The 227,534-nt window shown below is 71.3% G+C and carries 204 protein-coding genes, 4 tRNA genes, 2 pseudogenes and 1 riboswitch (2 of these 211 cut by a window edge); of the genes and pseudogenes, 126 read left to right on the top strand and 84 right to left on the bottom strand.

Annotation, left to right across the window (positions count from 1 at the left end):
- Positions 1-440 (top strand): annotated as a pseudogene (locus tag BLR04_RS06865) (RNA-guided endonuclease InsQ/TnpB family protein) (it extends 711 nt beyond the left edge of the window).
- A 192-nt stretch (positions 441-632) separates the two neighbouring features.
- On the opposite strand, the gene BLR04_RS06860 reads toward BLR04_RS06865, so the two are convergent.
- Together BLR04_RS06860 and BLR04_RS06855 are read right to left on the bottom strand one after the other, a co-directional pair.
- Positions 633-1,601 (bottom strand): aldo/keto reductase, encoded by a 969-nt coding sequence (locus BLR04_RS06860; protein WP_090760852.1) that lies wholly within the window; start codon positions 1,599-1,601, stop codon positions 633-635.
- 11 nt (positions 1,602-1,612) lie between these two features.
- Positions 1,613-2,206 (bottom strand): NADPH-dependent FMN reductase, encoded by a 594-nt coding sequence (locus tag BLR04_RS06855; RefSeq protein WP_090760658.1) that lies wholly within the window; start codon positions 2,204-2,206, stop codon positions 1,613-1,615.
- A 113-nt stretch (positions 2,207-2,319) separates the two neighbouring features.
- On the opposite strand from BLR04_RS06855, the gene BLR04_RS06850 reads away from it, so the two are divergent.
- Entirely contained in the window at positions 2,320-3,156 is an 837-nt protein-coding gene (locus BLR04_RS06850) for a helix-turn-helix domain-containing protein (RefSeq protein WP_090760656.1), read from the top strand.
- Between the two features lie 281 nt (positions 3,157-3,437).
- Positions 3,438-4,010, top strand: a complete 573-nt coding sequence (locus BLR04_RS06845; protein ID WP_143021974.1) for an ATP-binding protein — start codon at positions 3,438-3,440, stop codon at positions 4,008-4,010.
- A gap of 251 nt (positions 4,011-4,261) precedes the next feature.
- On the opposite strand, the gene BLR04_RS06840 is transcribed toward BLR04_RS06845, so the two are convergent.
- Positions 4,262-5,446 carry a cytochrome P450 gene (locus tag BLR04_RS06840; RefSeq protein ID WP_176902973.1) on the bottom strand — a complete coding sequence of 395 codons (1,185 nt, stop codon included), beginning with the start codon at positions 5,444-5,446 and terminating at the stop codon, positions 4,262-4,264.
- A 263-nt stretch (positions 5,447-5,709) separates the two neighbouring features.
- Between BLR04_RS06840 and BLR04_RS06835 the strand changes: the two genes are divergently transcribed.
- Genes BLR04_RS06835 through BLR04_RS06820 form a run of 4 tightly spaced genes read left to right on the top strand, consistent with a single transcriptional unit; the run spans position 5,710 to position 9,595 of the window.
- The gene (locus BLR04_RS06835) at positions 5,710-6,555 is read left to right on the top strand and encodes a fumarylacetoacetate hydrolase family protein (protein ID WP_176902972.1); all 846 of its coding nucleotides are present in this window, start codon (positions 5,710-5,712) and stop codon (positions 6,553-6,555) included.
- Entirely contained in the window at positions 6,552-7,841 is a 1,290-nt protein-coding gene (locus BLR04_RS06830) for an enolase C-terminal domain-like protein (RefSeq protein WP_090760649.1), read from the top strand. Before BLR04_RS06835 ends, BLR04_RS06830 begins: the two co-directional genes overlap by 4 nt.
- Positions 7,842-7,878: 37 nt before the next feature.
- On the top strand, positions 7,879-8,619 hold the full coding sequence (locus BLR04_RS06825; RefSeq protein WP_090760647.1) for an SDR family NAD(P)-dependent oxidoreductase: 741 nt from the start codon (positions 7,879-7,881) through the stop codon (positions 8,617-8,619).
- Between the two features lie 49 nt (positions 8,620-8,668).
- Positions 8,669-9,595, top strand: coding sequence for an aldo/keto reductase (locus tag BLR04_RS06820; protein ID WP_090760645.1), 927 nt, complete (start codon positions 8,669-8,671; stop codon positions 9,593-9,595).
- A 199-nt stretch (positions 9,596-9,794) separates the two neighbouring features.
- On the opposite strand, the gene BLR04_RS06815 is transcribed toward BLR04_RS06820, so the two are convergent.
- The 5 genes from BLR04_RS06815 to BLR04_RS06795 are packed head-to-tail and all read right to left on the bottom strand — an operon-like array spanning position 9,795 to position 14,667.
- On the bottom strand, positions 9,795-10,742 hold the full coding sequence (locus tag BLR04_RS06815; protein ID WP_090760642.1) for a DNA polymerase ligase N-terminal domain-containing protein: 948 nt from the start codon (positions 10,740-10,742) through the stop codon (positions 9,795-9,797).
- A 29-nt stretch (positions 10,743-10,771) separates the two neighbouring features.
- Complete coding sequence (locus BLR04_RS06810; protein ID WP_090760640.1) at positions 10,772-11,452, bottom strand: FadR/GntR family transcriptional regulator; 681 nt, start codon at positions 11,450-11,452, stop codon at positions 10,772-10,774.
- A 25-nt stretch (positions 11,453-11,477) separates the two neighbouring features.
- Positions 11,478-12,500 carry an MBL fold metallo-hydrolase gene (locus tag BLR04_RS06805; RefSeq protein ID WP_090760638.1) on the bottom strand — a complete coding sequence of 341 codons (1,023 nt, stop codon included), beginning with the start codon at positions 12,498-12,500 and terminating at the stop codon, positions 11,478-11,480.
- Positions 12,501-12,531: 31 nt separating this feature from the next.
- Positions 12,532-13,647 (bottom strand): steroid 3-ketoacyl-CoA thiolase, encoded by a 1,116-nt coding sequence (locus BLR04_RS06800; RefSeq protein WP_090760636.1) that lies wholly within the window; start codon positions 13,645-13,647, stop codon positions 12,532-12,534.
- A 42-nt stretch (positions 13,648-13,689) separates the two neighbouring features.
- On the bottom strand, positions 13,690-14,667 hold the full coding sequence (locus tag BLR04_RS06795) for a sigma-70 family RNA polymerase sigma factor (RefSeq protein WP_090760634.1): 978 nt from the start codon (positions 14,665-14,667) through the stop codon (positions 13,690-13,692).
- A gap of 631 nt (positions 14,668-15,298) precedes the next feature.
- On the opposite strand from BLR04_RS06795, the gene BLR04_RS06790 reads away from it, so the two are divergent.
- The gene (locus BLR04_RS06790; RefSeq protein ID WP_176902971.1) at positions 15,299-15,736 is read left to right on the top strand and encodes an ester cyclase; all 438 of its coding nucleotides are present in this window, start codon (positions 15,299-15,301) and stop codon (positions 15,734-15,736) included.
- A 14-nt stretch (positions 15,737-15,750) separates the two neighbouring features.
- Here BLR04_RS06790 and BLR04_RS06785 read toward each other — a convergent pair whose 3' ends face one another.
- The gene (locus BLR04_RS06785; RefSeq protein ID WP_090760630.1) at positions 15,751-16,689 is read right to left on the bottom strand and encodes an NADP-dependent oxidoreductase; all 939 of its coding nucleotides are present in this window, start codon (positions 16,687-16,689) and stop codon (positions 15,751-15,753) included.
- Positions 16,690-16,755: 66 nt separating this feature from the next.
- Positions 16,756-17,406: a TetR family transcriptional regulator gene (locus BLR04_RS06780; protein ID WP_090760628.1), complete on the bottom strand. Its 651-nt coding sequence runs from the start codon at positions 17,404-17,406 to the stop codon at positions 16,756-16,758.
- 220 nt (positions 17,407-17,626) lie between these two features.
- Here BLR04_RS06780 and BLR04_RS06775 point away from each other — a divergent pair, with 220 nt between their 5' ends.
- The 5 genes from BLR04_RS06775 to BLR04_RS06755 are packed head-to-tail and all read left to right on the top strand — an operon-like array spanning position 17,627 to position 22,260.
- Positions 17,627-18,616 (top strand): acyl-CoA dehydrogenase family protein, encoded by a 990-nt coding sequence (locus BLR04_RS06775; protein ID WP_090760626.1) that lies wholly within the window; start codon positions 17,627-17,629, stop codon positions 18,614-18,616.
- Positions 18,616-19,770: an acyl-CoA dehydrogenase family protein gene (locus tag BLR04_RS06770; protein ID WP_090760624.1), complete on the top strand. Its 1,155-nt coding sequence runs from the start codon at positions 18,616-18,618 to the stop codon at positions 19,768-19,770. The genes BLR04_RS06775 and BLR04_RS06770 overlap by 1 nt, the downstream gene beginning before the upstream one ends.
- Positions 19,767-20,678, top strand: a complete 912-nt coding sequence (locus tag BLR04_RS06765) for a bifunctional MaoC family dehydratase N-terminal/OB-fold nucleic acid binding domain-containing protein (protein WP_245740058.1) — start codon at positions 19,767-19,769, stop codon at positions 20,676-20,678. The genes BLR04_RS06770 and BLR04_RS06765 overlap by 4 nt, the downstream gene beginning before the upstream one ends.
- Complete coding sequence (locus BLR04_RS06760; RefSeq protein ID WP_090760622.1) at positions 20,678-21,094, top strand: MaoC/PaaZ C-terminal domain-containing protein; 417 nt, start codon at positions 20,678-20,680, stop codon at positions 21,092-21,094. The genes BLR04_RS06765 and BLR04_RS06760 overlap by 1 nt, the downstream gene beginning before the upstream one ends.
- Positions 21,094-22,260: a lipid-transfer protein gene (locus tag BLR04_RS06755; protein ID WP_090760620.1), complete on the top strand. Its 1,167-nt coding sequence runs from the start codon at positions 21,094-21,096 to the stop codon at positions 22,258-22,260. Before BLR04_RS06760 ends, BLR04_RS06755 begins: the two co-directional genes overlap by 1 nt.
- Positions 22,261-22,266: 6 nt before the next feature.
- Here BLR04_RS06755 and BLR04_RS06750 read toward each other — a convergent pair whose 3' ends face one another.
- On the bottom strand, positions 22,267-23,895 hold the full coding sequence (locus BLR04_RS06750; RefSeq protein ID WP_090760618.1) for a sigma-70 family RNA polymerase sigma factor: 1,629 nt from the start codon (positions 23,893-23,895) through the stop codon (positions 22,267-22,269).
- 294 nt (positions 23,896-24,189) lie between these two features.
- Between BLR04_RS06750 and BLR04_RS06745 the strand changes: the two genes are divergently transcribed.
- The 5 genes from BLR04_RS06745 to BLR04_RS06725 are packed head-to-tail and all read left to right on the top strand — an operon-like array spanning position 24,190 to position 28,089.
- The gene (locus BLR04_RS06745; protein WP_090760616.1) at positions 24,190-25,248 is read left to right on the top strand and encodes an ABC transporter ATP-binding protein; all 1,059 of its coding nucleotides are present in this window, start codon (positions 24,190-24,192) and stop codon (positions 25,246-25,248) included.
- Positions 25,241-25,918: an ABC transporter permease gene (locus BLR04_RS06740; protein ID WP_090760614.1), complete on the top strand. Its 678-nt coding sequence runs from the start codon at positions 25,241-25,243 to the stop codon at positions 25,916-25,918. The genes BLR04_RS06745 and BLR04_RS06740 overlap by 8 nt, the downstream gene beginning before the upstream one ends.
- Positions 25,915-26,607 (top strand): ABC transporter permease, encoded by a 693-nt coding sequence (locus BLR04_RS06735; RefSeq protein ID WP_176902969.1) that lies wholly within the window; start codon positions 25,915-25,917, stop codon positions 26,605-26,607. The genes BLR04_RS06740 and BLR04_RS06735 overlap by 4 nt, the downstream gene beginning before the upstream one ends.
- Before the next feature lie 23 nt (positions 26,608-26,630).
- Entirely contained in the window at positions 26,631-27,557 is a 927-nt protein-coding gene (locus BLR04_RS06730) for an ABC transporter substrate-binding protein (RefSeq protein WP_090760612.1), read from the top strand.
- 46 nt (positions 27,558-27,603) lie between these two features.
- Positions 27,604-28,089, top strand: coding sequence for a flavin reductase family protein (locus tag BLR04_RS06725; protein ID WP_245740057.1), 486 nt, complete (start codon positions 27,604-27,606; stop codon positions 28,087-28,089).
- Positions 28,090-28,093: 4 nt separating this feature from the next.
- Here BLR04_RS06725 and sppA read toward each other — a convergent pair whose 3' ends face one another.
- The 6 genes from sppA to BLR04_RS06695 form a co-directional block, all read right to left on the bottom strand.
- Positions 28,094-29,791 carry a signal peptide peptidase SppA gene (gene sppA, locus BLR04_RS06720; RefSeq protein WP_090760609.1) on the bottom strand — a complete coding sequence of 566 codons (1,698 nt, stop codon included), beginning with the start codon at positions 29,789-29,791 and terminating at the stop codon, positions 28,094-28,096.
- A 107-nt stretch (positions 29,792-29,898) separates the two neighbouring features.
- A complete protein-coding gene (locus BLR04_RS06715; protein ID WP_176902968.1) occupies positions 29,899-31,248 on the bottom strand; it encodes a S8 family peptidase in 1,350 nt (449 codons plus the stop codon).
- Between the two features lie 161 nt (positions 31,249-31,409).
- Positions 31,410-32,813 carry a S8 family peptidase gene (locus tag BLR04_RS06710; protein WP_176902967.1) on the bottom strand — a complete coding sequence of 468 codons (1,404 nt, stop codon included), beginning with the start codon at positions 32,811-32,813 and terminating at the stop codon, positions 31,410-31,412.
- Between the two features lie 216 nt (positions 32,814-33,029).
- The gene (locus BLR04_RS06705; protein ID WP_090760603.1) at positions 33,030-35,048 is read right to left on the bottom strand and encodes a S8 family peptidase; all 2,019 of its coding nucleotides are present in this window, start codon (positions 35,046-35,048) and stop codon (positions 33,030-33,032) included.
- Between the two features lie 118 nt (positions 35,049-35,166).
- Positions 35,167-37,326 carry a 1,4-alpha-glucan branching protein GlgB gene (gene glgB / locus BLR04_RS06700; RefSeq protein WP_090760601.1) on the bottom strand — a complete coding sequence of 720 codons (2,160 nt, stop codon included), beginning with the start codon at positions 37,324-37,326 and terminating at the stop codon, positions 35,167-35,169.
- A gap of 173 nt (positions 37,327-37,499) precedes the next feature.
- Entirely contained in the window at positions 37,500-40,595 is a 3,096-nt protein-coding gene (locus BLR04_RS06695) for an AfsR/SARP family transcriptional regulator (protein WP_245740056.1), read from the bottom strand.
- A gap of 75 nt (positions 40,596-40,670) precedes the next feature.
- On the opposite strand from BLR04_RS06695, the gene BLR04_RS06690 reads away from it, so the two are divergent.
- Positions 40,671-41,525, top strand: a complete 855-nt coding sequence (locus BLR04_RS06690) for an NAD(P)-dependent oxidoreductase (protein WP_090760597.1) — start codon at positions 40,671-40,673, stop codon at positions 41,523-41,525.
- Here the strand turns inward: BLR04_RS06690 and BLR04_RS06685 are convergent.
- The 3 genes from BLR04_RS06685 to BLR04_RS06675 all read right to left on the bottom strand — a co-directional run bounded on the left by BLR04_RS06685 (position 41,522) and on the right by BLR04_RS06675 (position 46,677).
- A complete protein-coding gene (locus BLR04_RS06685; RefSeq protein WP_090760595.1) occupies positions 41,522-42,850 on the bottom strand; it encodes a maltokinase N-terminal cap-like domain-containing protein in 1,329 nt (442 codons plus the stop codon). The genes BLR04_RS06690 and BLR04_RS06685 overlap by 4 nt on opposite strands.
- A gap of 3 nt (positions 42,851-42,853) precedes the next feature.
- A complete protein-coding gene (gene treS, locus BLR04_RS06680) occupies positions 42,854-44,557 on the bottom strand; it encodes a maltose alpha-D-glucosyltransferase (protein WP_090760593.1) in 1,704 nt (567 codons plus the stop codon).
- Between the two features lie 71 nt (positions 44,558-44,628).
- Entirely contained in the window at positions 44,629-46,677 is a 2,049-nt protein-coding gene (locus tag BLR04_RS06675) for an alpha-1,4-glucan--maltose-1-phosphate maltosyltransferase (protein ID WP_090760591.1), read from the bottom strand.
- A gap of 243 nt (positions 46,678-46,920) precedes the next feature.
- On the opposite strand from BLR04_RS06675, the gene glgP reads away from it, so the two are divergent.
- Both glgP and BLR04_RS06665 read left to right on the top strand, forming a co-directional pair.
- Positions 46,921-49,503 carry an alpha-glucan family phosphorylase gene (glgP, locus tag BLR04_RS06670; RefSeq protein WP_090760589.1) on the top strand — a complete coding sequence of 861 codons (2,583 nt, stop codon included), beginning with the start codon at positions 46,921-46,923 and terminating at the stop codon, positions 49,501-49,503.
- 46 nt (positions 49,504-49,549) lie between these two features.
- The gene (locus BLR04_RS06665; RefSeq protein ID WP_090760587.1) at positions 49,550-50,440 is read left to right on the top strand and encodes a MurR/RpiR family transcriptional regulator; all 891 of its coding nucleotides are present in this window, start codon (positions 49,550-49,552) and stop codon (positions 50,438-50,440) included.
- A gap of 33 nt (positions 50,441-50,473) precedes the next feature.
- Here BLR04_RS06665 and BLR04_RS06660 read toward each other — a convergent pair whose 3' ends face one another.
- The 3 genes from BLR04_RS06660 to BLR04_RS06650 form a co-directional block, all read right to left on the bottom strand.
- Entirely contained in the window at positions 50,474-52,390 is a 1,917-nt protein-coding gene (locus BLR04_RS06660; protein ID WP_090760586.1) for an N-acetylmuramoyl-L-alanine amidase, read from the bottom strand.
- Between the two features lie 90 nt (positions 52,391-52,480).
- Entirely contained in the window at positions 52,481-53,509 is a 1,029-nt protein-coding gene (locus BLR04_RS06655) for a zinc-binding dehydrogenase (RefSeq protein WP_245740055.1), read from the bottom strand.
- Between the two features lie 100 nt (positions 53,510-53,609).
- The gene (locus BLR04_RS06650; RefSeq protein ID WP_245740054.1) at positions 53,610-55,625 is read right to left on the bottom strand and encodes a CehA/McbA family metallohydrolase; all 2,016 of its coding nucleotides are present in this window, start codon (positions 55,623-55,625) and stop codon (positions 53,610-53,612) included.
- 82 nt (positions 55,626-55,707) lie between these two features.
- Between BLR04_RS06650 and BLR04_RS06645 the strand changes: the two genes are divergently transcribed.
- Positions 55,708-56,388, top strand: coding sequence for a rhodanese-like domain-containing protein (locus BLR04_RS06645; RefSeq protein WP_090760580.1), 681 nt, complete (start codon positions 55,708-55,710; stop codon positions 56,386-56,388).
- A 42-nt stretch (positions 56,389-56,430) separates the two neighbouring features.
- Here BLR04_RS06645 and BLR04_RS06640 read toward each other — a convergent pair whose 3' ends face one another.
- Positions 56,431-57,849, bottom strand: coding sequence for a M1 family metallopeptidase (locus tag BLR04_RS06640; RefSeq protein WP_090760578.1), 1,419 nt, complete (start codon positions 57,847-57,849; stop codon positions 56,431-56,433).
- Positions 57,850-58,070: 221 nt separating this feature from the next.
- Between BLR04_RS06640 and BLR04_RS06635 the strand changes: the two genes are divergently transcribed.
- From BLR04_RS06635 to BLR04_RS06580, 12 genes are all read left to right on the top strand, one after another.
- Positions 58,071-58,727, top strand: coding sequence for an HhH-GDP family DNA glycosylase (locus BLR04_RS06635; protein ID WP_090760576.1), 657 nt, complete (start codon positions 58,071-58,073; stop codon positions 58,725-58,727).
- Between the two features lie 32 nt (positions 58,728-58,759).
- The gene (locus tag BLR04_RS06630; protein WP_090760574.1) at positions 58,760-59,533 is read left to right on the top strand and encodes an enoyl-CoA hydratase/isomerase family protein; all 774 of its coding nucleotides are present in this window, start codon (positions 58,760-58,762) and stop codon (positions 59,531-59,533) included.
- A 153-nt stretch (positions 59,534-59,686) separates the two neighbouring features.
- A complete protein-coding gene (locus BLR04_RS06625; RefSeq protein ID WP_090760572.1) occupies positions 59,687-60,043 on the top strand; it encodes a hypothetical protein in 357 nt (118 codons plus the stop codon).
- Positions 60,034-61,257: a DUF6395 domain-containing protein gene (locus tag BLR04_RS06620; RefSeq protein ID WP_090760570.1), complete on the top strand. Its 1,224-nt coding sequence runs from the start codon at positions 60,034-60,036 to the stop codon at positions 61,255-61,257. Before BLR04_RS06625 ends, BLR04_RS06620 begins: the two co-directional genes overlap by 10 nt.
- On the top strand, positions 61,254-62,096 hold the full coding sequence (locus BLR04_RS06615; RefSeq protein ID WP_090760568.1) for a M55 family metallopeptidase: 843 nt from the start codon (positions 61,254-61,256) through the stop codon (positions 62,094-62,096). The genes BLR04_RS06620 and BLR04_RS06615 overlap by 4 nt, the downstream gene beginning before the upstream one ends.
- A gap of 47 nt (positions 62,097-62,143) precedes the next feature.
- Complete coding sequence (locus BLR04_RS06610; RefSeq protein WP_245740053.1) at positions 62,144-63,697, top strand: flavin monoamine oxidase family protein; 1,554 nt, start codon at positions 62,144-62,146, stop codon at positions 63,695-63,697.
- A 62-nt stretch (positions 63,698-63,759) separates the two neighbouring features.
- Complete coding sequence (locus BLR04_RS06605) at positions 63,760-64,272, top strand: YbaK/EbsC family protein (RefSeq protein WP_090760566.1); 513 nt, start codon at positions 63,760-63,762, stop codon at positions 64,270-64,272.
- A gap of 130 nt (positions 64,273-64,402) precedes the next feature.
- On the top strand, positions 64,403-66,769 hold the full coding sequence (locus tag BLR04_RS41640) for a serine/threonine-protein kinase (RefSeq protein WP_090760564.1): 2,367 nt from the start codon (positions 64,403-64,405) through the stop codon (positions 66,767-66,769).
- A gap of 16 nt (positions 66,770-66,785) precedes the next feature.
- On the top strand, positions 66,786-68,696 hold the full coding sequence (locus BLR04_RS06595; RefSeq protein ID WP_090760838.1) for a serine/threonine-protein kinase: 1,911 nt from the start codon (positions 66,786-66,788) through the stop codon (positions 68,694-68,696).
- A 35-nt stretch (positions 68,697-68,731) separates the two neighbouring features.
- Complete coding sequence (locus tag BLR04_RS06590) at positions 68,732-69,955, top strand: serine/threonine-protein kinase (protein WP_090760562.1); 1,224 nt, start codon at positions 68,732-68,734, stop codon at positions 69,953-69,955.
- Positions 69,956-70,178: 223 nt separating this feature from the next.
- On the top strand, positions 70,179-70,958 hold the full coding sequence (locus BLR04_RS06585) for an electron transfer flavoprotein subunit beta/FixA family protein (protein WP_090760560.1): 780 nt from the start codon (positions 70,179-70,181) through the stop codon (positions 70,956-70,958).
- A gap of 17 nt (positions 70,959-70,975) precedes the next feature.
- A complete protein-coding gene (locus tag BLR04_RS06580; protein WP_090760836.1) occupies positions 70,976-71,929 on the top strand; it encodes an electron transfer flavoprotein subunit alpha/FixB family protein in 954 nt (317 codons plus the stop codon).
- Between the two features lie 58 nt (positions 71,930-71,987).
- Here the strand turns inward: BLR04_RS06580 and BLR04_RS06575 are convergent, their stop codons facing one another.
- Positions 71,988-73,178, bottom strand: a complete 1,191-nt coding sequence (locus BLR04_RS06575) for an MFS transporter (protein ID WP_090760558.1) — start codon at positions 73,176-73,178, stop codon at positions 71,988-71,990.
- A gap of 157 nt (positions 73,179-73,335) precedes the next feature.
- The gene (locus tag BLR04_RS06570; RefSeq protein ID WP_090760556.1) at positions 73,336-73,836 is read right to left on the bottom strand and encodes a TetR/AcrR family transcriptional regulator; all 501 of its coding nucleotides are present in this window, start codon (positions 73,834-73,836) and stop codon (positions 73,336-73,338) included.
- Between the two features lie 60 nt (positions 73,837-73,896).
- Here BLR04_RS06570 and BLR04_RS06565 point away from each other — a divergent pair, with 60 nt between their 5' ends.
- Positions 73,897-75,054 (top strand): cysteine desulfurase family protein, encoded by a 1,158-nt coding sequence (locus BLR04_RS06565; RefSeq protein ID WP_090760833.1) that lies wholly within the window; start codon positions 73,897-73,899, stop codon positions 75,052-75,054.
- Between the two features lie 85 nt (positions 75,055-75,139).
- Here the strand turns inward: BLR04_RS06565 and BLR04_RS06560 are convergent, their stop codons facing one another.
- Complete coding sequence (locus BLR04_RS06560) at positions 75,140-76,189, bottom strand: DUF695 domain-containing protein (protein WP_090760554.1); 1,050 nt, start codon at positions 76,187-76,189, stop codon at positions 75,140-75,142.
- Positions 76,190-76,255: 66 nt separating this feature from the next.
- On the opposite strand from BLR04_RS06560, the gene mnmA reads away from it, so the two are divergent.
- The 3 genes from mnmA to BLR04_RS06545 all read left to right on the top strand — a co-directional run bounded on the left by mnmA (position 76,256) and on the right by BLR04_RS06545 (position 78,979).
- Entirely contained in the window at positions 76,256-77,314 is a 1,059-nt protein-coding gene (gene mnmA / locus BLR04_RS06555) for a tRNA 2-thiouridine(34) synthase MnmA (RefSeq protein ID WP_090760553.1), read from the top strand.
- Between the two features lie 88 nt (positions 77,315-77,402).
- A complete protein-coding gene (locus tag BLR04_RS06550; RefSeq protein ID WP_090760831.1) occupies positions 77,403-77,897 on the top strand; it encodes a SigE family RNA polymerase sigma factor in 495 nt (164 codons plus the stop codon).
- Positions 77,894-78,979, top strand: a complete 1,086-nt coding sequence (locus tag BLR04_RS06545) for a hypothetical protein (protein ID WP_090760551.1) — start codon at positions 77,894-77,896, stop codon at positions 78,977-78,979. Before BLR04_RS06550 ends, BLR04_RS06545 begins: the two co-directional genes overlap by 4 nt.
- A gap of 71 nt (positions 78,980-79,050) precedes the next feature.
- On the opposite strand, the gene BLR04_RS06540 is transcribed toward BLR04_RS06545, so the two are convergent.
- Complete coding sequence (locus BLR04_RS06540; RefSeq protein WP_143021973.1) at positions 79,051-79,293, bottom strand: type 2 periplasmic-binding domain-containing protein; 243 nt, start codon at positions 79,291-79,293, stop codon at positions 79,051-79,053.
- Between the two features lie 214 nt (positions 79,294-79,507).
- On the opposite strand from BLR04_RS06540, the gene BLR04_RS06535 reads away from it, so the two are divergent.
- The 4 genes and pseudogenes from BLR04_RS06535 to BLR04_RS42705 all read left to right on the top strand — a co-directional run.
- Positions 79,508-80,083, top strand: coding sequence for an SDR family oxidoreductase (locus BLR04_RS06535; RefSeq protein ID WP_090760547.1), 576 nt, complete (start codon positions 79,508-79,510; stop codon positions 80,081-80,083).
- A 154-nt stretch (positions 80,084-80,237) separates the two neighbouring features.
- Positions 80,238-81,467 carry a serine hydrolase domain-containing protein gene (locus BLR04_RS06530; RefSeq protein WP_090760545.1) on the top strand — a complete coding sequence of 410 codons (1,230 nt, stop codon included), beginning with the start codon at positions 80,238-80,240 and terminating at the stop codon, positions 81,465-81,467.
- A gap of 70 nt (positions 81,468-81,537) precedes the next feature.
- Positions 81,538-81,792, top strand: a complete 255-nt coding sequence (locus BLR04_RS06525; RefSeq protein WP_218128732.1) for a hypothetical protein — start codon at positions 81,538-81,540, stop codon at positions 81,790-81,792.
- Between the two features lie 52 nt (positions 81,793-81,844).
- Positions 81,845-81,955 (top strand): annotated as a pseudogene (locus BLR04_RS42705) (IS982 family transposase); the annotation flags it as partial.
- A gap of 24 nt (positions 81,956-81,979) precedes the next feature.
- Here BLR04_RS42705 and BLR04_RS06520 read toward each other — a convergent pair.
- A complete protein-coding gene (locus BLR04_RS06520) occupies positions 81,980-82,612 on the bottom strand; it encodes an MBL fold metallo-hydrolase (RefSeq protein WP_090760543.1) in 633 nt (210 codons plus the stop codon).
- 23 nt (positions 82,613-82,635) lie between these two features.
- Here BLR04_RS06520 and BLR04_RS06515 point away from each other — a divergent pair, with 23 nt between their 5' ends.
- From BLR04_RS06515 to gatB, 6 genes are all read left to right on the top strand, one after another.
- The gene (locus BLR04_RS06515; protein ID WP_090760541.1) at positions 82,636-83,625 is read left to right on the top strand and encodes a methionine synthase; all 990 of its coding nucleotides are present in this window, start codon (positions 82,636-82,638) and stop codon (positions 83,623-83,625) included.
- A 66-nt stretch (positions 83,626-83,691) separates the two neighbouring features.
- Entirely contained in the window at positions 83,692-85,881 is a 2,190-nt protein-coding gene (gene ligA / locus BLR04_RS06510; protein WP_090760539.1) for an NAD-dependent DNA ligase LigA, read from the top strand.
- 829 nt (positions 85,882-86,710) lie between these two features.
- Positions 86,711-88,783, top strand: coding sequence for a putative bifunctional diguanylate cyclase/phosphodiesterase (locus BLR04_RS06505; RefSeq protein ID WP_090760536.1), 2,073 nt, complete (start codon positions 86,711-86,713; stop codon positions 88,781-88,783).
- Between the two features lie 113 nt (positions 88,784-88,896).
- On the top strand, positions 88,897-89,196 hold the full coding sequence (gene gatC / locus BLR04_RS06500; RefSeq protein WP_090760534.1) for an Asp-tRNA(Asn)/Glu-tRNA(Gln) amidotransferase subunit GatC: 300 nt from the start codon (positions 88,897-88,899) through the stop codon (positions 89,194-89,196).
- Positions 89,193-90,683 carry an Asp-tRNA(Asn)/Glu-tRNA(Gln) amidotransferase subunit GatA gene (gene gatA / locus BLR04_RS06495; RefSeq protein WP_090760532.1) on the top strand — a complete coding sequence of 497 codons (1,491 nt, stop codon included), beginning with the start codon at positions 89,193-89,195 and terminating at the stop codon, positions 90,681-90,683. Before gatC ends, gatA begins: the two co-directional genes overlap by 4 nt.
- A gap of 2 nt (positions 90,684-90,685) precedes the next feature.
- Positions 90,686-92,173, top strand: coding sequence for an Asp-tRNA(Asn)/Glu-tRNA(Gln) amidotransferase subunit GatB (gatB, locus tag BLR04_RS06490; RefSeq protein ID WP_090760829.1), 1,488 nt, complete (start codon positions 90,686-90,688; stop codon positions 92,171-92,173).
- Positions 92,174-92,275: 102 nt separating this feature from the next.
- Here the strand turns inward: gatB and BLR04_RS06485 are convergent, their stop codons facing one another.
- The 3 genes from BLR04_RS06485 to BLR04_RS06475 are packed head-to-tail and all read right to left on the bottom strand — an operon-like array spanning position 92,276 to position 95,230.
- The gene (locus tag BLR04_RS06485) at positions 92,276-93,775 is read right to left on the bottom strand and encodes a tripartite tricarboxylate transporter permease (protein ID WP_090760530.1); all 1,500 of its coding nucleotides are present in this window, start codon (positions 93,773-93,775) and stop codon (positions 92,276-92,278) included.
- A 1-nt stretch (position 93,776) separates the two neighbouring features.
- Positions 93,777-94,262, bottom strand: a complete 486-nt coding sequence (locus BLR04_RS06480) for a tripartite tricarboxylate transporter TctB family protein (RefSeq protein ID WP_090760528.1) — start codon at positions 94,260-94,262, stop codon at positions 93,777-93,779.
- Positions 94,262-95,230, bottom strand: coding sequence for a Bug family tripartite tricarboxylate transporter substrate binding protein (locus BLR04_RS06475; RefSeq protein WP_090760827.1), 969 nt, complete (start codon positions 95,228-95,230; stop codon positions 94,262-94,264). The genes BLR04_RS06480 and BLR04_RS06475 overlap by 1 nt, the downstream gene beginning before the upstream one ends.
- A 144-nt stretch (positions 95,231-95,374) precedes the next feature.
- Here BLR04_RS06475 and BLR04_RS06470 point away from each other — a divergent pair, with 144 nt between their 5' ends.
- The 3 genes from BLR04_RS06470 to BLR04_RS06460 all read left to right on the top strand — a co-directional run bounded on the left by BLR04_RS06470 (position 95,375) and on the right by BLR04_RS06460 (position 99,691).
- Complete coding sequence (locus tag BLR04_RS06470) at positions 95,375-96,952, top strand: ATP-binding protein (protein ID WP_425413429.1); 1,578 nt, start codon at positions 95,375-95,377, stop codon at positions 96,950-96,952.
- Positions 96,949-97,611: a response regulator gene (locus BLR04_RS06465; RefSeq protein WP_090760524.1), complete on the top strand. Its 663-nt coding sequence runs from the start codon at positions 96,949-96,951 to the stop codon at positions 97,609-97,611. Before BLR04_RS06470 ends, BLR04_RS06465 begins: the two co-directional genes overlap by 4 nt.
- Before the next feature lie 91 nt (positions 97,612-97,702).
- Positions 97,703-99,691, top strand: coding sequence for a VanW family protein (locus BLR04_RS06460; protein ID WP_090760523.1), 1,989 nt, complete (start codon positions 97,703-97,705; stop codon positions 99,689-99,691).
- A 77-nt stretch (positions 99,692-99,768) separates the two neighbouring features.
- Here the strand turns inward: BLR04_RS06460 and BLR04_RS06455 are convergent, their stop codons facing one another.
- A complete protein-coding gene (locus BLR04_RS06455; protein WP_090760521.1) occupies positions 99,769-100,821 on the bottom strand; it encodes a PQQ-dependent sugar dehydrogenase in 1,053 nt (350 codons plus the stop codon).
- 38 nt (positions 100,822-100,859) lie between these two features.
- Between BLR04_RS06455 and BLR04_RS06450 the strand changes: the two genes are divergently transcribed.
- The 5 genes from BLR04_RS06450 to ilvC all read left to right on the top strand — a co-directional run bounded on the left by BLR04_RS06450 (position 100,860) and on the right by ilvC (position 108,093).
- Positions 100,860-101,768 carry a 2-hydroxyacid dehydrogenase gene (locus tag BLR04_RS06450; RefSeq protein WP_090760519.1) on the top strand — a complete coding sequence of 303 codons (909 nt, stop codon included), beginning with the start codon at positions 100,860-100,862 and terminating at the stop codon, positions 101,766-101,768.
- 237 nt (positions 101,769-102,005) lie between these two features.
- Entirely contained in the window at positions 102,006-104,624 is a 2,619-nt protein-coding gene (locus BLR04_RS06445) for a putative bifunctional diguanylate cyclase/phosphodiesterase (protein ID WP_245740052.1), read from the top strand.
- Between the two features lie 205 nt (positions 104,625-104,829).
- Positions 104,830-106,569 carry an acetolactate synthase large subunit gene (locus BLR04_RS06440; protein ID WP_090760515.1) on the top strand — a complete coding sequence of 580 codons (1,740 nt, stop codon included), beginning with the start codon at positions 104,830-104,832 and terminating at the stop codon, positions 106,567-106,569.
- Positions 106,562-107,086: an acetolactate synthase small subunit gene (gene ilvN / locus BLR04_RS06435; protein ID WP_090760513.1), complete on the top strand. Its 525-nt coding sequence runs from the start codon at positions 106,562-106,564 to the stop codon at positions 107,084-107,086. The genes BLR04_RS06440 and ilvN overlap by 8 nt, the downstream gene beginning before the upstream one ends.
- 23 nt (positions 107,087-107,109) lie before the next feature.
- Positions 107,110-108,093 (top strand): ketol-acid reductoisomerase, encoded by a 984-nt coding sequence (ilvC, locus tag BLR04_RS06430; RefSeq protein WP_090760825.1) that lies wholly within the window; start codon positions 107,110-107,112, stop codon positions 108,091-108,093.
- 51 nt (positions 108,094-108,144) lie between these two features.
- Here ilvC and BLR04_RS06425 read toward each other — a convergent pair whose 3' ends face one another.
- A complete protein-coding gene (locus BLR04_RS06425) occupies positions 108,145-109,347 on the bottom strand; it encodes an MFS transporter (protein WP_218128731.1) in 1,203 nt (400 codons plus the stop codon).
- 116 nt (positions 109,348-109,463) lie between these two features.
- Between BLR04_RS06425 and BLR04_RS06420 the strand changes: the two genes are divergently transcribed.
- The 3 genes from BLR04_RS06420 (at position 109,464) to BLR04_RS06410 (ending at position 111,387) form a co-directional block, all read left to right on the top strand.
- Complete coding sequence (locus tag BLR04_RS06420; RefSeq protein WP_090760510.1) at positions 109,464-109,943, top strand: NUDIX hydrolase; 480 nt, start codon at positions 109,464-109,466, stop codon at positions 109,941-109,943.
- A gap of 37 nt (positions 109,944-109,980) precedes the next feature.
- Positions 109,981-110,748 carry a type I methionyl aminopeptidase gene (map, locus tag BLR04_RS06415; RefSeq protein WP_090760508.1) on the top strand — a complete coding sequence of 256 codons (768 nt, stop codon included), beginning with the start codon at positions 109,981-109,983 and terminating at the stop codon, positions 110,746-110,748.
- A 378-nt stretch (positions 110,749-111,126) separates the two neighbouring features.
- Positions 111,127-111,387, top strand: coding sequence for a hypothetical protein (locus BLR04_RS06410; protein ID WP_090760506.1), 261 nt, complete (start codon positions 111,127-111,129; stop codon positions 111,385-111,387).
- A 343-nt stretch (positions 111,388-111,730) separates the two neighbouring features.
- On the opposite strand, the gene dacB is transcribed toward BLR04_RS06410, so the two are convergent.
- Together dacB and BLR04_RS06400 are read right to left on the bottom strand one after the other, a co-directional pair.
- Complete coding sequence (gene dacB / locus BLR04_RS06405) at positions 111,731-113,275, bottom strand: D-alanyl-D-alanine carboxypeptidase/D-alanyl-D-alanine endopeptidase (RefSeq protein ID WP_090760504.1); 1,545 nt, start codon at positions 113,273-113,275, stop codon at positions 111,731-111,733.
- 99 nt (positions 113,276-113,374) lie between these two features.
- Positions 113,375-113,923 carry an FHA domain-containing protein gene (locus BLR04_RS06400; RefSeq protein ID WP_090760501.1) on the bottom strand — a complete coding sequence of 183 codons (549 nt, stop codon included), beginning with the start codon at positions 113,921-113,923 and terminating at the stop codon, positions 113,375-113,377.
- 88 nt (positions 113,924-114,011) lie between these two features.
- Between BLR04_RS06400 and BLR04_RS06395 the strand changes: the two genes are divergently transcribed.
- From BLR04_RS06395 to BLR04_RS06385, 3 genes are read left to right on the top strand one after another with little or no spacing between them, the layout of a single operon-like run.
- Complete coding sequence (locus tag BLR04_RS06395) at positions 114,012-114,530, top strand: PadR family transcriptional regulator (protein WP_090760499.1); 519 nt, start codon at positions 114,012-114,014, stop codon at positions 114,528-114,530.
- On the top strand, positions 114,527-115,210 hold the full coding sequence (locus tag BLR04_RS06390) for an ABC transporter ATP-binding protein (protein WP_090760497.1): 684 nt from the start codon (positions 114,527-114,529) through the stop codon (positions 115,208-115,210). Before BLR04_RS06395 ends, BLR04_RS06390 begins: the two co-directional genes overlap by 4 nt.
- A complete protein-coding gene (locus BLR04_RS06385) occupies positions 115,207-117,804 on the top strand; it encodes an FtsX-like permease family protein (protein ID WP_090760495.1) in 2,598 nt (865 codons plus the stop codon). Before BLR04_RS06390 ends, BLR04_RS06385 begins: the two co-directional genes overlap by 4 nt.
- On the opposite strand, the gene BLR04_RS06380 is transcribed toward BLR04_RS06385, so the two are convergent.
- Both BLR04_RS06380 and BLR04_RS06375 read right to left on the bottom strand, forming a co-directional pair.
- Positions 117,764-119,116 carry an MFS transporter gene (locus BLR04_RS06380; RefSeq protein WP_090760493.1) on the bottom strand — a complete coding sequence of 451 codons (1,353 nt, stop codon included), beginning with the start codon at positions 119,114-119,116 and terminating at the stop codon, positions 117,764-117,766. The genes BLR04_RS06385 and BLR04_RS06380 overlap by 41 nt on opposite strands.
- 103 nt (positions 119,117-119,219) lie before the next feature.
- Positions 119,220-119,978, bottom strand: coding sequence for a hypothetical protein (locus BLR04_RS06375; protein ID WP_245740051.1), 759 nt, complete (start codon positions 119,976-119,978; stop codon positions 119,220-119,222).
- Between the two features lie 352 nt (positions 119,979-120,330).
- Between BLR04_RS06375 and serA the strand changes: the two genes are divergently transcribed.
- Both serA and BLR04_RS40470 read left to right on the top strand, forming a co-directional pair.
- On the top strand, positions 120,331-121,920 hold the full coding sequence (serA, locus tag BLR04_RS06370; protein WP_090760490.1) for a phosphoglycerate dehydrogenase: 1,590 nt from the start codon (positions 120,331-120,333) through the stop codon (positions 121,918-121,920).
- A gap of 555 nt (positions 121,921-122,475) precedes the next feature.
- Positions 122,476-122,865 carry an SSI family serine proteinase inhibitor gene (locus BLR04_RS40470; RefSeq protein ID WP_176902965.1) on the top strand — a complete coding sequence of 130 codons (390 nt, stop codon included), beginning with the start codon at positions 122,476-122,478 and terminating at the stop codon, positions 122,863-122,865.
- Positions 122,866-122,935: 70 nt separating this feature from the next.
- Here BLR04_RS40470 and BLR04_RS06360 read toward each other — a convergent pair whose 3' ends face one another.
- Complete coding sequence (locus BLR04_RS06360; protein ID WP_143021972.1) at positions 122,936-124,108, bottom strand: C40 family peptidase; 1,173 nt, start codon at positions 124,106-124,108, stop codon at positions 122,936-122,938.
- Between the two features lie 7 nt (positions 124,109-124,115).
- A riboswitch (cyclic di-AMP (ydaO/yuaA leader) is annotated at positions 124,116-124,259 on the bottom strand.
- 106 nt (positions 124,260-124,365) lie between these two features.
- Here BLR04_RS06360 and BLR04_RS06355 point away from each other — a divergent pair.
- Complete coding sequence (locus tag BLR04_RS06355) at positions 124,366-125,412, top strand: 3-isopropylmalate dehydrogenase (RefSeq protein WP_090760484.1); 1,047 nt, start codon at positions 124,366-124,368, stop codon at positions 125,410-125,412.
- Between the two features lie 197 nt (positions 125,413-125,609).
- Positions 125,610-126,707 (top strand): branched-chain amino acid aminotransferase, encoded by a 1,098-nt coding sequence (locus BLR04_RS06350; protein WP_090760482.1) that lies wholly within the window; start codon positions 125,610-125,612, stop codon positions 126,705-126,707.
- Positions 126,708-126,751: 44 nt separating this feature from the next.
- On the opposite strand, the gene BLR04_RS06345 is transcribed toward BLR04_RS06350, so the two are convergent.
- Positions 126,752-127,288 (bottom strand): Uma2 family endonuclease, encoded by a 537-nt coding sequence (locus tag BLR04_RS06345; RefSeq protein WP_090760480.1) that lies wholly within the window; start codon positions 127,286-127,288, stop codon positions 126,752-126,754.
- A 79-nt stretch (positions 127,289-127,367) separates the two neighbouring features.
- Positions 127,368-128,012, bottom strand: coding sequence for an O-methyltransferase (locus BLR04_RS06340; RefSeq protein ID WP_090760478.1), 645 nt, complete (start codon positions 128,010-128,012; stop codon positions 127,368-127,370).
- Between the two features lie 57 nt (positions 128,013-128,069).
- Here BLR04_RS06340 and BLR04_RS06335 point away from each other — a divergent pair, with 57 nt between their 5' ends.
- Positions 128,070-128,717 (top strand): DsbA family protein, encoded by a 648-nt coding sequence (locus BLR04_RS06335; protein ID WP_090760476.1) that lies wholly within the window; start codon positions 128,070-128,072, stop codon positions 128,715-128,717.
- Positions 128,718-128,979: 262 nt separating this feature from the next.
- Positions 128,980-130,557: a citramalate synthase gene (cimA, locus tag BLR04_RS06330; protein ID WP_090760474.1), complete on the top strand. Its 1,578-nt coding sequence runs from the start codon at positions 128,980-128,982 to the stop codon at positions 130,555-130,557.
- 1 nt (position 130,558) lies between these two features.
- On the opposite strand, the gene BLR04_RS06325 is transcribed toward cimA, so the two are convergent.
- The 8 genes from BLR04_RS06325 to BLR04_RS06290 all read right to left on the bottom strand — a co-directional run bounded on the left by BLR04_RS06325 (position 130,559) and on the right by BLR04_RS06290 (position 135,364).
- Complete coding sequence (locus BLR04_RS06325; RefSeq protein WP_245740050.1) at positions 130,559-132,187, bottom strand: heparinase II/III family protein; 1,629 nt, start codon at positions 132,185-132,187, stop codon at positions 130,559-130,561.
- Between the two features lie 125 nt (positions 132,188-132,312).
- Positions 132,313-132,684: an antibiotic biosynthesis monooxygenase family protein gene (locus BLR04_RS06320; protein WP_090760472.1), complete on the bottom strand. Its 372-nt coding sequence runs from the start codon at positions 132,682-132,684 to the stop codon at positions 132,313-132,315.
- A gap of 17 nt (positions 132,685-132,701) precedes the next feature.
- Positions 132,702-133,289, bottom strand: a complete 588-nt coding sequence (locus tag BLR04_RS06315; RefSeq protein WP_090760470.1) for an Asp23/Gls24 family envelope stress response protein — start codon at positions 133,287-133,289, stop codon at positions 132,702-132,704.
- Positions 133,286-133,969: a DUF6286 domain-containing protein gene (locus tag BLR04_RS06310; protein ID WP_090760468.1), complete on the bottom strand. Its 684-nt coding sequence runs from the start codon at positions 133,967-133,969 to the stop codon at positions 133,286-133,288. Before BLR04_RS06310 ends, BLR04_RS06315 begins: the two co-directional genes overlap by 4 nt.
- Positions 133,970-133,984: 15 nt before the next feature.
- The gene (locus tag BLR04_RS06305) at positions 133,985-134,365 is read right to left on the bottom strand and encodes an Asp23/Gls24 family envelope stress response protein (protein ID WP_090760466.1); all 381 of its coding nucleotides are present in this window, start codon (positions 134,363-134,365) and stop codon (positions 133,985-133,987) included.
- Positions 134,362-134,547, bottom strand: a complete 186-nt coding sequence (locus BLR04_RS06300; RefSeq protein ID WP_090760464.1) for a hypothetical protein — start codon at positions 134,545-134,547, stop codon at positions 134,362-134,364. The genes BLR04_RS06305 and BLR04_RS06300 overlap by 4 nt, the downstream gene beginning before the upstream one ends.
- Positions 134,544-134,873 carry an Asp23/Gls24 family envelope stress response protein gene (locus BLR04_RS06295; RefSeq protein WP_090760462.1) on the bottom strand — a complete coding sequence of 110 codons (330 nt, stop codon included), beginning with the start codon at positions 134,871-134,873 and terminating at the stop codon, positions 134,544-134,546. Before BLR04_RS06295 ends, BLR04_RS06300 begins: the two co-directional genes overlap by 4 nt.
- Positions 134,870-135,364 (bottom strand): Asp23/Gls24 family envelope stress response protein, encoded by a 495-nt coding sequence (locus BLR04_RS06290; RefSeq protein ID WP_090760821.1) that lies wholly within the window; start codon positions 135,362-135,364, stop codon positions 134,870-134,872. Before BLR04_RS06290 ends, BLR04_RS06295 begins: the two co-directional genes overlap by 4 nt.
- Positions 135,365-135,549: 185 nt before the next feature.
- On the opposite strand from BLR04_RS06290, the gene BLR04_RS06285 reads away from it, so the two are divergent.
- Together BLR04_RS06285 and gltX are read left to right on the top strand one after the other, a co-directional pair.
- Positions 135,550-136,326 (top strand): fumarylacetoacetate hydrolase family protein, encoded by a 777-nt coding sequence (locus BLR04_RS06285; RefSeq protein ID WP_090760460.1) that lies wholly within the window; start codon positions 135,550-135,552, stop codon positions 136,324-136,326.
- 34 nt (positions 136,327-136,360) lie between these two features.
- Positions 136,361-137,692 (top strand): glutamate--tRNA ligase, encoded by a 1,332-nt coding sequence (gltX, locus tag BLR04_RS06280; protein ID WP_245740069.1) that lies wholly within the window; start codon positions 136,361-136,363, stop codon positions 137,690-137,692.
- Here gltX and BLR04_RS06275 read toward each other — a convergent pair.
- A complete protein-coding gene (locus tag BLR04_RS06275; RefSeq protein ID WP_090760456.1) occupies positions 137,586-138,842 on the bottom strand; it encodes an MATE family efflux transporter in 1,257 nt (418 codons plus the stop codon). The two genes, gltX and BLR04_RS06275, sit on opposite strands and share 107 nt — an antisense overlap.
- A gap of 53 nt (positions 138,843-138,895) precedes the next feature.
- On the opposite strand from BLR04_RS06275, the gene BLR04_RS06270 reads away from it, so the two are divergent.
- Positions 138,896-139,435: a PadR family transcriptional regulator gene (locus BLR04_RS06270; protein WP_090760454.1), complete on the top strand. Its 540-nt coding sequence runs from the start codon at positions 138,896-138,898 to the stop codon at positions 139,433-139,435.
- Positions 139,436-139,591: 156 nt separating this feature from the next.
- Here BLR04_RS06270 and BLR04_RS06265 read toward each other — a convergent pair whose 3' ends face one another.
- Positions 139,592-141,562, bottom strand: coding sequence for a M3 family metallopeptidase (locus BLR04_RS06265; RefSeq protein WP_090760452.1), 1,971 nt, complete (start codon positions 141,560-141,562; stop codon positions 139,592-139,594).
- A 166-nt stretch (positions 141,563-141,728) separates the two neighbouring features.
- Between BLR04_RS06265 and BLR04_RS06260 the strand changes: the two genes are divergently transcribed.
- Positions 141,729-141,800 (top strand) — tRNA-Gln (locus BLR04_RS06260).
- A 36-nt stretch (positions 141,801-141,836) separates the two neighbouring features.
- Here the strand turns inward: BLR04_RS06260 and BLR04_RS06255 are convergent.
- Positions 141,837-142,763: an alpha/beta fold hydrolase gene (locus BLR04_RS06255; protein ID WP_218128730.1), complete on the bottom strand. Its 927-nt coding sequence runs from the start codon at positions 142,761-142,763 to the stop codon at positions 141,837-141,839.
- A gap of 447 nt (positions 142,764-143,210) precedes the next feature.
- Here BLR04_RS06255 and BLR04_RS06245 point away from each other — a divergent pair, with 447 nt between their 5' ends.
- The 3 genes from BLR04_RS06245 to BLR04_RS06235 all read left to right on the top strand — a co-directional run bounded on the left by BLR04_RS06245 (position 143,211) and on the right by BLR04_RS06235 (position 144,482).
- Entirely contained in the window at positions 143,211-144,008 is a 798-nt protein-coding gene (locus tag BLR04_RS06245) for a DUF1963 domain-containing protein (RefSeq protein WP_090760447.1), read from the top strand.
- Between the two features lie 307 nt (positions 144,009-144,315).
- Positions 144,316-144,391, top strand: a tRNA-Glu gene (locus BLR04_RS06240).
- A gap of 18 nt (positions 144,392-144,409) precedes the next feature.
- A tRNA-Glu gene (locus BLR04_RS06235) sits at positions 144,410-144,482 on the top strand.
- A 682-nt stretch (positions 144,483-145,164) separates the two neighbouring features.
- Here the strand turns inward: BLR04_RS06235 and BLR04_RS06230 are convergent.
- Positions 145,165-146,871: a hypothetical protein gene (locus tag BLR04_RS06230; RefSeq protein WP_090760445.1), complete on the bottom strand. Its 1,707-nt coding sequence runs from the start codon at positions 146,869-146,871 to the stop codon at positions 145,165-145,167.
- A 58-nt stretch (positions 146,872-146,929) separates the two neighbouring features.
- Positions 146,930-147,646, bottom strand: coding sequence for an IclR family transcriptional regulator (locus tag BLR04_RS06225; protein ID WP_090760443.1), 717 nt, complete (start codon positions 147,644-147,646; stop codon positions 146,930-146,932).
- Positions 147,647-147,815: 169 nt separating this feature from the next.
- Here BLR04_RS06225 and leuC point away from each other — a divergent pair, with 169 nt between their 5' ends.
- The 4 genes from leuC to BLR04_RS06205 all read left to right on the top strand — a co-directional run bounded on the left by leuC (position 147,816) and on the right by BLR04_RS06205 (position 150,418).
- A complete protein-coding gene (leuC, locus tag BLR04_RS06220; RefSeq protein ID WP_090760819.1) occupies positions 147,816-149,201 on the top strand; it encodes a 3-isopropylmalate dehydratase large subunit in 1,386 nt (461 codons plus the stop codon).
- Between the two features lie 12 nt (positions 149,202-149,213).
- Positions 149,214-149,801 carry a 3-isopropylmalate dehydratase small subunit gene (gene leuD / locus BLR04_RS06215; protein WP_090760441.1) on the top strand — a complete coding sequence of 196 codons (588 nt, stop codon included), beginning with the start codon at positions 149,214-149,216 and terminating at the stop codon, positions 149,799-149,801.
- Positions 149,780-150,019: an SCO5555 family protein gene (locus BLR04_RS06210; protein ID WP_090760439.1), complete on the top strand. Its 240-nt coding sequence runs from the start codon at positions 149,780-149,782 to the stop codon at positions 150,017-150,019. Before leuD ends, BLR04_RS06210 begins: the two co-directional genes overlap by 22 nt.
- A 99-nt stretch (positions 150,020-150,118) precedes the next feature.
- Positions 150,119-150,418, top strand: coding sequence for an HU family DNA-binding protein (locus tag BLR04_RS06205; protein WP_090760437.1), 300 nt, complete (start codon positions 150,119-150,121; stop codon positions 150,416-150,418).
- A 51-nt stretch (positions 150,419-150,469) separates the two neighbouring features.
- Here BLR04_RS06205 and BLR04_RS06200 read toward each other — a convergent pair whose 3' ends face one another.
- Both BLR04_RS06200 and cofC read right to left on the bottom strand, forming a co-directional pair.
- Positions 150,470-150,676: a hypothetical protein gene (locus tag BLR04_RS06200; protein ID WP_090760817.1), complete on the bottom strand. Its 207-nt coding sequence runs from the start codon at positions 150,674-150,676 to the stop codon at positions 150,470-150,472.
- Between the two features lie 41 nt (positions 150,677-150,717).
- Complete coding sequence (cofC, locus tag BLR04_RS06195) at positions 150,718-151,353, bottom strand: 2-phospho-L-lactate guanylyltransferase (RefSeq protein WP_090760435.1); 636 nt, start codon at positions 151,351-151,353, stop codon at positions 150,718-150,720.
- Positions 151,354-151,509: 156 nt separating this feature from the next.
- Between cofC and BLR04_RS06190 the strand changes: the two genes are divergently transcribed.
- The 3 genes from BLR04_RS06190 to BLR04_RS06180 all read left to right on the top strand — a co-directional run bounded on the left by BLR04_RS06190 (position 151,510) and on the right by BLR04_RS06180 (position 154,339).
- Positions 151,510-152,142 carry a lysophospholipid acyltransferase family protein gene (locus tag BLR04_RS06190; protein ID WP_245740049.1) on the top strand — a complete coding sequence of 211 codons (633 nt, stop codon included), beginning with the start codon at positions 151,510-151,512 and terminating at the stop codon, positions 152,140-152,142.
- Between the two features lie 4 nt (positions 152,143-152,146).
- Positions 152,147-153,157, top strand: coding sequence for an NAD(P)H-dependent glycerol-3-phosphate dehydrogenase (locus BLR04_RS06185; RefSeq protein ID WP_090760431.1), 1,011 nt, complete (start codon positions 152,147-152,149; stop codon positions 153,155-153,157).
- A gap of 87 nt (positions 153,158-153,244) precedes the next feature.
- Entirely contained in the window at positions 153,245-154,339 is a 1,095-nt protein-coding gene (locus BLR04_RS06180; protein WP_090760429.1) for a D-alanine--D-alanine ligase family protein, read from the top strand.
- Here BLR04_RS06180 and BLR04_RS06175 read toward each other — a convergent pair.
- Positions 154,336-154,761, bottom strand: coding sequence for a DUF3515 domain-containing protein (locus BLR04_RS06175; protein ID WP_090760427.1), 426 nt, complete (start codon positions 154,759-154,761; stop codon positions 154,336-154,338). The two genes, BLR04_RS06180 and BLR04_RS06175, sit on opposite strands and share 4 nt — an antisense overlap.
- 14 nt (positions 154,762-154,775) lie before the next feature.
- Complete coding sequence (locus BLR04_RS06170; protein WP_090760425.1) at positions 154,776-155,009, bottom strand: Lrp/AsnC family transcriptional regulator; 234 nt, start codon at positions 155,007-155,009, stop codon at positions 154,776-154,778.
- Between the two features lie 49 nt (positions 155,010-155,058).
- Here BLR04_RS06170 and BLR04_RS06165 point away from each other — a divergent pair, with 49 nt between their 5' ends.
- From BLR04_RS06165 to thiD, 3 genes are all read left to right on the top strand, one after another.
- Entirely contained in the window at positions 155,059-156,027 is a 969-nt protein-coding gene (locus BLR04_RS06165; protein ID WP_176902964.1) for a thiamine-phosphate kinase, read from the top strand.
- Positions 156,028-156,152: 125 nt separating this feature from the next.
- The gene (locus BLR04_RS06160; protein WP_090760422.1) at positions 156,153-157,769 is read left to right on the top strand and encodes a hypothetical protein; all 1,617 of its coding nucleotides are present in this window, start codon (positions 156,153-156,155) and stop codon (positions 157,767-157,769) included.
- An 8-nt stretch (positions 157,770-157,777) separates the two neighbouring features.
- On the top strand, positions 157,778-158,581 hold the full coding sequence (gene thiD / locus BLR04_RS06155; protein ID WP_090760420.1) for a bifunctional hydroxymethylpyrimidine kinase/phosphomethylpyrimidine kinase: 804 nt from the start codon (positions 157,778-157,780) through the stop codon (positions 158,579-158,581).
- Between the two features lie 136 nt (positions 158,582-158,717).
- Here thiD and rpmB read toward each other — a convergent pair whose 3' ends face one another.
- Complete coding sequence (gene rpmB, locus BLR04_RS06150) at positions 158,718-158,903, bottom strand: 50S ribosomal protein L28 (protein WP_049556934.1); 186 nt, start codon at positions 158,901-158,903, stop codon at positions 158,718-158,720.
- 194 nt (positions 158,904-159,097) lie between these two features.
- Here rpmB and BLR04_RS06145 point away from each other — a divergent pair, with 194 nt between their 5' ends.
- From BLR04_RS06145 to BLR04_RS06085, 13 genes are all read left to right on the top strand, one after another.
- Positions 159,098-160,618: a DAK2 domain-containing protein gene (locus BLR04_RS06145; protein ID WP_090760418.1), complete on the top strand. Its 1,521-nt coding sequence runs from the start codon at positions 159,098-159,100 to the stop codon at positions 160,616-160,618.
- A gap of 59 nt (positions 160,619-160,677) precedes the next feature.
- Positions 160,678-162,864 (top strand): ATP-dependent DNA helicase RecG, encoded by a 2,187-nt coding sequence (gene recG / locus BLR04_RS06140; RefSeq protein ID WP_090760416.1) that lies wholly within the window; start codon positions 160,678-160,680, stop codon positions 162,862-162,864.
- A gap of 388 nt (positions 162,865-163,252) precedes the next feature.
- On the top strand, positions 163,253-163,819 hold the full coding sequence (gene rsmD / locus BLR04_RS06135; protein WP_090760813.1) for a 16S rRNA (guanine(966)-N(2))-methyltransferase RsmD: 567 nt from the start codon (positions 163,253-163,255) through the stop codon (positions 163,817-163,819).
- Positions 163,820-163,833: 14 nt separating this feature from the next.
- Positions 163,834-164,310, top strand: a complete 477-nt coding sequence (gene coaD, locus BLR04_RS06130; RefSeq protein WP_090760414.1) for a pantetheine-phosphate adenylyltransferase — start codon at positions 163,834-163,836, stop codon at positions 164,308-164,310.
- 70 nt (positions 164,311-164,380) lie between these two features.
- On the top strand, positions 164,381-164,932 hold the full coding sequence (locus BLR04_RS06125; protein ID WP_090760811.1) for a YceD family protein: 552 nt from the start codon (positions 164,381-164,383) through the stop codon (positions 164,930-164,932).
- Position 164,933: 1 nt separating this feature from the next.
- Positions 164,934-165,113, top strand: coding sequence for a 50S ribosomal protein L32 (rpmF, locus tag BLR04_RS06120; RefSeq protein WP_082535183.1), 180 nt, complete (start codon positions 164,934-164,936; stop codon positions 165,111-165,113).
- 242 nt (positions 165,114-165,355) lie between these two features.
- Positions 165,356-166,048 (top strand): ribonuclease III, encoded by a 693-nt coding sequence (rnc, locus tag BLR04_RS06115; protein WP_245740068.1) that lies wholly within the window; start codon positions 165,356-165,358, stop codon positions 166,046-166,048.
- A 173-nt stretch (positions 166,049-166,221) separates the two neighbouring features.
- Positions 166,222-167,067, top strand: coding sequence for a bifunctional DNA-formamidopyrimidine glycosylase/DNA-(apurinic or apyrimidinic site) lyase (gene mutM / locus BLR04_RS06110; protein WP_090760411.1), 846 nt, complete (start codon positions 166,222-166,224; stop codon positions 167,065-167,067).
- Between the two features lie 144 nt (positions 167,068-167,211).
- A complete protein-coding gene (locus tag BLR04_RS06105) occupies positions 167,212-167,496 on the top strand; it encodes an acylphosphatase (protein WP_090760809.1) in 285 nt (94 codons plus the stop codon).
- A 191-nt stretch (positions 167,497-167,687) separates the two neighbouring features.
- Entirely contained in the window at positions 167,688-167,882 is a 195-nt protein-coding gene (locus tag BLR04_RS06100) for a hypothetical protein (RefSeq protein WP_043618321.1), read from the top strand.
- A gap of 211 nt (positions 167,883-168,093) precedes the next feature.
- The gene (smc, locus tag BLR04_RS06095; RefSeq protein ID WP_090760409.1) at positions 168,094-171,771 is read left to right on the top strand and encodes a chromosome segregation protein SMC; all 3,678 of its coding nucleotides are present in this window, start codon (positions 168,094-168,096) and stop codon (positions 171,769-171,771) included.
- Positions 171,772-171,824: 53 nt separating this feature from the next.
- Positions 171,825-173,003 (top strand): signal recognition particle-docking protein FtsY, encoded by a 1,179-nt coding sequence (gene ftsY / locus BLR04_RS06090; RefSeq protein WP_090760407.1) that lies wholly within the window; start codon positions 171,825-171,827, stop codon positions 173,001-173,003.
- Positions 173,004-173,273: 270 nt separating this feature from the next.
- On the top strand, positions 173,274-174,950 hold the full coding sequence (locus tag BLR04_RS06085) for a tetratricopeptide repeat protein (protein WP_090760404.1): 1,677 nt from the start codon (positions 173,274-173,276) through the stop codon (positions 174,948-174,950).
- 5 nt (positions 174,951-174,955) lie between these two features.
- On the opposite strand, the gene BLR04_RS06080 is transcribed toward BLR04_RS06085, so the two are convergent.
- From BLR04_RS06080 to BLR04_RS06070, 3 genes are read right to left on the bottom strand one after another with little or no spacing between them, the layout of a single operon-like run.
- Positions 174,956-175,747: an ABC transporter ATP-binding protein gene (locus tag BLR04_RS06080; RefSeq protein ID WP_176902963.1), complete on the bottom strand. Its 792-nt coding sequence runs from the start codon at positions 175,745-175,747 to the stop codon at positions 174,956-174,958.
- Complete coding sequence (locus BLR04_RS06075) at positions 175,744-176,787, bottom strand: FecCD family ABC transporter permease (RefSeq protein ID WP_090760806.1); 1,044 nt, start codon at positions 176,785-176,787, stop codon at positions 175,744-175,746. Before BLR04_RS06075 ends, BLR04_RS06080 begins: the two co-directional genes overlap by 4 nt.
- An 8-nt stretch (positions 176,788-176,795) precedes the next feature.
- Entirely contained in the window at positions 176,796-177,830 is a 1,035-nt protein-coding gene (locus BLR04_RS06070; RefSeq protein WP_218128729.1) for a FecCD family ABC transporter permease, read from the bottom strand.
- A gap of 100 nt (positions 177,831-177,930) precedes the next feature.
- Between BLR04_RS06070 and BLR04_RS06065 the strand changes: the two genes are divergently transcribed.
- Together BLR04_RS06065 and BLR04_RS06060 are read left to right on the top strand one after the other, a co-directional pair.
- A complete protein-coding gene (locus BLR04_RS06065; RefSeq protein WP_090760402.1) occupies positions 177,931-178,893 on the top strand; it encodes an ABC transporter substrate-binding protein in 963 nt (320 codons plus the stop codon).
- Between the two features lie 425 nt (positions 178,894-179,318).
- The gene (locus BLR04_RS06060) at positions 179,319-179,906 is read left to right on the top strand and encodes a sigma-70 family RNA polymerase sigma factor (protein WP_176902962.1); all 588 of its coding nucleotides are present in this window, start codon (positions 179,319-179,321) and stop codon (positions 179,904-179,906) included.
- Between the two features lie 85 nt (positions 179,907-179,991).
- On the opposite strand, the gene BLR04_RS06055 is transcribed toward BLR04_RS06060, so the two are convergent.
- A complete protein-coding gene (locus tag BLR04_RS06055; RefSeq protein ID WP_090760398.1) occupies positions 179,992-180,825 on the bottom strand; it encodes a DMT family transporter in 834 nt (277 codons plus the stop codon).
- Between the two features lie 89 nt (positions 180,826-180,914).
- On the opposite strand from BLR04_RS06055, the gene BLR04_RS06050 reads away from it, so the two are divergent.
- The 4 genes from BLR04_RS06050 (at position 180,915) to BLR04_RS06035 (ending at position 183,442) form a co-directional block, all read left to right on the top strand.
- Positions 180,915-181,490, top strand: coding sequence for a helix-turn-helix domain-containing protein (locus BLR04_RS06050; RefSeq protein ID WP_090760396.1), 576 nt, complete (start codon positions 180,915-180,917; stop codon positions 181,488-181,490).
- A gap of 88 nt (positions 181,491-181,578) precedes the next feature.
- Positions 181,579-181,914 carry a hypothetical protein gene (locus tag BLR04_RS06045; RefSeq protein ID WP_245740047.1) on the top strand — a complete coding sequence of 112 codons (336 nt, stop codon included), beginning with the start codon at positions 181,579-181,581 and terminating at the stop codon, positions 181,912-181,914.
- 33 nt (positions 181,915-181,947) lie between these two features.
- Positions 181,948-182,748 (top strand): polysaccharide deacetylase family protein, encoded by an 801-nt coding sequence (locus tag BLR04_RS06040; protein WP_090760394.1) that lies wholly within the window; start codon positions 181,948-181,950, stop codon positions 182,746-182,748.
- A gap of 43 nt (positions 182,749-182,791) precedes the next feature.
- On the top strand, positions 182,792-183,442 hold the full coding sequence (locus tag BLR04_RS06035; RefSeq protein ID WP_090760392.1) for a DUF2461 domain-containing protein: 651 nt from the start codon (positions 182,792-182,794) through the stop codon (positions 183,440-183,442).
- Positions 183,443-183,506: 64 nt separating this feature from the next.
- Here BLR04_RS06035 and typA read toward each other — a convergent pair whose 3' ends face one another.
- Positions 183,507-185,357 carry a translational GTPase TypA gene (typA, locus tag BLR04_RS06030; RefSeq protein WP_090760390.1) on the bottom strand — a complete coding sequence of 617 codons (1,851 nt, stop codon included), beginning with the start codon at positions 185,355-185,357 and terminating at the stop codon, positions 183,507-183,509.
- 212 nt (positions 185,358-185,569) lie between these two features.
- Between typA and BLR04_RS39535 the strand changes: the two genes are divergently transcribed.
- The 4 genes from BLR04_RS39535 to BLR04_RS06010 all read left to right on the top strand — a co-directional run bounded on the left by BLR04_RS39535 (position 185,570) and on the right by BLR04_RS06010 (position 190,059).
- Positions 185,570-186,310: an AMP-binding protein gene (locus tag BLR04_RS39535; protein WP_143021971.1), complete on the top strand. Its 741-nt coding sequence runs from the start codon at positions 185,570-185,572 to the stop codon at positions 186,308-186,310.
- 94 nt (positions 186,311-186,404) lie between these two features.
- Complete coding sequence (locus BLR04_RS06020) at positions 186,405-188,843, top strand: LuxR C-terminal-related transcriptional regulator (RefSeq protein WP_090760388.1); 2,439 nt, start codon at positions 186,405-186,407, stop codon at positions 188,841-188,843.
- A 56-nt stretch (positions 188,844-188,899) separates the two neighbouring features.
- Positions 188,900-189,274, top strand: a complete 375-nt coding sequence (locus BLR04_RS06015; RefSeq protein WP_176902961.1) for an AMP-binding protein — start codon at positions 188,900-188,902, stop codon at positions 189,272-189,274.
- Positions 189,275-189,306: 32 nt separating this feature from the next.
- Entirely contained in the window at positions 189,307-190,059 is a 753-nt protein-coding gene (locus BLR04_RS06010) for an alpha/beta hydrolase (protein WP_245740046.1), read from the top strand.
- A gap of 234 nt (positions 190,060-190,293) precedes the next feature.
- Here the strand turns inward: BLR04_RS06010 and BLR04_RS06005 are convergent, their stop codons facing one another.
- Complete coding sequence (locus BLR04_RS06005; protein ID WP_090760384.1) at positions 190,294-191,727, bottom strand: aldehyde dehydrogenase; 1,434 nt, start codon at positions 191,725-191,727, stop codon at positions 190,294-190,296.
- 193 nt (positions 191,728-191,920) lie between these two features.
- Here BLR04_RS06005 and BLR04_RS06000 point away from each other — a divergent pair, with 193 nt between their 5' ends.
- The 8 genes from BLR04_RS06000 to BLR04_RS05965 all read left to right on the top strand — a co-directional run bounded on the left by BLR04_RS06000 (position 191,921) and on the right by BLR04_RS05965 (position 199,711).
- The gene (locus BLR04_RS06000; RefSeq protein ID WP_090760382.1) at positions 191,921-192,817 is read left to right on the top strand and encodes a coiled-coil domain-containing protein; all 897 of its coding nucleotides are present in this window, start codon (positions 191,921-191,923) and stop codon (positions 192,815-192,817) included.
- 51 nt (positions 192,818-192,868) lie between these two features.
- Positions 192,869-193,507, top strand: a complete 639-nt coding sequence (locus BLR04_RS05995) for a TetR/AcrR family transcriptional regulator (RefSeq protein WP_090760381.1) — start codon at positions 192,869-192,871, stop codon at positions 193,505-193,507.
- 45 nt (positions 193,508-193,552) lie between these two features.
- On the top strand, positions 193,553-193,912 hold the full coding sequence (locus tag BLR04_RS05990) for a MerR family transcriptional regulator (protein WP_090760380.1): 360 nt from the start codon (positions 193,553-193,555) through the stop codon (positions 193,910-193,912).
- Positions 193,913-193,948: 36 nt separating this feature from the next.
- Positions 193,949-195,412: a penicillin-binding transpeptidase domain-containing protein gene (locus BLR04_RS05985; protein ID WP_090760379.1), complete on the top strand. Its 1,464-nt coding sequence runs from the start codon at positions 193,949-193,951 to the stop codon at positions 195,410-195,412.
- A 44-nt stretch (positions 195,413-195,456) separates the two neighbouring features.
- Entirely contained in the window at positions 195,457-197,817 is a 2,361-nt protein-coding gene (locus BLR04_RS05980) for an ATP-binding protein (protein WP_090760377.1), read from the top strand.
- Between the two features lie 315 nt (positions 197,818-198,132).
- A complete protein-coding gene (locus BLR04_RS05975; RefSeq protein ID WP_090760375.1) occupies positions 198,133-198,897 on the top strand; it encodes an AMP-binding protein in 765 nt (254 codons plus the stop codon).
- A 38-nt stretch (positions 198,898-198,935) separates the two neighbouring features.
- Entirely contained in the window at positions 198,936-199,370 is a 435-nt protein-coding gene (locus tag BLR04_RS05970) for a MarR family winged helix-turn-helix transcriptional regulator (RefSeq protein ID WP_218128728.1), read from the top strand.
- A complete protein-coding gene (locus BLR04_RS05965; protein ID WP_090760373.1) occupies positions 199,367-199,711 on the top strand; it encodes an ester cyclase in 345 nt (114 codons plus the stop codon). Before BLR04_RS05970 ends, BLR04_RS05965 begins: the two co-directional genes overlap by 4 nt.
- Here BLR04_RS05965 and BLR04_RS42250 read toward each other — a convergent pair.
- A complete protein-coding gene (locus BLR04_RS42250) occupies positions 199,691-200,683 on the bottom strand; it encodes a helix-turn-helix domain-containing protein (RefSeq protein WP_090760371.1) in 993 nt (330 codons plus the stop codon). The genes BLR04_RS05965 and BLR04_RS42250 overlap by 21 nt on opposite strands.
- 64 nt (positions 200,684-200,747) lie before the next feature.
- Between BLR04_RS42250 and BLR04_RS05955 the strand changes: the two genes are divergently transcribed.
- The gene (locus tag BLR04_RS05955; protein WP_090760369.1) at positions 200,748-201,938 is read left to right on the top strand and encodes an MFS transporter; all 1,191 of its coding nucleotides are present in this window, start codon (positions 200,748-200,750) and stop codon (positions 201,936-201,938) included.
- A gap of 69 nt (positions 201,939-202,007) precedes the next feature.
- Here the strand turns inward: BLR04_RS05955 and BLR04_RS05950 are convergent, their stop codons facing one another.
- Entirely contained in the window at positions 202,008-202,994 is a 987-nt protein-coding gene (locus BLR04_RS05950; protein WP_245740045.1) for a LacI family DNA-binding transcriptional regulator, read from the bottom strand.
- 68 nt (positions 202,995-203,062) lie between these two features.
- On the opposite strand from BLR04_RS05950, the gene BLR04_RS05945 reads away from it, so the two are divergent.
- Both BLR04_RS05945 and BLR04_RS05940 read left to right on the top strand, forming a co-directional pair.
- A complete protein-coding gene (locus tag BLR04_RS05945) occupies positions 203,063-204,250 on the top strand; it encodes a CynX/NimT family MFS transporter (protein WP_090760365.1) in 1,188 nt (395 codons plus the stop codon).
- On the top strand, positions 204,238-204,918 hold the full coding sequence (locus BLR04_RS05940) for a (2Fe-2S)-binding protein (protein ID WP_090760363.1): 681 nt from the start codon (positions 204,238-204,240) through the stop codon (positions 204,916-204,918). Before BLR04_RS05945 ends, BLR04_RS05940 begins: the two co-directional genes overlap by 13 nt.
- Here BLR04_RS05940 and BLR04_RS05935 read toward each other — a convergent pair.
- Positions 204,881-205,432, bottom strand: a complete 552-nt coding sequence (locus tag BLR04_RS05935) for a cysteine dioxygenase (RefSeq protein ID WP_245740044.1) — start codon at positions 205,430-205,432, stop codon at positions 204,881-204,883. The two genes, BLR04_RS05940 and BLR04_RS05935, sit on opposite strands and share 38 nt — an antisense overlap.
- Positions 205,429-206,364, bottom strand: coding sequence for an amidohydrolase family protein (locus BLR04_RS05930; RefSeq protein WP_245740043.1), 936 nt, complete (start codon positions 206,362-206,364; stop codon positions 205,429-205,431). The genes BLR04_RS05935 and BLR04_RS05930 overlap by 4 nt, the downstream gene beginning before the upstream one ends.
- Before the next feature lie 158 nt (positions 206,365-206,522).
- Here BLR04_RS05930 and BLR04_RS05925 point away from each other — a divergent pair, with 158 nt between their 5' ends.
- Complete coding sequence (locus tag BLR04_RS05925) at positions 206,523-207,512, top strand: LacI family DNA-binding transcriptional regulator (RefSeq protein WP_090760358.1); 990 nt, start codon at positions 206,523-206,525, stop codon at positions 207,510-207,512.
- A 5-nt stretch (positions 207,513-207,517) separates the two neighbouring features.
- Here the strand turns inward: BLR04_RS05925 and BLR04_RS05920 are convergent, their stop codons facing one another.
- Positions 207,518-207,898 carry a phage holin family protein gene (locus BLR04_RS05920; RefSeq protein ID WP_090760356.1) on the bottom strand — a complete coding sequence of 127 codons (381 nt, stop codon included), beginning with the start codon at positions 207,896-207,898 and terminating at the stop codon, positions 207,518-207,520.
- A gap of 230 nt (positions 207,899-208,128) precedes the next feature.
- Here BLR04_RS05920 and BLR04_RS05915 point away from each other — a divergent pair, with 230 nt between their 5' ends.
- A complete protein-coding gene (locus BLR04_RS05915) occupies positions 208,129-208,407 on the top strand; it encodes a hypothetical protein (RefSeq protein ID WP_245740042.1) in 279 nt (92 codons plus the stop codon).
- 46 nt (positions 208,408-208,453) lie between these two features.
- Here BLR04_RS05915 and BLR04_RS05910 read toward each other — a convergent pair whose 3' ends face one another.
- Together BLR04_RS05910 and BLR04_RS05905 are read right to left on the bottom strand one after the other, a co-directional pair.
- Positions 208,454-209,230 carry an FAD:protein FMN transferase gene (locus BLR04_RS05910; protein WP_143021970.1) on the bottom strand — a complete coding sequence of 259 codons (777 nt, stop codon included), beginning with the start codon at positions 209,228-209,230 and terminating at the stop codon, positions 208,454-208,456.
- Between the two features lie 58 nt (positions 209,231-209,288).
- On the bottom strand, positions 209,289-209,711 hold the full coding sequence (locus BLR04_RS05905; RefSeq protein ID WP_090760353.1) for a ferredoxin reductase domain-containing protein: 423 nt from the start codon (positions 209,709-209,711) through the stop codon (positions 209,289-209,291).
- Between the two features lie 52 nt (positions 209,712-209,763).
- On the opposite strand from BLR04_RS05905, the gene BLR04_RS05900 reads away from it, so the two are divergent.
- From BLR04_RS05900 to BLR04_RS05890, 3 genes are all read left to right on the top strand, one after another.
- Positions 209,764-210,156 (top strand): OsmC family protein, encoded by a 393-nt coding sequence (locus tag BLR04_RS05900; RefSeq protein ID WP_090760351.1) that lies wholly within the window; start codon positions 209,764-209,766, stop codon positions 210,154-210,156.
- A 738-nt stretch (positions 210,157-210,894) separates the two neighbouring features.
- A complete protein-coding gene (locus BLR04_RS05895; RefSeq protein ID WP_342672258.1) occupies positions 210,895-211,935 on the top strand; it encodes a nucleoside hydrolase in 1,041 nt (346 codons plus the stop codon).
- Between the two features lie 49 nt (positions 211,936-211,984).
- A tRNA-Lys gene (locus tag BLR04_RS05890) sits at positions 211,985-212,061 on the top strand.
- Between the two features lie 87 nt (positions 212,062-212,148).
- Here the strand turns inward: BLR04_RS05890 and BLR04_RS05885 are convergent.
- The 11 genes from BLR04_RS05885 to BLR04_RS05830 all read right to left on the bottom strand — a co-directional run bounded on the left by BLR04_RS05885 (position 212,149) and on the right by BLR04_RS05830 (position 224,374).
- A complete protein-coding gene (locus tag BLR04_RS05885) occupies positions 212,149-213,234 on the bottom strand; it encodes a copper resistance D family protein (protein ID WP_176902958.1) in 1,086 nt (361 codons plus the stop codon).
- A 158-nt stretch (positions 213,235-213,392) separates the two neighbouring features.
- Positions 213,393-214,862 (bottom strand): serine hydrolase domain-containing protein, encoded by a 1,470-nt coding sequence (locus BLR04_RS05880; protein WP_176902957.1) that lies wholly within the window; start codon positions 214,860-214,862, stop codon positions 213,393-213,395.
- Positions 214,863-215,130: 268 nt separating this feature from the next.
- Positions 215,131-215,967: an alpha/beta hydrolase family protein gene (locus tag BLR04_RS05875; RefSeq protein ID WP_090760343.1), complete on the bottom strand. Its 837-nt coding sequence runs from the start codon at positions 215,965-215,967 to the stop codon at positions 215,131-215,133.
- A gap of 45 nt (positions 215,968-216,012) precedes the next feature.
- Positions 216,013-216,738 (bottom strand): cupin domain-containing protein, encoded by a 726-nt coding sequence (locus tag BLR04_RS41235; protein ID WP_143021969.1) that lies wholly within the window; start codon positions 216,736-216,738, stop codon positions 216,013-216,015.
- Positions 216,735-218,111: an NAD-dependent succinate-semialdehyde dehydrogenase gene (locus BLR04_RS05860; RefSeq protein ID WP_090760789.1), complete on the bottom strand. Its 1,377-nt coding sequence runs from the start codon at positions 218,109-218,111 to the stop codon at positions 216,735-216,737. Before BLR04_RS05860 ends, BLR04_RS41235 begins: the two co-directional genes overlap by 4 nt.
- A gap of 37 nt (positions 218,112-218,148) precedes the next feature.
- The gene (locus BLR04_RS05855) at positions 218,149-219,216 is read right to left on the bottom strand and encodes an isocitrate/isopropylmalate dehydrogenase family protein (protein ID WP_090760341.1); all 1,068 of its coding nucleotides are present in this window, start codon (positions 219,214-219,216) and stop codon (positions 218,149-218,151) included.
- Between the two features lie 38 nt (positions 219,217-219,254).
- Positions 219,255-220,088 (bottom strand): ABC transporter ATP-binding protein, encoded by an 834-nt coding sequence (locus BLR04_RS05850; protein ID WP_090760339.1) that lies wholly within the window; start codon positions 220,086-220,088, stop codon positions 219,255-219,257.
- Positions 220,085-220,897 (bottom strand): ABC transporter ATP-binding protein, encoded by an 813-nt coding sequence (locus BLR04_RS05845; protein ID WP_090760788.1) that lies wholly within the window; start codon positions 220,895-220,897, stop codon positions 220,085-220,087. The genes BLR04_RS05850 and BLR04_RS05845 overlap by 4 nt, the downstream gene beginning before the upstream one ends.
- 5 nt (positions 220,898-220,902) lie before the next feature.
- Entirely contained in the window at positions 220,903-221,766 is an 864-nt protein-coding gene (locus BLR04_RS05840) for an ABC transporter permease (RefSeq protein ID WP_090760337.1), read from the bottom strand.
- Complete coding sequence (locus tag BLR04_RS05835) at positions 221,763-222,716, bottom strand: ABC transporter permease (RefSeq protein WP_090760335.1); 954 nt, start codon at positions 222,714-222,716, stop codon at positions 221,763-221,765. Before BLR04_RS05835 ends, BLR04_RS05840 begins: the two co-directional genes overlap by 4 nt.
- A 2-nt stretch (positions 222,717-222,718) precedes the next feature.
- The gene (locus BLR04_RS05830; RefSeq protein ID WP_090760333.1) at positions 222,719-224,374 is read right to left on the bottom strand and encodes an ABC transporter substrate-binding protein; all 1,656 of its coding nucleotides are present in this window, start codon (positions 224,372-224,374) and stop codon (positions 222,719-222,721) included.
- A gap of 405 nt (positions 224,375-224,779) precedes the next feature.
- On the opposite strand from BLR04_RS05830, the gene BLR04_RS05825 reads away from it, so the two are divergent.
- Positions 224,780-225,703, top strand: a complete 924-nt coding sequence (locus tag BLR04_RS05825; protein ID WP_090760331.1) for a MurR/RpiR family transcriptional regulator — start codon at positions 224,780-224,782, stop codon at positions 225,701-225,703.
- Positions 225,704-225,765: 62 nt separating this feature from the next.
- Here BLR04_RS05825 and rocD read toward each other — a convergent pair whose 3' ends face one another.
- Positions 225,766-226,992 carry an ornithine--oxo-acid transaminase gene (gene rocD / locus BLR04_RS05820; protein WP_090760328.1) on the bottom strand — a complete coding sequence of 409 codons (1,227 nt, stop codon included), beginning with the start codon at positions 226,990-226,992 and terminating at the stop codon, positions 225,766-225,768.
- Positions 226,993-227,071: 79 nt separating this feature from the next.
- On the opposite strand from rocD, the gene acnA reads away from it, so the two are divergent.
- Positions 227,072-227,534: the beginning of an aconitate hydratase AcnA gene (acnA, locus tag BLR04_RS05815; RefSeq protein ID WP_425413428.1), read on the top strand. The gene runs 2,201 nt beyond the window's last position; only the first 463 of its 2,664 coding nucleotides appear in the window; its start codon is at positions 227,072-227,074; its stop codon lies off the right edge, out of view.

Raw genomic sequence — 227,534 nt, 5'->3', positions numbered from 1 at the left:
CAGAAGGCCAGGCTGAAGGTCGCCAAGGCACACGCCAGGGTGGCCGACGCGCGCCGCGACTGGGTACACAAGCTCTCCACGCAGATCATCCGCGACAACCAAGCGGTGTACGTGGAGAACCTTGCCGTGTCAGGTCTGGGGCGTACGAGGCTGGCCAAGTCGGTGCACGATGCGGGCTGGTCCCAGTTCGTGACCATGCTGGAGTACAAGGCGAAACGGCACGGCCGCACCTTCGCCAAGATCGACCGATTCTTCCCGTCGTCGAAGCTGTGCTCAGCCTGCGGCGCGCTCGCCGACAAGATGCCGCTGACATTCGCTCGTGGACGTGCCCGTGCGGGGCATTCCACGACCGGGACGTGAACGCTGCGATCAACATTCTCGCCGCTGGACGAGCGGAGAGGCTAAACGCCTGCGGAGGGACGGTAAGTCCCGCCGCCTAGCGGAGGGCGCGACCCGGCGAAACAGGAAGCCGTCAGAAGTGCCGCAGGCGCGGCACAGGCTGAATCCATAGCCTTCAGGCTGGGGAGCGCGTCAATCCATGATCACGGTGCCTGTGCCTGTTCCGCCTGCCGACCGGCCTCCGCTCCCGGCCTTCCCTGCGATCGCGGACGCCTGTGCGTGGGTCGCCGACGTCAGAACCCTGTCGGTGGACGCGGTGTGTAAGGCGCCTCGAGCGTCTTGATCTCTTCTTCGGTGAGCCGCAGGTCGACGGCGGCGACGGCGTCATCGAGGTGTTGCGGGTCGGTCGCTCCGACGATGGGGGCGGCGACCACGGGATTGGCGAGCACCCATGCGAGCGCGACTTGTGCCATGGGGATGCCCCGCTCGGTCGCGACGCGGTGGACAGCTTCAATGATGGGACGGTCGTCGTCGCCGAAGAACCGTTGACCGACGGGGTCGGCGGCCGAGCGTGCCGTCCGGCGTCCGTAAGGCCGTGCGAGACGCCCCTTGGCCAGCGGACACCAGGGCAGGCTGGAGACGCCCTGATCTGCCAGCAGGCCGAACATCTCGCGTTCTTCCTCGCGTTGCACCAGGCTGTACTGGTCCTGCATCGAGATGAACCTGACCCACCCGTGCCGTTCGGCGACGTGTTGCATCTTGGAGAACTGCCAGGCCCACATCGAGGAGGCGCCGATGTAACGCACCTTCCCGGCCCTGACGACGTCGTCCAGGGTTTGCATCGTCTCCTCGACCGGGGTTTCCGGATCGAAGCGGTGGATCTGGTAGAGGTCGATGTAGTCGGTTTGCAGGCGGGTCAGTGAGGCGTCGACCTGTTCCATGATCGCCTTGCGGGACAGTCCGGACCCTCCGGGACCGGAGTGCATCGGGAGGTGCACCTTCGTCGCGAGCACGACGTTATCCCTGCGGGTGTGGCGCCGGATGGCACGTCCGACGATCTCCTCAGAGGTGCCGTTGCCGTAGACGTTGGCGGTGTCCCAGAGCGTGACGCCCAACTCGACCGCTCGACGGAAGAGCGGTGCGGCGGCGGTGTCGTCCAGCGCCCAGGGGTTGACCCCTTGGCCGGGATCGCCGAAACCCATACAGCCGAGTGCGATGCGGCTCACCCTCAGCCCTGAGGTGCCGAGTCTGGTGTATTCCACGAGGACTCCTGTCAGCCCGGGTACGGGGTCGCGTCGCGTGCCGCGCTCAGGGCGGCGGCCCACCAGGCAAGCTGGTCCAGCAGGGTCTTGGCGTACCCGGATGCCTCGGGATCCAGTGGCTGCCCGTCCTGCCACGCAGTGAAGTAGTTCGGGAACGCCAGACCGTCGCGGATGGTCACCGCGTGCAGTTCGGTGAGGACGTTCTCCAGGTGGAGGACGGCATGACGACCTCCGGCTGCGCCCCCGTAGCTGACGAAGGCCACGGGCTTGGCCGTCCACTGGGTGAAGTGCCAGTCGATGGCGGCCTTCAAGGAGGCGGGGTAACTGTGGTTGTACTCGGGCGTGACCAGGATGAAGGCATCCGCCTCCTCCAGGCGGGACGTCAGGGGCGCCATTCCTTCGGGGCGCGGGTAGGAGTCGCCGGCGAACTTCGGCGGCACCGCGGGCAACGACAGCGGGATCTCGACGTCGGCGAGGTCGACGATCTCAACGTCGAACCCGCCGTGTACGCGCGCCTGCTCGGCGACCCAGGAGGCGACGGCGGGCCCGAACCGGCCTTCGCGCACGCTCCCGACGATGATGACCAACGTGTGTCTCTCACTCATGTGCTCCACGGTCCACTGCCGCGAGAGCGACAACCAGACCGGCCGCAGGCTGGCCTTCGCAGGGCCACCCTGCGGTATTCGAGCGCACCGGCTCCGTCGTTAGACTCCCGACCATGGGTACGCCACTGGGCGACTTCGTCCGTGCCAAGCGTGACAGCATCCAACCGGAGTCGTTCGGGCTTCCCGACCACGGCCGTCGACGCTCCCCGGGGCTGCGCCGCTCAGACCTGGCTACGCGCGCGGGGATCAGCGTCGAGTACCTCACTCGGATCGAGCAGGGACGAGACCGCAATCCGTCCCCGGCCGTGGTCAGCGCTCTCGCCGACGCCCTGAGCCTGGATGCCGCGGAACGCGACCACCTGCGCTACCTCGCCAAGATCACCGGCGGAGCCTGTGCAGGCCATCAGCGGCCGGCGCCGCCCAGCCGCCACGTTCGCTCCACCGTCCTGGCGACCCTCCAGCTCCTCGAGCCCGCGGTCGCGTTCGTCACCAACCGCCTGGGTGACGTGCTCGCGCACACCAGCGGGTTCGAGTTGGTCATGCGCGGGAGCGGGCTGCTGGAGACCCGGGAGCCGAACCTGACCCGTTATGTGTTCACCGACCCGCGGGCCCGGACGTTTTTCCCCGACTGGGATCAGGTGGCCGACGAACAGGCGTTCGACCTGTGGCTCGGACCGTCCGCGGAGAGCTCCGAGTGGTTCAAGGCCGAACTCGCCCCCCTCGCCGGACAGGAGTTCACCCGGCGGCTCAATCGCCACCTACCCCCACCGCAAGTCCCACTTCGGCTCGACCATCCCACTGCGCACGAGCTGCGGTGGCAGCGCGAACGACTGGAGCTGCCGCGCACCGACGCGCAGGAGCTGGTCGTCCTCCTGCCCGCCGACGAGACGACGGCGCAGGCCATGGAGCGCCTTCGCCGGCCCGGCGGCACTCTTCGCGCGATTGGTTGACGCCGAGCACGGTGGACGTGACCTGGCCCTTGGCGGCCGAACCCGCGAACCGGCGCCCCTCCCGAGCAAAGCTCCCTGCGGCAGCGTGCCGAAGACCATGCGGTAGCTGAGGCGGGTCCCCGGTGGCAGCCGGAGGGCGGTGGGCCGGGGGACGGCAGGGCCGCGAAGTGGCCCCACAGCGAGGCTCTTGGGCCCTCTGTTGAGGTGTGTCCCGTGGTGTGGTGTTTGCCGTGGGCAGGGCTGTTTCAAGCTGTTGAGGCTTTGTGGCAGGGTGGCACGTCATGCATTCTTCTGATCGAAGCCAGGATTCGGACCGCCGTGCCACTCGTCGGTTGCTGCTTGTCTGCGGGCAGGAGGGCTCGGGTAAGACGACGATCATTCGTGCTCTGTTGCCGCACACCCCGAGCGGCGCACGGGTCGATGCCGAAGACCTGGGCCAGGTCAACCCCTGTCGCTTCGACGACGCGTTCTGGCGACTGCTGCGGAGCAACGTCGCCGTGCTCGTCCGCAACTACTGGTCTGCGGGCTTCGAGAACGTCATCACCGGGAGTTTCTTCCGGACACGCGATGACTTCCTGCGCTTCCGGGAGCTCGTACCCGAGGTGGAGGAGGTGTTCATGGTCCAGTTGCTGGTGGACCCGAACGAACGCCGGCACCGGCGCCTCACCCGCGCCAAGCGGACCACGCAGGAGTGGCGCGACAAGGTGGACCAGTTCGACGCTGTCGACACGACGATCGCGGCCGATCAGGACGGTTACCGCTACCTCGCCATCGACAGCACGCAAATGACGCCCGACCAGACGGTGTCAGTGATCATGCGCGAGTTCCCGGAGATCTACGGCGTGCCTGCGTAGGCCGGCCGAGCACCTTACGGACGGCGACCAGCGAAACGTCCTGTTCTCCGCGGCGTCCCAGATCCGTTGCGCCGCTCCGTGGCTGCCACGGACGACGCGGCGACCGCGGACGAGCGGGTGCTCGATGCCGGCGGCCGACGGCTGCGACCGGCCGGCGAGGTCGTCGCCTCCACTCGGCCGGGATCTCGCGTGTACGCCGGCCAGGCCGGACACCCCTTCTGCGTTCGCTCTGCCTGACTTGCGGGGTCAGGTCAGGTGATGGTCACGGGGAGTTCTTTGATGCCGTTGATGAAGTTGGAGCGGAGGCGGCGGGCCTCGCCTGTCTGGTGGAGGCGGGGGTAGCGGCGAGCGAGCTGTTCGAACAGGACGCGGAGTTCGAGCTTGGCGAGGTGGTTGCCGAGGCAGAAGTGCGCCCCGCCGCCGCCGAAGCCGATGTGCGGGTTCGGGTTGCGTCCGATGTCGAAGACGTCGGCGTCCGGGAAGACGGACGGGTCGCGGTTGGCGGAGGAGTAGAACACCACGACCTTGTCGTTCGCCTTGATCTCCTGGCCGCCGAGCACCTGGTCACGCGTCGACGTGCGGCGGAACAGGTTGACGGGGGAGACCCACCGGACGATCTCGTCGGCGGCCGTCGCCGCCTTGGCCGGGTCGGCGACCAGCCGGTCCCACTGGTCGGGGTGCTCGAAGAGGGCGAGCATCCCGCCGGACGCCGCGTTGCGGGTCGTCTCGTTGCCGGCCACCACGAGCAGCAGGACGAACAGGTCGAATTCGTTCTCGTCGAGGGTCTCGCCGTTCTCGTCCGGCTGGAGGAGCTTGGTGACGATGTCGTTGCGCGGGTTGGCGCGGCGCTTGGCGGCCAGCTCGTTGGCGTACGCGTAGACCTCCATCGCGGCCCCCGACCCCTCCTCGGGGGTGGCGGCGTAGTCGGAGTCCTGGCTGCCGATCATGCGGTTCGACCAGGTGAACAGCTTGTCGCGGTCGGACACCGGCGCGCCGAGCAGTTCACAGATGACGTACAGCGGCAGGGGCGCGGCGACCTCGGTGACGAAGTCGACCTCGCCGCTCAGCTTGTCGAGCAGGTCGTCGCAGATGTCGCGGATGTGCTGTTCGAGGGCGTTGATGGCGCGAGGGGTGAAGCCCCGGTTGACCAGCGAACGCCGCCTCGTGTGCTCCGGCGGGTCCTGGTTGAGCATCATGAGCCGCTGCAGGGCGAGCTGCTCCTCGGCGACCTCGTCGAAGAGGGCGAGCCTGCGGGCGGAGGAGAACAGCTCGGAGTGCCGCGAGACGTGGACGACGTCCTCGTAGCGGGTCACGGCCCAGAAGTCGGGCTCTCCGGGGTGGCGGTGGACAGGGGAGTGCGTGCGCAGCCAGGCGAGTTGGTCGTGGGGTGGTCCTCCGGTCGCGTAGGTGTCCTGGTCGACGAGGTCGATGTGCACGCGGCTCACCTCTTGATCAAGCGCTTGACCCAAGCATACTGAAACGTGTTCTATTACGTCGCTGTACGCCCGTCAAGGACGCCCGCCGGCTCGGGCGGTGATCCGATGTCTTCCAGAGGCCCGCGACGTACGGCGGGACACGGTCACCGGTACGTCGATCAGGGCGATGGATCCGACCTTTCGGCCTCGATGCGGCTTGACATGCCCGGTTCCTCCCACGAGCATCAGACTGAGACATCCGATGTATACGTGAAGGATGCGGTGTGAAGCTGCTGCGAGTAGGACCTGTCGGACACGAGCGGCCGGTGGTGATGGACGCCGCCGGTAACCTGCGCGACATCGGGGAACCCGAGATCGACGGCGCTTTCCTCGCCTCCGGAGGAGTCGAGCGGGTGCGCGACGCGCTCGAACACGGCGCTCTTCCCGTGGTCGACGCCGAAGGGCTGCGCGTCGGCGCCCCGATCGCCCGTCCTGGGAAGATCGTCTGCATCGGGCTCAACTACCGCGACCACGCCGCCGAGTCCGGCGCCGAGGTGCCTGCCGAGCCGGTCGTGTTCATGAAGGCGAGCAACACGCTCGTCGGCCCGTACGACGAGGTCCTCGTCCCCCGTGGCAGCGTGAAGACCGACTGGGAGGTCGAGCTCGCCGTCGTCATCGGCAAGCAGGCGCGTTACCTCGGCAGCCGCGAGGAGGCGCTCGGCGTCATCGCCGGGTACGCGGTCGCCAACGACGTCTCCGAGCGGGAGTTCCAGCTGGAGCGCGGCGGCCAGTGGGACAAGGGCAAGTCGTGCGAGACGTTCAACCCACTCGGCCCGTGGCTGGTGACGCCCGACGAGATCGGCGACCCGCAGGACCTGCCGCTGCGGCTGTGGGTCAACGGCGAGCAGCGCCAGGACGGCTCCACCAAGGACATGATCTTCGACGTGGCCGAGGTCGTGCGCTACCTGAGCCAGTTCATGGTCCTGGAGCCGGGCGACCTCATCAACACCGGCACCCCGGCCGGCGTGGCCATGGGCATCCCCGGACAGCCGTACCTCCGGGCCGGTGACGTCGTCGAGCTCGAGATCGGCGGGCTGGGCCGTCAGCGCCAGGAAGTGGGACAGGCATGAGCGCGTACCGGATCGTCGGGTTCGAGACCTACGACGTACGGTTCCCGACCTCTCGTGACCTCGACGGTTCCGACGCGATGAACCCCGACCCCGACTATTCGGCCGCCTATCTCGTGCTGAAGACCGACGACGGCCACGAGGGCCACGGGTTCGCGTTCACGATCGGGCGCGGCAACGACGTCCAGACGGCGGCCATCAGCGCGCTGGAGCCGTACGTGCTGGGCCGCGACGTCGAGGACCTCGGCGCGCTCTACCACGAGCTGGTCAACGACTCGCAGCTGCGCTGGCTGGGCCCGGAGAAGGGCGTCATGCACATGGCGATCTCCGCCGTGGTCAACGCGCTGTGGGACCTGAAGGCCAAGCGGGAGGGCAAGCCGCTGTGGCGGCTGCTGGCCGAGATGACCCCCGAGGAGATCGTCGAGCTCATCGACTTCCGCTACCTCAGCGACGCGCTCACGAAGGACGAGGCCCTCGAGATCCTGCGCGGCCAGGCGGACGGCAAGGCCGAGCGGATCAGCCACCTGATCGAGCACGGCTACCCGGCCTACACCACCTCGCCCGGCTGGCTCGGCTACGACGACGAGAAGCTGCGGCGGCTCTGCTCGGAGGCACTGGAGCAGGGCTTCAAGCAGATCAAGCTCAAGGTCGGCGCCGACCTCGACGACGACCGGCGGCGCCTGCGCGTGGCCCGCGAGGTCTGCGGTGAGGGCTTCCCGATCGCCATCGACGCCAACCAGCGCTGGGACGTCGGCTCGGCGATCGAGTGGGTCGACGCGCTGCGCGAGTACGACCCGTACTGGGTCGAGGAACCCACGAGCCCCGACGACGTGCTCGGCCACGCCGCCATCGCCCGCGGCATCGCGCCCGTCAGGGTGGCGACCGGCGAGCACGTCCAGAACCGCATCGTGTTCAAGCAGCTGCTGCAGGCCGGCGCGGTCTCGTACGTGCAGATCGACGCCGCCCGCGTCGGCGGCGTGAACGAGAACCTCGCGATCCTGCTGCTCGCCGCCAAGTTCGGGGTGCCGGTGTGTCCGCACGCGGGCGGCGTCGGGCTGTGCGAGCTGGTGCAGCACCTGTCGATGTTCGACTACGTGGCGGTCACGGGCTCCATGGAGGGCCGCGTCATCGAGTACGTCGACCACCTGCACGAGCACTTCGCCGACCCGGTCGTCATCCGCGACGGCCGCTACGTGGCCCCGTCCGCGCCCGGCTTCAGCGCGCGGATGCACGCCGGGTCGATCGCCGCCCACGTCTTCCCCGACGGCGAGGTCTGGAGGAACGTGTGACCGGGCGCATCGATCAACCGAACTCTTGGAGGAACACATGTCGGGGGAACTGAAGGCGATCGTGACCGGCGGCGGCTCCGGCATCGGTCTCGCGGCCGCGCGGGCGCTCGCCGCGCGCGGCATGAAGGTCGCCTGCCTCGACCTCGTCCCGCCCGGCGAGCCGTTCATCGGGATCACGTGCGACGTCACCGACGACGCCGGGGTGCGCGGCGCGGTGGCCGAGGCCGCCGAGCGGCTGGGCGGGATCGACGTGCTTGTCAACAACGCGGGCGTCGGCGCGCAGGGCACCGTCGAGGACAACCCGGACAGCGAGTGGCACCAGGTGTTCGACGTCAACGTGGTCGGCATGGTGCGGGTCGCGCGTGCGGCGCTGCCGTACCTGAGGAAGTCGCAGCACGCCTCGATCGTCAACACCTGCTCGATCGCGGCGACCGCCGGGCTGCCGCAGCGGGCGCTCTACAGCGCCACCAAGGGTGCGGTGCAGTCCCTCACCCTCGCGATGGCGGCGGACCACATCAGAGAAGGCATCCGGGTCAACTGCGTCAACCCGGGCACCGCCGACACGCCGTGGGTGGGCAGGCTGCTGGACGCCGCCGACGACCCAGAGGCGGAACGCGCGGCGCTGAACGCCAGGCAGCCGATGGGCCGCCTGGTGAACGCCGAGGAGGTCGCTGCGGCGATCGCCTATCTGGCCGGCCCGGAAGCCGGTGCCACGACCGGGACCGCGCTCGCCGTAGACGGCGGCATGCAGGGGCTGCGGCTCCGGCCGTCCCACTGACGAAGGGACACCCCATCATGGACGTCGACGGCCGGCATGGAGGTGCCGCGTGATCGATCTGCCCCGTCACGGGCTGGGCGGCGCGCCGCTCGGCAATCTCTTCGAGGCCGTGCCCGAGGAGCAGGCCCGCGCGACCGTCGACGCCGCCTGGGAGAGCGGGGTGCGGCTGTACGACACCGCGCCCCACTACGGGCTCGGCCTGTCGGAACGCCGGCTGGGCGCCGCGCTGGCCGGGCGCTCCGGTTATGTGCTGTCCACGAAGGTCGGCCGCCTGCTGACGCCGGCGCCGCCCGGCGACGGGCGCGACGACGAGGGCTTCGACGTGCCCGCCGCCCACCGCCGGCAGTGGGACTTCTCGCGCGACGGCGTGCGCAGGTCGCTGGAGGACTCCCTCGTACGGCTCGGGCTGCCGGCCGTGCACGTCGCGCTCATCCACGACCCCGACGACCACGTCGACCAGGCCGTCGAGGAGGCGTACCCGGCGCTGGCCGAGCTGCGCGACCAGGGTGTGGTGCAGGCGATCGGGGTCGGCATGAACCAGTGGGAGGCGCCGCTGCGGTTCGTCCGTGAGACCAGCATCGACGTGGTCATGCTCGCGGGCCGCTACACGCTGCTCGACCAGTCGGGCCTGCCGCTGCTCGACGCGTGCGCGGAACGCGGTGTCCGGGTGCTCGCGGCCGGGGTGTTCAACAGCGGCATCCTGTCGACGCCTGAGCCGGCGGGCACGTACAACTACCAGCCCGCGCCGACGCCGCTGGTGGCGCGGGCGCGGCGGATCGCCCAGGTCTGCGACCGCCACGGGGTGACGCTGCCCCAGGCGGCGCTGGCCTTCCCGCTGCGGCACCCGGCCGTCGCCACGATCGTGGTCGGCGCCCGCGCGCCGCAGGAGATCCAGGCGAACGCGGCTCTGTGGTCGCGCTCCGTCCCCGACGCCCTGTGGGCCGACCTGGAGTCGGAGAGCCTGCTGCCCTCGTGACGGCCCTCACCCGACCTCCCACGACGCGCTGACCGGGATGGCCCGCATCCGCTCCCCGAAAGGGAGGGTCTGCGTGCGGCCGAGGGAGGAATTCGCCTGTCGGTGTCTCGGCCATAGCCCCGGCATGACACAGGGATGTGGTGCGCTGGTCGCACCAGTTGTGGAGAATCGGCCGCCTCCAGTGTGGTGGATCGGTCGGTCAGGACGGGATGAAGAGCCACGCCTCGGACGGGCCGGGTTCGTACGGGGAGTCGAGGCGTTTGGCGAGCATCCCGGGCAGGCCCTGTTCGCGGGCCGCCTGCCGCACCGGCCCCGGGTCGCCGGGCCACGACGGGGCCGTCTGCCAGTGGGGGCCGGTCAGGTCGAGCGCCTCCAGTGCCGCCCGCCGCACCGTGTACGGCTCCTCGACCAGCGATCGGCCGTCGTCGTAGAGCAGGTCGGAGAGGACGAGGAGCTCCGCGCCGCCCAGGGTGGCGAGCTCACCGTCCAGCACGGCGGTCCTGCTGCCGAACGACTCGGCGAGCTCCCGCAGCCACGGGTGCTCGCCCGCGGCCTCCGTCCGGCCGCCCTCGACGGGGACGAGCAGTCGCCGTCCGCCCCACGCGAACTCGAAGGCGTACGCGGCGGCGTCCTTCGGCGGGCGGGCCCGCTCGACGGGCAGCATGGGCGCCACCGAGGGCAGCGGGTCGCGGACCGCCGGACCCATCCGATGGATCATCCAGTTGTCGCCGCGCGTCCGGAAGAGCACGAACCGGCCGGAGGCCCGCCGCCCGTGCAGGACGATCTTGACCTCGCGCTCCGACCATTTCTCCGTCTCGTACGTGCCGGTGTCCCAGACGGTCATCGTGCCGCCGCCGTACTCACCCGAGGGGATCTCGCCGTGGAAGGTGAGGTACTCCATCGGGTGGTCCTCGGTGTGCACGGCGAGGTGGTTGGTCGCCGGGTCGGCCGGCAGGCCCTTCGGCACGGCCCAGGAGACCAGGACGCCGTCGCGCTCGAGGCGCAGGTCCCAGTGCAGCGACCGCGCGTGGTGCTCCTGGATGACGAACGCGTCGCCGCCGGGGGTGGAGGCGGGCACGTCGGGGACGGGCTCAGGGGTACGGTTCGCGTCGCGCTTGCTCCGATATCGGGCGAGTTTGTCGGACACAGCATCGGTTCTGCCCGGCTGTCGTCCGATCAGTCGAGTTCCAGCGCCTGACGCAGCCACGCCTCGACGCCGGCGACGTGCACGGTGGCCCAGGAGCGCGCCACGTCGGGCTGGCGGGCCGCGATGGCCTCGTAGATCGCGGTGTGCTGCTCGCGGGTCTTGTCGATGGCGCCCTCCTCGGTGAGCCCCCGCCAGATCCGGGCCCGGGTGGTCGGCCCCGACAGGCTCTCGACGAACGAGCAGAGCACGCTGTTGCCCGACCCCTGCGCGATGCGGTGGTGGAACTGCAGGTCGTTGGCCACGAGCTCCTCGACCGTGGGCTTGGCCGGCAGCGACTCGAGGATCACCCGGAGCTCGTCGATGTCGGCCTCGGTCATCAGCTCGGTGGCGATGGCCGTGGCGGCCGGCTCGAGGATGCGGCGCACCTCGAAGAACTGCAGCACCGTGTCGTCGCGGTGCAGGTCGAGGACGAAGGACATGGTGTCGAGCAGCAGCCCAGGCTCGAGGCTCGTGACGTACGTGCCGTCGCCCTGACGCACGTCGAGCACGTTGATCAGCGACAGGGCGCGGACGGCCTCGCGCAGCGAGTTGCGTGACAGCCCGAGCCGTTCGGCGAGGTCGGCCTCCTTCGGCAGCCGGTCGCCGGGGGCCAGCTCGCCGGATACGATCATCTGCTTGATCTTGTCGATGGCCGCGTCGGTGACCGCCACGATTCTCTCCCTAGACATCGGATGTCTAGGAGTCTAGGGCGTGGAAGCGTACCGGATCGACGCCCGCGAGGCGGCCCACGCGGCCCGCGGCCTCCAGGGCGCGCAGGTGGGCGGCGGCCTCGCCGGCCGCCATGCCGCGCAGCATGGGGGACAGGTCGTCCCACGGTCTGTTCCAGGTCATCATCGCGGCGGCCTCCCAGATGGTCAGCGGTTCCGCACGTTCGGCGAGGAGGGCGTGCAGGTGTTCCAGCTTGTCCTCGTGATGGTGGCGGATCTCGGCGGCCCGTGTCGCCACATCCTGAAATATCCATTCATGTGCGGGGAGAGCCTCGATCGACCCCAGCTCGCCGATCCTGTCCAGCGACGCGAGGAAGTCTCCCAGCGGATCGACGTCGTCGCGGTCGAAGGGATAGATCCCGATGTGCGGGGTGATGCCGGGCAGGACGTGGTCGCCGGTGAACAGCCGGTCGGCGTCCTCCAGGTGCAGGCAGATGTGGCCGGGGGTGTGGCCAGGGGTGTGCACGGCACGCAGCTTGCGTCCCGGCAGGTCGACCAGGTCGCCGTCGCGCAGCACCCGGTCGGGCGTCGCGGGCGGAGCCGGACGGGCGCCGGTGGCCTGGCCCGCCTCGGCGGGGCCGGCCCCGGCCCGGCGCAGCATGTCGGTCTGGAAGTCGTCATGGTCGCGGGCGGCGTACTCGCTCATCAGCCTGACCAGCTCGGCGTCGTTCTCGTGCATGGCGATCCACGCCCCCGACGCGTCCCTGACCTGCCCGGCGAGCCCGGCGTGATCGGGATGGAAATGGGTGACGACCACGCCGCGCACCCAGGACACGTCGAAGCCGAGCGACCGCAGGCCGCCGCTGAGCGCGTCCCAGGCGTCGGGATGGTTCCACCCGGCGTCGACCAGCACCGGGCCCTGGGGCGACTCGACGGCGTACACGAGCGTGTAGCCGAGCGGGTTGCCGGGGATCGGCACCGGCACGCTCCACACCCCGCCGCCGAGATCGTGCGGCCGCTGTTCGGCGTACGGCCTGCGCCTGGACTTCATCTGTTCCCCGATCGTGTGTGTGAGTTCCCGGTCAGCCCACGCGTTCCAGGATCGTGGCGGTCGCGAGCGCCCCGCCGGCGCACATCGTGACCAGCGCCGTCGTCGAGTCGGACCGTTCGAGCTCGTGCAGGGCCGTCGTGATCAGCCGCGCGCCGGTGGCTCCCACGGGGTGGCCGAGCGCGATCGCGCCGCCGTTGACGTTCACCCGGTCGAGGTCGGGCTGGTGCACGCTCGCCCACGACAGGACGATCGAGGCGAACGCTTCGTTCACCTCGAACCGGTCGATGTCGCCGATCGTCATGCCCGCCGCCGTGAGCACCTTCGCCGTCGCGTCCACAGGCCCGTCGAGGTGGTAGTACGGCTCGGCGCCGACCAGCGCCTGGGCCAGGATTCGCGCCCTGGGCCGCAGCCCGTGCCGCCGCGCGGCCGTCTCGCTCATCACCAGCACGGCCGCCGCGCCGTCGGAGATCTGCGACGAGGTGCCCGCGGTGTGCAGACCGCCGTCCAGCACCGGCCGCAGCGCGGCCAGGCCCGCCGCGGTGGTCTCGCGCAACCCCTGGTCGGTGTGGACGTCGCCCACCGGCACGATCTCCCGGTCGAAGCGGTGATCGGCCCACGCCTTGGCGGCCAGCTGCTGCGAGCGCGCCCCGAACCAGTCGAGGCGCTCCCTGGTCAGTCCGCGCCGCCGCGCGATGCGCTCGGCCGCGGTGAACTGGTCGGGCAGGTCGATGCTCCAGTCGTCGGGACGCGGCTGGGCGGGCAGCACGTTGCTGCCGAGCGGCGCCCGGCTCATGACCTCTACGCCGCTGCCGACGCCCACCTCGATGACGCCGGCCGCGATCATTGCCGCCGCGAGGTGGACCGCCTGCTGCGACGAGCCGCACTGGGCGTCGATCGTGGTCACCCCGGTCGTGTACGGCAGCCCGGCGTACAGCCAGGCGTGCCGGCCGATGTGGCCGCCCTGCTCGCCGGCCTGGGTGACGCAGCCCGTGAAGACCTGGTCGACGGCCGCAGGGTCGATCGCGGCGCGCCGCACGAGCCCGTCGAGCGCGGTGGCCAGAACCTGTTGCGGCTTGAGCCCGGACAGCAGGCCGCCGCGCTTGCCGATGGGGGTGCGTACGGCCTCGACGATCACAGGGGTGCCCACAGTCGCCTCCAGAATGATGCTCTGGCGCGACTGTAACGGGTTCTACTTTATTGCGGAAGCCTCGTACGTGGCGGGCAGCCCGAACGCCTCGAACAGCCGAAGGTCGAAGAACATCGCCACATGGCTGATCAGGGCGCCGGAGAAGGTCAGCACCATGAGGGCGAACGGCTCGTCGCGGAAGTACACCGCGAAGGCGGGCTGCCCGTTGGCGGCGACGGGTAAGAGCCTGAGATCGCCCGCCCGTTCGGCGGGACAGTTGGTCCTGACGAGCTCGACGATCGCCTTGGGGCCTTCGTACCAGCCGGTGTACGGGGGCATCTCCCAGACCGCGTCGCCGGTGAACAGGTCGACCAGGGCGTCGACGTCGTAGTCCTGGAACGCGGAGACGTAGCGGTCGAGCTGTGCCCGCTGCTCGGGCGTCAGCGGCTCGACCGGGTCGTCGAGGCTCGGCGCTACCTGGCCCAGCTGGGCCCGGGCGCGCTGCAGGATGCTGTTGACCGCGGCCGTGGACGTGCCGACCGCCTCGGCGACCTCGGCGGCCTTCCACCTGAGCACGTCGCGCAGCACCAGCACGGCGCGCTGCCGGGGCGGCAGGTGTTGCAGCGCCGCGACGAGCGCGAGCCTGATGCTCTCTCGCGCGGTGACGATCGCGGCCGGGTCGTCGCCGCCCGCGCCCACCAGCGCGTCGGGCATCGGCTCCAGCCACGGCACCTCGATGTCCTGCACGAGGGGCGCGTTCCCCTCCTGGCTCGGCGCGCCGAGCCCCGCCGGCAGAGGTCGCCTGCTCCGGCTGTCGAGCGCGGTCAGGCACGCGGTGGTGGCGATGCGGTAGAGCCAGGTACGCAGCGAGGACCGCCCCTCGAACCCGTCGTAGGACCGCCACGCGCGCAGGTAGGTCTCCTGCACGAGATCCTCGGCGTCGTGCACGGAACCCAGCATCCGGTAGCAGTGCGCCAGCAGCTCACGCCGCATGGGATCAGCGAGCCGGACGAACTCCTCCCGCGTCGGCTTGTCGCTCATGCCCCCTGTATAGCCGCCACCACCGACAGAAACCGCTGACCCGCACAGCGGGCCGTGCGCCGCCCCCGCCGATCCCGATCCCGATCCCGCATCTGCGGCTCGCACCCGCACCTGCACCGGATGCCCGCCGGCACCTGATCCACCTGCGCCCCACCGCAGCTCCCTCCTGCCCGGGCCTCACCCGCGCGGTCCCCATCCGCGCCGGGTCACCGGCACCCTGCGCGCACCCGATCCCATCTGCGCCCCGCGCACCTCGTGCACGATCAGGTCGGGGGCAGTGGGTGCGACTGAGAGCGAGTGTGGACGCCAGGATGCGGCCGGCTCCCAGTCGGTGTTGAGGTCGGGCCTGGGGGAGTCCGGAGCGGGGCGGCCCTGGGGCAGGGGGAAGCCCGGAGTGGGGGGCAGGTCGGAGTGGGGGGCGGGCCGGAGCCGTGTGCCGGAGCCGCCGGACATCGCCGTGCAACTCCTGCATCTCCTGCATCGCCTGTGTTGCCGGAGGTGTCGGTGATCGTGCGTGCCGCCGGGTCTGGCTTGGGCGGTCGGGGCGGGGATGGGGCGCGATATGGTGATGAACCACCATAAAGCCGTACATTTCGCCCATTGCTTCCTCGTGCTGCGAAGGGAACCGTTCATGTCAGATCCGCAGGATCCCCTCATCCGGCTCCGCAAGGCGTTCAACCGGCACGACCTGATCGAGCTGGCCCTGTGCTTCAGCGCTCAGGCGGTCGTGGTCGCCCCCGACGGCATCGGCGAGAACCGGGAGCAGATCGCCAGCTACTACGGACAGTTCATGGACTCCTTCCCCGACTCCGCGTGCACGCCCCAGACGGTGATCGTCTCGAACGACACCGTCATCGCCGAGTACACCCTGACCGGCACCCACAAGGGCCCCTACCTGGTGCCCGGTGGCGACGTGCTGGAGCCCACGGGCCGCCCCATCGCCGTACGCGCGTGCAGCCTCTCCTCGGTCGAGGACGGCCACATCGCGGCCCACCGCATCTACTACGACCAGCTGGAGCTGGCCGCCCAACTCGACGGCGCCCTCACCTTCACCCGCCGGCCCCTCTGAGCGAAGCCCGCCCCTCAGCGGGGGACGGTGAGGACGATCTTGCCGGAGGTGCGGTTGGTCTCGCCCAGTTCGTGGGCCTTGGCGGCCTCCCACAGCGGCATCGTCGCCGCCACCTCCGCCCGCAGGGCGCCCGCCTCCACCAGCGCCGCCAGGGCGCGCAACCCGGCATGGTCGGGCTCGACGAGGACGGCCTCGGAGCGGATGCCCAGCTCGGCCGCCCGCGCGTGCAGACCGGGGTCGATCAGGCTCAGCGCCAGCGAGATGATCGTGCCGCCGGGCCGCAGCGTCCGCAGCGAACGCGGCCCGTAATCGCCGCCGATCGTCTCCAGCACCACGTCGACGTCGCGGACGACGTGGGCGAAGTCCTGGTCGCGGTAGTCGACCAGCTCGTCGGCGCCGAGTTCGCGCAGGAAGCCGTGCTTGGCGGCGCTCGCCGTGCCGATGACGTAGGCCCCCCGCGCCTTGGCGATCTGCACCGCGAGATGCCCGACCCCGCCCGCGGCGGCGTGGATGAGCACCCGCATGCCCGACCTCAGCCCGGCCACGTCCACAAGGGACTGCCAGGCGGTCAGCCCGGCGAGCGGGATGGCGGCGGCGTGCACGTGGTCGATGGAGTCGGGCTTGCGGACGAAGTTACGGGACGGCGCGGTCACGTACTCGGCGAAGGCGCCCTGCCCGTGGTGGGGGAGCATGCCGAACACCGCGTCGCCTGGCTTGTGGAGTGCCTGGCCCACGCCGGAGCCCTCGACCACCCCCGAGACGTCCTTGCCGAGCACGAACGGCGGTGCCGAGGCGAGTACCCCGCCGCTCGCCCGGGTCTTCCAGTCGGTCGGGTTGAGCCCGGCCGCCTCCACCCGTACGAGCACCTCGGTGGGGCCGGGCACCGGCTTGTCGATCTCGACCATCTGCAGGACCTCGGGGCCGCCCAGAACGTCCTGGCTGATCGCCTTCATCGTCGTCATGCGTCCCAGCCTTGTGGCTCGACGTTCTGCTCGGGGGGTGGCGAAGGGTAAAAACAGTCAGAAATCGGCGAAGAGTCGCGCGGCGGCGGTCTCGATGCGCCGCTGGATCTGCTCGTACGTACGCCGCCCGCGCAGCATCTCCAGCAGCTCCTGCACCCACACGCTGGACAGCGACCCGGCGAGGTCGATCTGCTCCTCGCCGGCCGACTCGAGCGTCAGGCCGTCGGCCGAGACGCGCAGCAGCAGCCCCGTCATGCGGTCGCCGAACGGGGTCTCGACATCTGCCATGATCAAAGACCGGATGAGGGCGTCGGCCAGCTCGGGCTCGCGCATCAGCCCGCGGGTGGCCCGCATGAGCACGTCGACCGCGCGGCTCGCCGGGGTGACCGCCCCGGGCGGGCGGCGTTCGATGCTGCTCTCGAGCAGGTCGAGCTCCTCGCCGACCACCGCCACGACGAGGTCCATCTTGGACGGGAAGTAGCGGTAGAGCGTGCCGAGCGCCACGCCGGCGCGCTCGGCGACCGTGCGCATCTGCATGGCCTCGACCCCGCCGCGCGAGGCCAGCGCGGCGGCGGCCTGGACGATGCGCTTGCGGCGCTGGTGCTGGCTGCGGGTGCGGAGGCTCTGGCCGCCCTGGGCGGAGTGGCTCTCCGCGGCCCCGTCGGCGTCGCCGGCGGGTGGGGCGACGGCTGCGTGCGTGCTACGCATGAGAACACGTTATCTGATATTTGGCCGGGACCGCTCGTTACTTGCCGGTTACAAGCAGGGCGAATCAGCCCATGTCCCTGGCGTAGGGGTATATGTCGAGCGCTGTCGGCGGGGCCTGCTGCTGGACAGAGATTGGTATGTGTTCTAGTTTCCGGGGTAGCTCACCAAGCGCTTGCTGGAGGACGCCACACCCGCGGGCACGTCGTGGAGGGATCTCACCGTGGACTTCGACCTGGACGAAACCCAGCAGGACCTGAGGACACTCGCCGCGGAGGTCCTCGCCAAGGACGGGGGCGAGGACCGGTTCCGGCAGGCCGGGCTGATGAGCGTGTGCGTGCCCGAGGAGGCGGGCGGCGCCGGGCTCGGGCCGGTGGAGATGGCCGTGGTGCTGCGGGAGGTCGGCTCCATGGCCGCTGTGGTGCCGGCCCTGCCGACCCTGGCAGGCACGCTGGCGTTGGCCCGGCACGGCGACCTCGACATGCAGCGGCGCTGCGCCGACCGGGTCGCCCTCGCGCTGCGCGAGCCCGGCCGGGCACTCGCCGCCCCGCCCCTGACGACCGCCCGCAGGAAGGGCGACGGCTGGACGCTGACCGGCCGCAAGGCGAACGTCCTCCACCCGCCGCCCCCGGACACCGCGCCGGCGACGCTGGTCACCGCTGACGAGGGGCTGTTCCTGGCGGAGCCGACGGCCCTGACGAACGAGTACGCCTCCACGGGCGAGCCCGCCGCCTCGCTCGTGTTCGAGGACGCCCCCGCCGAGCGGATCGCCGGCCCCGAGGCGGTCGAGGACACCGTCCAGCTCTTCACCGCGGCGGTCGCCGCGCAGGCGTCCGGCGTGCTCAGCGGAGCCCTCGAGCTCACCACGACCCACGTCAGGACGCGCAAGCAGTTCGGACGGGCGCTGGCCGAGTTCCAGGCGGTGACCATGCAGGTCGCCGACGTCTACATCGCGGGACGGGCGCTCGACGTCGCCATGTGGTCGGCCCTCTGGCGGCTCGGGGCGGGGCTGCCCGCCGAACGCGACCTGGCCCTGGCCGCGTACCACGTGTGCGAGGGACTGACCGCGCTGCACACCTGCCAGCACCTGCACGGCGGGCTCGGGCTCGACGTGACGTACCCGCTGCACCGCTACTTCGCCCAGGGCAGGCTCCTCACGCACCTGCTCGGCGGCGCCGACGCCCAGCTCGACGTGATCGGAGCGCTCGTCTGATGCTGATCGACCTGACCCCCGAGCAGCGCAGGCTCCGCGACGAGCTGCGCGAGTACTTCCTGACCTGCCTGACCGCCGACGAACGCGCGAGGATCGCCGAGGACCCGTTCGGGAAGGCGTACATGGAGCACTGCCGGCGGCTCGGCCGCGACGGCAAGCTCGGCCTCGGCTGGCCCAAGGAGTACGGCGGCAGCGGCTACGGCCCGCTGGAGCAGCAGATCTTCGCCAACGAGATCGCCCGCGCCGGGGTGCCGTACCCGATCATCACGGTGCAGACCGTGGGGCCCACCCTGATGCAGTACGGCACGCGCGAGCAGAAGGACTTCTTCCTGCCGCGCATCCTGGCGGGCGAGCTGCACTTCGCGATCGGCTACAGCGAGCCGGAGGCGGGCACCGACCTCGCGTCCCTGCGGACGACCGCGGTGCTCGACGGGGACCACTACGTCGTCAACGGCCAGAAGATCTTCACCAGCGGCGCTCATCACGCCCAGTACATCTGGCTCGCCGCCCGTACGAACCCCACGGCGAAGAAGCACAAGGGCATCACCATGATGATCGTCTCCACGGACGACCCCGGCTTCTCCTGGACCCCGATCGTGACCATGGACGGCCGCCACCACACGAACGCCACCTACTACTCCGACGTCCGCGTCCCGGTCGACATGGTGGTCGGCGAGGTGGACCGCGGCTGGGACCTCATCGTCAACCAGCTCAACCACGAGCGCGTCACGCTCGGCCCGGCCGGGAACCTCGGCCAGACCTACGACCGCTTCCTCGCCTGGGCCCGCCGCACGGGCGTGGACGGCGTCCCGGACGTGCGCCGGGCGCTCGCCAGGGTGTGGGCCGCCTTCCGCACCAACGAGCTGCTCAACTGGCAGGTCGCGGCGAACATGGACCTCGGCTGGCTGGGCGCCCCCGACGCCTCCGCCACGAAGATCTACGGCTCGGAACGCATGCAGGAGGTCGGCCGGATCGTCGGCGACATCCTCGCCCGGTACGGCGACCCGGCCGACCCGGAGACGGCCGAACTGGTCGAACGCATCGACCGCGGGGCCAAGGGCGGCCTGGTGCTGACGTTCGGCGGCGGCGTGAACGAGGTGCAGCGGGAGCTGATCGCCATGCTCGGGCTCAACCTGCCGAGGCCGCCCCGATGACCGACCCTGAGATGACCGCTGAAGAGCTGCACGAGCTGGCGCGCGGGCAGGCGGACCTCGGCGAGGTCCGCGGCGCGCCCGCGCCCGACCCGGTGAACGCGCCCATGATCCGGCACTGGCAGCAGGCCATGGGCGACACGAACCCCGTCTACCTCGCGACCGGCGTCGCCCCGCCCGCGATGGCGCAGGTGTGGACCATGCCGGGGCCGGGGGAGCGGCCCGACGACGGCTCGCCGGTGACCGACGTCCTCGCCGCTCTCGACCGCCACGGCTGCACGGGCGTCGTGGCGACCAACTGCGAGCAGACCTACCACCGCTACGCCCGGCTCGGGGAACGGCTCACCCCGGCCACCCGGTTCACCGACCTCGCCGGCCCGAAACGGACGGCTCTCGGTGTCGGCTTCTTCGCGACCTGGACCGTCACCTGGTACGCCGAGGACGGCGCGCCGGTCGCCGAGATGCTGTTCCGGGTCCTGAAGTTCCGTCCGTCCGAGACGGGACCCACCACCCCGTATCCGCTCAGACCGGCCGTCAACCAGGACACCCGCTTCTTCTGGGACGGCGTCGAGCAGGGCGAGCTGCGCATCCAGGCGTGCGCCGACTGCGGCGCGCTGCGCCATCCGCCCGGCCCGATGTGTCCGGTGTGCCGCTCGGTCGCCCGCACCCACACGGTCGCGACCGGCCGAGGCGTCCTCTACAGCTACGTCGTCCACCACCATCCGCCGGTCCCCGGCCGCGAGACGCCGTTCGCGGTGGGCGTGGTGGAGCTGCAGGAGGGCGTACGGATCGTCGGGAACGTCGTGGACTGCCCGATCGACAAGCTGGAGGTCGGGATGCCGCTGCGGGTGACGTTCCGGCGCATGGACGACCGGCTCGTCCTGCCCATGTGGACGCCCGAGGAGGCGTGATGCCCGTACGCATCGAGGCCGACGCGGAGCTGCCGGAGCTCGCGCTCGACCTCACCCCCACCCTGGTCGTCTCGACGGCCCTCGCCACCAGGGACTTCACGCCGGTCCACCACGACCCGGCGCTCGCCCGCGCCCAGGGGTCGGCGGACATCTTCCTCAACATCCTCACCACGATGGGGCTGGTCGAGCGGTTCGTCACCGACTGGGCGGGGCCGCGGGCCGTCATCGAGCGCATCGACGTGCGGCTCGGCGTGCCGGCGTACGCGGGCGACCGGCTGAGCTTCTCCGGCGCGGTCGCCTCGTCCGAGGACGGGCGCGTCACCGTGCGGGTGCGCGGCCGGGTGAGCCTCGGCGACCACGCCACCGGGACGGTCACGCTGCGCGTCCCTGACGATCTCCCCGAGGAGGACGGGTGATGCTGAGCGGGCGCGCCGCGATCGCGGGCGTGGGAGCCACGGAGTTCAGCAAGCAGTCGGGACGCACCGAGCTGCGGCTGGCCGCCGAGGCCGTGTGGGCGGCGCTGGACGACGCGGGCCTGTCACCGGCCGACGTCGACGGGATGGTCACCTACAGCCAGGACGCCAACCAGGAGATCGCCGTCGCGCGCGAGACGGGCGTCGGCGAGCTCACCTTCTTCTCCCGCGTCGAGTACGGCGGCGGCGCCGCCTGCGGCACGGTCGCCCACGCGGCCATGGCGGTGGCCACCGGCCTGGCCCGCACGGTCGTCTGCTACCGGGCGTTCAACGAGCGGTCGGGCCGCCGCTTCGGCCGGCCGGACGCGGGCCTCGGCGGTGAGCCCACCTCGCAGGGGCTGGAGATGAGCTGGCACGTCCCGTTCGGGCTGGTCACGCCGGCCGCCTGGGTGGCCATGTTCGCCCGCCGCTACATGCATGCCTTCGGCGCCACCTCCGAGGACTTCGGGAGGGTGGCGGTGACCATGCGCCGCCACGCGGCCACGAACCCGGCCGCCTGGTTCCACGGGCGTCCGATCACGCTGGAGGAGCACCAGACGTCCCGGTGGATCGCCGAGCCGCTGCACCTGCTCGACTGCTGCCAGGAGAGCGACGGGGCGGTGGCCCTCGTGGTGACCTCCGCCGAGCGGGCCCGCGACCTGCGCCATCCGCCCGCGGTGGTCGCGGCCGCCGCGCAGGGCTCGGGGGCGGGCCAGATGATGATGACGAGCTACTACCGCGATGACATGACGGGTCTGCCGGAGATGTCGGTCGTGGCGCGCCGGCTCTGGGAGATGTCGGGCCTGTCGCCGGCGGACGTCCAGGCCGCGATCCTGTACGACCACTTCACCCCGTTCGTCCTGACCCAGCTGGAGGAACTCGGCTTCTGCGGGCGTGGCGAGGCTCCCGGGTTCGTCCGCGACGAGGGCATCGGGCTGGACGGGCGGCTGCCGGTCAACCCGCACGGCGGGCAGCTCGGGGAGGCGTACATCCACGGCATGAACGGCATTGCCGAGGCCGTCCGCCAGCTCAGGGGCAGCGCCGCGAACCAGCTCGCGGGCGTGACGAACGTCCTGGTGACCGCCGGGACGGGCGTGCCGACGAGCGGCCTGGTCCTCTCGACCGGCTGAGGCCGGTCACGGCCCCTGGAAGACCGGCATGGAGAAGAACACGGCCATCGCGATCGCCACGCAGATCAGGAACCCGAGCGTCTCCCAGGCCCAGTCGTAGTGACGTTCCTTCTTGCGGCGGACGCGCTGGCGGCTCTGCGCCGGGCGGCGCTTGGGGGCCGGGCGGGAACGTACCGGGCGGGGTGCGAGGACCGACTCGCGGGCGAGCCCGTCGGGTGTGGCCTCGGCCTGCTTGGCGCGCGGCTGGAACAGCGGCGCGGTGTCCCTGGACACCACCTCGACGGACTCGACGGGCTCGGTGGGCTGGACAGTCTCGGCGGGGCTTTCCGCCTGGACGGCGGTGTTCGCGACAGGGCTCTCCGGCACGGGCGCGGCGCTCGGCGACGGCAGCCGCAGGAACTCGACAGGAGTCGGCTGGGGGTCGAGCGGCGGCGGTGTCTGGCGGCGCCTGTTCGAGGCGAGCCCCTGGTGCACGAGCACGTCACCGGTCATGTACGGGTCGGGCGCGTCCTTCGGCAGGATCACGTCGCCGGTCGCGAACGGCTCGACCCCGGCGGCCGTGGGCGCCGCGAGGAAGAACGTCCGCTCGCCCTGGCCGGGAGCGGGCTTCGGCGCGGCGGGCTTCCGCGCGGCGGGCTTCCGCGGCGCGAAGAACCCGGCGCCCTGAGGCCTCGCGACGTCAGGCCCGGCCCCCGTCGCGGCGGTGCCGGTGCCCCCTGCCTCAGTGGCGCCGGTTCCGGTGGGACGGGTGGGCAGCGGGGGCGGATCGTTGGGGAGGCGGAAGGCGCGAGTGGATCCCAGCGGATCGCGGAGCGGAGCCGGGGACTCCAGGATGTCGCCGCCGAACCCCGCCGACTCCTGATATTTCGGCATCGGAGCCGTCGTCGCCTCGTGCTCGGCCACCTGCGACTCGGCGGGCGGCGTCAGCAGCTCGGCCGGGAAGATCACGGTGCTGGACGCCGGGTCGGACTCGGCGAGCGGCTGTGGCCACACCGGCGGGCTCGGCCAGCGCGGCTTGACGAACAGCGGCGCGGGCTCGGCCGTACGGGAGCCCGCGAAGTGGATGCGCAGCGCGCCTGGCGGCTGCGGCCAGGGCAGGCGGCCCAGCACGTCGGGCAGCGGTGCGACCGCCAGCGCGCCGTAGACGTCCGCCATCGAGCCGGACAGGCGCACCCCCGAGGAGGCCAGCGCCGCGCCGAGCGACTGCCGGAACTGCTGCGCCGCCACCGTCACGAGCTCGTCGGCGGTGTCGGAGGCGACGCCCAGCACCCACGCGAGCTCGTCGGTGCTCAGCCCGCACACCCCGCACAGCACCAGCACCTCGCGCTGGTGGGGGCGCAGCTCCCGCAGGGTGCGCTCGACCAGCGCGGTGGCCGGGTCGTCGAGCGGGTCGACGGCGAACGGGGCGCGGACGACGTCGCGCCGCTGGATCTCACGACGGGCGAAGGCGTAGAGCGCGGCACGGGGAGGCGCGGTCGCCGGAACGCCCGAGAGCACGGCCGCCACGACGTCGGAGGCCGTGCCGAGGTCGCCGAGCTGGTCGGCGCAGTAGGCGAACAGCCTGGCGGCGTGCAGGTCGTAGAGCTCTGCGATCAGTTCTGCGCGCGGGCGCTGATCGGTGATCGGCTGAGTCACGGGGCCGGATCCTCTTGCTGGGTGCGGACGCTGAGGGAGGGGTGCGCGTCAGAAGCCGGTGGAACTGAAGCGTCGGGGGGTCGTGGAGGTCATCATGCCAACACCGAGCGGTCCGGCGCACTACCGGATGCGGATTTCGTGGGAAATCATCCAGGTCAAGTGAAGCGTTTAAGAAGATCCCGTTACGACATGGGCAAGTGGATCGCCGTAGTCTGTGGTCCGAGAGATCAGGCGGCGGGCGTGGCGCGAGGGGGCCGCGGCCCTGCGACCCAGCCCTAAGCGAGAGTTTCGCGCGTGATCACATTTGACGCTGTCACCAAACGCTACCCAGATGGAACCGTCGCCGTGGACGACCTCAGCTTCGAGGCGCCCACCGGCGAGATCACCGTGCTCGTGGGGCCGTCCGGCTGCGGGAAGACGACGTCCCTGCGCATGATCAACCGGATGATCGACGCGTCGGAGGGCCGCATCCTCCTCGACGGCGTGCCGGTGCAGGGCATCGACCCGCCGACGCTGCGGCGTGGCATCGGGTACGTCATCCAGCAGGCCGGTCTCTTCCCGCACCGCAAGATCGTCGACAACGTCGCCACCGTCCCCTATCTGCTCGGCTGGGACCGCAAGAAGGCCAGGACCCGCGCCATGGAGCTGCTGGAGCGCGTGGGGCTCGACCCGGCGCTCGCCGGGCGCTACCCGTTCCAGCTCTCCGGCGGGCAGCAGCAGCGCGTGGGCGTGGCACGGGCGCTGGCCGCCGACCCGCCCGTGCTGCTCATGGACGAGCCGTTCAGCGCGGTCGACCCGATCGTGCGGACGAGCCTGCAGGACGAGCTGCTCCGGCTGCAGAGCGAGCTGAACAAGACCATCGTGTTCGTCACCCACGACATCGACGAGGCGATCAAGCTGGGCGACCGGGTGGCGGTGCTGCGGGTGGGCGGCAGGCTGGCCCAGCTGGCCGAGCCGAAGACGCTGCTCGCCGAGCCGGCCGACGACTTCGTCCGCGAGTTCCTCGGGCACGACAGGGGCATCCGGCGGCTGCAGTTCGTCTCGACCGCGGGCCTGCGGCTGCGGACCGACCTGACGGCGCCCGAGGGGTTCTCGGGCGACTCACCGGAGCCGTGGCTGCTCGTCGTCGACGGCGAGGGCCGCCCGGTCGGCTGGCGGTCGGCGGCGCGGCCCGGCGAGCTGGAGCCGTACGGGACGTTCGTGCCAGGACGCGACTCGATGCGCGCGGCGCTGGACGCGGCGCTGCTGTCGCCGTCGGGCTGCTCCGTGGCCGTCGACGAGCAGGGCAGGGTCGTCGGCGTGGCCACGCGGAACGCCCTCGACCTGGCGCTCGCGGAGGCGGCCGATGGGTGACGGTCCTCCCTCGCTGTGGGAGTGGTTCGGGCGCAACTGGGACACCGGCCGGGCCGACAGCATCCGCAATCTGCTCACCGACCACATCACGATGTCGGTCGTGCCGATCGTGCTCGCGCTCGTCGTGGCGCTGCCGCTGGGGCTCGCCTGCGCCCGCTGGCGCTGGCTCTACCAGCCCACCTCCGGCCTGATGAACGTCGTGTACGCGCTCCCGTCGCTGCCCGTCTTCATGCTGATGATCTCGGTGACCGGGCTGTCGCAGACCACGGTGATCGTCCCGCTGGCCTTCTACGGCGCGGCCGTGCTCATCCCCGCCGTGGTCGACGGGCTCGACGCGGTGCCCGACCACGTACGCCAGTCGGCCGTGGCGATGGGCTTCACCCCGCTGCGCCGGCTGCTGGCGGTCGAGCTGCCGCTCGCGGCGCCGGTGGTGCTGGCCGGGCTCCGGGTGGTCGCGGTCTCCAGCATCAGCCTGGTGAGCGTGGGCGCGCTGATCGGCCAGGGCGGTCTCGGCGGGCTGTTCACCCGGGCCTACCAGAACCCGTTCATGCCGCCGGTGATCGTCGGCATCGCGCTGATCATCGCCCTGGCGCTGATCGCCGACGCCCTGCTGGTGCTGGCGCAGCGGCTGCTCACCCCGTGGGTGCGGGCCAGGAAGGGGACGTCGTGAGCTGGGTGGAGGCGTTCCTGAACTGGCTCGTGCAGTTCTTCGGCGACCCCGCCAACTGGACGGGCCCCGACGGCATCCCCACCCGCCTGCTGGAGCACCTGCAGTTCTCGGCGCTGGCGCTGGTGCTCGCGGCGCTGGTCGCGGTGCCGCTGGGCCTCGCGATCGGGCACACCGGGCGGGGCGAGGTGCTCGTCGTCGTGACGGCGAACCTGGCCAGGGCGCTGCCCACGCTGGGCCTGCTGGTGATGTTCGTGCTGCTGCTGGGCGCGTCGTCGATCTGGCCGGTGATCATCCCGTTGGTGCTGCTCGCGATACCGCCGATCCTGGTGAACACCTACGAGGGCATCAGGGGCGTCGACCCGGACCTGCGTGACGCCGCGTACGGGATGGGGCTGCGCGGCGGGCAGGTGCTCGGGCGGGTGCTGGTGCCGGTCGCGCTGCCGCTGATCCTGCTGGGGTGCAGGCTGTCGGCCATCCAGGTCGTGGCCACGACCACGGTCGCGGCCTACACCGGGCTCGGCGGTCTCGGCCGCTACGTCATCGACGGTTTCGCCACCCAGGATTACGCGAGCGTCGTCGGTGGTTCTGTATTGATCGTGTTGTTCGCGCTGTTCGTTCAGTTCGGGTTCGCCCTCGCCCAGAGGGTGACGGTGTCTCCGGGGGTGAGCCGGCGGCTCAAGGTCCGATAGTTCGGTAAGAAGGGAAAAGGAAGATGAGACGCACGTACGGCATCGCGGGGCTCCTCCTCTCGGCGATGCTCGGCTTGGCCGCCTGCGGCAGCGGCGGTGGCGGAACGCCCGGCAACCCGCTCGACGCGACGTCCGCGGCCCCCACCGGCTCCACCGCCGACGGCGGCAAGGCCGTCATCGGCTCCTTCGACTTCGACGAGAGCGTCCTGCTCTCCTCGATCTACGCCCAGGCGCTGGAGGCGAAGGGCGTACAGGTGGAGGAGAAGCCGCGCATCGGCAGCCGTGAGGTCGTCTACGGCCAGGTCAAGAGCGGCGGCCTGACGATCGTGCCCGAGTACAACGGCAACCTGCTCGCCTACCTCGACCCCAAGAGCACCGCCGCGTCGACCGACGAGGTCGACGCGGAACTGAAGCAGAAGCTGCCGCCTGAGGTGGAGGTGCTCGACTCCGCCCCGGCCGAGGACAAGGACAGCCTCTCCGTCACCAAGGAGACGCAGACCTCGCGCGGGCTCACCACGATGGAGGACCTCGCCAAGGTCTCGAAGGACATGGTCGTCGGCGGTCCGCCCGAGTTCAAGAGCCGGTGGGAGACCCGCTTCAAGGACGTCTACGGGCTCGAGTTCAAGGAGTGGAAGCCGACCGGCCCGACCACGGCCGACGCGCTGAAGGACGGCTCGATCCAGGTCGGCAACGTCTTCACCACCGACCCCAAGATGGTCGCCAACGACCTGGTGGCGCTCCAGGACCCGAAGAACATCTTCCCGGCCCAGAACGTCACGCCGCTGCTGCACAAGTCGTCCGCCACCGAGACCATCAGGACCACCCTGAACGGCGTCTCGGCGAAGCTCACCACCGAGTCGCTCCTCGGCATGATGCAGCAGATCAACGTCAACAAGGACGAACCCGCTACGGTGGCCAAGGAATGGCTGACCTCCAACGGGCTCCTCTGACGCCCGCCGCTCGTCAGAGGGCCTCCCTGCAGGGGAGGTCCTCGCTTTGAGCGAGCTGTTCACCGAGGCGATGGCGCAGCTGGCCGCGGGGGTGGCGGTGGTGACCGCCCGCGACGGCCGCGACGACATCGGCACGACGGTGTCGGCGCTGATGTCCGTCTCGCTGGAGCCGCCGCTGGTGATGGTGAGCCTGGCCAGCGCCGGCTACCTCAACGAGGTGCTGCTGCGGCAGGACCGCTGGGCGGCGTCGCTGCTGTCGTCCGAGCAGGCGGCCGTCGCCAGCCGCTTCGCCACGCCGGGTCGGCCCAGCGCCCGCCTGCTGGTCGCGGGCACCCCGCACCACCGCGGGGAGCACACGGAGGCGCTGGTCGTCGAGGGTGGGGTGGCTGCGATCGAGGCCGAGACCACCAAGGTGATCCCGGCCGGCGATCACACGCTCTACCTCGCCACGATCCTTTCCGTCCCGTACGTCGACGCGTCGCTGCGCCCTCTGGTGCGCGTGCGCGGCCGCTACCGGACCACGGTGTCGTGACGGCTCAGCGGATGACGTACCAGGCGGGCAGGACGAGCGGGCCGGCGGCGGGCAGGCCCAGCTCGGCGGACAGGCGGGCGAACGGGCCCCAGGCGTCCATCCGGATGCGGGCGAGCGCCGCCGACTTGTCCTCGCTCGACTCCGGCCCGCGCAGCCGCTCCAGCGGGTTGACCCGCGGGTAGACGCGCACGGGCGCGTCGTCGGCCAGCCGGGCGCGCTTCCTGGCCAGGTCGAGCGCGTCCTCCAGGCCGCCGAGCTCGTCGACCAGGCCGCCGGCGTGGGCGTCGGCGCCGGTCCACACGCGGCCGCGGGCCAGTTCGTGGGCGCGTTCGCGGGTGAGGTCGCGGCTCTGGGCGACCTTGCCCACGAAGTCGTCGTAGATGCGGTCGAGCCAGGAGTTGACGCGGGTCCACTGCTCGGGGGAGAAGCTCTGGGATGTGGAGAACATCCCGGCATTCGCCCCTTCTGCCACCATTTCCGAACTTATCCCGATCTTCTCGAGCAGTTCGGAGAGGACGGGCTTGCCGCCGTAGACGCCGATCGAGCCGGTCAGCGTGCCCGGCTGGGCGACGATCACGTCGGCGGCCATCGCGATGAAGTAGCCGCCCGAGGCCGCCACGTCGCCCATCGACACGATCACCGGCTTGACCCTGCGCGTCAGCGTGACCTCGCGCCAGACGGTGTCGCTCGCCACGTACGAGCCGCCGGGGCTGTCGACCCGGAACACCACGGCCTTGACGTGCTGGTCACGCCGGGCCGCCCGCAGCGCCGCGCTGATCGTGTCGGAGCCCATCGCCCCGCCGCCGCCCAGCGGGCTGCGACCGCTGCGACCCGTCCTGATCATGCCGGTGGCGTGCACGAGCGCGATCGCGTCGGCCCCCGGCTGGGGCAGCTTGCGCACGGTCGTGGCCTTGGCGTAGCGGGAGACGAACTGCAGGTGCGAGTCGGCGCCCGCGACGCGCCTGACCTCGTCGTAGACCTCGTCGCGGTAGGCCAGCTCGTCGACCAGGCCCGCCTCCAGCGCCTCGGCGGCGGTGAACGGCCCGCGGTCGATCAGCTCGCGCACCTTGTCGCGGTCGAGCCGGCGCCCGTCGGCGATGCCGGCCGCGAGGGTGTCGGCGACCGACTCGACGATGCGGCTCGTCGACTCGCGGTGGGGCTCGGTCATGTGGTCGTGGGTGAAGGTGTTGGCGGCCGTCTTGTACTCGTGCCGCTGCCCGACCTCGTAGCCGACGCCGAGCTTGGTGAGCGCGCCCTTGAGGAAGCGCTGCTCCATGGCGACCCCGGTCAGCCCGACGTCGCCGCTCGGCTGCAGGCAGACGCGCTCGAACGCGGAGGCGAGGTAGTAGGGGACGGTGCCGCCCCCGAACTCGCCGAACGTCTCGGCGAACGCCACGGTCAGCTTGCCGGACGCCCGGAAGCGGACCACGGCCTGGCGCAGCTCCTGGACCATGGCCAGGCCCAGCGGGTTGGCCCCGATCTTGACGATGAGCGCCATGACCCGGGGGTCCTGCCGGGCCCGCTTGAGCCCCGACAGCACGTCGCTCAGGCGGGGCTTGCGCATGGACAGCACCGCGGCGAGCGGGTCCGTCGGTGGGCCCTCGGTCAGGCCCTCGGTGAGATCGAGCTCCAGCACCAGCGGGGCCGTACGCCGCTGGCGAAGCTTGTCGACGGCTTCGAAGATCGCCTTGCCTGCGTCCATACAAGCCACCCTAAGCGACGCACACGGGAACGTGTCGGGTGAGTGAGAACGGACCCATGAGCGAGAAAAGGGGCGTCCCGAGTGGGACGCCCCTTCATGTCTCAGGACTACTTGCGCTTGTGGAGTGCCGCCCAGACGTCGATGCGCGGCGTCGTGACCTCGGCGCCGGCGCTCGCGTACGTGATCGGCTTGCCGGTGCGCACCAGCGCGCTCAGCAGCTTGTCGGCCGGAGCCTTCTTGTCCTTCTGGCGCAGCAGCGCGAAGGCGCCCGCGACGTGCGGGGTCGCCATCGACGTGCCGTTCAGGGTGGCGTAGGCGTTGCCCGTGATGGCCGCGGAGATGCTCGCGCCGGGGGCGAACACGTCGATCAGCGCGCCCCGGTTGGAGAACGGCGCCACCGCGTCCTGCTTGTCCGTGGCGCCGACCGCGACCGTGGTGGACACGCACGCCGGCCACGACACCTGGGAGTCGAAGCCCTCGTTGCCGGAGGCGACCACCGTCGCGGTGCCCTTGGCGAGCAGCTGGTCCACCTCGGCCTTGAAGTCGGCACCGTCGGTCGTGTCACATGCCGTGGCGTACAGGCCGCCGCCCAGGCTCAGGTTGACCGCGGCGATGTTGTACTGGTCGGCCAGCAGGTTCGCGTACGCCATGCCGGTCAGGATCGAGGAGTCGTAGGCGAGGACGCACGAGGGCGCTCCCTGGCAGTACGGCGAGTTGTCGAACCGGCTGAACACCTGCACCGGCACGATCGTGGCCTTGGGAGCCACGCCGGAGGCGGGGAACTCGGGCGTCGCCTGGCCGGCCGCGATGCCGGCCACGTGGGTGCCGTGGTAGCAGAGGCCGTACTGCGGCAGCGGTGCCGCGTCCATACAGGCGGCGCTCTCGGCGTTCGCGGCGCCCTCGCCGATCTGGAACTGGCTGCCGTTCGGGCAGAGCGGCTTCGAGCCGTCGACGGGGTCGGTGGCCGAGAAGCACGCCTGGGCGGCGATGCGGCCGGCGAAGGCGGGGTGGTCGTTGTCGATGCCGGTGTCGAGGATCGCCACGGCCGTGCCCTTGCCGGTGTAGTTCCGCTTGTGCGCCTGGTCGGCGCCGATCAGCGGGATGCTCTCCACGAGGGAGGGCGCGTTGAGCCTGTCCGGGCGGATCGACACGACGCCGCTGTCCTCGGCGATCTGCTCCAGCTCCGCGCGGGTGCCGCGGTAGACGAAGAAGTCGAGCTGCTGCGCGATCTCGGCGGGCGGCTCGGCGGAGACGTTGCGCTTGCCCCGCCTGACCTCCTCGGCGCCGGCCTTGAGGGTCGCGACCTGGGCCGGTTGCTGCACGCGGACGATGGCGCGGTGCTCACCGGTCGCGGTGATGGCCGGGTCGATCTTGGATTCGGGGTCGGCGAGAGCGGGTGTGGCGACGAGCGCTGCCGAGGCGGCGGCTAACGCGGCGGCGCCTGCCAGCAGGGACATCAGCCTCAACTGTTCCTCCGGAGGTTCGGGGGGTTTTTGTCGGCAAAAGTTCATTTATTAAACAACCGATGTCAGAGGGAGGGAAGTGTTCCGTTGCCCCTTTTATTCGAGTCGTCCCGAGAAAGGGCCGGGCGCGGGCCCGGCCCTTTCTTCGCTGCTCGTCAGGCCTGGGATTCGGCCGAGGTGGCGCGTGCCACGTCGACCTGGGCCGCGGTCACCTGCTGCCCGCCCGAGCGGTACGAGATCTTGGCGCCGGTGTCCTGCAGCCGCTGCAGGCTCTGCTCCACCGTGTAGTCAGGGAACGCCTGCCGCATCAGCGCGAACGCCCCCGCCACGTTCGGCGCCGCCATCGAGGTGCCGCTCACGTTCGCGTAGGCGTCGTCGGGCACCGCGGACCGGATGTTCTGACCTGGCGCGAGCAGGTCGAGCAGCGGGCCGCGGTTGGAGAACGAGGCGAGCGCGTCGGAGCCGTCCGTCGCGCCGACGGTGACGGCCGTCGAGATGCACGCCGGTGTGGACACGCCGTTCTCGAAGCCGTTGTTGCCGGCGGCGACCACCGAGGCCACCCTCTGGGCCAGCAACGCGTCGAACTCCTGCTTGAGCGCAGCCGCGCGGGCGTTCTCGTCGCACGCCTCGGTGAACGGGCCGCCGCTGCCGAGGCTCAGGTTCACCGCCGCGATGTTGTGGGCCTTCACCATGCGCATGACGTACTCGAGCGCGAGCTTCTGGTCCGAGGTGTAGCTGCGCAGGCACGGCGCCCGTCCGCCGCAGGTGGCCGGGTCGTCCGCCCGGTTGAAGACCTGGATCGCGAGGATGCGGGCCCCCGGGGCGGCGCCGTCGGGCGGGGCGCCGGTCGTCGTCCTGCCCGCCGCGATCCCCGCCACGTGCGAGCCGTGGAAGCAGAGGTTCGAGCCGTTGGAGATGCACTGCGGGGTCTCGGCGTCGGCCGAGCCGGGGCCCGTCTGGCTCGGCTGGTTGTTCGGGCAGAGCGAGACCGTGCGGTCGCTCGCGTCGGAGCTGGAGAAGCACGCCTCGTCCACGATCCGGCCGGCGAAGTACGGGTGGTCGCGGTCGATGCCGGTGTCGAGGACGGCGATCGTGGTGCCCGTCCCCGTGTAACCGGCCTGGTGCGCCTCTTCGGAGCTGATCAGGCGCGCGCCGCCGTCACGGAAGGGCACGCTCAGCTGGTCCTCGTAGACGGCCTGGACGCGCTTGTCCTTCTTCAGTGTGTTGAGCGTCGGGACGTCCACCTCGGCGACGAAGAAGTTCGGCGACTTGGCGGCCTCCAGCACGCGGCTTCCCTTGGACGCCTGCTCGATGTCCATGGCCACGTCGCGGACGCTCTGGCCGGGTTTGAGCTGGATGATGGAGCGCACACTGCTCTTGGCGTTGATCTCCGACACCAGCGACGGGCTGATGACGGGACCGGTGCTGTCCTTGGGATCGTCGGCGGTGATCGTGCTCAGCGCTTGAACGGTGGCGGCGTACGTGGTCGGGGCCGTGCCCAATGTGGCACCGGTCAGGGCCAGTGTCACGGCACAGGTCAGCAGAGACCGTAGCCTCACTTGTTCCTCCATGGGTCGGTTGCCTGTGTGGAGGGTCGGGCCGCGAAGCATGTCCCGGGTCCTGGCTTCGCGTACAGCGACAGGCATCCCCACCTGTCACAAGCGTGATGTCCGTGACGTATGCGACCAGAGGAAACGTTGGTGCCGTTTTTGCTTCGTGCACGCGCCCACGAAAAGTCCGGATGCCGAAGCATCCGGACTTTTCGTGCTATTTCGTTATTTAGTGGTCTTCAGCACCTTGGTTGTGGCCTTCTTCAGCGTCGCCGCCGACGGTTTCCTGCTCATGCGCACCTTCTCCGCGGCGACCATGGCCGAGGTGCCGTTCACGCCGTGCGCCCAGTTCAGCCAGGCCGTGAGCAGCGCGCTGTCCAGCCGGGCCTTGCCCGTCCGCGTGTTCTTCAGCACCCGGTACGCCGTCCCCAGCGACGACGCCTTCGTCAGCTCGGGGAAGACCTTGCTCGACTTGCTGATCAGCTTCAGGTAGCACCCGAGCGTCGCGTCCGGGATCGTGCCGCTGCTGCGGTGGATCTCCACGGCCCACTTCGCGGACGTCAGCTTCTTCGCCTTGGTGGCGCGCGTGCAGACCGCGGACGCCGACGGCGGCGTCTGCGTGACCGTCACCGTGACGGTCACCCTGGGCAGCGGCACCGGGCTCACGCTCGGCTGCGGCTGCGGCTGCGGGTCCGCCGGCGCGTCCGGCTCAGGCGTGGGACCGCTCACGTACGGGTCGGGCTCCGGCACGTCCGGCACGTCCGGCTCGCTCGGCAGGGCAGGCGACTGCGTGACCGGCGGCTGCACGGGCGCGTCGCCCAGCGCCGCCGCGAGGTCCAGCCGCGGCGTGGTGACCTGCGTGCCGTTCGAGTCGTACACGTACGGCCGGCCGGTGCGCTTCAACGTCTCGACCAGCTCGGCCGTCGGGGTACCCGGATAGGCCTGCCGCATCAGCGCCAGCGCGCCGGTCACGTGCGGGGTCGCCATGGAGGTGCCGCTGTAGACCATGGTCGAGTCGTCGGGCACCGCCGACTCGATGTCCACGCCGGGCGCGAAGAAGTCCAGCAGCGCTCCCCGGTTGGAGAAGTCGGCGACTAGGTCCTGCGCGTCGTTCGCGCCGACCGCCACCGCCGTCGAGACGCACGCGGGAGCCGACGCCCCGTCGGTGTACTCGTTGCCCGCCGCCACCACGGTCGCGATGCCCTTGGCCAGCAGCGCGTCGATCTTCGGCTTGAAGATCTCGCCCTCCTCCGAGGTGTCGCACACGGTGTCGGACGGCATGCCGCCGAGGCTCAGGTTCACCGCCGCGATCGGCTGGGGGAGCTGGAGGTTCGTCACGTAGTCCATGGCCTGGCGCAGCGACGACTCGTACGCCAGCAGGCACGACGGCTCGCCGCAGACGTCCTCGTCGTTGACCCGGCTGAACACCTGCACCGCGACGATGCCCGCGCCAGGGGCGACGCCCCCGGTGCCCGCCGCGATGCCGGCGACGTGCGAGCCGTGGTCGCACAGGTTGACCCCGCCGGACAGGCACCGCTCGGTGGTGGCGTCGGCCGCGTCGCCGTCGGTCTGCTCCGTCAGGCCGTTCGGGCAGAGCGACTCGACGCCGTCCTCCACGGCCGAGAAGCACGCCTGGGCCAGGATGCGGCCCTGGAACCACGGGTGGTCGGGGTCGATGCCGGTGTCGAGCACGGCCACGGCCTGGCCGGCGCCGGTGACGTTGCGCGCGTGCGCCCGGTCGGCGCCGATCAGCGAGAGGCTCGGGCCGAGCGCGACCGGGGTGTAGGTGCGGTCGCGGTGGATGGACGAGACCCGCGGGTCCTCGGCCAGCGCGGCCAGCTCGTCCGCGGTGCCCTCGACCACCATGAACGGCTGGTCCTGCGGCTGGAGCAGCACGTCCACGCTGTCGGCCGCCGCCTGGCGGGCCACGGGGTCGTGCTCCGCGGTGCCGGTGAGCTCGACGACGGCGCGCTCACTGCCGCCGTCGACGCCCAGGCCGTCCTCGACCTTGTCTTCCGGTGTGACGTCTTCCGGAGTGAGGTCCTCCGGTGTGACGTCCTCCGGGGCGACCGGGTCCTGAGCGGGCTCCTCGGGGGGAGCCTGCGGGGGCGTCGGGGCGACGTCCGGCGCCTGCACGGGCGCCTGCACGGGAGTGGGCAAGGGCGTGGGGTCGGCATGGGCCGGGGCCGACAGCGGCAGCAGTGCCAGCGCGATCGAGCACACGATCAGGGGGCGGAATCGCACGCGTCCTCCGAGAGGGGATGATCTCGGAGTTTAGGGTGGTTTGTCGGAAGAGCCCATACGTGCGACCCGCATTCTCACGGAACTCTCAGCCTCCGCGCACCCGACGCCCAGCCCGGCGTCACCGTTCGTGCCTGAGCCACACCGCGCCGAGCGGCGGCACCCGCAGCGTCGTCGAGTGCGGCAGCCCGTGCCACGGATCGTCCCCGGCCTCGACCGCCCCCTGGTTGCCCACGCCGCTGCCCCAGTAGTCGTACGCGTCGGTGTTGACGATCTCCGTCCACCGGCCCCCGTACGGGAGCCCGAGCCGGTAGTGCTCGTGCGGCCCGCCGCTGAAGTTGACCACGCACGCCACCGCAGAGCCGTCGGCCGCGTAGCGGACGAACGAGAACGTGTTGCCCGAGGCGTCGTCGGCGTCGATCCACCGGAACCCCTCCGGCTTGCAGTCCTGCTCCCACAGCGCCGGCGTCTCCCTGTAGATCCGGTTCAGGTCGCGGACCAGGCGCTGCACGCCCTGGTGGCCGTCGAACTCCAGCACCCACCAGTCGAGCCCGCGCTCCTCCGACCACTCCGAGCCCTGGCCGAACTCACCGCCCATGAACAGCAGCTGCTTGCCCGGATGCGCCCACATGAAGGTCAGCAGCGCCCGCAGCTGCGCGAACCGCTGCCACTCGTCGCCCGGCATCTTGCCGAGCAGCGAGCCCTTGCCGTGCACGACCTCGTCGTGCGACAGCGGCAGCACGTAGTTCTCGGAGTAGGCGTACAACAGCGAGAACGTCATCTGGTGGTGGTGGTACTGGCGGAAGATCGGCTCGTGGCGCAGATACTCGAGCGTGTCGTGCATCCAGCCCATGTTCCACTTGAAGCCGAACCCGAGCCCGCCGAGGTGCGCCGGCCGCGTCACGCCCGGCCAGGCCGTCGACTCCTCGGCCACCATCGAGATGCCGGGGGCCTCGCGGTAGCAGACGGCGTTCATCTCCTTGAGGAACTCCACCGCGTCGAGGTTCTCCCGGCCGCCGAAGACGTTGGGCGTCCACTCGCCCTCGCGCCGCGAGTAGTCGAGATAGAGCATCGAGGCGACCGCGTCCACCCGCAGGCCGTCGATGTGGAACTCCTTCAGCCAGAACAGCGCGTTGGCGACCAGGAAGTTGCGCACCTCCCGCCGTCCGAAGTCGAAGACGTACGTGCCCCAGTCGGGGTGCTCGCCCCGCGCCGGGTCGGCGTGCTCGTACAGCGGGGTGCCGTCGAAGCGGGCCAGCGCCCAGTCGTCCATCGGGAAGTGCGCAGGCACCCAGTCGAGCAGGACGCCGATGCCGCGCTGGTGCAGCCGGTCGACGAAGTGGCGGAACTCGTCGGGCGTGCCGAACCGCGCCGTGGGCGCGTAGTACGAGGTCACCTGGTAGCCCCACGAGCCGCCGAACGGGTGCTCGGCCACCGGCAGCAGCTCGACGTGGGTGAAGCCCATGTCGGCTGCGTACTCGGAGAGCTGGTCGGCCAGTTCGACGTACGACAGGCCAGGCCGCCACGAGCCGAGGTGCACCTCGTAGATGCTCATCGGCCCGGTCTGCGGCAGCGCCGAGCGGCGCTCGACCATCCAGGCGTCGTCCTGCCAGCTGTAGTCGGACTTGTCGATCACGGACGCGGTCATCGGCGGCACCTCGGTCCGCCGGGCCATCGGGTCGGCCTTCTCCCGCCACACCCCGTCGGCGCCGAGGATGCGGTACTTGTACCGCTCGCCCGCGCCCAGCCCGGGGACGAACAGCTCCCATACTCCAGAACGTCCGAGCGACCGCATCGGGAAGGCGGCGCCGTCCCAGTGGTTGAAGTCGCCGACCACCCGGACGCCGCGCGCGTTCGGCGCCCACACCGCGAACGCGGTGCCCGGCACGTCCTCGTGCGTCATCACGCGGGCGCCGAGGACCTCCCACAGCCGCTCGTGCCGTCCCTCGCCGATGAGGTGCAGGTCCACCTCCCCGAGCGTCGGCCAGTGCCGGTACGGGTCGCGCGTCTCGAAGGGCGGGGCGCCCGCGTACGTCACCTCCAGCGCGTACGCGGGCACCTTGTCCAGCCCCGGCACGGTCACCTCGAACACCCCGTGGGCCACGTGCTTCATGGCGTGCGCCGTGTCCTTGGCGGTGCCGTCCTCCAGCTTCACGCGCACGCGTTCGGCGAGCGGGCGCAGCGTGCGGAAGACGACCCCGCCGGACACGGGGTGCGCTCCGAGCACGGAGTGCGGATCGTGGTGCGCCCCGCCCGCGAGGCGGTCGAGCTCTGTCCTCATCGGCATGCTCCCAACCCTGCCTTAGGATGACCGTCCATCCCAGGCACTGCCCGCTTTCACGGCGACAATCACCGAAGGTGCAAAATCACGCCCTGATCACAACAGGACGCCCGCTTCGGATAACTAGCCCTTTCCCACTTCTTGGCCCGACGTGTCCTCCAAGGGAGCGCGGGTCATGGTGGCGGTGTCCGGGCAGGGGGTGGGCTCGGCTGGTCCTCCAAGGGGAGGGTGGCGCCGTTGGTCATGGCGGCGGCGACGGTGTCCGGGCCAAGGGCGGCGCGGAGGGTGGCCTCGATGCGGTTGACGTCGCCGCGTTCGGCGGGTGGCAGTGGCGCGCCGGCGGAGGCGCGGAGTGCGGCGGCGCGGCCCAGGCGGCGGGCCGCCTGCTCAGGGTGGCCGTCGAGGGCCAGCGCGCCCGCCAGCCCTTCCAGCGCGAGCGCGATCGCCCGCGGGTCGCCGACCTTGCGGGCCACCGCCAGCGCCCGGCGCTGCAGGTCGAGGGCGCCCGCCGCGTCGCCGCGCTGCTCGGCGACGAAGCCCAGCTCGGCCAGGATCAGCGCCGCGCCGGGGTCGCCGGACACGTCCTCGACCCAGCTCAGCCAGGTGCGCAGCCGTCGCTCCGCCTCGGCGAGCCGGCCCTGCCTGCGGGCCGAGAGCGCGAGACCCAGCTCGGCGAACTCCTCGGCGGGCCGGTTCGACTGCGCCGCCGCCAGCCGTGCCGCGCGCTCGTGGTGCTCGTCGGCGGCCGCGCGGTCGCCGGTCAGCAGGGCGATCCTGCCCAGGCGCGACAGCGCGTCGGACACCGAGCTCCACAGGCCGAGCTCCTCGGCCATCGCCAGCCCCTCGCGGCGCAGCGCGGCGGCCCGCTCGTAGTCGCCGGTGATCTCGGCCAGGGTGCCGAGGTTCTCGGCCGCCCGCAGCTCGCCCCACCGGTCGCCGAGCCGCCGGAACAGCTCCAGCGCCCGCTCCGCGTGCTCGCGCAGCGCGTCCAGGTCGCCGCGCAGGACGGCCTGGCGCCCGAGGACGTTGAGCGCGGCGGCCGTCCCCCACGTGTCACCGAGCTCGCGGAACTCCGCCAATGCCGTCTCCACCAGCTCCACGCTCGCCGACAGATCTCCGTAGCCGAACAGCGCGAAGCCCGCGAACCACCGCGCCCGCGCCCTGGCCCGCGGATCCTCCACCACGTCGATCAGCGCGACGTCGACCGGCACGAGCCGCCCCGCCAGCAGCGTCAGCCCGGCCGCCCACACCCGTGCCTGCGCCACCGCTCCACATGGGGACGGGTCCGTGATCGACAGGGCCGACTCCAGCGCGCGGCGGCCCTCTCCGAGTCTGCCGCGCAGCACCCACGACCAGGCCAGCGCGTTCACCAGCCGGAGCGCCTCCCCGGCCGCCCCCGCCCGTACCGCCGCCTCCAGGGCCGCGCGCAGGTTGGCGTGCTCGGCGTCGAGCAGGGCGAGCGCCTGCCGCTGCCCGTGACCGCGCAGGGCCGGCTCCGTACGCTCGGCCAGGTCCGTGTAGTGGCGGACGTGCCGCAGCCGTACGGCGTCCAGCTCTCCGGCCTCCGCCAGCCGCTCCCGGCAGTACGCGGCCACCGACTCCAACAGACGGTAGCGAGGGCCGGGCGTACGGACCACGAGTGAACGGTCGACCAGGCGGGCCAGCAGGTCGAGCACGTCGAGGCCGGGCTCGGCGCACACCTCCTCGGCCGCCTCCAGGGTGCATCCGTCGGCGTGCACGGCCAGCCGCCGCAGCACGACGCGTTCGGCGTCCGTCAGCAGCTCCCAGCTCCAGTCGATCACGGCCCGCAGGGTCCGCTGCCGGGCCGGCGCGGTGCGCAGGCCGGAGCCGAGGAGCCGGAAGCGGTCGTCGAGGCGTTCGGCGAACTGACGCGGTGTCAGCGCCCGCATCCTGGTGGCGGCCAGCTCCAGCGCCAGCGGGATGCCGTACAGCCGCGCGCAGATCTCGGCGACGTCGGCGTCCGGCGGGACGCCGGCCCGCGCCGTGAACAGCTCCACCGCCGCCTCCTGAGCGAGCGGCGGCACGCTCCACACCCGCTCGCCCGCGATCCCCAGCGGCGCCTGCCCGGTGACGAGCACCCGAAGCCCTGGCACGGCCCGCAGCAGCCGGTCGGCCAGCTCGGCCGCCTGCTCCACCACGTGCTCGCAGTTGTCCAGGACGAGCAGCGCCGGCCTGCCCGCCAACGCGGCAGGCAGCCGGTCCATCAGCGCGCCGGGGGCGTCGTCACGCAGGCCAAGCACGTCTGCGACCGCCTCGGCGACCTCGACCGCCTCCGCCTCCGTGGGCAGCGAGGCCAGCTCCGCCAGCCACACGTCGCCGTCCTCGATGCGCCCGGCCACGGCGAGGGCCAGGCGCGTCTTGCCCACCCCACCCGGCCCGACGAGCGTGACCAGCCGTGCGGTACGCAGCAGCGCGACGACCTCGGCCACCGCCTCGTCCCGCCCCACGAGGGGGGTCAGCGGCACCGGCAGCCCCACCCGGCCGGGCGAAGCGTCCTTGGGCGGGTCCAGGGAAGGGTCGCGTTCCAGGATCGCCCGGTGCAGGGCCACCAGCGCAGGCCCTGGGTCGAGGCCCAGCTCGTCGGCCAGCCGCCGCCGCAGGTCGTGGTAGCTCTCCAGCGCCTCGCGCGACAACCCGGCCCGGTAGAGCGCCCGTACGTGCAGCTCCCGCAGCCGCTCGCGCAACGGGTGCTCGGCCACCAGGTCGCTCAGCTCGGCGGCGAGCAGCCCGTGCTCGCCCAGCGCGAGCCGCGCCTCGGCGAGCTCCTCCAGCGCGACCAGCCGCTGTTCCTCCAGCCGCGCCACCGCCGTCCGCGCGAACGGCTCGTCGGCGAAGCCGTCGTACGCGCCGCCGCGCCACAGGCCGAGGCCCTCGCGCAGCAGCGCCGCGCGGGCGCTCGGGTCGTCGTCGCGCCGGGCCTTCTCCAGCAGCGTCTCGAACCGGCCGGCGTCGACGTCCTCGCGCCCGGCGTGCAGCACGTACCCCGGCGCCTGGTACGTCACCAGTTCCCGCCCCAGCACCGCCCGCAGCTGCGACACCTTCACCCGCAGGGCCGCGCGGGCGCCGGCGGGCGGGCGACCGTCCCACAGGTCCTCGACCAGCCGGTCGGCGGAGACCGGCCGGCCCGCGTGGATCAGCAGGATCGCCAGCAGCGCCCGCACCTTGACCTCGGGCACCCGGACGGCTTCCCCGCCGGGCGACCACACGGTGAGCGGCCCCAGCACCCCGAACCGCAATCCGTCCCCCATAACCCACTCCGAACCCGACCATAACCCGCCCCGGCCAGGGTGGACGCACTGACCTCCTGACGAAGGAATCTTGCTATGTCTGAGAACATCGCCGTACTCGGCCTCGGGCTCATGGGATCCGCCCTCGCGGGCGCCCTCCTCGGCGCCGGCCACCGTGTCACCGTGTGGAACCGTACGCCCGCCAAGGCCGACCCTCTGGTGGCCGAGGGCGCGATCCGTGCGGACACCCCCGCGGCGGCCGTCGCGGCCGCCGACCTGGTGATCGTCTGCGTGCTCGACTACCCGGCGACCCGCGGGCTGCTGGAGGAGGCGTCGCTGGAGGGCAAGGTGGTCGCCAACCTCACCACCGGCCGTCCGTCTGAGGCCCGGGAGACCGCCTCATGGGTGACCGGGCGCGGCGCCGCCGGCTACCTCGACGGCGGCATCATGGCCGTGCCCCAGATGATCGCCGAGCCGGGCGCGCTCATCCTCTACAGCGGCTCCCGCACGGCCTTCGACCGGTACCAGCCCGTGCTCGCCGCCCTGGCAGACTCCCTGTTCACCGGCGAGGACCCCGGCCTGGCCCCCCTGCTGGACCTCGCCATGCTGACCGGCATGTACGGCCAGATCGCCGGTTTCCTGGAGGCCGCCGCGCTGGTCCGGTCCGCGGGATACCCCGTGGGGGAGTTCACCACGTCCCTGCTCGTCCCGTGGCTGAACGCGATGGCCGCGCAGCAGCCCCACATGGCCGCCCAGGTCGAGTCCGGCGACCACGCCACCGAGGTCTCCAACCTGGAGATCAACCGGTCCGGGATGGAGACCCTGGTGCGCACCTTCCAGGAGCAGGGCGTCAGGCCCGACCTGCTGCTGCCGCTGAAGGACGCCATCGACCGGCGCGCGGGCCGCGGCCTCGGCCACGAGGGCCTCTCGGGCCTGGTCGAAGAGCTCTAAGAACGCGGACGGAAGGCGGCCAGGGGGATCGAAATCCAGGCGGGACGGTTGCGGGCCTCGTACACGACCTCGTAGACGGCCTTCGCCATCTCGAACGCGCGCAGCAGCGTCGCGTCCGCCTCCGTGATGACGCCGCCGCCCTCGGCGTAGCCCTCCAGGAAGGCGGCCCGGTTGCGGTCGGCCCACTCCTGGGCCCGGGGCTCCAGGCGGCCGGCCTCGGGGTGACCGGCGAGCAGGTGCCGCGCCGCGTAGTCGAACGAGCGCAGCATCCCTGCCACGTCCCGCAGCGGCGACGACAGCGCCCGGCGCTCCTGCAGCGGCTGGCCCGGCTCGCCCTCGAAGTCGAGCACCACCCAGTCCGTCGGGGTGCGCATCACCTGGCCGAGGTGGTAGTCGCCGTGGACGCGCTGCACGGGCACCTCGCTGGTGAGCAGGTCGACCTCGTGGTAGGCCTGCTCGATCACGCTCACGTGTTCGCGCAGCTCGGGCACCTCGGCCACGGCCCGGCCGAGCCGCCGCCTGAAGCCCTCGGCCATGCGCTTGACCTCGTGCACCGCGATCACGTCCGTCGGGAACGCGGCGGCCAGCTCGTGGTGCACCCTGGCGGTCGCGCTGCCGAGCCGCAGCGACTCGGCCGCGAAGTCGCCGCCGGCCTCGGCGGCCGGCACCTCGGGCAGCGACGCGTACAGGTCGCGGACGCTGGTGAGCGCGAGGTCCCAGCCGTCGTTGGCGGCGGACAGGAACTCCTGCATGAACGCGAGCGTGGTGTCGGTGCCGTCGAGGTCGGTCTCGATCCACCCGTACGGCTGCGCGATGTGCGGCGCGTCGCGGGCGGCGAGCGCGGTCACGATCTCCAGCTCGGGATTCACGCCGGGGACCAGCCGCCGGAACAGCTTGCAGATGTAGGCGTCGCCGTACACGAGCGAGGTGTTGGACTGCTCCGCGCCGAGCACGAGGCTGCGCGGAGAGGTGTCGATGGTGGCGCCGGGCATGTGGCGCAGGCGCAGGCCGTTGTGGTCCTGCTCGCGCGCCATGCCGTCGAGCAGCCAGCCCGTACGGTCGGAGTCGTGCACGGCGTCGTAGAGGTACGTGTCGCCCAGGGTGCCGATCAGGGCGTGGCCCAGCCGCTCGGGCAGCACGGTGCGCTCACCCAGCAGCAGCTGGTAGCGCTCGCGGGAGTCGTCCTGCCGGACGGCGACCACCAGGTGCCGCAGGCCGGGTGTGAGTTCGACGTCGGACTCGATCCACAGCCCGTCGATCGGGCGCCCCTTGCCACCGAACCAACGTTGGCGGCCGATCCATGTGGCAAGGAGCTCGTCGAGCACGTCCTACTCCTCCTGGGTGGTGGCCGGCGGCGGGAGCGTGAACCAGTAGAACCCATGCCCGGGGAGCGTCAAAAGATACGGAAGTTCGCCAATTGCCGGGAATGGTACGCCCCCCATGGTTTCCACGGGGGAGACGCCGACGAACCTGCGCAGGTCGAGCTCGACCGGCTGGGGGAAGCGCGAGAGGTTGTTCACGCAGAGCATCCGGTCGTCGCCCAGCTCACGGACGAACGCCAGCACGCTCGGGTTGGAGGAGTTGAGCTCCGCGTACCCGCCGAGCCCGAAGACCGGGTGCCGCTTGCGGATCTCGATCATGCGTCGGGTCCAGTGCAGCAGCGAACCGGCGTTCTTCTGCTGGGCCTCGACGTTGATGGCCTGGTAGCCGTAGATCGGGTCCATGATCACCGGCAGGTAGAGCCGGCCGGGGTCGCAGTCGGAGAACCCGGCGTTGCGGTCGGGGTCCCACTGCATGGGCGTACGGACGCCGTCGCGGTCGCCGAGCCAGATGTTGTCGCCCATGCCGATCTCGTCGCCGTAGTAGAGCACCGGTGAGCCGGGCAGCGACATCAGCAGGGCGGTGAACAGCTCGATCTGGTTGCGGTCGTTCTCCAGCAGCGGGGCGAGCCGGCGGCGGATGCCGACGTTGGCCCGCATGCGGGGATCCTTGGCGTACTCGGTGTACATGTAGTCGCGTTCCTCGTCCGTCACCATCTCGAGGGTCAGCTCGTCGTGGTTACGGAGGAAGATCCCCCACTGGCAGTTCTCCGGGATCTTCGGCGTCTGGGCCAGGATCTCGGAGATGGGGTAGCGCGACTCGCGGCGGACGGCCATGAAGATGCGCGGCATCAGCGGGAAGTGGAAGGCCATGTGGCACTCGTCGCCGCCGTTGACCGGGTCGCCGAAGTACTCGACCACGTCCGACGGCCACTGGTTGGCCTCGGCCAGCAGCACCCGGTCGGGATAGAGGCGGTCGACCTCCGAGCGGATGTGCTTGAGGTAGGCGTGGGTCTTCGGCAGGTTCTCGCAGTTGGTGCCCTCCTCCTCGAACAGGTAGGGGACCGCGTCGAGCCGGAAGCCGTCGATGCCGAGGTCGAGCCAGAAGCGCAGCACCTCCATCATCGCCTCTTGCACCGCCGGGTTCTCGTAGTTGAGATCGGGCTGATGGTGGAAGAAGCGGTGCCAGTAGTACTGCCCGCGCACCGGGTCGTACGTCCAGTTGGAGGTCTCGGTGTCGATGAAGATGATCCGCGCGTCCTGGTACTTCTCGTCGGTGTCGGACCAGACGTAGAAGTCGCCGTACGGACCCTCAGGGTCGTGCCGGGAGGCCTGGAACCAGGGATGGGCGTCGCTGGTGTGGTTCATGACGAGGTCGGCGATGACCCGCATGCCGCGCTTGTGCGCCTCGTCGACGAGCTTCACGAAGTCGCCGAGATCTCCGAAGTCGGGGAGGATCTTCATGAAGTCGGCGATGTCGTACCCGCCGTCACGCAGCGGCGACTCGTACAGCGGCAGCAGCCACAGGCAGTCGACGCCCAGCCACTGCAGATAGTCGAGCTTGCCGATGAGGCCCTTGATGTCTCCGGTGCCGTCGCCGTTGGAGTCGGCGAAGCCCCTGATCAGGACCTCGTAGAAGACGGCGCGCTTGTACCAGTGAGGATCGCGCGGCTTCTCCTCGTCGAAGGTGTTGGGAATGGGTGTGATGCTCATGAGTCGCCTCGCAGGCGGCTCACGAAGGAGGCGCGTTCACACACGTCGAAGACTCCCCGCTGAATTCATGTCTACCGAGGCGCGGCTCGTACGGTGAGGATGTGGGCAGGCTGGATATGGGGGTCGAGCCGCACGTAGTTGCTCTGCCTCCAGCGGTACGTCTCGCCGGACAGCTCGTCGTCGACGACGAACTCGGCATTCCAGTCGAGACCGATGGCGGGCAGGTCAAGGTCTACGGTCGCCTCGTGGGTGTGGTGTGGATCCAGGTTGATGACCGCCAGAACGACGTCGCCCAGCCCGTGCCTTCGTGTGGCCGGATCGTAGGCGCCCGGAAGTCGTTTCGAGAAGCAAACGATGTCCGGTTGGTCGACCCTGTGGAACCGTAGATTACGCAATTCCTGGAGCGCCGGATGAGCTCTTCGGAACAAATTCAGCTGCGTGATGAACGGAGCCAGGCTGCGGCCTTCGCGCTCGGCGGTCGCCCAATCCCGAGGTTTGTACTGATATTTCTCGCTATCAAGATATTCTTCACTGCCCGGGCGTACCGGGGTATTTTCTGCGAGTTCGTACCCAGAATAGACGCCCCATGTCGGCGATGCCAGAGCGGCCAGTACGGCCCTGATCTTGAATGCGGGAACGCCGCCGTGCTGAAGGAATTCGTGAAGGATGTCGGGAGTGTTCACGAACAGGTTGGGACGCAGGTAACTCGACGTCTCCCGGGACAGCTCGGTGAGATAGCTCTCCACCTCACCCTTGGTGTTCCGCCACGTGAAGTACGTGTACGACTGGTGGAAGCCCACCTTGGCGAGCGTGCGCAGCATGGCCGGCCGGGTGAAGGCCTCGGCCAGGAAGACCACGTCGGGGTCGGTGCCGTGGATGTCGGCCAGCAGCCGCTCCCAGAACCCCACCGGCTTGGTGTGCGGGTTGTCCACACGGAAGACCCGCACCCCGTGCTCCATCCAGTGCAGCAGCACCCGCTTGACCTCGGCGTAGATGCCCTCGGGGTCCTTGTCGAAGTTGACCGGGTAGATGTCCTGGTACTTCTTCGGCGGGTTCTCGGCGTACGCGATCGACCCGTCGGCCCGGACCGTGAACCACTCGGGGTGCTCCTTCACCCACGGGTGGTCCGGCGAGCACTGGAGCGCGAAGTCGAGCGCGACCTCCATGCCGAGCTCCCTGGCCCGCGCCACGAAGTCGTCGAAGTCCTCGAGGGTGCCGAGGTCGGGATGGACGGCGTCGTGGCCGCCGTCCTCGGAGCCGATCGCCCACGGCGAGCCGGGCTCGTCGGGCTCGGGGCTCAGCGTGTTGTTGCGCCCCTTGCGGAACCGGTGCCCGATCGGGTGGACGGGCGGCAGGTAGACGACGTCGAAGCCCATCTTGGCGATGGCGGGCAGCCGCTTGGCGGCCGTCTGGAACGTCCCCGACTTCGAGACGCCCGACTCGCTCACCACCGCGCCCTCCGAGCGCGGGAAGAACTCGTACCAGGAGCCGTAGAGCGCCCGGCGGCGGTCAACCCTGATCTTCTGCGACCTCGACCTGGTCACCAGCTCGCGGAACGGGTGGGCCTCCAGCAACGCGGCGGTCTCAGGCAGCTGCGCGATCGACAGCCTGGCCCGCGGGTCCGTGGTGTCGTCGCGAAGGGTGGCCGACACCGACAGCAGCGCCGCGCGGTGGCCGCAGGAGTCACCGTTCTTCGGCCGGTTCGCGCCGTTGGGGCACTCCGCCGGCCGCACGGCCTTGGCCGCCCGCTCGAACAGCCGGGCGCCCTCCTCGCACATGAGGTCGACGTCCATGCCGCGCGGGATCTTGATCTCGGCGTCGTGCAGCCAGGTCGCGATCGGGTCGCTCCACGCCTCGACGCGGAACAGCCAGTCACCCTCCGACGGCAAGGACACCTCGACGCCCCAGCGGTCGGTGCCGGGGGCAAGCTCGCGCATCCGTCTGAGTGGCCCACGCTGCCCGTCGGGCGACGTGAGCACCACACCGGCGGCCACGGCGTCGTGGCCTTCTCGGAACACGGTCGCCGAGACCTCGAAGGTCTCGCCGGCGACCGCCTTGGCGGGCCACTGCCCGCAGTCGACGACGGGGGAGATGTCCGTGATGGGAATTCGTCCGATCATCGCAATCAAAGGTTTGCGGCGGCACTCCCGGTACCGCCGGAGGCTTTCCCGGCAGGAACGATCCTTGCACGGTAATTGTGGACAGCAGCGGAGAGACCTCCCGAGAGTGCGTGCGGGAGATCCCAACATTGAGGAAAGTTGCCCCAATAGTCGCTGTTCATGCTTGTTCCCGGAAGGGGTTTGAACGGCACGCATGGGGGTGAAGGACTGAGAGGTCCCTCCTAGCCCGTAGGGTGCAGAAACGTGAGAGCTATCCGCCGATTTACCGTCCGCACCGTCCTGCCCGCGGAGCTGGCCGCGCTCGGCGAGCTCGTGCAGAACCTCCGATGGTCCTGGCACCCGGAGACGATGGATCTTTTCGCGGAGGTCGACCCCGGCCTCTGGGAGCAGGTCCGGCACGATCCCGTGGCCCTGCTCGGCGCCGTCACGCCGGCCCGGCTGAACGAGCTCGCCGGCGACCGCCGCTTCCTGCGACGGGTCGCCGACGCCGCCGACGACCTGCGCGAGTACATGACCGCGCCGCGCTGGTACCAGACGCTGCCCGACGCCGCGCGCGCCATCGCCTACTTCTCGCCCGAGTACGGCATCGCCGCGGCCCTGCCGCAGTACTCCGGCGGGCTCGGCATCCTCGCGGGCGACCACCTCAAGGCCGCCAGCGACCTCGGCGTGCCCATCCTCGCGGTCGGCCTGCTCTACCGGCACGGCTACTTCACGCAGTCGCTGTCGCCCGAGGGCTGGCAGCTCGAGCACTACCCGGCGCTCGACGCGGGCGGCCTGCCGCTCACCCTGCTGAAGGACGACGAGGGCGCGCCCGTCAAGATCCGCCTGTCGCTGCCGGAGAACCGCGTGCTGCACGCGCAGATCTGGGTGGCCCAGGTCGGCCGGGTCCCGCTGCTGCTGCTCGACTCCGACGTGGCCGACAACGACGCCGCCGCCCGCGACGTCACCGACCGCCTGTACGGCGGCGGCACCGACCACCGGCTCAACCAGGAACTGCTGCTCGGCGTCGGCGGGGTGCGGGCGATCCGCGCGTACTGCAAACTCACCGGCCATCCCGAGCCCGAGGTCTTCCACACCAACGAGGGCCACGCCGGCTTCCTCGGCCTGGAGCGCATCCGCGAGCTCACCGAGGCGCGGATGTCGTTCGACGAGGCGCTCGAGGCCGTACGCGCGGGCACGGTGTTCACCACCCACACGCCCGTCCCCGCGGGCATCGACCGCTTCCCGCGCGACATGATCGAACGCCACTTCGGCGGCGCGAACTCCTGGCCGACCGTCCCCGTCGAGCGCATCCTCGCCCTCGGCGCCGAGGACGACCCCGGCCGGTTCAACATGGCCGTCATGGGCATGCGGCTCGCCCAGCGGGTCAACGGCGTCTCGCACCTGCACGGCGAGGTCAGCCGTGAGATGTTCAAGAACCTGTGGCCGGGCTTCGACGTGGACGAGGTCCCCATCGGGTCGATCACCAACGGCGTGCACGCCCCCACCTGGGTCGGGCGGGAGCTGATGGAGCTGGCCGGCCGCGAGGTGCCCTCGCTGCTGGAGCGGGCCCGCGGCTGGGACGCCATCCAGAAGATCCCCGACGGCGACATCTGGAAGATCCGCGGCACGCTGCGCCGGCGGCTGGTCAACGGCGCACGCGCGCGGCTGCGCCGGTCGTGGCGCGAGCGCGGGGCCTCCGACGCCGAGCTGGGCTGGATCGACGACGCCCTCGACCCCGAGGTGCTGACGATCGGGTTCGCCCGGCGGGTGCCGTCGTACAAGCGGCTGACGCTCATGCTGCGCGACCCGCGCCGGCTGGCCCGGCTGCTGCTCGACCCCGACAAGCCGGTGCAGATCGTGATCGCCGGCAAGGCGCACCCCGCCGACGAGGGCGGCAAGAAGCTCATCCAGCAGATCGTCAAGTTCGCCGACCAGGAGAAGGTCCGGCACCGCATCGTGTTCCTGCCCGACTACGACATGGCGCTCGGCCGGCTCATGGTCCAGGGCTGCGACGTCTGGCTGAACAACCCGCTGCGCCCGCTGGAGGCGTCCGGCACCTCGGGCATGAAGTCCGCGCTCAACGGCGGCCTCAACCTGTCGATCCGCGACGGCTGGTGGGACGAGTGGTACGACGGCACCAACGGCTGGTCGATCCCCACCGCCGACGGCGTGGGCGACCCCGACCGCCGCGACGCGCTGGAGGCCGCCGCCCTGTACGACCTGATCGAGAACGAGGTGTCCGACCGGTTCTACGACCGCGGCGTCGACGGCCTGCCGCGCCGCTGGATGGAGATGGTCAAGCACACCCTGACCTCGCTCGGGCCCAAGGTGCTCGCCGGGCGCATGCTGCGCGACTACGTCGTCACCCTGTACAACCCGGCCGCCGCCTCGGCCCGCGCGCTGTCGGCCGACGCGTACGCTCCGGCCAGGGCGTTCGCGGCCTGGCGGGTGCGGGTGACGAGGGCCTGGCCGGGGGTGCGGGTCGAGCACGTCGAGGCGACGGGCGTGAGCGACACCCCGGAGGTCGGGGCCGCGATCGAGCTGCACGCCACGGTCGCGCTGGGCGATCTGGAGCCCGGTGACGTCCGGGTCGAGGCCGTCTACGGCAAGGTCGGCCCGCACGACGAGCTGGTGCACCCGGCGTACGAGAGGCTGACCCCCGGGTCGGTGGACGACGACGGGCGGGCCCACTACACGGGCACGGTGCCGCTCGACCGTACGGGCGCGTTCGGCTACACCGTCCGGGTGGTGCCGTACCACCCGCTGGCCGCGACGAGCGCGGAGCTCGGGCTCATCGCCGTGCCCGAGGAACCGGCCGGGATGACGAACGGTACATTGCGGTAATTCCAGATCTGCTCGCCGATCAGGTCCAGGCGGCATAATCGGGACCGTGGACGACAGCGGGAACGGCCTGCGGGCCGACACACTGGTGGCCACGGTTCGCGGTGTGCTGCCGTCGCTGACGCCCGCCGCCCGGACCGTCGCCCAGCTCATCCTCGAAGATCCCGCGACGGTGGCCAGGAGCACGATCACCGAGCTGTCCGCGGCCTCCGGCACCAGCGAAGCCACCATCGTGCGCACCGCACGGCTGCTCGGCTTCCCCGGATATCCGCAGCTGCGCCTGGCCTTAGCCGCCGCGGCGGCGCAACCCGACCGGCTCGTGCCCGGAGACCTCGCGCCCGACGACCCGTTGTCGGAGGTGATCCAGAAGGTCGCGCGGGCCGAGTCCGAGGCGATCAACGACACCGTCGCCCAGCTCACCTCCGAACGGCTGGGCCTCGTGGTCGAGGCCATCGTGGGGGCCCGGCGGGTCGACGCCTACGGGGTGGGCGCCTCCGGCCTGGTGGCCGAGGACGTCGCCCAGAAGCTGCTGCGCATCGGCCTGTCCAGCCACGCCTTCCAGGACGCCCACCTGGCTCTGACCAGCGCGGTGCTGCTGCGCGACGGCGACGTGGCGATCGGCATCAGCACGTCGGGGGAGACACCCGACGTGATCGAGCCGCTGACCCGGGCCAGGGAGGCGGGCGCGACCACGGTCGCGATCACCAACAACCCCCGTTCGACCATCGCGGAGCTGGCCGAGCACGTGCTGATCTCGGCCGGGCGCGAGACGGAGTTCCGTCCCGGCGCGCTGGCCAGCCGCATCAGCCAGCTCCTCGTCGTCGACTGCGTGTTCGTCGGCGTCGCCCAGCGCACGTTCGACTCCTCCCAGGAGGCGCTCGCGAGCACCAGGCGCGCCGTCAAGGAGTTCACCGCGACCTCGCGGCGCCGCACCGGGTGAGTCCCCGCCCCGGTCCAGGGCGGGGAGCGGCGGTCAGCCGGACGACACCACCCGCACGTCGTCGGCCTTGACGAACATGACGCGGTGGCCGAACTGGATCTGCAGGTACTTCGTCCTGCCACGGATCACCTGGTGGTCGTTCTCGTCGAAGGTGACCGCCCGGTAGTACTCCGTGTCCGCCGTGCCGGCGAGCGTGTACCTCTCACCCGCCGAGAACGTGTACTGCAGCGGCGTCACCGTCTGGTACGGCACGTCCGCCGGGTACGCCTCCTGCTCCGGGTAGGCCCTGCCGTACACCGGGACGGTCGCCTTGCCCGGCTTCGGGGTGACGAGGAGCCCCTTCGACGGGACGGCGGTCGGGGCGTCGGCCGGGTTGTGGAACCACGCCTTCTGGCCGAGGTACCAGATGGCCGTCCAGTCGCCCTGCCGGTCGGCCACCGCGAACCGCTGGCCGGTGCTCGCGCGGGCGCTGTGGTCGTACACGCTGTGGAGCGAGTCGCCCGTGGGGTGCTTGCCGATGTCCTTCACGAGCGGCGCGTCGTCGCGCGGCTCGGTGCGCAGCCACACCGTGCCGGCGCCGAGCGGCGGGCAGGCGGCCTCGGGGTTCTCGCCGTCACAGCCGTAGAAGTACGGCTTGTTCGTGGCGAAGTCGGGCTTGATCATGACCGCGCCCGACCTGGGCCCGCCGGAGCGGTGCAGCGGCGCCCCCAGGAGCTGGAAGTAGTGCGCCCAGTCCCAGAACGGCCCCGGGTCCTCGTGCATGCCCTGGACGGTCGACGGGATCGTGCCGGGGACGTTGTCGTGGCCGAGGATGTGCGCCCGGTCGAGCGGGACGTCGAAGCGCTGGGCCAGGTAGCGCACCAGCCGGGCCGACGAGCGGTACATCGCCTCGGTGAACCAGGTGCCGCCCTGCGCCAGGAAGCCCTCGTGCTCGATGCCGATGGACTTGGAGTTGATGTACCAGTTGCCCGCCTGCCAGCCGATGTCCTCGGCCTTGATGTGCTGGGCGACGTGACCGTCGGAGGAGCGGATCGAGTACTGCCAGCTCGCGCCGTAGTTGGGGTCCTGGTTGAGGCCGATCGACGGGAGGAAATATCCCTCCATGTCGTGAATGACGATGTAGTCGATCTTCTGGCTGGCCGGGCGGTCCGCCAGGTCGTAGTGGCCGTAGTCGTCGTCCGGCAGCTGCTGGTACGCGGCCGGGATCCACTCGCACGAGATCGACGCCGGGCACTCCACCCCGTCGGTGCGCGTGGGCCGCAGCTTGAGCTTCTCCAGCCACCGCTCGATCTTCCGCAGGCCGGGGACGGCCGGCAGGCGCACCAGGTGCCCGTCGTCGGTGGTGCGCTCGACGCCCGCCTTGATGGTCGAGAACACCTCGTCGGCGAAGAACCGCGCGGCCTCCTGCTCCCCGGCGCCCGAGTACTTCGCTACCGCGCCGTACCACTCGGCGGGGTCGTCGCTGAGCGGGGCGCCGAGCGACTTCTGGTAGTCGGCCAGCAGCGCCGCGCCGCCGCGGATGTTGGCGGCGGCGTCGCTCCGCAGCCGCTCGCGGCTCACGCCGGTCAGCTCCGCCGCCCGTTCCATGGTCCGCAGCGAGGGCGGGACGTCGGCGGGGGACAGCGACGGGACGGCGGTCACCGGCAGTGGCCTGCCCTCGTCACCCCGCGCGTCCTCCGCGCCCGCGCTGTGGTGGTTCGAGCCGGTGAAGGCGGCCGCGTCGGTGAGGTGCATCGGCCCGAACCCCGCGTCGCCGGACGGCTGCCCGGCGTGGGCGTCCCAGCGCGACTCGAGATAGGAGACGCCGAGCAGCACGTTCTCGGGGACGCCGAACTCCGCGGCGGCGGCAGAGAAGGCCCGCTGCCGGTCGCCGGCGTCCTCGGCGTGAGCCACGTTGAGACCGCTTAAAGGCAACACGACGACAAGAGGGATCGCCAGAAGCCTGCGCATGAACCACTCCTTTGACTGGGGGGCGCAGTACGCAGTCAGGCTCTCAATATTTTCCTTCTCGCGGGAGATCTTGGCGAAGAGAATTTTCATTCATGAAACGAGGACGACCTTGCCCGTGGTCCGCCGCGTTTCCAGGGCGGCGTGCGCCGCCGCGGCCTCGGCCAGGGGGAACGTCTGGACGGCCGGGACGAGCCGGCCCTCGGCCGCCGCCGCGAGGGCCTCGGCCTCGAACCGGGGACGATCGTGGGGGCGTCCGATGATGATCCAGAGAGCGTTCGTCACGGTCAGTGCCCGCTCCTCCAGCAGGTGAGGGTCCACCTCCACCGGCTGCTGCGTGGCGTTGCCGATGCTGAGGAAGCGACCGCCGTCCGCGAGCAGCTCGAACGTGGCCCGCGCCCGGTCGCCGCCCACCCCGTCGAGGACGGCGCTCACCTTGCGGCCGCCGAGCCACGCGGCGACCGTCCGCTCCCAGCCGGGCAGGTCGTAGTCGACGGCCAGGTCCGCGCCGAGCTCCCGGACGGCCGCCACCTTGGCCGGGCCGCCGGCCGCGCCGATCACCCGCGCGCCGAGGTCGCGGGCGTGCTGGACGAGGAGCCGTCCGATCCCGCCCGCCGCCGAGGTCACGAGGACGACGTCGGCGGCGGTCAGCTTCGCCACGTCGAGGAACTCGAGCGTGGTGCGGCCGGTGACGACCATGGCGACGGCGGTCTCGGGGTCGAGGCCCGCGGGGACGCGGTGGAGCGCCGTCACGTCGGCGACCGCGAGCTCGGCGTACCCGCCCGGCCGCCCGGCCGAGGTGACGACGCCGCGGCCGAGCCAGGCGGGATCGACATCAGGGCCGACGGCGTCCACGCGGCCGGCCACCTCGCCGCCGAGGATCGCCGGCAGCTCGGGGAGCGGCGGCAGGGAGTCACTGGCCCTGCCCTGCCGCAGCATCGTCTCCACCAGGTGCACCCCGGCCGCCCTGACCGCGATGCGCACCTGCCCGGGGCCGGGCTCGGGGTCGGGGACGACCTCGTAGGAGAGGTTCTCGGCAGGGCCGAAGGAGCGCAGGACGACGGCGTGCATGGTGGATTCCTCCAGGTAGGCGTGGTTCTCCTCCCGAGGATGCAAGCTCAACCATGCTTGAGGTCAAACTGCGGTACCGCGCCGCCCGGTCCGGGGCCCTGGATCGGGCCCCGGACGGGCGCTCCGTTCAGGCGCGGTGCAGCCGCGGAGGTCAGGGCAGGCGTTCGCGGTAGATCCGGCGGGCGCGGTCGTACAGGGCCAGGTGGTCGCCCAGCTGGGCCGGGGTGTCGAAACGGCCGAACTCGCGCACGATCTGCTCCAGCCGGTCGAGCCAGGCCAGGCACCACCGCACGTCCGCCTCCCTGGCCACGTGCGCCCCGGCGACGTCGACGTACACCGGGCTGGTGTGGGCGTAGGCGCCGCGCCGGTGCTGGGAGCGCGGGTGCACCCCGCCGGTCGCCACGGCCAGCACGTACGTCGGCTCGTCCGCCGTGAACGTGGCCGTCAGCCGTCCGGGCGGCCCCTGCGCGAGGACGCCGGCGGCGGTGCGGATCTCCAGCTGCTCCACCTCCGGCCCGATCGAGGAGACCTCGATCTCGACCTCCTGCCCTGGCGCGAGGTCGAGCGTGTCGCCCGGCCCGCGCCCGTTCACCGTGAACTCCAGCCACGGCCCGGTGGTGGCGAACGTCCGGCCGAGCCGGACCGCCTCCGCGTACGACTCGGCGGTGAGCGGTCCGTCCACGTGGGCGTACACGCGCTCCCAGCCGGGCGGCGCCGACGCGGTGCCGCGGCGGCAGAACGAGAGCACGGCGTCGGTCCCGGCCGTCACCGCCAGCCGGTTGCCCGCGCCCACGAGCCGCCGGTAGACGGCCGCCGTCGCCAGGATCGAGGAGTGGTTGAGCACGTCGAGGGTGTCGACGTGCCCGAGCGCGGCGCCGGCCACGATCTCCCGCGCCGAGCAGGCCCGTCCGCGGCTGAGTACGATGTCCGGCGGGTCCTCCTCGCCGAACGCGGTGTGGAACGGGTGACCGTAGGAGATGATCCCGCCGAGTTCGCGCAGCTCTTCGCAGGCCACCGCGTTCGGCGGCCAGTCGGGCGCGTCGCCGAAGCCCGTGTGGTAGCGGCCCGGCACCCCGCGCAGCCCGAAGGCCGTGCAGTGTCCGAGCAGGTCGTTGCGGTACTCGACGCCGATCCTGGCCACGTGCCGGTCGTCCGACCAGGGCAGGTCCTTGCCCACCCACTGCTCCAGCGCCTCCACGTCGTAGACGCGCTCGCTCGCCACGTTGCCCGCCACCAGGTTGAGCACGTGGAGGTCCTCGCCGTGCTGCGCGGCGGCGGCCAGCTCGGGCGCGGCGGGCTCCTCGCCCATCCAGTTGAGGTGCACGTGCAGGTCGCCGCCGTACCAGCCGCGCGCGGCGGAGTCGTAGAGGCGTTCCGGGGTCAGCTCGACCAGGGTCTCCGCGCCCGCGGACGGGGTCACGGTCACCTCGCAGGTGCCGTACTCCATTCCTCTGGCCACGGTCACGGTGATCGGCTCGGCCGGCACCCTGACCAGCAGGTCGTCGCCGTGGAAGTACGGCGTGCGGTGCCCGTCCAGCTTGGGCGGCGCGCCGTCGGGGTACCAGCCCTGGCCGTTGGCGCCGATCACGCTCCACCGGCACGGGAACCCGGCCCGCACCCGCAGGGTGGCGGCGGGCGCCCGCCTGCTCAGCGGCGCGAGGTCGACGGGGTTCCCGTCCACGACGACGGACTCGGACACCTCGACGGTCTTCGCCCCGCGCGGCTCCACCGTGTACGGGGTGCCGTCGACGACCACGGTGACCGGTTCGTCCCTGCTGGAGTCGAGCAGCAGCGCCGTACGGAACGGCTCTCCCTCCAGCACGGTGCGGGTGACGGCCTCCACCGCGCAGCCGCCGGGGGACAGGCGCAGCACGGGCAGGTTGTCCACGACGTCACCGGCGAGCGCGTCGCGCACCACCCGGTCGAGGTCCACCTCCCCGAGGTAATCCTCCAGTTCGTCGGCGGGCACGTCGGGGTAGCGCTCCGCCATCAGGCGTAACCCCTTGTTCCAGAAGTCGTGGCGGCGATCGAGGTAGACGGTCGCCCAGGCCTGGGCGACGTACGACAGTGAGGTCTCGCCCCAGCAGGGGCCGTGCGCGTCGCGGAGCGCGCGATAGTCGGACAGGGCGGCGGCTACGGGGGCGGGAAGCAACGGATCGTTACACATCGGACACTCCCTGAAGACAGATGCGCCGTCATGGTGACACGGATGGTCCGCTGTGTCGCCCCTTATGGGGTACTTGGGGGAAATGACGCACATCATCGACCGGGAAGCCGTGCAGCGGCTTCTCGCCGAGGAAGAGGCGCAGCTCGTCGAGGTGCTGCCGGAGCGCGAGTACGCCTGGGCGCACCTGCCGGGGGCACACAACGTGCCGCTGCGGCTGCTCGACCGCGCCGCCGCCACGACGCTGGACCCGCAGCGGCCGGTCGTCGTCTACTGCCATGACGCGCTGTGCGACCTGAGCCCGCGCGCCGCCCACCGCCTGGAGCGGCTGGGCTTCACCCACGTCCACGACTACGCCCAGGGCAAGATGGACTGGCTGTCGGCGGACCTGCCGTACGAGGGGCACGCGGCTCTCGTGTCGCAGCGCGTCCGCCGCGACCCGGTCACCGCCACCCTCGACGACCCGCTGGGGTCGCTCACCGAACGCATCGTCGCCGACCCGGCCGGGGTCGCGGTCGTGGTGGACGAGGACGACGTCGTCCAGGGCGTCATCGGCTCACGCGAGCTCAAGGGCGCCGACCTGGACGCCACCGCCGAGAGCGCGATGCGCGAGGGCGCGACGACGGTGCGCCCGAGCGAGGAGATCGACGCGCTGGTCCAGCGCATGGACCGGGCCAGGGTCGACCACGTGGTGGTCACCCACCAGGACGGGACCCTCGTGGGCCTGTTCGGCCTCGGTGACGGCCGTCCGCCCGAGAACGACTGACGGCGGGCACCGGCGGACGGCAGGCCCGCCGGTGCGCCCGTCCTACCACTTGGTGGGCTTGCCCTTCTGGTACAGCCAGACCTGGAAGAACTTGTCCAGGTTCTTGTGCGACACCCGCTCGGCCAGCCTGGTGAAGTCCTTCGTGGAGGCGTCGCTGTAGCGGTACTTCGACAGCCACTCCTTGGCCAGGCGGAAGAACGCCCGGTCGCCGATCTTGCGCCGGAGGGCCTGCAGCGTCATCGCGCCCCTGTTGTAGGGGACGTCACCGAACATGTCCTTGGTGCCGGGGTTCGCGGTGACGACCTGCCAGAAGGCGTCGGACGCGGGACGTCCGTAGTTGTCCTTGCTGTCGAACACCTTCTGGGGGCTCGGGCCGCCGTTGTGCGCCGACCACATCCACTGCGCGTACGTCGCCCACCCCTCGTTCAGCCAGATGTCGGACCAGCGCCGCGGCGAGACGTCGTCGCCGAACCACTGGTGGGCGAGCTCGTGCGCCATCGTCTCCTTGCTCGGCGCGCTGGAGAAGATCGGCTTGGTCTGGCTCTCCAGGGCGTAGCCGACGTTCGGCGCGTCGTCCACGATGGCGCCCACCGTCGAGAACGGGTAGCGGCCGAAGACCGAGCTGTAGTAGCGGATGATGTCCGGGAGCTCGTCGACAGCGGCCTTCGACTTGGCGGCGAGCGCCGGGTCGACCGCGACGTAGACGGGCAGGCCCCCGATGCGCGACCGCTTCACGTCGAACTTGCCGAGGGTCACGGTGGCGAGGTAGGTCGCCATGGGCTCGTTCTCGCTCCACACGAAGGTGGTCCTGCCGTGCGAGGTCCGCTGCGAGACCAGCCGGCCGTTGCCGACGGCGGTGATGCCCTTCGGCACGGTCACGTGGAAGGTGAACGTCGCCTTGTCGGTCGGGTGGTCGTTGCCGGGGAACCACGCGGGCGCGCCCTGCGGCTCGCCCGGGACGAACGCGCCGTCCTTGGTCGGGATCCAGCCTTCGAGGGAGCCGTCGGGGTCCTTGATGACCGGCGGGGTGCCCTTGTACTTCACCTCGACGGTGAACGTCCTGCCCTTGCGCAGCTTCGTGCGGGGCGTCACGACGAGCTCCTGCCCGTCGCGCCTGTAGGAGGCCCGGCGGCTGTCGACGGTCACCGACGAGATCTTCGGCCCGCGGAAGTCCAGGTTGAACCGGTCGAGGTTCTGGGTCGCCCGCACGAGCACCTTGGTGGTGGCGTCCATGACCTTGGTGGCCGGGTCGTAGGCGAACGTGATGTCGTAGTGCCGCACGTCGATGCCGCCGTTCCCCTGGCCGGGGAAGTACGGGTCGCCGATGCCGCGAGCGCCGGCCGACGGCTTCGCCTCCGCGGACCGGCCGGTGGCGGCGAGGGCGGGGTGCGCGAGCTGGGCGACCGTGAGGAGGCTCAGCGCGGCCGCGCAGGCCGCACCCCGGATGTTGCGAGGACTCATGGGTTCCCTGGTTTCTGTGCTGTTCCCGCCGGTGAGTTCGGGTCGGGACGTGTTCACGAAGCCTTCTCGCGGAGGAAGGACGGACCGTCCATGGCGTGGAGGACGTCCGTGGCGACGCCGGTGTCGCTTCGGAGAAAGACCCTTGGATGGTATGGACCACTCGGCAAAACGGTCAAGGCGCTCCAAAGTGTCTGACGTCGGTATCCGGGTAGCGGAACGCCATGGGAAAGGACGAAGGAGCCGTACGGGACGTTCTGCTCGAGCGCTACGGCCGCACGTTCTGCGGAGAGGCCGGCATCGAGCTGGCCGACCGGCCGAAGCCGCTCTTCAAGCTGCTCGTCCTCGCCACGTTGCTGAGCGCCCGCATCTCGGCGGACGTCGCGGTGGCCGCGGCCAAGGAGCTGTTCGCCGCCGGGTGCGACACCCCGAAGGGCATGCGGGACGCGTCCTGGCAGGACCGCGTGGACGCGCTCGGCCGCGGCCACTACCGCCGCTACGACGAACGGACCGCCACGATGCTCGGCAAGGGGGCCGAACTGCTCCTCGACCGCTGGAAGGGCGACCTGCGCCGGCTGCGCGACGAGGCCGGCGGCGACGACCGGCGGATCGCGGAGCTGCTGACGGAGTTCCCCGGCATCGGGCCGACCGGGGCCGACATCTTCCTGCGCGAGGTCCAGGCCGTCTGGCCGCAGGTCGCGCCGCACCTGGACGAGCGGGTGCTGGACGGCGCAGGCAGGCTCGGACTGCCGCGCCGGCCGGAACAACTCGCCGAGCTCGCCCGCTCGGAGGAGGAGCTGGCCCGCCTGTCGGCCGCGCTCGTCCGGGTGACCCGCAGCAGGAAGGCCGTGGACGAGGTCATGTCGGCGGCCGCTCGATGACCATGGTCCTGGCGGGCTGTTAGGTTCGGCGCATGGGTGAGTTCGTGAGTGTCGAGGTGGCCGACCAGATCGCCACCATCCGTCTTGACCGTCCGAAGATGAACGCCCTCAACGGCCAGGTCCAGCGCGAGATCGCCGAGGCGTCCGCCCTCGTCGACGCAGACCCGCAGGTGCAGGCCGTCATCCTGTACGGCGGCGAGAGGGTGTTCGCCGCGGGCGCCGACATCAAGGAGATGGCCGGCATGTCGTACGCCGACATGGCCACCCACTCCCGCACGCTCCAGGACTGCTTCACCGCGGTCGCCCGCATCGGCAAGCCGGTCATCGCCGCGATCACCGGCTACGCCCTCGGCGGCGGCTGCGAGCTCGCCCTGTGCGCCGACTTCCGGGTCGCGGGCGAGTCGGCCAAGCTCGGGCAGCCCGAGATCCTGCTCGGCATCATCCCGGGCGCGGGCGGCACCCAGCGCCTGCCGCGCCTGATCGGCCCGTCCCGGGCGAAAGACCTCATCTTCTCCGGCCGCCACGTGCCCGCCGCCGAGGCGCTCGCGATGGGCCTGGTCGACCGCGTGGTGCCCGACGAGCAGGTCTACACGGCCGCGCTGGAGTGGGCGGCGATGTTCGTGGGCGGCGCCACGGTCGCGCTGCGGGCCGCCAAGCAGGCCGTCGACCAGGGCCTGGAGGTCGACCTCGACACCGGGCTCGAGATCGAGCGGCTGCAGTTCTCCGGGCTGTTCGCCACGGACGACGCGGGCATCGGCATGCGCGCCTTCGCCGAGAAGTCCAAGCCCAAGTTCACCGGCCGCTGAGCGGGAAACCCTCGTCGAGGAGCGGTTCCCGCTCCTCGACGCGGTCCGTCGCGGGGCCCGTCCGGTGCGTCATGACTGGTGGCCGCGTACGAAGCCGACACTTTCTGCAAGGGTCGTCCGTGCCGGCGCGATTTGCCACTATCGTGGCGTTTCATGATGCGCGTGCTCGTTCCCGACCGGCTGCGTAAGGCCGTGCGTACGTGGTTCGACTCCCGTTACATCTCCATCGCCGACCACCGGCAGGACATCAGGGACGCGCTCTGGGAGGTCCAAACGCTGCGGCGCGAGGTGGCCACCCTGCACAAGGAGGTGGAACGCCTCCGCGAGACCCGCACCCCGCAGCCCGCCGAGAACCGTGCCGACCAGGCGCTGAGGACCAGACTGGACGACACGGGCAGACTCGCCCGCGAGACGGCGGCGGCCCTCGACGGCGTCCTGCAGAACGAAGTCCTGGTCTGGCAGGCCATCGACGCGCTGCGCGCCCGCGGCGAGGAGCAGCCGTGCGCGTGACCTGGACGGCCGGCACGCTGAGCTTCCGCCTCGACCCCGAGGACGAGATCACCGGCAAGGCGTCCGACGACTACCCGGTCAAGCTGGCCACCAACTCCTGCTCCATCGGCGGCGTCCCCGACGACGCCCACCCCGACCTGTTCGCCCTGGCCGCCTGGACGATCGTGGCCCCGTGGACGCGCAGGCGGGTCACGTTCGACCGCGCCGTCTCCGCAGAGCTGGCCGAGGCGCTGCACGCCGGCTGGGGCGTCGAGGCCGGGCCGGTCGGGGCGCTGCCCCGGCCCCAGGGCGCCAGGCTCGCGATCTCCTACAGCGGCGGGGCCGACTCCGTGGCGGCGACCGCGATGTACCCGGAGGCGCCGTTCGTGCACTTCCAGCGGGTGTCGCACCCGAGGGTCCCCAACCGGTGGCCGCACTACCGCTCCGACGTGCTGGCCGAGCTGGCCGCCACGACCGGGCACGAGCTGAGCGTCGTCACCTCCGACCTCGAGTACACGCTCGCCGAGCCCCGTCCCGGCTACCCGGAGCACCACGCGGTGGCCGCGGGCGCGCTGCTGCTCGCCGACCAGCTCGACCTCGGCGGCCTCGCCTTCGGCTACGAGCTGGGGTCGCGCTGGCTGGGCGGCGACCGTTACGTCGGGCGCTTCACCCCCGACAACCCGATGTGGGCGCCGCACGGCCGGTGGGGACGCCTCTTCGCGGCCGCGGGCGTGCACATCGTGCTCCCTGTCGGCGGCGTGAGCGAGGCCGTCACGATGCGGCTCGCGCTCGGCTCGCCGCTGCGCGAGCAGGTGCGCTGGTGCCTTCAGGGCACGGACGGCCCCTGCCGGACGTGCGGCAAGTGCGTCTACAAGGAGCTGATCCAGGCCGCCGTCGAGCGCCGCCCGCTCGACATCCCGCGCGGCGCGACGAACCGCGCCCGCAAGTGGCTCAAGAAGCCTCCGTACGGTGGGCAGGAGATGGTCCAGTACGCCCTGGCCCGCGTCCCCGGCATCGAGGACACCCTGTTCGCCCCGGCGCTCGACTACTTCGACGTCGCCGAGGAGGCCACGAGCTGGCTGGATCACTGCTACCGGCCGGCGGTCGAGGAGATCCCCGAGGCGTGGCGGGCGCAGACGGCGTCGTTCGTCGAGGCGAACGTGGGATTCATGACGCCGGACGAGGCGCGCCGGGTGGAGACGTGGGGCGCGTGGCAGGGCGAGGAGATGGTGTGAAGGTCTATCTGTCGGTCGACATGGAAGGCGTGACGGGGCTCACCGACCCCGAGGAGATGCACGCCGGCAAGCGCGGCTACGAACGCGGCTGCGAGCTGATGACCGCGGACGCCAACGCCGCCGTCGAGGGCGCGTTCGCGGCAGGGGCGAGCGTCGTCCTGGTCAACGACGCCCACGGCTCCACCAAGAACCTCCGCATCGACCTGCTCGACCCGCGGGCGAGCCTCATCAGGGGGCCCGGCAAGGCGCAGCGCATGGCCCACGGGCTCGACGGGACGTTCCAGGCGGCCGGATTCGTCGGCTACCACGCCCGCGCGGGCGTCCCCCACGGCGTGCTGAACCACACCTGGATGGGCAAGGAGATCCAGAACGTCTACCTCAACGGCGAGCTGTGCGGCGAGACCCGGCTCGTGGCGGCGTGCGCCGGGTTCCACGGCGTCCCCGTCGTGCTGGTGACCGGTGACGAGGCCGTCGGCGAGGAGGCGCGCGAGCTGCTCGGCGACGTCGAGACGGTGGCGGTGAAGAAGGGGATCGACAAGTTCTCGGCCGAGCTGCTGGCCCCGGTCGTCGCCCAGGCGAAGATCCGTGAGGCGATGCAGCGGGCTCTCGGCCGGCTCGGCGACTTCACGCCCTACCAGGTCGCGGCGCCGTACACGCTGGGGGTGGAGTGGAACTCCACGGCCATCGCGGCGGCGGTGTCGCTCGTCCCCGGCGTGCGGCAGGCGGGCCCCCGGCACACCGAGTTCACCACCGACGACTTCAACCAGATCATGGCGCTCTTCGGTGTCTTCGCCTCGATCGGCGGCCAGGTCGCCTGCGGCAGCGGCCCGTACGGCTGACAGAAGAACTGCTGGGCGACGGACAACGGGCGTAGGGAGCGAAAAGGGTGGAAGGCGCGGCGCTGACCCGGCGTGGGCTGCTCGTCGGGATCGGGGCGGTGGGCGGCGCGGGCGCCATGTACGCCGCCATGGGCGCGCTGGGCCTCGCCCCGACCGCGCAGGACAAGGAGTTCACCCCGCCCCGGCAGAGCGACTTCACCCTGCGCGGCGGGAAGGCTGCGGCCTCGGTCGTGATCCTCGGCGCGGGCGTCGCGGGCCTGACGGCCGCGTACGAGCTGGGCAAGGCCGGGTACGACTGCACGCTCCTGGAGGCCAGGGAGAGGGCGGGCGGCAGGAACCTCACGCTGCGCGGCGGCGACCGCCTGACCGAGGCGAGGGGGCCGGCCCAGGACGTGCGGTTCGGGGAGGGCGTCTACTTCAACGCCGGGCCCGGCCGCATCGCGCCCTGGATGGTCACCCTCGACTACTGCCGCGAGCTGGGCATCCCCATCGAGACGTTCGTCAACAACAACGCGGCCGCGTACGTCCACACCAACGGCGAGACCGTGCGGGCCCGCACGGCCCGCGCCGACATGTACGGATATGTCGCCGAACTTCTGGCCAAGGCCACCCATCTCGGTGCGCTCGATCGCGTCATCACCAAGAACGACCAGGAGACGCTGCTCGACTTCCTGCGCCGGTTCGGCGACCTCGGGCCGCGCCTGCGCTACGAGGGCTCGGAGCGGCGCGGCTTCACGGAATGGCCCGGGACCGGCGGCGGCGCCCCCATCCCCGCTCCCGGCACCCTCCACCAGGTGCTCGCCGCCGGCACCGGCCGCGCCATCACCAACGACTTCGGCTACGACCAGGCGACCCCCATGTTCCAGCCGGTCGGCGGCATGGACGCCATCGTGAAGAAGCTCACCGAGGCCGTCGGCGCCGACCGGATCAGGACCGGCGCGAAGGTCACGAAGGTCACCGCCCTGGCCGACGGCGTCGAGGTGGCGTACACGGGAGGCACGCTCAAGGCCGACTACTGCATCGCCGCGCTCCCGCCGCACGTCATGGCGAGGATCCCGCACAACCTCGGCGCCGACGTCACCGCCGCCCTGCGCACGCCCGTCCCCGTCGCCGCCGGCAAGATCGGCCTGGAGTACGGCACCCGCTGGTGGGAGCTGGAGGACCGCATCTACGGCGGCGTCACCGAGACCGACCTCGACATCACCCACATCTGGTACCCCTCGCACGACTACCACGCCGAACGCGGCCTGCTCGTCGGCTACTACAACAGCGAGAAGAACGCCGAGCTGTACGGCGCCCTCACCCCGGAGGACCGCCGCCGCCGCGCGCTCACCCAGGGCAAGAAGATCCACGGCGAGAAGTACCGGCAGAACCTGCTGTCCAGCGTCTCCATCGCCTGGCAGCGCCAGGAGCACATCGAGGGAGGCTGGGTGCGCTGGCCCTCCGTTGATTCGTCCTTCACTCTTCTGCAACGCACCGACGGAAGGGTCTACTTCGCGGGCGACTGGCTCACCCACCTGATCGCCTGGCAGGCGGGGGCCATGGAGTCCGCCCGCGACGTCGTCACCCGGCTGCATCAGCGCGTGCTGCAGTCCCCGTGACGCCGTCCGCTCCTCCCGGGGCCGGCAATAGGCTCCTGGGAGAAGCGATGTGAGGAGATGGGATGACGTTGCACTGGACTCCCGCGACCGAGCGGCTCGACCTGCTGGCCGAGCCGGTGGCCCGCGCCGTGACCCACGTGGAGGGTGTCGAGGTGGCCGAGATCGACCCCGACCTGGCCGACACGGCGGCGTTCTGCGAGCGGTACGGCGTGCGCCTCGACGAGTCGGCCAACTGCGTGGTCGTGGCGACCAAGCGGGGCGGCGAGACACGCTACGCCGCCTGCATGGTGCTCGCCACGATGCGGGTCGACGTCAACGGTGTGGTGCGCAAGCACCTCGACGCCCGCAAGGCCAGCTTCGCGCCGATGGCCGACGCCGTCGAGCTGACCGGCATGGAGTACGGCGGCATCACGCCCCTCGGCCTGCCCGAGGAGTGGCCGGTCCTCGTCGACGTGCACGTCGCCGAGCACGCCCGCGTGGTGATCGGCAGCGGCGTGCGCCGCTCGAAGCTCGCCGTCTCCGGCGCCACCCTGGCCGGCCTCAAGCAGGCGGAGGTGCTCGCCCTGGCCGGTTGACCGAAACGAGGCCGTTTCGAGACCGTTGGATGGGAAACCGATGGGGCCTTCCTGGACGTTGTACGAGTGGGAATGTGGCGTCATGGTTCATCTCGTGGGCGGAGATTAAGCCGGTATGGTGCTTCATGCCATGAACGATGACCGACTCGGCCCTTACCGGCTGCTCAGGCGGCTCGGTGAAGGCGGGATGGGCGTTGTCCACCTCGCTGTCGACCCGCAAGGTCGTCAGGTGGCGGTCAAGGTCCTGCGCGGAGAGGTCGCCGGCGACGAGGTCGCCAGGCGGCGGCTTTCGCGTGAGGTCGAGACCATGCGCCGGGTGCGCAGCAAGTACATCGCCGAGGTCCTCGACGCCGACGTCACCGGTCATCGCCCCTACATCGTCACCCGCTACGTCCCTGGCCGGCCCCTCGACGAGATCGTCAAGGACGACGGCCCGCTCGACCTGCCCGCGCTCGCGAAGATCGCGTACGGGGTGGCGTCCGCGCTCGCCGCGGTCCACTCGGTGGGCGTGATCCACCGCGACCTCAAGCCGGGCAACGTGCTCATCCTCGACGGCGAGCCCGTCCTCATCGACTTCGGCATCGCCCAGGCGGTCGACGCGACCCGGCTCACGCAGACCGGCATGTTCATCGGCACGCCCGGCTACCTCGCCCCCGAGATCATCGAGGGCCAGGAGGCCGGGCCCGAGGTCGACATCCACGCGTGGGCCGGCACGCTGCTGTACGCCGGCACCGGCCGGCCGCCCTTCGGCAAGGGCACGCTGGAGATGGTCTTCTACAACATCACCGCGGGCAAGGCCGACGTCGGCGCCGCGCCTCCCGAGCTGCAGCCGCTGCTGAAGGCGGCCTTCCAGCGCAACCCGGCCAAGCGTCCGAAGGCCCCTGAGCTGGCCGAGCAGTGCGTGCGGCTGCTGCCCGAGCCGCCGCAGGGACGAACCGACGAGATCACCACGGTGCCGGGGCTCCCCGACCAGCCTCCCGTGACGGACGACCTCGCGACGCCGCCGATGACGCCGCGGCAGCTGATCGACGGCGCCGTGCGGCCCCCGGCATCCGGCGCGTACGAGTCGCTGCTCGACAGTGCCGCCCGCGACCAGCAGGGCAGTGAGCAGCAGTACGAGTCGCTGCTGCCCGGCGACCCCGACCCGTGGCCGACCCGCCGCGTGACGCCCGACGAACTACGGCGCATCCAGCAGCGCGACTCAGGCCCCCAGGCCGTCCCTAAGGAAGGGCGGCAGGGGGACGACTCCGACGTGCCCACGCGGCGCGCCGGTTCTGCCGGACCTGCGGAGGGTCCGGTGCGGCCGGAGGGCGACTCCGACGTGCCCACGCGGCGCGCGCATCCCACTGGTCCCGCGGAGGGCCCGGTACGGCCGGACTTCGACGTGCCCACGCGGCGCGTCGGTCCCGCCGTTCCCGGTGGGCCCGTGGAAGGCGCGGTGCGGCCGGGCGACTCCGATGTGCCCACACGGCATGCGCATCCTGCTGGTCCTGCGGATGGTCCGGTGCGGCCGGGCGACTTCGACGTGCCGACGCGGCGCGTCAGGCCCGAGGCGCTGCCCGACTACCGCCGCCCCGGATTCCCGCCGCCGGCGGGCTTCCCGTCCGGGCCGTACCAGGGTTCGGGCGGGCAGCCCGCGTACCCGGACCCTGGCGCGTGGCCCGGCGCTCACCCGAGCTCACACCCGGGCGCCCAGCAGGGCTCACACCTGGGCGCCCAGCAAGGTCCTCATCCTGGCGGTCAGCACGGTCCCTATCCGGGAGCCGGGCCGCACGGGACGGGGCCCGACGCGCGGCGGCCCGACCCGGTGCCGATCCAGCCGCCGCCGTACATCCCGGCCCCTCCGCACCACCAGCCCGAGCCGCACGGCGGCGGCGCCCGGCCCGGGCCGACGGCGCGGCGTTCGCGCGCCTACGGCGTGTCGAGCGCGATGCTGCTGATCCTCCTGATCGTGGCGGCCGCGCTCGCGCCCGTCGCGGTCGCCGCCGTCGTGATCCCGGCCGTGATCCTGCTCCGCGCGGCCGACCTGGCCCAGCCGCGGCTCTCGGCGCGCAGGGCCGCCGGTTCGGCGGCGCTCGACGTGCTCAGGGTGCTCGCGTACCCTGCGGCGCTGGCCAAGTCGGCGGGCATCACGCTCGCCCTGGCGCTCTACGCGCTCATCCTCGGCCTGCCGGTGACGCTGCTGCTCACCGTGGTGGCCCGCAGCGACCCGCACAACGCGCTGGCCTGGGGTACGGCCGTCGCGCTCTGGACGCTGTGCGCCGGCCCCGGAGTGGAGGGTCCCGGCAAGCAGATGCGCAGAACGCTCTCATCGCTCGTACCCTCAAGGGCAATGGCAGTGGTGATGGCGGGAGCGCTCGTGGCCGGCGCCGGGTTCGCGCTCGTGATCGCCGCCGACACGTTCGGGGACAATCCGAGGGGAGCCGAATGGTCTCCGCTGAACGTCGAACCAGTCGTCGACCAACTAGAAGGACTGAGGGGGAACTCCGGGGGATGACGCGGGGAAGGTGGCGATGAGCACGCAGGCACCGGAACGCCTCGGCCCTTACCGGCTGGTCCGGAAGATCGGCGAGGGCGGCATGGGCGTCGTCCACCTCGGCCTCGACGGCGAGGGGCGCGAGGTCGCCATCAAGGTCCTCCACCCGCACGTGGCGGCCGACCTCAAGGCGCGCGACCGGCTCACCCGCGAGGTCGAGACCATGCGCCGGGTGCGCAGCCCGTACGTCGCCGAGGTGATCGACGCCGAGCTGGTGGGCGGGCAGCCGTACGTCGTCACCCGGTTCGCGCCAGGGCGCACGCTGGAGGAGACGGTCCTCACCGACGGCCCGCTGGAGGCGTCCGAGCTCATCCAGCTGGCCCAGGGGCTCTGCCAGGCGCTCGTGGCGATCCACGCGGCCGACGTCATCCACCGCGATTTCAAGCCGTCCAACGTGATGCTGGTCGACGGCCGGCCGCTGGTGATCGACTTCGGTATCGCCCACCTGGTCGACGCCACCCGGCTCACCCAGACGGGCATGTTCGTCGGCACCCCCGGCTATCTCGCCCCCGAGATCATCCGCGACTCCGAGATCACGCAGGCGGCCGACGTCCACTCGCTGGCCTCCACGGTCTTCTTCGCCGCCGCCGCCGCGCCGCCGTTCGGCACGGGCGCGTTCGAGGCCGTCTGCTTCAACATCATGGAAGGACGCGCGCAGCTCGACAAGGCGCCCGTCTGGCTGCGCGGCTGGCTGTCCCGGGCCCTCCAGGTCGAGCCGACGGCCCGGCCGAGCGCCCACGAACTCCTGCGGATGGCCAAGGCGCTCGACCCGTCGGTGACGACGTTCAACGAGACGGCCGCCGAGGGGCCGACGGGCACCAAGCGGCTGGGCGACCGCACCCGCACCATGGACACGTTCTCCGACCTGCTGCCGCCGGTCGACTACGCCAAGCCCGCGCCGCCCCGTACGGACCGGACGAGGATCGACCCTGCTCCTGTCGACCCCACGAGGGTCGCGCCGCCGCTCGACCAGGCCAGGCAGGCGGCGCCCCCGGCGCCGCGCCGCGAGGAGCGGCCGCCACCGTACGTGGAGGAGCGGCCGCCGCCGTACATCCCCGCGCCGATCCCGGCCCGGCAGCAGGCGCAGATCGACCAGCGGGTGGCCGGCTACCCGGCCTCCGCCCACGACCGGCCGGTCCAGGCGAGGCAGACCCAGGCGAGGCAGACCCAGGCGAGGCCGGAGCAGCAGCCCGCGCCGCGCCCGTACACCCCGCCGTCCGAGCGGAAGAAGTACCTGTTCGGCAGCCAGGTCGTCGGCCTGCTCCTGCTCGTCACGCTGGTCGCGCTGACCGTCGCGATGCCGGTCATGGCGGGCGCGGGCGCCGTCGCGCTCGCGCTGGTGCTGCGTACGGGCGAGTACCTGTTCGGCGACCTCGTCAAGCGGCGTCAGGCGCGCGGCAGCAGCGCCGCCGACCCGCTGCTCGCCGTCGTCGGCACGCCGTGGGCGCTGGTGAAGTCGGTGCTGGTGGCGGCCGTGCACGTGCCGCTCGCGCTGCTGTTCGGCGTGTGCGTCTGGGGCGTGCTGCGCTGGGGCGGCCAGATGGACGTCAACGACGCGGCGGCGTACGCGGCGGGCGCCTTCGCCGCGGGGCTGTTCGTCCTGCCCGGCGGGGGCGCGCCGCGCAAGGCGGTCACCCGCACGCTGACCAGCGTGCTGCGCAGTCCGGGGGCGGCGCTGGTGGCCGTGCTGATGGTGGGCACGGCGGCGCTGTTCGCGGTGATGTTCGCGATGGGCCAGGAGCCTGTGTGGCAGCCGTGGCGGGCGCCGGAGTCGGTCATCAGAGACCTGACGAGCGACGTCCGGCAGACCACGATGGGTCTGATCACCGGGCTGATCGGCAGCCTCATGGACGGTCTCGGGCGGGGATTCGTGAACTTCTGGTCCTGAGTGTCCCGTCGTAACCCCGGGGGTGAGAAGAGGATATGAGCGATCACCTCGGCCCGTACGAGCTGCTCTCCCGGCTCGGCGCCGGCGGCTTCGGCGAGGTGCACCTCGCGCTCGACCCCGAGGGACGCACGGTCGCGGTCAAGGTGCTCCACCCGCACGTCGCCGCCGACGGCGGGGCGCTGGCCCGGCTGGCCCGCGAGGTTGAGACCATGCGCAGGGTCGGCGGGCCGCACGTCGCCGAGGTGCTCGACGCCTCGCTGGAGGGCGACCGCCCCTACCTCGTCACCCGTTACGTGCAGGGCCGTCCGCTGAGCGCGGTCCCGGTGCCGGTGGCCGACCTGCGGCGGCTGGCGGTGGGCCTGGCCGACGCGCTGTACGCCATGCACGAGGCGGGCGTCGTCCACCGCGACCTCAAACCGGCCAACGTGATGATGACCGAGGGCGAGCCCGTCGTCATCGACTTCGGCATCGCGAGCGCGCTCGACACGCTGTCGGTCACGGCCTCCGGCGCGGTGGTGGGCACGCCCGGCTACCTCGCGCCCGAGATCCTGGAGGGCAGGCCCGCGGGCATGGAGGCCGACGTGTTCTCGTTCGGGGCGACGCTGGCCTACGCCGCGACCGGACGGCAGCCGTACGGGCGGGGTCCCGCCTCGGCGGTCGCCTACCGGGTCGTCCACCACCCGCCCGACCTGGAGGGCGCGCCCGAGTGGCTGATGCCGCTGTTACGCGCGTGCCTGTCCGTCGATCCGGCCGCACGGCCTACGGCCGCCCGCGTCTGCGCCGATCTCGACGTCGCGCCCGTCTCGCGCGTGCGGCACGATCCCGAGCCGGTCGTCCGGGCGGCGCGTCCGCGCTCGGCCGCCGACGAGCTGGCCACCCGCGAGTGGCGTCCGGGAGACGATCCGCGCCGCCGTACGGTTGAGGAGTCCAGGGCCAGGCACCGTGAGCGGGTCCGGCGGCGCTGGCTGATCGGTTCGGGGCTGTTCGTCGCGCTGCTCGCCGCCGCGGCCCGCGAGCTCCTGCCCGAGGTGTCGCTGTTCCTGCTGGCGGCGTACGCGCTGGCGGTGGTCTGCGACGCGGGGGTGGCGCTGTTCTCGCGCGGCCGGTTCCGGCGCGGCCGTATGATCGCCGACCTGGTCTCCGTGACGGGCACGGTGGGGCTGTGCTTCGGGCTGGCGGCCTGGTTCAGCACCCCGGCGCTCGCGTTGTTCGCGGGTACGGCGCTGGTGGTAGGGATCGTGTTCCTGCTGTCGGCGTAGCGGACGACCCGCTCCGGACGTACCGAATAAAGTTCGGTATGGTGAGGGGGAGAGCGAGCCGCCCGGTTTGCGCGAAAGCTACCCACGGGTAACATAACTGCGTAACGACGGCAGACCCGCTGTCAGATGTCCGGCCGGGCACCTGACAGTCTTGGAAGACGCATTCGGCGCCGACCGCACCCGCGGCCGGCGCACGTGAACTACAGGAGGTCGGCCACCGGCCATGAACATCGTCGTCTGCGTGAAGCAGGTCCCTGACACGTCCACCGAGCGCAAGCTCCGGTCCGACGACAACACGCTCGACCGCGACGCCGCCGACGGCGTGGTCAACGAGCTCGACGAGTACGCCGTCGAGGAGGCCCTGAAGCTCAAGGAGGCCCACGGCGGTGAGGTGACCGTCCTCACCATGGGCCCGGCCAAGGCCACCGAGACCATCCGCAAGGCGCTCGCCATGGGCGCCGACAAGGCCGTCCACCTCAGCGACGACGCGCTGCACGGCTCCGACGCGCTGTCCACCTCGTACGCGATGGCCCAGGTGCTGAAGCAGATCGGCTTCGACCTCGTCATCCTGGGCTCCGAGTCGACCGACGCGCGCACGGGCGTGCTGGCCGCGATGCTCGCCGAGCGCCTCGGCGCGCCGCAGCTCACGCTCGCCAACAAGGTCGAGGTCGACGGCTCGGGCATCACGATCCAGCGCGTCACCGACTACGGCTTCGACCGGGTCGAGGCCTCGCTGCCGGCCGTCGTCTCCGTGGTCGAGAAGATCAACGACCCGCGCTACCCGTCGTTCAAGGGCATCATGGCCGCCAAGAAGAAGCCGGTCCAGACGCTCGCCATCGGCGACGCCGCCATCGACCCCGCCCAGGTGGGTCTCGGTGCGGCCTGGTCCGAGGTGGTGGACTTCGCCGCCGCCCCGCCGCGCGCGGCCGGCACCGTCGTCAAGGACGAGGGCGACGGCGGCGTGAACGCCGCCGACTTCCTGGCGTCCAAGAAGTTCATCTGAGAACGGGGGTTGTGAACATGTCGGAGATTCTCGTTCTCGTCGAGCACGCCGAAGGCGAGGTCAAGAAGGTCACGCTCGAGCTGCTGACCCTGGCCCGCACCCTCGGCAGCCCCGCCGCCGTCTGGGCCGGCCCCGGCATCACCGCCGAGGCCAAGGCCCGCCTGGCCGAGTACGGCGCTGACAAGATCTACGTCGCCGGCTCCGCCGACCTCGTCGACCACGTGGTCGCGCCCAAGGCCGAGCTGCTCGCCCAGCTCGTCGCCGCCGCGTCGCCGGCCGCCGTGCTGGTGGCCGCCACGGCCGAGGGCAAGGAGGTCGCGGGCCGCCTGGCCGTCAAGACCGACTCAGGCGTCATCACCGACGCCGTCGGTCTCGGCGAGGGCTTCGTGGCCGACCAGTCCATCTTCGGCGGCGGCGTCAACGTGCGCGCCAAGGTGCGCAGGGGCACGCCGATCGTCGCCGTCCGTCCCAACTCGACCGCCCCGGTGGCGGCCGCGGGCGCCGGCGTCGAGGAAGAGGTCACGGTCGCGCTGTCCGACTCCGCCAGGGCCGCGCGCGTGGTCGAGCGGGTCAAGCAGGAGAAGGGCGCCCGCCCCGAGCTGACCGAGGCGGCGATCGTCGTCTCCGGCGGACGCGGTGTCGGCTCGGCCGAGAACTTCTCGGTCATCGAGGAGCTGGCCGACTCGCTGGGCGCCGCAGTGGGCGCCTCCCGCGCCGCCACGGACGCGGGCTGGTACCCCCACCAGTTCCAGGTGGGCCAGACAGGCAAGACCGTCTCGCCGCAGCTCTACATCGCGGCCGGCATCTCCGGGGCCATCCAGCACCGGGCCGGCATGCAGACCGCGAAGACCATCGTGGCGATCAACAAGGACCCCGAGGCGCCGATCTTCGAGCTGGCCGACTACGGCGTGGTGGGCGACCTCCACCAGGTCGTCCCGCAGCTCACCGACGAGATCAAGAAGCGTAAGTAGCGCTTCCGTCCTCGCACGACGAGAAAGCGGCGCCGCACCCGCGGCGCCGCTTCTTCGTTCAGGCGGCTGCTTCCACCGACTCCTGCACGGGCAGGGGAGCGGTGACCCCGGCCGGTTCCCGTCGCGGCAGCAGTCGGGCGGCCAGCGCGATCAGCACGCCCAGGACGACGCCGATGCTCAGCGCCGTACGCAGCCCGGCGGCGTCCGACAGGAACCCGATCGCCACGGGGCCGAGCAGCAGCCCGGCGTACCCCATGGCGCCGGCCTGGGCGATCGCCGGGCCGGGGGTGTCGGTGGCGGTGCCCGCCAGCGACAGCGTCAGGGGCGCGATCGTCGCCACGCCGAGGCCGACGAAGAACATCGCCCCCACCGCGACCAGCGCCGAGGGCGCCAGCAGCACGGTCCCGAAGAAGCCCGCGGTGGCGAGGCCCGAGACGCTCAGCATGCCGCGCACCCCGTACCTGGACCGCAGCCGGTCACCGGTGAGGCGGGCGAGGAGCATGCCGACCTCGAACACCGGGTAGCCGAGTGCCGCCATCGCCTCGGGGGCGCCGAGCTCGTTGCGCAGGTAGAGACCGTTCCAGTCGGCGACGACGCCCTCGACCATGAACGCGAAGAACATGATCGCGCCGAGCAGGTAGACGATCGGCGGCAGGCGCCGTCCCGACGTCGTGCCGCTCTCCACCGCGGGCGGCTCGGGCAGGTACGTACGGCCCAGCACCGCCATGACGGGTAGCGCGACCACGCCGACCAGCGCGGCGTTCGCGGTGAACGACAGCCCGGCGGCGATCGACAGGCTGCCCACGACGCCCGCCGAGATCGCGCCCACGCACCACCCGGCGTGCATGCCGTTCATGAGCGGACGTCCGTACGCCTGCTCGACGACGGAGCCCTGCGCGTTCATGGCGACGTCCACCGTGCCGAAGGCCATCCCGAAGAAGACCACGGCTCCGAGCAGGGCCGGCAGGTTGGGGGCGAAGGCCGCGGCGATCAGACCGAGCGCCGTCAGCGGACCACCCACCCGCAAGACCGCCCTGCTCCCCACGCGGGCCATGATCCGGCGCATGGACTGCATGGTCACCAGGGCGCCGAGGCCCCACACCAGCAGCAGAGTCCCGACCGTGGCCTCGGACAGGCCGAGTTTGTCGGTCAGGGCCGGGATGCGGACGGTCATCGTCCCCACCATCAAGCCGGACAGGACGAAGGTGAGGACCGCCCCGTGACGGGCGCTCCTCAGCTCGCGGGTCATAAAGGCCACCTCACAACTAGCGCATGGAACATGTGGTGTTCCGGCATGCGGACATGCCGGTGTGCCGTGCCGGAGCACGGTGGGCTGAGGGCCGCAGCCATCAGCGGGGGGTGGGGAGGGGGGAGGGGCAGGCGCTCCCGGATCGGGAGCGCGAGGATCAGAGCAGGGCTTTCAGCCGGAGCTCCAGGGCCTGGAGGTCCTCTTCTGTGTTGAGCTCGGGGTCGTGGCTGGCCACGTCCCACAGGCCCTCACAGGCGAGCCGGACGATCTGGGACGCCACCGGGTCGGGCTCGTCGGCCAGCCCCTCGCGGTGCCAGCGGGACATCGCCTCGCGCAGCGGCGTGAGCAGGTAGATGTTGCCCGAGGCGCCCGTCACCACCGCCCAGCGGCGCAGGCGGCCCGACTTGACCGCGGCCATGGTGGCCTGGAGATAACGCTCGGTGTACGTCGCGTCCGGCTGGGCGGCGATCAGTTCGTCGAAGTCGTCGATCAGGCGCTCCACCATGCCCTTGATCAGGGCTTCCTTGGATGCGTAGTGGTAGAGCAGACCACCCTTGCTCACCCCGGCGCGGTCGGCCACCGCGGCCAGGGTCAGTGCGGACGAGCCCTGGTCGCAGAGGATCTGCTCCGCCGCGTCCAACAGCTCATCCCTTCGCATGCCCCGTACTGTACCGTCCGGCCGGTACAGTTGCAACCGAGATACGCTGAGGAGGTGACCATACCGTCGGCCTACCTTGACCATGCGGCGACGACGCCGATGCTCCCCGAAGCAATCGAGGCCATGACGGAGCAACTCAAACGCCCCGGAAATGCTTCCTCCCTGCACGCCACGGGTCGCCGGGTGCGCAGGGTCGTCGAGGAGTCCCGCGAGACCATCGCCGACGCGCTCGGCGCGCGACCCAGCGAGGTCGTGTTCACCTCGGGCGGCACCGAGGCCGACAACCTCGCCGTCAAGGGCTTCTACTGGTCGCGCAGGCCGCGCAGGCGCGTGCTGGTCAGCGCGGTCGAGCACCACGCCGTCCTCGACCCGGCCCACTGGCTGGGCGACGCCCAGGACGCCCACGTCGAGCTGCTGGAGGTCGACGAGCACGGCCGCGTCCACCCCGAGACGCTGCGCGCCGCCATCGAGCGCGACCCCGACGACGTCGCCCTGGTCAGCATCATGTGGGCCAACAACGAGGTCGGCACCGTCCAGCCGATCCACGTGCTGGCCGCCATCGCCCACGACCACGGCATCCCGTTCCACACCGACGCCGTCCAGGCGGTCGGGCAGGTGCCCGTGTCGTTCACCGGGTCGGGGGCCGACGCGCTCACCCTCACCGGTCACAAGGTCGGCGGTCCGATCGGCGTCGGCGCGTTGCTGCTGGCCAGAGGCGTGACGCCGATCCCCGTGCTGCACGGCGGCGGCCAGGAGCGCGACGTGCGCTCCGGCACCCTCGACGCCCCCGCCATCGCGGGGCTGGCGGCCGCCGTCGCCACCGCGGTGAAGGAGCAGGAGGCCACGGCCCGCCGCCTCGGCGCGCTGCGCGACGACCTCATCCGGCGCGTCCGCGAGGCGGTGCCCGGCGTGGTGCTCAACGGCGACCCCGTCGACCGCCTGCCAGGCAACGTCCACTTCTCGTTCCCCGGCTGCGAGGGCGACGCGCTGCTCATGCTGCTCGACGCCAAGGGCGTCGAGTGCTCGACCGGGTCCGCGTGCTCCGCAGGCGTGGCGCAGCCGTCGCACGTGCTGCTCGCCATGGGGGCCGACGCGGCCGCCGCGCGGGGCTCGCTGCGGTTCTCGCTCGGCCACACCTCGACGTCCGACGACGTCGACCGGCTCATCGAGGTGCTGCCCGCCGCCGTCGAGCGCGCCCGCCGCGCCGGCCTCGGCTGACGGGGGCGGCCTCTCGGGCGAGGCGGCTCTGGCTCTGAGCCAGGCGGCGTGCTGAGCCGGGCGGCGCGTCAGGTCGGGCGGCGCGTCAGGTGAGGAACGGTGCGATCGCCGTCCAGGCGGGGTCGGCCGTCACGTCCACCCGGGCCCGGCCCTCCGGCCAGCCCGCGACCAGCTCCTTGACCCGGTCCGCGGCGTCACCCGTGGAGTCGGCGTACACGTGGAGGACGCTCTGCCCCTCCGCGCTGAGCTGCACCGTGAGCGCCGCGTCGGGGCGCGCGTCGAGCAGGGCCGTCACGCGCTCCTCGACGTCGCGCAGCGCAGCCAGCGAGGCGTCGGCGGGCAGCCCGTCGCCGTCGCGGTGCCGGTACGGGAGGGTTACGGCGACGTGCTGGTCGAGCAGCGGGCGGTCGACCGGCCGCAGCGGGTGGCGGGCCACCGCCGCCAGCGCGGCCCCGCTTCCGGTACGGCCCTCCAGTCGCACCCAGTCGTCGTCGGCGTAGCCCGAGGCGACGTCGGCGACCACGGCCGGCAGGTGGGCGGCGGCCACGGCGTCGATCGGCTCGAACGTGGCCGGCGTGATCTCGCCCACCCACCGCGCCACGTCGTCCTCGCCGAGCAGGTGGTCGAGGGCCAGCAGCGTGGCGTCCATGCGGGTGTCGGCCTCGAGCTCGCCGAACAGCGGGTGGTAGGCGGTCACGTCGACCCGAGGCTGGTTCGGCGGCATCCGCAGGCCCAGCTTGAACGCGCCGAGCGCTATGTCGTACCCGTCGACCGGGAGCGTCAGCTCCAGCGCCCGCGGGCTGGCCCGCCGCGACGGGTGGAACTCCCACAGCAGGTCGGACGGCGGCGCCGCCGCGGCCCAGCGGTGGGCGAGCGGACGCAGCTCGGCGTCGCCCGCCGCGGTCACCACGAGGGCGTGCGCGGCCTCGCCGCCGGGCACCACGTCCCAGACCAGATCAGGGTGGATCGCCGCGACCGCCGGCCCGAGCACCTCCTGAAGGCCCTTGTCGTCACCGGCCGCCATGAGCCCGTCGAGCCGCGCCCTGGTCTCGTGCCACCACGCCCAGAAACCGGCGACGGCCTCGCCGGCGCGGCGCGCCTCTTGGTCTGCGTTCTTGCGCCCGAACAGTCGCATGGACGCATACTTCCAGACCCGGGCCATGGTCGTGCACTCCCGCCCGGACAGTACGCTGGAACAGTCATGGGACTGCGTGTGCTTGCCGCCATGTCGGGCGGCGTCGACTCTGCCGTGGCCGCTGCCCGCATCGCCGAGGCCGGTCACGACGTCACTGGTGTCCATCTCGCCCTGTCCGCCAACCCCCAATCCCACCGCACGGGAGCCAGGGGCTGCTGCACGATCGAAGACTCCCGTGACGCGCGCCGGGCCGCCGACGTCATCGGCATCCCCTTCTACGTGTGGGACATGGCCGAGCGCTTCCAGCGCGACGTGATCGAAGACTTCGTGGCCGAGTACGCGGCGGGCCGCACGCCCAACCCGTGCCTGCGCTGCAACGAGAAGATCAAGTTTGCCGCGGTGCTCGACCGGGCGCTCGCCCTGGGCTTCGACGCGGTCGCCACCGGCCACCACGCCCGCCTGTCCGACGGGGTGCTGTCGCGCAGCGTCGATCCCGCCAAGGACCAGTCGTACGTGCTCGGGGTGCTCACCCGCGAGCAGCTGAGCCACGCGATCTTCCCGCTCGGCGACTCGACCAAGGCCGAGGTGCGCGAGGAGGCCGCGCGGCGCGGTCTGACCGTGGCCGACAAGCCCGACAGTCACGACATCTGCTTCATCGCCGACGGCGACACCCGCGGGTTCCTCGCCCAGCGGCTCGGCGCGGCCGAGGGGCCCATCGTCGACCAGGGCGGCGAGGTCGTCGGCAGCCATCAGGGCGCCCACGGGTTCACCGTGGGCCAGCGCAAGGGGCTGCGCATCGACCGTCCGGCGCCCGACGGCAGGCCGCGCTACGTGCTGTCGATCGAGCCGGTGTCCAACACGGTCACCGTCGGCCCGCGTTCGGCGCTCGAGGTCACCACGATCACCTGCGGCACCCCCGTCTGGAACGGGCCCGCGGGGCGCGACGACCTGACCGTGCAGCTGCGGGCGCACGGCGAGGTCTACCCGTGCCGGTTCGACGAGACGGGCGACGGCCTCACGATCGAGCTCGGCCGCCCGGCCACCGGAGTCGCCGCGGGCCAGGCCGCCGTCCTCTACTCCGGCACCACCGTCATCGGCTCGGCCACCATCGTCTCCGCCGCCTGAGCGCGGTCGCCGGCCCTGAGCCGGTGGGCCGTGAGAAACGGTCTGCGGCATTCCAACCTGGAGCCCCTCGGCGGAGTTGTTCTCCTACATGGACCGTTACGAGGGGTTCCATGAGTTCGTGCGCGCGCGTCAGCAATCGTTGATGCGGACGGCGTACCTGCTCACGGGGAACCCTCATCTAGCCGAGGACCTGTTGCAGACGGTCCTTACCCGTGTCGCCTCGCACTGGGGGAAACTCGCCAAGGGCGGCAACCCGGAGGCGTACGCCCGCAAGGCCCTGGTGAACCAGACCATCTCCTGGCGCAGGCGCAGACAGGTCGAGTTACCAGGGGCCGAGTTGCCGGAGCGGGCCGAGCCGGGCCGGCCGCACGACGAAGCGACCGTGCGTCGTCTTGCGCTGAGTCAAGCGCTGGCCAAGCTCACGCCCAAGCAGCGGGCGGTGATCGTGCTGCGCTTCTACGAGGACCGATCGGAACACGAGACCGCAGAGCTCATGGGCGTCTCGATCGGCACCGTCAAGAGCCAGACCAGCTACGCGCTGTCGAAGCTGCGCGCGCTCACTCCTGAGGAGGTGTACCGATGAACACGTTGCGGGCGGATCTGCACGCGCTGGCCGAGCATGCGCCCGTCGTCGATCTGGCGGCGCGGGCGGTGCGCGGCGCGCGCAGGCGGCGCGCGACCCGGCTGGCCGTGGTGGCCGCCGCGGTGACCTGTCTGATCGCGTTCGGCGGCGCCATGTTGCTTCAGGTACGCGCCGAGCCCCGAATTGTGCTCACCCCGCCGGAGACGAAGGCGCTCCCGCTGCCCGCGAAGGGGGTCGGGCCGGTGGAGCAGGCGTACCGGACGCGATGCCGCCTGGACGGCCCGTGCGGTGTGCTCCCCTGGCGCGTCGTGACGCGTGCGGGTGAGACCTACGAACTGGGCAAGGACGCGAACGGGCCGCTGGAGGTCACGGCGGACGGCCGCAGGATCGCGTACTACAGCTCAGGGCATCAGGCGATCGTGGTGCGCGATCTGGCGAGCGGCAAGATCTGGAAGGCGCCGCTGAAGCAGCCTGAGGAGGATTTCACGGTCGAGTACGCGCTGCGCCTGTCGCCCGACGGCCTCCGGTTCATCGTGTCGGGCTGGGGTGGCCGGCGGCAGCCGAACAAGCTGGTCGACGTGGAGCGAGGGACGGTGACCGATCTCAAGCGGGGGTGGTGGCCGGTGAGTGTGTCGGACGGGTCGGGCCCCGTGGTGCTGGCCAAGCCGTACGACATGACCAGCCAGGTGTGGGTGCTCGGCCACGACCCGATCACCATCCGGGACTTCACGTACTCCTACAGCGCTCTCGCACCCGACGGACGGACGCTCGCCCGGCTGGGACAGACCGTCGACCGGGATCGGGAACCGATGGTGCGGAAGGACCGCTCGATCGTCACCTTCGACACGCTGCGGGCCGGCCGGGAGACCCGTACCCCGATCTCAGGGCTGCCCGAAGAGCTCGATCCCGCACGGCTCGGCGGCTGGTTGAACGCCACGGAGGTGACCGTGCTGGCCGTCCCCGAGTCGCCGGGCACGATTGCCGAGGCGGTGTACGCGGTGGACGTCCGGACGGGTGAGAGCAGGGAACTGTACGCGTTGCGCAGCGGCGGGCCGAACGTCGTGCCGGGGTTGGTGGGCTGAGCGGGAGGTCAGGGCTTTCTTCGGCCCTTGGCGACGAGCGGCCAGGGGCCTGAGCCGCATCGATGCGCGGCTCAGATGGCAAGGGGGCCGAGGTCGGCGGCGATTCGGGCGAGGGCCCGGATGAGGTCGTTCTCGGTCTCGGTACGCCACACCAGGGCATACCGCAGGGTGTCGATGTCGCTGACGAGCAGGTAGGCGATGTCGGGCCGGCTCCAATAGCGCCTCATGTGGGCGGGAAAGAGGCTGACGGCCTCCCCCATGCTGATCAGGGTGAGGATCTCTTCGGCGTTACGTACCGCGAGGCCGCGTTCGATCCGGTGCCCCGCGCTGGTGTGGGTCGCAGCCGTTCGGCGGTCCGGCCGAGATGCAGCTCTTCGGGGTCAGAAAGATCTCGATGTCGCGAAGTTCCACGGCCCCTCACATTAACCCGTGGGTTAATGCCACCTTGCGCAGATTGTCATTGTTTCAGGTGCTTGTCGCCGTTGATCCTGTTCACCGAAAGATTCGGATCACTTCTCTAGCGACGAGATGACGTCTCTGCTGGGCAGCACAGCGTTGGTGACCGGGGCCTCCCGAGGGATCGGCCGGGCCGTCGCGAGGCGCCTGACGGCCGACGGGGTGCTGGTGGCCGTGCACTACGGCAGCAACAAGGCGGCAGCCCGCGAGACCGTGCACCTGATCGAGGCCGACGGCGGCCGGGCCTTTCCGGTGCGGGCCGAGTTGGGCGTGCCCGGGGATGTGGACACCCTGTTCGCCGCCCTGGAGGCGGGGGCCTGCTCGCGCGGACCGGCCAGGCTGGACATCCTGGTCAACAACGCCGCCATCACCGCCGACTCGATCGAGACGATCACTCAGGAGGCGTTCGACCGGCTGATCGCGGTCAACGCCGTGGCGCCCGGCCCGACCGTCACCGACATGAACCCGTGGATGCTCGACAACCCCGAGGTCCAGCGGGCGGTGGGCAGCGGCAACGCCATCCCGCGGGCCGGTCAGCCCGCGGACATCGCCGACGTGGCGCCCTTTCTGGCCTCCGAGTCGGGCCGCTGGGTGACCGGGCAGATCATCGACGCCTCCGGCGGCTGCTTTCTCGGCCCCCGGATGTGACTGACCCGCTTCCGTCGCGTGTCAGCGGCGGCGTCAGGACGGCGACGGTGCGGTGTCAGAGCGTTCGGCGATGGTGGACGCCATGAACGGTTCGGCGGTCGCGCACCAGGCCACGCCGTACGCAAGATCGAACACTACAGGTGAGGAATTCATCATGGGACAGAACAACACCGGGTTCACCGCAACTGGACTGCGCAGGCTGCGTGAGGTGCTGGCACGGCATGTCGACTCCGGGAAGATCCCCGGCGTGGTCGCGCTGGTCAGCCGGGGCGGTCACACGCACGTCGAGGCACTGGGCACGATGCAGCATGACGGTGGCGCGCCGATGCGCCGGGACACCATCTTCCGGATGGCCTCCACGTCCAAGCCCGTGTCGATCGCGGCGGCGATGGTGCTGCTGGACGAGTGCCGGCTGCGGCTGGACGACGTGGTCGACCCGTGGCTGCCCGAGCTGGCCGGGCGCCGGGTGCTCACCCGCATCGACGCCGAGCTGGACGACACCGTGCCGGCCCGCCGCCCGATCACCGTCCGCGACGTGCTGACCTCCACCTTCGGTCTCGGCATGGACATGACCGCGCTGGGCACCCCGATCCTGAACGCCATCTTCGAGCGGGGCCTGACCCCGAACCTGCCGACCGAGGTGCCCGAGCAGGACGAGTGGATGCGCCGCCTGGGCGAGCTGCCGCTGATGTACCACCCCGGCGAGCAGTGGCAGTACCAGATCAGCAGCGACCTGGTCGGGGTGCTCGTCTCCCGGGTCACCGGCCAGACCTTCGAGGACTTCCTGCGCGAGCGCATCTTCGAGCCCCTCGGCATGACCGACACCGGCTTCCACGTGCCCGCCGACCAGATCGACCGGCTGCCCACCCTCTACGCCCCCGACCCGGCCACCGGCGAGTTCCTCGCCTGGGACGAGCCCAAGAACGGCCGCTGGAGCGCACCTCCGGCCTTCCAGGGTGGCGGTGGCGGGCTGGTCTCCACCGCCGACGACTACCACGCCTACTTCCGGATGCTGCTCAACGGCGGCACCCACCAGGGCAGGCGCATCCTGTCCCGGCCTGCCGTCGAGCTGATGACCACCAACCGCCTCACCCCCGAGCAGAACGCCGCCCGCACCGCCCTGGCCACCAACGCCGTGCACATCTCTTTCGGCCAGGGCCAGCAGGGCGGCTGGGGCATGGGCATGGCGGTGCGCACCTACCGCGGCGACTACGCCCCGATCGGCCAGTTCGGCTGGGACGGCGGCAGCGGCACCTCCGCCTACGCCGACCCGGCCAACCAGCTCACCGGCATCCTGCTCTGCCAGCTCGGCTACTCCGTGCCGAGCCCGGCGCACCTGATGAACGACTTCTGGACCACCCTCTACCAGGCCACCGACGCCTGACACCGAGCCCGCCCCAGCAGAGCCGTCCTCGGCGATCGACTTTCACGACAGATCCAAGGAGTACTTCACCATGCCCCTCACCCTGACCGAGCGGGACCAGCTGAAGTTGGACCACAAGTCCGTGGCCGCCATCGCCGACCAGGTGCTGCCGGCCCTGACCGCGGCCATGCGCCTGCTCAGGCAGCAGGCTCCGGCCGAGGCCGACAACTTCCGCAACACCGTCCTCGTCGCCACTGAAGCCGCCGCCCGGACCCACCAGGGCCGGCCCAGCCCTACCCTGGCGGACATGAGCCGCAAGATCACCGGAGCCCTCGACGCGGCCTAGGTCGTTGATGTGAAATTCGCTGATCGTCCGCGGGCACGGCGAAGGGCGTCCAGACGGCCTCTGGGCACGCATCAGCCGGCGCATCGTCGCCCTCAACGCCGTCATCCGGCACAACCGGAACATCGGCGCACCCGTGAAACGATCCCTGATCGCCTACGATCACCGACCCGAATCTCACATCAGCGATCTAGGCGAGGTCGGCCGACTCGCCGACCTTGAGGCGGCGGAAGTCGCGGCCCTGCTGGTCGCTCTCCATCTTCAGCCAGCCGTCGACCATGGCGAGGCCGATGTCGCCGTAGAGGCCGTCGTGGGTGGAGAACGCGCGTCCCGGGCGGACCTGCCGCAGGTACTCGACCACTTCCCCGAGCTTCAGCCATGGGCCGCTGGTCGGCACCAGCAGGGTCGGGACCTCCACGTCGGGGACCGTCAGGGCGTCGCCCGGGTAGAAGATCTCATCATCGATCAGGAAGCCGACGTTCTGGACCGGGTCGAGGTCGGGGTGGTTGCGGGCGTGCCACTCGCCGAACGCCTTCACCCGGAACCCAGCCGACTCGAAGTCGTCGCCGTGGCGCACGACCTGGACCTTGCCCGGCACCTCGGTGAGGTTCGCGGCGACGGCCTCGCACGTCCAGATCTCCACATCGGGCGAGGCGGACCTGAGCCGGTCGACGTCGACGTGGTCGCGGTGCTCATGGGTGATGAGCACCACGTCGGCGCCGTCGAGCACCGAGCCCTGGCTGAACGTGCCGGGGTCGACAACGAGGACCTTGCCGTCCTTTTCCACGCGGACGCAGGCGTGGTCAAATTTCGTCAGCTTCATGGTGCTGACCCTACGCTTGTGCCATGTCAACGTGGGAAGCGACCGGGGTGGGTTCGCACCCGGGTGAAGATCATCTTGAGGCGATCAGAGTCGTTCTCGGCGAGGTGCCCGGGCTGCCGTACCTGCCCGAGCTGCCGTCCAGGGGCGTCGGCGCCGACCTGGTCGGGCGGACGGCGGGGCTGCTCGTCGACCTGCCGGTCGAGGTGCAGCCGTCGGGGTGGCGGCTGTGCGACCGTCCAGGACGCGACCACCAGCGGGCCGTCGACCACCTGCGGCGCGACCTCGACGGGTTGGAGGAGCTCGCCCACGACTACGCCGGGCCGCTGAAACTGCAGGTCTGCGGGTCGTGGACGCTGGCCGGCTCGATCGAGCTCAGGCACGGCGACAAGGTGCTGTCCGACGCCGGGGCCGTACGCGACCTGACGGCCTCGCTGGCGCAGGGGGTCGCCGACCACTGCGCCGAGGTGCGGCGGCGGCTGCCCGGGGTGACGGAGATAGTCCTGCAGCTCGACGAGCCAGGGCTGCCGGGGGTGCTGGCGGGCACGGTGCCGACCGCGTCGGGGTTCGGGCGGCTCGCCGCCGTGGAGGAGTGGCGGGTCGAGGAGTCGCTGCCGCTGTTCGGCGCGCCCGTGGTGCACTGCTGCGCGCCGTCCGTGCCGTTCGATCTGCTGCGTCGGGCGGGTGTGCGCGGGGTGTCGGTCGACGCGTCCCTGCTGCGCCGGCGCGACGAGGAAGCGCTCGGCGAGCTGTTCGAGGCCGGGATGGTGCTGTTCCTGGGGGTCGTGCCGGGGCGTGACACCAGGCTCGCCGACGCGGGCGGGGTCGCGAGGCCGGCGGTCGACCTCTGGCGACGGCTGGGCTTCGCGCCCGAGCGGCTGGCCGAGCAGGTCGTGCTGACCCCCTCGTGCGGGCTGGCCGGGGCGTCTCCCGCGTACGCGAAGGCGGCGCTCGCCGCCTGCCGGAAGGCGGCCCGCGTGCTGCACGAGGATCCGGCGTGGGCACAGGGCGGATGACCCGTGTTCTTGTCGGTGCCCGCAGGTAGCGTTTGCTGAGGTGGTTGGACTGAAGGGAGGCCCAGCGTGAGTGAGCCAGGCACCGAGGTCGAGGGTGTGCCGGTGACCGCTCGCAAGCGGCACGCCGAGCTGAGCGAGCTGGTCGACGAGGCCCGCTGGCGTTACTACGTGCTCGACCAGCCCACGGTGAGCGACGCCCAGTTCGACGAGTGGTTCAGGGAACTGCTCGCCCTGGAGGAGGCTCACCCGTCGCTGCAGACGCCCGATTCACCCACGCAGAAGGTGGGCGCGCCCGTCTCGGGCGACTTCGCCAAGGTCGAGCACCTCAACCGGCTCGAAAGCCTCGACAACGCCTTCAACGCCGACGACATGGCGGCCTGGCAGGCGCGGGTCGAGCGGCTGGCCGAAGGCGACCCCGGCCCCTACCTGTGCGAGCTGAAGATCGACGGGCTGGCCATCGCGCTGGTCTACCGCGACGGCAAGCTCGAACGCGGCGCCACCCGCGGTGACGGCCGCCTCGGCGACGACGTGACGGCCAACGTCCGCACCATCCAGGGGATTCCCCACCGGCTCAAGGGCGACGACGTGCCGAGCCTGGTCGAGGTGCGCGGCGAGGTCTACATCCCGGTCGAAGACTTCGTCAAGCTCAACGAGCAGCTGGTCGAGCAGGGCAAGCTGCCCTTCGCCAACCCGCGCAACTCCGCGGCGGGCACGCTGCGCCAGAAAGACCCGCGCATCACGGCCCAACGCCCGCTGCGCATGCTGGTGCACGGCATCGGCGTCTGGGAGGGCACGGACGAGCCGCGGGCGCAGTCCCACTGCTACGAGCGGCTGCGCGAGTTCGGGCTGCCGGTCAGCGACCTCTACCGGGTGGTGCCGACCATCGACGAGGTCAACGCGTTCATCGAGCACTACCGCGTCCACCGCCACGACCCTCCGTACGAGATCGACGGGGTCGTGGTGAAGGTCGACGACTTCCGCACGCAGCGCGAGCTGGGCTCGACGTCCAGGGCGCCGCGCTGGGCGATCGCGTTCAAGTACCCGCCGGAAGAGGTCAACACCAAGCTGCTCGACATCCAGGTCGGTGTGGGGCGCACCGGGCGGGTGACGCCGTTCGCGGTGATGGAGCCGGTCGTGGTGGCGGGCTCGACCGTCGAGCGGGCCACGCTGCACAACGCCGCCATCGTCAAGAAGAAGGGCGTGCTCATCGGCGACACCGTGGTGCTGCGCAAGGCGGGCGACGTCATCCCCGAGGTCGTCGGTCCTGTGGTGGCGCTGCGCGACGGGTCCGAGCGCGAGTTCGTCATGCCGACCCACTGCCCCGAGTGCGGCACGGAGCTGGCGTACGAGAAGGAGGGCGACGCCGACCTGCGCTGCCCCAACGCGCGCGGCTGCCCGGCGCAGATCCGCGAGCGCATCTTCTTCGCGGCGGGCCGGCGCGCGCTCAACATCGACGGGCTCGGCTACGTCGCGGCCACCGCGCTCACCCAGCCGCTGCCGCCGCAGGAGCCGGTCGTGCGCACCGAGGCCGACCTGTTCGACCTCACGCTCGAACGCATCATGCCGATCAGGTCGGTGGTCCGCGACCCCGACACCGGCCTGCCCAAGATCGACCCGAAGACGGGCGAGGAGAAGGTCGTCTCCCTGTTCCAGAACATGGACGGCGAGCCCAGCCAGAACGCCCTCGTGCTGATGGAGGAGCTCGAGAAGGCCAAGCAGGCCTCACTCGCCCAGGTGCTGGTGGCCCTGTCGATCCGGCACATCGGCCCGCCCACGGCCCGCGCCCTGGCCGACGCCATGCGCTCGATCGACGCGATCATGAACGCCTCCGAGGAGGAGCTCGCGGCGGTCGAGGGCATCGGTCCGCGGGTGGCGGCCACGATCCACGAGTGGTTCGAGGTCGACTGGCACCGCGAGATCATCGAACGGTGGCGGGCGGCCGGGGTCCGCATGGAGGACGAACCGGCGCCGGAGAAGGGGCCGCAGACCCTCGAAGGGCTCACGTTCGTGGTGACGGGCACGCTCGACGGCTACACGCGTGACTCGGCCGCCGAAGCGCTGACCGCCCGGGGCGGCAAGGTGGCCTCTTCGGTGTCGAAGAAGACGTCGTTCCTGATCGCAGGGGAGAACGCCGGGTCGAAGTACGACAAGGCGGTGAGCCTGGGGGTGCCGATCCTCGACCGGGAGGGGTTCGAGATCCTCCTTAAGGAAGGCCCCGAGTCGGCCGCCGCCAACGTCGTCCCACCCGAGTCGTAGCCGCCCGCCCCGCCCACTCGGGCGGTGGCACGCCGTACGGCATCCTCCCACCGCACCACGGGCGGTGCCCTGCGACAGGGATGCCTGTCGCAGGGCGCCTCCGGGCGATCCCACGAGAACCCGTCCAAGGGCTCAGGGATGGCGGTTCACCTGCGAAGGCAGGTGATGCAGCCGTGCCCGCCGCACGGTTGGCCCTCCGGCACATGGTTGGCAGTCAGGCGCACGGTTGGCCGCCGCCGCGTGGTCGATTGCCGGCGAAGCCCCGTGCCCGCACCGAGGTGGTGTCAGATGGCGGTCGCGATGGCGCCCACAGCACCCGGTCGCCCACCTGGCCTGTGCCCGATGCCGCGCCTTCGTGTGAGGGGGTCGAGTTTCGCGTTCTGTGGGGGTGTCTGCGTTGCTTGGCTGCTGCTGGTCTGTGTCCGGCGTCGCGGGTCTGTTCGGGGTGGGCGATGGGTCGGTGTCCACGGGTAGGCGGCCCGTCGGCCGGGCGGCGATGGGCGCGAAGGTCGCTGGCGGCCGTCGAGCGGGTGGCATCCCCTTGTGCGGCGGATTGGAGCTCCGCGCTTTTGGGCCTGTGTTGCTTGGTCGTTCCTGGGTTGTGTCGGCGTTGGCGCTCGCCACTGCTGCGGGCTGGGGCGGGCCTTCGCATTCCCTGGCGGGCCAGCGCGAGGAGGGGGCGATAGGCGTAGAGTGTGTGCGTTGCTACAGAGTGTGCTTTTTGGGTATATGTCGGAAACGAGAAGTGACGGAACGTACGCGCTCGGTTTCGCGAAGTGGGGTGAAGGTCGTACCCTCCCATAGTGACCTAATGGGGGTTCTGTTATCGATGACTGACCCAACCGACACCCGCGACACCGGTCCCCGCGTCGGCACACCGCTGTGGGCGTACCTCGTGGGCATCACTGTGATCGGATTCACCGCCCTGGTGGTGGCCATGCTGCGGCTCGACCTGACCGACCTGGCCGGGCTCGCGCGTACGCCCCTGTTCTGGGTGCTCGCGGTGCTCGTGGTCCTGGGGGAGCTCAGGCCCGTCATGGTGTCCTCGGCGGCCGCCGTCGGCGGCACGTACCCGTCCACCATGTTCACCTTCGCGGTGGTGCTGCACCTCGGGCTGCCTGTCGCGGTGCTCATGCAGGCCGTCGCGGTCGCCATGAACGGCGTGGTCACGCGCAAGGCCTTCCATCGGGTCATGTTCAACATCGCCCAGTCCACCCTCGCGCTCACCGCGGCGGCCGTCGTGCTGGGGACGTTCGGGATCCTGCCGAGCCCCGCCGTGCCGTGGGTGCCTGGCGGCGCCGACCTGCCGGCGATCGCGCTGGCCGGGGTCGCGTACTTCGTCGTCAGGGCCGCCCTGGTCAGCGGCGCGGTCGCGCTGCACGAGCGGCGTTCGATCATGCGCGTGCTCAGGGCGACCGTGGTGCCGCAGAGCCTCGTCTACGCCGGGCTGCTCGGCCTCGCGCCGCTGGTCGTCGTGGTGATGAACCACTCGCCTGGGCTCGTGCCGCTGTTCGTCGCGCCGCTGGCCGCCGTGTACTTCACCGCCACGCTCTCCATGCGCCGCGACCACCAGGCCCTGCACGACGAGCTGACCGGGCTGCCCAACCGCAAGATGCTCGTCGTCAGCACCGAGGAGGCGCTGGCCGAGGTGCGCCACGGCGACCGGGTCGGCCTGTTCCTGCTCGACCTCGACCGGTTCAAGGAGGTCAACGACACGATGGGCCACCCGGTGGGCGACCGGTTGCTGCAGATGGTGGCCCACCGCCTCACCCATTCCGTACGGCCGGGCGACGTGGTGGCGCGGCTCGGGGGCGACGAGTTCGCGGTGCTGCTGCCGTCCATCAGGGACGCCCACGCGGCCAGGGAGGTGGCGGCCCGGCTGCGGGCGGCGCTCACCGAGCCGGTACGGCTGGAGGGCATGACGTTCGACATGGACGCGTCCGTCGGCATCGCCCTCTACCCCGACCACGCGCCCGACTTCGAGCTGCTGCTGCAGCGGGCCGACGTGGCGATGTACCTGGCGAAGGAGGGGCGTACCGGAGTCGAGCTCTACCAGCCGCACAAGGACCGCAACTCTCCGGAACGCCTCAGCCTGCTCGGCGACCTGCGGCGCGCGATCGACAACCGCGAGCTGCGGCTGCACTACCAGCCCAAGATCGTCCTGGGCGGCGGCGAGGTGCAGGGCGTCGAGGCGCTGCTGCGCTGGCGTCATCCGGTGCACGGGCCGATCGCGCCGTCGGAGTTCGTGCCGCTGGCCGAGCAGTCGTACCTGATGCGGCAGCTGACGGCGTACGTGATCGAGGAGGCGCTGGAGCAGGCCGCGCGCTGGTGGCGGGCGGGGACGCAGGTGCAGATCTCGATCAACATCTCGGCTCGCGACCTGCTCGGCCCGGCCCTGCCGCAGCGGCTGGAGGCGGGCCTGGCCCGTCACGGCCTGCCGCCGGCGGCCGTCCAGCTGGAGGTCACCGAGCGCATCCTGACCGGCGACCAGGCCTACACCCAGGACACGATCAAGGCGCTGGCCGCGCTCGGAGTGCCGCTGGCCCTCGACGACTTCGGCACCGGCTACTCGTCGCTGATCCGGCTGCAGCGCCTGGCGGTGTCGGAGGTCAAGATCGACGCGTCGTTCGTCCGCCGGATCGCCGAGTCGGACGACGACGCCCGGATCGTACGCTCGATCATCGACCTGGTCCGCTCGCTCGGGATGCGGTCGGTGGCCGAGGGCGTCGAGTCCGACGAGGTGGCCGCCCGGCTGGTGGAGATGGGCTGCGACGTGGGGCAGGGCTGGCTGTTCTGCGAGCCGATGGCGGCCGAGGAGATCACGGCCTGGCTGTGCGAGCGCCGCGCCACGACGCCCGGGCCGGGCTACGACTACCAGCCCGAGATCAGCCGCTCCGCCTGACCCGGAGCACCGTGATCATGTTGCCAGGTGGTTAACCGTTCGGGCCTGCTCCGTCAAGGCCCCTAGGATGGCAGTGTCCGAAGACTCCATCCACGAAACGGGTTAACCGACTCATGTCCGCCATAACCCGCGACGAGGTCGCACACCTGGCCCGGTTGTCCAGGCTGGCGCTCACCGACGACGAGCTCGACCACTACGCCACCCAGCTCGATGCCATCATCGAGTCGGTCGCCAAGGTCGCCGAGGTCGCCGCGGAAGATGTGCCGCCGTCGTCGCACGCGCTTCCGCTGACCAACGTCTTCCGTGCCGACGAGGTGCAACCCGGCCTCGCGCCGGAGCAGGCGCTTTCCGGCGCCCCCGCCGTCGAGGACGACCGCTTCCGGGTGCCGCGCATCCTCGGGGAGGAGGCATGAGCCTGATCCGCAAGACAGCAGCCGAGCTGGGCACGATGGTGGCGTCGGGCGAGGTCACGGCGGTCGAGGTCGCCGAGGCGCACCTCGACCGGATGGCCGAGGTCGAGCCCAAGGTCAACGCGTTCCTGCACGTCGATCGCGAGACGACGCTGGAGCAGGCGCGGGCGGTCGACGCCCGGCTGCGGGCGGGCGAGAAGCTCGGTCCGCTGGCCGGTGTGCCGATCGCGCACAAGGACATCTTCACCACGCGTGACATGCCCACCACCGCCGCCTCCAAGATCCTCAAGGGATGGCGGCCGCCGTACGACGCGACCGTGACGGCGCGCCTGCGCGCGGCCGGCCTGGTCATCCTGGGCAAGACCAACCTCGACGAGTTCGCCATGGGCTCCTCGACGGAGAACTCCGCGTACGGCACCACCCGCAACCCGTGGGACCTGTCGAGGGTGCCGGGCGGTTCGTCGGGCGGCTCCAGCGCCGCCGTGGCCGCGTACGAGGCGCCGCTGTCCACGGGCACTGACACGGGTGGCTCGATCCGCCAGCCCGCCTCGGTGACCGGCATCGTGGGCATGAAGCCGACCTACGGTGGTTCGTCCCGCTACGGGCTCATCGCGTTCGCGAGTTCGCTCGACACGCCCGGCCCGTTCGCGCGCAACGTGCTCGACGCGGCCCTGCTGCACGAGGCGTTCTCGGGCCACGACCCGATGGACTCGACCTCGATCGACGCGCCCGTGCCCTCGGTGGTCGAGGCCGCCAGGACGCCCGACGTCGCCGGGATGCGCATCGGTGTGGTGAAGGAGTTCAGCGGCGAGGGCTACCAGCCCGGCGTGCTGGCCCGCTACCACGAGGCCGTCCAGCTCCTGGAGTCGCTCGGGGCCAAGGTCGTCGAGGTCTCCTGCCCGTCGTTCCTGACCGCGCTGCCCGCGTACTACCTGATCGCGCCGTCGGAGTGCTCGTCCAACCTGGCGCGCTTCGACGCCATGCGCTACGGCCTGCGCGTCGGCGACGACGGCACCCGCAGCGCCGAGGAGGTCATGGCGCTGACCCGGGCCGCCGGGTTCGGCCCCGAGGTCAAGCGGCGCATCATGCTCGGCACGTACGCGCTGTCGAGCGGCTACTACGACGCCTACTACGGTCAGGCCCAGAAGGTGCGCACGGTCATCTCGCGCGAGTTCGAGGCGGCGTTCCACCAGGTCGACGTCCTGGTGTCGCCGACGACGCCGACCACGGCGTTCCCGATCGGCGAGCGCGCCGACGACCCGATGGCGATGTACCTCGCCGACCTGTGCACCATCCCGTCCAACCTGGCCGGAAACGCGGCCATGTCGGTGCCCGTCGGCCTGGCCGACGAGGACGGCCTGCCGGTCGGCCTGCAGATCATGGCCCCGGTGCTGGCCGACGACCGCTGCTACCGCGTCGGCGCCGCCGTCGAGCAGGCGCTGGAGAGCCGCTGGGGCGGCCCGCTGCTGAAGGAGGCCCCGTCGCTATGACGATGCTCTATGACGAAGCGCTCGACCGGTTCGAGCCGGTTCTCGGGCTCGAGACGCACGTCGAGCTGGGCACGAAGTCGAAGATGTTCTGCGGCTGCAAGACGACCTTCGGCGCTCCGCCCAACACGCAGGTCTGCCCGACCTGCCTGGCGTTCCCCGGCGCGCTGCCGGTGGCCAACGCGGCGGCCATCGAGTCGACCATCCGCATCGGCCTGGCGCTGAACTGCTCGATCGCCGAGTGGTGCCGGTTCGCCCGGAAGAACTACTTCTATCCGGACATGCCGAAGAACTACCAGATCTCGCAGTACGACGAGCCGCTCTGCTTCGACGGCTACATCGACGTCGAGGTCAACGGCGAGCCCGTGCGCATCGAGATCGAGCGGGTCCACCTGGAGGAGGACACCGGCAAGTCCACCCACGTGGGCGGCGCGACCGGGCGCATCCACGGGGCCGACTACTCGATCGTCGACTACAACCGGGCCGGCATCCCGCTGGTCGAGATCGTGACCAAGCCCATCCCCGGCACCGACCGGCTCGCGCCCGAGGTGGCCAAGGCGTACGTGACCGAGCTGCGCGAGATCATGCGGTCGCTGGGCGTCTCCGACGTGCGCATGGAGGAGGGCTCGCTGCGGTGTGACGTCAACGTCTCGCTCATGCCGCGCGGCGCGTCCGAGTGGGGCACCCGTACGGAGACCAAGAACGTCAACTCCCTGCGCAGCGTCGAGCGCGCGGTGCGCAGCGAGATCGAGCGTCAGGCGGGCGTCCTCGCCGAGGGCGGCAAGATCGTCCAGGAGACGCGCCACTTCCACGAGGACACCGGCACCACCACCTCGGGCCGGTCCAAGGAGGAGGCGCAGGACTACCGCTACTTCCCCGAGCCCGACCTGGTGCCGATCGCGCCCGACCCGGCGTGGGTGGCCAAGCTCAAGGAGGCCCTGCCCGAGCTGCCGCTGGCGCGGCGTAAGCGGCTGCAGGCCGAGTGGGCGCTGTCCGACCACGACATGCAGGCCATGCACAACGCCGACGCGATCGACCTGGTCGAGGCCACCGTCGCGGCGGGCGCCCCGGCGGCCGACGCGCGCAAGTGGTGGATGGGCGAGCTCGCCCGGCGGGCCAACGAGACGGGTGTCCCGCTGTCGGGGCTGCCCATCACGCCGGTGCAGATCGCCCGGGTGACCGAGCTGGTCGCCTCCGGCGCGCTCAACGACAAGCTGGCGCGCGAGGTCCTCGAGGGCGTGCTCGCCGGCGAGGGCACGCCGGACGAGGTGGTCGAGCGGCGCGGGCTGCAGATCGTCAACGACGAGGGCGAGCTGTCGGCGATCATCGACCAGGTGCTGGCCGACAACGCCGACGCGGTCGAGAAGGTGCGGTCGGGGAAGATCGCCGCCGCGGGTGCGCTCGTGGGTGGCGTCATGCGGGCGAGCAAGGGCAAGGCCGACGCGGCCCGCGCCCGCCAGCTCATCCTGGAGAAGCTCGGCGTCTCGGAGTAACCGCAGCAGTGTGACCTCATCCGTCCCTTTGGGGGATGGGGTGCTGAAAGGGCGCTCACTCGATGAGAGTGAGCGCCCTTCTTGGTGTTGGGGCTGGCGCATTCACTCCTGGGGGTGGCGGCGGGTGGTGAGTTTCTTCAGTACGGGGGTGAGGAGGGCGAGGGCGGCGAGCAGCAGGAGGACGATCGAGATCGGGCTGCTCACCAACACGGTGGGGTCGCCGGCGCCGATGGCCAGGGCGCGGCGGAGTTGGATCTCCGCCATCGGGCCGAGGATCATGCCGATCACCGCCGGTGCCACGGGCAGGCCGAACCGCCGCATCGCGAACCCCAGCAGCCCCAGGATGTACAGGACGAAAAGATCCACCACGGTGGCGTTCAGGGCATAGACGCCGAGTGCCGCGAAAACCACGATCCCGGCGTACAGGTACGGCCGGGGGATCCGCAGGATGCGCGCCCACAGCGGCGCCATCGGCAGGTTGAGCACCAGCAGCATCGCGTTCCCGATGAACAGTGACGCGATCATGCCCCACACCAGCGCCGGGTTGTGCTCGAACAGTTGCGGCCCCGGCTGCAGGCCGTACTGCTGGAAGGCGGCCAGCAGGATCGCGGCCGTCGCGGACGTCGGCAGCCCCAGCGTCAGCAGCGGCACCAGCGTCCCGGCCGCCGAGGCGTTGTTCGCCGCCTCGGGCCCGGCCACGCCCTCGATGGCCCCCTTGCCGTACTCCTCGCGGGCCACGCCGCGGGCCAGCCTCTTCTCGGCCGCGTACGACAGAAAGGTGGGGATCTCGGCGCCGCCGCCCGGCAGCGCGCCGAACGGGAACCCGAGCGCGGTGCCCCGCAGCCAGGGCGCCCACGAGCGGCGCCAGTCAGAGCGGCCCATCCACGCCCGCCCGACCGGCACGATCTCCGGCGGCACGTGCCGCAGCCGCGAGGCGACGTACAGGCACTCGCCCAGCGCGAACAGGCCGACCGCGACGATCACCACGTCGATCCCGTCGAGCAACTGCGGGATGCCGAGGGTGAGCCGCGCCTGCCCGGTCTGCTGGTCGATGCCGACCAGCCCGATCACCAGGCCGAGCCCGAGCGAAGCGAGTCCGCGCACGACCGAGCGCGACAGCACCGACGACACCGCCGTGAACGCGAGGATCGCGAGGGCGAAGTAGTCGGCGGGGCCGAACGCGATGGCGAAGCTCACCACCGCGGGGGCCGCCACGACGAGCAGCGCCGTGGCGATCGTCCCCGCCACGAACGAGCCGATCGCGGCCGTGGCCAGCGCCTGGGCGGCCCGCCCTCGCCGGGCCATCTTGTTGCCCTCCAGCGCCGTGATCATCGACGACGACTCGCCGGGCGTGTTGAGCAGGATGGACGTCGTCGAGCCGCCGTACATGCCGCCGTAGTAGATGCCGGCGAACATGATGAACGCGCTCGTCGACGGCACCGTGAAGGTCACCGGCAACAGCAGCGCCACCGTCATCGCGGGCCCGATGCCCGGCAGCACGCCGACGAGCGTCCCGAGCGTGACGCCGATGAGGGCGTACAGGAGGTTGACGGGGGTCAGCGCGGCGGCGAAGCCGTCGAGCAGGAGCTGCCACGAACTCACCTCAGATCACCCCCTCGAGCGGCCCGCCGGGCAGCGTCACCCCGAGGCCCTTGACGAACAGCGCGTACGTCACCACGCCCACGACCACGGCGATCAACGCGGCGCGCCCCTTGTGCGCCGCGCCGAGGGCCACCGACAGGCCGAAGAACAGCAGGGACGCGCCGATGATCCAGCCGAGCACGTTCAGCAGCGCGGCGAACGCCAGGAAGATCCCGCTGACCAGGCCGACGCTGCGCCAGTCGGTGGGGGCGTCGGCGTCGACGTCCTCGCTCTCCTCGGGGTCGGCGCGGCCGCCGCGCAGGACGTCGGCCACGTAGCAGATCCCGATGAGCACCATGGCGCCGCCCACCAGCATGGGGAAGAACCGCGGCCCGAGGCCGAGCTGGGAGGCGGCGGCCGAGACGTCGAGCGTCCCGGCGACGACCAGCACGCCCAGCACCAGCACCACGACCGCGAGCCCGAGTTCGGGCCGCCACCGTCGAGCCATCAGGAGACGAGCCCCATCTCGGCGATGATGCCCTTGACGCGCGTCTGCTCGGCGTTCAGGTAGTCGGCGAACTCCTGGCCCGTCTGGAACGAGTCGATCCAGCCGTTCTTGGCCACCGCGTCCTTCCACGGCTGCGCGTCGTGCATCTTGGTGACCAGGTCGGTCAGGGCCGCGCGGTCGGCGTCGGACAGCTCGCCGGGAGCGACGAAACCGCGCCAGTTGGCCAGCTCGACGTCCAGCCCGGCCTCCTTCAGCGTGGGCACGTCGAGGTCGGGCAGCCGCGCGCCGGACGTGACGCCGAGGGCGCGCAGCTTGCCCGACCTCACGTGCTCGGCGAACTCGCTCACGCCCGAGATGCCCGCGCTGACCTGGTTGCCGAGCAGCTCGTTCAGCGCCTCGCCGCCGCCCGAGTGGGCGATGTAGTTGACCTGCTTGGGGTCGACGCCCGCCGCCTTGGCCATCAGCCCGGCCACGATGTGGTCGGTGCCGCCCGCCGAGCCGCCCGAGACGGACACCTTCGCCGGGTCGGTCTTCCACGCCGCCACCAGGTCGGCCAGCGTCTTGAACGGGGAGGCGGCCGGGACCACGACGATCTCGTACTCCTCGGTCAGCTTGGCGATGGGCGTGGTCTCCGAGAGCGTGACCTTGCTCTTGTTCTGCTCGATGGCGCCCACCATGACCAGGCCCATGGTCATCAACAGGTTGCCGTTGCCCTTCTCGCCGGCGAGCTGGGCCAGTCCGATCGTGCCGCCCGCGCCGGGGACGTTGAACACCTCGACCCGGCGCTGCGGATCGGCGGCCTTGAGCGCCTGCTCGGCCACGCGGGAGGTCTGGTCCCAGCCGCCGCCGGGCGCGGCCGGCGCCATGATCCGCAGGGCGTCGGCGGACGTTCCGCCGCCCTGCGCGCCGCATCCCGTCAACGCGGCCAGGGAGAGTGCCGCGACGGCGGCGAATACGCGCAAGCGCATGATCACTCCAAGGGGGATTTCACTGTTTCCGAACTGGGATGGTGAATCGCCCGGCGGCCCGCGTCGAGGCTTTGCGTGCTTGCCGTCATAGTGGTCGTATTGGTCGCGACCTGGCTGTGACCTGGTTGCGTTTCCATGAACGAGGTGAGACGGATCCGAGAGGCCTCCCTCGGGACCCAGCTGTTCGTCCTGCAGATGGTGATCGTGCTGCTCGCCGTCGGCGGCACCGCCGGTGTGTGGGCCGGGCGCACGCGCGACCAGCTCGACGCGCTGCACCAGCAGCGAGCCCTCGCCATCGCGCAGTCGGTGGCCGCGCTGCCGCAGGTGCGGGAGGCGTTCGAGCTCGAACGTCCTGAGTCCGTGCTGCAGCCGCTGGCCATGAGCGTCCAGCACGAGACCGGCGCCGACTACGTGGTGATCGCCAACACCGACCAGCGGCGCTACGCGCACCCGAACTCCGCGCTGATCGGCGAGCGGCTGTCCACCGACGGCGGCCTCGTCCTGCGTACGGGCAGGAGCTGGGTCGGCACCGAGACCGGCACGATCGGCACCACCGTCCGGGGCAAGGCGCCCATCCGCGACGAGTACGGCACGGTCATGGGGCTCGTCTCCGTCGGGGTGCTGGAGACGACCGTCACGAGCCAGGTGGCCCACGCGCTGCCGCCGCTGATCTGGACCGCGCTCGCCGTGCTGCTGGCCGGGCTCGCCCTCGCCGCCCTCATCACCGCGCGGGTGCGCAGGCAGACGTTCGGCCTGGAGCCGCGTGAGATCGCCGCGCTGCTGGAGCAGCGCGAGGGCGTGCTGCATGGCGTCAAGGAGGGTGTGCTCGCGCTCGACCTGGTCGGACGCGTCACGCTGATCAACGACGCCGCCCGCGAGCTGCTCGGCGACGTGGTCATCGCGGCGGGGGAGGACCTCACCCGCCTGCCCGTCTCCGACCGCATGCGTGACGTGCTCGGCGGCGCCGACCCGGGCGAGGACCGCGTCGTGCTGCACGGCGAGCGCGTGCTGGTGCTCAACCGCACCCCGGTGTGGGTACGCGGCCGCCACCGGGGCTGGGTGGTCACCCTGCGCGACCGTACCGAGCTGGTCCGCCTGGCACGCGAGCTTGACGACACCAGCAGCGCGACCGAGGCGCTGCGGGCCCAGGCGCACGAGTTCGCCAACCGGATGCACACCGTCGTCGGGCTGCTCGAGTTGGGCGAGCACGAGGCGGCCGTCAGCTTCATCACCCGGACCACCAGCGGCACGTACGTCGCTGACCTGCGCGAACGCGTCCAGGAGCCGACCCTTGCCGCGCTGCTGCTGGCGAAGTCCGCCGAGGCGGCCGAACGCGGCTCGAGGCTCGTGCTGTCGGACGACTCCCGCGTGCCCGAGGGCGCGATCGGCGACCCGCGCGACGCCGTCCTGGTGGTCGGGAACCTGGTCGCCAACGCCATGGACGCCCTCGACGGCGCCGACGGCACGATCGAGGTGTCGGTACGCGCCGACGCCGGCGGGCTGCACGTCCGCGTGCGCGACTCGGGGCCCGGCATCGCTCCCGACCTGGTCGAGGAGGTCTTCAGGGAGGGCTTCACCACGAAGGCCGCCCATTCAGGGCCGCGCGGCCTCGGCCTGGCCCTGACCCGGCAGGCGTGCCTGCGCCGCGGCGGCTGGGTCCGCGTCCGCAACGCGGGAGGCGCCGTCTTCACGGCGGTGCTCCCCTCGAGGGCGGGCACGTGAGCACGTTCCGGGTGGTCGTCGTGGACGACGACTTCATGGTGGCGCGGATCCACAGCGGCTATGTCGGGCGCGTGCCGGGGTTCGCCGTGGTCGCGGTCGCGCACAACGGGGCAGACGCGCTCGCCGCGGTCGCGGAGCTGCGGCCCGATCTCGTGCTGCTCGACATCTACCTGCCCGACATGTCGGGCCTGGAGGTGCTGAAGGCCCTGCACGACGTGGACGTCCTCGTGATCAGCGCCGCGCGCGACGTGCCGACCGTACGTGAGGCCATGCGCGGCGGCGCGATCAACTACCTGATCAAGCCGTTCGCCGCCGCCGCCCTGACCGAACGCCTCCAGCAGTACGCCGAGACCCGCAGGCGTCTGACGGCCATGGGCCCCGAGGCCCGCCAGGACGACCTCGACCGCCTGTTCGGCACCAGCCCCACGGTCGCTCCCATGCCGAAGGGGTTGTCCGCGGCGACGTGCGCGCTGGTCGTGGATACGTTGCGGGAGGCGGGCCGCGACCTGTCGGCCGCGGAGGTCGCCGAGTTGAGCGGACTGTCGCGGGTGAGCGCCCGCCGCTATCTCGACTACCTGTGCACGGCGGGCCGGGCCGAGTTCTGGCCTCGGTACGGCACAGCGGGACGACCGGAACACCGCTACCGATGGCTATGTTGACACAGCTTCGTAGTCATTCCAGTGACATATGCGGATCTGCGTGCCTTACTGTTGCCTGAGACTTGGCTGCGGACCAGGAGGAGATTGAGGCGTGCCGAACGCCGGACCGATCGAATCACCGACCGACCCGTTCGCCTCGGTGCCGCTGCCCACGTCGGCCAAATCCAGGAAGCCGCGCATCGAAGGGTTGCCGCCCGGGGTCTCCCGGGACATCTTCGGCCCGCAGGGCCGGCAGGACCAGGGGACGGCCGCGGGACCGAGCGCCCCGGGCGGTCCCCCCGGCGGTGGCACGCTGCCCCCGCCGCCGCCTCCTGCACAGCCATGGCCGATGGCGGGCAAGGAGACGCCACCGCGTCCCGTGTTCAGCGACGGGCCGCCGCCCGAGCGGCCGGTGTACGAGCCGGAGCCGCCCAGGCGCCGCCGTCTGCTGCCCGGCCTGGCCGTCCTCGTCCTCCTGCTGGCGACCCTCGCGTACGTCGTGCCTGCCGTGCTCATGTCGGGATCGGTCCTACGCGGCACGCGCGTGGCGGGCGTGGACATCGGCGGTCTCACCGTGACGCAGGCGGCCGAGAAGCTGCGCGACACCCTCGGCGCGGAGCTCAGCAAGCCCGTCACCGTGGAGATCGGCAAGCGGAAGGAGATCCTGCAGCCGGAGGAGGCCGGGCTCGAACTCGACGTCGTCGGCACGATCGGGCAGGCGCCCAGCGGGTTCCCCACGCCGCCGCAGGTGTGGCGCGCCCTCACCGGCACGACCGACCTGCAGCCGAAGATCGGCGTCGACGTCTCCCAGCTCACCCGCGCCGTCGAGGACCTGGCCGAGGCCGTCGACAAGCCGGCGCAGGAAGGCAGGGTGTCCTTCACCGGGCTGGAGCCCAAAGGCCGCAAGCCCGTGGAAGGCGCGATGCTCGACCGCGAGGAGGCCGCCTCCAGAATCCGCGACGCCTTCCTGAGCGGAGGCGGCACCGTGGAGCTCACCCTGCGGCCCGCCGTGCCCGCCACCACCCCCGAGGCCGTCGCGGACGCGGTGAAGCAGGCCAGGCAGGCCGTCTCCGCGCCGATCACGCTGTCCGCCGGCGTCAGGCAGGTACAGCTCCAGCCGGCCGTCCTCGCCGCCCACCTGACGTACGTCTCCGACGGCGAGGGCGGGCTCGCGCCCCGGTTCGACGCCAAGGGGGCGCTGGCCGGGGTGCAGAACGGCCTGGTGGACGCGGCCCGCCAGCCGCGCGACGCGACGTACGAGATCGTCGGCGGCCGGCCCGTCCTCGTGCCGGCGCGCGCCGGGCAGGGGATCGACGAGGCGCGGCTGGCCAAGGACGTGGAGAAGGTCCTCGCCGGAGGCGGCGCCCGTACCGTCGCCGTACGGCTCGGGGCCGTCACCCCGACCGTGCAGACGTCGCAGATCGAGGGGCTCGGCATCAAGGAGCTGGTCAGCTCGTTCACCACGGTGTTCGACTGCTGCCAGGAGCGGGGGAAGAACATCCAGCGGATGGCCCAGGAGCTCGACGGGCACGTGGTCAGGCCGGGGGAGACGTTCTCGCTCAACGACTTGGTGGGCGAGTGGAAGGTCGAGGACGGCTACGTCGAGGCGACGCAGATCGTCCGGGGGCGCATGGCGAACATCGTCGGGGGCGGCGTCGCGCAGGTCGCCACCACGATGTACAACGCGGCGTACTTCGGCGGGTTCGACGACGTGGAGCACCGGCCGGTCGACTACTACACCTCCCGCTACCCGGTCGGCAGGGACGCCGACCTGCTGTACCCGGACATCGACCTCAAGTGGCGCAACGACTCCGAGAACGGCGTGCTGATCAAGGCCGAGGCCACCGGCACGTCCGTCACGATCACGCTGTGGGGCACGAAGCGGTACGACAAGGTCGAAGCCGTCGAGTCGGATCGCCGCGACTTCACCCCGTTCGGCAACGAGACCAGCTCCGACCCCGCGTGCGTGGCGACGACGGGCCAGCAGGGCTTCACGATCGACGTCACCCGCGTCCTCTACCGCAACGGCCAGCCCGTCAAGAAGGACCCGAAGTACACCACGAAGTACGCCCCCCAACCCCGCACCACCTGCACCGGATAACCCCCGACGGTGCCCCCCCGCCCCGCCGACCGGGCTGAGGTCAGAAGGGGAGGGGTGCCGCTCGGTGATGGGGGAGGTCAGGTGGAAGGGGTGAGGGCGAAGAGGCGGTCGTCGCCGGAGTGGGGGGTGCCGCGGCCGTCCATGTTGCTGGTGCCGACCCACAGTTTGCCGTCCGGGGCCACCGCCACCGCGCGGAGGCGGCCGTAGCGGCCCGTGAGGTGGGCAACGGGCCGGCCGGGAGCGCCGTCCGCGGTCAAGGGCACCTGCCACAGCCGCTCGCCGCGCAGCGCCCCCACCCACAGCGAGCCGTTCGCGTACGCCATCCCGGACGGAGACGCCTCGTCCGTGGCCCAGGTGAGAATCGGGTTCACGAAGCGCCGGTCGTCACCGCGCCCCTCGATCACCGGCCAGCCGTAGTTGGCGCCCGGCCGGATCGCGTTGATCTCGTCGTACCTGTTCTGCCCGAACTCCGAGGCGTACAGCCGCCCGGACGGGTCCCACGCGAGGCCCTGGACGTTGCGGTGCCCGTAGCTGAAGACGAGGGTGTCGAACGGGTTGCCGGGCGCGGGCGCCCCGTCCGTGGTCATGCGCAGGATCTTGCCGCCGAGCGAGTCGCGGTCCTGGGCGAGCGAGCCGTCACCGACCTCGCCCGTGGTGGCGTACAGGTACCCGTCGGGCCCGAAGGCGAGCCGCCCGCCGTTGTGGATGCCGCCCTTGGGGATGCCCTGGACGATGACCGTCGGCTCGGACAGGGCGTCACCGGCCAGCCGGTAGCGGACGATCCGGTTGTCGCGGTCGGCCGTGTAGTACAGGAAGACGTGCTCGTCACGCACGGCCACGCCCATCAGGCCGCCCTCGCCGTCGGGCCGCACCCCGTCGATCTTCGCCAGCTCCCGTACGTCCCCGGACGGGCTCACCCGCAGCAGGCGGCCGGTGTCGCGCTCGGTCACCAGCGCGTCGCCGCCGGGCAGGAACGCGATGCCCCACGGCACCGACAGGCTCGTCGCCACGTCCACCGGCGCGCCGGGGGCGGCCTGCGCGGACGCCGCCGACGGCGGCAGCACCTCGCCGCCACCCGCGGAACACGCGGTGAGTACGGCCAGCAGCACGATCGTCCAGAGCTTCCTCATGTGTTCCTTACTTCCCCGGGAGTCGTAAGGTTCTCGGCATGAAGACCTGGGTTGCTTCCGAGGCGGTGGCTGCCGCGCTGTCCGATCTGCCGGGCGTCGAGTGCGTCGTCTTCGACGGGAAGACCGCGATGCCCGACGGCGTCGAGGACGTCGAGGTGTGGATCCCGCCGCTGGTCCCGGTGCCCGACGTGCCGGGCACGCTGGCCAGGATGACCTCGTTGCGACTGTTGCAGACCGTGACCGCGGGCGTGGAGGCGTACCGTCCGCACATGCCGGAGGGCGCGGTGCTGTGCAACGCCCGCGGCGTGCACGACGCGGGCACCGCCGAGTGGGCGGTCGGGGCCATGCTCGCGGTGCTCAGGGAGTTCCCGGGCTTCGTCGACGCGCAGCGGCGCGGCGAGTGGACCTACCACCACACCGGTGTCCTCGCCGACTCGACCGTGCTCATCCTCGGCTACGGCTCCATCGGCGCCGCGCTCGAACGGCGGCTCGCCGGGTTCGAGGTCGAGATCGTCCGCGTGGCGCGCGGCGCCCGAGAGGGCGTGCACGCCATGGACGAGCTGCCCGAACTGCTGCCGTCCGCCGACGTCGTCGTGCTGCTCGTGCCGTCCACGCCCGACACCACGGGCATGGTGGACGCCGCGTTCCTCGCGCGGATGAAGGACGGCGCGGTGCTGGTGAACGCCGCGCGGGGCGGGGTCGTCGACACGGGCGCCCTGCTCGCCGAGCTCCGGAGCGGCAGGTTGCGGGCCGCGCTCGACGTGACCGACCCCGAGCCGCTGCCCGCCGGGCACCCGCTCTGGACCGCTCCGAACGTCCTGATCACCCCGCACGTCGCGGGCAGCACCCCCGCGTCGGTACGGCGCGTGGTCCGTCTCATCCGCGCCCAGCTGGAGCGTTATCTCGCAGGTGACGAGCTGGTGAACATCATCACCGAAGCGTACTGAGGAGATTCCGGACCGTGGCTGGTCCGTGACCTGCGGTGCGTATGGTTGCGCTTGCGGGAAGTTCCTGACTCACTGTCAAGGAGTTCTTGGCGGCGAATGGTCTGTGTGGTTATCAGATCGGTGACGACATCGGCGTTGTCACCACCCGCACACCCACGACCGCTGCACACTGGCGAAGTGATCGACCGGACTTCGGCGGTCGCGGGTGCAGAGTACGAGACGGGATGGGCAACGACTGTGATCCGCTGGCGTGATCCACGGGTGCCGCCGGTCGCCGCGGCGACCGCCGGCGCGGTGGCGTTCGCCGTCGCGTACCTCGCGGGTTCCTCCGCCGTGGTCACCGGCGCGGTCGCGGGAGGCGTCACGGCGCTGATCGCCGCCGCCTCGCTGCTGATCGCCGCGGTCCGGCGCACGGGCCTGCCCCGCGCCGAGGTCTCGGCCGCGCGCTGGATGAGCGGCGGCGCCCTCGTCTGGGCCGCCGGGGTGGCGCTCAGGCCGTTCGCCGAGGGGTTCCTGGTCAGCTTCGCCGACATGTTCGTGCTGACGGGCACGCTCCTGGCGGCGGGTGGCGCGCTGGTGGCCACCGACAGGAAGTTCCCCCCTGGCTCCGCCCTGCGGCGCCTGTCCGACGCCTACCTGTGCACCGCCTCGATCTTCCTCGTCGGCTGGGTCGTGCTGCTGCGGCACGTCTACGCCGACACGGCCGACGCCGGCATGTTCACCCTCACTCTGCTGCCGCCGATGGTCGCGCTGCTGGTGACGTGTGTCGTGCTGCCGCCGCTGGTCACCTGCGCCGCGCCGTCCTGGCTGCTCGGTCTGTCGGGCGGCGGCGTGCTGGCCGCCACGACCGTGGCCGAGCTCGTGACGGCGGTCGAACGCCTGCGCGGCGCCGAGCCGCAGGTATGGACCGTGATGCTCGTGCCCGTCGCGTTCCTGTTGCTCGCGGCCGCCCCCTGGGGGCCGCGAGGCCCCGTCGCCGGGCACGCGCTGGTCCGCCATGCCGTCGCGCTCGCGCCGCTCGTGCTCGTCACCGTGGCCGCCTGCACGATGCTCGCCCACCTCGCCGGCGGCCGGGCCCAGCAGCCCGTGACCGGCGTCGTGGTGGTTTCGGTCTCCGTGGTGCTGCTGCTGCTCGTCCGCCTGTTCGTCGTCTCCGCGCTCAACGCGCGGCTGCGCGCCCAGGTCCGCACCAGCCGGCGTCAGCTCAGGGAGCTCGCCGAGAGTACCGGCGACGTGGTGTTCACCTGCGACTACGACGGTGTCGTCCGCGAGATCGGCCCCAGCGTCGAGGTCACGTACGGCTACCGCCCCGACCAGCTGGTCGGCGGGTCGATCTTCGACTTCGTCCACCCGGAGGACGTCCCTGGCATCCGGCTCGCGATGCGCGCCATGCACCTCGAGGACGGCGACCCGGCGCCGGGCGCGTGCCTGTTCGCCTGCCGCGTGCGCGCGGCCGACGGCACGTGGCGGCCCACCGAGTCGGTCGCCACCCGCCGTGTCGGCGGCGAAGACCTCATGCTGGTGACCACCAGAGACGTCAGCGACGAGGAGGCACTGCGCAACCAGGTCGTCCACCTGACCTTCCACGACGGCATCACCGGCCTGCCCAACCGCTCCTACTTCGAGGAGCGCACCCGTGAGGTGCTGGCCGGCCGCACGTCCACCAACATCGCGGTCATCTTCCTCGACCTCGACGGGTTCACCTCGGTCAACGACTCGGTGGGCCACGCGAGCGGCGACTACCTGCTCGGGCAGGCGGCCCGCAGGCTGCGCGGGGCCGTACGCGCCGACGACACGCTCGCCCGGTGGGGCGGCGACGAGTTCGCGGTGCTCGTGGAGACCGGCGGCGACGCGCAGATCGCGGTCGACCTGGCCGAGCGGCTGGTCCGCGCGGTGTCGCAGGAGCCGTTCCGGGTGGCCGACCGCGACGTGGCGATGACCGCGAGCGTGGGCGTGGCCTTCAGCGAGGACGGCATGCCGGCCGGCGACCTCATCCGTAACGCCGATGCGGCGATGGCGCGCTCCAAGGAGCGGGGCGGGCGTCGGGTCGAGGTGTTCGCGGCGCAGATGCACGCCGACGCCGTACGCCGCCTCGAGCTCGCGGCCGACCTGCAGCGCGCGCTGATCGAGCAGCAGTTCGCCATCGAGTACCAGCCCGTGGTCGACCTGGCCACCTCCCGGGTGACCGCCGTCGAGGCGCTGGTGCGCTGGTGGCGCGGGTCGGTTTTCGTGCCGCCTGAGGACTTCCTCGGCCCGGCCGAGGACACCGGGCTGATCGTGCCGCTCGGCGAGTGGATCCTGCGCGAGGCGTGCCGCGAGGTGGCCGCGTGGCGGGCCTCGTCATGGGACATCGGTCTGTCGCTCAACCTGTCGGCGCGCCAGATCACCGCGCCGCGGTTCGTCGAGACCGTGGAGGAGGCGCTGGCCGAGAGCGGGCTGCCCGCCTCGGCGCTGACCCTTGAGGTGATCGAGGAGATGCTGGTCGAGGACGCCGACGAGACCGTCAGGCGGCTGTCGGAGCTGCGCGCGCTCGGGGTGCGTCTCGCGATCGACGACTTCGGTACGGGCTACGCGTCGCTGGCCTTCCTCCGGCAGCTGCCCGTCGACATGATCAAGATCGACCCGTCGTTCGTCGCCGGGCTCGGCACCGACGACACGCTGACCCTGCTCACCCGGACGATCGTCCGGCTCGGCCACGATCTCGGGCTGATCGTGGTGGCCGAGGGGATCGAGCGTCCCGAGCAGCTCGAACTGCTCAAGCAGATGGGCTGTACGCGGGGTCAGGGGTTCCTGGTGGCGCGTCCGATGGCGGCGCGCGGGGTCGACTCGCTGATGCAGACGAGTCTCACTGTCTGAGACATGTGTCCAAGGAGTTGACACATGTGCGTTCGGAGCGGCTATGGTGTTTGGCATGCTTCGCAGTGAGATTCTCGTAGTACTTCGCCGGCGCGCAGGCCGATAGCGAAGCACGACGACCTGCGCGCCGCCCCAGACCCGCCGCCCGGCGGGACCGGGGCATTTTTTATGTCCTCAAGCGAGCTGCCACGCAAGGAACGAGCCGATGACCGAACGGATGACAGGTGCGCAGGCCCTGGTGCGGGCTTTGGAGCACATGGGAGTCGACACCATGTTCGGGATCCCCGGCGGTGCGATTCTGCCGGCCTACGATCCTCTCTACGACTCGACCAAGGTGCGGCACGTGCTCGTACGGCACGAGCAGGGCGCGGGACACGCGGCCGAGGGCTACGCGCAGGCCACCGGCCGCGTCGGGGTGTGCATGGCGACCAGCGGGCCGGGTGCGACCAACCTCGTGACGCCGATCGCTGACGCGTACATGGACTCGGTGCCGATCGTGGCGATCACCGGGCAGGTGGCGAGTGCGGCCATCGGCACGGACGCTTTCCAGGAAGCCGACATCTCCGGCATCACCATGCCGATCACGAAGCACAACTTCCTGGTGACCGACCCGGCGGACATCGCGCGTACGATCATGGAGGCCTTCCACATCGCCTCGACGGGCCGCCCAGGCCCGGTGCTCGTGGACATCTCCAAGGACGCCCTCCAGGCGGAGACCACCTTCAGCTGGCCGCCCACCATGCAGCTGCCCGGGTACCGCCCGGTCACGAGGCCGCACTCCAAGCAGATCCGCGAGGCCGCCAAGCTGATCGCCGAGTCGCACCGGCCCGTCCTGTACGTCGGCGGCGGCGTGCACAAGGCGGGCGCCTCCGAGGAACTGCTGCAGCTCGCGGAGCTGACGAACATCCCGGTCGTCACGACGCTGATGGCCCGCGGCACCTTCCCCGACAGCCACCCGCAGCACATGGGCATGCCCGGCATGCACGGCAGCGTCTCGGCCGTCGGCGCGCTGCAGCAGTCCGACCTGATCGTCGCGCTCGGCGTGCGGTTCGACGACCGGGTGACCGGCCAGCTGTCGTCGTTCGCGCCCCACGCGAAGATCGTGCACGCCGACATCGACCCGGCCGAGATCTCCAAGAACCGGCACGCCGACGTGCCGATCGTCGGCGACTGCAAAGAGGTCATCGCCGACCTCATCAACGCCGTGCGGGCCGTCGAGACCCAGGGCGACTACGCCGAATGGTGGTCGACGCTCAACGGCTACAAGAAGACGTACCCGCTCGGTTACGAGCCGGCGCCCGAGGGCTCGCTCAGCCCGCAGTACGTCATGGAGCGGCTGAGCTCCATCGTCGGGCCCGACGCCTACTACGTGGCCGGGGTCGGACAGCACCAGATGTGGGCCTCGCAGTTCATCGACTACGAGAACCCCGGCACGTTCATCAACTCCGGCGGCCTCGGCACGATGGGCTTCGCCGTCCCGGCCGCGATGGGCGCCAAGATGGGCCGCCCCGACGCGACCGTGTGGGCCATCGACGGCGACGGCTGCTTCCAGATGACCAACCAGGAGCTGGCCACCTGCACACTGGAAGGCGTGCCGATCAAGATCGCCGTGATCAACAACGGCAACCTCGGCATGGTCCGCCAGTGGCAGACGCTCTTCTACGAGGAGCGGTACAGCAACGTCGACCTGCAGACGACGCGCCGCATCCCCGACTTCGTCAAGCTGGCCGAGGCCTATGGTTGTGTTGGCCTGCGATGCGAGCGTCCCGAGGACGTGGACGCCGTGATCAAGAAGGCCATGGAGATCAACGACGTGCCGGTCGTGGTCGACTTCGTCGTCCACAAGGACGCCATGGTCTGGCCCATGGTCGCGGCCGGCACCAGCAACGACGACATCCAGATCGCCCGTGACATGGCGCCCAGGTGGGAGAACGAAGATGAGTAGGCACACGTTGTCGGTGCTTGTCGAGAACAAGCCGGGTGTCCTCGCGCGCGTGTCGGCGCTGTTCAGCCGGCGTGGTTTCAACATCGACTCGCTGGCCGTCGGGCAGACCGAGCACGACGACATCTCGCGCATCACCATCGTCGTGAGCGTCGAGGAGCTGCCGCTCGAGCAGGTCACCAAGCAGCTCAACAAGCTGGTGAACGTGCTCAAGATCGTCGAGCTCGACCCGGGGCAGTCCGTGCAGCGCGAGCTCATGCTCATCAAGGTCAGGGCCGACGCCGAGACCCGTTCGCACGTGCTCGAGCTCGTCCAGCTCTTCCGTGCGCGGTGCGTCGACGTCGCGGCCGACGCCGTGACCATCGAGGTCACCGGCACTTCCGACAAGCTCGAGGCGTTCGTCAAGGTCCTCGAGCCGTTCGGGATCAAAGAACTCGTCCAGTCGGGCTTGGTGGCCATCGGCCGCGGCGCCCGTTCCATCACCGACCGGTCCCTCAGGGCACTGGACCGCACCGCCTGAAAGGTTTTCAGCAAGTGACCGATATTTACTACGACGACCAGGCCGACCTGTCCATCATCCAGGGACGCCACGTGGCGGTCCTGGGGTACGGCAGCCAGGGTCACGCCCACGCGCTCTCGCTGCGCGACTCCGGCGTTGACGTGCGCGTCGGCCTGCCCGAGGGCTCCAAGAGCCGCGAGAAGGCCGAGAACGACGGCCTGCGCGTGGTCACCCCGGCCGAGGCGGTCGAAGAGGCCAACCTCACGATGATCCTCGCGCCCGACCACATCCAGCGTCACCTGTACACCGAGCACGTCGCCCCCAACCTCGTCGAGGGCGACGCGCTGTTCTTCGGCCACGGCCTCAACATCCGCTACGGGCTCATCGAGGCCCCCGAGGGCGTCGACGTCTGCATGGTCGCCCCGAAGGGTCCTGGCCACCTCGTCCGCCGGCAGTTCGAGGCCGGGCGCGGCGTACCGTGTCTCGTCGCGGTCGAGAAGGACGCCTCCGGCAAGGCACTCGACCTGGCGCTCTCGTATGCCAAGGGCATCGGCGGCACCCGGGCCGGCGCGCTGCGCACCACGTTCAAGGAGGAGACGGAGACCGACCTGTTCGGTGAGCAGGCCGTGCTGTGCGGCGGCGTCTCCGAGCTGATCAAGGCCGGCTTCGACACACTGATCGAGGCCGGCTACCAGCCCGAGATCGCGTACTTCGAGTGCCTGCACGAGATGAAGCTCATCGTCGACCTCATGTACGAGGGCGGCATCTCCAAGATGTACTGGTCGGTCTCCGACACGGCCGAGTACGGCGGCTACACCCGCGGCCCGCGCGTCATCAACGACGAGACCCGTCAGGAGATGCGCCGCATCCTGGCCGAGGTTCAGGACGGCACCTTCGCCCGGCAGCTCGTCGAGGAGTTCGACAGCGGCCAGAAGGAGTTCAAGCGCTACCGCGGTGAGCTCGCCGAGGACGCCATCGAGAAGACCGGCGCCAAGCTCCGTCCGATGATGAGCTGGCTGAAGGCCTGATCAGGCGAACGCGGCGGGCGGGGGCACGTCCCCTGCCCGCCGCTGCTGTTCTCACGGCCGCGGCAGGGCCGCTCTTCTGCCGACCAGCAGCAGCGCGCCGACGGAGGCCACGATCCCGGCGGCGATCACCGGCACGAGGGCCTGCTGACCGGGTCCCTCGAGCACCAGGCCGAACATCGGCGGGCCGAGCAGCGACCCGATGCTGCCCGCCTGGGCGACCATGCCGTTGCCGACGTCGGCGTGGTCGAGACGTTCCAGCACCAGCGGCAGCGTGGCGAAGCCGAGGGCCCCGAGGAAGCCGTTCTCGATCGAGATGACGCCCGCCCCGGCCAGCGCGGCCTGCGTGGAGCCGTGGTCGCCGAACATGAGCCAGGCGGCCGGCAGGGTGAGCAGCCCGGCGAGCGCCAGGACACCGACGCGGGAGCCGCGCCGCAGCAGCATGCCGACGGCCAGCCCGCCGAGGGCGCTGAGCACGGAGATCACCGACGTGACCGCGCCGGCGGAGGCGGCCGAGTACCCGTGCTGCTCGGCCAGCAGCGTGGGCAGCAGCACGACCACCGGGATGGTCATCAGCACGGCCAGGCCGAAGGCCGCGGCGAGCATGCCCGGCCAGGCCAGCGCACCCGTACGGGGGACGGGCCCGGCGGCCGCCTGAAGGCCGGATCCGCGCGGCAGGCGTACGCGTACGACGAGCGCCATGACGAGCGTGAGGGCGGCGAGGACCCCGATCCAGCCCCGCCAGCCGAGAGCGGCCCCGATCGCGCCTCCAGCCAGTGTGCTCGCGCCCAGGCCCACTGCGACGAACGTGGCCCAGACGGACAGCGCGGTGCCGCGGTCGCGCTCGTGGGCGAGACGTGCGATCAGCGCCGGGCAGGCGATGGTCACCAGGAGATACCCGATGCCCTCGAGACCCCGGGCGACCAGCAGCCAGGCGTAGCCGCCGGCGCCGGCGCCCGCCGCGCTCGCCACCGCGAGCAGCACCAGCCCGGTGACCAGCGACCGCTCGGCGCCGTGGCGGCGGACGAGGTAGCCGGCGGGTAAGCCGGCGACGGCCCCGACGCCGACCACCGTGGAGATCACCCAGCCCAGCTGCGACAGCGACAGCCCCAGCTCGGCCGCCACCGCCGGCCCGACCGGGGCGAACTTGCCGAGACTCATGGCCGCGACGACCCCGCCGAGGTAGGTGACGGCGATCGTGCCCCAAGGGGTGCGCGACTGCGCCGAGGTGCCTGGTGCCGACGAGGTGTCCATCATGGGCTCCTTCAGCCAGTGCGTCCCTGTGATTCTGGCCGCTGCGCACGGCCCGCGCCACCGCATTCCCCGGGGACAACCGGTTGTGATCCTCGGCCCGCGGCCCAACAATCGCCGCCATGATCCCCATCGCTCCTCACCCTCACCTGACCGCGAAGCCCGTACGCGACAAGGCGCTCTGCTACATCGTCAGGGACGGTCGGCTGCTCGTCTTCCGGCACGTCGACCACAGCTGGGAAGAGGTCGGGGTCCAGGTGCCGGCGGGCACCGTCAGGGTGGGGGAGGAGCCGGGGGACGCCGCTCTTCGGGAGGCGCGGGAGGAGACCGGGCTCAGCGCGTTCACTGTGGTGCGCAAGCTCGGCGTGACCCGCTACGACATGACCCCGTACCGCGCCGAGGTGCAGCGCCGCCACGTCTTCCAGTTGGCGCTGGAGGAGCCCGCGCCCGAGCGGTGGTTCAGCTCTGAGCGGCATGACGGGGTGGGGGAGCCGACCCGCTTCGAGTGCTTCTGGATCCCGCTGGAGCATGCCCACGTGCTGCAGTCGGGTCAGGGGACGCTGCTCCACCGCCTCTTCGAACCGCACCGGCCGGAAGCGTGATAATAATACCGGTATTATTATCGAGCGAGGAGGGGCCGTGATCGAGCTCAAGTCCGTCGGGGAGATCGACGCCATGCGGGAGGCGGGGCGGGTGGTCGCCGCCGTCCACGGGGCCGTGCGGGAGCGGGCCGCCGTCGGCGTCTCGCTCAAGCAGCTGGACGAGGTGGCGCGGACGGTCATCGAGGAGGCGCGGGCCGGGGCGTCGTTCCTCGGGTACCACCCGTCGTTCGGCGCGATGCCCTACCCCGGGGTGATCTGCACCTCGGTCAACGGGGTCATGCTGCACGGGCTGCCCTCGCCGTACCGGCTGCGTGACGGCGACCTCGTCAGCATCGACTGCGCCGCCTACGTCGACGGCTGGCACGCCGACGGCACGGTCAGCTTCGTGGTCGGGCAGCCGCGCGAGGAGGACCTCAAGCTGATCAAGGTCGCCGAGGAGACGCTCGCCGCGGGCATCGAGGCGGCCGTGCCGGGCGGCCGGATGGGCGACATCGGGCACGCCATGTCCACCGTCGGGCGCGGCGCCGGCTACGGGATGCAGAACGACTTCGGCGGCCACGGCATCGGCCGGGCGATGCACGAGTCGCCGTTCGTCCCCAACGAGGCCACCAGGGGGCGTGGGCTGCGGCTGCGGCCCGGCCTGGTGATCGCGATCGAGCCGAGCCTCATGGCCGGCGGCGGCGACGAGTACGTCATGGACTCCGACGGCTGGTCGGTGTGCTCGGCCGACGGCAGCAGGAGCGTGCACGTCGAGCACACCGTCGCCGTCACCGAGGACGGCCCGGTCATCCTCACCCTGCCGTAGTCGGGCGTGCCCAGAAGGCGGCATGCCGGGCTCCGCCGCATGGGCGCGGGTGGACCTCGTGACGAGCCCCAGTGCTTGCCACGCTTTGGTGTATTTTCCCGCGCTTATGTCCACGATCTGGCTCCTGGTGGCGCACGCCCGGTACGGCATTTGTTGCGAGGTATGCGCCAAGGTCATCCACCGGTTGTCGCAGTGGTGGCAGATGATCAACCGCAGGCATCGTGAGGTCAAGGAGACCGGTCTGTACGTCCCTTCGGTCAAAGGAAGGGATCGTCCTCGTCAAAGCAGAAATCTTGGCGTTTGTCGGAGATACCTCGAGGGCAAATCTTCCTCCGTTAGCTACGTAGCGTAGCCAAGAGGTAACAAAGGGGAACGACAATGTACAAGCACGGACTCGTCCTCGCCGGAGTCGTCGGCGGGATGGTGATGTTCAGTGGCTCCGCGCTCGCCTCGGCCACCAACTGGCCCCAGGACCACCACGACCGTCAGCACGATGTCCTGATCTACCAGAACTGTGGCGAGGACTGCAGCATCGGCGGGCGGCACGGTTACTCGGCCGAGGACCTGGAGGACCTGAACGCGCTGGGCGAGGAGGGCCTGCTCGGCAGTCTCCTCGAAGGGGCGCTCGGCGCGCTCTGAGGATCTTGAACAAGGGGCTCATCCGTTGGGGTGGGCCCCTTGGCCTTTTTCTGGGCGGTTTTCGGTGTGCCCGCGTCGCGGACCCGGCCGCGGGCCTGGTGCGGGAAACAGGCGCGGCCGGGTCCGCCGGGAAGGAGCGCGGGGTGTGCGGTGGGGTACCGGCTTGGAGGTGGGCCGGTGCTGAGCCCGGCGCTCCGTGGTCTACGGCGGTTACGTTGATTCTGCCGCCGCAAGTCGGTTATGTATGGAAATCCCACCCCAAACTTGGAGCTCCAGGTTTGGAATCCGGCTCAGCTGGGTAAGCCCCAGCGTCCCGTTCCGCGTCGTGTCGCGTTCAACCAGGTCAGCACTGCACCGGCTTCAGCCACGAGCACTCGAGGTCGCCCGACGAGGTCGGCTCGGCCACGCGCAGTGAGCTCACGTCAGAGGTGCCCGCCGTCCGCGAGAACTGTGCGAGCCGTACGGCGATCTTGTCCTCGATGTCCTTGGGCGAGCCCGACAGGTACTGGTTGAGCATGATCGAGAAGACCAGCGGCTCGCCGTCCGCGCTGGTGACGTAGCCCGACAGCGCCGTGACACCGGTCAGCGAGCCCGTCTTGGCCCGGACGTTGTTCGCCGCGGCGGTGTTCTGCATCCGGCTGCGCAGGGTGCCCCCCACGAAGCGCTCGTTGTTGCCGGCCACGGGCAGCGCGTCGTACCAGGTGGTGAACCACGGCTTGTCCCGCAGGGACGCCAGGAACGTCGCGATCGAGCTCGGCGAGAAGCCGTCGCGGCGCGAGAGCCCCGAGCCGTCCCGCATGTTGATCACCTCGGCGCCGTTCGCCTTCGCGAAGTCGGTGACGACCTTGAGCCCGGCCGCCCACGTGCCCTGGCCGGCCGCCTTGCGGCCCATCGCCTTGGTGAGGATCTCCGCGTGGATGTTGTTGCTCAGCTTCAGGAACGGCACCAGCAGCTCACTCAGCGGCATCGACTCGTGCTTGGCCAGCTCCTTGGCCCCCTCGGGGGCCGCGCCGGAGGTGGTCGCGCCGATCACCTTCACGCCGTGCTTCTTCAGCGCCTCGCGGAACAGTGAGGCCGCGTACGCCGTGGGGTCGTCCACGGCCACCCACTCCTGGTACGAGCCCGCGACGGTGCCGGTGATCACCACCGTGTTGGTGGCGTGCTGCCGCTCGATGAGCACGTCGGTGCTGTCGCCCACGGTGGCCCGGTTGACGATCTTGAGGTAGTCGGTCTGCGGCGTGGTGGTCACCTTGACCTTGCCGTTCTCGGCCGCCACGGAGACGATCACGGAGCCCGCGTCGTAGTCGCGGTCGGGCGACGCGGTCAGGGCCGAGATCGGCGCCGCGTAGTACGCGGTCTCGTCGTCCCAGGCCCAGTCGTTGCCGAGCCGCTGGCCGTCGAACCACGTGTCGTCGGCCACCAGCTTGCCGGTGACCACCTTCACGCCCGCCTTGGCCACCGCGGCGGCCAGGGCGTCGTAGTCCTCGGCCAGCATCGTCGGGTCGCCGGTGCCGCGCAGCACCAGGTCGCCGGTCACCACCGAGCCCGCCTTGCGGCCGGAGTGCAGCACGGTGGTGGGGAAGCGGTAGTCGAGGCCGAGCGTCTCCGCCGCCGCGGCCGAGGTGAACAGCTTGGTGTTGGAGGCGGGGGTGAGCTGCTTGCCGGCGTCGGTGGCGTACAGGTCCTCGCCGGTCTGGGCGCTCCTGACGACCACGCCCGCGCGGGCGATGGTGAGCCGGGAGTCGCTGAGGATCTGGTTGATGTCCTGGGTGAGGTCCGCCACGCCCACGGAGGGGTCGAGGGCGACGGCGGGGGAGGAGGGTCCGGATGCCCACGCGAGGGCCGCGACGAGCGCGCCCGCGACGAGGGAGGCTGAGGTGCGCCGCATGGGTTCTCCAAGGTCGACTGGGGGATCGCCTGCAGCATGAACCACCGCAGTCAGCCTGTGATCCGCAAATCTCCGTATTTATCTGGATTTGCGGAGGTGTTAGGAAGGTTCGTCAGACGTCACGAGGAAGCCGCAGTCGCCGAACGAGATCTCGTCGCCCGACTTCACCCGCGCCGGACCCACCAGCCGCCACCCGTTGAGCCGGGTGCCGTTGAGCGAGCCGAGGTCGACCAGCATCCACCCGCCGTCGCCCTCGCGCCGCAGCTCGGCGTGGACGCGGGAGACCGTCAGGTCGGACAGGACGAGATCGCAGGCCGACCCGCGGCCCACGACGTAGCGGGGGCGGTCGTCGTCGGGCAGCGCGAGCCGCGGCAGGCGCGGCTTGCGCCAGGCGGACTGCAGCCTCGTGGTGAACTCCGACACCGAGGAGACGGTGTCCGTCAGCCGCTGCCGGAACGTCGGCTTCTGCGGCAGGTCGGCCACCAGTTCGTCGAGTTCCTGCCGGTTGCGGGCGCGCAACGCCTGGTCGACCCGGCCGACGAAGGTGTCGTGAGAGATGCGGCCCTCCGCCGCCCGGTCTCTGAGCTCGTCGATCGCCCGGTCGCGGTCCCCGTCGGAGGCGCGAAAGGGCGGATGCGTGGAACTCATGTAGGGAGTATCGGCCCGATCCCGGCCCGTGTCCAGAATACGCGGATCTGCTTGCGTCGTGCATACGCAGTATGCATACTCAGTATCCATGTCGATCAGACACGGTCTCCTGGCGCTGCTGAACGGCGGACCGCGCTACGGCTACCAGTTGCGCACCGAGTTCGAGGCGTCGACGGGCGCCACCTGGCCGCTGAACATCGGGCAGGTCTACACCACCCTGGCGCGGCTCGAACGCGACGGCCTCGTGACGCCGAACGGCGCCGACGAGCAGGGCCGCGCGCTGTACGCGATCACCGACGCCGGTCGCGCCGAGCTGGAACGCTGGTTCGCCACCCCGGTCGCGCAGAGCGACCGGCCCAGGGACGAGCTCGCCATCAAGATCGCGATGGCCGTGGCGGGCGCCGACGTCGATGTCGGCGCCGTCATCCACAACCAGCGCATGGCCACCATGCGCGCGCTGCAGGACCTCACCCGCGCCAAGCGGGCCGCCACCGGGGTCGCGCAGAGCCTGGTCGTCGACGGGCTGATCTTCAAGGCCGAGGCGGAGCAGCGCTGGCTCGACCACTGCGAGGCCGTGGCGCGGACGTCCAAGGAGAAGAACGTATGACTGTGGTGAAGTTACGCGACGTGACCCGCGTGCACGGCCAGGTGCGGGCACTGGGAGGCGTGAGCCTTGAGGTGTCGGCCGGCGAGCTGGTCGCCGTCATGGGCCCGTCGGGGTCGGGCAAGTCGACGCTGCTCAACCTGGCCGGCGGCCTCGACCGGCCCACCTCCGGCGCCGTGGAGATCGAGGGCCGCGACCTCGCCGCCGTGCGCGACCTGGCCGCCGTGCGCCGCCGCAGCGTCGGGTACGTCTTCCAGGACCTCAACCTGATCCCGTCCCTGACCGCCGCCGAGAACGTGATGCTGCCGAGGGAGTTCGACGGCGTGCCGGCGCGCCGGGCCCGTACGGAGGCCATGGTCGCGCTCGCCGAGGTCGGCGCCGAGGAGACGGCGGGACGCTTCCCCGAGGAGCTGTCCGGAGGACAGCGCCAGCGCGTCGCCATCGCCAGGGCGCTGGCGGGGGAGCGGCGGCTGCTGCTGGCCGACGAGCCGACCGGCGCCCTCGACACCGCCACCGGCGACGAGATCCTGCGGGTGCTCCGCTCCCGCTGCGACGAGGCGGGCGCGGCGGTGCTGCTCGTCACCCACGAACCGCGCTACGCGGCCTGGGCCGACCGGGTGATCTACCTGCGCGACGGCCTGATCGTCGACGCGGCGGACGTCCGGCTGGAGAGCGCCCGATGATCCCCGTGCTCGTCGCCGCGCTGCGCGTCTCGCGAAGGGACGCGCTGCGCGCCAAGGGACGTACGGCGCTGATCATGGTGATGATCGGGCTGCCGGTGCTCCTGATCACGGCAGTGCTCACCAGCAACGCCACGACGGACGTGTCGCCGAGGGAGAGGCTGGACTCGGTGCTGGGCTCGGCCGACGCCCGCCTGGTGACGCTGCCGTTACGCACCCCGGTGAAACAGGACCTGTCCGCGGAATACGTGCGGCAGCCCAAGGCCCCTCGCCCCGACCGGCAGTGGACGCCTGCCGAGATCGGCCGCCTGATCCACGGTCGCCTGCTCCGTTACCAGCAGAACGCCACCGAGGTCCGGGTGAACGGCGGTTACGACCGGGTGGAGGCGCTGGAGGTGGATCTGCGCGACCCCATGACCCGGGGCATGCGGACGCTGGTGGAGGGCAGGTTCGCCGCCGCGGCCGGCGAGGTCGCGGTATCGCCGGCGCTGACGGACCTGGGCGTGCGAGTCGGGGACACGCTGGCGGTGACTCGCCAGGACCGGCCACTGCGCGTGGTCGGCGTGGTGCAGAATCCCAACCGCCCGGGCCGCGCCGAGTTGGTGGGCCTGCCGGAGAGCGTGCTCGGCCACCAGAACGACGGCAACAGCAGCGGCTGGCTCGCCGACACCTCCGCCCCCGTGCTGCGCGCGGACGTCCGGCGGCTGAACCAGGCGGGCCTGGCCGTGTATTCTCGCGAGCTGATCGAGCGGGCGCCGCGCGGCGGCGCCGACGACTGGCGCGGGTTCGGACTCTCGATCGGGCCCCCGGAGGAGCGGCTCATCGGGCTCGGCGTCGGCGTCGTGATCGTCGTCGCGGAGACCGCCCTGTTGGCAGGGCCGGCCTTCGCGGTCGGGCTCCGGCGACGGCGCAGGGAACTGGCCGTGCTCGCCGCCCAGGGCGTCTCCGGACGGCAGCTCAAGGCCGTGGTGCTGGCCGACGGGTTGGTCCTGGGCGGGGCGGCGGTGCTGGTCGGGGTCGTTCTCGGCGTCTTGACGGGTATGGCGGTGCAGTCGGCCGGTGCACGGTGGATGGACTGGACGCAGGGCCCGCTCGATGTCCCGTGGCTGCAGGTGCTCGCCACGGCCGCGCTCGGTGTGGTCAGCGGGCTGACGGCCGCGCTGGTGCCCGCGGTCCAGGCGAGCAGGCAGAGTCCCGCGCAGGTGCTGACGGGGCGCGCGGGGGTCGATCCGCCGGGCCGTGCCGGACGCCCCGTGCTCGGGACCGTCCTGGTGGTGCTCGGGGCGGGCGGATGCTTCGTCGCCGCACGTCGCGACCAGCTCGCGGTCAGCGTCGCCGCCGTGGTCCTCGGATTGGGCCTGATCGCGCTGATGCCCCTGGTGATCCGGAGCACCGGCCGGCTGGCCGGTCGCCTGCCGCTCCCGCTGCGCCTGGCCGTCCGCGACGCCTCCCGCCACCGTGTCCGTACGGCCTCCGCCGCCGGGGCGGTCATGGCGGCCACGATGACGGCGGTCGCCCTGGGGTTGTTCGCCGCGAGCTCGGCCGCCCAGCGCGAGGCCGGCCGCACCTCCCTGGTGCCCCTCGACACGCTGACCGTCGGCGTCAGGGTGTCGCAGAGTGACGAGCACTGGTCGAGGCTGCGGGAGGAGACGGAGCGCCTGCTTCCCGGCACACCGACGGTCCCAGGGATGGTGGCGACGAATCACAGGGGAGAGGAGCTCGATCTGAGGCCGGCCCGTGCCGACCGGCAGTGCACGGGGGGCCAGCGTTGCCGTCCCGTGTGGGAATGGCCCGTCGTGGTCGGCGACGAGAAGCTGTTGAGGTCGCTCCTTCGGCGCGACGACCAGCGGGCCGCGGCGGCGCTGGCACGGGGCGATGCCGTGGCGTTCGGCCCCGAACTCGTCCACGACGGCACGATCGAGCTGGCGGTCGGCGTGCTGGGCGCTGACTCGTTCGGTGGTGGCCAGGTCAGGACTCTGACGCTCCCGGCCGTGGTGGCGACGCCGGCGGAGGCCGCGCAGAGCGGCGTCCTGATCGGGGAGTCCGCCCTGAAGGCCGCCGGCTTACGGACGGCCGAGCGACGCCTCTACGCAGCCGGCGTGACCGCCGACCGGGACAGCCTGTGGCGCGCCCTGGACGCCGTGTCCGCCGGCGTGTACGTCGACGTGGAGCGCCGCTGGGACGAGGACACCGTACCCGTACTGTTCCTGATGCTCGGCGCCGCGATGGTGCTGGTGCTCGGGGGCACGTTCGCGGCCACCGGGCTGGCGGCGGCCGACATGCGGCAGGATCTGGACACCATGTCCGCGGTCGGCGCGCCACCGCGCGTGCGCAGGTTCGTCGTGGCCGCCCAGGCCGCGTACATCTCCGGGCTGGGGGCCGCTGTCGGGCTGGCAGGGGGCACCGTCGCCGGCGCGGCGATGATCCGGGCGGGCCGGAACGCCGGCGGCCTGGGGTGGCGACCGAGCGAACCGGAGATCTTCGACATCCCCTGGGTCTTCCTGGCGGGGCTGGTGGTGGGGCTGCCGCTGCTGGCCGCGCTGATGGCGGGGGCGTTCACGCGGACGCGGCAGGCGCGGGCGCGGCGGGTGGGGTGAGGCGGTACTTCAAGGTCATCAGCACGGACAGGAAGATGATCACCGCGGGGACGGCGGTCTGGCCGACCAGCACCGCCGTCACCGCGCTGTCCGGCTGCGTCACCGGGCGGGTCGGGTCCGACTCGACGAAGCCGCCGATCGACAGGATCACGCCGAAGACGAGGGCGCCGAAGGAGCTGACCCCGCTCTCCAGGGCCGTCCACAGCCCGGTCAGCACGCCGGCCCGCCGCCTGCCCGTGCCGGCCGCGTCCACCGCGATCACGTCGGCCAGCATCGAGAACTGCAGCAGCTGCACCCCGGCGATCCCCACGCCGACCAGGAGGATCGCCACATGGGCGTAGAGGGCGCCGAGCAGCGGGGTGGCCATGGCCGCCGCCGTGCCGCCACCGAACAGGAGCGCGGCCAGGACCATCGCGCCGCGCTTGTCGAACCGCTTGGACAGGCGCACCCACAGCGGCATGGTCAGCAGCATCGGCCCGACCAGGGCCGCGAACAGCGTCTGCGTGGACTGCGGGTCGCCCAGGGTGTAGGCCGCGAAGTACGGCGCGGCGGCCAGCATCATGCTGACCGCCAGTCCCTGCGTGCAGGCCAGCACGGTGATCCACAGGAACGCGGAGTTGCCCCTGATCGCCGCGGCCTGCTCGCGCCAGCCGCCCCGGTCGGGCTCGGGGGCGCCGGTCATGGGGGCGCGGGCGGTGCCGAAGAACGTGCCGAGCATGGCGAGCAGCATGATCACCGCGATGGTGAGCCCCATCGTCCGGTAGCTCGCCAGCGAGCCCTCGTCGCCCTGGCTCGTGACGATCGCCGGGGCGAGGACGCCGCTGACGGCGGTGCCCGCGCCGATGAAGATCATCCGCCACTGGAGCAGCGACGTCCGCTCGTGGTAGTCGTGCGTCATCTCGCCCGGCATCGCCTTGTACGGCACCTCGAACAGCGCGTACGCCGTCGCCGTCGCCATGAAGCAGGCCCCGACGTACAGTGCCGCGGGGGCGCCCTTCAGCGGCGGCCCGGCGAAGACCAGCGCGAACACGACCGGCAGCGTGCAGGCGCCGGCGAGCAGCCACGGACGGCGGGGCCCGAGACGCGAGCGGGTGCGGTCGGACCAGCGGCCGACCAGCGGGTTGACGAACAGGTCCCAGATCTTGGGCGCGGTCACGACCACCCCCGCCAGCCAGGCGGGCACGGCCAGGAAGTTCGTCATGTAGTAGAGCAGCAGGAGCCCGGGCACGGCGTTGACGGTGGCCGTGCAGAAGGAGCCCACGCCGTACCCCAGGCGCACGCTCCGGGGGACGGTCGCGGCCGGTGTGATCATGACCTCATTGAAGCGAAGCCCCGGCACGACCGGTAGGGCCCACTTTCGCGGGCCCTGCGGTTGTCACGTCGGCGGCAGGGCCCGCTTGCGCGGGCCCTGAGCGTCAGTCGCGTACGTCGGCGCAGACCACGTGCGCGCCGATCTCGATCATCCGGCGTTCGCTGCGGGCGTCGGCCACCCGCGCCATGAGGATCGGCGCCCCCGAGGCGGCCAGCTGCGGCAGCCGGGCGCGGACGAGCCGGTGCAGGTCGCGTACGACGTCCTCGGCCGCCGACATGTGCACCTTCACGTGCAGCATGATGCCGGGCGCCCCGGAGGCCGTACGGGCCTCGGAGATCCAGACGTGGTGCACGAGCGGGAAGTCCATGAGCAGTTGCGCGATCGCCTGGCGCAGCGCGGGCAGGATCGGGTGCGCGCACCGCCGGTAGCCGGGATCGACCTGCTGCATGGGCCCCGACAGGTGCGGTCGCGGCGCGGGCACCCACGGCATGGAAGGGGCGTCCTGCGTCGGCGGCGCCACCTGGGCGAGTGCGGCGCCGCGCGACACGGTGGCCATGGCGCCCGTCGCGTAGGCGGCAGGGGCCGCCGACAGCACGGGCGTGGGCCCCGTCCGCGTCGAGGTGAGGAAGCGTTGCAGATCGGCGATGGGCACGGCCGCGGCGGCCGGTCCGGCCGCGTCTATGACGATCTCGCGCACACCGGTGACGCGCTGGATGTCGAGGATGGTGTCGGCGTCGCAGGCCGACAGGGAGTGACTGCCACGGTGCCTGGCGTACGTGGCAGGGCTGGTGTAACCGAGCAGGACCCGGTCACCTGCTTGTGTCGTCCCGAGGACGACGGAACGGTCTGATCGCACTGCCACCAGGACTCCACCGTCGGCAAGAGCGCTCAGCAGGCGGTGTGGAGAGCCATGCTGAGCGAGCACGTCGGCGAGCGCAGGATTCCCGATGCTCATAGGACGAACCCTAGGTAGTCGGCCACGGCTTATCAGGCTAATGGGCAAGAAAACCCCCGATCAAGACAAAGATGCGCCTGGAATGGGTGAGTTTGCCGACACGGGGGTACGACCGACATTTGTCTCGCATCGTGCGATGCGTCTCACATTCTGGGTCTCTCGTGAACGCTTTCACAAGCGTGGATAGACTCGACGAGACATCGGGGGATCCGTCGACGTGTCCTCCTCCAAGCCAGTCGTGCCCAAAGGATCCACACCAGTGAACAAGCCCGTCGTTCTGGTCGCAGAGGAGCTGTCCGAAGCCGGCCTAGCCGTTCTCGGCGCTGATTTCGAGGTCCGCCACACCGACGGCTCCGACCGCTCGCAGCTGCTGCCCGCCCTCGCCGGCGTGGACGCGCTGATCGTCCGCTCCGCCACGCAGGTGGACGCGGAGGCGATCGCCGCGGCACCCAAGCTGCGCGTGGTCGCGCGAGCCGGCGTCGGCCTCGACAACGTCGACGTCGAGGCGGCCACCAAGGCCGGTGTCATGGTCGTGAACGCCCCGACCTCCAACATCACCAGCGCCGCCGAGCAGACCATCGCCCTGATCCTGGCCAGCGCCCGCAACACGGCCCAGGCCCACGCCGCGCTGAAGAACGGCGAGTGGAAGCGCTCGAAGTACACCGGCGTCGAGCTGGACGAGAAGGTCGTCGGCATCCTGGGCCTCGGCAAGATCGGCCAGCTGGTCGCGCAGCGGCTGCAGCCGTTCGGCGTCGAGCTGATCGCCTACGACCCCTACCTGCCGCCGGCCCGCGCCGCGCAGATGGGCGTCAAGCTGCTCAGCCTCGAAGAGGTGCTCAAGCAGGCCGACTTCATCACCGTCCACCTGCCCAAGACCAAGGAGACGCTGGGGCTCATCGGCGACCGGGAGCTGCACCAGGTCAAGCCGTCCGTCCGGATCGTCAACGTGGCCCGTGGCGGCATCGTCGACGAGGGCGCACTCTACTCCGCGATCAAGGAGGGCCGCGTCGCCGGCGCCGGTCTCGACGTGTTCTCCAAGGAGCCGTGCACCGACAGCCCGCTGTTCGAGCTCGACCAGGTCGTCGCCACGCCGCACCTCGGCGCCTCCACCCACGAGGCCCAGGAGAAGGCCGGCACGCAGGTCGCGCGCAGCGTGAAGCTGGCGCTCGCGGGTGAGTTCGTGCCCGACGCCGTCAACGTGCAGGGCGGCGCGGTGGCCGAGGACGTCAAGCCGGGCCTGCCGCTGGCCGAGAAGCTGGGCCGGGTGTTCACCGCCCTGGCCGGCGAGGTCGCCACCAAGCTCGACGTCGAGGTCCGCGGCGAGATCGCCGCCCAGGACGTCCGCGTGCTCGAGCTGGCCGCGCTCAAGGGCGTGTTCACCGACGTGATCGAGGAGCAGGTCACCTACGTCAACGCCCCGCTGCTGGCCAAGGACCGCGGCATCGAGGTCGAGCTGGTCACCAGCTCCGAGAGCCCCGACTGGCGCAACCTGGTGACCGTGCGCGGCGTCCTCGCCGACGGCCGCCACGTCTCGGTCTCCGGGACGCTGTCCGGGCCGCGGCAGATCACGAAGATCGTCGAGGTCAACGGCTACGAGATGGAGATCGAGCCGACGGCCCACCTGTGCTTCCTCACCTACGCCGACCGTCCCGGCATCGTCGGCGTGGTCGGCCGGCTGCTCGGCGAGCACGGCATCAACATCGCGTCCATGCAGGTGGCCCGTGACGTCAAGGGCGGCAAGGCGCTGATCGCGCTGACCGTCGACTCCGCGATCCCCGCCGACGTGGTCGAGCAGATCGTGGCCGAGATCGGCGCCGACAGCGGGCGTTCTGTCGACCTGGAGGACTGACCCTCCCGATCGTCGTACGAGGCCGCCACCCGGAGCGTTCCGGGTGGCGGCCTTTTGTGTCTCAGCATGCGAGATAGTAGGAGATCCAAGGAAATTCCTCAGGTACCGTAGCGAGAGATGCGCCAGGTTCTCGTACTCATTACCTGCCGCGGCGAGGCCTGTTAGGGCAGGTCGACGACTCGCCGCGGTGTTCGGCGCGTGGTCGACCGCTAAGCCCCTTCGTCCGGTCCGTGACCCGGGCCACGAGAGCAGGCCTGTCGGATTCGTGACCGGAGTCCGGCGTCACTGGAACGCTTCCGCGAATCGAGATGAGTCACATGTACGACATGTATGCCTGGAACCGCGCCGACGAACACGACGACAAGGCGGCAGAAGCCGTGCAGATCGCGCTGGACCGGCGCGACAACGGCGGCGCCCCGCAGGACCACGACCGCTGACCGTTCATCCGGGTCCGCCACAACCGCGCAGGATCGCCTGCCTGGATCAATCCCCGATCGGATACGCAGAGTGCTGTACGGTCACTCTGCGTATCCGTTCCGATCGGGGAGGTTGTCTATGCACATGCTCGTCGCGATCCGTAGGGCCGTGGCCCTCGCACTGCCCGCGGTGGCCGCAGCCGGCCTGCTCGCCGTCCCGGCGCAGGCGGCGGTGGCCGAGCTGGACATCGTCCGGCACAACGTCAGGGAGGGCACCTTCCAGCGCTGGTTCCTGACCTGCCCGCCCGACACCAGTCGTCATCCGCACGCCGAGGCGGCCTGCGACCTGCTGACCGAGGTCGACGGCGACCTCGACTGGCTCGCGACCGGTTCGACCGGCTGCTCGCGCGAGCTCGACCCCGTCCACGTGAACATCCGTGGCACCTGGCGCGGCCGGCACAAGGAGTTCGCGCACATGTACGCCAACGCCTGCGTGCTCGACCGGCAGGCCGGCCCGGTCGTGCCGTGACACGGCGGCGGCCCCGGGGGATCCCCCCGGGGCTGTCTGCTGGAACGCTCCAACCTGATCGCGTACGAGGTCAGTCGGTTGATGCGTGGGGCGTGGTCGTTTCGGACTTGTCGGTCGTGTCCGTCGCGTCCTTCGCTTCTGCGGCTGCCTCGCGGCGCTTCTTCTTGTACTCACGCCACTCGCGCACGCCCTTGGGGTCGGGGCGCACCGCGCCGACGAAGACGCTGCGCCGCCAGGCCGACAGCGGCTCCTCCTTGACGACGTCGCCGGTGTGCGGCGCGTTCACCATGTAGCCGGGCCGCGAGACCATCCCGACGTGGCCGAGGCCGCTGAAGAAGACCAGGTCGCCCGGCTTGAGGTTCTTCCAGGCGATCTTCCTGTGGAAGGCCCCGTACTGGTCGGCCGCGACGCGCGGCAGCTGGATCCCGGCCTTCTGGTAGGCCCGCAGCATCAGGCCCGAGCAGTCGTAGCCGCCCCGGCCGGTGCCTCCCCACAGGTAGGGGATGCCGCGCTTGTTCATCGCGAAGCGCAGGGCGATCTTCCAGGCGGGCTTCGGACGCTTGATCGGCTCTTCCTTGACCTCGTCACCGGCCGGCGCGTCGGGGTCCTGTGCCCAGGGGTCCTGCGGGGGCGTGTCCGCGGGGTCCTGCGCCCAAGGGTCATGAGGGGGCGCGTCGGTGGGGTTCTCCGCCGAAGGCTCCGGTGACGGCGTGTCGGCGGGGTCGTCCGCCGAGGGGTCCTGAGGTGCGGGGTTGTCAGCTGTGGGGTCCTGTGCGGTGGGGTCGTTCGCCCAGGGGTCCTGCGGGGGAGCGTCAGTGGGGTCTTCGGCCGAGGGGACAGGGGTGGAGTCGTCGTCCCCGGAGTCCCGTGGGGAGGGGTGCTTCACCCAGGGGTCCTTCGGCTTCCGGTTCTTCGCGCGGTGGCGCGGGGTGGCGGGGTCCTTCGCCCACGGGTCCTGGGCGTAGGGGACCTTGACCCAGGGGTCCTGGGCGGAGGTGCCGGACAGGACGTCGGCCCAGACGTCGTGCGCCGTGAAGTCAGGGAGGGACGGGTCCTTCACCCAGGAGTCCGGGATGAGGGAGGTTCGGTCGGAGGGATCCCCGGCCCAGGGGTCCTGCGTGGAGGGGCCCTTCGCCCACGGGTCCTGCGTGGGGGGCCGTTGCGTGGTGCTTGCCTGAGCGGCGGGGGTTGCCAGGATGATCCCGGCGACGCCCGCGGCCAAGGCCGTGGCGATGCGAGACAAGGGGGACTTGTCCTTCCATGCGGCCGACCGGGTTAGCTGACGGGCTCGGGCCTGGAAGTAGCCCTACGGCGGAGGAGTCGCCGATTCGCCCCTGGGGGAGGTTGGGTCCCCGGCTCCACGCAACGCTGCGTGGATTAGGCTGACCGGACTCTAACGAAACGGTCAAAGGCTTGCAAATAGCAAAAAAGGTAAAATATCGGACGTCCGAACCCTGAGATGGTTGCTCGTCAGGCGAGACGAGCGGGTAAGGTACCGCCATGGAGTCGCGTAACATCCGCCTGGCCGTCATCCCGGGAGACGGGATCGGCACCGAGGTCGTCGCCGAAGGGCTCAAGGTCCTGGAGGCGGTGGGGGCGAAGTTCGATACCACCCACTACGACCTGGGCGCCGCCCGCTATCACCGCACCGGTGAGACCCTCCCCGACCCTGTCATGGAGGAGTTGCGCGGCTACGACGCCATCCTGCTCGGCGCGATCGGCGACCCCAGCGTCCCGCCGGGCGTCCTCGAGCGCGACGTGCTGCTGAAGCTGCGCTTCGCCTTCGACCACTACGTCAACCTGCGCCCGGTCAAGCTGCTCCCCGGCGTCGAGACCCCGCTGGCCGACGTGTCGCCGGAAGACATCGACATCGTGGTCGTCCGCGAGGGCACCGAGAGCCTCTATGCCGGCACCGGCGGCGTCATGCGGCGCGGCACCCCGCACGAGATCGCGACGCAGGAGTCGCTCAACACCGCCCACGGCGTCGAGCGCGTGGTGCGCTACGCCTTCGACAAGGCGGCCTCGCGTCCGCGCAAGAAGCTGACCCTCGTCCACAAGACCAACGTGCTCACCTTCGCGGGTGACCTGTGGCAGCGTACGGTCACCCGGGTGGGCGAGGAGTACCCCGACGTCACGACCGACTACTGCCACATCGACGCGGCGTCGATGTTCTTCGTCTCGCAGCCGCAGCGCTTCGACGTGGTGGTCACCGACAACCTGTTCGGCGACATCATCACAGACCTCGGCGCGGCCATCGCGGGCGGCATCGGCCTGGCGGCCAGCGGCAACATCAACCCCGAGCGCACCGCGCCGAGCATGTTCGAGCCGGTCCACGGCAGCGCGCCCGACATCGCGGGCCAGGGCAAGGCCGACCCGACCGCGACGATCCTCTCGGTCGCCATGCTGCTCGACCACCTCGGCATGAAGGACGAGGCCGCGAAGGTCGAGCAGGCCGTCTCCGACGACATCATCGAGCGACTGGCCGGCTGGGCGAGCCGCACCACGCACGAGATCGGCGACGACATCACCGCGCGAGTATCCGGCTAGGACCGCCTAGCCCCGAAGCGCCTGGTGGTCCGAAAGGACTACCGGGCGCTTTTTGCGTGCAAAACGGCTGTTCCTCCCACCAGCCGCTTGCCATCCCATATAGCGAGACAATAGGAAGTATGGACCCCTCCCAGGCACGGGACCCGAGTCCTGTGCCGGGCAGATTCCGCCACACCGTAGAGACAAGGATTGCCGTCATGACCATCGCTCAGAAGCTCAGCTTCGACGTGCAGCTCTCCGACCATGCTCGCACCGCGGCCGAGCGCGAGCAGGTGCTGGCGAACCCTGCTTTCGGGCAGTTCTTCACGGATCACATGATCTCGATCGACTACACCGAGGGTCAGGGCTGGCACGACGCCCGGCTCATGCCGTACGGGCCGCTCTCCCTCGACCCCGCGACGTCGGTCTTCCACTACGCGCAGGAGCTGTTCGAGGGGCTGAAGGCCTACCGCCAGAGCGGCGATTCGATCGTGACGTTCCGTCCGTACGCGAACGCCGCCCGTTTCAACCGGTCCGCCGCCCGGATGGCGATGCCGGAGCTGCCCGAGGACACGTTCGTCGAAGCGCTCGAACTGCTCGTCCGCACCGACCGCGAGTGGGTGCCCACCACCGAGGGGCACAGCCTCTACCTGCGTCCCTTCATGATCGCCACGCAGCCGGCGCTGGGCGTGAACTACCCGTCGCGGACCTACAAGTTCATGGTCATCGCGTCGCCGTCGGCGTCGTACTTCACCGGCGGCCTCAAGCCGGTCTCGGTGTGGCTGTCGACCGAGTACACGCGCGCGGCCCCCGGCGGCACCGGCTTCGCCAAGTGCGGCGGCAACTACGCGGCGGCGTTCGTCGCCCAGCGGCAGGCCGTCGAGCAGGGCTGTGACCAGGTCGTCTGGCTCGACGCCCACGAGCACCGCTACGTCGAGGAGATGGGCGGGATGAACCTGTTCTTCGTCTACGGCGACAAGCTCGTCACCCCGGCGCTGACCGGCACCCTGCTGCCCGGCATCACTCGCGACTCGATCCTCGAACTGGCCGCCGACCTCGGCCTGGAGACCGAGGAGCGGCTGGTCTCGGTGGACGAGTGGCAGGAGGGCTGCGCCTCTGGCGAGCTCACGGAGGTCTTCGCGTGCGGCACGGCGGCCGTCGTGACGCCGGTGGGCACTGTCAAGGGCGCCGACCGCTCGTGGACCGTCGGCGACGGCACGTCCGGCCCGGTGACGATGCGCGTCCGCGAGGAGCTCGTCGGCATCCAGTACGGCGCTCGTCCCGACGCCCACCACTGGGTCCACAAGATCGCCTAGTGTGATGTCGCCCTCGGGGTCGCCACCGATCCCGAGGGAGCCGTTCACCATAACGCCGCGGTGTCCACGGCGCGGTCCCACGGCGCGGGCAGGACGAGCGGCTCGCCTGCGGCCGCGACGGTCTCGCTCCGGTACTTCCCGCCCGAGGGCTCGCCGAAGAGGGTCGCCGCGCCCTGGAAGGGGTCGAGGACGAGGTAGAGCGGCACTCCCGCGGGCGCGTACCCGCAGGGCTTGACGTAGTGGTCGTCGTAGGCGCTGTCGGCCGAGACGACGTCGGCGACCAGCAGGGTCGAGTCGCCCTGCACGGCGTGGTCGAACCGCATGAGCGGCGAGCGTGGCACCACCACGAGGTCGGGGACGTACCGGTCGACGCCGCCGGTGCAGACGGTGATGTTGGGCCAGATCTCCCACCCGCGATCGACCACGGTGCCGATGAGCAGGCGGATCAGGCGGAAGACGATCGTGTTGTGCTGCCAGGTGCCGGACTCGTTCACCACGATCCGGCCACCCGTGGTCTCCACGCGGTAGTCGGGGAGCAGGTCGCGCACCGTGCGGAAGCGCTCTTCGAGCGGACCGGCCATCGTCACCGTCCTCGGTAGTGGGGGAGTGACCGAGCGTAGGGCGGCGAGGGGGTGTGTTGCCAGGGCGTGATCGACCCCGTCAGTTCTTCATGATCATCGTCAGGCCGTCGGCGACCGGCAGCATGACGACGGTGACCCGGGGGTCGGCCGCCACCAGGTCGTTGAACCGCCTGATGTCCTCGACCGTGTCGCCGTCGTGCATGGGGTCGGCCACCCATCCGTGGCGCAGCGTGTTGTCGGCCAGCAGCAGCCCGCCGGGCCGCAGGCGTTCCATCAGCAGCTCGTAGTAGCCGCGGTAGTTGGCCTTGTCGGCGTCGAGAAAGGCGAGGTCGATGGTCTCGTCGAAGGCGGCGAGCGTCCGCAGCGCCGGCCCGAGCGTCAGCGTGACCCGGTCGGCGACGCCGGCCTCCTGCCAGTAGCGCCGCGCGACGGACGTCCACTCCTCGCTCACGTCGAAGCAGTGCAGCGTGCCGCCGGACAGGCCACGGGCGATGCACAGCGAGGAGTACCCGGTGAACGTGCCCACCTCCACGGCCACTTGCGGCCGCATGAGTTTCGTGAGCATGGTGAGGAACTGGCCCTGGTCAGGGGCGATCTGCATCCGCGCGTCACCGCCCGTGACCTCGGCCGTCTCCCGGGCGAGCCTGCTCAGCAGCGGGTCGGGTGGTGTGGTGTGCTCAAGGACGTACCGCGCGACGGCCGGGTCAAGAAGATATGCCTTCATGCGGTCATTGTGGCTGTTCGGTAGGGTCTGCGCGATCAACGAGGTGGAAGTGGGCTGATGATGAAGCGGTTGATGGCGGTCGCGCTGGCGTGCGCGGCGATCGTCGTGATCGGGGTGCTGGGGTTCTCGGAGCCGGGCGTCTCGTCGTCCGACGGGGCGCGGCTGACCAGGCAGGCGGACGGCACGATGGTGCTGGCCGACCGGTCGAGCAACGCGCCCGTGCTGGACATCTTCGAGGACTTCGACTGTCCGGTCTGCAAGCGGATGCACGCCAACGTGGACGCCACGATCCGGAAGCTGGCGATGTCCGGCCAGGTCAAAGTGGTCTACCACGCGGTGACGATCTTCCGGGACGAGCCCATGCGCTCCAACTCCGTCCGTGCCGCCGCGGCCGCGCGCTGCGTGCCCGAGGCCAACTGGATGGCCTTCCGCGACGAGCTGTACGCCATGCAGCCGGCCCCGCACGGCGTCGCCTCCGGCTTCGCCGTCAAGGACCTGGCCAAGGCGGCCAGGAAGGTGGGCGCGCAGGTCGACTCGTGCATCACCTCCCAGGCGTACGCGAAGGCGCACCTGGCGGAGACGAGGAAGATCCGCATCGAGGGCACGCCGACCGTGCTGCTCGACGGGCAGATGCTGGGCGAGGAGGTGTTCGACGCCGCGGCGATGGAACGGGTCATCACGGGCGGCGTCGGCGTCACCGTGTGAGCGTGGAGCGGACGTAGGGCCACGTCAGGCCGCTCTTTGAGCGGCCGGTGTCCACGGTGTGGGACGAGTGTGCCGGATGCTGGATTCGTATGGCACACTGGGTGACACCATGTTCTACGGTCTGCTCATTATCGGCAGGCGCGCCGGCTGACAAAGGACACCGCCGGCGCGCAGACCTCTCACGTCCGTGAGGGGTCTTTTTGTTTTCCCGGCCCGCAACGCAGACCAGCCACGACTTCCCGTCCGGAAAGAAGAGAGAGCCATGGCCGACGACCGCTTCCACGTATACGACACGACGCTGCGGGACGGCGCGCAACAGGAGGGCCTCAACCTGACTGTCGCCGACAAGCTCGCCATCGCGCGTCGTCTCGACGGCCTCGGCGTCGGCTTCATCGAGGGGGGCTGGCCCGGCGCCAACCCCAAGGACACAGAGTTCTTCAGCCGGGCTCGGACCGAGCTCGAACTGAAGCACGCGCAGCTTGCCGCGTTCGGCGCGACCCGCCGGGCCGGTGTGAAGGCCGCCGACGACCCTTTGGTGGCCGCCCTGCGCGAATCCGGTGCGCCCGTCGTGACCCTTGTCGCCAAGAGCCACGACAGGCATGTCGAACTGGCCCTCCGCACGACGCTGGAGGAGAACCTCGCGATGATCCGCGACACGGTCTCCCATCTTCGCGCGGAGGGCCAACGGGTCTTCCTCGACGCCGAGCACTTCTTCGACGGCTACAAGTCGAACCCCGCGTACGCGCTTGAGGTGGTCAGGACCGCCGCCGAGGCCGGGGCCGACGTCATCGCCCTGTGCGACACGAACGGCGGCATGCTCCCCGACGAGCTGGCCGAGATCGTCCACGCGGCGGTCGGCACGAGCGCCCGGGTCGGCATCCACTGCCACGACGACACCGGGTGCGCGGTGGCCAACACCCTCGCGGCCGTCAAGGCCGGCGCCACCCATGTGCAGGGCTGCGCCAACGGGTACGGCGAGCGCTCGGGCAACGCCAACCTCTTCACCGTCGTGGCCAACCTGCAGCTCAAGCGCGGCTACGACCTCGTGCCGCGCGAGTCGCTGGCCGAGATGACCCGCGTCGCCCACGCCATCTCCGAGGTGACCAACGTCACGCCCAACTCGCACGCCCCCTACGTCGGCATGTCGGCCTTCGCCCACAAGGCCGGCCTGCACGCCAGCGCGATCAAGGTCGACCCCAACCTCTACCAGCACATCGACCCTGCGCAGGTCGGCAACGACATGCGCATGCTCGTCTCCGACATGGCGGGCCGCGCCTCGGTCGAGCTCAAGGGCCGCGAGCTGGGCTACGAGCTCACCCCCGAGCACACCAAGGACCTGGTCGCCCGGGTGAAGGACCTGGAGTCGCAGGGCTACACGTTCGAGGCCGCCGACGCGTCGTTCGAGCTGCTGCTGCGCGACACCGTGCAGGGCGAGCGCAAGCGGCACTTCGAGGTCGAGTCCTGGCGCGTCATCGTCGAGCGGACGAAGGGCGGCGAGCTCGTCAGCGAGGCCACGGTCAAGCTGCACGCCAAGGGCGAGCGCATCGTGGCCACCGGCGAGGGCAACGGCCCGGTCAACGCCCTCGACAGGGCCGTACGGTTCGCCCTCGAGCAGCTCTACCCCGAGCTGGCCAAGCTGGAGCTGATCGACTACAAGGTCCGCATCCTCGAGGGCACCCACGGCACCGACGCCGTGACCCGCGTCCTCATCACCTCCAGCGACGAGCGCGCCGAGTGGGCCACGGTGGGCGTCGCCGAGAACATCATCGACGCGTCCTGGCAGGCACTCGAGCAGGCGGTCACGTACGGCCTGCTGCGCGCGGGCCGCGACGCCTCCTGAGCTAGAGCACTCCGGCGGCGAAGGACACGCCGTTCACCGTGACCTTCCCGCCGGAGCACGACACCTTCGGCGCCTCGTTGCCCGGCACGATCACCGTGAGCAGCGACGTCGCCGCCGGCGAGACCACGACGTTCGTGGGCTGCTTCGACAGGTAGGTGGGCGAGACCCAGCCGAGCTTGCCGCCCCGCTCGACCTTCTGCCCGCCGACCGGGCGGCAGGAGCTGAACTGGAGCAGGGTGACCTTGAACTTGCCGTCGCCGAGCACGACCTTGCCGCCGCTGTTGGAGATCAGCTTGAGGTCGGGGGCGAACCGCCACAGGTTGCTGACCTTCTTGCCGCCGGAGGCCGTGTCGAGCACCGCCATCAGGTCGTCACCGTGGTTGACCAGCACCGACCGGGTGCGGCTCACGCCGTACGCCTTGTCGGTCAGCCGGTAGGCCTGGCGGTCGTCGCCGTAGCTGGTCTTGACGAGCTTGCTCGCGGTACGCGGCCGGAACCGCTCGCCGACCACCGTCGGCACGTTGTGCGCCTCCGGCGAGAGCGTCCAGTAGCGGTAGGCGCTCTTCTCGTAGGAGTGGAACCCGCCGTCGACCAGGATGTCGCGGCCGTGCGCGAAGTAGGTGACGCCGAGGTGGTCCTCGTGCCCGTGGAACTTCAGCCCGGGCCCGAACCGGATCGAGTAGTAGGCCGACTCCGGCTCCTTCCACGACGTACGGCCGAAGACGTAGCCCGCGTTGTAGACCTTGACCTGCTGCTTCGGCGTGCCGGTCTCCATCTTGGGCTCGGTGTCGGCGCTGCCGTCGCCGATGGGCGCCATGTAGCCGTTCGGCATGGTGGCGTGGGCGATGAAGTCCTTCAGCGCCTCGCTGCGCCGGGCGATGTCGGCGGGCACCTTGCGGTCGCAGGACTTCATGTTGGTCATCGCGACCTGCAGCCGGCCGTACACGTAGACCGCGTACCGCGGCGCCTGCTCCATCAGCGCGCCCTGGGAGTCGACGTCGAGCTTCACCGTGCCGGTCAGCCGGCGGGTGGCGAGGTCTTCCCATTCCTTGCGGCCGTAGCGGCAGCCGATGCCCATGAGGGCGATGTCCTGGTCGATGCCGTGGTTGTGGCCCTTCTTGTACAGCCGCGGGTCGGACAGCAGCTTGGCGTGCACGGCCAGGCTGTCCTTCAGCCAGCTCGCGTTCACGTGCTTGCTCAGGCAGAGCAGCGGCTGCGTGCGCAGCGACACCGGGTGGTCGGTCCACACGTACGGCTTCGTGCCCTTGGCGCCGTACTTGTTGTGCTCGACCCAGTCCTTGGCGATCTCGGTGGCGCGGTTGAGGTAGCGCTCCTCGCCGGTGTTCTCGTACTCGACGACGAGGGTGCCCATCCAGCGCAGCGACTGGAAGACGTACTCCCACGACCGGTTCTTGTACGGGCTGGCGGCCCAGTTGATCTTCTTGCCCAGCTGGTACGGAGGCAGCCCGACCAGCGAGATCTCGCCGTTCATGACGTCCGTGGCCGTGGGCGTGCCGGGCAGCCAGTCGCCCTGGCACTCGGCGGTGCGGGTCACCTTGTCGGCGTGCGCGGGGCTCACGAGGGCGCCGACGGCCAGCGTGAGGGCAAGGGGGATCGCGAGCCGGCGCACGCCAGTGCCTCCTGGGGCATGAGGGAACACAAGTCGGAGCAGAACATGTTTTCGGAATCGCGATCAGCGGTCAAGCTGGATGCCCGATTTGTGATAGCTCCTGACGCCCGTCGGCCCGCGTACGGTCAGGACTTGGGGGAGGCGTTCTCGACGACCTCGAAGCTCCACAGCTCGGAGTCGGTCGCCGCGGGCCCCTGCCCGTGCCCGTGACCGTGGCCCTGACCCTGCCCCTGCCCATGGCCGTGACCCTGGCCCTCGGCCGCCTGCGCGTGCCCGCGCTGGAACGCCATGCTCTGCTGCCACTTCTGGAAGTCGTCCTCGCTGCGCCAGCGCGTGTAGACGAAGTAGCGGTCGGTGCCCTCCACGGGCCGCAGGAGCTCGAACCATTCGAACCCGTCAGCGGACTCGACCATGCCGGCCCGGTTGGAGAAGCGCCGTTCGAGCTCCTCCCGCATCTCGGCGGGCACGGTCAGCACGTTGATCTTCACGACGGACACCGCTGGGACCCCTCTCGTCAATGCACGACTCGCTGTGGTGGAGACGGTGGCTCCAGGCTAACGCGGGCCACCGCCCGTACATGATCCCGGTCCAGCGCGTCGCGCACGTTAGGCAGCACCACCCGGGTCAGGTGTCTCGTGAGGTCGCCCAGCGGGGCCGACTCGTCGGCGGTCATGCGCAGCCGTACCTCGGGGTCCGCGCGCGAGCCCAGCAGGCGGGCGTCGGCGCGCAGCACCGACCGGCCGGTCTCGGCGTCGTCGGCGACCGCGCGGGCCATGCCTTTCGCCGACACGTCGGTGACGCCGGTCGGCGTGTCATGAAGACACAGCGTCCTGCGGCCCTCCCGGTGCCACTGCGCGATCAGCCAGCGCAGCCCCACCGCCACGAGGATCAGGCCCGCCAGCGCCACCAGCCACCAGATCCACGGGCTGGTACGCGCGACGAACCCCGTCACGTTCGCGTCCACGATCGTCGTCCGCGAGGGGGCCCAGTTCTGCGGGAACGCGCCCAGCCCGCGGGCCAGCGCCGATCCGCCGAGGATCGCCAGGACCAGCCCGACGACGGCCAGCCCCCATCGGTTGCCCCGGCCCGGCTTCCTGTTCACCTGTGCTCCTTGACGTGCACGGCCACCCGGTAGGGGTGGGCCGGATCGAGTTCGGCCAGCTTGGTGAGCACGGCGTCGCGTACGTCCTGCTTGAACTCGTCGCGTCCGCGCCAGCCCGACGTGGTCGGCGTGACCGTGAAGGTGCTGCCGCGCAGCCCGGCGCGGGCCGAGCGCACGCCGGGCACCTGCTCGGCCGCGCGGGCGAGCGCCCGGGTGACGCCCTTGGGACGTAGCCCGACCACGAGATCCCGCTGCCCGCTGCGTACCGGGACCATCCTCGGACGGCCCGGCACGATCGCGGTGACGAGCAGCGCGAGGCCGATCAGCGTCACGATCGCCGCCCCGACCAGGAACCACGGGTCCGACCACAGCGTCGAGGACGCCCAGCCCGCCATCCGGTCGTACGGCGCCAGGCGCAGCGGGCGGCCGGTCAGCGCCGACAGCGCCTCGACGGCCACCAGCAGACCGAGCAGCGTGAGCAACACCGCCACCACGACGGCGGGCACCCTGCGGCGCGGCCGGAACGCCCGTACGGCGGCCCGGTCGGCGACCTTGTCGTGCACCCGCGACAGCGGCGCCCGATGCGCCCCCGCCGGCGCCGCCTCATCCTGAGCGTCAGGGACTTCCTCGGCGGGTTCGATGGGTCGCGGCTCCTCGCGGGGATCGCCCTGCGAGCTCATGTCACGTTCCTTCCGTCAGCTTCCCCACGCCAGGTCGCCGCCGAGCTCGTTCAGGACGATGTCGAGACGGCGTACCTCCAGACCCGTCTGCGCCTCGACGCGCCTGATCACGTGCTCCCTGAGCCGCGCCGACACGGCGTGCAACGGCGTCGGGTACGCCATGCTCACGGTGAGCTTGAGCGTGGCCCGGCCGCCGCGCACCCGCGAGCCGGACGGCCGCGACCACAGCGACGTGCCGAGGTACACCTCACGCACCTCGGGCACCTCCAGTGCGGCCCGGCACGCGATCTTGGTGACCGCGCGGTCGGAGATCTCGGTACGCCCCCGGCGTTCGGCCGCGGTCCGCCGCTCAGCAGGGGCTGTCGTGGTCGCGCCGCCGGGGACGACGGCGGTCATTTCCGCCTCGACGACAGGCCGGACAGGTTGACCTCGCCCGCCTCGACGACGCGGCCGATGATGTAGCCGACCGCTCCGAGCACGAGGACCAGCAGGAACGCTCCCAGCCCGCCGAAGGCGCCCGCGAAGCCCAGCGCGATCCCGACGGCCAGGCCGATCAGCGGCATCCACGCGTTGTTCATGATCCCTCCCGAGGATCGCTCACGATGTCGTCGATGCGGACGTGCACCGAGCGACCGCCCGCCAGGTCCGCCACCGCCCGCCGCACCTCATCGGCCGTCTCCGGCAGCGGACGGGTGAGCGTGGCGACGATGGCGATCTCCACGGCGTGCTCGTCCGCCGAGACGCCGGTGAGCCGACGGCCCGGCAGGTACGTCGCCACCGTCCCGAACGGACCGCCGGACAGCCTCGCCACCCCGGAGCAGGCCCGCGCCCGCTCCGCGATCGCCTGTGCCTCATCCGTGGTGGGGCCGGGCGTCGTGGAGCGGGTCGCGGCAGGCCCGGTCATTGGACCCGGGACTCCTGCTCCGGCGCCCTGCTCGAGCTCTCGCGGCCGCGGTCCTGGTCGGGCAGGTGGACGTCGTCCACCCTGATGTTGACCTCGGTCACCTCCAGCCCGCACATCCGCTCGACCGCCGAGATGACGTTCTTGCGCACCGCCGCCGCCAGGTCGGGGATGGCGGTGCCGTACTCGGCGACGAGGTCGAGGTCCACGGCCGCCTGCCGCTCGCCCACCTCGACCGACACGCCCTGCGCGACGCTCGGGCCGGCGACCATGCCGCGCATGCTCCCGAGGGCCCGAGCCGGGCCCGCGCCCATGGCGTGCACGCCGGACACCTCGCGTGCCGCGAGGCCGGCGATCTTGGCGACGACACTGTCGTCGATGCTCGTGGTGCCCTTCTCGGTCACGAGCGAGGACGCCATGCCGGCGCCCTCCTGCGTCCTGGCCCGCGGCACGGTGCCTGTGGCGCCGGTGGCCGCGCCGGGCCGGTTAGACATGGTGTCCGACACGATCCGTCACCCCTCGCATGTGGTCCCTATGAGTATGAAATAACCCTCGCTACGCCGATAAAGCGCACCAAAACGGACTTGGGGGCTATAAATGGACAGGGCGTGACGTTGGGTGGTGTCGTGCGGCCCTTATATGGGTGGGACCCCCCTGACGGCGGCGATAGCCTTGTCACGTGCGTATAGCGAGGTTCTCCACAGGCGAAGGCGTTGCGTTCGGCGTGGTCGAGGGCGGTCCGGGTGAGGAGTTCGTCTCCGTGATCGCCGGCCATCCGTTCAGTCAGGTGCAGTTCACCGGCGAGCGCTTCCCGCTGTCCCAGGTGAAGCTGCTGGCCCCGATGCTGCCGAGCAAGGTGGTCGCCATCGGCCGCAACTACGCCGAGCACGCGGCCGAGCTGGGCAACGAGGTGCCCGAGGAGCCGCTGATCTTCATCAAGCCGTCCACCACGGTGATCGGCCACGGCGAGAACATCGCCTACCCCACGTCGGTGTCCGACCGGGTCGACTACGAGGGCGAGCTGGCCGTGGTGATCGGCAGGCTCTGCCGTGAGGTCCCCGTCGAGCGCGTCAAGGACGTCATCTTCGGCTACACCTGCGCCAACGACGTCACCGCCCGCGACCTGCAGAAGAAGGACGTGCAGTTCACCCGGGCCAAGGGCTTCGACACATTCTGCCCGCTGGGCCCGTGGATCCAGACCGATCTCGACGCGAGCGACCTCGCGCTGACCACCACGGTCAACGGCGAGATCAGGCAGAGCGGCCGCACGAGCCAGCTCATCAACGACATCCCGGCTCTGGTGGCGTACGTCAGCGCGGTCATGACGCTGATCCCCGGCGACGTCATCCTGACCGGCACCCCGGCCGGCGTCGGCCCGCTCGAGATCGGCGACGAGGTCAGCATCGGCATCGAAGGCATCGGCACACTCACGAACAAGGTGGTCTCCCGTGACTGAAGTACGGGTGCGGTTCGCCCCGTCCCCAACCGGCATGTTCCACGTGGGCGGCGCCCGCACGGCACTGTTCAACTGGGCGATGGCCGAACAGTCCGGCGGCCGGTTCGTGCTGCGCATCGAGGACACCGACGCCACGCGCAACCGTCCTGAGTGGACCGAGGGCATCCTCTCGGCGCTCGACTGGATCGGCATCAACAGCAGCCACCCGGTCTTCGAGGGCCCCTACTTCCAGTCGGCGTACGAGCCGCAGCACCGAGAGGCGGTGGTTAAGCTGCTGGCCGAGGGCCGCGCCTACTACTGCGACTGCACGCGTGAGGCGCTCGTCGCCCGTACCGGCTCCGAGCACAAGGGCTACGACGGTTTCTGCCGCGAGCGCGGCCTGACCGCGGGCGCCGTCCGCTTCCGCACCCCCGACGAGGGCGTCACCGTGGTCGACGACGTCGTACGCGGCAAGGTCGAGTTCCCCAACGAGGCCCAGGAAGACTTCGTCATCGCCCGCACCGACGGCTCGCCGCTCTACGTGCTGGCCAACGCGGTCGACGACATCACCCAGAACATCACCCACGTCGTACGCGGCGAGGAGCACCTCGGCAACGCCGCCAAGCAGATGCTGCTCTGGCCCGCACTCGGCGCGACGCCGCCGGTGTGGGGGCACCTGCCGGTGATCGTCAACGAGCAGCGCAAGAAGCTGTCCAAGCGCCGCGACAAGGTCGCCCTCGAGAGCTACCGCGACGAGGGCTACCTCGCCGAGGCGATGGTCAACTACCTGATGCTGCTCGGCTGGGGCCCCGGCGACGACCGCGAGATCATGCCGTGGTCCGAGATGGTGCCGCTGTTCCGCCTCGAGGACGTCAACTCCGCGAGCGCCTTCTTCGACGAGAAGAAGCTTCGGGCGTTCAACGGCGAGTACATCCGGGCGCTGCCGCTGGAGACGTTCGAGGAGCGCTGCGCGCCCTACCTCGACCCCTCGTGGGACCGCGAGCGGTTCAGCAGGCTCGCGCCCCTGGCCCAGACCCGCATCACCGTCCTGTCGGAGATCCGGCAGAACGTCGGCTTCCTCTTCCTCGACGAGCCGGTTTTCGACCAGGCGTCGTGGGACAAGGCGATGAAGAACGCGCCTGAGGAGATCCTCTCCGGCTACCTCGAGCGGCTCGACACCGTCAACTGGGACCCCGAGTCGCTCAAGCAGGCGCTCGAGGAGGTCGGCGCGGCCCACGGGCTCAAACTCGGCAAGGCCCAGGCCCCGGTCCGGGTGGCCGTCACCGGCCGGACAGTCGGCCTGCCGCTGTTCGAGTCGATCGAGGTGCTCGGTCGCGAGCGTGCCCAGGACCGCCTCCGCGCGGCGCTGACGCGCCTGCGAGGCTGACCGCGGCTCCGGCGGCCATCGCGAGCCACACGCCGGTGACGCCGAGCCACGCGCTCAGCCCGTACGCGAGGGGCAGCTGCACCGCGAAGCCCGCCAGGGTGGCGGCGAGCAGGCGGCCGCCCCTCCCGCTGCCCTGGAGCACCCCGCCGACGGCGATCAGCCCGCCGAACGGCACCAGGTAGAGCGTCATCCAGCGCAGGAATCCCACGGCCGGGTGGAGCACCGACGGATCATCGGTGAACCACCCGGCTACCGGCGCTGCCACCGCGTTGAGCACGGCCGCGACCAGGGCTCCCGCGACGACGCCGAGCAGCAGCGGCGACCCGGCCTGCCCCGAGCGGGCCGTGCTGATCATCGCGGCCTGCCGCAGCGCGTAGAACACCATGACGCCGGCCAGCATGATCTTCTGGCCGATGCCGTAGCCGGCGACGGCCGCGGTGCCGAACCCGGCGATCAGCGCGACCTGTGCCATCCCCACCAGGTCGCGCGCCAGGAAATCTCCGGACATGGGAAGCCCCGTCCGGATCAGCTCCCCTGTCACCAGGCCGCCGCCGGGGGAGCGGAGGCGTACGACGGACGCCAGCGCGACCGCCAGCGTGGCCACCCGCGCGATCGCCGTGGCCAGCGCGGCCCCGCGCACGCCCATGTCGAGGCCGTGGATGAACAGCGGGTCCAGGGCGATCACCAGCGCGTTGCAGATCAGCGCGTGCCGCATGGGCCGCCTGGTGTCGCCGAGGCCCTTCAGGATCCCGTCCACGACCGCCTGGGCGAAGTACACCGGCAGCCCGGCGAGCGAGATCAGCAGGAAGCCGGCCGTCAGCGCGGGCTCGTCGGTGAACAGCGCGGCCAGAGGCTCGCGCAGCAGCACTCCTGGCACCGCGAGAGCGAGGGAGAGGGCCGCCCACAGCAGCCACCCCGTCCGGATCACCGGAGCCAGTGGCGCGCGCCCGTGACGGCGGGCGACCAGCACGGTCACGCCCGTGGGCACGGCCAGGAACATCCCGTACGCGACGTGCTCGACCGTCGTGCCCACAGTGACCGCCGCGATGGCCGCCTCGCCCAGCGACGACACCCAGAGCAGGTCGATCAGGCCGACCGCGACCACGGCGGTGAGCAGTTCCACGTAGACGGGCAGGGCCAGCCGGATCATAAGTGCCTCGATTCGATATACATCGTTTAGAGGTATAGCGTTACGATGCACCCATGGCAAGCGGTGGTGATCTGAGCCTGACCATCCTGGGGTTCCTGAACGAGCGCCCCATGCACGGCTACGAGCTCAAGGCGCACCTGGCCGCGCTGACCGGCCACCTGCGCCCGGTCAGCGACGGCGCGCTCTACCCGGCCATCTCCCGGCTCGAGGCGAAGGGCCTGCTCGAACGGCACGAGGAGGCCGGCGCGGCGGCGGCCCGCAGGCAGGTGCTGACGATCACCGAGGAGGGCAGGCAGGAGCTGCTGCGGCGGCTGAGCGAGCCCGCCGATCTCGACATCAGCGACCAGGCCAGGTTCTTCGCGCTGCTGGCGTTCCTGTCGGCGCTGCCCGACCCGGCGGACCAGGCGCGGGTCCTGCGCCGCCGCCTCGCCTTCCTGGAGGCGCCGGCGAGCTTCTTCTCGGAGGGCGGCAGGCCGGTCAGGGCGAAGGACGAGCCCGACCCGTACCGCAAGGGCATGCTGCTGATCGCCCGCGCGTCGAGCAAGGCGGAGAAGGAGTGGCTCCGCGATCGCCTGGCAGAACTGGGCGCGTGAAAAGGCGGCCCACCGCAGGGTGGGCCGCCATGGTGCTGATGCGAGGCGTCCGGCCGGGCACTCGGCCGAGCGCCCGGTAGGTGCTCAGCCAGGCACTCGGGTGGTGCTCAGTCGGGCGCCCGGTCGGTGCTCGGCCGGGCGCTCGTACTCGGTCGCTCAGTCGAGGCCGCGGCGGGCCAGGAGCGGCTTGATGCCGGCGTCGCGTCCGCGGAAGTTGCGGAACGCGGTCAGCGGGTCGAGGCTGCCGCCACGCGAGAGCAGCTCGCGGCGGAAGTGGTCGCCGTTGGCCCTGGTGAGCCCGCCGTTCTCCTTGAACCACTCCACGCTCTCCGCGTCGAGCACCTCGCTCCAGATGTAGGAGTAGTAGCCCGCGCTGTAGCCGCTCGCGAAGATGTGCGCGAAGTAGTTGGTGCGGTAACGCGTCCTGACCAGCGGGAACGCGATCTGGGCGGCTTCGAGGGCGGCTTCCTCGAACGCCTCGGGGTCGTCCACCGTCTCGCCGGGAACCAGCTTGTGCCAGGACCAGTCGAGCAGCGTGGCGGCGAGGTACTCGACCGTCGCGAACCCCTGGTTGAACGTCTCCGCGGCCTTCAGCTTCTCGACCAGCTCGGACGGCATCGGCTCGCCCGTCTCGTAGTGCTTGGCGTAGTTGGCCAGGATCTCCGGCCAGTCCTGCCACATCTCGTTGACCTGCGACGGGTACTCGACGAAGTCGCGGGGCACGCTGGTGCCGGACACACGCGGGAAGCGCACCTGCGAGAACAGGCCGTGCAGGGCGTGCCCGAACTCGTGGAAGGCCGTCCTGACCTCGTCGTACGTGAGCAGCGTCGGCCCCGAGGCCGGCTTGGTCAGGTTGAGGTTGTTGAGGACGACCGGCTTGAGCCCGAACAGGAACGACTGGCCGACCAGGTGGTTCATCCACGCGCCGCCGCGCTTGTTCTCCCGCGCGTACGGGTCGAGCGCGAACACCCCGAGCGCGCCGCCGTCCTCGTCGAACACCTCGAACACGGTCACGTCGGGGTGGTAGCCGCGCAGGTCGGGCCGCTCGGCGAAGGTGATCCCGTACAGCTTCGTGGCCGCGAAGAACACGCCGTCGCGGTAGACCCGGTTCAGCTCGAAGTACGGGCGCATCGCCGCGCCGTCGAAGTCGTAGCGCTCCTGGCGCACCTTCTCGGAGTAGAAGGACCAGTCCCACGGCTCGATGTCGAACCCGGCCTGCTCGCGCAGCGCCGCGGCCTCCTTCTGCGCGTTGCGGACCGCCGGGCCGACCAGCTGGCCGAGCATCTCCTCGACCGCCTCGACAGTCTTGGCCGTCTTGTCGGCCACCGAGTACGCGGCGTGCGTCGGGAAACCGAGCAGCACCGCCCGCTCGGCCCGCAGCGTCGCCATTTCGGCAGCGATGGCGAAGTTGCCCGGCGCGCGGCCGACGCTCAGCTCGTACAGGCGACGCCGCACGTCACGGTCGGTGAGCTGCGCCAGCGCGGGCTGGTTGGTGAAGTTCAGCAGCGGCAGGACGTACGTGCCGTCGTCCTTGCGCAGCGACTCGATCTTCGCCTCGTCCAGGCCGTCGAGCTGCTTCGGGTCGGTCACCACCAGCGCCGAGTCGGTGGAGGCCTTCAACAGGGTCTGCGCGAACTCCGTGGACAGCTTCGAGAGCTCCTCGTTGAGCTCGCGCAGCCGCTCCTGCTCCGGCTCCGAGAGGTCGGCGCCCGCCCGGATGAAGTCGTCACGGTACTTCTCCAGCAGCCACGCCTCCTCCGGGTCGCTCGTGCTGACCTGCTTGATGCGAGCCCACAGCGCCCGGTTGAGCCGGATGGCGTCGCCGTGCCGGGTGAGCTGCGGCGAGACCTCCTTCTCGATCGCCATGATGCCGTCACTCGAATTGGACGCGGCGACGCTGAAGAAAGCCGTCGCCGTACGGTCGAGGATGCGTCCCGACCTCTCGAGCGCCTCGATCGTGTTCTCGAACGTCGGCGGCTCGGGGTCGTTCGCGATCGCCTCGACCTCCGCAAGCTGCTCGGCCATGCCGCGCTCGAAAGCGGGCAGGTAGTGCTCCTCGCGGATGTCGTCGAACGGCGGCAGCTCATAGGGAAGGCTGCTGGGGGCGAAGAAGGGGTTCTCGGCCAACGTCGGGGCTCCTCCACATGGTGGTTTGTCCCCCTCAGCTTGGCACGGCGGGGCGATCGGCGGGGGCGCCGGGCGGCCGGTTGGGGATTCGTTTTGGTCTTAGCCCCGTAGCTGGGCTATTCTTTCGGACGTCGCCAAGCGCGCTCCACGAAGGAGTTCGCAGCGGTGGGGTATGGTGTAATTGGCAGCACGACTGATTCTGGTTCAGTTAGTCTAGGTTCGAGTCCTGGTACCCCAGCAGTGAACGGATGTCTCGTACGAGGCGTCCGTTTTTTCATTTCGCCAGCCGGTGCAGAATGTCGGTGATCTGCCGGTACGCCTTCGCCGTCGGGGCGTGGGTCGCGTCCACCGAGAAGACCTCGAACCGGTTGCCCGGTGTGGCCGCGTCCGCCTCCCTGATCATCCGGTCCTGCAGCGCGAGCGGGATCGTCCGGTCCTTCGTGTGCCGGATGTAGACGCGCGGCACCCGTCCCCACCGCTCCTTGCCGCCCCTGGCGTCTCCGCCGGGCACCAGCAGGCTCTCGTCCGGCAGCAGCGTGTTCAGCATCGCGAGGAACTCGCCGTCGGTGGCGTCCGCCATGAACGCCGCCTTGGCCGCGTCGAGGAACGCGCGGTCGCCCGTCCGCCAGTTGATCCGGATCGCCCTGATCACCCCGGGGTCGGCGACGATGCCGCCCAGCAGCGCCGGCGTGAGGCTCTCGCGGCCCTCCGGGGTGTTGACGTAGTGCTCGGGCGTGGGCAGGTCCGTGCAGCAGAACGCGCTCGAGTACACCAGCCGGTCGATCAGGTCGGGCACCTCGTCGGCCGCCTTCGTGATCGTCGCGCCGCCGAGGCTGCCGCCCACGAGGACCACCGGGCCGTACGCGGCGACCCGGCGCACGACGTTCACCGTGGCCTCGACCTGGTCGTCCAGGGTCACGCCGGCCACCGGCGACGGGAGCGTGGCCAGCGTCCCCAGGTCCTGCGGCGCCTGGTAGGCCACGTGGAACTGCTGATCCGGGCCGTGGCCGGGCAGGGTCACGCCCACCGTGCGGTGACCTCGGAGCGTCAACTCGGGATCGGTCGAGGCCGCGCCGTTCGAGCCGCTCACGAAGACGAACGTGGTGACCTCCTTCTTCCGGCGGCTGCTCGAGGAGCCGGCGACGGTGGCGGTGGCGGCGGCGGCGTGCTGGAGTGCTGTTCTGCGGGTCGGTGTGTCCATGTCCTGATGCTCACGGAGGGCGGCCCCGGCGCGCATCGCCCAGCCGGTTCGTCATGCGGTGGACCCCGCCCATCCACCGATCGGCGGATGCCGTCCCAGGTTGCCGAACGTGGAGGTCGCCCTCCTACGTGAGGGGCAGGAGGCTCTGGCCAACGTGGCCAAGCACGCAGCGGCCGCCAGGACGGGCCTCACCCTGTCGTACGCGGACGTTCATGGCCCTTCTGGGCATCCGCGACCACGGACTCGGTTCCGGCCCGCAGGCGGCTTCCAGCGGCTCCGCCCTCGACGGCATGCGCCAACGCGTCCGTTCGGCGGGCGGCGGCCGAACTGTTCATCGGCGAGGCCGGCGTCGAGACACACCCTCGGCACGTCCGCGCGAAGCGCGACCGCGCCTCCTGGCAGCCGCACCGTGTGGTTCCTGTCGGTGGCGGCTGAGAAGATCGCGGCATGGAGTTCGATGCCCATGACGGCATGATGCGAGCTTGCGTCGAACGGCTCGGTGAGAAGGCCGGAAGCCAGTACGCGGCCATGGCGCGTCCCGGCTTCCGGCTGGAGCGTGCGACGGATGACGCGCCGGCGACCGGCCGGTGCCGGCTCGGCGGTCCGTCGCTGCTCGAAGCGGGCACTCCCTGGCCGGAGCTCGACGGCGTCCCGCTGTCCCTGTACGCCGTGCTCGACACCGATGCCCTCGCCCCCTGGCTCGGGGACTTTCTGCCCACCCGGCCGGGCCTGCTCAACTTCTTCTTCCTCGACCCGGACCTCCCGTACGAGGAGTACAGCAGGCTCGACCCGTACCGGCCCGAGGCGTGGCGCGTGATCCCGGCCGATCCCGCGCGGGCGGTCGAGACGGCCGCGCCCGCGCCGGCGAGAAGCCATCCGGCCGTGCCGGTCCACGCGACTCGAACGATCACGCTTCCGGACGCCTGGGACGTCGCGGACGGCGACGTCGCCTACGACGAGAACCAGTACTGGGGCGCGTCGTCGCTCATCCTTACGCACATGGGCGACCTGGACGGGAACACCGCAGGCCACCACTGCGCCTTCGGCTGGCCCGACACCTCCTACTCCTCCCAGGTGACCGGCCGCGACGCCGACGGGCCCGCGATCCACCTGCTCCAGCTCGCGGAAGACGCGGAGCTCGACTGGGGCTGGGGCGACGCCGGAACGATGTACTTCACGATCCCGGCGGGCGCGTACGCGGCGGGCGACTTCGGCAGGGCCGAGGCTCGCACGCTCTGCTGCTGACCCCCACCCGGCGACTCCACGACATGGGGCGCGCTCAGCGGTCCGCTCCGGCTACCGGCCGGGCGTCCCGCCGCATGCCCCGTGGTCCGTCTCGGCGCGGGCGGGCCCGTCGGGTTCCGGCGCGGACCCGGCGTCCGGACGGGGGTACGGATCCGGCGGACCGGACACATGGGGGCCGGTCCGCCGGATACCGGATGCGGGCTACAACGCCGATCCCGTGGGCGGATAAGCGGTTTGGAGTGGTCTTGCGGGTGCGGTAGAGTTACCTGCGTCGCCGGGGAAGCCCGGCGCATCAGCTTGTGGACAGGGTCCCGTCGTCTAGTGGCCCAGGACGCCGCCCTCTCAAGGCGGTAGCGCCGGTTCGAATCCGGTCGGGACTACCACTTGTCACAAGCTCGCAAGGTCCCGTCGTCTAGTGGCCCAGGACGCCGCCCTCTCAAGGCGGTAGCGCCGGTTCGAATCCGGTCGGGACTACGTCTGCACCAACCGCTCCGGCGCCCATGGCCCGGAGCGTTTCGCATTTCCAGCCCCCGAACGCCTGCCCGTCCCCCTACAGGACGCCGAGCTCAAGATGCGGGGCGCCCTCATCGAACCCCGGCACGCTGACCACCCCTCAGCACCGAACACCGGTCGCCCCATCCCGAGCCCCAGCTTCGGCCTCTGCGCCGGGTCGTTGGCCGCCCGCCTCTGGAGGATTTGCCGGTCGGCGCCCCTCGCGTGGGTGTTGGGGCGCTGCTCACGCCTGACCGTGGCCCGCCCGTGGACGATGGCGCGTTTGTCCGGCACGGGTCCCACGCGCACGTAGGGATGCCTCGCCATGTGTGCGCGAGGAGCGTCAGCCCGGTAGAACCCGGGCGCTCTGGGCGGCCGGTGTGTGGCTCGGGGCGCGTACGGCAGGGTGCCGTGCCATGTGCGTGGAAGGAGCTGGGGGCCTTGTTCTCCGGCGTGTGGCCCACGGTGCGCGCGTTGCGGTGCTTCGCCATGTGCGGGGGAGGAGCGTCTCCCTGGAAGGGGCCGGCCATGTGCGGCGGGTGGGGCCGACCGCCGTGAGCGTAAAAAAGAAAGCCCCCACCGGCGGTGGGGGCTTTCAGCGGGCGGTCACCCGGAGCGGGCCATGCACAGCACACTCACGTGGAGCGCGCCCTGAAGAGGGCGGTCACGCGGAGCGGGCCTTGAAGAGGGCGCGGCGGGCGGTCTTGGCGATCTGCTTGTCGGGGTGGACCTGGGAGATCAGGTCGAGGAGTTCCTCGACGTGCGCGTGCGGGATCTTCCAGACCACCTCGAGCAGGCCCTTGACCATGTCGTCGCCGATGTCGCGCAGGCTGCTCACGAACTCGGAACGGCCCATGCCGGCCGAAATGGTCCACATGTCGAGGATGAGCCAGTGGGTGTCGTCCTGCGTCGGCTCGGGCGCGCCCTCGACGCCTAGCTGGCTCAGGTGGGTGGCCGCGTACGGGCGCAGCGACGGCTGGTCGAGCACCGCCGCCCAGGCGGGTACGGCGGCCTCGCCGAGCGTGCCGACGACGCTGGCGGCCTGCACCCGGATGAGGGCGTCGCTCTCGTCCTGGGCCGCCGCCTCCAGCAGTTCCGTGGCCGCCCGGTCGGGCTCGCGCAGCTGCATCCACGCCGAGAGTTCGGCGTCGGCCTCGTCCTCGGGCAGCTCGGCGCTCAGCGCGAGCAGCTCGTGGGCGGTCATCGACTCGATCGCGGGGCGCGCGTCGATCTCGATGTCGGCGTCGTCGATCAGGTGGATGACGCCTTCGGTGCCGAGGGGTGTGAGGCTGACCGTCGAGCCGTCGACCTCGACCATGCCGTACCCGGCCAGCCAGTCGATCGCGGGTGCCAGCGGGTCGCCCGCCGCCTCCCACGCGTCGGAGCCCAGCTCGTCGAGTTCTGCGGCGGCCTCGGACAGCTCGCGTGCCAGCTCGTCGCGGTCGCGCGAGCCGCCCCCGAGGAGCAGCCTGACGAGCAGGCCACGGGTCAGGCCCGTCAGGGCCATGGTGAGGTCTTCGTCGTCGAGCTCGGGGTCGCCGTAGTCGACGGAGTGCAGCCCGAGCATCCACGCGTCGAGGACGTCCTCGTCGTCGTCGAACGGCCACTCGGCGGTGTCGTCCTGCACGGCGACGGTGCCGCCCTCGCCGGGTTCGAGGAACTCGAGGTCGACCGCGAGGTTCCAGACGTTCCACAGCTGGGGCACGACGTCGGACAGCGGGCCGTCCGCCTCGGGCCTGGGCAGCCCCGCGGCCGCGAGCGCCTCCTCCACCTCGGCGTCGGTGAGCAGGGTCTCCTCGCCCACCCGGCGGCCGGGGCCGACCCAGACGGCGAGGTCGCGCGCCTGGGCGATGAGCGGCGCCCGGCGGGCCGCGGCGGCGAGCTCGACGTCGGGACGCAGCCTGATGGTGTCGAGCGCGGCGAGCCGGTCGGCGAACGGTTCGAGGTCACCGAGGTCGGCCCCCTCGTCGTCGTCGCCGTCCTCGGAGTCCTCGAGCAGCTCCTCCATGAGGTCGACGAACTCGTCCTCGACGTCGTCCAGCTCGGCCTGCAGATCGGCGAGGGAGTCGGAGCCCTTGGCGAGCCGGCCGGTCTGGGAGAGGAACGTCAGGTACGCGTCGACGGCGGGAAGCATCCCGTCGGCGGCCGCGTCCGGGTCCTCGACGACCTTGGGCATGCGCTCGAGCAGCAGGTTGCGCAGGTCGGAGCGCTTCCACGTGCCGAGGTCGGGCGAGAAGGCGAGACGGTGCCACAGGGCGGCGGGCCCCACGAGCTCGGGGTCGCTATCCGGGGCGTTCGTACGCGCCCACATGATGAACTCTTCGAGCAGGGGTCGCAGCTCAGTGGCGGCTACCTCGATGCGGTCTGTCACGCACTCAGGCTAGTGCGCTCCCGAGGCACTCGGTTCCCCAAATACCTCCTTTTGCCGATCATGACGTGCGGCGCATCGCCTCGGTGACGCGTTCGGCGGCGGCCATGACGGGAACCGCGTGCAGCCGTCCTGGCGCTCTCGTCAGTCGTTCGATGGGGCCGGACACCGACACGGCCGCGATCACCTTGCCGCCGTTGCCCCTGATGGGAGCCGAGACGCTGGCGACGCCCTGCTCGCGCTCGCCGACGCTGTGGGCCCACCCTCGGCGCCGTACGGAGGCGAGCGTGGCGGCGGTGAACTTGGCGCCGCGCAGCCCCCGGTGCAACCGGTCGGGCTCTTCCCAGGCCAGCAGGATCTGCGCCGCCGAGCCCGCCGTCATGGGCAGCGCCGACCCCACGGGGACGGTGTCACGCAGTCCGCTCGCCCGTTCGGCGGCGGCCACGCACACGCGTTCGTCACCCTGGCGGCGGTAGAGTTGCGCGCTCTCCCCGGTCAAATCCCTGAGTTGCATCAGTACGGGGGCGGCCACCGCCAGCAGCCGGTCCTCGCCCGCCGCGGTGGACAACTCGGAAAGACGTGGCCCGAGGACGAATCTGCCCTGTGTGTCGCGACTCACGATGCGGTGATGCTCAAGCGCGACGGCCAGCCGATGGGCCGTGGGGCGGGCCAGGCCGGTGGCCTGGACGAGCTGGGCGAGCGACGCAGGCCCGGCTTCGAGCGCGTTGAGTACAAGAACGGCCTTGTCGAGTACTCCGACTCCGCTAGAGTTGTCCATGTACCGATACTGCAGTCTCGACATATGAGAAAGCAAGTCGAAGGTCTCTCCCACGAGGGAGCACCGGTCTCTGGTTGAAAGTGCGGAGGGCGGGGCGACAGGAGGAAGAGACCGGGGTCCGAGCGACCGAGTGGCGATGGGCAGCATCGCGCACAAGCAGGAGGAGATCATGGGCCGCACACTGGCCGAGAAGGTCTGGGAGCAACACGTAGTCCGGCGCGCCGAGGGCGAGCCCGACCTGCTCTATATCGACCTCCACCTCATTCACGAGGTGACCAGTCCCCAGGCGTTCGACGGGCTCCGTCTCGCCGGGCGCAAGGTGCGACGGCCCGATCTCACCATCGCGACCGAGGACCACAACGTCCCGACGCTGCTCGGCCCGATCGCCGACCCGGTCTCCAAGACGCAGGTCGAGACGCTGCGCAAGAACGCCGCCGAGTTCGGCCTCCGGCTGCACCCGATGGGCGACGCCGGTCAGGGCGTGGTGCACATCATCGGCCCGCAGTTCGGTCTCACGCAGCCCGGCATGACGATCGTGTGTGGCGACTCTCACACCTCGACCCACGGCGCGTTCGGCGGCATCGCGTTCGGCATCGGCACCTCCGAGGTCGAGCACGTGCTCGCCACGCAGACGCTCCCCGCCTACCGGCCGAAGACGATGGCCATCGAGGTGTCGGGTGAGCTGCCCGTCGGCGTCACCGCGAAAGACCTGATCCTGGCCATCATCGCCAAGATCGGCACCGGCGGCGGCCAGGGCTACATCGTCGAGTACCGCGGCGAGGCCGTGCGCAAGCTCTCCATGGAGGGCCGCATGACCGTCTGCAACATGTCGATCGAGGCGGGCGCCCGCGCCGGCATGATCGCCCCCGACGAGACCACGTTCGAATACCTCAAGGGCCGTCCGCACGCGCCGGAGGGCGAGGCGTGGGACCAGGCCGTCGAGTACTGGAAGTCGCTGCGCACCGACGACGACGCCGTGTTCGACAAGGTCGTCGAGATCGACGCCTCGACGCTGACCCCGTACGTCACCTGGGGCACGAACCCGGGCCAGGGTCTGCCGCTGGGCGAGTCCGTCCCGAGCCCCGAGTCGTTCGACGACCCGGTCGCGCGGGCCGCCGCCGAGCGGGCGCTCGAGTACATGGGCCTGACCGCCGGCACGCCGCTGCGCGACATCGAGGTCGACACGGTGTTCGTCGGCTCGTGCACCAACGGCCGCATCGAGGACCTGCGCTCGGCCGCCGAGATCCTGCGCGGCCGGCAGGTCAGGACCCGCACGCTCATCGTCCCGGGTTCGATGCTGGTCAAGCGGCAGGCCGAGGAGGAGGGCCTGGACGAGGTGTTCAAGGCCGCGGGCGCGGAGTGGCGCCAGGCCGGCTGCTCGATGTGCCTCGGCATGAACCCCGACACGCTCCAGCCGGGTGAGCGCAGCGCGTCCACCTCCAACCGCAACTTCGAGGGCCGTCAGGGCAAGGGCGGCCGCACCCATCTGGTGTCGCCGCAGGTCGCCGCCGCGACCGCCGTCACCGGCCGCCTGACCGCTCCCGCCGACCTGTAAGGAAGGACAACGATGGACGCCTTCACCACCCACACCGGTACGGCGGTGCCGCTGCGCCGCAGCAACGTCGACACCGACCAGATCATCCCGGCCGTCTGGCTCAAGCAGGTCAGCCGCACCGGCTTCGAGAAGGGCCTGTTCGCCGCCTGGCGCGAGGACCCGACGTTCGTCCTGAACGACCCCGCGTACGAGGGCGGCACGATCCTCGTCTCCGGCCCCGACTTCGGCACCGGCTCCTCCCGCGAGCACGCCGTGTGGGCGCTGCAGCAGTACGGGTTCCGCGTCGTGATCGCCGCCCGCTTCGGCGACATCTTCCGCAACAACTCCACCAAGATGGGCCTGCTGCCGGTCGTGCTGCCCGGCGAGACGGTCGAGGCCCTGCAGGCCGCCGTCGAGGCCGACCCGAAGCTGGAGATCACCGTCGACCTGGTCGAGCGTCAGGTGCGGTGGGGCGGCGAGGTGGCGTCGTTCGAGATCGACGACTACACCCGCTGGCGCCTCATGGAGGGCCTCGACGACATCGGCCTGACCCTGCGTCACGCCGACGATGTCGCGGCGTACGAGAATGGTCGGCAGCCATGGCTGCCGACGACCGTCTAGAAGACGACGAACTGGCGCGGCGGTTGCGCGAGGCGCACCGCCGCGTCCGCATGCTCCCCGCCGCCGACAAAGAGCGGATCGCACGCCGGTATCTGACCATTTGCGATCTCGCGAAGCGAGATCCGGAAAGAGCCGCGGCCCGCCTGGAAACGTTTCTGGCCGCTCTGGACGCCGCTTTCGACACGCCACGAGACGACGAAAACACGCATGGTGATTGAGTTCCCCCGCGATCCCGCCTACTTTCGAGCGCGTAAGGGGTTTCTATGTCGGACTCGTGAGCTGGAACCCCGAGCCGTAACTGGGGGAGCAGGACTTTCATGAACAAGCGAGAACTCGTCGAGGCCATCGCGGATCGCGTGGGCGACAGGAAGACCGCCACCGAGGCCGTGAACGCGGTCATCGACGCCATCCAAAAGGCTGTGGCCTCTGGCGACAAGGTCTCGATCACGGGCTTCGGCGCGTTCGAGATGGTGAACAAGCCCGCCCGCACGGCGCGCAACCCGTCCACCGGCGCAGAAATCAACGTCGCCGAGAGCTGGGCGCCCAAGTTCCGTCCCGGCTCCGATTTCAAGGAGCTGGTGAACGAGGGCGGCAAGAAAATCGGCAAAAAGAAGTAACTGGTTGTCGCGTGCGAAACGCCCGGGCCACTCGGCCCGGGCGTTTCGCGTTCACCGGCCGGGAACCGGGAAAGTCGACAGCGTGACGTAGGTGATCTCGTCGCCGGTCATCGCGAGGTTGACCCGCTGGCCGGTGCGCAGCAGTCGCAGCGGCCCGGCGTCGAAGGCGGCCGTGCCGAAGGCCAGCACGGTGCCGTCGTCGAGGAACACCGTGCCGGACCGGGTGGCCTCGTCGAAACTGCGTACGGTCGCCTGCACGTCACCAGCGTAGAGCCTGCCCGCGGGGCTGGCGAGATCGGTCAGGCGCCGGGCCACAGGTCGGCGACGACCGCGGCCGTGTGCGGGCCGAGCCCGAGACGGACGGCCGCCCGCAGGTCGTCGGGGGTGTCGACGTCGCGCCTGAGCGAGTCGATGTTCGGCACGCACAGCTCCTTGGCCCCGGCCGCGAGGTGCTTGGCCCGCGACTCCCCGCCGAAGCGCGGCGTGAACGGCCGGCCGGGCAGCACCCCGTAGAACGTCGTGCCGACGTCGAGCGCGTCCGGCACGAACGACTGGTCGAACTCGGCGGCGGCCTCCAGCGCGCGCCCGAGTTCGACCGGCCGCAGAGCGGGCAGGTCGGCCTGCAGCGCGCCCACCGCGTCGCCTGGCGCCAGGCCTGCGGCGTGGGCGGCGCCGGTGCGCAGCGCGGTGTTGAGGCCGCGGTCGGGATCGGGCACCACGTCGGCGCCCAGCGCGGCCAGCGGCTCGGCGGCGGCGGGGTCGGCCGTCACCACGATCACCCGGGCGACCAGCGGGCATACGAGCGCCGCGGCCACGGTGTCGGCGGCCACGGCCACGGCCAGCCGCGTACGGTGCGGGCCGGTCGCGGCGGCGAGCCGGGTCTTCGCCGCAACCAGCGTCTTCACCGGAATGACCAGGGACCAGCGGATGCTCATAGGGTAAGCATCTCGCCTCGACATCTCCTGCGGCCAACCGGGAGACTTGGGGCGTCCCCGCAAGCGTTGGAGGAGACCATGCGCCGCCCCACGAGACCGTCGCGTTTCTGGGAAACCCTGGCTGTCGTTGTGGTGAAGCCGCTGTCCTGGCTCCTGGTGAAGAAAGACTGGCGTCACGGTGGGCGCATCCCGCGCACCGGCGGATTGATCATCGCCGCCAACCACCTGTCATGGTCCGACCCCGTCCTGCTGTCGCACTTCCTGTACAACCACGGCCGCTGGCCGGTGATCCTCGCGAAGTCGGGGCTGTTCCGGGTGCCGTTCCTCGGCAGGGCCGTGTCGAGCCTGCTCGCCATCCCGGTCGCCCGGGGCAGCGCCGAGGCGGTCAGGTCGCTGCGGGCGTCGGCCGAGCGTCTCGCCGACGGCTGCGCGATCCTGTTCTACCCCGAGGGCACCTGCACCCGCGATCCCGAGCTGTGGCCGATGGTGGGCAAGACGGGCGCGGCGCGGCTGGCGCTGGAGAGCGGCGCCCAGGTCATCCCGGTGGCCCATTGGGGGGCGCAGGAGCTGCTGCCCTACGGTGAGAAGAAGCCCAGGGTGTTCCCGCGCAAGACCTTCCGGGTGTCCGTGGGGCAGCCGGTCGACCTGTCGAAGTACGTGGGCGAGCCGCCGCACGGCGACGTGCTGCGCGCGGCGACGGCCGACATCATGGCGGCGATCACGGCGCAGCTCGCCGAGCTGCGCGGCGAGAAGGCCCCTGAGACTCCCTACGACCCGGCCGGACGGTGAAGGCATGACGAAGGTGGCCGTTTTCGGCACGGGCTCGTGGGGCACCACGTTCGCGATGATCCTCGCGGAGGCGGGCAACGAGGTCACCCTCTGGGGGCGCAGGCAGGAGCTGGTCGACCAGATCGACCGTGACCACGTCAACCCCGACTACCTGCCCGGCGTGCCGCTGCCGCCCACGCTGCGGGCCACCACCGACCCTGAGCGCGCGCTGGCGGGGGCCGACTTCGTGGTGCTCGCCGTGCCGTCCCAGCAGCTGCGGCCCAACCTCGCGGCCTGGCGGAAGCACATCCCCGAGCGGGCCGTCCTGGTCAGCCTGATGAAGGGCATCGAGCTCGGTACGACCAAGCGCATGAGCGAGGTGATCCGCGAGGTCGCCGAGGTGCCGAAGGAGCGGGTGGCCGTCGTCTCCGGGCCCAACCTGGCCCAGGAGATCGCCCACCGCCAGCCGGCCGCCACCGTGGTCGCCTGCACCGACATGTCGGTCGCCGAGCGCCTCCAGGCGATCTGCCACCTGCCGCCGTGGTTCCGTCCGTACACCAACACCGACGTGATCGGGGTCGAGCTGGGCGGCGCGGTGAAGAACGTGATCGCGCTGGCCGTGGGCGTCTCCGCGGGCATGGGCATGGGCGACAACGTCAGCGCCATGCTCATCACCAGGGGGCTGGCCGAGATCTCCCGGCTCGGCGCGGCGCTCGGAGCCGACCCGCACACGTTCGCGGGCCTGGCCGGCATGGGCGACCTCGTGGCCACGTGCACGTCGCCGCTGTCGCGTAACCGTACGTTCGGCGAGAACCTCGGCCGCGGCATGACGCTCGACGAGGCCGTCGCGGCCACCAAGCAGACCGCCGAGGGTGTGAAGTCGTGCGAGTCGGTGCTGGAGCTCGCGCGCAAGCACGACGTCGAGATGCCGATCACCGAAGTGGTCGTCGGCGTCGTCCACGACGGCGTGTCGCCGGCGGAGGCCGGGATGCTGCTCATGTCCCGCTCGCCCAAACCGGAGCGTTACGGACTCTAGCCCGCAGGCCCGGCCCTCTGCGGATACGTCGCGCTCACGGCGTGCTCGTCTCGCCGCATCACGGACGCCCCGGTAGATTCGGACACCATGAGCAAGCCACGCGTCGCCGTCGTTTTCGGGGGTCGCAATTCCGAGCACGCCGTGTCCCTGATGGGTGCGGGCAGTGTGCTGGAAGCGATCGACAGGAGCAAGTACGAGGTGATCCCCATCGGGATCGCCCAGGACGGCAGGTGGGTGCTGGCCGCGACCGACCAGCGGTTCGCCATCGAAGGAGGCGAGCTCCCGGTCGTCGACACCAGTGGCGCGGCCCTCGCGCTGCCCACGGACGGCAGCTCGCTGGTCGCCTACGACCAGGGCAGCATCCCCGTGGAGCTCGGCTCCGTCGACGTGGTCTTCCCCGTCATGCACGGCCCGTTCGCCGAGGACGGCACGATCCAGGGCCTGCTGGAGATGGCCGGCGTGCGTTACGTCGGCTCCGGCGTGCTGGCCAGCGCCGTCGGCATGGACAAGGCCCACATGAAGACCGTGCTGGCCGCCGCGGGGCTGCCGACCGGCGCCTACGTCGTCGTACGCGACCGCGACTGGCGGCTCAACCGCGAGTGCGTGCTCAAGGAGGCCGAGCAGCTCGGCTACCCGCTGTTCGTGAAGCCGGCCAGGGCGGGCTCCTCGCAGGGCATCTCCAAGGCCCACGACCGGGCGAGCCTGGAGGAGGCCGTGGAGGCGGCCCGCGTCCACGACCCCAAGGTGCTCATCGAGGCCGCGATCGCCGGCCGTGAGATCGAGTGCGCGGTGCTGCAGTCGCCGGGCGACGAGCCGGCCGCCGCGTCGCTGCCCGGCGAGGTGCGGGTCGAGGGCGGCCAGGAGTTCTTCGACTTCGAGGCGAAGTACTACCCCGACCAGATGTCGCTCACGGTGCCCGCCGACATCCCGCAGGAGACCGGCGAGGAGCTGCGCCGGATGGCCGTGCGCGCGTTCGAGGCGCTCGACTGCGAGGGGCTCGCGCGGGTCGACTTCTTCTACACGCCGGAAGGGCAGCTGGTCCTCAACGAGATCAACACGATGCCCGGCTTCACGTCGCTGTCGGTGGCGCCGCAGCTGTGGGCGGCTTCTGGGGTGTCGTACCCCGAGCTGGTCGATCGGCTCATCCAGCTGGGCCTGGCGCGCTCACCCGGGCTGCGCTAGGGCTGACCCGAGATCTGGCCGATCGGTTTCGACAGGTCGGCCAGCACCTCGGCGGGCACGTGTTCACCGCCGACCGTGACCTCGACGTAGGCGGTGTCGGTCACGGCGGTGAACAGCGCCGGCCGCTCTGGGTCCGCGAACCAGCCCACGCCGCCGATCTCCTGGAGCTCGTCGGTGGGGGCCATCCTGGCTGGCCGGGGCACGCCGCAGCGCAGCGTGATGGCGCCGGAGCCCCAGACGGCGACGTACGGCGACGCGGGTTCCGAAGCGCTCCGCTCGTCGCCGTCGAGCGTCTTGGGCAGCAGGGTGGCGAGCTTGTCGCACGCCACCACGGCCTCGCCGGTGGGAGTGGGCGGGTCGACGCGCAGGGTGCCGCAGCCGGCGAGCGTCAGCAGGACGATCAGGACGATTGCGGCACGCATGCGAAGAACTGCTTTCAGATGTGAACGATCGGGCACGTGAGAGTACGCGTGATGCCCTCCACGCCCTGGATCTGCGCGACGACGAGTTTGCCGAGTTCGTCGACGTTGTTGGCCTCTGCCCGCACGATCACGTCGTAGGGGCCTGTCACGTCCTCGGCCTGGGTGACGCCGGGGATCCCGGAGATCTCCTGGGCCACGGCGGCCGCCTTGCCGACCTCGGTCTGGATAAGGATGTAGGCCTGCACCATCACGTCCCTCCCCGGGCGATTGGATCACGCCGAAGGGCCACCGTACCCTGTGTGCGTCAGGAGGTGTGCCATCACAGTCGGAGATCTTGGCGAATTCGGTGTGGTAAGTCGCATTACCGCACGTCTGCCCCAGGGAGCGGCGATAATTCTCGGCCCTGGAGACGACGCCGCCATCGTGAGCGCCCCCGACGGGCGTGTGGTCGTCTCGACCGACCTGCTCCTCGAGGGCAGGCACTTCCGCCGCGACTGGTCCGGGGGCTACGACGTCGGCCGCAAGGCCGCCGCCCAGAACCTCTCCGACGTGGCGGCCATGGGCGCGACGCCGACGTCGCTCGTGGTTGGGCTCGGCATCCCCGCCGACCTGCCGCTCGACTGGCTCGACGCGCTGACCGACGGCATCCGCGACGAGTGCGCGGCGGTCGGGGCGAGCGTGGCGGGCGGCGACGTCACCCGCTGCGATCTGGTGGTCCTCGGGGTGACGGCGATGGGCGACCTCGGCGGGCGTCGTCCCGTCAAGCGGTCGGGGGCCGCGCCGGGGCAGGTGGTGGCGGTGGCGGGCCGGCTCGGCTACTCCGCCGCCGGATGGGCGCTGCTCGAGGCGGGCGTGCCCGCCGACTCGCCCGCGCTGCGGGAGGCCGTGGCGGGCCACCGCAGGCCGTGCCCGCCGTACGCGATGGGGCCGCTGGCGGCCGAGCTGGGCGCCACGGCGATGCTGGACGTCAGCGACGGCCTGCTGCAGGACCTCGGCCACGTCGCCGAGGCGAGCGGCGTGCGCATCGAGCTCGACCCCACGAGGTTCGCCGTGGCCGAGCCGGTGGCGGCGGCGGCCAAGGAACTCGGCACCGATCCGCTGGAGTGGGTGCTCGCCGGGGGTGAGGACCACGCGTTCGCCGCGGTGTTCCCGGCCGGCGTGCGCCTTCCCGAGGCGTGGCGGGTCGTGGGTCGCGTGTGCGAGGGAGAGGGCGTGGCGGTGGACGGCTGGGAGCCCCGGCAGCGTGGCTGGGATCACTTTAGGTGAGTGGTTATCCCGATTTGCGTGACAATTTCCCGATTCCGGGTAGCACGGGCGGGATTATTGTGACAGCGGCTTAGTAAAGGTGTTATGAAGATTGGCGGCCACGGTAACCGGAAGAAAGGGCAACCATGGGCCGCCGGCACGGCAAAGGCGAATCCGACGACCGGGACGAGTGGGGGCACAGCGCATTCTGGGGGCCTGACGAGCAGGCCGAACCGCCGGGCTGGCCTTCGCTGCCGGACGAACCCGAGGTGACGGGGCAGTGGGCCCCCATGCCTCAGCGCCCTGACGCGCCGCCGCCCCGTGCGCCGCAGTCGGAGCCGTACGAGACCACCGGGGCCTTCGCCGCGGCCGGTCCTCAGCAGGGTGGCTTCCCGCCCGCTCCCGGGCCGGGAGGTGAGGAGGCGGGGCCGTACGAGACGACCGGCGCCTTCGCCAGGCCGCCCGAGTGGGACGCGCCGCCGAACCGGCCCTTCACCGACGTCCAGGCTCCGTCCACCGGGGACTTCGAGCCGGGCGATCTCTTCCGCGGTGCCGCCGAGCGGTCGTCCTTCTTCGGGGACGCCCCTGACGCGGCGCCCGACCGACGTGACGTGTTCGACCGTGCCGGCGACGGGATGCGCAACCCGTTCGAGGAGGCCGGTGACCGTACCGCGAGGTTCGACGCGCCCCCGGCGCCCGCGTACGGTGGCCCGCCCGAGCCTGGCGACGTCAAGGTGGCCGGCTCGCCGATGCCGATGCCGATGCCGACGCCTCCGCCCACTCCGGCCTGGGCGGAGGCCGAGACCGGTTTCCTCGGTTCAGGCCCGTCCGAAGACCTGAGCTCTCCCGGCGGGGACGAGCCCAGAGGCCGTCGCGGCCGGCGCAGGCAGGAACGCGACGACGAGTTGCTGGCCGCCCCCGCCGCGGCCGGCAGGGGCAGAGTGGCGCTGCTGTCCGTGGCGGCCGTCGCCGTCGTGCTGGGCGGCACCGTGGCGGGCGTCAAGTTCCTGTCGGGCACCCCCGCGGCGTGCGAGGGCACGAGCTGCTCGGCGGTGCAGTCCACGAGCGAACCGGCCGCCACCGACGAGCCCGACGCGGTCGAGGAGGATTCAGAGGCGCTGCCAGAGGACGAGCCGTCCGAGGAGGTGGAGGAGGAGACCCCGGACCCCGAGACCACCGCGCCGACGGCCGGCACGCCCGTCCGCAAGCCGAGCAACAGCGCCACTCCCACGAAGGCGGCGCGGCAGGAGAAGCCGGAGCGCCAACAGGACACGCAGGCGGAACCGCCCGCCGACAGGCAGGCCGAGCAGCCGCAGGACCAGCCGACGGAGACGCCGAGCGAGGAGGCGACCGTCCTGGACGAGAACGCCACCGGCGACATGCAGACCACGCCCAAGCCGGAGAACACGTCGGCGCCGATCGAGACGTTGGTGCCTGAGGTGCCCGAACGGCAGTCCGGCGCCGACAACTCGGTCGGCGTCCGGCAGACGATCAGTCAGCGCCCGGCCACGTACCGGGCCAGCGTGGCGGTCTCCAACACCTCCAAGCGGACGCTGGCGAGCCCCACCGTCTCCGTGCCGGTGAACGGCAAGGTCACGAACGTGTCCGGCGCCGAGTGGACGCAGGACGGCGACCTGCTGATCCTCGAGCTGGAGAACCCGCTGGTGGCCGGCCAGACGGTGAAGGTGTCGTTCACTGCCACCGGCAAGGGTTCCAAGGCGGCCAACTGCGGGCTGGTCTCCGGGGACTGCGCCGTCAGCTGAATGGTTGGATGAGGGACATGACGGTTTCGACCCCTCCACGTGTGCTGACTGTCGCGGGCTCCGACTCCGGCGGCGGCGCGGGCATCCAGGCAGACCTCAAGACCATGCTCGCCATGGGCGTCCACGGCATGAGCGTCATCGCGGCGGTCACGGCCCAGAACTCGCTCGGCGTCCAGGGCTACTGGGAACTGCCCCCCGAGGCCGTGCGGGCGCAGCTCGACTCCGTGCTCGGCGACATCGGGGCGCAGGCGATCAAGACCGGCATGCTGGCCTCGCCCGCGCTGGTGGAGACGGTGGCGGAGACGCTCGGCGCGTACGCCGCGCCGCTCGTCGTCGACCCCGTCGGGGTGTCGAAGCACGGCGACTCGCTGCTCGCGCCCGAGGCCGTCGACACGCTGCGCACCCGGCTGCTGCCGGTGGCCACCGTGGTCACGCCGAACCTCTGGGAGGTGGAGCAGCTCACCTCCGTCAAGGTGGAGGACGAGAACGGGCTCAGGGCGGCGGCCGACGCCGTGCTGGAGCTCGGCCCCACCTGGGCGCTGATCAAGGGCGGGCACCTGCCAGGAGCCCCGGTCGACCTGCTCACGAACGGCACGGACGAATACCGCTTCACCGCCGAACGCCACGACAACCGCCACACCCATGGCACGGGCTGCACGCTCGCCTCGGCCATCGCCTCCCGCCTCGCCCTGGGCGACGACGTGCCGACGGCCGTGGGGGCGGCCAAGGAGTACGTGACGGGTGCCATAGCGCGCGGCTTCCCGCTGGGCTCGGGCATCGGCCCCGTGGACCACGCCTGGCGCTGGCGCTGACCCCACCCGCCGCAGCCGACCCCGCCCGGAGGTGCGCCGGTCACGTCCGGGCCACGGCTTGCGGCGGCCTGGTTTCCTGGCACGACGAAAGCCCGCCGCTCTCTACGAGCACGGCGGGCTTTCGTGGACGTGGAAACTAGCGGGTGACCTTGCCCGCCTTGATGCACGACGTGCACACGTTCAGCTTCTTCGGCGTGCCACCGATGACCGCGCGAACCGTCTGGATGTTGGGGTTCCAACGACGGCGGGTGCGGCGGTGGGAGTGGGACACGTTGTTGCCGAACGTCGGCCCCTTGCGGCAGACATCGCAGACGGAAGCCACGGTATCGCTCCTTAAAACAGTCGATGTAGCCCTGTCCGCGGATGCATTCCGGGGCGGAGGGCATGCCGGGACAACCGGCCAGCCAGACGAGAATATCCGATCCACACCGGTGGACGCGAACCAGAGCCTCTGGACCGGACCCCGGACGGCGATATTCTCCAGCGGCAACCGTAGCGCATCCCGGGAGGTCGGCGATGGAGATCCTCGACCTGACCGCCGTGCGGCGCTGGGCCCGCCGCGCCGCCGACGAGCTCGGCAGGGCCCGTACGGAGATCGACGCGCTCAACGTCTTCCCCGTCGCCGACGGCGACACCGGCACCAATCTGCACCTGACCTTGCTGTCCGCCGCCGAGGCCGTCGAGGCGCTCCCGGACGACGTCGACCCGGCCGTCTCCTGGCAGACCCTCGCGTACGGCGCCCTGGTCGGCGCGCGCGGCAACTCGGGCGTGATCGTCAGCCAGGCGCTGCGCGGCCTCGCCGAGGTGCTGCAGCACGGCCCCGACCTGCGCGCCGCGCTGATCAGGGCCGCCGCGCTGGCGAGGGAGGCGGTGGCTCGGCCCGTCGAGGGCACGGTGCTGAGCGTCCTCGAATCGGCCGCGCGGGCGGCGCGCGAGACCGGCGGCGGCCCGCACGAGGTGGCACGGCGGGCGGCCGAGGAGGCGCGGATGGCGCTGCGCCGCACGCCGGGCCAGCTGGAGGTGCTGGCCCGCAGCGGCGTCGTCGACGCGGGCGGCGCCGGGGTGGCGATCGTGCTGGAGGCCCTCGCCGAGGTGGTCGCCGGCGCCGCGGGCCGCTACGAGGTGCCCGCGCCGACCGCCCCGGTGGCGGCGATGACGGAGTCCGGCGCGGGCTACGAGGTCATGTACCTGCTGGACGCCGACGACGGGGCCGTGGCCGCCCTGCGCGAGGAGCTCGACGCGATGGGCGACTCCCTGGTGGTGGTCGGCGGCGACGGGCTGTGGAACGTGCACGTCCACGTCCGTGCGGCCGGACCGGCGGTCGAGGCCGGTATCCGGGCGGGCCGCCCGCACCGGATCTCCGTCACGTACCTCGCCGGTGACGGACACCGGCAGCACCCGGCAGGACGCGGGGTCGTGGCGGTGGTCGCGGGGGAGGGGGTCGCGGCGCTGTTCGAGCGGTGCGGCGCCGTCGTCGTGCGGCGCGCGACCGGAGCCCTGCCGCCGGTCCCTGAGGTGCTCGCGGCGCTCCGGCAGGCGGGACGGGAGGTCGTGGTCGTGCCCGACGACGAGAGCGTCCACGAGATCGTCGTCGCCGCGGCGAGGAGCGCCCGGCAGGACGGGATGACGGTCGAGATCCTGCCCGCGAAGGCGACCGTGCAGGGGCTGGCCGCGCTGGCCGTCCACGATCCGGGGCGGGGCTTCGCCGACGACGTGGCGGCGATGACCGAGGCGGCCCGCCACACCAGGTACGCGCACATCGCCGCGCGGGAAGGCGGCCGTCCCGATGAGGTGGTCGGCGTGGTCGGCGGCGAGGCGGTCGTGACCAGCGGGTCGGTGGAGAGCGTGGCCGTCCAGGTCGTCGATCGCATGGTGGCGGACGGCGGCGAGCTGGTCACGCTGGTGACGGGCGCGCGGGCCCCGGCGGGCCTGGCGTCCCGCCTCCAGGAGCACCTCGGGCGCGCGCACCCCGGCGTCGAGGTGGTCGTGTACGACGGCGCGCAGGACGGCCACCCGCTCCTCGTCGGCGTCGAGTGACCGCGAACCGCGGTGTCCCGGAGGATTCTTGTCGGCCGCAAGCGGTAGAACTGAATGCCGTGAGCCGTTTCGACGAGCCGCTGACGAAAGCGCTCGACCCGAAGACCGCCAAGTTGCTGCACTCCGTGCTCGGCCTGGAGACGGTCGGCGACCTGCTGCGCCACTACCCGCGCCGCTACGCCGAGCGCGGCGAGCTGACCACGCTCGACGCGCTGGAGGTCGACGAGCACGTCACCGTGGTCGGCGAGGTGAGCAGGCTGATGCGCAAGCCCATGCGCAACCGCGGCGGCACCTGGCTCGAGGTCGAGATCGTCGACGGCGACGGCAACAGGCTCTACCTGTCGTTCTTCGGCAAGGGCTCCCACGTCGCCGAGTCGCGGATGAAGCCGGGCCGGCGGGGCATGTTCGCCGGCAAGGTGGGGCTGTTCGGCGCGCGTGGCAAGCCGCGCTGGCAGCTCGCCCACCCCGAGTTCGAGCTGTTCGAGGAGGGCGAGGCGAACGCCGCGGAGTTCGCGGCGGCGCCGGTGCCGATCTATCCGGCGGGCAAAGACCTGACGCCCTGGGCGATCAGGCGGGCGGTGGGCGTCGTCCTCGACACGCTCGGCCCGCTCGACGACCCGCTGCCCGCCTCCGTACGCGTCCGCCACGGTCTGCAGCCGCTGGGCGAGGCGCTGGTCGCCATCCACCGGCCGAAAGACTTCGCCGAGGTGAACCGGGCGCGCCAGCGGCTGAAGTTCGACGAGGCGTTCGTGCTGCAGGCCGTGCTGCTGCAGCGCAGGCAGGCCGCCACCGCCTGGCCCGCCAAGCCCAGGCCGAGGCGCGCCGACGGCCTGCTGGCCGGTTTCGACGAGCGGCTGCCGTTCGCCCTCACCGAGGGGCAGGCCCAGGTGGGCGAGGAGATCGCCGCCGACCTGGCGCTCGAGCACCCGATGCACCGGCTGCTGCAGGGCGAGGTCGGCGCGGGCAAGACCGTGGTGGCGTTGCGGGCGATGCTCCAGGTCGTCGACTCGGGCGGCCAGGCCGCGCTGCTCGCGCCCACCGAGGTGCTGGCCCAGCAGCACCACCGCTCGATCACCGCCATGCTCGGCGACCTCGCGCAGGGCGGCATGTTCGGCGGCACCGCGGTCACGCTGCTGACCGGCTCGATGGGCGCGGCCGCCCGTCGCGCCGCGCTGCTCGACGTCGCCTCCGGCACGGCGGGCATCGTCGTCGGCACGCACGCGCTGCTGCAGGAGCACGTCCAGTTCGCCGACCTGGGGCTGGTCGTGGTCGACGAGCAGCACCGCTTCGGCGTCGAGCAGCGCGACGCGCTGCGCGAGAAGGCCGGGCAGGCCCGTCCGCACGTCCTGGTCATGACGGCCACCCCGATCCCGCGCACGGTCGCGATGACGGTGTTCGGCGACCTGGAGGTCTCGACGCTGTCGCAGCTCCCGTCGGGGCGGGCGCCCATCACCACCCACGTCGTCCCCGCCGCAGAGAAGCCCCACTACCTCGAGCGCACGTGGCAGCGGGTGCGCGAAGAGGTGGCGCTCGGCCGTCAGGCGTACATCGTGTGCCCGCGCATCGGCGACCTCGAGGGCGACGAGGGCGACCTGCAGGTGGCCGAGGCGACGTCCGCCGGCGACGAGCGCCGGCCGCCCCTCGCCGTCCTCGACGTGGCCGAGATGCTCGCCCAGGGGCCGTTCCACGACCTGCGCATGGGCACGCTGCACGGCAAGCTGCCGCCCGAGGAGAAGGACGCCGTCATGCGCGCGTTCACGCGGGGCGAGACCGACGTGCTGGTGGCGACCACGGTCATCGAGGTCGGGGTCGACGTGCCCAACTCCTCAGTGATGATCATCATGGACGCCGACCGCTTCGGCGTCTCCCAGCTCCACCAGCTCCGCGGCCGCGTCGGCCGGGGCGGCCTGCCCGGCCTGTGCCTGCTGGTCAGCGATTTCCCCGAGGGCACGCCCGCCCGTGCCCGCCTCGACGCGGTGGCCGCCACCCTCGACGGGTTCGAGCTGTCGCGCGTCGACCTCGAGCAGCGGCGCGAGGGCGACGTGCTGGGGGCCGCTCAGTCGGGCAAGCGCTCGTCGCTCAAGCTGCTGCAGCTGCTGCGTGACGAGGACGTGATCGCCGCGGCCCGCGAGGAGGCGGCGACGCTGCTGACGACCGATCCTGAGCTGCGCGAGCACGAGGGTCTGCGCGCCGAGATCGTCCGGCTGCTGGCCGACGAGCGGGCCGAGTACCTGGAGAAGACCTGACCGGGAGCAGCGCCTGGTCGATCGCGGAGCGCCGGGCGGTGCGGGCCGGCTGGTCGCGGGATGCCGGTCGGTGCGGGCCGATGGGCCTGAGCTGAGGTCCTGAGCTGAGGTCCTGAACGGAGCCGACCTGGTCGGTCCGACGAACCCAGCCGCGGGGACGGCCTCCCCCCGAATGCCGTCCCCGGCTGGGCCCACCCTCGGGTCAGGTGCCGAGGGAACCGGCGTGCGGAAGGGCTCACGATCACGCCGGTCGGCCTCCACGTGGGTCACCTTGAAGGCCGCAGCATCATCATGCGTGGCCCCCCAGCCGTTGTGAATCACCCTTGCGTAGTCGAGGCAGACACTTGTCCACTCTTGACCTGGGTGAACATGCGGGACAATGGGTCACATGACGCGGATCATCGCAGGCGTGGCGGGTGGGCGTCGGCTGGCCGTCCCTCCGGGGCGCGGAACGCGGCCGACCAGTGACAGGGCTCGAGAAGGGATCTTCTTGACGCTCGACCATCTGTACGGCCTGGACGACGCCCGCGTCCTCGACCTGTACGCGGGCTCCGGTGCGATCGGCCTGGAGGCGCTGTCGCGGGGTGCGTCCGAGGCCGTGCTGGTGGAGGCCGACCCGAGGGCGGCCCGCACGGTCCGCGACAACGTCAGGTCGCTCGGGCTCGAGGGCGCGCACGTGCTGGCCGACAAGGTCGAACGGGTGCTCGCGAAGAAGCCCGACGAGCCGTTCGACATCGTGTTCGCGGATCCGCCGTACGCGGTGGGTGAGGGCGAAGTCACGACCGTTCTGGAGCTTCTCCGGGACAACGGCTGGTTGGTCGATGAGGGATTGGTGGCATTCGAGAGGGAAACCAGGGGAAAGCCCTTGACGTGGCCCGAAGGGTACGTTGAGGAGAGGGTCCGTCGTTATGGCGAAGCATCCGTTTGGTACGGTCGCGCCGCCGGGAACCCGTAGACCTGGGAGGCGTCTTGCGCCGCGTAGTGTGCCCGGGGTCGTTCGACCCCATCACGAACGGCCACCTCGACATCATCGGCCGTTCCGCACGGCTGTACGACGAGGTGACCGTGGCAGTCCTCATCAACGTAGAGAAAAGCAGCCTGTTCACGGTCGACGAGAGGATTGACGTCCTGCGGACCGTGACGAAGGACTACCCGAACGTCCAAGTGCGCAAATTCCACGGCTTGTTGGTGGATTTCTGCAAGGAGAACGACATCCCGGCCATCGTCAAGGGCATCAGGGTCGTCAGCGATTTCGACTACGAGCTCCAGATGGCGCAGCTCAACTACCGCATGTCGGGTGTGGAGACGCTGTTCATGCCGACCAACCCCGAGTACTCGTTCCTGTCGTCGTCGCGGGTGAAGGAGATCGCCCGGTACGGTGGTGACGTGTCCGGGCTCGTGCCCGACCTCGTCCACAAGCTGCTCATCGAGCGGCTCAGAGGCTGACCGCGAGCTGCTATCCTTTCATTTCGGCCTTGTACGACGGCGAGGTTTCGCCATGCCTAGCGAGAGCAGGATGACTCAGCACCTCGACCCCCGCTCCCCTTGGGTGATCTCCACTCACGACCTGGGAAAGCGGCCGGGCACGATGCGCCAGGTTTCCGTGACCCTCCCGGCACCGGTGGACATCGGCGTTGACATGATCGGCGTCCCCAAGGACGCCGAAATCGAGCTGGATCTCCGGTTCGAAGCAGTGATGGAAGGCGTGCTCGTCTCGGGCACGGCGCGCACCCCTCTCGCGGGGGAGTGCTCGCGGTGTCTCGACCCGGTCTCCTCCGAGATCGAGGTCGATCTGCAGGAGCTGTTCTTCTACTCCGACGAGGACGCCTCGGAGGAGGACTCACTGCTCGACGGTGAGCTGCTCGATCTCGAGCCGACGTTCCGCGACGCGGTGGTGCTCGCACTGCCGTTGAGCCCGATGTGTCGTGACGACTGCGAAGGGCTCTGCGTGGAGTGCGGGGTCAAGCTGGCGGAGGCCGGCGTCGACCATCGGCACGAGAAGATCGATGCCCGCTGGGCGTCGTTGCAAGGTCTGATTACCGACAAAGATAACGATCAGGAGAAGTGACGTGGCCGTCCCGAAGCGAAAGATGTCGCGGAGCAACACCCGCGCCCGTCGCTCCCAGTGGAAGACGACTGCTGTCGCCCTGGTGAGCTGCCCGCAGTGCCGGTCGCCCAAGCAGCCGCACATCGCGTGCCCCACCTGCGGCACCTACAACCGTCGTCAGGTCGTCGAGCCGTCCGCCTGATCCGCCAGCAGTTGACGTGATGCCGACCGGGTGCCAAAGTGCCTCGGTCGGCGTTACCGTCTCAAATGCGTGCGGCGGCGGTGCGCCCGCGGTCGTGGTGGACGCCGGGGCTACGCGTTACCCCGACGCCCACCACGTTTTCGGGCATCTCTCGCAGCCGACGCGCCATGTGAAGATGTCCGAGGAGGAAGCACGTGGGCGCAGGTCCTAAGCCGGTGGCCGTCGAGGTCGCCCGTGACGAGCTGGAGCAGGTTCTCGCCATCGGCGTCGACAACGGCATCCTGGAGCGGGCGCTGACCCATCGCTCCTACGCGTACGAGAACGGTGGGCTGCCCACCAACGAGCGGCTCGAGTTCCTGGGCGACTCGGTGCTCGGCCTGGTGGTCACCGACACCCTCTACCGCAACCACCCCGACCTGCCGGAAGGCCAGCTCGCGAAGCTGCGCGCCGCCGTGGTCAACATGCGCGCCCTGGCCGACGTGGCGAGAGGGCTCGGGCTCGGCCGGTTCCTGCGGCTCGGCAGGGGCGAGGAGGGCACGGGCGGGCGCGACAAGTCGTCCATCCTGGCCGACACCCTTGAGGCGCTCATCGGCGCCATCTACGTCGACAAGGGGCTCGACGAGGCGTTCCGGGTCGTCCACCTGCTGTTCGACCCGCTGATCGTGCGCTCGGCGTCGCTGGGCGCGGGGCTCGACTGGAAGACGTCGCTGCAGGAGCTCACCGCCTCCGAGGCGCTCGGCGTGCCCGAGTACCACGTCGAGGAGAGCGGCCCCGACCACGCCAAGTCGTTCACGGCCATGGTGCGCGTCGGCGGCGAGTCCTACGGTTCCGGCACCGGGCGCAGCAAGAAGGAAGCGGAGCAGCAGGCCGCGGAGGCCGCCTGGACCCGCATCCGCGCCCGCCGCGAGCAGCGCGAGAGCCAGCCCACCGCCTGACCCACCCGCCCTCACCGGCCGCGCCCGCCACGGGAACCCCGGTTGTGGGGATGGCCACCGCAGTCCCGTCGTGGGAGGGTTGCCGCGCGGGAAGCCCGCCGATGGCGTGGGCGTTGTGGTGGACGGTGATGAACGGGCCGCGGGGCGGTCCTGATGAGAGGGCGAGGTCCGAAGTGCCGGAGCTGCCGGAGGTCGAGGTCGTCAGGCGTGGCCTCGCGCAGTGGGTGGTCGGGCGCGAGATCGCCTCGGCCGAGGTGCTGCACCCGCGCGCGATCCGGCGTCACCTTCCAGGAGCCGACGAGTTCGCCGCCCGCCTGAAGGGCCGCGCGGTGCTGTCGGCCGAGCGTCGCGGCAAATACCTGTGGCTGCCCCTGTCGGGCGCCGATGAGGCCCTCATGGCCCACCTGGGGATGAGCGGGCAGCTGCTGGTCGTCGCCCCTGACTCGCCGCTGGAGCGGCATCTGCGCGTACGCCTGCGCTTCGAGGACGGCGGCCCCGACCTGAGGTTCGTCGACCAGCGGACGTTCGGGCACGTCATGCTCGCCCCGCTGCGCGGCGGCATCCCCGAGCCGATCGCGCACATCGCGCCCGACCCGTTCGAGCCGGCGTTCGACGAGGCGGAGTTCGCCAGGAGACTGCGGGCGAAGCGTACGGAGATCAAGCGGGCGCTGCTCGACCAGTCGCTGATCAGCGGGGTCGGCAACATCTACGCCGACGAGGCCCTGTGGATCGCCCGGCTGCACTGGGCGCGTCCCACGGAGACGCTCACCCGGCCGAAGGTGGCCGAACTCGTCGCCGCGATCCGCACGGTCATGGGCTCGGCGCTGGAGCAGGGCGGCACGTCGTTCGACAGCCTGTACGTCAACGTCAACGGTGAGAGCGGCTACTTCGACCGCTCGCTGGAGGCGTACGGGCGGCGTGACCTGCCGTGCTCGCGGTGCGGCACCCCGATCAGGCGCGAGGCGTTCATGAACCGTTCCTCCTACTCCTGCCCCAGGTGCCAGCGGCCGCCGCGCTGACGCCGGCCGCGTGAGATCACCGTGCGTGAGGGCTTCGGGACGTCCGATTCCTGGCCGGTAAGGTGGCCACGGAGCAGGAACGCCCGGTGCGGCGGCCGGGTTCGCGGAGAAACCGCAGGTGGCGAGGCATCCGAGGGAGTGGTGATGGGCGACGTCACGGACGTCCGGCTGAACGCGTGGGTGCGTGGCAGGGTCCAGGGCGTGGGGTTCCGTTGGTGGACCCGTTCGCGGGCGCTGGAGCTCGGTCTGGTGGGCTGGGCGCGCAACGCCGCCGACGGCCGGGTCGAGGTGGTCGCGGAAGGCCCGAGGGAGGCGTGCGTCAAGCTGCTGGAGTTGCTGAGGGGTTGCGACACGCCGGGCAGGGTGGATGGAGTGGTAGAACGCTGGAGCGAAGCCCGAGGTAGTTTGACCAGCTTTGTAGAGCGGTAGGCGATTTCGTCAAACAGACCAAATAGGGTATAGTTGTATGTCGGGAGTGCCCATCAGTAGGGGCTCAGCGGTTCGATCGACTTGACCGCCCACACTGCCGGTGCGACTCTTGTTAGGTACCACGCGCACCCCTCCCGCGGAACAGAAGTGCGCGAACCAGTCTGGTCACTCAGCGTGGAGGACCCTTTACCATGGCGAAGGCTCTACTCGGCCACGTCGGCGGTCCTGACCCTCGTATGGTCTCGGAGATGCGCCGCCTGCAGCAGCGTATCCGGGATCTGGAGGCAGAACTCATCCGACTTCAGGCCACGAACGACGCTCTTGCAGCGCAGACCCGCGACGAGGCGCTAAGCCGCGTGCAGGAGCGCGAGCCGGCACTCACCTGAGAGTGATCGGAGCGCAAGACCCAGGGACGTCTCGGTGAGACGTCCCTTGTTATTTGCCCACGGAAATTCACGGTCACGGCAGAGCCATGGAATTCACTGTGTGATCACTTCCGGTGGGCCGTAACTCCGGCGTGCTCGGCCGCCTTTTCCGCCGACGTCGGCGATGACCAGTAGGCTTCTCCGATGTCCGTACAGGAGAAGGGGGCCGCTGGTGTATCTGAAGACCCTGACCCTGCGTGGCTTCAAGTCCTTCGCCTCCGCGACCGCGCTGCGTTTCGAGCCGGGCATCACCTGTGTGGTCGGGCCCAACGGCTCAGGCAAGTCCAACGTCGTCGACGCACTCGCCTGGGTGATGGGCGAGCACAGCGCCAAGTCGCTGCGCGGCGGCAAGATGGAGGACGTCATCTTCGCCGGCACGTCGTCCCGGCCGCCGCTCGGCCGCGCCGAGGTGACGCTGACGATCGACAACTCCGACGGCGCCCTCCCCATCGACTACACCGAGGTCACGATCAGCCGGCTGATGTTCCGGTCGGGGCAGAGCGAATACGCGATCAACGGCGACACCTGCCGCCTGCTCGACATCCAGGAGCTGCTGTCCGACTCCGGCATCGGCCGTGAGATGCACGTCATCGTCGGGCAGGGGCAGCTCGACACGGTGTTGCACGCGGGCCCTGAAGACCGCAGGGCCTTCATCGAGGAGGCCGCGGGCGTACTGAAGCACCGCAAGCGCAAGGAGAAGGCGCTGCGCAAGCTCGACGCGATGCAGGCCAACCTCACGCGCGTGCAGGACCTCGCCACCGAGCTGCGCCGCCAGCTCAAGCCGCTGGGCCGCCAGGCCGAGATCGCCCGTAAGGCCGCCGTCATCCAGGCCGACCTGCGCGACGCCCGGCTGCGGCTGCTCGCCGACGACGTGTGGACCCTGCGCCTCACGCTGGAGCGCGAGGCGGCCGACGAGGCCGCGATCTCGGAACGCCGCCGCCAGGTCGAGGCGGAGCTGGGCGAGGGGCAGCAGCGCGAGGCCGCTCTGGAGGCCGCCGAGGCCGAGGCCCAGCCGCGGCTCGCGGCGGCGCAGGAGACGTACTTCCGGCTGTCGTCGCTGCGCGAGCGGATCAGCGGCCTCGAACAGCTGGCCGCCGAACGCCACCGGCACGCCCTTGACGCCGCCGCCATCGAGCGCCGCGGCCGCGACCCGGAAGACCTCGAGCGCGAGGCGGCCGAGGTGCGCGAGGGCGAGCAGATGATGCAGGCCGAGCTCGACCAGGCGCGGGAGCTGCTGGAGGAGGCGGTGCAGCGCAGGTCCGCCGCCGAGGCCGAGCTGAGCGCCGAGGCGCAGCGGCTCGCCCTGGCCGCTCGGGCCGCCGCCGACCGCCGCGAGGGGCTGGCCAAGCTGCGCGGCCAGGTCGATTCCGTACGGAGCCGGGCCAGGGCCGCCGAGGACGAGATCGGCCGCCTGCGGCAGGCGCTCGCCGACGCCGGCGAGCGGGAGCGGCGAGCAGGGGAAGACCTGGAGGCGCAGCGGCTGGAGGAGCCGGCCGCCGACCCGGCGCTCGCCGACGAGCTCGCCACCGCGCAGGCCATGGTCGAGGAGGCCAAGGCGGTCGCCGACGAGGCGCGCGCCGGGCTGGAGGAGGCCACGTCGGGCCTCGACGCGCCGCGCGCCGCCCTGCGCGAGGCCAAGGCGGCGGTGAGCACCGCGCGGGCCGCCGACCAGGAGGCCCAGCGCGCCGTGGCCGCGCTCGCCGCCCGGCGCGAGGCACTGGAGCTGGGGCTGGCCAAGGGCGACGGCGGGGCCGCGCTGCTGGAGGCCGGTCTCGCCGGGGTGCTGGGGCCGCTGGCGGCCGCGACGCAGGTCACGCCGGGTGCCGAGCTCGCCGTCGCCGCCGTGCTGGGGCCGGTCGCCGAGGCGATCACCGTACGGAGCCTCGGCAGCGCCGTGGAAGCCCTCGACCTGCTGCGCGACCGCGGCGCGGGGCGGGCGACCCTGCTGGTCGCCGGCGACCGCGCGGCGGACGCCCCGCTCGGTGACGCCCCTGAGGGGAGCCGGTGGGTCGCGGAGTTCGTGACGGTTCCCGAGGAGCTACGGGCGGCCGTGGGGCACGTACTCGACGGGGTGGCGGTCGTCGACGACCTCGACGCCGCGCGGGCACTCGTCGAGCGCCACCCGGAGCTGCGCGCCGTCACCAGGGCCGGTGACCTTGTCGGAGCGCACGTGGCCGAGGGCGGGTCCGACGGCGGCACGTCCGTGCTGCAGGTGCGGGCCGCGCTCGACGAGGCCGTCAAGCACCTGGAGGAGGCCGAGGCGCGGGCCGAGGAGACCCTCGTGGCCCTCGACGAGGCCGTCGCCCGTGAGCAGGCCGCCCAGAGCGCGCTGGAGTCCGCGCAGGCGCGCGTCGGCGAGGCGCAGCACGCCGTCACCACCGCCCAGGCCGGTGTGAGCGCCGCCCAGGGCGCGCTCGACCAGGTCAGGAGCCGCCAGCGCGAGGCCGACCAGCGCGCCGCCGCGACGGCCAGACGGCTGGCCCAGCTCGAGGCCGCCGCGGGCGCCGCGCGCGCCGAGGCCGAGCGCCTGGCCGCGAGCGTGACCAGAGCCGAGGCGGCCCGCGACGAAGGGCTGGAGGAGCTGGCCGAGCTGGAGGTCCGGCTGGCCGAGGCCGAATACGCCCAGGAACTCGAGGCGGAGCCCACCACCGACCTGCGCGACGAGCTGGCGGCCGCGTGCGAGCTCGCCCGGCAGCGCGAGATGGACATCCGGCTGCAGGTCCGTACCGCGGAGGAGCGGGTCAAGGGCGTCGAGGGGCGCGCCGACGGGCTGCTGCGCGCGGCCCGGCGCGAGCGCGAGGAACGCGCCAGGGCGGCCGAGCGGCGCGCCCGGCGCAGGCGCCAGGCGGCGCTGGCCGAGGCCGTCAGCAAGGGCGCCAAGCAGGTGCTCGCGGCGCTCGCCGGGTCCGTCCAGCTGGCCTCCAGGGAGCGCGACGAGGCCGACCTCGCGCGGGTGGCCGTCGACGCCGAGCTCAAGCAGGTACGCCTGCGCGTCCGCGAGCTCGGCCAGGAGCTCGACAAGCTGGTCAACCGGGTGCACGGCAACGAGGTGGCCCGCACCGAGCAGCGGCTGCGGCTGGAGCAGATGGAGCAGCGGGCGCTGGAGGAGTTCGGCGTCGAGGTCGAGACGCTGATCTCCGAGTACGGCCCCGACGCGCCCGTGCCCGGCGACCCGCCGGTGCCGTACGTGCGGGAGGAGCAGGAGAAGCGGGCCAGGGCGGCCGAGCGGCAGATGACCCAGCTCGGCAAGGTCAACCCGCTCGCGCTGGAGGAGTTCGCGGCGCTGGAGGAGCGGCACGCGTTCCTCAACTCCCAGCTCGAAGACCTCAAGAAGACCCGGCGCGACCTGATGACCGTGGTCAAGGAGGTCGACGAGCGGGTCGAGCAGATGTTCGCCTCGGCGTACGAGGACGTCGCCAGGGAGTTCGAGGAGATCTTCACCCGGGTGTTCCCCGGCGGCGAGGGCAAGCTGGTGCTCACCGACCCGTCCGACATGCTGACCACGGGCATCGAGGTGGAGGCGCGTCCGCCGGGCAAGAAGGTCAAGCGGCTGTCGCTGCTGTCGGGCGGCGAGCGCTCGCTCACGGCGGTGGCGTTCCTGGTGTCGATCTTCAAGGCCCGGCCGTCGCCGTTCTACGTGATGGACGAGGTCGAGGCCGCGCTCGACGACACCAACACCCAGCGGCTGCTGACGCTTTTCGAGGAATTGCGGCAGAGTTCACAGTTGATAGTGATCACTCACAACAAACGCACGATGGAGATCGCCGACGCGCTCTATGGCGTGTCGATGCGCGGCGACGGCGTCACGCAGGTGGTCAGTCAGCGGCTGCGGGAGCGCGAAACCGCCTGATCGGTGTGGCCTTGGGCATGACCATGTCGGTCGATCTGGAAAACTGACGTCTTGTGGATGGTTACCTCGGCGTCATTGTGATCGTGGCCGTCGTCGCCCTGTTGGTGATCGGCGGTCTCTTCCTGTATTTCCGGCCGGGCCGGAAGGCTCCGCCTCCCGTTCTGCCGCCCGAGGCCCCCGCGCTTCCCGAGGAGGAGGAGAAGCGGCCCGCCGCGGCGGGCGAGGAGGGCGAGGGCGCCACCACCACGCTCCCGCCGCCGGTCAAGCCGGCCGAGCCGGTCGTGGTGGAGCCCGAGATCGAGGTTCCGCCGCCGTCGGCGGGCCGGATGGTCAGGCTGCGCTCGCGCCTGGCCCGTTCGCAGAGCACGCTCGGCCGCGGTCTGCTGGAGCTGCTGTCGCGCGACCGGCTCGACGACGACGTCTGGGACGAGATCGAGGAGAGCCTGATCACGGCCGACGTGGGCGTCGCGCCCACCCAGGCCGTCGTGGAGGAGCTGCGCACCCGGGTGAAGGTGCTCGGCAGCCGTACCCATGACGAGGTTCGCGGGCTGCTGCGCGAGCAGCTGCTCGCCCAGATCAACCCCGACCTCGACCGCACGCTCAGGGTGAGCCCGCACGGCGAGCGGCCGGCGGTCGTGCTGGTCGTGGGCGTCAACGGCACCGGCAAGACCACCACCACGGGCAAGCTCGCGCGGTCCCTCATCGGTGACGGCAGGAAGGTCGTGCTCGGCGCGGCCGACACCTTCCGCGCGGCGGCGGCCGACCAGCTGCAGACGTGGGGCGAGCGGGTCGGCGCCGACACGGTGCGCGGTCCCGAGGGCGGCGACCCGGCCTCCGTGGCGTTCGACGCGGTCGCCCGGGGCATCGAGGAGAAGGTCGACGTCGTCATCGTCGACACCGCGGGCCGCCTGCACACCAAGACCGGCCTCATGGACGAGCTGGGCAAGGTCAAGCGGGTCATCGAGAAGAAGGCCACCGTCGACGAGGTGCTGCTCGTCCTCGACGCCACCACCGGCCAGAACGGCATGCGCCAGGCACAGGTGTTCGCCGAGGCGGTCAACATCACGGGCATCGCGCTGACCAAGCTCGACGGCACGGCCAAGGGCGGCATCGTCATCTCGGTGCAGCGGGAGCTGGGGGTGCCGGTGAAACTCGTGGGTCTGGGCGAGGGTCCTGACGACCTCGCGCCGTTCGATCCCGAGGTTTTCGTCGACGCGATTCTGGGCGATTAGGTTACGGATAGCACTTAAGTACCGGTGAATTAGCCATTACCAGATAAACATTGATCTGGGGCTTTTGTCTGTGGTCACATGTATCGGTCATCAATGATCGTTCGATCCCGCACAAAGGCGAGAGGGCGCACATGAAGAAGATCGTTGTTCACCGGCCAGGAACCGTGAAGCCGACCGCCGCGGCTGCACCGCGGCACTGCGGCTGAGTCAGCAGGCCGGCGTCCTCTGCGCGCGGACGCCGGCCGTCCCGGACCACGGAAAAGGCACCGTGTGAAGACGATCTTCCTTGACGCGGACCGCCGCATCGGCGGCCCTTACACGATGGGCGCGGCGCTGCTCGCGCACCTGGTACCCCCGGCGCTGGAGCGCCGACCCGACCTGGTCACCCGGCACGACATCGAGATCCGCGCCGTGGCGCCCGGCCTGCACGGCTCCGTGCCGGCCCGCAGACGCTCGCTGGCCGACTCCCTGCCCAGGGAGCAGCGCGTCCTCGTGCCCGGGGCCCGGCGCACCCTCAGGCTCGCCAACGGCCTGGCCGAGTTCGTCCGCGACCACCTCACCGACGCGGGCCCGCTCACCGTCACCGTCGCCAACCTGGACGAGGCGGACCCCACCGACACCGAACTGCTCGCCGTCCTGCGCCGCCGGGTCGACCCCGCGCTGCTCGTGATCGAGGAGGGGCCGTCGGCTCCCGGACGGGGGCCGTTCGCCGCCGACTTCGACCGCTACCGCGACGAGGGGTTCCACCACGCCATGGCCGAGGCGGGGCTGGAGGCGCTGCGCGGCCGGGCGTACGAGGACGACCCCGAGGCGTGGGAGCGGCTGCTGCTGCGCGTGGCGGCGTCGCTGGAGGCGATCGAGCGCGAGGAGGAGGCCCGCGAGCTCTACGACCGGGTCAGGCGCAGGAGCACGCATCCGCGGTACCGCGCCACCGCCGCGTACGCCACCGCCATGATCCTCGTACGGCACCACGATCACGCGAAGCGCGACCCGGAAGAGGCCCTGGCCTGGGTCAACGAGGCCATCACGATCACGTCCCTGATGCCCGACCGGCGCGAGCGCGCGTTCCACCTCGGGTTCGACCTCAACGGCAAGGCCCTGGTCGAGGTGCGCAGGGGTCGTTACGCCGCCGCGATGGAGCTGGTGGAGCGGGCGATCGAGCTGGCCGAGACCGACCTCGCGGGCGAGCACCCGATCCACCGGCTCGTCCTGTACGCCAACCGGGGGCAGCTGCTCGCCATGGCCGGGCGCAAGGAGGAGGCGCTGGCCGACTACACGCGCGCGGTGGAGGCCGACCCCGGCTACCCCGACTACTACCTCGACCGCGGCAACCTGCTGCAGGAGCTGGGCCGGACGGAGGAGGCGCTCGCCGACTACGAGGCCGTGATGCGGCTCAGCCCGCCGTTCCCCGAGGCGTACTACAACCGTTCCGAGATCCGCTACGCCGCCGGCGACCTGGAAGGGGCCCGCGCCGACCTGGACCACACGCTGGAGCTCGACCCGGAGTTCGCGCGCGCGTACGTGAACAGGGCCGGGCTGCACGTGGCCGCGGGCGATCTCGCGGCGGCGCGGCGGGACGCCGAGCGGGGGCTCGCGCTGACGCCGGGCGACCCGCACCTGCTGTGCGTGCTGGGCCAGGTGGAGCTGGCCGAGCACCGCCACGCCGAGGCGCTCGCCGCCTTCGACCGGGCGCTGGAGGCCGACCCCGACCTGGCCGCGGCCTGGGCGGGGCGGGGTGAGCTGGCGTACGAGCGGGGCGACCACGACACGGCGCTGGCCGCCCTGTCACGGGCGCTGAAGCTGGAGGAGACGCCCGAACTGCTGTTCAACCGCTCGCTGGTGCACCGGGCCGCCGGGAGGCCCGTGGAGGCCCGTCAGGACCTCCTGCGGGCCGCGCAGCTCGCTCCCGACGACGCGGACGTCGAGCGGGCGCTGTCCGAACTCTGAGCGGGTCAGGGACGGGCCGTCAGGGGGCCGATCGGGACGACGAGGGGCGTCCCGGCCACCGGGTCGGCGATGACCTTGGCGTCCAGTTCGAAGACCTCGCGCAGCAGGTCCTCGGTGAGCACCTCGTGCGGGGTGCCGGAGGCGATGACCTTGCCGCCGCGCATGGCCACGAGCCGGTCGGCGTAGCGGGCGGCCAGGTTGAGGTCGTGCAGGACCATGACCACCGTCCGCCCGCCCTCCTGGTGCAGGTGCCGTACGAGCTCCAGCACCTCGACCTGGTGGGCGAGGTCGAGGAACGTCGTCGGCTCGTCGAGCAGGAGCAGGTCGGTGCCCTGGGCCAGGGCCATGGAGATCCACGCCCGCTGCCGCTGACCGCCCGACAGCTCATCCAGGGGCCGTTCCGCCAGGTCGGACAGGCCGGTCATGTCGAGCGCCGCCGCGACCGCGCCCTCGTCGTCGGAGGACCACTGGCGGTACCACGTCTGGTGCGGATGGCGGCCGCGCGCCACCAGGTCGGCCACGGTCAGCCCCTCGGGCGCGGTGGGGGCCTGCGGCAGCATGCCGAGGACCTTGGCCACCTCGCGCGTGGGGATCTTGTCGATGCGCTTGCCGTCGAGCAGCACCTCGCCGCCGCGCGGCTTGAGCAGCCGGCCGAGGGCGCGCAACAGGGTGGACTTGCCGCAGCCGTTGGGGCCGATGATGGTCGTCACGGTGCCGGTCTCGACGCCGAGGTCGAGGCCGTCCACGATGAGACGGTCGCCGTACCCCAGCTTGACGCCGGCGGCCTGCAGTCTCACTTTCGCGACCTCCAGATCAGGTGGATCAGGTACGGGGCGCCGAGGACGGCCGTCACGATGCCGACGGGCAGCTCGATCGGCGAGAACGCGATGCGGGCGATGAGGTCGGCGCCCGTGGTCAGGACGCCGCCGACGAGCGCGGAGCACAGCAGCGGGGGCTGCGCCGTACGGGCGAGCCGCAGCGCGATCTGCGGCGCCGCGAGGGCCACGAACGCGATCGGCCCCGCCGCCGCGGTGGCCACGGCGGCCAGCAGCACGGCCGCGAGGATGAGCAGCGCGCGGGCCAGGTTGACGCGCACGCCGAGCGCGGTGACGGTGTCGTCGCCGAAGCGCAGCGCGTCGAGGGAACGGGCGCCGAGCAGCGTCACCGGCACCAGCACGACGAGCGCCAGCGCCGTCGGGACCACGTGTTCCCAGCCGCGGGCGTTGAGCGAGCCGCTGATCCAGACCATGGCGCGGCTGGTGTCGTTGACGTCGCCGACGGTCAGCAGCCAGAACTTGACGTTGGTGAACACCGCGGCCACCCCGATGCCGACCAGCACCAGGCGGTAGCCGTCGAGGCCGCGCCGCCAGGCCAGGCCGTACACGATCGCGGCGCCGAGCAGGCCGCCGACCAGGGACAGGGCGGGGACGCCGAGGGTGGCCAGCAGGCCGCTGACGCCGCTGTTGACGCTGCCGCTCGCCACCACCCCGGCCACCACGGCGACGGAGGCGCCGGTGGTCACACCGAGGATCTCCGGGCTCGCGAGCGGGTTGCGCGCGATCGACTGGATGATCGCGCCCGACAGCGCGAGCGCCATGCCGACCAGGGCGCCGGTGAGCGCGCGCGGCAGGCGCAGCTCCATGATGACGAAGTGGGCAGGGCTGTTGACGTCGAAGGTGCCCGCGAGGACGTCGGCCAGCGACATGTCGATCTCGCCGATGCGCATGTTCAGAGCCATGAGCAGGACGAGCAGCACCAGGCCGGTCACGCAGAGCGTGACGGCGCGGGGCCGTACGCGCCAGGACAGGCGGCCGACACGCAGGGGGCGCCTGGTCATCAGGGTGGTCACAGGCGCACCGGCTTCCTACGACGTACCAGGGCGACGAAGAACGGGGCGCCGATCAGGGCGAGCACCACGCCGACCTCCAGCTCGCCGGGCGGGGCCACCACGCGGCCGATCACGTCGGCGAACAGCAGCAGCGCCGCCCCCACCAGCCCCGAGTACGGCAGCAGCCACCGGTGGTCGGTGCCGGACAGCGGACGGACGAGGTGCGGCACGATGAGCCCGACGAAGGCCAGGGAGCCGCAGGCGGCGACGGCCGCGCCGGACAGCAGGGTGACGGCGGCGACGCCCACGGTGCGGGTCATGGGGATGTTCTGGCCGAGGCCGCGCGCGACGTCCTCGCCGAGCGACAGGGCGTTCAGGCCGGGGGCGTTGATCATCGCGAGCACCAGGCCCACGAGGATGAACGGCAGCACCTGCCAGACGACGTCGGCGCTCCTGCCGGAGATCGAGCCCGCCTGCCAGAAGCGGAAGACGTCCATCGCCTGCTCGTCCAGCAGCACGACGGCGGAGGTGAGGGCGGCGAGCAGGGCGCTCACGGCGGTGCCGGCCAGCGCCAGTGTGACCGGGGTGGGGCCGCCCCTGCCGCCCACCATGCCGAGCGCGAACACCGCCACGCTCGCGACCAGCGCACCGGCGAGGCCGAACCAGATGTAGGCGAGCAGGCTGTCGACGCCGAGCAGGATGATCGAGGAGACCATCGCGAACGCGGCCCCCTGGGTGACGCCGAGCAGGCCGGGGTCGGCGAGCGGGTTGCGGGTGTGGCCCTGCATGAGCGCGCCGGCCACGCCGAGCGCGACGCCGGAGAGCACTCCTAAGACGGTGCGCGGGACCCGCAGCGAGCGGATCACGATGTCGTTCTCGGTGCCGGTGGGGGACGTCAGCGCGTGCCAGGCGTCGGCGAGCGGCACCGACTTGGAGCCGATGGTCACGCTCAGCACGACGGCCACCGCGAGGGCCCCGAGCAGGGCGGAAAGCACGGTGAGCCGGCGTTGACGGATGCCGTGCAGCCGTGGGGCGACGGTGGCCGCGCTCACCCGTGTTCACCTCCACATTTGCCGGAACTCGCTGAAGTATGCCAGCTTAGGCTGGGCTTACCTAATTTAGGTTTGCCTTACTTTTGCGGAAGGGGATGCGATGAGAACGTTGCGGCTGCTGGCGGGTGCGCTCGTCCTTGTGGTGGGGCTCGCCGCGTGCGGCTCCACGCCGGAGGCGCCGGCGTCCTCGGACGCTCCGGCCTTCAGGACCGTCGAGCACGCCATGGGCGAGACCGTCATCCCGGTACGGCCGACCCGGGTGGTGGCGCTCGACCAGAGCTTCGTCGACGCGGTGCTGACCCTGGAGACCCCGGTGGTCGGCTACACGACGTACCGCTCGATCGACTCGGAACTGCCCGGCTATCTCGGCGCCGTCGCCGCGGAGTACGGCAAGGAGGCGACCGAGGTCGGCACGCTGGAGCAGCCGAGCCTGGAGAAGATCATCGCGCTCAAGCCCGACCTCATCGTCTCGGCGAAGGTACGGCACGAGGCACTCTACGACCAGCTCTCCAAGATCGCGCCGACCGTGTTCAGCGAGACCACCGGCGCCATCTGGAAGGACAACCTGCGCCTCATGGGCCGCGCGCTCGGCAAGGAGGACCTCGCCGAGACCCGGATCAAGGAGTACGAGAACCGCGCCGCCACGATCGGCGCCGCCATCAAGGCGAAGGAGGGCGAGCTGCCGACGATCTCGATCGTCCGCTTCGCGGGGGAGCCGACGGTGCGGCTGTACGTGGAGAACTCCTACTCCGGCGTCGTCATGAAGGACGTCGGGTTCACGCGTCCTGAGAAGCAGCCGCGCGCGGACGACGCCATCGCGGTGGACGTCAGCCAGGAACGCATCCTCGACCTCGACGCCGACCGCATCTTCGTGGCGACCTACCCCGACCCGGCCACCGAAGGGCCCAGGGAGAAGTTCCTGGCCAACCCCCTGTGGGGCAAGCTCAAGGGCGACAAGCACGAGGTCGGCGACCTGACGTGGATGAGCGCGGTGGGCATCCAGGGCGCCCACGCGATGCTGGACGACGTCGCGAAGTTCTTCGAGGTCGATCCGGCGTCCTGACGGTCCTTTTGGGAGAGGCCGGAAGAAAGGCTGGGCAACTCATGAACCTATGGGGGTGGCTCGGCGTCTTTCATGGTGAGGTTTACGCACCGGAGCGGGGGCAGCGGAATGACGTGCGACGGTGTCAGGTCGATCGCGGGAGGCGGCGGTTCGCCCATGAAACAGTGCGAAGTTTGTCGCCATACATCCCTAGATGTGATGCTAGACACTCCCTATGTACTTTTGGGTGTCTAGTGTTATGATAACGAGACTTGTCCGGCCGTGGACGTGCTGACACCGCCGCGAGCTGTGGGACGTCAACCCCTGTCTGACCGTGATGAAACCCCTCTAACGCTTCCCTTACCTGGAGCTTGCGATGATGGGATCGCCGTCAGGAGGCTTGTGCCGAAACGGGGGAAAGCGCAAGGGGGAAAAGATTGATCTCGATGACCGATGAGCAGCGTAAGGACTGGTTCGAGCGCGACGTCGTGCCCGTGACGTCGCAGCTGTTCGCTTCCGCCATGCGCCTGACCCGTAACGCCGCCGACGCGGAAGACCTGGTGCAGGAGACCGTGGCCAAGGCGTACACGTCGTACCACCAGTTCCGTGAGGGCACCAACCTCAAGGCGTGGCTGCACCGCATCCTGACCAACAACTTCATCAACGACTACCGCAAGAAGCAGCGCTCGCCGAAGCTGTCGGCCGCCGAGGACATCGAGGACTGGCAGCTGCACGCCGCCGAGTCGCACACCTCGACCGGCCTGCGCTCCGCCGAGACCGAGGCGCTCGACCGGCTGCCCGACAGCGTCGTGATGAACGCCCTGCGCTCGTTGCCGGAGGACTTCCGCGTGGCCGTCTACCTGGCCGACGTCGAGGGGTTCGCCTACAAGGAGATCGCCGAGCGCATGGGCACCCCGATCGGCACGGTCATGTCGCGCCTGCACCGTGGCCGCCGCCAGCTGCGCGGCATGCTGGAGGAGTACGCCCGCGAGGAGGGCGCCGTGCGGCTGTCCACAGAGTCGGCCGCCGCCTGACCGTTCGTCCGTCCGGAGCCCGTGTCCCCGAGGGGCGCGGGCTTCGTGCTGTGCGGGAGTTCGTGCTGTGCGGAGTCAGTGCGAGTCAGTGCGCGGCGGCGATGAGGGCGACCGCGACGAGGGCGCAGCCCACGCCCGTCAGCTGGACGGCTCGCAGGCGTTCGCCGAGCACCTGCCTGGCCAGTAGCAGCGTGCTCGCCGGGTAGAGCGAGACCAGCACGGCGACGAGGCTGAGCAGACCGTCCCGCTGGGCCAGCAGATAGAGGACGTTGGCCACCATGTCGAGCACACCCGCCGCCACGATGACGTACAGGGAGCCGCTGCCGGGCCTCAGCGTGCGGCGGGTGGCCAGGGCGAGCAGGGCCACCGCCGACACCGACGACAGGCGGGCGCCCAGCAGCGGCCACAGGCCCGCCTCGTGCGGCGCCATGGACAGCAGGATGAAGAAGCCGCCGAACCCCGCGCCCGCCGCCAGGGAGGTGAGCACCGACGACGTGGTGGCGCGGCTCGCGCCGCCGCCCTCCTGGCTGACCAGCAGCACCGAGCCGAGCGCCAGGACGACTCCGCTGAGCGCCCAGAACCCCGGCCGGTCGCCGGTCGCCAGCCCGAACGCCACGGGCAGCACGGCGGAGGTCACCGCGGTCGTCGGAGCGACCACCGACATCACGCCCGTGGCCAGCCCCCGGTAGAACAGCACGAGCCCGGCCGCTCCCGACAGGCCGGCGGCCAGGCCCCAGCCCATGGCGCCGGCATCGTACGTGCCCGGAAGCAGCGGCAGCAGGCCCGCCACGAGGGCCAGTCCGGCGATCTGCGAGAGCACGACGACGGACAGCACCCGGGACCGGCGCGTCGCGAGGCCGCCGAAGAAGTCGGCGGTGCCGTACACGATCGCGCACGCCGTCGCCAGGATCACCGTCATCGGTCGCCCTCCAGTTCAATGTATTGCACTGACAGTACAGCACATAGGGTTCACTGCGCTGTATAAATAAATCACTAGACTGCACTCCTATGGAGAGCCCCGAGCTGATCACCCAGGCCATCGCCAGCAACGTCCGTGCCCAGCGCGCCCACCGGGGGCTGACCCTCGACGCGCTGGCCGCCAGGTCGGGGGTGAGCAGGGGCATGCTCGTCCAGGTGGAGCAGGGGCGGACCAACCCCAGCGTCTCCACCCTCACCCGGATCGCCTCCGCGCTCGGCGTCACCGTGGCCCGGCTCGTGGAGGTCTCCGACGTGCCCACGGTTCGCGTGGTCGGCGCGTCCGACGTGGTGACGTTCCAGCAGGGTGACGTGGAGGCGAAGCTGCTGATCGGCGCCGACATGCCGATGATCCTCGAACTGTGGGACTGGCGGCTCGCCCCCGGCGAGCACCACGACGGCGACGCCCACCCGCCCGGCACTCGCGAGATGCTGACCGTGCTCGACGGCGAGCTGACCCTCACCGTGTACGGCAAGAGCCACGTGGTCGGCAAGGACGCCGCCGTCATGTTCACCGCCGACCGTCCCCACCGCTACGCGAACGAGGGCGAGGAGGAGCTCAGGTTCGTGATGGTGGTCGCCGAACCGCGCGAGGCCCACGACCAATAGCTACACAAGCTCCCAGGTCGCCCCACCTGGATTCATGCTGTCTCCATGTATCGGACGGCTGTGGTTGTTTGCCGGGTACATCCCTTGTGTGCGATCCGACGTCGGCAGGGGGTGGCTGGTGTGTGAGGACCGCGCGGCCGCGGAGAAACTCCGGGCCGAGCTCCACGGTCTGGGCGTCGCCGACGCGTACGAAGTGGGCGACGGGCTCACGGTTTCGGTGTGGATCGGCCTGGTCGTCCACTACAGGGACGGCTTCTACCGGTGGAAGGAAGGGTCGGCCAAACGTCGGCATCTGGGTACGGATCCGGCTGGATGTGCCATGCGCGTGGCGCGCCGCTACAAGGAACTCCAGGCCGATATCCCACCCTGGTGGGACGACCTGGTCAGGGAGCTGCGGGGGGCACCGGTCCAGGACTATCCGTAGCAGACCTCCGCATGCCGTGACGCGGAGGAACGTATGCGCCTGTGGGCCCTGCCCGTGGCCCTGCTCACGCTGGCGGGGTGCGTCAGCCACGCGGCCCCGCGTCGCCACCAGCCGGGCGAGGAGCCGACGGAGCCGCCCGGTCACAGCGCGGTCGTGCTCGCCCCGGCCGACCTGGCCAGGAGGCTCGCGGCGATGCAGAGCGACTGGCCGCGCCGCTGGAACCCCGGCTGCGCCAGGCTCAAGTGCGTGGCCCTGACCTTCGACGACGGCCCGGGCCGGTACACCGGCCAGCTGCTCGACCTGCTGGCACGGCGCGGCGTGCGGGCGACGTTCTTCGTCGTCGGCGAGCGGGTGGCCGCCGACCGGGACGGGCACACCGTGCGCCGCATCGCGGCAGAAGGACACGAGCTCGGCAACCACACCTGGGACCACTCGTCGCTCACGGCGCTGCCGCGCCATGAGGTCACGCGCCAGCTCGTCCACACCGACGACCTCGTACGGCAGCTCACCGGCGTGCGGATGCGGGTGATGCGCCCGCCGTACGGCGCGACGGACGCGCGGGTCGCCGCCGAGTCGCGGCGCGAGGGCCTCGCCCAGATCCTGTGGAACGTCGACACCTACGACTGGCGCGACCGCAAGCCCGTGAAGGTGGCCAAGCGGGCGGCGCACGCCAGGCCCGGCTCGATCATCCTCATGCACGACATCCACCCCAGCACGGTGAAGGCCGTCCCGACCGTACTCGACCGGCTCGCCGCCCGCGGCTTCACCTTCGTCACGGTCTCGGAGCTGTACAGCCACCCGCCCGCGCCCGGCCGTACGTACGCGCGGTTCTGACCGGTCGGCGGGTCCGGCGGCGGGGCGTGGGACCCTGGTCGGTATGAGGTTCACCGGTTTCCCCGACGAGGCGTTCCTGTTCTACGAGGGGCTGGAAGCGGACAACTCGAAGGCCTACTTCGGGGAGCACAAGCACCTGTACGAGGAGGCCGTACGAGCCCCCATGACGGCGCTCGTGGACGATCTCGGCCCCGAGTTCGGGGAGGCCCACCTGTTCCGGCCGTACCGGGACGTGCGGTTCGCCAAGGACAAGTCGCCGTACAAGACGCATCAGGGCGCCTTCGTGGAACGGATGCCCGGGATCGGGCTGTACGTGGAGATCAGCGCGGCGGGGCTCTTCGCGGCGGCCGGGTGGTACAGCCAGGCGTCCGACCAGGTGGCCCGCTACCGCGCTGCCGTGGACGAGGACCTGTCGGGCAAGCCGCTGGCCGCGGTCACCGGGGCGCTCGCCGCGGCCGGGCACACCCTGTACGGCGACCGGCTGAAGACCAGGCCGCGCGGGTTCGACGACGACCATCCGCGCATCGACCTGCTGCGGCACCGGTCGTTGTACGCGGGCAGGCGCTTCGAGCCGGAGGAGTGGGTGCACACGGCCGAGGCACGCGACCGGGTGGCGCGCACGTGGCGTGACGCCGCACCGCTGATCGACTGGCTCTGCACCCACGTACGGGGAAGCGAACTCCCGCGCCGCTGAGACGCCGCCCGAGACACGGCGACGCCCGGCCTCCATGACGGAGGCCGGGCGTCGGTCGAGCAGGTCAGGCGCGCTTGGCGCGGGCCGCGGCGCGGCCACGGGCGGCGGCGTCGAGGACGACCTTCCTGATGCGGACGGCGTCAGGCGTGATCTCGACGCATTCGTCCTCACGGATGAACTCGAGGGCCTGCTCGAGCGACAGGTTGCGCGGCGGGATCACCTTCTCGGTCTCCTCGCTGGTGGAGGAGCGCATGTTGGTGAGCTTCTTCTCCTTGGTGATGTTGACGTCCATGTCGTCGGACCGGGAGTTCTCACCGATGATCATGCCCTCGTAGACCTCGGTGGTCGGCGAGACGAACAGCGTGCCGCGCTCCTGCAGGTTGATCATCGCGAACGCGGTCACCGGGCCGGACCGGTCGGCCACCAGGGAGCCGTTGTTGCGGGTGCGCAGCTCGCCGAACCACGGCTCGTAGGAGTCGAAGACGTGGTGCACCAGGCCGGTGCCGCGGGTCTCGGTGAGGAACTCGGTGCGGAAGCCGATCAGGCCACGGGCCGGCACCACGAACTCCATGCGGATCCAGCCGGTGCCGTGGTTGGTCATGTGCTCCATGCGGCCCTTGCGGACGGCCAGGAGCTGGGTGACCGAGCCGAGGTACTCCTCGGGGCAGTCGACCGTGAGGCGCTCGACCGGCTCGTGCACCTTGCCGTCGATGAGCTTGGTGACGACCTGGGGCTTGCCGACGGTCAGCTCGTAGCCCTCGCGGCGCATCTGCTCGACCAGGATGGCGAGGGCCAGCTCACCACGGCCCTGCACCTCCCACGCGTCGGGACGGTCGGTGGGCAGCACGCGCAGCGAGACGTTGCCGACCAGCTCCTTCTCGAGGCGGTCCTTCACCATGCGCGCGGTGACCTTGGAGCCCTTGGACTTGCCGACCAGGGGAGAGGTGTTGGTGCCGATCGTCATCGAGATGGCCGGCTCGTCGACCGTGATCAGCGGCAGCGGGCGCGGGTCGTCGGGGTCGGCCAGCGTCTCGCCGATCATGATCTCGGGGATGCCCGCGATGGCGATGATGTCGCCGGGCCCGGCCTCCTCGGCCGGCTTGCGCTCCAGCGCCTCCGTCATGAGCAGCTCGGTGATCTTGACGCGCTGGATCGAGCCGTCGGTACGGCACCACGCGACCTGCTGGCCCTTGTGGATGCGGCCCTGGTGGATGCGGCACAGGGCGATACGGCCGAGGTAGGAGGATGCGTCGAGGTTGGTGACGTGCGCCTGCAGCGGCGCGTCGGGGTCGTACGTGGGCGCCGGGATGGTCGACTTGATGATGTCGAACAGCGGCTCGAGGTCGTCGGCGTCGGGCATGCCGCCGTCGTCGGGCCGGTTCATCGAGGCCCGGCCGGCCTTCGCGGAGGCGTAGACGATCGGGAAGTCGATCTGGTCCTCGGTGGCCTCGAGGTCCATGAACAGCTCGTAGACCTCGTCGACGACCTCCTTGATGCGGGCGTCGGGACGGTCGACCTTGTTGATGCAGAGGATGACCGGCATCTTGGCGTTGAGCGCCTTGCGCAGCACGAACCTGGTCTGCGGCAGCGGGCCCTCGGAGGCGTCGACCAGCAGCACGACGCCGTCGACCATGGACAGGCCCCGCTCGACCTCGCCGCCGAAGTCGGCGTGGCCGGGCGTGTCGATGATGTTGATGGTCATGCCGCCGTGGTCGACGGCGGTGTTCTTCGCGAGAATGGTGATGCCCTTCTCGCGCTCCAGGTCGTTGGAGTCCATGACCCGGTCGTCGACGTCCTGGTTGGCGCGGAAGGCCCCGGACTGCCAGAGCATGGCGTCGACCAGGGTGGTCTTGCCATGGTCGACGTGCGCGATGATCGCGATGTTCCGCAGGTCGTCGCGGCTGTTCAAAGGCATGATGACGTCTCGCTCTGTGTCGTGGGGTCGGCCGCGCGAAGTCGCGACCACACAATTCTAGTTGATCCCCTTTGATGAGCGGAGCGCGCCCGACGTGACGAGCGACGTACGCGCAGGTGAACACGGGGGTGACGGCGGGTGAGCCGTACCTACATAGCGGGTTGCACATTTGTGCGCATGGAAAGCCGGTCACGCGTCCCTAGATTGTCGGTATGACCTGGACCGAGCTGGTGATGTCGGCGGCGCCCATGCAGGGCGATCAGCCGGCCGTGAGCGACGTCCGGTCAGGCGAGGTGCTGTCGTACGCCGCGTTCGCCCGCCGGGTCACCCGCGCGGCCGCGGGGTTGCGCGACCGCGGGCTGCGCTACGGCGACCGCGTGCTGGTCGACGTCCCGCTCGGGGCGGCGCTGCCCGTGGCGGTGCACGCGGTGGCCTGGGCGGGCGGCGTCGCGGTGCTCGCCGAGTCGGGCGAGGCCCGGCTCATGATCGCCCACAACCGGGTCCACCCCGGCGCCAAGGTCGAGCACGTCTTCTCCTTCGGCCCCGCGCCAGGGGCGAGGCCCTTCTCCGACCTGCTGGGCGGCGGCGCGGTCGAGTTCGGGCCGCTCGCTGGGCCCGCGCTCTCCCTCGACGGGGAGCGGCTGTACGACAACGACGAGCTCGCCACCGACCTGCGCAGGCTCGCCGGCCGCCTGGTCGTCGGCAGGGACGACGTCGTGATCAACGCGGTGAGCGAGCCCTTCCGCGGCCTGCGGGTCATCGACCTGGCCATGATGGCGGGCGCCCACGTCGTGGTGCCGCACGAGCCGACCCTGGTCGGCTGCCGGGTGCTGGCCGCCGAACGCCGCGCCACCATGGTGGTCGCCCCCTACGACCTGGCCAGACGGCTGCTCGGCGACCCCGTGCTGCGCGTCGTCGACGAGAGGGCGGTCGTCAGCTCGCTCGGTCCCTGACGTCATACCGAAAGCCCGGGCTTCCCCTTCGAGGCCCGGCGTGAGGTGCGACACTGTGGGAGAGTGTGATCCTTCCGCGACGCAGGGTGACCACATGCCAGACTCCCCCCGGCACAACCTTCCGGCCGAGCCGAACCGGTTCGTGGGCCGCGAGCGCGATCTCGCTGATCTGCGCGGTCTGTTCGACGACACGCGCGTGGTGACGTTGTGCGGGGTCGGCGGCATCGGCAAGACCAGGCTGGCCCTCCGGCTCGCCGCCGGTCTGTCGTCCGACTGCCCCGATGGCGTGTGGCTGGTCGAGCTGGCCAGGCTGGGCCGTCCCGAGCTGGTCGAGCAGGAGATCGCCCGTGTGCTCGGCGTCCACGAGGAGGTCGGACGGCCGCTGCTCGACACCGTCTCGGTACGGCTGCGCGGCCGGCGCTGCCTGCTGGTGCTCGACAACTGCGAGCACCTGGTCGACAGGTGCGCCGAGGTGGTCGAGGCGCTGGTGGCGGCCTGCCCGCTGCTACGCGTGCTGGCCACGAGCCGCGAGCCGTTGCGCATCGCGAGCGAGCTCATCTGGCGGGTGCCGCCGCTCGACCTGCCCGACGCGGTCACCGCCGAGGCCGAGTCCGTCCAGCTGTTCCTCGACCGTGCCGCCGCCGCCGGCACGCGGCTGGGGCCCGACAGCCTGCCCGACGTCGTACGGCTGTGCCGGGCGCTCGACGGGCTGCCGCTGGCGCTCGAGCTGGCCGCTGCCCGTACGAGCCTGCTCAGCCCAGGGCAGATCGCCGACCGCATCGACGACCGGTTCTCGCTGCTCACGACCGGCGGGCGTACGGCGCCGGCCCGGCAGCGCACGCTGCTCGCCGCCGTCGAGTGGAGCTACGACCTGCTGGGCGAGAAGGAGCAGGTGCTGCTGCGCCGGCTGTCGGTGTTCGCCGGCGACTTCGACCTCGGCCTGGCCGAGGAGGTGTGCGCCGGGCGGCCCATCGCGGGCGGAGAGATCGTCGACCTGCTCGGCGGCCTGGTCGACAAGTCGCTCGTGCTGTGCGACGAGGGCCGCAACCGCTACCGGCTGCTGAAGACCATCAAGTGCTACGCCGCCGAGCGGCTGCGTCAGGCCGGCGAGCTGGAGGCGTTGCGGCAGCGCCATCTCGACGTGCTCTGCGAGCTGTGCGAGGGCCACCTCACGACCGAGCTGGTCGAGCCGCACGTGCCATGGCCGCGGCGGCTGGAGGCGCTGGCCGCGGCCAGGGCGCTGGTCGCCGACCAGCAGGCGGCGCTCGACTGGGCCGCCCGCTCCGGCGACGTGGGGCAGGGCCTGCGCCTGTGCCGGGCCGGCACGGGGCTGCTGCCGCTCGGGGGCGACCTCACCGAGATCATCGGCTGGACGGAGCGGCTGCTCGCCCTCGATGTGTCCGGCATCGCGGCCGAGGAGATCGCCCGCTCGACGGCCTACCTCGCCTACGGGCTGGAGACGCGCGACGAGCTGGCCCGGGCGCTGGAGGTGGCGGAGAAGAGCCTGGTGGAGATCGCGCCGGACGACCTGTTCCCGCGCGGCGTGCTGCACAGCCTGCTGGTCGTGGTGCTGCTGCGCATGGGCCGTCCCGACGAGGCCATGACCCACGCCGAGGAGGGGTTCGCGCTCGCCGAGAGCTGCGGCGACCTCTGGAACCAGGCCGCCGGGTTGGCCGGGCTGTCCGCGGTCGCGCTGACCCGCGGGCGGCTGCGCGAGGCGCAGCGGTACGGCGAGGAGGCGCTCGCGCGGGCGCGCAGGCACGGCCACCGCTGGATCATGGCGCGCACCGCCGCCCAGATCGGGGCGGTGGCGGAGGCCCGCGGCGACCTGGCGACCGCCAAGGCCCAGTACGAGATGGCCGAGCCGTGGCTGCGCGAGCTGGGCAGCGATCTCGACCTCGGACGCTGCCTGGCCAGGATCGGCAGGGTGGCGGCGATGCTGCGGGAGTACGGCGCCGCGCGCGAGCGGCTGGCCGACGGCCTTGAGCTGAGCCGCAGGACGGGGCAGCGCCAGGGGATGGCCCGCTGCCTGGTGGGGCTGTCGGTGCTGGCCGACTCAGCGGGCGACCTGGAGGGCGCGGTGCTCGCGGCGGCGGCCGCGGCGGAGCTGCGCGAGTCGATCGGCCAGCACTCCGGCACGGCCCGCATCGAAGAGCTGCTGGCCCGTGCCCGCGCGCGGCTCGGCGACGGCCGTGCCGCCGCGCTGTGGTCGCGGGGCCGGGCGATGCAACCCGAGGACGCGGCCCGCCACGTCCTCGAGGGCGAGCGGGTGCCGCCGCGCGCGCCCGCGCCCGCCGAGTCGTTCCGCCCCTCGCTGCTCACGGCCCGCGAGCGGGAGATCGCCGACCTGCTCACCCGTGGCCTGTCCAACCGGGCGATCGCCGGCGAGCTCGTGATCAGCCCCGCGACCGTCGCCCGGCACATCGCCAACATCATGGAGAAACTGGGCTACACCTCGCGGGCCCAGATCGCGGTGTGGGCGGCCGAGAACCGGCTCGTCCACACCGCGGGTGAGCCGAGAGCTTCTGCATAGGGATCTGCATATTCAGCCCCATGTGGGCGGGAGGTCCCTTCCTTAACGTGGGCGGCATGGATGAGCGCATCGTGATGGTGGACTCGGGCACCGGCCGCACGCTCACCGAGGAGGAGCTGGACGAGAGGTCGGCGACGGCCGGGGTCCGGCTGCGGCGCAAGGGGGTGCGCAGGGGAGACGGCGTGCTGGTCTGCCTGCCCGCCGGTCCCGACCTGCTGGTGGCGTTCGTGGCGGTGATCGCGGCGGGCGGCGTGATCTGGTCGCTGCCTGCCGACCTCGAGGCAGGGGCGCTGCGTGAGCGCGTCCGGCAGAGCTGCGCCCGGGTGATGATCTCCAACGTCCGGCCGGCTCTCGACGCCGCCGACGAGTCGTGCGTCCGCGTCGTCCTCGGCATCGAGGACCTGTACGGCCCGGGCCCCTACCGCGCGTGATCAGGTGACCCGGCGAGCCTAAGCTCGACTGCATGCCTTTCGCGCCCAACTTCCCCGTCATGCTGCGTACCGAGGACGGGGTACGCATCGACGCCGCCCACACCCCTTCCCGCCACACCGACGTGGGCATCGTGATGGCGCACGGCTTCACCGGCTCCTGGCGCGACCGCACCGCGCGCCGCATCGTCCACGTGCTCAGCGGGTACGGCGGCGTGGTCGCCTTCGACTTCCGCGGCCACGGCCGTTCCGGGGGGCGGACCACGGTGGGCGACCGCGAGATCCTCGACGTGGAGGCGGCGGTCCGGCACGCCCGGGTGGTGGGCTACTCCCGCATCGCGGTGGTGGGCTTCTCGATGGGGGCGGCGGTGGCCGTACGGCACGCGGGGCTGCGCGGCGGGGTCGACGCGGTGGTCTCGGTGAGCGGCCCGGCCCGCTGGTACTACCGCGGCACCCGGCCCATGCGCCAGGTCCACTGGGCCATCGAGCGGCCGGTCGGACGGTGGGCGGCGCGGGTCGCCAAGCACACGAGGATCGCGCGCGGCCCGTGGGACCCGATCCCGATGCCGCCGCACGAGGCCGCCGCGCTGATCGCGCCGACGCCGCTGCTGATCGTGCACGGCGACGCCGACGGGTTCTTCCCCCTGGAGCACGCCGAGCAGCTCTACGCGAACGCGAAGGAGCCGAAGCAGCTGTGGGTCGAGCCGGGGTACGGGCACGCGGAGTCCGCCGCGACCCCCGAACTCATCAGCCGCATCGGCAAATGGATCGTCACCAACTTTTCCTGAGTAATACGCGTCTACCTAGGGCGGAAGGAAGGAAACCGTCGGGAGAAAGTCCCATGGGAAGAAAACCGCCGAGGCGGTGGACATGGGGCATACTTCATGTAGCCGGACGGTTGCCGAGTGTGGTCTCGGGGAGGCCGTACCGGCGGGGTTCCGCATCCAGCGTCGCGGGGGCGCGCTGGGTGCGCGCCCGTTCGCGTCGAGGGCCCCTCGCCGGGGCCCTCGACGTGGGGGAGCTCAGCCGAGCCGCGAGATCGACTTGTACTCGAGGTAGCCGTTGAGCCCCTCGGGGCCGAGCTCGCGGCCGATGCCGCTGGCCTTGTAGCCGCCGAAGGGCGCGTTGGTCTCCAGCATGAAGCAGTTGACGCCGTACGTCCCGGTGCGGACCCGGCGGGCGACGTCCATGCCGCGCTCGGGGTCGGCGGTCCAGACGGTGCCGGCCAGGCCGTAGTCGCTGTCGTTGGCGATGCGGACGGCGTCCGCCTCGTCCTCGTACGGGATCACGGCGAGGACCGGGCCGAAGATCTCCTCGCGGGCGATGCGCATGTCGTTGGAGACACCGGCGAAGACGGTGGGCGAGACGTACCACCCGCGGTCGTACGGCCGGTCGAGGCCGCCCACCACGACCTTCGCGCCCTCCTCCATGCCGAGCTTGATGTAGCCCTCCACGCGCTCCTGCTGGCGCCTGGCGACCAGCGGGCCGATGCCGGTCGCCGGGTCGGCGGGGTCGCCGACGGCCTGCGCCTTGACCATGCCTGCGACGGCCTCCACGACCTCGTCGTAGCGGCTGCGGGAGGCGAGGATGCGGGTCTGGGCGACGCACGCCTGCCCGTTGTTCATGAGGGAGGCGAGCGACAGGAAGCCCATGCTGGAGGCCAGGTCGGCGTCGTCGAGGACGATCGCGGCCGACTTGCCGCCGAGTTCGAGGCTGACGCGCTTGAGCTGCTCGCCGCAGATGGAGCCGATGCGCCGGCCGGCCGCCGTGGAGCCGGTGAAGGCCACCTTGTCCACGCCGGGGTGCGAGATCAGGTGCTCGCCCACCTCGCGCCCGGCCACCACGATGTTGAGCACGCCCGCCGGGAGGCCGGCCTCGGCCGCCCATTCGGCCAGCAGGTACGCGTCGAGCGGCGTCTCGGGCGCGGGCTTGAGGACGATCGTGCAGCCGGCGAGGAGGGCGGGCGCGACCTTGGTCATGGTCACGAACTGCGGCACGTTCCACGGCACCACGGCCGCCACCACGCCCACCGGCTCGCGGCGCACGGTGATCGGACCGAACACCCCGGGCCGCTGCTCCTCCTGGACGAACGTCCTGCCGAGTTCGGCGTAGTACTGGAGCATGCCGAGCGGCTGAGGGGCCTGGGCGAGGTTGGAGAAGGTGATGGGCGAGCCCATCTCCTCGGTGATGAGCTGGGCCATCTCGCTCTGCCGCTCGTTGTAGATCGCGGCCAGGCGGGTGATCACCTCGGCCCGTTCGGCGAACGTCATCCGCGGCCAGGGCCCGTGGTCGAACGCCTCGCGCGCGGCGGCGACCGCGCGGTTCATGTCCTCGGCGGTGCCCTCCGGTACGCGGCCGACGACTTCCTCGGTGTGGGGGGAGATGACGTCCACGGTGCTGGTGCCCGCCGGGGTCACCCATTCGCCCCCGATGAACAGCCTGTCGTGCTGGCGCATGTCGTGAGCCTCCTGCCGGCCGAATGCTTGCTGTCAAGGCGACCGAACCATGTTCTGTCCGGAGGCGCAAGAGGACCGTGGCCGCCACGAAAACGGACAAACTTCGCCTATGGTGCGGGACTTCCCGGGATCGGATGACAGCCATCAAGATCATCTTCTATAGTTCGTGCGTCCAGGAGGGGAGGGGGCTGGTGTGAGGATCTGGCGCTTCGCCGTTCTCGTCACCGTTCTCGCCGGGCTGCTCGGCCTGTCGTCCCCGCTTCCCGCCGCAGCCGACCCCAGCATCAACGAGCTGCGCAAACTCACCAAGCAGGCGGCCCAGCTCAGCGAGCGCTACCGCGGCCAGATCCAGAGCCTGGAAGAGATCCGGATCCAGGCCAAGAAGGCCACCGACACCTCCGGCAGCCTCGAGGCGCAGCTCCGCGCCGCGCAGAGCGAGGTGGGGCGCATCGCCCAGACCGCCTACATCGCCGGCCCCCTCGACGGGATGCAGCTGCTCGCCCCGGCCGCCGACCCGGTCAAGCTGCTCGGGCAGGCGGCCAACCTCGACTACATGGCCGACGAGCGCACGCGGCGGGTCGAGAGCATCCGTACGCTGATCGAGAAGTCGAAAGAGGCGCGGCTCAACGCCAACGGCAAGATCGCCAAGCTGCGCAAGGAGATCGCGACCCTGCAGAGCAGGCGCAAGCAGATCGAGCGCCTGCTCGCCAAGTACGGCTTCCAGCAGCCCGGCGGCTCCGAGGGCCTGACCCCCCGCATGATCTCCGTACGCGCCGAGATCATGCGGAACTTCCCCATGAGGTACGGCGTCGGCTGCCTGCGTCCCGGCGACCCGGGCGAGCACGGCAAGGGCCGGGCCTGCGACTTCATGATGTCGAGCGGCGGCCGGATGGCCGGCGGCAACGACGCCGCCACCGGCGACGCGCTGGCCGCCTGGCTCATCCAGAACGGCCCCAGGCTCGGCGTCATGTACATCATCTGGAAGCAGCGCTACTACGACATCCGCTCCGGCGGCGGCTGGGACCCGATGTCCGACCGCGGCGGCGTCACCGCCAACCACTACGACCACGTCCACGTCTCCGTCTTCTGACGGCCCTTTCCGATGAGCTCCGATCGCTCGACGATGCGCCAGGATGGTCGCGTGACCCAGACTCTGCGCCGCCGCCCCGCCCAGCGCCGGAGCGTCGAACGGGTCGGACGCATGCTCGACGAGTGCGCGCTCCTGCTCGACGAGGTCGGCTACGAGGCGCTGACCACCAAAGAGGTGGCCCGCAGGGCCGGGGTGCCGATCGGAACGTTCTACCAGTTCTTCCCCGACAAGGCGGGTCTGGTCAGAGCGCTGGCCTGGCGCAACCTCGAGGCGTTCCTCCAGCGGATCACCGAGCGCATCCGGTCCGCCGAGCCCGCCCACTGGAGCGACCTGGTCGACCTCGCCGTCGACGAGTTCGTCGACATGAAGCGCCGTACGCCCGGTTTCGGGGTGGTCGACTTCGGCGAGATCCTCGTCGCCCCCGGCGGCCCGGCACTCGCCGACACCCGGCGGGCGCTCGACGACGCGCAGGAGAACAACGTCGTCGTCGCAGAACGCCTGCGTTCCCTGACCCGCGAGCTCCTCGACGTCCCCACGGGGCCCGGCTTCGACCGGGCGCTGATCGTCGCGGTCGAGGCCGCGGACGCCGTGCTCAAGCTCGCCTTCCGTGCCGCACCCGAGGGCGCTCCCGAGATCGTCGCCGAGTGCAAGCAGCTCGTCCGCCGCTACCTCGCCGCGCATCTGCCGTGAAACCGAGTTGACCTGGAGTCCGCTCCAGATGGGATTCTGAGGCCTATGAGTGTGTACACCCCGGCCGAAGTGGTCGAGGAGACCGGCTTCACCCTCGACACCCTGCGCTACTACGAGAAGATCGGGCTGCTCGAACCCGTCCGGCGCAACGCCGCGGGCCAGCGCAGGTTCAGCGACGAACACCTCAGCTGGCTCGGCATGGTCCGCTGCCTGCGCGACACCGGCATGCCGATCGCGCAGATGCTGCGGTTCGCCGAGCTGACCCGTGCGGGCGACCACACGATCCCCGACCGCATCAAGCTCCTGCAGGAGCACGAGCGGCAGGTCGAGGCGCAGATCAACAACCTCGCCGAGCGCCGCCGCTACATCCAGAACAAGATTTCCTACTACCGCAGCGTCCTCTAGCACCCCCTTTGCGCCGAGGTTGTTAGACCGAGGTGCATGGCTGCATCGAGGGCGAGGCGGGTCAACGTGCCGCTGCGCCACGTCGCCAGGGCCTGCGCCGTGCTGCTGTTCGTCCTGCTCGGGCACGTCACCCTGGTGCAGGCGTTCCGCTCCCGCGCGCTCAACGCCGACCCCAGGAACGAACGGCCGCTGATCGCCCGCTACGACCAGCCGCGCGGCAGCATCCTCACCTACGACGGCACGCCGGTCGCCGTCAGTCGGCCCGACCACGGGGGCCCCTACCGCTACCGGCGGGTCTACCCGCGCGGTCAGGAGTACGCGGCGGTCACCGGGCACCTGTCGCTGCACCGCTCGACGGGCATCGAACGGGCCCAGGACGGCGTGCTGTCGGGCGAGGACCCCAAGATCAAGCTGCGGTCGCTGGTCAAGGACGGCGCCGCCGCGGGCGCCGACGTCCGGCTGACGATCCACGACCGGGTGCAGCGGGCGGCGTACCAGGCTCTCGCGGCGACCAAGCTGGCGGGGGCGGCGGTGGCCATCAACCCGGCCACGGGGGCGGTCCTCGCGCTGGCCACGTACCCGACGTACGACCCTGGCGTGCTGGCCGGGTTCGACCGCGAGCGGCTGGCCGAGGTGACCCGGCGGCTGCGCGCCGACAAGGCCGAGCCGCTGCTCAACCGGGCGCTCGACCGGCTCTACCCACCCGGGTCCACGTTCACCCTGGTCACCACCGCGGCGGCGCTGGCCTCGCGCGAGTACACGCCCACGGCCCACGTGAGCGCGCCCGCCCGCCTGCGCCTGCCGGGAACGGCCACGTACGTACGGAACGCCGGGGACCGTCCGTGCGGGAACGGGCGCCCGACCCTCGTGTACGCCCTGCAGACGGCGTGCGACACGGCCTTCGCCGCCATCGGCCTCCAGCTCGGGCAGGACCTGCTGCGCGACCAGGCCGAGGCGTTCGGCTTCAACGCGGCCGACCTGAGGATCCCGCTGCCGACCACCCCCAGCCGCTACCCGGCCGCGCTCGACCGCGCCCAGACGGCCCTGACCGCCATCGGCCGCCACGAGACCCGGGTGACGCCGCTGATGGTCGCCATGATGTCGGCGGCGGTGGCGAACAACGGCGTGCTGATGCGGCCCTACCTGGTGGAGGAGGTCCGGCTCCCTGACGGGTCCGTCGTCAACCGGGCCGACCCGAAGCCGTACCGGACGGTGGTGCCGCCGACGCTGGCCAGGTACCTGGCGCTGATGATGACGACGGCGACCCGTTCGGGCGGCACGCAGGTGGCCGTGCCCGGCATGCGGGTCGCCGCGCGGTCGGCGACGCTCCGTCCCGAGCCGTCCCGAGATCCGAAGGCGGGGCGCCACGCGCTGGTCACGGCCTTCGCGCCCGCGGACGCCCCCGAGGTCGCGGTCGGGGTGGTCCTGGAGGACGCGGGCGAACGCGCCGGCGAGGTGGGGCCCGTGGCCCGCGCGATCATCGAGGCGGCTCTCTCCTAGATGACGTCTGGGCGCGCGTCGTAGTTGATGCCACACTCACAGTGATGGCGCGATCCCCCGAACACAGCAACCTGCCCGCCGAACCCAACGCGTTCGTCGGCCGCGAGTCCGACGTCGACGAGCTCGCCCACCTCATGCGCGTCTCGCGGGTGGTGACCCTGTGCGGGGCAGGCGGCATCGGGAAGACCCGCCTGGCGCTGCGCCTCGCCGCCCGGATCGCCTGCGCGTACCCCGACGGCGTGTGGCTGGTCGAGCTGGCCGAGACGGACCGGGACGCCGCGGTGAGGTCCGCGGTCAGGGCACGCGTCGCCGCCGCGCTCGGCATCGCGGGCGAGCTCGCCGAGACGATCGGCGACCGGCGCGTGCTCCTCGTGCTCGACAACTGCGAGCCCGTCGTGGCCGAGTGTGCCGACCTCTGCCGCGACCTGCTGAGCGCCTGCCCGTCGGTGAGCGTGCTCGCGACCAGCCGCGAGCCGCTGCGTGTCCCCGGCGAGACCGTCTGGCGCGTGCCGCCGCTGTCGGTGGACGGCGTCGGCAGCGAGGCCGTCCGGCTGTTCGTGACCAGGGCCGCGGCGGCGCGGCCCGGGTTCGCGCTGACCGACGCGACCGGCCCGCAGGTCGTCGAGCTGTGCCGCGTGCTCGACGGGCTGCCGCTGGCGATCGAGCTGGCCGCCGCCATGGTGCGGTTCCTGTCGGTGGGGCAGCTCGTCGAGCGGCTCGACGACCGGCTCAGGCTGCTGCGCTGCGGCCCCCGTACGGCTCCGGCCCGCCACCGCACGCTCTGGGCGGCCGTCGACTGGAGCTACCGCCTGCTCACCCCACAGGAGCGGCTGCTGCTGCGCCGTACGGCGGTTTTCCGCTCCGCGTGGACGCTCGACCTGGCCGAATCGGTCTGCTCCGGCCCCGGGCTGGCCGAGCGCGACGTCCTGCCCCGGCTCTGCGACCTCATGGACAAGTCGCTCGTCGTCCTCGACGGTGAGATCGCCGGCCAGTCGCGCTACCGGCTGCTCGCGACCGTCCGCGACTACGCTCTGGAACAGCTGCTCGACTCGGGCGAGGAGACCGACGTGCGGCGGCGGCACCTGCTCGCCGTGGCCGCGCTGGCGGCCGCGTTCAATGAGGCGACGGCCTCTTCCTCGTGGCCGGTGGTCGAGCGGCACGCCAACCTCGTCGACGGGCTCAGCACGGAGATGGGCGCCGCCTGCGACTGGTCGATCACCGCCGGTCTGCCAGAGGCCGGGCTCGGGCTGCTGGTCGACGCGCGGCACGTGCTGGTCGGCGCCGGGCGCGCGCTCGACCTCGTCGAGCGGCTCGACCGGCTGCTCGCCCTCGACTGCCCGCGGGTGCCGCGCGCGCTGCGCGGGCAGGCGCTGGTCCTGCGGGGCGAGCTGTCGCTGGCCGCCGGCGACCGGGAGACCGCCCTGCGGCACGTACGCGCCGGGCTCGACCTGTGCGCCGCCGCCGGCGACGCGTACGGCGAGGCAGCGGGCACCGTCGCGCTGGCCCGGCTCACCGGCGAGCAGCAGGCGCTGGAGCGCGCGCTGGAGGCGGCCGGACGGTGCGGCGACCCCCTCCTGGAGTCGCAGGCCCGCAACGCCCGCGCCCGTGCCGCCCTCCACCAGGGCCGCCTGCACGAGGCGCGGCGCGCCTTCGAGGAAGGGCTGTCGATCGACGAGGAGCTCGACAACCACTACGGGCAGGCGTCCGACCACATCGGCCTGGCCCAGGTCGCCCGGCGCTGCGGCGACCTGCCCGGCGCCCGGCGCCACTACCAGGCCGGGCTGCGCCTGCTGCGCCACGTGGACGCCAGGCAGCACACCGTGAGCTGCCTGGCCGGGCTCGGCCGGGTGGCGCTCGACCAGGGCGACCTGGCGCAGGCCAGGGCCAGGCTGACCGAGGCGCTCGTGCTCAGCCGCGACGCGGGCCTGCGGGCGGGCATCGCGCGGCGGCTGGAGGCGTGGGCGCGCCTGGTCGCGGCCGAGGGCGACCACCGGCGGGCCGTGCTGCTGGTGGCGGCCTCGGTGACGCTGGGCGGCCGGCAGCCGGACGCCCGTGCAGAGGAGGTGCTGCGGCCGGCCCGTTCCGCCCTGGGGGAGGTGGTGGCGGACGTGCTGTGGGCCGAGGGCAGCGCGATGACCGTCGACCAGGCGGTGTCGTGCGCCCTCGACGGCGCGCTGCCCGACCCGCCGCCCGAGCCGGTCGTGCCGGCCGGCCAGGAGTGCAGGCTGACGGCGAGGGAACAGGAGATCGCAGAGCTGGTCGCCCGAGGGCTGAGCAACCGGGCGATCGCCGGCGAACTGGTCATCAGCCCCGCCACCGTCGCCCGCCACGTGGCCAACATCCTGGCCAAGCTCGGCTTCTCCACGCGTACACAGATCGCCGCATGGGTGATCGGCGCCCGATGACCTTTCTACACATGGGGGAGGGTCACGCGTACATCATCGAATGGCCATGTCAGCGCATGTGCTCGGGTGCGTGGTACGCCTACCGTTTCTTGGGCGATCGCCCGCGCCGCAACGGCTGCGGATGATCGTGCGGGGACGTCGCGCGTCCCAGTGGGGCGGGGCCTCCTCGGAGGGGTGGGGGTCCGGCTCCGGGCGCGTGACAGCGGGCTCGAGTCGCGCAGGACTCGGGCCCGCCCAACCGGTCGGGCGAATGCACAGCCTCCTACATACATCGGTGGATGCTGGGCCCGCCCCGGCCGCCGTACGTTGGCGGGCATGAAGCCCAGCGTCTCGCCCACCGTGATCCACGAGGTGTTCCGCAGGGCCTACGCGCGCGGCGACCGTCCCGCCCTCATCGACCTGCGCGGCGGTCGCGTCTACGGCTACCGCAGGCTGGTCACCGAGATCACCCGCGCCGCCTCCGGGCTCCTGCGCAGGGGCGCGAGGCGCGACCAGGTGGTGGGCGTCCACGTCCCCACGGTCGGCGCGCAGACGCTGGCCGTCCACACGGTGGTGGCGGCCGGTGGGGTGGCCGCGCCGATCGACCCCGCGCTCGGTCCCGACGAGATCGCCGCGCGCCTGAGCGACTGCGACGCCCGCACCCTGATCACCACCCCCGACCTGGCGCCGGCGGCGGTGCTGGCGGCCGAGCAGTCCCGCGTGCGCCAGGTCGTCTCGCTCGGCCCGGCCCTCGACACGATCGACTTCCGCAGCCTGCTGACGTTGGAGCCGACGCCGCTGCCCACGCTCGACGCCCACCGCCAGGACGCCCTGCTGCTCGCCGACGGCCGCCGCCTGTCCCACGCCGGGCTGGTGGGCCGGATGGCCGAGCTCGACGCGGCCGTGCGGCTGACCGAGTCCGACGTGGTGCTGGCCACGTGGCTGCCCGACGGTGGCTGCGGCCTCGTCGCGCTGGTCTGTCTCGCGGTGTCGAAGGGCGCGCTGGTGGTCGCGGCCCACGACACCGACCTGCCCGGCACCACGTACGACTTCAGCGTCACGGTCATGACCGGCTCCGGCACCACCCTCGAACGCTGTTGACTCTTGTTGGCGTCAAGAGTTGACGTTATAAAGAGACGGTGCGCGAAGAGACGTCAGAAGACACGTTCTTCCGTGAGCTCGGCGCCGCCTGCGCCGAGCTTCGGTTGACCTTTCCCCGTTACGTGGGCATGAGCCCCCACCAGGTGCAACTGCTCGTCCGGCTACGGCGCGACGGCGAGACCAGCCACAGCGACCTGCGCCGGTCGCTGGGCATCGACGGGGCGAGCATCACCCGGCTGGTCAAGGAGTTCGAGGCCGAAGGGTTGGTCAGCCGTCGCCTGGACCCGGCGGACAACCGCTACACCCTGGCCGCGCTCACCCCCGCCGGCGAGCGGGCCGCGGCAGAGCTCGAACGATCGCACCAGGCCTACCAGGAGCGGCTCCTCGACGGCGTCACCCCGCAGCAGCGGGAAATCGTGCTGGGTGTGCTCGCCCGCATCCGCGCGAACATCATCGAACAGGAGAGCCGATGACCGAGGACGACGTGCGGGCCGCGGCCCGGCGCATGTATGCCGCGTTCAACAGGCGTGACCACGCCGCCACCGCTGAGATCTTCACGGCCGACTTCTACAGCCACCCCCTGGGCAAGGCCGGCCCGGAGAGCGTCGCGCAGGCGTGGCGGCGGTTCCATGAGGCGTTCCCTGAGGTCCGGGTCGTCGTCGAGGACATGATCGTCGAAGGGGACAGGGCCTCCGTCCGTACGAGTGTGCACGGCGTTACCGGGCAACTGCCGACCATGCTGGAGATCTTCCGGGTGCGGGACGGGCGCATCGCCGAGTTGTGGGGTCTGTCGTCACTGCGCCGCGAGTCCTGACACCGGCGGTCCGGCGGTCAGGGCGTCGCCGAGGGGCGTGCGGGCGTACCGGACGCCTCGGCCCACCCGGGTTCCCACGATCAGCCCCGTGCGGCGCAGCGCCGACAGGTGCTCGCTGGTCGTCCCCGGGCTCAGGCCGAGGACCGCGGCGAGCTGGGTGGTGGTGGCGGGCACGGCGAGCTCGGCGAGGATACGCGCGCGGCTGCGCCCCACCAGCTCCGCGAGCCCGCCGGGCGCGGGCTGCGGCACCGCCACCCCGCGCGCCGGATAGATCAACGCGTACGGCCACGCGTCCTCCGCGTAGACCGCGATGTCCGTCATGAACGCCGACGGCAGGAACAGCAGCCCCTTCCCGCCCAGCCGCACCTGCTTGGCGGCGGTCATCTCGACCTCGATCAGGCCCTCGGCCCGCCAGCGGACCCGCGGGTCGAGGTCCTCGAGGGCGGCCTGCCAGCCGTACGCGGCCAGCTGTCCGGCGCGCTGCGCCACGTCGCGCTGCAGGATCGCTCGCAGCCGCGGCCAGTCGCGGGAGATGATCTCCGCCCAGACCGCCGCGTACGCGTCCGCGAAGAGGTCGACCACGTCCGGCCTCAGCAGCAGGTCGCGCGCCCATGCGGGCACCGGCGGGCGGACGGCCAGCACCTGGGAGATCTCCGCGTGCGCCTGCTCCGGTGGGGTGGCCCGCATGGCGGCCAGCTCCGCCTCGAACGGCACGTCCACGGCCGTCGGGGGAGGAGCGATGAAGTCGACGTTGTCCGCCCCCCTGTTGCCGCTGATCGCGGGCGCGGCCCGCAGCACGGGGTACTCCCGCACGAGCCCGCGGTACGTCTCCCGCCAGCGCCGCGCCCACTCCCGGTGCGCGCCCGCCCGGTAGCGCCCGGCGAGCACCCACTGCGCGTGCATGGTCTCGATCAGCGGTGAGATCGCGAACCTGCTCGCCATCAGGTCCTGGGGCACGACCTCGATCGCCATCAACACCTTTCGGTTATATCCGAATAAATCGCTGCTTTGATGGGTCGTCCGCACCATCGGACCCATGAAGAACGCGACGTTCGGCGAGGTCTTCGCCGTCAAGGAGTTCCGCGTGCTGTTCGGCAGCTTCGCGCTGATGATCGTCGGCGACGCGGTCAAGATGCTGGCGCTGTCGGTGCTCGTGTACGAGAGAACCGGGTCGCCCGGATTGTCCGCTGCCGCGTACATGGCCGGGTGGCTGCCGTACGTCTTCGGTGGGATGTTCCTGCTCTCGCTGGCCGACCGGCTGCCGCCGCGGGCGCTCATGGTGACCGGGGAAGTGGTCAGGACGGTCACGTGCCTGCTGCTCGCCTTCGCGGGGCTGCCGGTGTGGGCGATGCTGGCGCTGGTGCTCGCCACGGGGCTGTTCTCGCCGGTGTTCGCCTCCGCCCGTACGGCCCTGCTGCCCGAGGTGCTGCCCGGCGACGCGTACGTGCTGGGCCGCTCGGCGCTCAGCGTGGCCTCGGCCGTCTCGCAGATCGCGGGCCTCGCGGTCGGCGGCGCGTTCCTCGCCCTCGCCGGGCCGGACGGCGCGCTGGCCACCACCGGCCTGCTGTCCGCCGTGGCCGGCCTGGTGCTGCGGCTGGGACTGCCGCACCGGCCGGCCCGGGGCAGGTCGGGCACCGGCGCGGTGCGCCAGACACTGCGGGTCAACCGGCGGCTGCTGGCCGACGGGCGGGTCCGCGGCCTGCTGCTGGCCGTCTGGCTGCCGTGCGCGTGCATGGCGGGGGCCGAGGCCATGGTGGTGCCGTACGCGGGAGGGAAGGGGGAGGGCGGCATCGTGCTGGCCGTCGCGGCTTTCGGGATGGCGGTGGGGGAGTTCGCCGTGGGCCGGTTCGCCGCGCCTGACCTGCGCGAACGGCTGTCACTGCCGCTCGCCGTGCTGCTAGGGGTGCCGTGGCTGGGGTTCACGCTCTCGCCCGGGATCGCCTGGGCCTCCGTGTGCGCGGGGACGGCGGCGGCGGGGCTGGCGTACCAGCTGGGGTTGCAGCGCAGGTTCCTGGACGCGGTTCCCGAGGAGGTGCGCGGGCAGGCGTTCGGGCTGCAGACGACGGGCCTGATGTCGGGGCAGGCGGCCGGCGCGGCGCTGGTGGGGGCGCTGGGCGAGCTGATCGCGCCCGCTCACGCCATCGCCGTCGCGGGCGCACTTGGCGTCCTCACCGCCCTCGCCCTGTCCGGAGTCCTCCGCCCACCGGCCACCCGCGTCCTCCTCTGAGAACGGGCGGGCAGTTCGCGGGAGTGTCCGCCTCCAGAGGGTCGCGGGCAGTTCGCGGGAGTGTCCCTTTCAGCGGGGCGTGGGCAGTTCGCCGGAGCCGCGGACGATGAGGTTGACCGGTAGCTCTACGCGCTCGGCCGGTCCGCCCTCGCCGCGCAGCCGGTGGAACAGCAGCTCGGCCGCCACCTTCCCCATCCGCGCCGGGTCCTGGGCCACCACGGTCACCCCCGGCTCCATCAGGTCGGCCAGCTCGAAGTCGTCGAAGCCGACCAGCGGCACCCGCCGCCCCCGCAGCGCCCGCAGCGTCGTCATCGTGTAGCGGCCGTTGCCGGTGAACAGCGCCGTCGGCGGGTCGTCCAGGGCGAACAGCCGGTCGAGGTCGTCGCGCACCCCGGCGGGCGACGGCGACCGCATCGACACGAGAGCCGGGTCGTACAGCTCGCCGAGCGCCTCGCGGTAGCCGCGCAGCCGCTCGGCCGCCGTGAAGATCGCCGGGTCGTCACCGAGGAAGGCGATCCTGCGGTGCCCGTGCTCGCGCAGGTGGCGCACCGCCCGCGCGGCGCCGCCGGCGTTGTCGACGATCACGGTGTCGACGTCGATGCCCGCCCCGGGCGGCCGGTCGGCGAACACCACGGCGGTGCCCGCCTCCAGCTCGGCCCGCAGGTACGTGTGGTCGTCGCCGGCGGGCACCACGATGATCCCGTCGACCCGCCGGGCGCAGAACGTCTCGACCAGCTCGCGCTCCCTGGTCGGCTCCTCGCCGGACGAGCCGCTCAGCAGCAGGCACCCGTGCTCGATGACGACGTCCTCGACGGCCCTGCTCAGGCCGGCGTAGAACGGGTCGGCGACGTCCTCGATGACCAGTCCGATCGTCGCGGTCCGCCCGCTGCGCAGCACCCGCGCGCTCTCGTTGCGGGAGTAGCCGAGCAGGTCGATGGCCGCCCGCACGCGCTCGGCGGTCTCGGGATGCACGCCGGGCTCGCCGTTCACGACCCGCGAGACGGTCTTGAGCGCCACGCCCGCCGCCGAGGCGACGTCCTTCATCGTCGGTCTCACGCCTGGATCATTTCCTATCAGGGAGGGGGCGACAACGTGGTCGAACGGGTGTGCCAGAGTGTTCCACTATGTCGTTCCGATCCGTCTTACTACTGGCCGGATTCGTGCTGGCCGCCCTCAACCTGCGTCCGGCCATCGCGGGTGTCTCCCCCCTGCTCGACGAGATCATGGACGACGTCGGACTCACACCCGCGGGGGGCGGCGCGATCACCACCGTCATGGTGGTCTGCCTCGGCCTGTTCGGCCCCGTCACGCCCCTGCTCGCCCGGCGCTTCGGACTCGACCGTACGCTGCTGGCCGGCCTGCTCGTGATCGCCACGGGCCTGACGCTGCGCGGCCTCGGCGGCGCTCCCGTGCTGTATCTCGGCTCCGCTCTCGCCGCCACCGCCATCGCCGTCATGAACGTGTCGATGCCGGGCATCGTCAAGCAGCACTTCCCCACCAAGGTCAACCTCATGACCGGCGTGTACGTCTCCATGGTCGTGGCCGGCGCGGCGGCCTCCTCGGCCCTGGTGATCCCGCTCGAACACGCCACCGGGTACGGCTGGCGTGGCGTCTCCGCCCTGCTCGCCGTCCCGGCTCTGCTCGCGGCTTTGCTCTGGCTGCCCCAGGCGGTGCGCCGGCCCGAGGGGGCGGGCAACGGCCCGCGTCCCTTCGGCGCGGTCCTGCGCAGCCGCGTCACCTGGTACGTCACCGCCCTCATGGGCCTGCAGTCGCTCACCTTCTACGTCATGCTGGCCTGGCTCCCGACGATCTACCTGGAGGCCGGGCTCGCCGCCGACCAGGCGGGCTACCTGCTCAGCCTCACGAACCTGGTCCAGGTCGGCACCTCGCTCGCCGTCCCCGTGCTGGCCGGCCGGCGGGCCTCGCAGGTGCCGTACGTCATGGCGGCGTGCGTGCTGACCGTCGCCGGCTACCTCGGCGTGCTGCTGGCCCCCATGACGGTGCCGTGGCTGTGGATGGTCGTGCTCGGCATCGGCCAGGGCGCCTCGTTCGCGCTGGCGCTGCTCATCATCGCCCTGCGCCCGGCCAACCCGGCCGAGGTGACCGCGCTGTCGGCCGTGGCCCAGTCGGTCGGCTACGTGATCGCGGCGCTCGGGCCGCTGCTGTTCGGCCTCCTGCGGCAGGCCTCGGGCGGCTGGACCGTGCCGCTCGTCACCGGGCTCGTCATGCTGGGCGCGCAGCTCGTGGCGGGCTGGTTCGCCGGACGGCCCGCCGTCCTGGTCAAGGCTAGTCTTGACCCATGCGAGCGCTGATCGGCACGCTGCGGCGGCTGGCCGCCGAGCGCGGCGGCGTGCTCGGGGTCGACCCCGAGCTCGTCATCGAGCCGGACGACACCTGGACGCCCGCGGCCGAGCTGCTGCGGGAGCCGTACGCGCTGTTGGCGGGGCTCGTCGACGAGACGGCCGCGCGCTGGAACGCCCCGCGGCACGTCGGCGCGGCGCTGTTCTGGAAGACGTACGGCTACTGGCACACGCTGCCGATGGCCCTCGGCTGGGCGCTCGACGGCCGGGTGCCGCTCATGCGGCTGCCCGACACCTGGTTCAAGGTGTCGGGCGCCGGGGTGACGATCGCGGCCACGCGGGTGACCTGGGGCTCCGGTGCCGCGGCGATCGCGGAGGCGCTGCAGGAGTCGCAGCTGCCGCTGGTCAGGGCGACCAACGCGCTGGCCAAGGTGGGCGAGCGCACGCTGTGGGGTTCCACGGCGGAGGCGATCGCCCACCCGCTGACCTCGATGGTGCCGGGCGACTACATGCGGCTGCTGCGCGAGATCGGGCCCCCGGTCGACGGGCTGGTCGAGCCCGCCGGAGACACCTACTTCCGTCGTACGTGCTGCCTGTGGATCACGTTGCCGGACGTGGAGCCGTGCGGGAGCTGCTGCGTCCTCAGGCCACCGACTCGACCTGCTGGTCCATCGGCCTGAGCTCGTCGGCGTAGCTCACCGAGACCCGCCGCATCACGCCGGAGGAGTCGATCGAGTACTGCCCGAGCCGCCACAGCGGCGGCGAGTAGGCGTGGATCGACACGCTCCTGTCGACCGCGCCGGTCAGGCGGTGGATGTGGTCGGGACCGAACGAGAACGACTGTCCCTCCGTGACGACGGTCTCGAGGTGTTCGCCGCCGATGCGCGGATTGCATTCCCGCAGCGCTCCCTGCACCACGTGCACCGCTCCGGAGGAGATGTCGTGGTCGTGCCAGCCCGTGTCGTCCTCGGGCCGCCAGCACAGCAGCCAGACGTCCACGTACGCGTCGCGGTAGAGCGAGGCGTAGTGCCGTCCGTCGCCTTCGGGGAATTCGACCTCGTGCAGCCACTCCTCCGGGTGGGCGGCCAGCTCGTCGACAAGTTCGCGCAGCTCACACCGGTCGAGCGTGCGTTCGGGCAGGCCGGCGCAGGTGCCCCCGTCCTGGATCTGGCTGGTGCTGGTGATGGTGCTCACGTACGAGACTCCTTTCCGTGCTCTTGGGCGTAGCTGCGTTCTGGGTCGTGGGGTTGCCTCGTGGGACGACATCGCCCGGTGGCGGAACATGTGCCGAGGAGGCGTCGGGGGTTGGTGACGCGGATGGCGTGGGTGGCGGCGGCGCCGAGGCCGGGGTCGGGGGCGGTGGCGTAGGGGGCGTCGGAGCCGTTGACCACGACGTCCACCCCCAGTTCGCGGACGATCGCGTCGATCGCGCGCGGCCCGTACGACGAGGTCTCGACGAAGACGTCGGGGTCGACGCGGCCGCGACCGCCGCCGCCCCGGGCGATGAGGCGCTCGGAGTGCAGCGGTGCGAGCCCGGCGAGCAGCGCGAAGCAGACGCGCAACCGCGGGTGCCGGGGCCGGACGGCGGCGTGGAAGTGGTGCCAGGCGGCGTGCATCTGCTGCACGTACGGCACCAGCGCGGGCCACCACGACGGCGCGCCGGGCGCCGGGGCCGCAGGTCCTGGATGCACGAACAACGGCAGGTCGCGGGCGGTGAGCACTTCGAGCAGCCGGTCGTCGGGCGGGGCGGTGGCCGGGATCTGCAGGCCGGCGAACCCGCGGTCGAGGTCGGCGGCCAGGCGGCCGGGGTCGGGGTCGCTGTGGCAGGTGGCCGCCCACGCCCCGAACGGCTCGCCGAGTGCCAGCGCGCCCTCGTGGTAGGCGTCGATCAGTGGCCAGGACTCCTCGGGCGGCAGGAACTCGATCCCGAGCGGGCTCGACAGCGACACCAGCGCCAGCTCCAGGCCGGAGGTGTCGCGGTGCTCGTGGTCGGCCGGGTTCACCTCGTACGGTGGCTCGCCGTCGAGGAGCAGCGTCCAGCCGTCGAGCCGGGGCGGCGAGGTACGGGCGCGCAGCGCCGCGATGAACGCGGGCGTCCACAGGTGCTGGTGCACGTCGATGCTCACGGCCGGGACCTCCTTCCCCTATTTCCTACTCACAATACATGGTTATGGCTCGCACCTGCGCCATCACCCTCGCCGGGCGGGTCGCGGCTACGCCGTGCCACCGGCTCGCCGACGCTTCGTGAGGGCGAGCCGCCCCCGCCACGGCATAGGCTGGGTCAATGCCTCGCAAGAGAGCCACGATCCGTGAGGTGGCTCAGGCCACGGGCCTGTCACCCGCGGCCGTCTCCTACGCGCTGCGCGGCCTTCAGGTGTCCGAGGAGACCATCGAACGCGTGCGCGCCGCCGCCGCCGAACTCGGCTACGAAGCCGACCCCATCGCCCGCGCCCTGGCCAGCGGCCGCAGCGGCATGATCGGCCTGCTGTGCGGCTCGCTCGAAGACCTGTGGCAGCAGTCGCTCGCCGTCGGCATCAGCAGGGGCCTGCGGGAGAAGGACCGCTACGCCCTCATCCTCGACGCGGTCGGCGACCCGGCCCGCGAGCGGGCACTCGCCCAGCAGCTGCGCGACCAGCGGGTCGACGGCCTGATCGTGCAGCCGATCGATCCCGCCGCGCCGTTCTGGCGCGAGCTGTGCGAGTCGGTGCCGGTGGTCGCGATCGGCGACTCCATCGGCGGAACGGCCGGCGAGGTCGTCTTCGACAACCGCCGCGGGGTCACGCTCGCCCTCGAACACCTGCTGTCGATGGGCCACCGCCGCGTCGCCGTGCTCACGCCGACCCGGGCCAGCACGCCCGACCGGCCCGCCGACGTGCACGTCACCTCGGAGGCCGACCGGCTGGGGCTCGATGTCGAACTCGTCACCTCCGGTCACGGCCTGGCCGCGGCCACCGCGGCGGCCCGTGAGCTGCTGACCGTGAAAAAGCCCAGCGCGGTGTTCTCCTTCGCCGACTCCATCTCGTACGGCGTCTACGCGGCGGCGCGCGACCTCGGGCTGTCGATCCCCGGCGACGTGTCGGTGATGGGCTACGACGACCACCCGATGTCGGGCCTGCTCTCGCCGGGCCTCACCACGGTCGACTGGAACATCGACAACATCGTGCGCGCGGCCGTCGAGCTTGTCGCGGCGGCGGCCGACGGGGGCGCCCGCCGCCGCCGCGTCGTCCAGAAACCCACTCTGCGCGAACGAGGCTCCGTCGCCCGCGCCACCTGAGCGGGTCAGTCGTTGTCGGGGATGAACAGTCCGAGCAGCCAGCTCACCACGCTGACGATGATGGCTCCCCAGAACGCCGCCGGATAGAAGTTGTCGACGTGGAAGGGGATGTCGAGCTGACCCGCGATCCAGCCGGTGAGCAGCAGCATCGCCGCGTTGATCACCAGCAGGAACAGGCCCAGCGTCAGGACGATGATCGCGCAGCCGAGGGCCTTCACGACCGGCTTGACGATGGCGTTGACCACGCCGAAGATCAAAGCCACGATCAGCAGGACGCCCCAGTACGTCGCCGAGCCGGCGGGGGCCGACACCTGGATGCCGTCGACGAGCTGGATGGCGACCCACAGGGCCGCCGCGGCGGCGAGGGTTCTGATGATGAACTTCACACTGATCGATCCTTCCACTTCGGAGCGACGACCGCGCATGATCGGCGGACGGAAGAGGTGCTTCGCTTCGGGGGCGACGACCGCGCATGAACCGCCTACAGAATTCCGCTTCGGGCCACAACGGCGCTTGATCGCCGTTACGGCGGGAAGGGGTCCTTCCACTTCGGGCGACGAGGGGCGCGGGATCGCCGTTATGGCGGCGGCGGGCGGGAAGGCGTGCAGGGGGATGCATGATGGACGTGAACGAGCTTGAGTCGCTGCCGGCTCACGAGCTGCACGAACGCGCGGTGCGCTACGCCGTCCGCCACGGAGACCTGGGCTTCCTGTGGGACCTGCTCAAGATGATCCCGGCCGCCGAGGCCGCGAGCGGCCACACGACCGAGAGCGCCAACGACCTGAGCAAGCTCTCCGCGCTGCTCAGCGACGCCATCGCCGCAGGCGAGGGCAAGCTGGGGGAGGCGCTGCGCCCCGTCTACATCGAGTACCTGCGCGGGCACCCCGACGCCTGACCGGCCCGGCGGCGGCTCGCTTGCCGGGCCGCCGCGTCGGACCGAGTCAGACGGCCAGGCGGTCGGCCGCGCCGCTGCGCCGGGCGAAGCCGGGCGTCGAGATCTCCTGCCCGTTGCGGGTGATGATCATGGTCTCGTACGGCCCCTCCGCAGCCAGGTCGACGGCGAAGCGCCGCGCCCGCGCGGGTCCCATCGCGAACAGCGCGGTGGCGTACGCGTCGGTCAGGCCGAGGTCAGGGCCGATCACCGTGACGGAACCGACGTCCTCCTGCACCTTCCCGGTGTGCGGGTCGACGACGGGACGGCGGCCCGAGGTGGAGATTCCCAGGTCGTGGGCGTGCACGACCGCGCGGACCACGCCGGTGCGCGGGTCGCGTACGGCAGTGCGCCACGGCTTGCCCGGCATGGCCGAGCCGCGCACCCTGATGTCGCCGCCCGCGACGATGCGGTGGTCGACCGCGCCGGCGTTGCACAGGCCGCGCGACAGCCGCTCCAGCGCCCAGCCCTTGATGTAGCCGGACGGGTCGGTGACGCCGTCGACGCGGGCCTCGAACCAGCCGTTGGTGGCCCGGCTGATCTCGTCGCAGCGGTGAAGGACCTCGACCAGCTCGGGGACCTGACGGATCGTGCGGCCGCTGTTGAGCCGGGCGATCTGGCTGTCCTCGTTGTCGGGGTCGAAGGTGTCGGCCACCCACCTCAACCAGGAGAACGCGTCGTCCAGTACGGGTGTGAGCTCCCGCTCCGGCAGGGCCGTGCGGATGTCCACGCTGACCGGCATGCCCATGACCCATTCGACACGGGCGCTTCCGGGGAAAGTCGTCACCTTGCCTCCTCGTCCGCAGCTCACGCTTCCAGGTAGGCCATATGCTCAGGCTAAACCCTCACCCCGACGTGAAGCTCACCTGCGACCTCGGTACCGCCAGGCGGGCGAGAGCGCCGGCGACGTACTTCCGGAACGGGCGCGGACCGGCCACCACCACCTCGCGGTCGGCGATGTCGGGAATTTCGCGACTCAGCCCTGACGCGCTGACCCGTTCCTTCGCGCGGGGGTCGTGTTCGGCGCCCACCACGAGGATGAGGCCGTAGCGGTTCTGGAGGTCGAGGAGTTCGTCGGTGACGCGTTCTGCGCGGTAGACGGCCGCGGTGTCGCCCCCGCGAGCCCGCGTGGCGGCGAGCCGGCTGCCCAGCGTCGACGGGTCGAGACCGGTGGCGATGAACAGCCGCGGCCGGGAGGCTCCGGGCCGCCGTCCGGTGCGCGGCAGGAGGAGGGCCGGGCCGTGGTGAGCGTTCTCCTTGGTAGCCATGTCTCTCACCTTGCGCAACGAACATGAGAACCGGCTGAGTAGGGTCTGAAACATGGCTAACGTGCGTGTTGAGCGGACAGACGACGGCGGGTTCCGGGCTACCAACGCCCGCGGCGCAGAGGTACGGATCGGCGGCGGCGACGAGGACGGGGCGTTCACGCCCGTGGAGCTCCTCCTGGCGGCGGTGGGCGGGTGCAACATCGTGACCGTCGAGCCGCTGACCGCCAAGCGGGGGCATCGGCTGGTGCGGCTGCAGATGACCGTCCAGGCGGAGAAGGTCGAGGTCAACAAGCTGGGGCCGGTGACGGTGACGTACGACGTCGAAGTGCCGACGGAGGCGGCCGACAAGGTGTTCAGGGAGGTCGCCGAGCGGGTCCACGACAAGCACTGCACGGTGAGCCGGTCACTCCAGGAGGGGACTGACGTTCGGTTGGAACTTCCGTAAATGGATTAAACCGATATTCGACCCCGTTATGACGCGACCGTTGCATTCGGCTCGGTAGCGTTGTAGCAGGTCAGGAGCGGTTGCGACTGACCGGAGGACCTTCACCGATGCGGACGCGGAGGGGGACCGCGGTTCGCAAAGTGCGGGACCGCCGGCGCTTTTGGGGGAAAGCGTCGGCCTGGACCGCCACCGATCGGGCCGGGCAGCTTTGGGGGAACTGCCCGGCCCGATCCATACCCACCCACCGCCCCGCGCCCCGCGCCCCGCGCCCCGCGCCCCGCGCCCCGCGCCCCGCGCCCCGCGCCCCGCGCCCCGCGCCCCGCGCCGGCCCGCATGGCCCCGCGCCTCGCCGGCCCGCCCGCTCGTTCGACCACGCGCATGACGACCCGCATGACGACCCGCATGCCCGACCGGCATGGCGATCCCTTGGCGCGTGCATGCCCACCCTTTGCAATCGCATGACCTACCGCCCGCATGCCTACCGGTTCGGCCACTTCTCGTCGGCGATCAGCCTGCCTGCCGCTTTTCTGGCCGCTTGTCCGCGCTCCCGCCCCGCGCTCCCGCCCCGCGCTCCCGCCCCGCGCTCCCGCCCCGCGCTCCCGCCCCGCGCTCCCGCCCCGCGACTCCCTGTGCGCTCGCCCTGTGCACGCGCACGTCCGGTCGGATGGCCGACCGCATGGCTGACCCGCGCGTCCGCCCGCGTGGCTACCTGTGCGGTCGCCCGGTAGTCGACACTGCATGCCCCGTTTGCCCGTCCCCTGCATGCCTGTCTGTGCGGCCCTTCGTGGGCGAGCGGCCGGGCCGGTTGGGGTGGAAGAGCCGCGCTGTGGGGGGGTTTGTCAGCGTACGCTTCGGTTCGTGATGAAGGTTCTTATTGATTGTGATCCTGGTATTGATGATGCGCTTGCCCTGGTGTTGGCCGCTGGGTCGGGCCTTGACGTGGTCGGGATCACGACGGTGGGTGGCAACGTCGACCTCGCGCTGACCACGGCGAACGCGCTGGCCTTGCGCGAGTTTCTCCAGTTCGGCGACGTGCCGGTGACGCCCGGCAGCGCCGGAGCCCTGCTGCGGCACACCGTCAGGGCGACCGACGTGCACGGCGCCACAGGCCTCGGCGACGTGGTGCTGCCCGCGCCGCGCCTCGGCCCCTCGGACGGGCACGCGGTCGACTTCATCGTGGAGACCCTGCGGGCCGCCCCCGGCGAGATCACGCTGGTCGCCGTGGGCCCGCTGACGAACATCGCCCTCGCCGTACGCCGTGAGCCGCGGATCGTGGAGTGGGCCCGCGACGTGGTGATCATGGGCGGCTCCTACACCCGCGGCAACCACAACCCGGCGGCCGAGTTCAACATGCTGGCCGACCCCGAGGCCGCCGCCGTCGTCTTCGGCGCCGGGTGGACGGTGACCATGCTGGGCCTCGACGTGACGCTGACGGCCCTGGTCACCACCCAGGTCCTCGAACGCATGAAGCCGCTCGGGAGACTGTCGGAGCTGCTGGTGCCGGCCGCGACGTCGTACGGGGTCGTGACGGCCGAGGGCGGGCCGGCCATCCACGACGCCTGCGCGGTGGCGTACGTGCTGGACCCGTCGCTGTTCACGTGCGTGCCCGCCGTGGTGGAGGTGGAGACGGCGGGGCAGTTCACCAGGGGCATGACCGTGACCGACTTCGCGGTCGGCGACCGGCGGCCCAACGCGCTCGTCGGGACGTCCCTCGACGTGAAGCGTTTCTGGGACCTGATGATCGGGGCGTACGAACGGCTGGCCGCCCGGCTGGGCTGAGCCGGAGGGGCGCGGGCACTGTCCGGCGGCTGCTAGAGTTACTTTTGTTGCGCCGCTAGCTCAGTTGGTTAGAGCAGCTGACTCTTAATCAGCGGGTCCGGGGTTCGAGTCCCTGGCGGCGCACCATCATCGAAACGGCTCGCCGCAAGGCGGGCCGTTTCGTGCTTCTGCCGAACTCCCTCCGGTGAGCTTCAGCCGGGTTCTGCGGCCTGGTTACCGGCTTTTGCTCGCGAGCTCCCCCTCGCCTTTGGGTTCGGGCTCGGAGCCGGAGCGGGCCAGCCGGTCGGAGACCTTCGCCGTCGTGACGAACGACGTCGCGAGCACGGCGATGAGCAGCAGCCCCACCATGATCACTCCACCGTCGACCACGGGTTCCTCGGAGCCACTCTCCGCCCGCGCCGACCCGGTCAGGAACGTGAGCACGACGAGCACGCCGAGCCCCAGCGCGCTCTCCAGGGCGACGATGCGCGGGAAGACGCGTACGGCGAGACGGAAGACCGAGCCCTCCTCGCCGGCGGCGCGGGCCCTCGCGATACGGGGCATCAGGATGAACTCGTTCACTCCGCCGAGTGCGATCATGGTGCCCACCAGGACGAGCTTGACCAGCAGGAACCTGCCGAACTCGGTGGTGAACAGGTCGCCGATGCCGCCCACGTACTTCCAGGCCAGCCACGATCCGCTCACCACCATGCCGCCCACGGCGGTCAGCGCGACGATGCTGAACCTCGACCAGATCTGCGCCCAGACGGCGCCCGCTCCTGGAGTCAGACCGCGGTGGGCCGCGCTCAGCAGCGCGAGCGTGGCGACCCCGCCGACCCAGGTGGACACCGACAGCACGTGTACGTGGTCGAGGACACTGTCGAGGACGCTGTCGAACGTCTCCGAGCTCGGGTCGGTCGGGACCCACGTGACGGCGTAGGCGACGAAGGCGAGGACGTAGGACGTACCGGCGATGCGGGTGGTGTGCCGGTGCATGCCGGAACGCCAGAGCAGGACGAGCGCCACGGCCGACAGCGCCCAGAGGCCGTACTGGAGTGCCGCCTGGGCGCCCACGGACATCCACTCGCCGGGACGGGCGGGCGCGGTGAGGTAGTCGAGGACGCGTCCCGGCAGCACGGCCTCGGAGTAGGGGATCTCCTGGCCCTTGATCCGGGCCGCCTTACCGGCGAGCTGGAAGTACAGCGCCACGAGGAACCAGGTGCCGATGGCGGCCAGGATCAGCGCGGCGCGGCGGCGCAGGAGGTCGCGGTCGGACGTGTTCACCTGCGAGCGTGCCAGCAAGGGGTTCAGCACCAGCACGTAGAGGAGCGTGCCGCCGAACGTCCCGATAAGTCCGACGAAATAGGCAATTTTCGTGATTATCCGCCACGCTGCCGGTGCGGGGTTCGGATCGGCTGCCAGGAGTTCGGACAACACCTGTGACAACATCGATGGCCTCCAGGGGGTTCACGGATGGGTCAGACGGTTCGTCGCCGCCCGCGCGTGGCGGGAAGCGTGGTCGGGCCGGAGTTGACATTGACCTCGTGCTCCACCGTGACGCCGTCGGTGTCGAAATGGAGGGTGAGCGTGTCGATGAACGGGGCTTCGAGGAAGTGCCAGGTCAGCCGCAGCACGTCGGTGGCGGGCCATTGCGCGGCGGCCAGGATGGGAGCGCGGTCGTCCTGGTACGAGTGGTGCAGCCGCCACACGCTCACACCGGTGTCCTGCCGGACCCACCGGCTGATCCCGTGCTCGATCGTGTGCCGGCCGCGATCGTCCTCCAGGACGACCACCACCGCGTCGGACCGCGCGTCGACCGAGAGTGAACGCAGCCCGACCTCGGCAGGCTGGAAGTCGTACGTCTCCCGCAGTGCGGAGCGGTACGGCGCGGACGGCAGCGGCTCAGGCTCGCAGGCGCGCAGCACCCACTGCCTGACCGCCGCGTCGTCTGTCCCCTGCTCGTCGGCGGCTCCGGCGAAGGCGTCGCGGAACGTCTCCCGGAGCATCGCCGGCAGGTCGTGGTAGGTGCCGTCGCCCATGGCGCCGGTGACGACGACCACGCCCTGCTGGTCGGGGAAGATCATGCACTCCTGGCCGAAGATGCCGGACGCGTTGTAGATCTTGTCCTCGGCCACCCAGAACTGGAAGCCGTAGCCGGAGTCCGCGACGGCCTCCGGGTCGGGCGGCACGAGTTCCCTGCCGTTCCAGGTGCCGCTGACAGCCCGGCGGACGTGCAGGGCGGAGGCCAGCTGCGCCCACCCGCCGGGCAGGACGCGTTCCCCCTCCCAGATGCCGTCCTGGAGGTGGAGGATCCCGAAGGACAGCAGGTCGCGCGGACGCATCGACAGGCCGTTGCCGCCGCTCGCCACGCCCTCGGGGTCGCGCTCCCAGTCGAAGTCGGTGATGCCGAGGGGTTCGAACAGGCGCGGGCGCAGGTATTCGTCGACCGGCTGACCGGACACCCGCTGCACGATCGCCGACAGCACGTGGCTCGTCGTGCTGCTGTACAGGAAGCCGCGGCCGGGCGGCTCGACCACCGGTTCCTCGAAGAACTCGCCGGTCCACCCCGTCCGGCGCAGGCGGGTCGTCGCGCCGGACAGGCCCCGGCCGTGCCCGGTCCGCATGGTGAGCAGGTCGCGGACGCGCATGCGGCGCAGGTTCTCGCTCGGCTCCACCGGGAGGCGTCCGGTGAAGAAGCTCACGACCGGCTCGTCCAGCCCGAGCAGCCCCTCGGCCTCGGCGAGACCGACGGCGGTGCCGGTGAAGCTCTTGGTGGCCGAGTGGATCTTGTGCTTGAGGTCCGGCTCGTGCGGCCACTGCCACAGGTCGAGGACCGTCCGGCCGCGCCAGTGGACGAGCAGGGAGTGCAGCCGCATCTCCCTCTTCGCCGTCTCCTGCAGGAACGCGTGTACCGGGCGCATGTCGATGGTCGGGTGGTCGTTCGCCATCAGATCCTCCCGAGGGGACCGTCGCCTTGAGGCGACGGGGGAATCGGGAGCGGGAGGGCCGTCAAGGCCCGAGCGTGCAGTGACAGAACCTCGGAAATTGTCGCCACCTCCGGATACGATTGCTTTCGTGCTTTCGGGCATCGGTCAGGGCTTGGCCGTCGTCTCCCGCGCAAGCGGGACGAGAAGCCGCTCTCTTCAGGGAGCGGAGGAGTCACATCAACCGTTCTCTCGTGGGCGGAGCCGGGCACCGGACCGGCTCGGGCGCTCTCTAGCGGGTGCGGCGCTCGTTCAGGAGTTTCGCCAGCCACTCCTGCACCGTCGGGATCACCAGGCTCCCGCGGTGGCCGACGCCGGGCACGACGTCGAAGCGCACCTCGATGCCGTGCTCGGCGAAGTTGGCCCGCAGGCACTCGAGGCGTTCGATCCGGGTGCTGCCGGTCTTCTCCACGCCGTCGAGCCAGTTCGGCCCGCCGACGTTGTTGATCTCCCAGGTTTCGACGTCGTCGCCGCCGACGACCATCTGCACCGGCACCTTCCGCATGGCCTCCAGGTCGATGCCGGTGCCGAAGATCTCCTGGAAGTCCCCGGTGCCGAGCCACCAGGGCTGGGAGTCGTCGAGCTGGGTGATGCGGCCGGGCGCGCCGATCGACACTCCGGCCAGGCGTTCGGGATGCGCGTAGAAGAAGCGGTGGGCGAACTGGCCGCCGCCCGAGAACCCGTGCAGGTAGAACGTCGCGGTCTCGGTGTTGAACCGCTCGCCGACCTCGTCGACGATGTGCAGCAGCTCCTCGTCGAACCGGATGCCGCCGTACGAGAGGAACTTGAAGCTGTGCAGCTCGCCCGGCTCCACCAGCCCCGCGGGGAACAGCGGGGTGAGGATGACGCAGCGGTGTTCCGTCGCGAAGCCCTTCCACCGGTCGCGGTAGAGCTCGGCCGACCTGCCGGTGCCGTGCTGGATGACGACGAGCGGCAGCGGATCCGCCTGCGTCGTGTGGTCCTTGGGGACGTACAGGGCGTACGAGATGCGCTGGTCGTGGCGTGAGGCGAAGAACGGCGTGCCGCCGACGAAGTAGAACCCCTGAGGGTCGGGTTCGGTGGTGGGCATGGGGGAGTCCCTCCTCGATCGTCGTGCTGGTGGTGGGGGTGCGGGTCAGAAGGCGGTCAGCACGTGTCGGAAATGCGTGACCTGCGGCAGGTCCGCGATCGTCGCCGCGATGAGCTCGCGCCAGCGCAGGAACGCCGGCGAGTTCCGAAATCCCGAGGTGTGGTCGTCGACCGAGTCCCAGCCGACGACGAGACGGTACTGCAGCGGGGTCTCGCAGGATCGTTCGAGCAGGAACGTGCGCGCCCCCCCGGCCTGCTGGAACAGCGGCGCGGCGGCGGCGACCGCGGCCTCGAAGCGTTCCTCCCGTCCGGGCAGGACGGTGATCAGCGCGCTCTCGTGCACGAGGTCGGCCGGTCCGGCCGGCCCGTCCGGGTGCTCGGCATCGACGCGTGAGTGAGCGCCCGTGCCGACGATCGTCCGGGTCGCCTCGACGGAGGCGTACGTCCAGAAGATCTTCATCGGCGACGAGCCGGACGCGTTCTCGAAGTGGTGGGGGATGTTGGCGGGGACGAACGTGGTGTCGAAGGTGCGCAGCAGCGTCCGGACGCCGTCGATGTCGACGACCGCGTCGCCCTCGACGACGATCACCGATTCGGCGACGTTGTGCGTGTGGTGCGGGATCGCGGCCCCCGGCTCGAAACTCGTGATGCCGTTGAGGAAGGTCGTCGCTCCCCGGCCGCTCGTCACGAGCGGCACGGTACGCGCCCCGGCCCCGCGGTCCTTGGCCGGCAGCTCGTCGGGGCGCAGGATCACGGGCCGCCGGTCGCTCATGACGTCACCGCCGGGCCGAACCAGACGGTTTTCACGTTGACGAACTCCCTGATGCCGTAGGCGCCGAGCTCGCGGCCGTAGCCGGACTTCTTGATCCCGCCGAAGGGCAGGCGGGGGTCGGACGCCACCATGCCGTTGACGAAGACCGCGCCGGCGTCGATGAGAGGGACGAGCCGCCGTGCCTGGTCGAGGTCCGCGGTCCACAGCGCGGCGCCGAGCCCGTACGCGGTCCGGTTGGCCAGCTCGATCGCCTGTGCGGCTCCGGTGACCCGGGTCACGCTCGCCACCGGGCCGAACGTCTCCTCGCTGAAGGCCGCCATCTCCGGGGTGACGTGGTCGAGGAGGGTGGGCGGGTAGAAGAAGCCGGGGCCGGGCACGGGGCTGCCGCCCAGCAGCAGGGTGGCGCCCGCCGCGACGGTGCGGCGTACCTGGTCGTGCAGGGTGTCGCGGAGGTCCGCACGGGCCAGCGGCCCGATCTGCGTGGCGTCGTCCAAGGGGTCGCCCATGACGAGCGCGCCGGCCTTCTCGGCGACCAGCTCCACGAACGCGTCCGCGACGCTCTCCTCGACGATGAGGCGCTTGGCGTTGACGCAGCTCTGGCCGACGGTGTTGTACCGGGACCGTACCGCCGCCGTGGCCGCCTCGTCGAGGTCGGCGTCGGCGAGCACGACGAACGGGTCCGAGCCACCCAGCTCCAGGACGTGCTTCTTCAGGTGGGCGCCGGCCTGCGCGGCCACCAGCGAGCCCACGTGCGTGGACCCGGTGAGGGTGACCGCGGCGATGCGGTCGTCGGCGATGAGGCCGGCCACCGCGTCGGGCTCGACCAGCACGGTGGCGCAGAGTCCCGCGGGCGCGCCGGCTCGCCGTACGAGCTCTTCGAGTGCCTTCGCACAGGCCGGGACGTTGCTCGCATGCTTCAGCACCGCGCCGTTGCCCGCGGCCAGCGCGGGCGCGAGAAAGCGGAAGAACTGCCAGAACGGATAGTTCCACGGCATGATCGCCAGCAGCACGCCCAGCGGTTCGAAGACGACAGTGCTCTCCGTCGCGCCCGATGGGACGGTCTCGGGCGCGAGGTAGCGCTCGGCGTTCTCCGCGTAGTGGTCGAGCGTCCAGGCCGACTTCTCGATCTCGGCGCGGGCCTCCGTGATCGGCTTGCCCATCTCCAGGGTGATCAGGCGGGCGAAGCGTTCGGCGTCGGCCCGCAGCTCGCGGGCTGTCGCGCGCAGCAGCGGGAGCCTTCCCCCGACGGGAATCGCGCGCCAGTCCCGCTGCGCCGTCACGGCGGCGCGCAGCACGGTCTCGACATGTTCGGGCGGATGGAGGTCGTGGTCGGCGACGCGTTCCCCGGTCGCGGGGTTGAGGGATGACGGCACAATGATCCTTTCGAAGCGGGCAGGTCGGGCGGCGACGTCAGGCCGCGCGCCGCAGCCGGGCCACCACATGGGCGGCGAACTCGGCGGTGCCGAGGGGTCCGCCCAGGTCGCGCGTACGGCAGGCGGGGTCGCCGAGCACGCCTTCCACGGCCGACTCGACGCCGGCCGCCGCCGCGACCAGGGCGTCGTGGCCGTCCCGGCGGCCCCGCCAGTCGAGCAGCATCGCCGCGGAGAGGATGAGCGAGGTCGGATTGGCCACCGCCTTGCCCGCGATGTCCGGGGCGGAGCCGTGCTGTGCCTGGGCCACCGCGACGTCGTGGCCGCTGTTGAGCGAGCCGCCGAGGCCGAGGCTGCCCGAGAGCTCGGCCGCCTCGTCGGAGAGGATGTCGCCGTACATGTTGGTGGTCACGATCACGTCGAACGTGTCGGGACGCCGGACGAGCGCCGCCGCGGCGGCGTCCACGATCAGCTCGTCGAGCTCGACGTCGGGGAAGTCCGCCGCGACCTCGCGCACCACGCGCAGGAAGAGCCCGTCGGTGAGCTTCAGCACGTTGGCCTTGTGCACGGCCGTCACCTTGCGGCGGCGTCCGCGGGCCAGCTCGAACGCGGCGCGGGCCACGCGCTCCGAGCCGGTCGCGGTGATCTTGCGGATGCTGAACGCGCTGTCGGCGTCCGGCATGAACTCGCCGCTCCCGGCGAACATGTTGCGGTCGGAGTAGAAGCCCTCCGTGTTCTCCCGGACGATCACGAGATCCATGGGGGAGCGCAGCACGCTGAGGTCCGGCCGCGACCGGCAGGGGCGGATGTTCGCGAACAGCTCGAACCGTACGCGCAGCTCGGCGGACGGGTTGAGGCCGCCCTGCTCGCGCGGCGGGTACTCGTAGTGCGACACCGGGCCGAGGATCACGCCGCCGACCTCGGGGATCCGGTCGAGCACCGGCTGCGGCAGCGTCGTGCCCTCCCTGGCCAGGCTCGCGAAGCCGATCTCCGCGATCTGGACGTCGAGGCCGAGCCCGTACGCCTCGTCGGCGGCGTGGAGCACGTCCAGGGTCGGGGGCACGATCTCCGGGCCGATGCCGTCGCCGGGCAGGACGAGGATGTTCATCTGTTGTCAGCTCCTGTGGTGGGGGATCGAGGGCATCGTCACGGCGTGCCCGCGAAGGCGGCCCGCAGCTCGGCGACACGCTCCGGTTGCCAGTCGGGGCCCGGTGCGGACGACAGCAGCATGTCGGTGTAGGGATGCCGCGGCCTTCGCAGCACGTCGGCCGTGACGCCCTGCTCGACGGCCGAACCCTGGTACATCACCAGGATCTGGCCGGTCACCTCGTTGACCACGGCGAGGTCGTGCGTGACGAACACGAGGCTCACCCCGGTCTCAGCGCGGATCCTGTTGAGCAGCGCCAGGATCTGCGCCTGCACGGAGACGTCCAGGGCCGACACCGCCTCGTCGAGCACGAGAACCGCCGGGTCGACGGCCAGCGCCCTGGCGATGGCCACCCGCTGCCGCTGCCCGCCGCTCAGCTCGTGGGGCCGGGAGGTGAGGTGCTTGCCGGCGAGCCCGACGTGCTCCATCAGCTCGGCGATGCGCGCCCGCACGGTGTCCTTGGCCGGGTCGGGCAGGTGCCGGCGCAACACGTCACGCAGCGCCGTCTCGACGCTCATCCGGCGGTCCAGCGAACCGTAGGGGTCCTGGAAGACCATCTGGACCTCCTTGGCCCGGCGCAGCCGCGCGGCCCTGCCGCGTTCCTTCCGTTCCCGGGTGCGGCCGTCGATCGCGATCGTGCCCGCGTCCGGGCGGGCGAGGCCCACCAGCATGCGGGCGAGGGTGGTCTTGCCGGAGCCCGACTCGCCGACCACGCCGAGCGACTCGCCCCGGGCGAGCTGGAAGCTCACGCCGTCGACGGCGACCACGCGGGCCGCGCCGCGCCGCGCCGGGTACGTCTTGGTCAGGCCGCTGACCCGTACCGCCTCGCTCATGCGGACGCCTCCATGGTGTTCTGCTCCCGTTCGGGCAGGCGCGGGACCGCTTCCGCCAGCGCCTTCGTGTACGGGTCCGCCGGGTTCACGAAGATGGTGCTCGCCTTCTGGTGCTCCACCACGGCGCCGTCCCGCATCACGTACACGCGGTCGCAGTAGGCGGCCGCGAGCTGCAGGTCGTGGGTGATGAACAGAACCCCCGTCTCCCGCTCTCGCTGCAGGCGCCGCAGCAGGGCGAGCACCTCCGCCTGCGTGGTCACGTCCAGCGCGCTCGTCGCTTCGTCCGCGAGCAGCAGGCGCGGGCCCGTGCTGAGAGCCGCGGCGATCACCACGCGCTGCAGCATGCCGCCGGAGAGCTGGTGCGGGTACGCGCGCAGCAGCCGGCCGGTGTCGGCAAGACCGACCTCGTCGAACAGCTCGGCGACCCGTCTGCGCGCCTCCGCCTTGGGGACGTCGTGGACGCGTACGAGCCGTTCGGTGGCCGAGTCGCCGATGCGGCGCACCGGGTTGAGCACGGCCCGCGGCTCCTGGAAGATCATGGCGGCCAGTTCCGAGCGGACCTTCCGCACCACGGCCGGGTCGCCCGCGACCAGGTCGTGCCCGCAGACCGAGACGGCGCCCGACAGCGACGCGCGTTCGGGCACCAGCCGCAGCGCCGCCCGCGCCGTCGTCGACTTGCCCGAGCCGGACTCGCCGACGAGCCCGACCGTCTCGCCCTCGGAGACGTCGAGGGTCACACCCCGAAGGATCTGCCGGGTGCCTCCGGGCGAGGGCACCGACAGGTGGAGGTCTTCGATCGCCAGCAGCATGCGCGTCACGTCCTCACGGCGAGCTTGTCGGACAGGCGGACACCGACGACGTTCGTCGCGACGACGACGACCGCGATGGTGAGTCCCGGGATGAGGGCGGGCCCCAGGAATCCCTGGATCACGCCGGCGCGGCCCTCCTGCACCATCAGGCCCCACTCTGAGCTCGGCGGCTGCGACCCGAATCCGAGGAAGTTCAGCGCGGCCAGGCTCATCAGCCCCTCGCCGAACAGCACCACGAGGTATCCGACGAGCGTCGGCATCAGGTTGGGCAGAAGATACCTGGCGACCAGCTGGACGCCGCCGACGCCCTGCAGGCGGTAGGCGTCGACGTACGGCCGCGCCAGCTCCTCCAGCGCGATCGCCCGGGTGAACTTGGCGATCAGCGGTGCGAATGCCAGCCCCATGCCGATGACCGCCGTCGCGGGCCCGCGGTCGAACACCGCGATGATGAGCACCACGAAGAGCAGGCCGGGGAAGGCGAACATGACGTCGGTGAGCCGGGCCAGCACGGTGTCCACCCAGCCGCGCCGCCACGCGGCGACCACTCCGATGAGCACGCCCAGCGCGGTGGCGAAGGCGAGCAGCGCGATGGCCCCGAGCAGGCTGGGCCGCGCGCCGTGGATCAGCCGGGACAGGATGTCGCGGCCGAGCTGGTCGGTGCCGAGCCAGTGCGCCGGTCCGGGCGGCGCCCAGATGGCGGAGAAGTCCGTGGAGTCGGGGGCGTAGGGGGCGACGAGCGGCGCGAACACCGCCGCCGCCACGGCGACGCCGAGGATCGCTACGCAGAGCCGGAACGTCCAGGGGGAGCGGCGCCTCCGCCGGACGGCCGGCGCGGAGGCAACCTGTGCCCCGAAAGTGTCGATCGTCACGCTCGATCACTCCTTACAAGGGTGCGCGCGTCGAGGAGCGGATAGATCAGGTCGACAAGGATCGTGACGACCATGTACGCGAGCACCATGTAGAGCAGGATCGCCTGCACCACGGCGAAGTCATGGGTGTTGATCGACTCGACCAGCAGGCTGCCGACCCCGGCGAGGCCGAACACGCTCTCGATCACCGTGGTGCCGGCGAGCATGCCTGCCAGCGTCAGCCCGCACATCGTGACGACGGGCCCGAGCGAATTGCGCAGGACGTGCCGGGTCACGATCGACCAGGTGCCGAGCCCGTAGCTGCGTGCTGCCTCGACATGGTCGAGCGTCTGCTGCTCGACCATGGTCTGCCTGGTCACCCGGCTGATGAGTGCGAGTGACCCGAGTGCCAGCGCGACAGCGGGCAACGCCAGGTGCTGCAGCCTGCCGGCGAACCCGGTGCCCTCACCGGCCACCGGGAACCAGCGCAGTTCGACCGCGAACACCGACACGAGGCCCAGCGCCACCACGAAGTTGGGGACGGAGTTCACGAACGTGGTGCCGCCCGTGATCACCGAGTCGACCCGGCCGCCCCTGCTCAGCGCGGAGGCGACGCCGAGCGAGACGCCGAGGACGACGAACAGCACCGAGGCCATGGCGACGAGCGTCAGGGTCACCGGTAGCCGCGACGACAGCAGTTCCGACACCGGCTGCTGGTAGTAGAAGGACGTGCCCAGGTCGCCGTGCAGTACGCCCTGCGCCCACAGCGCGTACTGCACGAACAGCGGCTGGTCGAGGTGGTACTCGGCGCGTACCGCGGCGATCCGTTCCGGCGTGATGTTCTCGGGGTTGCCGATCAGGAACGTCACCGGGTCGCCCGGCGCCGCGTAGATGGCCACGAAGATGACGAACGAACTGATGGCCAGGGTGAGAACCATCGCGCCGAGCCGTCGCAGGAGTAGCGCCGTCATGCCTACTTGCCCTTCGCCCCGAGGTCGGCCGCCCACGGGTAGTTGCGGAAGGCGCCCGACGCCGGAACCCCGGTCACCTCACCCGCGAGGACGACGGTGGTCGGGCTCTGCACGACCGACAGCCATGGCATGGCGTCCGCCCACCGCTGGGCCAGGTCGATGGCGAGGTCGGCGCGCTTGGCGTCGTCCAGTTCGGCCTTGGCCTGCTTGACGAGCGCGTCGTACTCGGGGTCCTTGAGCACCCACTGGACAGTCGCGTCCGAGGCGCCGTTCTTGTAGAAGCCGACCGGGTCGTTCTTCGAGATGAAGTAGTCGTCGGTGAACAGGTCGGCCTGCTTCCTGAACTCCGCGTCGCTGTAGTAGTCGCCGTACTGCTGCGGCGGGATCTGGATGATCCGGGCGTCGAGGCCGATCTTCCTCGCGGCGTCCACCACCGCGTTGGCGATCACGTCGCGTCCCGTCGTTCCGTCGCTGGCGACCACGATCTGCTGGGTGGCGCCGGCCTCCGCGACGAGCTTCTTGGCCGCCTCGATGTTCTCCGGGGTGGGCTTGGCCGGCGCCCCGGCGGCCAGCTTCTCCGACGCCGCGCGGAACTTGTCCGCCTCGTACCCCCAAGCTCCCGGGCCCACCGGCTCGGCGGCCGGCACTCCGAGACCGGCGAGCGCGGCCCGGGAGACGCCGTCGCGGTCGAGCGCGAGCGACAGCGCCTTGCGTAGCCGCACGTCGGCGAGACCGCCCCGCTCAGTCACCATCGAACTCCAGACCCGGGTGTCGGGGCCTTGGCTGACGGTGGTGTTCGGGCCGCCGGCCAGCCGGGTCGCCGACGCGATGTTCTCCAGGTACGCACCGTCGGCCTCGCCGGTGAGCAGGGAGTTGACGACCGCGTCGTCGTCCGCCCATCGGATGGTGAGCTCGCCGGTCTTCGCGGCGCGTTCCTGGTTCCAGTAGTTCGCGGCCTTCGTCAGCACGATCTGCCGGCCCGAGTCCCACGCCTTCAGCTCCATCGGTCCGGTGCACGCGTCGTCGCCGCTTGGAGTGCCGAACGCGTCGCCCTGGTCCTCGACCGCCTTGCGCTCGAGGACGACGCCGCCCGTTCCGGCGAGCGCCTTCATGAACACGGCGTCGGACTGCTTCATGGTGACCGTCACCTCGTCGGGCCCGGTCTTCTCCACCTTGCTGACGTTCTCGTACTCGTCGGACTCGTTGGCGCCGTCGGCGGCGTGCCGGTTCATGCTCCACACGACATCGTCGGCGGTCATCTCGTTGCCGCTGTGGAACCGGACGCCCTTGCGGATGGTGAACACGACCGTCTCCGGCGTCTTCCATTCGTACTTCTCGGCGAGCCACGGCTTGACGGTCAGGTCCGGCTGCACCTGGACGAGGCGTTCGCAGATGTTGCTCATGACCGTGTCGGTGGTGGCGCCCGCGGCGTCGTTGTCGAGGTCGAGGGTGGCGGGTTCCTTGGGCATGAACCATGTGGCCTTGTCGAGCGGGCCGGTGGCAGCGGGCGTGCTGTCGACCAGCTGCACCTTCTGCCTGGCCTGCTCGGCGGCCTGGGACGGCGAGGCGGCCGAGCCGCCGCACCCGGCGACGAGCACGAACGTGGCGCATGTGGCCGTGCCGGCTGCGAGCCGGCGGGAAAGTCGCTGCTTTGTCATTGACGGTTCCCAGGGGTCTAGGGGGGAAGTACGGTCACCGCCTGGCCCACGTGCAGGCACCATGGCGTGAGGTTGTCGTCGTGGTTACAGGGGAGTCGCCGTGGTGAGCCGGAGAGGCTGGAAAGGGGAGGCCGCTCAGCGTGGGGAAGGGGGAGCCATCGCTGAGGGCGCGGTCCGCGGGAAGGTGGAGGGAGCCCAGTGGTAGGCGGCCGGGACGCCGGGTCGCGACCGGCGCGTGTCGGACGCCGGATCGGTGGTTCGTCAGCTCTGTACTGTGTTAGGGATATTCACCCCCAGGACTGCGCGCCGTAGCCGAAGCTGTAGCCGAAACTACGATTGACGGGTTTTGTAGTGGCAACTACGGTGCGAGATTAGTCATTACGAGAAGAAAGTCAACCCCCTGCCGTGAGCCTCCATCGGCCCGAAGACAACCCGCTGCGCGAGCTGATCGCCAGCAAGCTGGACGAATTGCCACCCGCGGAAAGGCGGGTCGCCGAGTATCTCCGCGACCACGCGCACGAGATCATCTTCGCGACCTCGGGCGAGATCGGCGCGGCCACCGGCACCAGTGACGCGACCGTGATCCGCACCGCCAAGGCGCTCGGCTACTCGGGCCTGCCCGAGCTCAAACGCGAGGCGAGCCGGCAGGCGATCGGCGGCACCCGGCCCTCGGCCCGGCTGCGCAGCCGGATCGACAAGGCGGGCCAGGAGATCGAGTCGCTGATCGACCACGTCTTCACCGAGGCGGGCGAGCGCATGCTGGAGACCCGCCGGCTCATCACCGAGGAGGACCTCGTCGCGGCCGTCGACCTGCTCGTGGGCGCACGCGAGATCGTCAGCTTCGGCCTCGGGCCGTCGGAGATGTGCGCGCACTACCTGACGCTGCGGCTGCGCCGCCTGGGCCGCCAGGCCCGGCTGGTCAACAGCACCGGGTTCCGGCTGGCCGACGACCTGCTCGGCCTGCAGGAGTCGGACGTCATGGTCCTGTACGTGCCCGGCCGCCTGTTCAACGACGTGTTCATCCTGCTCGACCACGCGCAGGCGGTGGGCGCCCGGGTGCTGCTGTTCACCGACTCGTTGCTGCCGATCCTCGCCGACCGCGTGACGCTCAGCCTGACCGCCGTGCACTCCGGGGCCGGTTACACCGGCGAAGGGCTCAGTGCCCTGCTGCTCACCGACTGCCTGCTGCTCGGCGTCGCCGCGCGCGACCGCGACCGCGCCACCAACACCTCCGAACTCCTCAACTCGCTGCGCACGTCACTGACGCCGGAACCACGCAGGCGCACACCCCGCCGCCCCCGCGACCCAGAACAAGGAACTTCGTCGTGACCCCCGCGCCGTCCTGACGCGCGCGCCCGGTCAAGCTCCGGTCGCGCACGTCGGTCGCGCCGTCACGCCGGGCGGACGACCTCCTCGATGGCGTCAAGGGCGTGGTCGAGGTCGGGTTCGCTGATGACCAGGGGCGGGGCGATGCGCAGGGTGTGGCCGTGGGTCTCCTTGCACAGGACTCCACGAGTCATGAGCGCCTCGGCGGCCTGCCTGCCGCCGAGCCCGCCCGGCGCGAGGTCGACACCCGCCCACAACCCCCGTCCGCGGACCGCCTCGACGCCGTGGCCGACGAGCGTCGCGAGCCGTCCGTGCAGGCGCGCCCCGAGCGTGGCGGAACGCTCCTGGTACTCGCCGCTCGCCAGCAGCCGGACCACCGCGCGTCCGACGGCGCACGCCAGCGGGTTGCCGCCGAAGGTCGAGCCGTGCTCGCCCGGACGCAGCACGCCCAGGACGTCGGCCCGGCCCACGACCGCCGACACCGGCACGATGCCGCCGCCGAGCGCCTTGCCGAGCGTGTAGAGGTCGGCCCGGACACCCTCGTGGTCGAGGGCGAACACGTCTCCCGTACGCGCGAGCCCCGACTGGATCTCGTCGGCGATCAGCAACGCGCCCGCCTCGTCACAGAGCCTGCGGGCCTCGGCGAGGTAGCCCGGCGGAGGCACGATCACGCCCGCCTCCCCCTGGACGGGCTCCAGCAGGACAGCCGCCGTACGCTCGGTGATCGCACCGGCGAGCGCGCCCGCATCGCCGTACGGCACCACGACGAAGCCCGGCGTGAACGGCCCGAAGTCTGCCCGCGCGGTCTCGTCGGTCGAGAACGAGACGATCGTGGTGGTGCGGCCGTGGAAGCCGGACGCAGCGACCACGATCTCGCCGGTGCCGTCCGGGATGCCCTTGACGCGGTAGGCCCACTTGCGGGCTACCTTGATCGCCGACTCGACGGCCTCGGCGCCGGAGTTCATCGGCAGCACCATCTCGGTGCCCGTCAGCTCGGCGAGTTCCCGGCAGAACAGGCCGAACAGATCGTGGTGGAAAGCGCGCGAGGTGAGGGTGACGCGGCCGAGTTGCTCGGTCGCGGCGGCCACCAGCACGGGGTGCCGGTGGCCGAAGTTGAGCGCGGAGTAACCGGACAGCAGGTCGAGGTAGCGGGCGCCGTCGACGCCGGTGACCCACGCCCCCTCCGCCTCGGCGATCACGACCGGCAGGGGGTGGTAGTTGTGCGTGCTCCATCGTTCGTCGAGTGCGATCAGGTCGTCGGTCAAGGTGTTGGTACTGGACGCGAGGATCATGCCGGACAGGTTATAACCTTGTTCGATACCAGTTAGGTTATAACCTTGCGTCTCGGTCTCACCCTGAGGAGATGTCCCTGTGCCCGAACCGTCCCCGCTGAAATCGCCCGGTCGGCTCGACAGCTTCGGCGTTTTCGGCGAGCTGTCCGTGGGCTCGGCCCGGCACCGCGTCGCGCGCATCGACGGGCTCGTCACGCCGGGCATGCCGTACAGCATCCGCGTCCTGCTGGAGAACCTGCTGCGCCACGAGGACGGCGAGCGCGTCACGCGGGAGCAGGTCGAGGCGGTGCTGGCGTGGGGCACGGACGGGCCGTCGGGCGCGACGGTCGACGTGCACCCGTCCAGGGTGTTCCTGCACGACACCAACGGCGTGCCGACCTTCGCCGACCTCGCGGCGATGCGGGACGCGATGCACGCCATCGGCGGCGACCCGGCGGTGGTGAACCCACGGATCCCCGCGGAGCTCGTGGTGGACCACTCCGTGATCGCCGATGTGTTCGGTTCGCCCGACGCGTACGAGCGGAACGCGGCGCTGGAGTACG

Source organism: Nonomuraea maritima (genome assembly GCF_900100395.1).
In the GTDB taxonomy this organism is placed as follows: domain Bacteria; phylum Actinomycetota; class Actinomycetes; order Streptosporangiales; family Streptosporangiaceae; genus Nonomuraea; species Nonomuraea maritima.
This window is presented reverse-complemented; position numbering and strand designations above follow the sequence as displayed.

Coding starts and splice junctions, on each gene's coding strand:
- BLR04_RS06520 (WP_090760543.1), bottom strand. CDS start 82,612: ATGAAGCTGACGAAATTTGACCACGCCTGCGTCCGCGTGGAAAAGGAC.
- BLR04_RS06690 (WP_090760597.1), top strand. CDS start 40,671: ATGTCTGAGAACATCGCCGTACTCGGCCTCGGGCTCATGGGATCCGCC.
- BLR04_RS05845 (WP_090760788.1), bottom strand. CDS start 220,897: ATGCTGCTGGCGATCGAAGACCTCCACCTGTCGGTGCCCTCGCCCGGA.
- BLR04_RS05980 (WP_090760377.1), top strand. CDS start 195,457: ATGGCGCGATCCCCCGAACACAGCAACCTGCCCGCCGAACCCAACGCG.
- BLR04_RS05895 (WP_342672258.1), top strand. CDS start 210,895: ATGCCCCGTTTGCCCGTCCCCTGCATGCCTGTCTGTGCGGCCCTTCGT.
- BLR04_RS06400 (WP_090760501.1), bottom strand. CDS start 113,923: ATGAGTTCCACGCATCCGCCCTTTCGCGCCTCCGACGGGGACCGCGAC.
- BLR04_RS06060 (WP_176902962.1), top strand. CDS start 179,319: ATGACCGATGAGCAGCGTAAGGACTGGTTCGAGCGCGACGTCGTGCCC.
- BLR04_RS06175 (WP_090760427.1), bottom strand. CDS start 154,761: ATGCGTGCCGCAATCGTCCTGATCGTCCTGCTGACGCTCGCCGGCTGC.
- BLR04_RS06845 (WP_143021974.1), top strand. CDS start 3,438: ATGCATTCTTCTGATCGAAGCCAGGATTCGGACCGCCGTGCCACTCGT.
- BLR04_RS06125 (WP_090760811.1), top strand. CDS start 164,381: ATGACTCAGCACCTCGACCCCCGCTCCCCTTGGGTGATCTCCACTCAC.
- BLR04_RS06830 (WP_090760649.1), top strand. CDS start 6,552: ATGAGCGCGTACCGGATCGTCGGGTTCGAGACCTACGACGTACGGTTC.
- BLR04_RS06390 (WP_090760497.1), top strand. CDS start 114,527: ATGACTGTGGTGAAGTTACGCGACGTGACCCGCGTGCACGGCCAGGTG.
- glgB (WP_090760601.1), bottom strand. CDS start 37,326: ATGAGGACAGAGCTCGACCGCCTCGCGGGCGGGGCGCACCACGATCCG.
- BLR04_RS06785 (WP_090760630.1), bottom strand. CDS start 16,689: ATGAAGGCGATCAGCCAGGACGTTCTGGGCGGCCCCGAGGTCCTGCAG.
- BLR04_RS05900 (WP_090760351.1), top strand. CDS start 209,764: ATGGCTAACGTGCGTGTTGAGCGGACAGACGACGGCGGGTTCCGGGCT.
- BLR04_RS06050 (WP_090760396.1), top strand. CDS start 180,915: ATGGAGAGCCCCGAGCTGATCACCCAGGCCATCGCCAGCAACGTCCGT.
- BLR04_RS06355 (WP_090760484.1), top strand. CDS start 124,366: ATGGAGTCGCGTAACATCCGCCTGGCCGTCATCCCGGGAGACGGGATC.
- BLR04_RS05850 (WP_090760339.1), bottom strand. CDS start 220,088: ATGAGCGAGGCGGTACGGGTCAGCGGCCTGACCAAGACGTACCCGGCG.
- rocD (WP_090760328.1), bottom strand. CDS start 226,992: ATGATCCTCGCGTCCAGTACCAACACCTTGACCGACGACCTGATCGCA.
- BLR04_RS05855 (WP_090760341.1), bottom strand. CDS start 219,216: ATGAACATCCTCGTCCTGCCCGGCGACGGCATCGGCCCGGAGATCGTG.
- BLR04_RS06255 (WP_218128730.1), bottom strand. CDS start 142,763: ATGGACACACCGACCCGCAGAACAGCACTCCAGCACGCCGCCGCCGCC.
- BLR04_RS06055 (WP_090760398.1), bottom strand. CDS start 180,825: ATGACGGTGATCCTGGCGACGGCGTGCGCGATCGTGTACGGCACCGCC.
- BLR04_RS06475 (WP_090760827.1), bottom strand. CDS start 95,230: ATGCGCTTGCGCGTATTCGCCGCCGTCGCGGCACTCTCCCTGGCCGCG.
- BLR04_RS06380 (WP_090760493.1), bottom strand. CDS start 119,116: ATGATCACACCGGCCGCGACCGTCCCCCGGAGCGTGCGCCTGGGGTAC.
- BLR04_RS06590 (WP_090760562.1), top strand. CDS start 68,732: ATGAGCGATCACCTCGGCCCGTACGAGCTGCTCTCCCGGCTCGGCGCC.
- BLR04_RS06790 (WP_176902971.1), top strand. CDS start 15,299: ATGTCAGATCCGCAGGATCCCCTCATCCGGCTCCGCAAGGCGTTCAAC.
- BLR04_RS06805 (WP_090760638.1), bottom strand. CDS start 12,500: ATGAAGTCCAGGCGCAGGCCGTACGCCGAACAGCGGCCGCACGATCTC.
- ilvN (WP_090760513.1), top strand. CDS start 106,562: ATGAGTAGGCACACGTTGTCGGTGCTTGTCGAGAACAAGCCGGGTGTC.
- BLR04_RS06410 (WP_090760506.1), top strand. CDS start 111,127: ATGTACAAGCACGGACTCGTCCTCGCCGGAGTCGTCGGCGGGATGGTG.
- rsmD (WP_090760813.1), top strand. CDS start 163,253: ATGACGCGGATCATCGCAGGCGTGGCGGGTGGGCGTCGGCTGGCCGTC.
- BLR04_RS06640 (WP_090760578.1), bottom strand. CDS start 57,849: ATGAGTCCTCGCAACATCCGGGGTGCGGCCTGCGCGGCCGCGCTGAGC.
- BLR04_RS06340 (WP_090760478.1), bottom strand. CDS start 128,012: ATGAAGGCATATCTTCTTGACCCGGCCGTCGCGCGGTACGTCCTTGAG.
- sppA (WP_090760609.1), bottom strand. CDS start 29,791: ATGGACGCAGGCAAGGCGATCTTCGAAGCCGTCGACAAGCTTCGCCAG.
- cofC (WP_090760435.1), bottom strand. CDS start 151,353: ATGAGCATCCGCTGGTCCCTGGTCATTCCGGTGAAGACGCTGGTTGCG.
- BLR04_RS42250 (WP_090760371.1), bottom strand. CDS start 200,683: ATGGCGATCGAGGTCGTGCCCCAGGACCTGATGGCGAGCAGGTTCGCG.
- BLR04_RS06570 (WP_090760556.1), bottom strand. CDS start 73,836: ATGCGAAGGGATGAGCTGTTGGACGCGGCGGAGCAGATCCTCTGCGAC.
- BLR04_RS06385 (WP_090760495.1), top strand. CDS start 115,207: ATGATCCCCGTGCTCGTCGCCGCGCTGCGCGTCTCGCGAAGGGACGCG.
- leuD (WP_090760441.1), top strand. CDS start 149,214: ATGGACGCCTTCACCACCCACACCGGTACGGCGGTGCCGCTGCGCCGC.
- gatA (WP_090760532.1), top strand. CDS start 89,193: ATGAGCCTGATCCGCAAGACAGCAGCCGAGCTGGGCACGATGGTGGCG.
- BLR04_RS06755 (WP_090760620.1), top strand. CDS start 21,094: ATGCTGAGCGGGCGCGCCGCGATCGCGGGCGTGGGAGCCACGGAGTTC.
- BLR04_RS06575 (WP_090760558.1), bottom strand. CDS start 73,178: ATGACCCGCGAGCTGAGGAGCGCCCGTCACGGGGCGGTCCTCACCTTC.
- BLR04_RS06015 (WP_176902961.1), top strand. CDS start 188,900: ATGGATGAGCGCATCGTGATGGTGGACTCGGGCACCGGCCGCACGCTC.
- gltX (WP_245740069.1), top strand. CDS start 136,361: ATGTTCCACGTGGGCGGCGCCCGCACGGCACTGTTCAACTGGGCGATG.
- BLR04_RS06010 (WP_245740046.1), top strand. CDS start 189,307: ATGCCTTTCGCGCCCAACTTCCCCGTCATGCTGCGTACCGAGGACGGG.
- BLR04_RS40470 (WP_176902965.1), top strand. CDS start 122,476: ATGCACATGCTCGTCGCGATCCGTAGGGCCGTGGCCCTCGCACTGCCC.
- BLR04_RS41640 (WP_090760564.1), top strand. CDS start 64,403: ATGAACGATGACCGACTCGGCCCTTACCGGCTGCTCAGGCGGCTCGGT.
- cimA (WP_090760474.1), top strand. CDS start 128,980: ATGGCCGACGACCGCTTCCACGTATACGACACGACGCTGCGGGACGGC.
- BLR04_RS06695 (WP_245740056.1), bottom strand. CDS start 40,595: ATGGGGGACGGATTGCGGTTCGGGGTGCTGGGGCCGCTCACCGTGTGG.
- BLR04_RS06675 (WP_090760591.1), bottom strand. CDS start 46,677: ATGATCGGACGAATTCCCATCACGGACATCTCCCCCGTCGTCGACTGC.
- BLR04_RS06530 (WP_090760545.1), top strand. CDS start 80,238: ATGGGACAGAACAACACCGGGTTCACCGCAACTGGACTGCGCAGGCTG.
- BLR04_RS06335 (WP_090760476.1), top strand. CDS start 128,070: ATGATGAAGCGGTTGATGGCGGTCGCGCTGGCGTGCGCGGCGATCGTC.
- BLR04_RS05880 (WP_176902957.1), bottom strand. CDS start 214,862: ATGGCGAACGACCACCCGACCATCGACATGCGCCCGGTACACGCGTTC.
- BLR04_RS06545 (WP_090760551.1), top strand. CDS start 77,894: ATGAACACGTTGCGGGCGGATCTGCACGCGCTGGCCGAGCATGCGCCC.
- BLR04_RS06160 (WP_090760422.1), top strand. CDS start 156,153: ATGGGCCGCCGGCACGGCAAAGGCGAATCCGACGACCGGGACGAGTGG.
- BLR04_RS06505 (WP_090760536.1), top strand. CDS start 86,711: ATGACTGACCCAACCGACACCCGCGACACCGGTCCCCGCGTCGGCACA.
- BLR04_RS06300 (WP_090760464.1), bottom strand. CDS start 134,547: ATGAACAACGCGTGGATGCCGCTGATCGGCCTGGCCGTCGGGATCGCG.
- BLR04_RS06065 (WP_090760402.1), top strand. CDS start 177,931: ATGAGAACGTTGCGGCTGCTGGCGGGTGCGCTCGTCCTTGTGGTGGGG.
- BLR04_RS06515 (WP_090760541.1), top strand. CDS start 82,636: ATGTCAACGTGGGAAGCGACCGGGGTGGGTTCGCACCCGGGTGAAGAT.
- BLR04_RS41235 (WP_143021969.1), bottom strand. CDS start 216,738: ATGAGCGACCGGCGGCCCGTGATCCTGCGCCCCGACGAGCTGCCGGCC.
- BLR04_RS06210 (WP_090760439.1), top strand. CDS start 149,780: ATGGCTGCCGACGACCGTCTAGAAGACGACGAACTGGCGCGGCGGTTG.
- BLR04_RS06145 (WP_090760418.1), top strand. CDS start 159,098: ATGGAGATCCTCGACCTGACCGCCGTGCGGCGCTGGGCCCGCCGCGCC.
- BLR04_RS06270 (WP_090760454.1), top strand. CDS start 138,896: ATGGCAAGCGGTGGTGATCTGAGCCTGACCATCCTGGGGTTCCTGAAC.
- BLR04_RS05955 (WP_090760369.1), top strand. CDS start 200,748: ATGAAGAACGCGACGTTCGGCGAGGTCTTCGCCGTCAAGGAGTTCCGC.
- BLR04_RS06225 (WP_090760443.1), bottom strand. CDS start 147,646: ATGGACAACTCTAGCGGAGTCGGAGTACTCGACAAGGCCGTTCTTGTA.
- BLR04_RS06075 (WP_090760806.1), bottom strand. CDS start 176,787: ATGACCAGGCGCCCCCTGCGTGTCGGCCGCCTGTCCTGGCGCGTACGG.
- BLR04_RS06550 (WP_090760831.1), top strand. CDS start 77,403: ATGGACCGTTACGAGGGGTTCCATGAGTTCGTGCGCGCGCGTCAGCAA.
- leuC (WP_090760819.1), top strand. CDS start 147,816: ATGGGCCGCACACTGGCCGAGAAGGTCTGGGAGCAACACGTAGTCCGG.
- BLR04_RS06660 (WP_090760586.1), bottom strand. CDS start 52,390: ATGCGCAGGCTTCTGGCGATCCCTCTTGTCGTCGTGTTGCCTTTAAGC.
- BLR04_RS05975 (WP_090760375.1), top strand. CDS start 198,133: ATGAAGCCCAGCGTCTCGCCCACCGTGATCCACGAGGTGTTCCGCAGG.
- BLR04_RS06780 (WP_090760628.1), bottom strand. CDS start 17,406: ATGCGTAGCACGCACGCAGCCGTCGCCCCACCCGCCGGCGACGCCGAC.
- BLR04_RS06850 (WP_090760656.1), top strand. CDS start 2,320: ATGGGTACGCCACTGGGCGACTTCGTCCGTGCCAAGCGTGACAGCATC.
- BLR04_RS06185 (WP_090760431.1), top strand. CDS start 152,147: ATGACGAAGGTGGCCGTTTTCGGCACGGGCTCGTGGGGCACCACGTTC.
- BLR04_RS39535 (WP_143021971.1), top strand. CDS start 185,570: ATGACCTGGACCGAGCTGGTGATGTCGGCGGCGCCCATGCAGGGCGAT.
- BLR04_RS06035 (WP_090760392.1), top strand. CDS start 182,792: ATGAGGTTCACCGGTTTCCCCGACGAGGCGTTCCTGTTCTACGAGGGG.
- BLR04_RS06100 (WP_043618321.1), top strand. CDS start 167,688: ATGGCGAAGGCTCTACTCGGCCACGTCGGCGGTCCTGACCCTCGTATG.
- BLR04_RS06245 (WP_090760447.1), top strand. CDS start 143,211: ATGGAGTTCGATGCCCATGACGGCATGATGCGAGCTTGCGTCGAACGG.
- BLR04_RS05965 (WP_090760373.1), top strand. CDS start 199,367: ATGACCGAGGACGACGTGCGGGCCGCGGCCCGGCGCATGTATGCCGCG.
- BLR04_RS06310 (WP_090760468.1), bottom strand. CDS start 133,969: ATGAGCTCGCAGGGCGATCCCCGCGAGGAGCCGCGACCCATCGAACCC.
- BLR04_RS06535 (WP_090760547.1), top strand. CDS start 79,508: ATGACGTCTCTGCTGGGCAGCACAGCGTTGGTGACCGGGGCCTCCCGA.
- BLR04_RS06765 (WP_245740058.1), top strand. CDS start 19,767: ATGACCGACCCTGAGATGACCGCTGAAGAGCTGCACGAGCTGGCGCGC.
- thiD (WP_090760420.1), top strand. CDS start 157,778: ATGAGGGACATGACGGTTTCGACCCCTCCACGTGTGCTGACTGTCGCG.
- dacB (WP_090760504.1), bottom strand. CDS start 113,275: ATGCGGCGCACCTCAGCCTCCCTCGTCGCGGGCGCGCTCGTCGCGGCC.
- BLR04_RS06450 (WP_090760519.1), top strand. CDS start 100,860: ATGAAGACCTGGGTTGCTTCCGAGGCGGTGGCTGCCGCGCTGTCCGAT.
- BLR04_RS06345 (WP_090760480.1), bottom strand. CDS start 127,288: ATGGCCGGTCCGCTCGAAGAGCGCTTCCGCACGGTGCGCGACCTGCTC.
- BLR04_RS06480 (WP_090760528.1), bottom strand. CDS start 94,262: ATGGCTCGACGGTGGCGGCCCGAACTCGGGCTCGCGGTCGTGGTGCTG.
- BLR04_RS06650 (WP_245740054.1), bottom strand. CDS start 55,625: ATGTGTAACGATCCGTTGCTTCCCGCCCCCGTAGCCGCCGCCCTGTCC.
- BLR04_RS05990 (WP_090760380.1), top strand. CDS start 193,553: ATGAGTGTGTACACCCCGGCCGAAGTGGTCGAGGAGACCGGCTTCACC.
- BLR04_RS06395 (WP_090760499.1), top strand. CDS start 114,012: ATGTCGATCAGACACGGTCTCCTGGCGCTGCTGAACGGCGGACCGCGC.
- BLR04_RS06605 (WP_090760566.1), top strand. CDS start 63,760: ATGACGTTGCACTGGACTCCCGCGACCGAGCGGCTCGACCTGCTGGCC.
- BLR04_RS05945 (WP_090760365.1), top strand. CDS start 203,063: ATGTCGTTCCGATCCGTCTTACTACTGGCCGGATTCGTGCTGGCCGCC.
- BLR04_RS06585 (WP_090760560.1), top strand. CDS start 70,179: ATGAACATCGTCGTCTGCGTGAAGCAGGTCCCTGACACGTCCACCGAG.
- treS (WP_090760593.1), bottom strand. CDS start 44,557: ATGAGCATCACACCCATTCCCAACACCTTCGACGAGGAGAAGCCGCGC.
- BLR04_RS05985 (WP_090760379.1), top strand. CDS start 193,949: ATGGCTGCATCGAGGGCGAGGCGGGTCAACGTGCCGCTGCGCCACGTC.
- BLR04_RS05835 (WP_090760335.1), bottom strand. CDS start 222,716: ATGACGGCGCTACTCCTGCGACGGCTCGGCGCGATGGTTCTCACCCTG.
- BLR04_RS06795 (WP_090760634.1), bottom strand. CDS start 14,667: ATGAGCGACAAGCCGACGCGGGAGGAGTTCGTCCGGCTCGCTGATCCC.
- BLR04_RS06760 (WP_090760622.1), top strand. CDS start 20,678: ATGCCCGTACGCATCGAGGCCGACGCGGAGCTGCCGGAGCTCGCGCTC.
- BLR04_RS06855 (WP_090760658.1), bottom strand. CDS start 2,206: ATGAGTGAGAGACACACGTTGGTCATCATCGTCGGGAGCGTGCGCGAA.
- BLR04_RS05830 (WP_090760333.1), bottom strand. CDS start 224,374: ATGACAAAGCAGCGACTTTCCCGCCGGCTCGCAGCCGGCACGGCCACA.
- BLR04_RS06525 (WP_218128732.1), top strand. CDS start 81,538: ATGCCCCTCACCCTGACCGAGCGGGACCAGCTGAAGTTGGACCACAAG.
- BLR04_RS05925 (WP_090760358.1), top strand. CDS start 206,523: ATGCCTCGCAAGAGAGCCACGATCCGTGAGGTGGCTCAGGCCACGGGC.
- BLR04_RS06635 (WP_090760576.1), top strand. CDS start 58,071: ATGGGAAAGGACGAAGGAGCCGTACGGGACGTTCTGCTCGAGCGCTAC.
- BLR04_RS06105 (WP_090760809.1), top strand. CDS start 167,212: ATGGGCGACGTCACGGACGTCCGGCTGAACGCGTGGGTGCGTGGCAGG.
- BLR04_RS06440 (WP_090760515.1), top strand. CDS start 104,830: ATGACCGAACGGATGACAGGTGCGCAGGCCCTGGTGCGGGCTTTGGAG.
- typA (WP_090760390.1), bottom strand. CDS start 185,357: ATGCCTTTGAACAGCCGCGACGACCTGCGGAACATCGCGATCATCGCG.
- BLR04_RS06625 (WP_090760572.1), top strand. CDS start 59,687: ATGATGCGCGTGCTCGTTCCCGACCGGCTGCGTAAGGCCGTGCGTACG.
- BLR04_RS06205 (WP_090760437.1), top strand. CDS start 150,119: ATGAACAAGCGAGAACTCGTCGAGGCCATCGCGGATCGCGTGGGCGAC.
- BLR04_RS06350 (WP_090760482.1), top strand. CDS start 125,610: ATGACCATCGCTCAGAAGCTCAGCTTCGACGTGCAGCTCTCCGACCAT.
- BLR04_RS06645 (WP_090760580.1), top strand. CDS start 55,708: ATGACGCACATCATCGACCGGGAAGCCGTGCAGCGGCTTCTCGCCGAG.
- BLR04_RS06715 (WP_176902968.1), bottom strand. CDS start 31,248: ATGTCCCTGCTGGCAGGCGCCGCCGCGTTAGCCGCCGCCTCGGCAGCG.
- BLR04_RS06305 (WP_090760466.1), bottom strand. CDS start 134,365: ATGACCGCCGTCGTCCCCGGCGGCGCGACCACGACAGCCCCTGCTGAG.
- BLR04_RS05875 (WP_090760343.1), bottom strand. CDS start 215,967: ATGCCCACCACCGAACCCGACCCTCAGGGGTTCTACTTCGTCGGCGGC.
- BLR04_RS06455 (WP_090760521.1), bottom strand. CDS start 100,821: ATGAGGAAGCTCTGGACGATCGTGCTGCTGGCCGTACTCACCGCGTGT.
- BLR04_RS05905 (WP_090760353.1), bottom strand. CDS start 209,711: ATGGCTACCAAGGAGAACGCTCACCACGGCCCGGCCCTCCTCCTGCCG.
- gatB (WP_090760829.1), top strand. CDS start 90,686: ATGCTCTATGACGAAGCGCTCGACCGGTTCGAGCCGGTTCTCGGGCTC.
- BLR04_RS06630 (WP_090760574.1), top strand. CDS start 58,760: ATGGGTGAGTTCGTGAGTGTCGAGGTGGCCGACCAGATCGCCACCATC.
- BLR04_RS06180 (WP_090760429.1), top strand. CDS start 153,245: ATGAGCAAGCCACGCGTCGCCGTCGTTTTCGGGGGTCGCAATTCCGAG.
- BLR04_RS05940 (WP_090760363.1), top strand. CDS start 204,238: ATGCGAGCGCTGATCGGCACGCTGCGGCGGCTGGCCGCCGAGCGCGGC.
- BLR04_RS06825 (WP_090760647.1), top strand. CDS start 7,879: ATGTCGGGGGAACTGAAGGCGATCGTGACCGGCGGCGGCTCCGGCATC.
- BLR04_RS06425 (WP_218128731.1), bottom strand. CDS start 109,347: ATGATGGACACCTCGTCGGCACCAGGCACCTCGGCGCAGTCGCGCACC.
- BLR04_RS05915 (WP_245740042.1), top strand. CDS start 208,129: ATGATGGACGTGAACGAGCTTGAGTCGCTGCCGGCTCACGAGCTGCAC.
- BLR04_RS06040 (WP_090760394.1), top strand. CDS start 181,948: ATGCGCCTGTGGGCCCTGCCCGTGGCCCTGCTCACGCTGGCGGGGTGC.
- BLR04_RS06580 (WP_090760836.1), top strand. CDS start 70,976: ATGTCGGAGATTCTCGTTCTCGTCGAGCACGCCGAAGGCGAGGTCAAG.
- BLR04_RS06420 (WP_090760510.1), top strand. CDS start 109,464: ATGATCCCCATCGCTCCTCACCCTCACCTGACCGCGAAGCCCGTACGC.
- BLR04_RS06560 (WP_090760554.1), bottom strand. CDS start 76,189: ATGCGACTGTTCGGGCGCAAGAACGCAGACCAAGAGGCGCGCCGCGCC.
- BLR04_RS06730 (WP_090760612.1), top strand. CDS start 26,631: ATGAGACGCACGTACGGCATCGCGGGGCTCCTCCTCTCGGCGATGCTC.
- BLR04_RS06295 (WP_090760462.1), bottom strand. CDS start 134,873: ATGACCGGGCCTGCCGCGACCCGCTCCACGACGCCCGGCCCCACCACG.
- BLR04_RS06170 (WP_090760425.1), bottom strand. CDS start 155,009: ATGGTGCAGGCCTACATCCTTATCCAGACCGAGGTCGGCAAGGCGGCC.
- BLR04_RS06740 (WP_090760614.1), top strand. CDS start 25,241: ATGGGTGACGGTCCTCCCTCGCTGTGGGAGTGGTTCGGGCGCAACTGG.
- BLR04_RS06595 (WP_090760838.1), top strand. CDS start 66,786: ATGAGCACGCAGGCACCGGAACGCCTCGGCCCTTACCGGCTGGTCCGG.
- BLR04_RS06020 (WP_090760388.1), top strand. CDS start 186,405: ATGCCAGACTCCCCCCGGCACAACCTTCCGGCCGAGCCGAACCGGTTC.
- BLR04_RS06005 (WP_090760384.1), bottom strand. CDS start 191,727: ATGCGCCAGCACGACAGGCTGTTCATCGGGGGCGAATGGGTGACCCCG.
- gatC (WP_090760534.1), top strand. CDS start 88,897: ATGTCCGCCATAACCCGCGACGAGGTCGCACACCTGGCCCGGTTGTCC.
- mnmA (WP_090760553.1), top strand. CDS start 76,256: ATGGGACTGCGTGTGCTTGCCGCCATGTCGGGCGGCGTCGACTCTGCC.
- BLR04_RS06290 (WP_090760821.1), bottom strand. CDS start 135,364: ATGTCTAACCGGCCCGGCGCGGCCACCGGCGCCACAGGCACCGTGCCG.
- BLR04_RS06770 (WP_090760624.1), top strand. CDS start 18,616: ATGCTGATCGACCTGACCCCCGAGCAGCGCAGGCTCCGCGACGAGCTG.
- BLR04_RS06275 (WP_090760456.1), bottom strand. CDS start 138,842: ATGATCCGGCTGGCCCTGCCCGTCTACGTGGAACTGCTCACCGCCGTG.